We start from the raw sequence: 226,113 nt of genomic DNA on the forward strand, positions 1-226,113 counted from the left end.
CGCTGCCACTGTTTGAGCGCCTTGCAGGACTCCTCAAGGACCCAATGCGTGATCCGCAGAATCAGTCCGTTCTGTTCGGCAATGCCGATGAAGGTATCGGGGGTGAGTATCCCCCGTTTGGGGTGACGCCACCGCAGCAGGACTTCGACGCCGGCGAGACTGTTGTCTGTGGCACTGATCTTCGGCTGAAACAGCAGGAAAAACTCGTTGTTATCCAGGGCCTCGAAAAGATCGTTGTGGAGCTTCAGACGTTCGATGGCCATGTTGTCCAAGACGGGGTTGAAGAAATAGAATCGGTTCTTGCCGAGCTCCTTTGCCTTGTGCAGCGCCGTGTCGCTGTTTTTCATCAGGGTGTCGTAGTCATCCCCGTCATTGGGATAGAGCGCTATTCCCACGCTGGCCGTAATATGGATGATGTGGTTGTCGAGGTTAAAGGGTTTGCGGATCTGGACAAGAAGCTGGTCGACGATATGCGTCAGGCTCTCCGTCGACTGGATCCGTTCGAGGATGATGAGAAACTCGTCCTGCCCCATGCGCAAAATGGTGTCAAAACGCCGGAGATGGGCTTTGAGACGGCCACTGAGCTGCATCAGCAGCTGGTCGCCGACCTTGTGCGTCATCGAGTCGTTGATGTTCTTGAAGTCATCGATGTCGATGGAGAGGACGGCAAAGGGGAGTTTGTCTTTTTTCGCATAGTTTATGGACGATGCGAAAATGCGCTGCAGGGAGTGGCGGTTTCCAATGCCCGTTAGCTGGTCGATGTAGAGCAGCGACTGCAGCTGGTCGCCCAGGGCGTAGGAGAGGACGATGATTTTGAGCAGTACCCCGAACTGCTGGGAGTGCAGGATAAACCAGGTCGACGGCAGCAGCCCGAACTTATGCAGTGCCAGCAGTGTGGAACCGGCGAAAAAGAGACTCCAGGCGCCGAGGTAGAAACGGGCCCGCCTTTTATTATGCTTCTGGATGGCAAAACCGGCAGAGAGCAGTATGACGGGCGTAATGGCCGCCAGGAGGGTTGTCAGTTTGACCGTCAGGTAGTAGATGTCGAAAAAACTCATGATCATGGGGACGAGGTTGATCATGATGATGACGTTCAGGACGGAGTGCAGTTTCGGCGTATAGAGCTCCGTTTCCAAAAAGCGCTGGCCGAAAAGGATGGCCGACAGGATCGTAAGATTGACAAAGAAGGGAACGCCTTCGTTGTACAGCCAGGGGTGATCGGGGAAAAGCAGCATAGGCGTGAAGCCGTCGAAAGAGAGCTGCATCATCGTATAGAAGACGATGAAGCCGACATAATAGAGGTAGATGGCTCTGCGGAAGATCAGGAAAAAAATAAAGTTGTACAGCGACAAAATAATGAGGATGCCGTAAAAGATGCCGTAAAAGAGGAAACGTCTCTGATCGGCATCCTGCAGGGCGTCCGGGTCGTTAATGGTGATGGGGAGATCGATCGCCGATTGGGAATGGATCTTCCAGACCAGTGTCGTGGTCTTATCCGGAAGGAGAGTGATCGGGAAACGGAACGTCAGGCTCGACAAGGGGCGTGATGCGAAAGGGCGCTTGTCCCCGCTGGAAAAATGGGCGATGACTTTTTTGTTTTCGATCACGTAGAGATCGACATAATCGAGCAGAGGGTTTTCGAGGTCGACGATCCATGCATTCTCGGTGTGGGAAGTGTTCTTCAGTGTCGAACGGAGCCAGATGGTGTCGTCGACATAACCGAAGGGGAGCTGATGCTTATCAACGGTGTTGCATATCGCCGGGCTGCTGCCCTCCAGGAACATGTCGACGTTCAGCATATTCAGATGGTCCATGCAGAGCAGAACAGAGTCGGAGAGATCATACTGTTTTCCGCTGGAAGTGACATTGATGACAGGTTCGGCGGAGAGGGGATTCAAAGTGAGAAAAATCAGAATAAAAATATGAAAAACCGTTTGCATGGGTTCATTATACTCCATAGGCATCTAATTTGTATTAATAACGTGATAAACGATTTTGCGCTTGTTAGTTGAACTGGTACAATTAGCTTTTTGAAAAGGATGAATATGGAACAATTGCCCAAATGCCCCCAGTGCGGAAGCGAATACACATATGAGGATGGTGAGCTTTACGTCTGTCCGGAGTGCGCCCATGAATGGTCCAAAGATGCCGCGGACGCCGGTGCTGAGGATGCGTTTGTCGTGCGTGACGCCAACGGGAACATTCTGCAAGACGGCGATACCGTGACGGTCATCAAGGACCTGAAGGTCAAGGGCGCATCGTCCGATATCAAGGTCGGTACCAAGGTTAAAAATATCAAACTGAACCCTAACAGCGACCACAACATCGACTGTAAGATCCCCGGTGTCGGCGCGATGGGACTCAAGTCCGAATTCGTTAAAAAAGTCTGATCCCTCTTCTGACGGTCGGCGGCAGCACGCCGACCGATTGCTACGTTTAATTTCCCCGTTTAACGTTCTTCAACCGGACGGAAACGTGCCGTTCTGATCCATTGGCCACCGGTGTATGCCGTGGTGAGCGGCGATCCGTAGTTGTACCAGATGTACCGGTCGTTGAACATCCCCTTGGGATGGTAGTTCGGCAGGGCGGACGCCAGGGGGAAACTGCTTTTCACCCGCTTGGCCGTTGCTTCGAGGAGGTAGGTGTTTCCCGCTTCGAACACGACGACCCAGGCATGCCCCTCGTTTTTATACGTTCCGAAGACGACCCGTGCATCGTAGCCGATTCCCTCCAGCCAGTCGGCGAGCAAGATGGCGTGATCCTCGCAGTCGCCGCGCCCGCTTAAGTAAGCTTCCTCGGAACTGAGCCAGATCTCGGCATACCCTTTGAACTGCTGTTCGTCACGCACATAGTGCATATGCCTTGATATATGGTGCATGGCACTCCATTTCGAATCGACGCTGAAGGGGATGAAGTGCTTGAAAAAACCATTGGCATAGTAGGCTTTGAGATCGCGCCCATAGGCGAAATAGGCGACGGGTTTCTTATTGAGACGCTGGGAACCGGACCCCTGGCCCCGCGATTTGTTGGCGGGCCGGTCCAGCCATGCCGGGATCCTGGCGCTGCGTTTCTCCGGCACGGAGAGCAGCTGCATCTCACCCGCTCTCGGCCCCGGACGGTGATGGGGAAGGGAAGCGTCGGGCAGCGTGACGCTCTGCGGCGGCGGGAGCGGCAGGGCGGCTTCGTCGTGCCGCTGTTTGAGCGCCATGATGAAGAAGAGGGGGACGTAGAGCAGGATAAGGACCCGCAGCAGGGTAAAGAAGGTTCGTAGGAACTTTGCGATCATGTCATCGAGGAGGCGACGATGATGGCGATGAAGATGAGGATGGTCGACGCGAAGATCGCGGCGGCGACGTTGCCTTTTTTGATCTCCTCCTCGAGGGCGATGGATTTCAGCAGTTTGCTGTCAATGTACTTCAGGGCAATGACGGCGATAACGAGCACAGCCACCGTATAGACAAGATTGACGGAAAGGTTGATGAGAGTGGAGATAAAAAAGTCGCTTTCTGGCATAGACTATTCCTTCGTTGAAGCTGGTGCACGTAGTGTAGCGCACCTTTTCTTTTACGGGCACGAAGGGTGTAGAGGGGAACGCTTGCTGGGCAAACGGGCGTCAACGTTCTTGCCACGGATACCTTGGTACCCGCAGCAGTATGTTATTGGAACTCTTTGATAATGACGCTGTCCGTCGACCAGCAACCCGTATCATATTGAACCCCTGTGGCTCCCCCGGAAGAGGCCCTGGCATACATGCTGACAGTGTGTGATCCGGCGCTTAGGTTAGTGAAGAACCCTTCCATTGTTACTGCGACCCCGCTCGCACCGATTTCAGCTGACTTGACACTACCTCTGATACGGCTGCTGGTTGTCGCAGTGTCATCGATCCTCAGTTCGAAAATCACCCCGGTACCTGTCATCGAAGAAGCTGAAAGGCGCCCGCTGAACACGACGTTGAGTACCGTACCGTCCTGGGCTTTTGTAAACGATCCGATCGTGGCGATTTTCGCATAGGTTGTCGTCACACTGACAGATGCAGGACAGCTGACATTGAGGGTTGTCCATCTGACCAGCCCCGATTCAGCGATTGCAGTGGCATTGGTCTGTATCGCCGTTGCATTGGCGGTGATGCGCGTGTCGTTGTCGTTGATCTGCGTGGTATGCTCCGTAAAGTTGTCGTTCACTTCGGAGGCGTAAGCGGTCGTACCGGGGGTGAACGTTGTCATCCCGCTGACCTGCCCGGCGTAAAGACTCCCTGATACCATCAATGCCGAAATACCTAGAAGGCGCAATCCAAATTGTCTGATTTTCATGATGAATCCTTTTGAGTTTGTGTTCTGCCGCAACGGCCGTTATCCCCAGTTGTCCTGATCCCAGGTCATACTGTCCCAGTCACTGGAACCGGACGATGAACCGCCTCCGCCTCCTCCGCATCCGTAAATCGCGATTGCTGTGATCGCGAGGATTGCCAGGAACCAACGTTTCATGTCATCTCCTTTTCGCTCGTATCCCCAAATGTTTATGCGTATACGAGATGCAGATATTTACATCATAACTCCACAATACTTAAAAGAACAGATTAAATCAAATACATCAAAATAGGTATGAAGGGCATGAAAAGGCGCAGCACGCGTAAAAGGAGTGATTTTTTTCATGACAATTTTGGGTCTTCTCGATGCGCTTATTCGTCGCCATCAGCTATAAAATGTGATGTTATTTTGATAATTTGTGGAGAGAATAAGACGCTTTGAATTAGAATAAATGATTGCGATGACGAAGGGGAAAAATGCAACTGCTGATCGTACTGCTGGGCGCGCTGCTCGGCTTTATCTACGGATTCAACACCGACGGCTTTATCTTCAGCTCGAATATCTGTCTTTTCGCGGGTCTGACGATGATTATGCCTTCGCTTTTCAAAGTGAAGCTCATGGACGTCAAACTGCTCTGGCATCACCGTCTTGTCGTCATCAAAAGCCTTTTTCTCAACTTTGTACTGCTGCCGACCTTCGCCGTTATTATCGGCCTGCTGAGCCGCGATTACGGCATCGCCGCCGGGTTATTTCTGCTGTCGGTACTCAGCGGCGGCGGGATGGTGATGTATTGGATCAAAAAGTCCGGCGGCGATACGTCGCTGGGCTTTCTCATCCTTTTTATCAACCTGCTGCTGATCTCGCTGTCGTTTTTAATGCTGCACCTCTTCGGCGTCTACACCGAGCGCTATTTCGACACCCTCTACACGGATGACAATAACAACATGGAGAGCTATGCGCGGCTGGTTATTGAGCTGCTCATTGTCATTCCGTTTATCGCGAGCCGTTTCGTGGTGCTTTTCAAACCGCTGGAGAAGTTCATTGAGACCTACCGCCCCTACATCAGTAACATCAGCATGTTCATTATCCTCTTCTACCTTTTCGGCCTCCAGAGCACACAGAACCTCGTCGATCTTTACGATTTCGAACCCGAACTGATCGTCATCGCGCTGGCCGCCGTGCTTGCCTTCTATGTCCTGGACCTAGCGAGTGCCTGGTTCATCTTCAAGATGGACTCTCCCCAGGAGCGCGCCGCTTTCTGGCACAGCGTAACGCGATATATCACGCTGGCGCTGGTCCTCTCCACCTTCTCCATGAAAGCGTTCGGTGTCTCGATGCTGCTGCCGATCATGATCGCCTATATGATCCAGATCCCCTTTGCGATCCTTACCGACCGGAAGCTGGTCGAGAAAGAGAAGGCTTAGTCCGTCGCTAACCGGCTTTTTGTGGATCGTTGAAATAGACCCGGCGTTTGCCGCCGGGGTTTTTGAGGTTCGTGATCCAGTCGCTCGTTGAGAGCGCATATCGGTCGCCGACGGCGGAAAGATGCATATAGCTGATGTCGGGAGCGGCGGGGGCTTCGAAGCGGCTGTGACCGGCGGCCGTTTCCCCCAGGAGCTCAAGCCCTGCAAGGGCGGGAATTTGTGCTGAAGCTTTCGTATACATCAGCTGCAGGGAACTGTTGCCGAGGCCATAGGCGACCGGTGCGTGTTCGATGAAACAGGCGTCCAGGGCCCAGTCGGAGAGGGCGGGGAGCCGGGTAAGGGTGTGGAGCAGTTCGTAGCCTTTCTCTTTCGCCTCCCGCCGCAAGGCATCGATTTGCGCCTCCGCCTGCGCCTTTTTGTGTTTCGGATAGACCCGGTAAAACTCCGACCCTTTGAGGAGGAGATCCTGGCGGTCGTCGAGCTCCCCGTACCCGCCGCCGACATCGGCGTGGACTCCCATCAGGGCGATCTCCTCCGTGTTGGCTTCCGTCGTACCGTCCGCACGTCTCAGTGACTCCAGCGGAAAGTTGTGGCGGTGTTCGTCTTTGGCGGTCAGGTGAACGATCTTTTCAGCCGAATCGTTCGAGAGGTTCAGGTTAAAACCGATATTGACCTCATTGGCGAGGCCGATCGTCGCCACCGTATCGAAGAGGCCGACAAAACCGATGCGTACGTTTGCGTCGTGTTTGTAGGCGGCATTGATGCGGTTGACGAAGTCCCGTGCCTCGGCGGAGCCCCGACTGAAGCCGAAGACATCGATGATGACGGTCTCACTGCCGTTTTGCCGCACCGCCGAACGGACTTTTTTGAGCTTGTGTTTGACAAAGCTTTTGGCATCACCCCCGAAGGCCATATGGAGGGCGTCGTAATAGTCGTTCTTGGCCTTTTTGCGCTGCCGTATCGCTTCGACGGCCTTGGCTGAGAGGGTTTTCCCCTGTTTGTATTTTCCTGTGCCGACCCCCTGGGAATAGAAGGCAGTGTAGCCGCTGGCACGGTAGACTTTGTAGAGTTTGGCGACGTTGCTCAGCGATCCGTCACCGATGAGGTCGTCGTTGTAAAGATTGTTGCCCGTGCCGTCAAAAAATACGCCAAGCCGCAGCATCGCTTCTCCTTGAAAACCTTTTTATAACACCATAAAATATTTTACATATAAAAGTGCTTCGCCGGAGAGTGGCGACGGCAAAGGCTGCCGTCGGAAGGGAAAGAGAGGACGCGCTGCTGCTGCGCTATCCGAGTGTCGGGTAATCCAGGTAGCCCTTTTCGTCCTGGGTATAGAAGGTGTCCGGGTCCGGTTCGTTCAGCGGCGCGTCGGCCTTGAAGCGCTCCGGCAGGTCGGGGTTGGCGATGTAGAGCAGCCCGTAAGCGACGGCGTCGGCGAGGCCGTCGGCGATGATGGCATTTCCTCTTGCTTTGTCATAGCCGCCGCAGGTGATAAGCACACCTTTGTAGGCATCGCGCAGGGCGGCGAGCTCGACGACGTTCGCCCCGTGGCGGATATCTCCTTCGAGGGCATCGACAATATGCACGTACGCCAGATGATGTTCGCTCAGACGGTGCAGCACATGGGTGAAAAGCGTTTTGGGGTCGGAGTCGCTCATGTCGTTGAAAGTCCCGCTGGGAGAGAGCCGTACCCCTGTGCGGTCGGCGCCGATGGCGGCGCTGACGCCTTCAACGATTTCGAGCAGGAAGCGACTGCGGTTTTCGACGGAACCGCCGTAGGCGTCTTTGCGCCTGTTCGTGCCGTCGCGCAGGAACTGGTCGATGAGATAGCCGTTGGCGCCGTGGATCTCCACACCGTCAAACCCGGCGGCAACGGCGTTTTTTGCCCCGTCGACATACTGGGCGACGATCTCTGGGATCTCCGCAGTCTCCAGCGGGCGCGGGGTGACATAGTCCTGCATCCCCTCGAAGGTGAAGGTCTGTCCCGCCGGTTTGACCGCTGAAGGGGCGAGGGGAAGCTCGCCGCCCAGGAAAGAGGGGTGGGAGATGCGGCCCACGTGCCACAGCTGCAGATAGATCTTCCCGCCCTTATCATGCACGGCCTGCGTCACCTGTTTCCATGACGCCGTCTGTTCGGGCGTATAGATGCCCGGCGTCGCGGGGTAGCCCATCCCCATCGGGGAGACCATGGTTGCTTCGCTGATGATGAGGCCGGCGGAGGCCCGCTGGGCATAGTAGTTGGCCATCATGGCGTTGGCCCGGTGCTCCTCTACGCTCCGGCAGCGGGTCAGCGGTGCCATGACAATGCGATTGTTAAGGGTGATGTTTCCGACGTTCAGCGGTGAAAAGAGATCCATCATAGTGCTCCTGTGTGGGTGATGGGCCATTATTTCACGACGGCCGTAACAGCAATCTTAAAATCCGGGGACAGTTCTCGGGTATCAGATACGATAATGAGAGGGTGCAGGAGATGCGTGTCTAGAGGCGGTGGTGATGATGGATCGCTTTGATGGCTTCGCGCGCGAAATTGAGCGCATTGATGCTCTGTTTCAGATCGTTGAACGTCCACGAAAAAGGTTGGAAGAAACCGCCGTTGAGCACGGCGATGTAGATGGTGTCCCCGACGAAAGCGATGCGGGGGAAGACGCGGTACTCTCTGATGAGTTCTTCGAGTTTTTCCATCACCGTATGCGACAGCAGAAAATTAGCTTCGATGGGATCGCTTCCGTGGACGACATACTCTTTTTCAAAGCCGCTGCTGTCGAGGCGTATTCTTTCAAGCCCCCGGTACATCGCCTTGGGCTGCAGCCCGCTTCCGAGAAAACCGAGGTGCTTCTCTGCGAGGTCGAAGGAGACGATCGTCGTGCCCTCTACCGGTCGGCGGGCCGCCGTCATGCCGAACAGGCCGCCTAATACCGGCACCTTCTCCCCCGCTTCGTGATGTTCGAGCATGACATGAGACATCCGCACCGGGAGACCGTCGTTGTCGTAGGTCAGCAGGTTGTTGGCTTCATAGGTCTTGGCCGGGAAATCATCCGCCAGTTTCGACGCGAGGATGTCGCGGTAGGCGATGCCCCCGTAGGGGTTGTACTTCAGCGCGGGGTCGATCGCCCGGAGCAGCGGGGCAACGGCGAGACGCTGGAAGCTCTTGAGCGTCCGCCGTCTTCTACCGGGTTTTCGCCTGGTGGCAAGTATGCTGTATATCAGCGCGAAAAAGAGAAGAACCAGTACGGCGATCTTAGGCATACCCGCGAGGAGCAGGACCCCTGTCACCGCAAAAAGAGAGGTAAAGAGTACGGCTTTGAGCGTGCCGTTTAGAGGGATGGTCCGTTCAGGGGGAATATGCGGCTGGATCTGTAGTTCGAAGACCTGTTCCAGTTCAGCCAATGTCTTCAAACCGCCGCTCCTCTGTACCGATCTAAACAAGATCTTTTGTAGGAGATTATATCGAAGGTCCGCCGCACCGCTCTGCGGAACATACTGCTTTGGCGGAATCGCTATCATGACGCCATACGAACGGGCGGTACCGAAGGCGGCGGGGTATAATAGAGCAGAACAGCTGCAAGCGGAAGGAAAGAGCCTATGAACCTCGACAAACTCAAAACGGCCGAAGCGGAATTCTTCGCGATGTACCCCGGCGGTTTCGGGGATGAAGCGCTTCTCCCCGTTGTCAAACGGCATCACAGCGCGGCGATCGGCCGACAGGTCGAAACACTTTTTGCCGAAAACGCCTTCGGGCAGCCTGACGAAGTGTGCGACAACTTCGCGAAGATCGTCTCCAAATCCTCCATGATCTCCTTTTTCGAGAAACCGCGCGTGCGCGACATGGTCAAACAGATGAGCCCGGAGCAGAAAGATATGCTCTCCATCGCGCTGTACGAACTGCTGCACGGTAACGAAAAAGAGGGCTTTGAGGGGCTTGTTGAGGTGTTGTCGTATTACAAGCTGGCGAAATGGTCTCTGGTCTCCATGCTGCCGTACTATTACAACCGCCGCAAGGCGTTCTTCATCAAGCCGACGACGACCAAGAACATCCTCAAACACTTCGAAATAGGGGAGCTGGTGTACAAACCGCGCCCGGCGTACGCCTTTTATAAAGGCTATTCAAAAGTGCTCAACGAGATGAAAAAGCGGGTGGACCCTTCACTGGGAAAAGACAATGCAGCGTTTACCGGTTTTTTGATGATGGCGATGGGAACAGAGGAGCGAAGGCGCGGATGAACGGCTCCGCCCCGGGGGAAACATTATGCGACCCCATGATGCCCTCCGGCGCTATTGCCCCAGTCCGATCTGCCGCATGAACTCCTGATTGTCCCAAAAGAGGTACTCCTCGTCCATCGTTCCTTTGTCCGTCCAGTGGCCGAACGTCGACATGGTCAGTTTGAACGATTTTCCGGTCGGTTGAATGAACTTGCCTTCTCCGATGGGCATCGGACGTGTGAAGGTACCTTGGATGACGCCGATGACGGCCGTCCACTCTCCCTGCGCGACTTTGATCGGGTGGGTTTCGATCCGGGTATCCGGGGCCCACACGAACATACCTTTCAGGTCTTCAATGTGAATGCCGATCCCTTTCGTCGTCCGTCCGTCGGGCCAGTGGACGACAATGCCCTTCGCATGGCTGCGGGAGAGCTCGTCCCATTTCTGGCCGCTGTAGACGTTGAAGTCCAGGTCGTCGAAATTGGCCAGGTTGGCCGCAATGCGCTCCTGGTCTTTTTCGCAGGCGACGCCCGGCTGCACTTTTGCACAGCCGCCGAGACCGGCAGCGAACGCCGCCAGCACCGATAATGCGCAAATTTTCATGATCGTTTTCATGGGGAATCCTTCCTCCTCCTCTTCTGCAGTCTGTGCTGCCGATGATCCGTGCCGCGCTCCGAATCCCGGGGGGAGTAACGGGAGCGCGGCACATGCCTGATCCATCCATTATGAGGCATCTGCATTGAGAAGATAGTGATTGATTTTTCTTATATTTTCTTTTTAAGTGTTCCGCTTGGCAAGGTCACAGCGTTGCAGCGTGCACGCCACTTGCATACGACGCGTAAAGGAGTTGCCGTGATCATTAAAGCCAGCGTTCTCTACGACGGCCGTACGCGCCGGGAAGCATGTTATGTCCATATCGAGGGCACACAGATCAAAGCCGTGACGGACAGTGCGGAACGGTACGATTTCGAAGGGATCGTTACTCCCGCCTTTGTCGATCCGCATTCCCATATCGGGATGTTCCGTGAAGGCGAACCCTCTTCAGAGGCCGAAGGTAACGACATGACCGACCAGATCCAGCCGTTGAACGAGCCCCTGCAGAGCATCTATATGGATGATCCGGCGTTTACCTATGCCATCGATTTCGGCGTGCTCTACAGCTGCATCGTCCCCGGCAGCGGCAACGTCATCGGCGGGAAGACGACCGTCATCCGCCATTTTGCGCCGAATGTCGACGGCGCGCTGGTCAAACACTTGGGATACAAGATGGCGCTGGGCTACAACCCGACATCGACGCGGCAGTGGAAAGGAACACGTCCCAATACGCGTATGGGGGTCAATGCCCTCCTCGAAGAGCGTTTCGATACATTGCTGGCCCGGGAGAAAAAAGCGCGTACCGCCCGCGATATCGCTCTGCTGGAGCTGGACGAAAGCGCTGAGGGAGAGCTCCTTGCCCTCAAACGGGAGCAGATCGAGGCGGACTACCATGCCGCTTTCACGGCGACGGAACACGCGCTGCTGGACCTGCTTCAGGGGAACAAACTCGTCAAGATCCACGTTCACAAAGAGGACGATGCGCTCTATCTGATCGAGTTGGTCAAAAAGTACGGGCTGCGCGCCAGCGCGGAGCACTGCATGGATATTCATCACCGCCATATCTTCGAAGCCCTCGATGCGGCGGGAATCCCCGTCGTCTTTGGACCGTTGGGAAGCGTCGGGTATAAAACCGAGCTCAAACACGCCTCGTATAAGAACGTCTCCGAGCTGGTCGGGGCAAAGGTGCCGATGGCGGTCATGAGCGATCATCCCGTCATCCATGCACACACCCTGCGCGATGCGTCGCAATACTTCATGATCGCCGGTCTCGATGCGACGGATGCGATCAATCTTCTTACCCGGGAAAATGCCCGTGCCATTGAAATGGACGCGGAGCTCGGCACCATCGAGCCGGGCAAATGGGCCTCGCTGCTGTTATGGGACCGTGAGCCGATGATGCTCGGCGCCATCCCCCGCGTCGTCATCGGCGAAGGGCGTGTCCTGCGGCAATAGGTACTCGGCAAAACCTATCGATGTACCGTTGGCAAAACGCGGATGGATAATGCTCACATAGAGAGGCTTGTGCCAATGTCGGGCGGAAGATTGGGGGGATCAACCCGTTCCCACACGAGGATTCGGGAACGGGTCTGGAGGGTTATTCGCAGGGGCCGAGGTATTTGCCCGTCATCGTCGTCGTCATCGTCATGGCGCCCATACCCGTATCGGTATGCATGTTCATTTTTCCCTGGAAGCTTTCATCCGTATAGGTGATTGTGCCGTCCCCTTTGGAATGGTTGCATTCGATGCGCCAGGATACGGTGTTGCCGTCAATCTTCTGTTCCAAGACTTTACAGCCGTCATTGTCGTTTTGCTGTACCGGAACGCGATCTTTCGCGCTCATGCACTGCTCAAAGGTCGTTGCGGGGATCTGCATCGCCATTCCCTGCATTTCCGTTTGGCTGGTGATGGACCATTTTCCCTCTTTGAAGTCCGGTCCTGCCGGTTCCGAAGAGCAGGCGCTGAAGAGGAACCCGGAGCAGATTAAAGCGGTAAGTACCGATCGCATAAAATATCCTTGTACATTAATTTGAGGGCCATTGTAATATATTATTGTGATATTCGCAAACCAAACGTCATGGGGTGTATCAATGTGTAATGTTGTTAAGGTTGCTTGCGTTAGGGTTATTACATACAGGTAGGTCGGTGCCGCGTCGCACCCGCCTGTCAACTCACGTCAACAAAAGGATTCCTATGCAAAAAATAAAATGGGCGCTGATAGCCATAATGCTGCTGGCGGTCGCCAATTCGGCCGGAGCAGCCGGCAACGAGAATGGAGGCCTTTTCCACAAAAAAGTCCAGTTGTACAACGGAAAGCGCAGTGATCCGTACACAGTGTTCTACCCCATCGAGATCACCGAACCGGGACGGGTGACGTTTGAGATCAAGGTGACGAACTACACGCATGAACAGGTCGATCAGCAAAAACGGCACTCCCCGTTCCGCTGGTATTTTGTCGATTCGCGTTTTCTTGACGGCAAACAGCCGATGAAAAAGAGCACGTTCCAGGAGTGGGCGCAAAAAGCGAACAAATACAATCCCGTCGAGTACATTGCCGGTGATGAGATCCGTGGCGTCTACAGAAGCCTCAAAAACCTCTCCGACTCCATCTTCGGCAAGAAGAAAAAGAAAAAGCTTCCGGCGTACTACCGCCGCGGCAACGCCCATGTTACGCTCGCCGACGGCCGGTCGACGCCGCCGCACTACGATATTGACCAGATGGAGCTGATGGAGACGCAGGGGATGTACTTCATTGTCCTGGACAACTACGATACGCAGCTGGCACCGGAGTTCGAGGTGAAGATCTCCTACCCCGGAAAACAGCAGTATGTCGACGAGGCCCTCCGGCCCAAACCGATGGACCTCGGTATCCTCCAGATGGGGCAGCGCAGGGGAAGCGGGAAACTCTATGTGACGCTTCAGAACTTCGGAGAGGGTGTTATCCCCGACGAGGTGTATGCGCGCAAAGGCAAGAGTGCACTGTCGCTGCTGCTGACGGTTGACGGCAGATCGTGGGGCGGTGTGACCCTGGCCGGTCTCGATGAGCGCAAGCGGCTGGCGCAACCCGGCGGCAAGGTGACCTACACCTTTGAAAACCTTGCTTTGAAAGACGGGATGAAAATCACGGCTGCGCTGAATATGCCGCGTTTCGAGGATACAAACCGCCGCAATAACCGTATGAATACGACGGTCAGCGTCGAAAAAGAGCTCAAACCGGTGATGCAGCCCCGCCCGATGAAGGCCCAGTAGGCAGAGAGAGAAGTGATGTCCCGGACCGGCAGCGCTTAAAGCGGCGCGCGGTCTATTCTGCTCAGCACATCGTTGGTCCGGAAGATAACGGAGCGGATGTGTTGGATACCGAACGAGGTCAGGCGTGCCTCGTGCTTTTCAAGATAGCGGCGTGCGTCCGCTTCATTGTCGAAGAGGTAGATCCCCCCGGCGGTTTTGTCGGCTTCGGACTCGGTCCAGATCTTCCAGACCAGACCTTTCTCCTGTGCGATGTCTTCCGCGAGGCCGCGCATCGCTTCGCTCATCTCCGCTCCGAACGGTCCTTCATACGGAAAATCGACTTGAAGCATAAAATTCATGGTACTCCCTTTTTGATTGTTGAAGCCTGCAGACAGGTTGGCGGAAGTATAATCAACCCATCAATTTTTGTCAACTAGGTTTACAATGTCCTTCTGTTTCAGCGCACTTCAATCCAGTACCATCTTCAACCGCATCATTCTCAGGGCCGTTCAGCACGAAGGTTTTACGGAGCTGACCCCCGCACTGCTCGGCATCTTCGCGCATCTGTCTGAAAGGGACGGGATGAGTGTCAGTGCGCTGGCCGTGGCGCTGGGGAGCACGCGCCAGGCGGCGCATAAACATGTCGGGAAACTGGCGTCGTCGGGCTACATCGAACTGCAGACGCGTCCGGACAACCGGAAAGAGAAGGTCGTCATGTTGACGCCGCGGGGCGAAGTGCTGGTGAATGTGGCCCTGAAAGTGATCGCCGACACCGAGGCGGAAATGGGCCGCTTCCTGGGGCGGGATGTGTTCGAGCAGTACCTGAAGAACCAGGAAGCGCTTTTACATTTTCTGGAGGCGTTGGAGCGGGGGGAAGGGACTTAAAGCCCCGGCACCTGAGAAGGGCTTCTGCCGCCTTTAAGGGTTGTTGCGTACGATCGTGCCGTCGGCGCCGACCATGACGATATCGGCACCGTTGACAATCACGTCGTAAAAGGTCTTGTACGCCTCATGATAGGTCTTCTCCCAGGTGATACCGTCGGCAGAAGTGAGGATCATGCCTGCCTCCCCGACAGCGACGAACTGCGCACCGGTCCAAGCGACGGCGTAGAGGTTGTAGTAGATATATTGTGATTCCGTCGGATAGCGCAATGTCCAGGTCGTACCGTTGTCGTCCGAGGTGATCACGGTGCTGTCCAGACCGACAGCGACATAGCGGCCGTTGCCCTTGGTGACGCCGTAGAGCGTTTTACTGCTGTTAGTGTCACGCGATGTCCACGATCCCGTGCTTGCGTCCGGGGATGTGGCGACGGTCCCGCTGTTGCCGACCGCCAAGAACTGGCTGCCGTCCCAGAAAAGGTCACGGTAAAAGGCATTGTCGGTCAGGACCCAGTCTGGCTCATTGCTGCTGTCGTAACTCACGCCGTCCCAGGTTTGGGTGTATGCTCCGACACGCACGAATTGGCTGCCGTCCCAGACGACCGCGTAATGGGTGGTCGTCGCCCCGGACCAGTCATCGGTCCAGGTGATGAGGTCGTCCGTATAGAGGCCGTAGGTCTGTCCGACGGCGACGTACTGGGTGCCGTTATAGGCGATAGCATGGGTATAGTATTGGTCATCGCCGATATACCGAAACTGCAAGCTGTCCGCGCTGTCGCCGACGGCCATGCGTCCCCAGGCGCCGACGGCGATATAGCGGCTGCCGTCGTATGTCACTCCTCTGAGGTCGGAACCGCTCGCGGCGAGTTGCCAATCAAGACCGTTGGCGGAGGAAAGGACCGTTCCCTGCTCGCCGACGGCTGCAAAGCGTGTGCCGGTCCAGGTAATGTCACGCAGGCTCAGCTGATAATAATAGGGATCGTGGTCCGGGAACTGCCGTGCCCAGGTGGTGCCGTCGGGGGACGTATAGATCGTGTTGGACGATCCGATCATCACGAAGACGTTTGCCGTACCGCCGCCCCAGACGACCTTCTCCCCGCCGATACTGCTGTTGACCTCGTTCCAGGTGTTGCCGTCGGCCGACGTGAGGACCGTGCCGTACCCGATGGCGACAAAGGTGCTGCCGTTCCAGGCAATGTCTTCTATCGTGTCGCTGACGGCCGGGGTCGTTTCGCTGTTCCAGTCGACTCCGTTTGACGAAGTGAGGATTGTCCCCTGGGCACCGAGGGCATAAAAGCGGCTGTCCATCCAGGCCGCCCCGGCGAGGTTTTCCGCCGTCGGTACGGAAGCAACGGGTGTCCAGCTCGTCCCGTCCGCCGATGTGGCGATGTAGCCGGAGTCGCCGACGGCGATATAGAGGGAAAGGGAAGAGGACCAAGCGAGCGCGTTGACGTTTACGGAGCTGTTGGCTTCTACATAGGACAGCGACCATGTAATGCCATCGGTGGAGGTGTGGAACCAGTCGCTGTCGACGGCGAGGAAGCGTCCGTTGCCGTAGACGACGTCGTCGGCACCGTCAAAAGCGAAACCGGATGTCTTGGTCTGTGTCCAGTCGATACCGTCGGATGATGTGAACACCGACGTCGGGTCGCCGAAATGTTCGGCGACGGCGACCAGCTCGCTGCCGGTCCAGACAACGTTGGAGAGTTCATCGGATGTGCCCGAGCGCACGGTGACCCAGGGGGAGGGGGCGGCCGTCTCCGTGGTAGCACATACCGCTGCAGACTGCGGGGAGATGTTGGCCTCGTCGTCGATGGCCGTAACGGTGAAGCAGTACTGTGTAGCCTCAGCGAGTCCTGTCGCCGCATAGGAGGTCGAATAGGCCATGCCGAGGCCTCCTCCCCACTCAATTTTATAGCCGACGACCGTACCGTCGTCGGTGGAAGCGTTCCAGCTCAGGTCGAGTTGTGAGGTCGAGACGACCTGGATACTGAGGCCGGTTGGCGTTGTTGGTATGGTACTGTCGGACGGCGTGTCCGAACCACCTCCACCGCACCCGCTGAAAACGAGGGAGAGGGATAACAATGCTGCCGAAAGGCCGAAGGTGCTGGAACTCATTCTGATAAGACTCCTTTAGCAACGAACCGTAAAACACCCGTGATGAGAGAGATGAGGGACATAGTTCCCGAAGTCGTCGGGTGTTAACAAAATTGTGTGATGTCGGTTTCTGTTATTATGTGTATTTCTTTGAGAATGTTATCAGCTCTAACGTGAAATCTTCTTGAGAGCGCAGTCGCATTGCGGAACCAGCCGACCAAACTTGTTTTTCCCCTTAATCAATCTTTTACATTGGTACGAATAAGATAGTAAAAAAGAGGAGAAGAAGCAATGAAAAAAAAGCATCTAGAAACGTTTGAAACAACGCTGTTGGCGATGAAATCGGAGCTGGAATCGAGCATCGCGCGTCTTCTCGAGGAGAATGACGCCGTGACCACGACGGACGACGGTGTCGATATGCAGGACGAAGTCGCGCTGGAAAACGAGAGCCGGAACGAAACGGCGCTGATCCAACAGCAGCGGCATGAGCTCGATGAGGTCAATCACGCCCTGGCAAAGATCAAAAACGGGACCTACGGCGTCTGCGAGGCGAGCGGCGACAAGATCCCCCTTGAGCGGCTGCAGGCGATCCCGCATGCCCGATACCGTATCGAGGAGCAGCGCGAAGCGGAACTGTAGCGCTGGGCTTCACGCCGACTGTGTCGAATTTTTTTGCTGATGAGAGAAGATCTTGTATGCCGAGAGCATCAGGACCACCGCCAGCAGGAGGACCAGCATGTCCCCGGGAACAACCCCGAGCAGAGCCGAACCGGCGGCGGCGCCGGCAATGGACCCGACGGCCAGGGCGATGAAGAGCCGCCGCTCTTCGCGCAAGACGATAAAGGCCTGGCTCTGGCTGTACCGTGCAAAACCGACGATCATCGTCGGCAGGCTGATCGCGAGTGAGAGGCTGCCGGCCAGTTTGATGTCGACGCCGTAAAGCAGGACGATCACGGGGATGAGCAGCTCGCCTCCCGCCACACCGAGCATCGATGCGACGACACCGATGCCGAATCCTGCCGCTACGCCCGCAATCATCTGTGCCAGCGGGGCATCAAAAAGCGCCCCGTTCTCTCCCTGGAGGAACCAGTGCTCTCCTATCAGGACGGTAGCGAGAAATAGCAGGAGTGCGAGCACGATGCGGTCGAGCGTGCGCTCGCTGATCCTCATCGCAATGCCGGCAGCGATCCAGGCGCCCGCCAGGGAGCCTGCGAGAAGGTTGAGCATGATGCTTTTGTACTCCCACAGCTGATCAAAAGGGATTTCAGAAGCGCGGAAGAGCAGTGCGAAAAAGACGACGATGAGCGATGTCGCCTTGTTAAGGATAACGGCCTTGAGCGTGTCGAGCCGGAACAGCCCCTTGAGTACAGGCAGCCGGAATTCCGCGCCGCCCAGCCCGATCAGCCCCGCCAGTGTCGCGACAGCGCCCCCGGCGGCGAATCCCTGGAGGAGACGTTTCATACTGCGCTACATCTTTCGTACGGTTGGATTGACATCAATGCCCTTGGTATATTTGCAGGTATTGTAGCAGACGCTTATCAAAATACCCATTGAATTGCACCTATTTAAACGCAAAAGATTTAATTGTCTGTGAAAAACTTGATGCCGCCATACGGGAGGAGGCTTTTATTCCAGCAGTCCCCACGCGATCGCCTGCTCCCGGTTTTCAAAAACCGCCATGGCCGTGCGCATGCGTCTGAAACCGAGCTTTTCGTAAAACGCCTCCTTCCCCGGATTGGCGTAGAGAATGATCTTTTTATGTCCGCGGGCGCGTTCGACGAGCGCGGAGACAATGCCTTTGCCAAGCCCCTGGCCCTGGTAGGCCGGCAGCACGGCGACATCGCAGATATAGGCGCAGTCAACGCCGTCGGCAAGTGCCCGTCCCGAGGCGACCAGAGTAGCTCCGTCGAAGACGAAACAGACGAACATGCTGTTGCTGAAGACCGTCCGAAGCGCCTCCGGGGGCTTGTCTCCCAGCGGGGCAACCCTGTAGAGATCGGAAAGCTGCTCCCAGTCAATGCCGTCGCAGGTATCGTGCCATGCAAGCTGCATAGTGTCTCCTAGTCCACAAAGGTGACGACGTCGTCGAATGCGCGGCGATGGCGATGCTCGGGACGGGAGGTGCCGTACCCCATCGGGAGCACCATCGAGACGCCAAAGGTCGCTGTATCGACCCGCAGCAGGGACATCACCGCTTCCGCGTCGAAGCCTCCGAGGGGACAGGAGTCGATGCCCAGCGCCGCCGCGGCGTTCATCAGGTTCATCGCCGCGAGATAGCACTGTTTGTCAGCATAATCGCCGAGCTGCCCGGGGCTCAGTGCGTCGGTATAGCCCGCATAAAAACCCTTGAGGACGTTTTCATAGAGGTCGTCCCCGTCGCGGCGCAGCAGGGGTTCGACATAACCGTCCTCGATGCGGAGCGTTTTTCTGGCGAGAATGACGATCACCGCCGAGGCCGTCCCCACCTGTTCCTGGCCGTAACAGCAGCTCTGAAGCTGCCGTTTCAGCGGGTCAGAGGTGACGACCAGGAACTGCCACGGTTCGATGCCGAAGGAGGAGGGGCTGAGACGCCCGGCCTCGAGAATGTAGTCCAGCTCATCAGCGGCGATCGTTTTATGCTCGCGAAACTGTCGGGCGGCATGCCGGAATTGCAGAATGTCCAGGTAGTGTGCTTTTATATGCATAGATTATCCTTCATAGGTGATGAGTGCGACGCCGGAGAGCATGATCGCGAGTCCGGCGAGCTTTTTGTACGTAATGGCCTCCATGGGCAGACCGAACCAGCCGAACGCGCCGGCGATCATGACGAAAACCATCTGGCCGCTCAAGCCGAAGGTGAACATCTTTGAGATGCCGATCTTCGGAATAATGTAGTAATACAGGGCGATGCCGATAACGCTGAAAAATCCCCCGGCAACCCAGAGGTAAAGGGGCACGCTGCCGCCTCCTTTCGGAAGCGACAGTTGCGCCGGATTGCCCATGAGGTAGAGCAGCGCAAAGAGCGTGCTGACCGTGTAGGCAATCAGCGTTGCGAGAAACGGGTTTTTCAGCATGACGCCCAGCTGCGCATTGAAACCGCCTTGCACCGCCAGGGCAATCCCGGCTGCGAATGCAGTGAGGTAGAGTGTCATCGCATACATCGGCGTACCGCGTCATGCGTGCGCGTCCATCTGCTGTGTACCGCGTTCATGATTTTCCTTCAGCGTTATTCTATGGAAACATGTTCCATATGCGGCAATGATAATAAAAAGCCCCCCTATGTGTCATTTACATATGTTGATGTGCCGTCGATTAAGAAGCGTTTATTTGAGGTTTTTGCGTATGCGGCTCAGCTGGGTCGGCGTGATGCCGAGGTGCGCGGCGATATGGTGCTGGCTGACACGCTTTTCGATCCCGGGGTGCTTTTTGAGAAAGGCGAGATACCGTGAGCGCGCATCTTCGAGCACAAGGGCGATCTCGACGCGCTCTTTCTCGATGACCCACTTCTGTTCAAGGTAGGCGATGTAGAACGCTTTGACGTCGTCATACTTGTCGATGAGGCGGCGGTAGTCTCGGTAGGCGATCTCGATGACGGAGGTCTCCTCCAACGCCTCGATACAGAACTCCGAAGGGGAGCCGAGCAGCATGGAGGCCTTTGAACCGGCAAAATCATGTTCCAAAAAGAGGTTTTTGTTGTACATATGTCCCTCTTCGTCCAGAAAATAGGTGCGCAGGAGCCCTTTGCAGATAAAGTAGAGTCTCGTCGCCGTATCGCCGAAACGCAGCAGGGTTTCTCCTTTTTGATAGGTCTGGAAGGTGATGTGCGTCTCGAACGCTTCCCATGAACGTTCGGAAATGGGAGCGTAGGCGTCCATGACGTGTTTTAAAGAGGCGAGGCATTCGTTGTCGATCATTTTCTTCTCTTGTGAAAAGCTGCAGCGCTGTTTTGATGTGTTTGACTGATCATTCGGCGTCATTCCAATCGGCAAAGGAAGTTATTTGTCTTCGGTCGCCTTGAAATGCGTCAGCAGGTGCCTGGCATCGCAGAAAGGCTTGTTGTGTGATGCCCCGCAGCGGCAAAGCGTGACGCGGTTCCTGATCTCATAAGGGGTGCCGTCCGCCGAGATGACGGGGATGCCGCCGCGAACCCAAATGGGGCCGCTGCAGTGCTTTTGCGGGTCCTCGATAAGCACGATGGAGTGTTCAAACTTTGGTTCGATCGCCTCCCCGGTCTTTTTGTCCCAGGCCACGAGCCGTCCGGCCGGGCAGTCCCACACCTCCTGGAGGAGCACCGGGCGGATTTCAGGATCGTCCGAAAGTTTTACCATGTTCCATACCCCGCCGTGCGGGTCGCAGAAGCGGGCGAGGGCACAGTAGCATTTGGCATCGGTCAGGTAGATGTCGGGGCCGTCGTAGGTCTTTGAAAGTTCCACGATGGGGAGACGTTCAGCCGTTTCGGTGCCGTCAAAACCGCACTTCGCGTGACTGCCGTCGCAGAACGGGTGCTTTTTGGACTGCCCGCAGCGGCAGAGGCTGTAAACGGCCTGGAGCGGATACTGCTTTCCCTCGATCCACTTGACCGCTTCGCCCTCATCGTTGACGCCAATGGTCTGTACGGAGAGGGGAATACTGCCCCTGACGATGAGGGGGCCGTTTTTGACGATGGTAATGCTTTGTGCTGTTTCAGTCATAGTGTGCCTTCTTTGGCTACTTTAGCATATTTTAGAACGTCACGGTACATATCGTGCAGAATCTAACAGCCGATTTCTCTGATGGCGATAAGGTTTCATTATAAAATTATGGGACCGATGTCGAATGCTCTATGATACAATCGTACTGCATAGATTCTTGTTATCAAGGAGAACAACGACATGGCGGCTGTCTCTGAAGAACTGTCGAATTTTATCCGGGAGGCTCTGCAGCAGGGTCTCGGGCGCCCGGAGATCGAAAAGGTCCTGCTCGAAGCCGGATGGATGAAAGAGGAGGTCGCGCACGGACTCGGGAAATACGCCGACGTCGATTTTCCGATCCCGGTGCCGAAACCAAAACCCTATCTCTCGGCGATGGAAGCTTTCCTCTACCTGCTGCTTTTTGCCGCACTCTATATGAGCGCTTACAACCTGGGAAGCCTGCTCTTCAATATCATCGCCTTGTTGCTGCCCGATCCGGCACTGACGGGCAGGGGGGATATGGAGGCGTGGATAGAACGCGGTATCCGCTGGGACATCTCCATGCTGCTCATCGCCTTTCCGCTCTATCTCTATATGAGCTATCTGATCAGCCGCTCCTACCGGCGAGACCCGCTTGGGCGTGCGTCAAAGATACGTAAATGGCTGACCTACGTGACGCTGTTCATCGTTTCCGGGTTTATCGTCGGCGACCTGGCCGTTTTGATTTTCAACCTTCTAGGCGGGGAAATGACGCTGCGTTTCTTCCTGAAATTTCTGGTCGTCGGCATTATTGCCGGGACGATCTTCGGCTACTACCTGTGGGACCTCCGCAAAGAGGAGAAAGAGCAATGAGACGCGGCGAAGCGGCGGGGAGGCTCATCATACTCCTCGCGGTGACCGCCGTTATTGCCGCCATCATCGCGGGAATGATGCTGATCGACTCCCCCGCCAAAGAGCGGGCGAAGAAGCTTGATAAAAGGCGTGTCTCTGATCTGGCGGAGATCGCCCTAACGATCGACCGCTACTGGGAACGCTACCACAAACTCCCGGCCGACATGAACGCCCTGCAAGAAGGGGTCGTGAGCGAGATAGAGATCGCAGACCCTAAGACCCTGAGGAGCTATGGTTATCGCATCACCGCTGCGTCTGCCTATGAACTGTGCGCCGAATTCGATACAAAACAGAGCAAAGAGAGCTGGATGTATCGGGCTGGAAGAGAGCGGGACTGGTCCCACAATGCGGGGGAGTACTGCTTCAGACTGACACCCTATGAAAAGTAGGGACGTGAATGCGTGAAGCGGCTTCAGGAACGGTCGTTTGGATATTTCGGGCGCTTTTGAGTGTACGCGGATATAGACGTTACAAAGCAAAAATGTATCTAAGGGGTTAGTGCTACAGTGCGTGAATCATGTGATGGCGAAGCTTCGGGGGGATCGGGTCTCCAATATAAGACGAGTCTATTGTACTAACGGCAGGCGCGTCAGCTCTCCTCTTCTCCAACCTCTTCGGACTGTGTCGTCACCATCGCTCTCGTATGATCCCCGTAGACCGGTTTTTCGTTGCGGAGCAGATCGGTGACGATGGCGAAACTTTCTGCATTGACAGCGTCTGTACGTTTGCGTTCTCCATCAAAATAGGTGAACCAAAAATATCCCGTGTTGGTACTTGAGTCCCACCAAGCCTGGTACTTGTTGATCAGTTTGATTGCCATTTCTCTCTCCTTGCTACCGACTGTTCGTATCGCGATATATCCGATGCCCCAAAACTTCCATGACCATTATATCTTTGAAAACAAATATATAAAAACATTAAAAAGTATTTTATTGAATATATATGTTGGCGCAGTATCGGGTCTGGAGGAAAAGGATGCATGGAAAGCAAAAAGTGTATACATTACTATTTAATAATAAAAAATATATAATCGTAAATATTAAAATAAATTGGAGGGTATATTATGACGATCAAACACGTTATCGGGGCTTTGTTGCTAGCGTTGGCTTTTAGTGGGTGTACCGCTGTTCAAAATCATGAAGTTGCAAAATTGGAGACGTTCTCCGATGTGTCACAGTATGAGCACAAGCCTTCGGCTTATATCAATATTCATGGTTTCCATGGAGATCCGGAGAGTGGGAGTGCATCCGAAATAACCCAGGCAACGGATGATTTAAAGCCTGTCGTACAAAGAATCATCGATGAGTCAAAGCTCTTTAGTTCCTATACCTTTGATGCATCTAGACAACAAGACGTTGACTATACGATTACGCTTAATCTCTACAATCATGGCAATGAAATGTTGGCGATGTTGTCCGGTTTCATCACGGGGTTCAGCTTCTTTATTATTCCCGGAGGCGGTACAGATAACTATACGCTGCAGCTCAAAGCTGTTGCGACTGCCGATAACACTGAAACGACGGTGCAGAACAGAGACTCCGTCACGACATGGGTCGGAATATGGTTTATTCCGATGATGGGCAATGGCATCCGCGAGGCGACAGATGAAACCTTGGAAAATCAGCTCCGGGATGCTTTGCAGAAGCTTTTCGAAAGCGGCGCATTGGAATATTCTCAGCTGGAAGGCTTTTCGCAGCCATCACTTGATCAGGGGATTGTGGAAAGAAATACGTATTTAGGAGGTTGAGCGGCGCGCTTTACAGCGCCTTGCTCATAATGCGGTTCATGCGGGCGATGAAACCGGCGGTGTCGTCGAGTTCGGCACCTTCGAAGAGTTTCGCCTGGTCCAGCAGGACGAACGCGGCGTCGTTGACGAGGTTGACGTCAGACGTACCGTTGAGTTTTTCGAGCAGCTCGTGTTTCGGGTTGATCTGGAGGATCGGTTTGATCTCCGGGATCTCCATCCCCATGCCGCCGCCCATCTGTTTCATCATCTGGGCCATCTGGTAGTTCGGATCCTCTTTGTCGATCTTGAGGCAGACCGGCGAGTCCGTGAGGTCCGTGGTGACTTCGACCTTCGAGACCTTGTCGCCAAGGGCCTCCGTCATCGCACCGACGAGGCTCTCAAAGGCTTTTGCCGTCTCTTCATCCGCTTTTTTCTCCTCTTCACTTTCCTCGAACTGGGCATCGGAAACGTTGACGAACTTGTACTCTTTGTACTCCGTGACCATCGGGAAGACGATGGTGTCGATCTCGTCGTTGAGGATGAGAACGTCGATCCCTTTTGCCTTGAAGCGCTCGAGCTGCGGTGAATTCTTGAGCATCTGGAGGCTCATTTTGCCGCTGATGTAGTAGATCTCCTTTTTCGTCTCGTCGACCTTGGTCACGAAGGATTCGATATCCGTCTGCTCGTCGCTGTTGAGGGTGTTGAACTTCAGCAGTTCCAGGATCTTCTCGCGGTTGCCGAAGTCGCTGTAAAGCCCCTCTTTGATGACGTTGCCGAATTCATTGTAGAAGGCGTCGAACTTCTCGGCATCTTTCTTCTTGAGCTTGGCAAGCTCGCTGAGCACCTTCTTGACCGAGGCGTTCTGGATCTTGTTCATGACCGGGTTGGACTGCAGGATCTCGCGGCTGACGTTGAGCGGCAGGTCGGCGCTGTCGATCACCCCGCGCAGGAAGCGCAGGTAGGTCGGCATCAGCTCTTTGTCGTCGTCGGTGATAAAGACGCGGTTGATGTAGAGCTTCACACCCGGCTGGTAGTCGACGCGGTAGAGGTCCATCGGCGCCTTGGACGGGATGTAGAAGAGGGTCGTGTACTCGATCGCACCTTCGGCTTTGTGGTGCAGCCAGGTGATCGGTTCGCCCGAGTCGTGTGACAGGGAGCTGTAAAACTCTTTGTACTCGTCGTCGCTGATGTCGGATTTGGAGAGCGTCCAGAGCGCTGAGGCCTTGTTGATCTGCTCGTTCTTGATCTCCGTGCTGGACGGTTTCGTTTCGTTGCCTTCGTCGTCACGCTCGGCCGGGATGAAATTTTCCTTGTCCATGAAGATCGGGAAAGGGATGTGGTTGGAGTACTTCTTGATGATGTTCTCGATACGGTAGGTCTCGAGAAACTCCTCGTCCTCGTCCTTGAGGAAGAGGGTGATGCTGGTACCGTTACCCTCTTTTTCCGTCGGTTCGATATCGAACTCGCCGTCGCCGGCAGAGATCCATTTGTACGCCTGCTCCTCGCCCGCTTTCTTAGTTACCACCTCGATCTTGTCGGCGACCATGAAGGCCGCGTAGAAGCCGACACCGAACTGGCCGATAAGCTGGCTGTCTTTTTTCGCGTCGCCGGAGAGGTTCTCCAGGAAGGCTTTGGTGCCAGATTTGGCGATGGTACCGAGGTGGGCGACGAGGTCCTCGTCGTTCATCCCGATTCCGGTGTCGCTGACGGTCAGGGTCTTGGCCTCTTTATCAATCGCGATATCGACACGCGGCGTGAAGGCGATCCCTTTATAGGCATCGTCGGTCAGGTGCAGCATGTTGAGCTTGTCGAGGGCGTCGGAGGCGTTGGAGACGAGCTCGCGCAGAAAAATCTCTTTGTTGGAATAGAGCGAGTGGATCATCAGCTGAAGCAGCTGGTTGATTTCGGTCTGGAACTGATGTTTTGCCATTGTAAAAACTCCTCAATAGTTTGTCGAATTTTCAGATGTGATTTTAGCGAAAAAAGATTAATGGTCGCAAGTTATATCAATATAGTTTAGTGCTTATGGCTAAACTAATGACGCGCTTGCCATGGTTCAATCATTAGACGAAAAGTAGGAGCGTCAGTAGGTAATCTTTGAAAGGTAGAGCCCGGCGGCGGGGGCCAGGTCGGTGCTGTGGCGCGTTTTGACGTCGATCTGCTCCTGCAGTTGTGCGAGGCTCATTTCGCCGCTGTTGACCTTCAGGACGGCGTCGGCCATCATCCGGATCTGCGAGCGGAGGTAGCCGTTGGCCTCGAAGTAGAGGATGGTGTAGCCCCTGCGGCGGTAGGCGAAGGCTTTGTAGACGGTACGGACATAGTGTTTCACGTCGGAACCGGTCTTTTTGAAATATTCGAAGTCGTGCTCGCCCTCGAAAAGGCGCATGGCGCTATTGATCCGTTCTAGCTCCAGGGGCGGAGTGAAGGTGACGAGTTCCGCTTCAAAGGGGTTGGAAGGAAGGTCGCTCATGATGTAGCGGTAGACGCGGCGGCGCGCGCTGAAACGGGCATGGAAGTCGTCTGTGGCCCTTTCCAGGCGGCGGATGCCGATGGAGGCAGGGAGTTGATGGGCGAGGGCGCGGCGGAGTTTGGCGAGGTCGCTCCAGTGCGGCGGCAGGTCAATGTGCACGACCTGACGGAAGGCGTGGACGCCGGCGTCGGTGCGGCCCGAAGCGATCGGTTTGGCAGAGATGCCGAGGCGCGTGAGCGCCTGGTGCAGGACACCCATAACGGTGTTGCCCGTCTCCGTCTGGCTTTGGGAGCCGGAGAAGCGGCTGCCGTTATAGCTGAGGGTCAGTTTGATGCGCATGGTTTAAAAGCGTGCCCGGATGCGTCTGCGGTAGATGATGTAGGTGACAAAGAGCCAGCTGAAAAAGACGGCCGGGATCGTGTAAAAGCCCAACGCTTTTTGCAGGCCCGTCGTTCCGGAGTAGTAAAAGAGCATGGAGGCGAAGAGCCAGAGGTAGACGAACCCTTTTTGGTGCCGTACGTGGGCGATCCCGATGGAGAGGGCCGCGAAGAGGCCCGCAACGGGGAAGAGGGAGAGCAGGATGTCGGTGATGAACATCCGGATCTTGTTCTTGCGCCGTTCGGGGTCGAGCCAGAAGTCGATGGGACTGTTATAGGGGCGCAGCTCCGTCTGCATGACGTTGTTGATCATCATCGCCTCGAACTGCATCTGGGTCAGCTTTTCGTCGGTATAGCTGTAGCCCTGGCCGTTGGTCAGCTTCAGGCGGAGAACGCCTTTGTTGTTGAGAACCTCGGCTTTCTCCGCCTGGATAAGGATCTCCTCTTTCTCCTCTTTGTGGAAGAGAACGACGTCGCCGTAGCTGCGGTCTTTGTGGGCCTTGCCGATGTAGAGCAGCCAGTCGCCGAAATTGTGCCCGAACTCGGATGCCTGGAGGTTGAAGTTCGCTTCGCTCTGCTTGTAGCGGACGAAGTTCGTCGAGAGGACCGTCGTATGGGGGAAAAGAACGAAAAAGTCGAACATCAGCAGCAGGCTCAGCAGCGCTGCCGGCTTCATAAGCGTCGTGAGGATAAAGGTGGGCTTGATGCCCAGGGCGAAGACGACGACCATTTCGTTGTCGGTCGAGAGGCGGAAGAGCGAGAGGGCCGCCGCGACAAAGAAGGTGATGGGCAGGGTGTAAAAGAGGATCTCGGGGAGGATGAATAGGTAGAGCTTGAACATCTCCCAGAGGTTGAGCTGGATGACCGCGGTGTAGCTGGCGAGCTTGATCAGGAAGATCACCGACGCAATGGAGAAGAGCGGCAGGAAGATCGAGAAAAAGAGCAGGCCGAAGGTGCTCAGGATGTAGCGGCGCAGTTTATGCATAGAAGGCTTCCATCCAGCGCGCGATCGGTGTATCGAAAATGTAGACGATCCAGGTCGCCATCGCCAGGAACGGGATGAACGGCAGCTGCTTGCTCGCGTCGGTCTCGTTGCGCGTCAGCAGCATCGCGGGCAGGGCGAGCAGGGCGGAGAGAAAGACGGCCGCTAGGCCGAGCTGCACTCCCAGCAGCGCCCCCATCGTCGCACCGATCATGATGTCGCCTTCGCCCATCGCCTCGACAACGGCCGGTATGGTGTTGTAGTTCCGGACCCAGGATGCCTGTTTGAGATTGGGGCTCATACGCTTGATCTTGACAAAGAGGTAGTAGGAGACGTAAAAGCGCAGCAGGGCGAATCCTCCGGCGAAAATGAGGGCGTTTTTCAGATTCTCCGCCAGCATCTGCGGCGACCAGACGCTCACGACGGCGAGGGTCAGGGCCAGCAGGTTCAGGCTGTCGGGGACCATCTTGTAGTAAAAGTCGATGACCAGCAGGGCCAGCAGGGTCAGAAAGACCCCTGTGATCCCGATCATGGCCGCGGAGAGGCCGAGCTTGAGGTAAAGCGCGGTGGCGATGGCGGCGCTGAGCAGCTCGATCAGCGGGTACTGGGCGCTGATGGGAACCCCGCAGAAGGCGCAGCGGCCGCGCAGCATGAGCCAGGAGAGGACGGGAACGTTATGCCACGGCTTCAGGTTGGTCCCGCAGTGCGGGCAGTGCGACGCGGGAAAAACGATGCTCTCGCCTCGGGGGATGCGGTAGATGACAACGTTGAGAAAGGAGCCGAAAAGTGCTCCGAACAGGGCAACGAGTGCGAGGGTGGTCCAGAACATCATAATCCTCCGAATCGGCGCTCGACCGACTTGAAGCGGTCGATAATGCTTTGCAGCTCACGGGGCGTGAAATCGGGCCAGAGCGTGCGGGTAAAAAAGAGCTCGGCGTAGGCCGCCTGCCACAGCAGAAAGTTGGAGAGGCGCTGGTCGCCGCCGGTGCGGATAAGCAGGTCGACGGGTTCGGGGGCGTCGAGGGCGCTGTTCAGCGCCTCCTCCGTCAGTTCGAGCCCGTCCTCCTGCAGCGTCTTGACGGCACGGAGGATCTCATCCTTTGCGCCGTAATTGAGGGCGAGGTGGTGATGCAGACCGGTACAGTGCGCCGTTTTCTCCTCCGTCTGGCGGATCAGCTTCTGCAGGGAGGCCGAGAAACGCGAAAGGTCACCGATGGCATGGAAGCGGACGTTGTTCTCCAGGTAGACGTGCTGCTCCTTTTTCAGGTAGCGCGACAGCAGTTTCATCAGGAACTCCACTTCGGCCTTGGGGCGTTTCCAGTTCTCCGTGCTGAAGGCGTAGAGGGTCAGGCTCCTGATCTCGTCGTGCCGGGAGGCGAAGGTCATGATGTCTCGGACGACCTCCGCCCCTTTTTCGTGCCCCTTGACGCGCGGCTGCTCCTGCTGCTGTGCCCAGCGGCCGTTGCCGTCCATGATGATCGCGACGTGGCGGGGCAGGTTGCTCATAGGCCTTCCGCCTCGTAAAGCAGCTGCAGGGAAAGGGCGAGTTTGCCGCTGCGCGGCAGGAGCTTCTCGCCTTTAGCGGAGATGAAGGTGATGGCGTTGTCATCGCCGCCGAAGCCCTGGGAAGCCGTAAGTACGTTGAGGCAGATCGCATCGACGTTTTTGGAGACAAGGGCTTTTTTCGCATTGTCGAGGGCGCTGCTTTCGTCGAATTCCGCTTTGAACGCCACGCTCTTGATTCCCGCTTTGTCGACGGAACCGATCAGGTCGCGGTTCTGCACGAGTTCGGGCGACCAGGCTGCGCCCAGGGCCTCTTTCTTCAGTTTCCCCTGCTGGGGGTGGGCCGGGACGTAGTCGCTGACGGCGGCGGCCATAAAGAGGTAGGGGGTCTTCTGGATCAGGTGGATCGGTTCGTCGGTAATCAGTGACGGCTTGCTCATCATCCCTTTTTTGGCGACGCGGATGGAGTCGGTGAGGTACTCGGCCATCTCTTCGCTCCCCTCGACGTCGAGGGTGTGCATCGTCTCGGGAAGGCCGTCGTCGAAACGGGTCGCGATCAGATTGACGTCCGCGCCGCGGAGGTAGAGCGCCGTGGCGAGGGCGGAGGCCATTTTGCCGCTGGAGAAGTTGGAGAGGTAGCGGACGTCGTCGAGCCGCTCGACGGTGCCGCCGCCGGTAACAATGACGCGGCGGTGGCTCCAGAAGTCGTTTTTGAGCAGCAGGCGTGCGCTCTGCCAGAAAAGCTCCAGGGGTTCGGCCATGGCGCCGTCGCCGGTCGTCTGGCAGGCAAGCTCTTTTGTCTGGGTTTTGACGATCTCGTAGTTGGCGACGCCGAGCATCTTCAGGTTAGCCTGGGTGATGGGATGCTTGATCATGTTGGTGTTCGCCGAGGGGGCCAGCAGTTTGATACCCGGGAAGGCCAGGGCACACTGCAGCAGGAGGTTGTCCGCGATGGCGTTGGCCAGCTTCGCGATGGTGTTGGCGCTGGCGGGGGCGATGACCATCAGGTCCGCATCCTCGGCGCTCTGGATATGGTTGTGGCGGCTGGCCCACGATTCATTGGCGCTGTGCAGCACTTCGTTGCGGCTGAGGGTCTCGAAGCTGAGCGGCGCCACGAACCGTTTCGCGGCATCGGTCATGACGACTTTGACCTCCGCGCCGGCTTTGACGTAGAGGCGCACGAGTTCCAGCGCTTTGTAGGCGGCGATGGAGCCGCTGACGCCGAGAAGGATCCGTTTGCCGGCGAGGAGGTCGGAGGGGATGATCATGATTCTGCCTTGCCGAAGAACTTGTGGTAGAAGTTTTTGACGATCTTCATCGGGGTGCGGCTGACGACAAGGACGCCCGAGTCGATCTTCGTCCCCGTGACCGTCGTGCCCGCGGCGATCATGACGTCGTCTTCGATCTCGCACGGTGCCACGATCTGCGTGTCGGAACCGACGAAGACGTTCTTGCCTATTTTCGTCTTGTACTTCGACTTGCCGTCGTAGTTGCAGGTGATGGTGCCCGCGCCAATATTGGTGCCTTCGTCTATTTCCGCGTCGCCGAGGTAGCTCAGATGCCCCGCCTTGACGCCGCGAAGGGTCGCCTTTTTCGTTTCGACGAAGTTGCCGATATGCGTGCCGTATAGAGCGCTGCCGGGCCGAAGGTGGGCCATCGGCCCGCAGTCGGAATCGACCATGACCGAATCCTCGACGACGGAGTGTGCCTTGATATGGGAGTTCTCAATGCTGCTCGTTCCCGTGATACGGACGCCGTTCTCAACGACGCACTCCCCTTTGAAAACGACGCTCTCTTCGATGTAGATCGTGTCGGCGAGTTGCATCGTGACCCCGGCTTTCATCCATGCGGTCTTGATGCGGCGCTGCATGATGACGTCGGCGGCTTCGAGGTCGGCCCTGGAGTTGACCCCTTTGAAGTGTTCCTCGTCGATCAGCAGCGGCAGGACCCTGCGGTGTTCGTCCCGGGCCATCTCGATGATATCGGTGAGGTAGTACTCCTCCTGGGCGTTATGGTTGTTCAGGCGGGGGAGGCACTCGGCCAGAACGTCGCGCTTGAAGCAGTAGACCCCGGCATTGACGTGGCTGATAGTGAGCTCTTCGGGCGTGGCGTCCTTCTCCTCGACGATCCGTTCGACCCCGGCGTCGGAGAGGACGACGCGGCCGTAACCGCTGGGGTCTTCCAGGTCGAAAATGGACATGATGATATCGGCATCGGCTTCAAGAAAGCCCTTCAGCGCCTCGGCCGTGACGAGGGGCATGTCGCCGTTGAGTACGAGCACCTTCTCGTTTTTCGGTTTGATCCCCATCAGGGCCCCGCCGGTACCGGGGAACTGTTCGATATCCTGGATGGCGAAGGTGATCTCGTCGAACAGCCCGCCGATGGTCTCGATGACCTCCTCTTTCTGGTGGGCGATGACGATGGTGACGTCATCACTGATCGCCTTGGCGGCTTTGATGCTGTGGTAGAGCATCGGGCGGCCGCTGACAGGGTGCAGAACTTTCGCGGTCTGTGACTTCATCCGGCTCCCTTTGCCGGCGGCGAGAATGATAACGGAAAGAGGGTGTGTGCGCATGAAAAATAACCTGATCAGTTTCGTTTGAATGTAATTTTATCGAAATTATAGAGCAGCAGGGTGCTAATCGTTCCGAGCATCGCCCCGGCGACGACGTCACTGGGGTAGTGGAAGAGGACACCGATGCGGGAAAGCCCTACCATCAGGGCCCCGACAAAGAAGGCCGGGGCGAAACGCGGGACGATCAGCGCCAGGGCCGTCGCGACGGCAAAGGCCGTTGTCGTATGCCCGGAGGGGAAGCCGTGCAGTCCGTAGGCGTTGGGGGCGGCAAACCATTCGAATCCGTAGCGGTTTTCGTCATAGAGCATCCAGGGGCGCGCCTTGCCAAACAGCAGCTTCAGGGGGATAACGGCCAGGCCGCTGGCGGCGACGGCGGCGAAAAAGAAGCGCACCCGGTCCGCCCAGTAGCGGTTACCGGCCCTGTAGCGCAGGTAGAACCAGAGCAGCAGGGCGCCGACGAGCCACCAGGTGATGACGCCGAGTTCGCTGAGCGCGGCGCAGAACGGTTTGAGCCAGGTGTCACGACGCTCGTAGGCCCACTGCGAGGCCGCGATGTCAAGCGGACCGTAAAAGAGGATGATCAGGGCGGTCCCGACACCAAAAAGGACGTAGATGAGCGTTTTGGGGTTCATTGGGTTCCTTTGAAATTACGGCACCAGGTGAGGGTGACGGTGTTGACCTTGCGGCCGTTCAGATCAAGATTGAAGGTCTCCGCCTGCTCGGTGGATGCGCACTGCATGGCGGGGGTGATCCCTTTTTTGAAATCATGGGTCGTGATAAAGAGCAGATCTTTGCCCTCGGGCGCATTGGGCTGCCAGAGGTCAAACTGGTCGTAGCGGTTGTCGACGAGGTAGGTGTCGATGCCGTAGGGACGGCCGTAGTAAAGCGCGCGCGATGCAAGCGACCAGTTGGTGACGGCCGCCGCCTGGCGTGCGGGGTCCGTGATCTGCCCGGCAGCATGGCGCATAATAGTGTCCCATCCGTAAAGATCGCGGTGCAGGGACTTGTAGTCGGGCAGGGGGATGAAGGGCGAACGCAGCTCGGCGTAGAGTACGAGCACGAGGAGGCCGGAGAGTGCGACGGCACCTTTTGCATAGCGCCGCCACCCTACGTTCTGCTGCAGCAGCATGACGGTTCCGATGGGGACAAAGAGCATGTAAAAAAGCGCCGTCCAGTGGGGAAGTGCGCGGGCGAAAAAGCTGTTGTAGGTAAAAAAAGCCATCACGGTGAGGCCGACGATGCCCGAGAGGAAAAGTGGCGCGTTCTGGGGCGTCTTCAAGGCGCGGTAGAGGCCATAGAACGCTAGCGGGAAGAGTAACGGGCTGTAGGCGCCGAACTGCGCACCCAGCGATTGGGCAAAGGCGGTGAAACTGATCCCGCCCGAACCGGCGACGTGCGCGCTTTGGTAAGCGAAACTGATCCAGCCGTTTTGCATATTCCATAGCAGCACCGGGCTGACGACTGCCGCGGCGATCAGCACCGCTGCGAGGAACTTCGGCGTCAGGAAAAGGTCCCAGCGGCGGCGGACGGCAAGATAGAGGATCAGCGCGGGGGCGAATAGGACGGCCGTGTATTTCGATAGCCCGGCAAGCCCCAGCAGCACCCCCAGCAGAAGCCAGTCACCCGTGCGGTTCTCCGTTTCGATCCGCATGACGGTGGCCATGATGGGGATCAGGAACAAAAAGAGCAGGGTGTCGGGCATCAGCATCATGAAAAGCGCATTGAAAAGGAACGATGCGTTGAGGGCCGCGGCTCCCCAGAGTGCGAGGCGCTCCGAGGCGAAGATGCGCAGGAGCCAGAAATAGACGAGCGCCGTCGCGGCGGCGCCGATCAGGACCGCCGGTACTCTTGCGGCGAATTCGTTGACGCCCATCAGCGCGGTAAAGAGCCACTCCGTCCACCCCACCAGCGGCGGATGGTCAAAATAGCTCAGGGCCGGGTAGAGGCCGTAGAGGACGTAGTGCGCCTCGTCGACGCCGAGGCCGAAACGGCCGATCACGGCCAGGCGCAGGAGGGTGAGGAGGGCAATGAGAGCCCAGAGGGGCTTATGCGCGCTGAAAAGATGCACCAGGACCGTCCGGATCAGGCGAGGGCGTCCAGTTTCGGCTTGAGCGTCTCAAAGACCCATTCGGGGGTGATCACTTTGATGCACTGGTTATCCGTACAGGGGGTCTTGCGGTGGTTGGCGGCGCTAACGCAGGGGCTGCAGGCCATGCCGGCAAAAATCGGGGTCGTCGGTCCGAGCGATCCGTAGAGCGCCGGGGTCTCCGGGCCGAAGATGACGAAGGTGTGCATGTCGGTAATAGAGGCGAAGTGGGCCGGGCCGGAGTCGTTGGTCAGCATGAAGGCGCAGACGCTGTAGAGGTGCGGCAGCTGCAGGAACTTGACGCCGCCGGCGAAGTTGATACAGCGTGCGTCATTGACACAGTCGGCCAGGGCCTGCGCCCCGTCGAACTCGGCGGGCGCACCGGTCAGCAGGACGATCGCCTTGTCGTTGTAGGCGAGGATCTTCTTGATGACCTCGCAGTAGTTTTCCCGGTCCCAGCGGCGCTGCGGCAGCAGGTCGGAGGCGTTGGAGTTGACGAGAATGACGGGATTCAGGTCCGGGTCGAAACCGGTATAGTTTTCGGCGATGATCTCCAGAACTTCGCGCTTCTGCGTCTCCGTTACCTCCGTTTTCGTGATGGCGATCTCGCTGTCGTCGATGATACGCTTGGTGAAGGGGAGTTGCTGTTCGCTGCTCATGAGCGCGTCGACGAGGGCGACGAAGTTCTTGGCGATGTGCTGGTGCGGGTTGTAGGCGACCTTGTGGGTCAGGAAATCGCCGCGGTAAAGCCCCTCGTTGTGGAAGCTGTGGAAGCCGACACGGTTCGTCGCCCCGGAAAAACCGGTCATCAGTGCGGTAAAGCGGGAGAAGAGTTCGAGGTCGATCACGGAGTCAATCTGCTTCTCGCGGCACCATTTGAAGAAGCGGAGCGTCGAGAGCGCCAGCGGGACCATGCCGCCTTCGTCGATGGTGAAGATGTTCTCCTCTTTGACGGTGTTCAGCAGCTGCAGGGAGACCTTGTTCTTGCTGAAGATGACGAAGTAGAGTTCGCCGTCGATCTGCGAGCGGAGTTTGCGCATCGCCGGGTCGACGAGGATGGCGCTGCCCATCTCCGAGAGTTCTACGAGCAGGACGTTCCGGGGTTTCTGGTAGGGGGTGGAGCGAAACAGGCCCGCCGTTTTCGTCAGCAATGTCCCCAGAAAGGTGAGAGGGATGCCCGCATAGCGGTCGATGGCACGCATCGTATCGACATTCATGCATTTTCCTTTAGTGAAGTGGTGTGTTTGGCACGGTTCCAGAACCACGCCCCCGGCAGGGCCGTGAGAATGAGCAGGATACCGTAGAGGATGGAGATGGCGAGGATCTTCGCCTTTGCGAGCCCTACGAGCATCAATATCCCGACCATGGCGCCTTCGCGGACCCCCCAGCCGGCCAGGGAGATCGGCACGATGGTAAGGAGGAAGACCGGCGGCACGGCGACGAGGAAGATCCCGAGGCCCGTCCAGACGTCGACGCTGAGGGCCAGGAAATAGATCGCGATAACCGTAAAGAGGTGGACGACGACCGAGATACCGATGTGTCTGATCAGCAGCATCCTGGAGTGGTAGAGCCGTGCCATCCGCAGGCCCAGCCGGTGGAAGAGGTCGAGCCCCTTGAGGTTCGCGAGAAAGGTGAACTTGTCGAGGTTGAGCATCAAAACGAAGCCCGCAATCCCGCCGAGGGTGATCAGGTTGATCAGGTTGAAGAGCCACTGCGGGAAAGTACCGTAAAAGAGCAGGTTGGAGACGAGGTTCAGCACGAGCAGCCCGACGAGCCCGACGACCCGGTCGACGAAGATGCCGTAGAAGGCGTCCTTTTTCTCATACCCCTTCTGGACGAGGTCGATCATCCGGGTCGCGTCGCCGCCGATGCTGCCGGGCAGCACCTGGTTGAAGAAGGTCCCTTTGAAGTAGCTCTGTACATAAAAAGAGACCCTTTCTTTGAAGCCGAGCTCTTTCATGATGAGCCGCCAGCGGTAGGCGGCGAGGAAGGTGCTCGCCATTTGGGCGGCAAAGGCGATCAGAATGTAGCCGCCGTGGGACTTGGCGAGGATCGCGATGAGCTGACCGACGTCGATGAAGGTGAGCAGAAAGTAGAAAATGGCGACGGTAACGACGAACTTTATGGCGGTTTTGAGGTGTTCCATCGACATCCTTTTCAAAAGTGCGCTAATTTTAGCCAAAGAAGCGTAAAGGCCCGTTTAGCGGCTGCCCGAAACCCGGTAGAGGTAGTAGGTCTTGGTGCGCTTTAGGCCCCGCTGGACAGTGAGGGTATCGAGCAGCGCGACGTTCTCAAAGCGTTCCGCGAGGACCGCCGTTTTGTCCTCTGGGGCGAGATAGAGCCCTTCGCGGTAGGGGGCGCCGTCGTCCCACATGTCGTATTGGCTGTAGCGTGTCGGCGTCGGGATACGCACGGGGGCATGGTCGGGAGTGTAGTAGCTGACCAGGGCCGCGAGGGCCAGGTGGTTGGCGTAGAGGGCATCGTCCGCTTGGCGGTGGCGTTCGAGCATGGCGACGGCCTCTTGATTGCCGTACATCCTGTCCTGCACGACCGGCAGCCAGAAGAGCAGCCCCGCGCGGGCAACGAGGCTGAGGGTGAGGGCGACGGCGAGGCCGGCATAGAAGGTGCGCTTCATATGACGCACCGAGAGGATGTAGGCGGTCAGCACCGTCGCGCTGATATAGGCGGGCGCGGTGTAGTTCAGTTCGATATGCGTATGCAGCGATTTATAGAGGAAAAAGAGCAGGGGGGTTACGGTCATCAGGGCCAGGAAGAAAAGGGCGTCGTTTTGGACGAAGAGCTTCTCTTTGCCCAGGAAGTAGAAGAGCACACCGGCAAAGACCGGGGTGAAAACGGCGAACTGTGATCCGATCAGTTCACCCGCCCAGTTCCACATCATATGCTCTTTCGCCCCGCCGTGGTGCAGCTGGAAGAGGAAGCTGATCCAGTCGTGGGCATAGTTCCACCACAGCATCGGGGAGACGACGGCCAAGGCGACCCCGATGGCCATCCAGGTGCGCCAGGAGGCGAAAAGGTCCCGCCGGCGCAGCAGCATAAAGAGCAGCAGCGCCATCAGGTAGAGGACGGAGGTGTATTTGCTCAGCATCATCGCCCCGATGAAGAGCCCCGTCAGGAAAAAGTCGATCGTCCGGGCCCGGGTGATGACCCGGTAGGTCGACCAGAGGGCCAGGGACCAGAAGAGGATGAGCGGCGAGTCGGTCGTCATTATCGTGTAGCCCGCATGCACAAGGACGACGGAGGTGAAGATCAATACACCCCAGAGCCCCGTACGAGCGTCGCGGAGCGCTTCGAGCAGGCGGAAGATGACCCATCCGGCGACGCTCATCGCCAGGACGTTGCCCAGCCGCACGCCCCATTCGGCTTCGCTGACAAGGTCGGTGAGGGCGATGAGGAAGGCGATCATCGGGGGGTGGTCGTAGTAGCCTGCCTGCAGGTGGTGACTCCAGAGCCAGTAGTAGGCCTCGTCGCCGTGCAGCGGCACAAAGGCGTTGTAAACGGTGGCAAAAAGGCCCGAGAGAAGCAGGATGAGCAGGGCGGCTTGGCGATAGGTTCGGATCATGGGCGACTTTTTGGGTGCCATTATACTCTATGGGGGTGAAACGGCTATAATGCGCAGTATGAATAAGAAGATACTCTGCATTCCGGCGGCCGCGTGGGGAGCGATGGCCGTCACCGCACTGCTGCTTTACCTTTTCCCGCAGATCGACATTGCCGTCAGCAGCCTGTTCTATACCCCCGGAGAGGGGTTCGCGCAGGGGGGCACCCTCTGGGAACGCTTCGTCTACCAGTCCGTGGGGGTGGTCCTCGCGATGGTCTATGTCGCGGCACTGCTGCTGTGGCTCTATAACCGCATCAGCGGGCGGGTGCTGCTGGCTTTGAGCGGAAAGAAGCTTCTTTATATTCTGCTGGTAGCGGCATTGGGAAGCGGTATCTTCGTCAATCTGGTGCTCAAGCAGAACTGGGGGCGTCCCCGCCCGGATCAGACGAGCCTTTTCGGCAGCGACCGCCATTTTACGCCCGCTTTCGTCATGAGCGACCAGCGGGGCAAATCCTTCAGCAGCGGCCACACCTCCGGGGCATTTGCCCTGCTGGCACTGATCTTCCTGGCGCGGCGGCACCGCAAAACGGTCGCGCTCGCGGTCATCGCCTACGGGTCTCTCGTTTCCCTGGCGCGCATCGCGGCGGGCGGCCACTTTTTCAGCGACGTTCTCGTTTCGATTATGATCATGTATATCGTCTCAGGGGTGCTCTACGCGCGCTTCTTCGGTTGCAACACCCTCTCCGGCGGACGGGAATAGGGCTTTTTCGGCGGCCTGCTGAGCACACTTCGGTTGCAGCCGGGTAACAGGCGAAGTTCCCTTCCGCCGATATAATGCGGCCATGATCAAAGTGCTCGCAACTATCCCTCTGTGGGAATGGGTGGCCATGGCCGTCCTCTCTTTGCTTTTTTTTCTTTTCCCTCAGATCGATCTCGCGGTCGCAGCGCTCTTTTATGCAGGGCCCGACGGCTTTCCCGCCGCGAAAACCCTCGCCGAACAGGTTATCTACTACTCCGTGCCTTACGGCCTGATGGCGCTCTACATCGGTGCCGTGCTTCTCTGGCTCTTCAATACCGCATTTGGGCGCAGCGTCTGGCGTTTCACAGGCCGGAAACTGCTCTATGTGCTGCTGGTGCTCGGCATCGGCTCCGGACTCATCGTCAACGCCCTTTTCAAGGAACACTGGGGACGGGCCCGCCCGGCGGAAACAATGGAGTTCGGGGGCAAGAAAGAGTTTTCTCCCGCCTTTGTTCCCGTTGCCGGACAGGTGGGCAACTCCTTTAGCTGCGGGCACGCGTCGGGGGCTTTCGCCCTGCTGGCCTTCGCAAAACTCTCCCGGCGCCGACGGCTCTGGAACACTATTGTCCTCGGCTACGGTCTCATCGTCGGTATGGCCCGCATGGCGGCGGGCGGCCACTTCCTCAGCGACGTGGCGGTCTCGTTTTTCATTATGTACACGGTGACGGAGTTGCTCTACGCCGTGCTGTTTCCCCCGAAGGAGTCCCCATGAAACGCCCGATACTCTCTCTGTTTGTTCTATTCGTTGCCGCCGCCGGCGGGCTGTATACCTGGTACGTCTACGGGCACTACCGTTTTGAGACGATCGACCCGGAGCGCGTCTACAAATCGGCGCTGATTGCCCCCGATCGGCTGGAGGATTTTCTGATCCCGCACCATATCAAAACCGTCGTCGACCTGCTCGATCCGGGCATACATGATGCCCTCAACCCTGCGCAGCAGAAGGAGATCGATGCAGAAGCCGCGGCGATCGCGCGGATCAACGAGACCTACGGTACGCAGATCCGCCATGTCAACATCCCCTCCCGGCAGGTGCCGACAAAGGAGACGCTGACGCAGTTCTTCAAGGTGCTCGACGACAACGCCTCCTACCCGGTACTGATCCACTGCTACCACGGCATGGGACGGGCGGTGATCTACAGCGCGCTCTACCGGATAGAGTACCTGAAGTGGCAGAATGAAAAGGCCCGGGAGTGGACGCGTCCGCTGCCGATTATGGTAGAATCCCGTCTTTATCACAGCAGTTTTGCCCGGGGACACTCCAAAGGGGATTTCCTGATCCATTATATGCCCAGACGCAAGGGGGAGGCAAGCACGCTGCATCACTTGGAGGGGTAGGCATGGAGTGTAGGCATTTCGGCCGTTGCGGCAGCTGCCGCTGGTATGAAGAGGGTTACGAAGGGCAGTTGACCAAGAAAGCGGAAGAGATCAAAGCCATGTTCGCGCCGCTGTATTCGGGGGCGTTCGATATTGCACGCTCTGCTGCGGAGGGGTACCGTGCCCGTGCCGAGTTCAAGGTGTGGCACGTCGGTGATACCATGCACTTTGCCATGAACTCCATCGACCGCGACGGCGTCGTGCTTCTTGAAGAGTGCCCGATGGTCACCACACCTATCCAGGCCCTGATGTGGCCGCTGCTCGATGCGCTCAACGCCGTGCCGGAAATGGGGCGTAAACTCTTCGGGATGGATTTCCTGGCCGGCCGCGACGGGGACATTGCCGTTTCCATGCTCTATCACCGTAAACTCGACGATACGTGGAAGGCGCAGGCGGCGGAGATGGCCGCGCGGTTCGGCATCAGCATCATCGGGCGCAGCCGGAAGCAGAAAGAGGTGATCGGATGCGACCATGTCATCGAATCCGTCGACGTCGCTGAAAGGACCTACCGTTTCAAGCAGATCGAGAACAGCTTTACCCAGCCCAACCCCGGGGTCAATGCCCAGATGATAGGATGGGCCCTGAAGCAGTTCGAGGGGCTTGGCGGCGACCTGCTGGAACTCTACTGCGGGGCGGGGAACTTCACGATCCCGTTTGCGTCGCGCTTTGACCGCGTCCTGGCGACGGAGATCTCCAAGTCCTCCATCCACGCGGCGAAAACGAACATGGAACTCAATGACGTGCATAACATCGATTTTGTCCGCATGAGCGCCGAGGAGTTCGTCCAGGCCCTCGATGGGGTGCGCGAATTCAACCGGATGAAGGGAATAGACCTGCCGAGCTACCGTCTCGATACGATCTTCGTCGACCCGCCGCGCGCAGGGATGGACGAGGCCTCCTGCGATTTCGCCGCCCGGCATGAGCATATCCTCTATATCTCCTGCAACCCCGAGACACTCAAGCGCGACCTGGAGTACCTGACGCGGACGCACAGTATCGAAGCGATGGCGATGTTCGACCAGTTCCCCTATACGCACCATATGGAAATGGGCGTCAGGTTGAAAAAAGCGGCGCAATAGAGGAGAAGGTAAAACACCTTCCGGATAAACCATACTATTTTGGTATGGATACTTGACAATGCCGTGCCGCCGGGAGTAAACTGTGATACTTTTATGATGGAGCCGAAAAGGCCCCGACAAAGGTTATGCTATGGCACAGGCTTGTCCCATTAACTTCACAGCGGCTGACAATACGGTCAGCCGGATCCTCTCGCTTTTGACGACGGGGATCGTTGCACTCTTTTTTCTGACGGGGGCGGTGCCGCTGCTCTTCGCCCTCGGCGCGGACCTGTTGGTGCGCCTCCATGGCAACAAGCAGTTCAGTCCGCTCTATCAGAGCGCTGCGGTTCTCAAGCGGTTGATGCGCCTGCCGGACCAGAAGGTCGACGGCGCGGCCAAGAGCGTGGCCGGCCATTTCGGGCTGCTGTTTATCCTGCTGCTGATCGTCGCCGCGTCCCTTGGCCTGCAGCCGATGCTGGTGGCGGTCGCCTCCATCTACGTCCTCTGCCTGTTGATGGACGTCCTGTTCAATTTCTGCGTCGGCTGCAAAGTCTATTACCTCTATCGTCTGATCGGCGGGGCGGCGTAATGGCGGGGATCTCGTCAAAAGGGGTCTACGCCCTTGCCGCGATGCACGTGCTCTCCCATGCGCCACAGCAGCGTCCGATGCAGATACGCGAGATCGCGGCGATGACATCGATCTCCCATGGCTACCTCGAGCAGATCCTCTCCGGGTTGCGGCGCGCCGGTCTCGTGACGAGCATCCGCGGCGCGGCCGGGGGGTACCAGCTTGCACGGCGGGCGGCGGAGATCACGGTGCTGGAGATCCTGGAGGCCCTTGAAGGCCCCCTGTGCCAGACGGAGGGGAATGTCGGTTCAAGCGTCATCCTCGAGGCATTCTGGGGGAGCATGAATGAAAAAATACGGGCGATGTTCGACATGAAACTCTCCGATATTGATCAGCTCTACCAACCCTACCACTATGCCATTTGATCACAACAACTGCGCTAACACCCATTAATGTTTTCCGTTTAAGCAGAGGTCGACCCTGTTTATATTATGATAGTCTCATTGATTATTAACCGCGCCTGTGTGGCCATCAAGGATGACCGATGCCGTACCTCTTCATCATAGTGACCCTTCTGGTTGTAATCGTCCTGGCTGTCGTGGTTTCGGTCGTTGTGACGCGCCTGCGCAACCGCCACCATTTGGAGAACATGCGCGAAGCGGTCGAGCAGTCCAAATACGCTGAAAAAAAGCCGTTGTCCAAACCCAAGGTAATGAAGGGTGCACAGCCGAATGTCGGCATCAAAGTGCTGCAAAGGGACGAAATCGTCGCAACCCCCGAAGCGGGCACACCTTCCGGTGCCGAAACGGCGGCAGGGGAGCGCGGGGAGTTGCAGCCGCCCGTGGAAGTCCCTTCCAAGGCGGCCGAACCCCCTTTTGTTCCCCGTCCCTATCCGCCCTTTAACAATGCCCGCGCCGTCGAGGAGTTCGGGCTTTCGCAGGAGGAGGCCAACAGCTTCATCGGCGAACTGGTCACTCAGATCGAATCGGAACTTCCGGCGCTAGAGGCCGCTGTTGCCGCGCTGGATATGGTCCAGGTCGAAGAGGCGATCCACAAGCTCAAAGGCTCGACGTCAAATCTCGGGGAAGGGGGGATGACCGACCTGCTGTCCGATTTTAACGACTACGTCAAAAAGGGGAGCGACCGCGATATCCTCGATGAGTACGTGGCAAACCTTCACTATTATCTTGCCGAACTCAAGAAGGTCGTCCCCTCTTAAAACCCTTCCAAGAGCGTCGCCCAGAGGATGTCGATCTCCTCGTCGCTCAGGAAGAGGGCGCTCTGGTGTTTGAGCAGTTCGTCCGCGGCGTGTTTATTGACCGGGGTACGGTGCGCGCAATCGGTATGGGCGTACTGGAAAGCACGGATCATGCAGACGGAGGCTTCGTCGATCGGGTTTTCGCAGAAAAAACAGTGCGTTCGGTCCGGGCTGCGCCCCTCATAGTGCAGCAGGCGGGCATAGGCCTCGACGGCGACGCGCTTGGGGTTCTGCGTGCCCCAGCGCTCCGCGGCGTCTTTGAGCAGGCTGAAATAGAAGCCCCCGGTCTCTTCGGATTCGCGCAGGTGGGGGTAGAAAAGCGAGACGAACGTGTGCCACAACCGTGTCCGCGCCGGATCGAGCAGCCAGGGGAAACCGAGATGCACGACGTCGTAGAGCCGTCCGATCGAGGATTTGAGGGAGTGCTCGATTTCGAAATCGATCATATGCCCTAGGTTGATCGTCCCGTGGCGCGCCCCGTAGAAACGGTAAAGGGTCTCTAAGCGTTCCTGTGTCAAAATGGCTAAAATAAGATCTTCGTCTTTGACCCGTTGAAGTCGAATGATGAACCCTTGCACTCTGCGTTTCTTCCTGTATCATTTATCATCACTAGTGTATAAAAAATCGGCTTTCAAAATAAAGTTTTAAAGCGTTTTGTAGTACAATATTAGCAATCGGCACTTTTCTAAATACGGGAAATGTGCTTAATATATGCTTAAATAAAGGTGAACCGAGTGGAATATTCTGACCTGTTACGTTCTTTTAAAGACAACTGCGGTTTCGGCCTGATTGCCAATATCGACAACCGGGCGTCCCATGAGACGCTCGAACGTGCCATCACGGCACTTGAGCGGATGATGCACCGCGGTGCGATCGCCGCAGACGGAAAAACCGGAGACGGGAGCGGGCTGCTGCTCTCCATGCCGACGGCGTTTATGCGCAAGATCGCGCAAGCCGAGGGTGTGGAGCTCCCGGAGATGTATGCGGTCGCGACCGTATTTACCCGCGTCAAAAAGCACCTCGAAGTGCTCAGCGATACCTGTACGCAAAACGACCTGAAGGTCATCCTCAAGCGTGAGGTCCCGGTCGACGACAACGCGCTCGGTCAGCAGGCGCTGGATACGAAGCCCTACATCTACCACGTCTTCATCGTCCCCAACTCCATCATGGCGACGCAGCGCTTTGACGCGCTGCTCTACCTGAGCCGCAAAGAGACGGAACATGCCCTGGAGCACGACGAGGATTTCTACATCCCCTCCATGTCGTCGCGGGTCATCTCTTTCAAGGGCCTGGTGATGCCGACGCACATCAAGGAGTTCTACAAGGATTTCCAGGACCCCGATTTCAAGATCTCCTTCTCCCTGTTCCACCAGCGCTTCTCCACCAACACGCTGCCCAAATGGCGCCTGGCCCAGCCCTTCCGCGCCGTGGCGCACAACGGCGAGATAAACTCCGTCGAGGCGAACCGTTTCAACGTCCGCGTCAAATCCGAGTCGATCAAGAGCGAGATCTTCACGAAAAAAGAGCTTGAGCGTCTGCTGCCAATCCTGCAGCCGGGTGCATCCGACAGCGCGAGCGCGGACAACTTCTTCGAGTTCCTGATCGCCAACGGCATGGATTTCTTCAAAGCGGCCCGCGCCGTCATCCCTGCGCCGTGGCAGAACGCGCCGCACATGGACCCGGACCTGCGCGCCTTCTACGAGTACCACTCGACCGTCTTCGAAGCGTGGGACGGTCCGGCGGCCTTCTCGCTGACCGACGGCCGCTACATCGGCTGTGTCCTCGACCGTAACGGTCTGCGCCCCTCCAAATACATCGTCACCCACGATGACACCCTCCTTATCACGAGCGAGTACGGGGTCATCGACCTGGATGAAGATAACATCAAAGAGCGCGGCCGCCTGCAGTCGGGCGAGATGATCGGTCTCGACCTCAAATTCGGCAAGGTTCTCAAAAACGCGGAGATCAACGACTACCTCAAGGCGTCACAGCCCTATATGAAGTGGCTTAACGAACATATGGTCTACCTCCAGGAACACGTCGAAGAGCAGTATAGCGGGCACTGCATCCTTGACAAGGACAACCTCGTCCGCCGCCAGCGCTACTTCAACATCACCGAAGAGGTGATCGAGCAGGTTATCGAACCGATGATCCGCGACGGCAAGGAAGCGGTCGGTTCCATGGGAGACGACACCCCGATGGCGGCGTTCAGTTCCAAACAGCGCCACTTCAGCGATTTCTTCAAGCAGAAGTTCGCCCAGGTTACAAACCCGCCGATCGACCCGATCCGCGAGAAGGTGGTCATGAGCCTTAACACCGGTTTCGGCGAGACGCACAACATCCTGGACGAATTGCCGTCGCATGCGCACCGCCTCAAGGCGATCTCGCCGATCGTCACCTACGAGAAACTCGAGGTGCTCAAATCCTACGGCAACGAGAATTCGCCGCGCTTCCAGCCTTTTTACAAGAATGCGACCTTCTCCACGGCCTTCGAAGGGGAGCTGAAGCCGGCCCTCGACGCCCTGGTGAAAACCGTGACCAAGGCGGTCAAGAAAGATGGCATCCGGATCGTCATCCTTGAGGACAGCGGTCTGGATGCCACCCACCGTACCATCCCGATGCTGATGGCGGTCGGACGCCTCAACAGCGCTCTGCTCGACGCCGGTGTACGCCACCTGGTTTCCCTCGTCGCCGTTTCCTCCGAAGTGATCGACTCCCACGGTGCGGCGACGCTGATCGCCTACGGTGCGAGCGCGGTCTTCCCGGAGCTGCTCTTCTCCACTGCCGTCAATATGGTCGAGACGAGCAAGCCGCTGGAGGATATCCCCTGCAGCGAAGCGCTCAAATCCGTGCACGGTGCCCTGAACGCCGGCCTGCTCAAGATCATGTCCAAAATGGGGATCTCCACGATCGCGTCATACCGCAACTCAGGGCTCTTCGATGTCCTGGGACTGGGCCGCGAGATCGTGGACGACTGTTTCGGCGATTCGCATTGCCATATCCCGGGTCTGGGCTACGAAGATATCGATGCACGCCTGAAAAAAGCGCACGAAGAGGCCTTTGACGACCTCGGTTTCAACAGCATCTTCCCGCTCAAGATCGGGGGCTTCTACAAGTTCTACAACGGCCAGGAGTACCATGACTTCGGTCCGCAGGTCATCCACGCCATCCACGCACTGAGCAAGTCGGGCGATCCGCAGGATTTCGAACGTCTGAAAAATATTGTCAATACCCGCGGCCAGAAGTTCATCCGCGACTTCTTCGAACTCAAATCCGACCGGGCGCCGATCGATATCAGCGAGGTCGAACCGGCTGAAGCGATCACGAAGCGCTTCAGCTCTGCGGCGATGAGCCTCGGCTCTATCTCGCCCGAGGCGCACCAGTGCATCGCCGAGGCGATGAACACTATCGGCGGTCAGTCCAACTCCGGTGAGGGTGGGGAAGACGCCGCGCGCTTCAAAACCGTGCTCAACTCCAAGATCAAGCAGGTCGCATCGGGCCGCTTCGGCGTCACCCCGGCCTACCTGCGTTCGGCCGAGGAGATCCAGATCAAAGTCGCCCAGGGGGCGAAACCGGGCGAGGGCGGCCAGCTGCCGGGCCACAAGGTTTCGGCGCTTATCGCGCGCCTGCGCCATACCGTGCCGGGCGTCACCCTGATCTCGCCGCCGCCGCACCACGATATCTACTCCATCGAGGACCTGGCGCAGCTCATCTATGACCTCAAGCAGGTTAACCCGGACGCGAAGATCTCCGTCAAGCTCGTCTCCACGGCGGGCGTCGGTACGATCGCCGCGGGGGTCGCGAAGGCCTATGCTGACAAGATCATCATCTCCGGCGGCGACGGCGGTACCGGTGCGGCACCGCTCACCTCCATCAAGTTCGCGGGTAACCCGTGGGAGCTGGGCCTCTCTGAAGCGCACAATGCCCTCAAGGCCAACGACCTGCGCAAGATGGTCCACGTCCAGACCGACGGCGGGCTCAAGACCGGGCTCGACGTCCTCAAGGCGGCGCTGCTCGGTGCGGAAAGCTACGCCTTCGGTACGGGCGTACTCGCCATTGTCGGCTGTAAGATGCTGCGGATCTGTCACGTCAACAAATGTTCCGTCGGGATCGCAACGCAGAACGAAAAGCTGCGCAAAGAGTATTACAAAGGTACCGTCGCGCAGATCGTCAACTACTTCAAACTGCTCGCCGAGGATATCCGCGGCTACATGGCGCAGCTGGGCTACAAAACGCTTGACGAACTGATCGGCCGCAGCGACCTGCTCAAGGTCATCGACGACGAGCTCGCGAAGAAATTCGACTTCGGCAACGTGCTGCACCGCGAACCGGGCGTCGATACCTGCCAGGTCGCGTCCAACGAACCGTTCGACGACAACGCCTTTGAAAAAGAGGTCCTCGAAGAGGTCCGCAGTGCGATCAAGCACCCCGAACACCCGGTCCGTGTTGTCCGCGACATCTGCAACCTTAACCGCAGTTTCGGGGCACGCGTCTCCGGTGAAGTCGCCCGCTATTACGGGGATGAGGGACTGGCCGACGGTACGATCGACATCCGCCTCAAAGGGGTGGCGGGACAGGCCTTCGGTGCCTTCCTGATCAACGGGGTCAACCTGAGCCTCGAGGGCGTCGCGAACGACTATATCGGAAAAGGGATGCACGGCGGCAAGATCGTCATCAAGTCGGTGCATGAAGGCGGCAGCTTCAGCGGCGGGGGGAACACCTGTCTGTACGGTGCGACGGGCGGTAAGCTCTATGTCAATGCCGCCGTCGGCGAACGTTTTGCCGTCCGTAACTCCGGTGCGCTCGCCATCGTTGAAGGCACCGGCGACAGCCCGTGTGAATATATGACCGGCGGTATCGTCGTCATTCTGGGCCGTACCGGCGTTAACTTCGGTGCGGGGATGACGGGCGGGATCGCCTTCGTCTTCGACGAGGACCACAACTTCATCGAGAACGTTAACCGCGAACTGGTTGAAGCGGTCCGCATCGATACGGACGACGGCGACGAGGCGCGCCACTATCTGAAGCGCCTGCTCAAAGACTATATTAACGAAACGGGCAGCTCGAAGGGGCGCATGATCCTTGACAATTTCCGTACAGAGATCCGCAACTTCTGGCTTGTCCGTCCTAAAAACCTGACCAAACTTCCGCTCAACCAGGAAAAGGGAGACTAAGAATGAGAGAATTTTTAACGATTGGACGTATCGATCCCGCGAAACGCCTGGTGGTCGACCGTGTCAAAGACTTTAAAGAGATCTACGAAGTATTCAACAAGAACGAGGCGGGGGCGCAGAGCGACCGTTGTGTCCAGTGCGGGGACCCCTACTGTCTGAACAAGTGTCCGCTGCACAACTACATCCCGCAGTGGCTCAAGGCCGTCGCCGAAAACGACCTGGAGTTCGCCTTCAAGCTCTCCAACGAGCCGTCGCCTTTCCCGGAGGTCATGGGGCGGGTCTGCCCGCAGGACCGTCTGTGCGAAGGGGACTGTACCCTCAATGACGGCCACGGCGCCATCACGATCGGTGCGGTCGAGGCGTTCATCAACGAGGAGGGCTTCAAAGCGGGCCTGAAACCGGAGTTCCCGGGGATCACGACGGACAAGAAGGTCGCGATTATCGGTTCCGGCCCGGCGGGCCTCTCTGCCGCCACCTACCTGCTGCGTTCGGGGATCGCCGTCACGATGTACGAGCGTGCCGACCGCGCCGGTGGACTGATGACCTACGGCATCCCGAACTTCAAGCTCGACAAAAAGATCGTCGACCGCCGCGTCAAACTGCTCGAAGAGGCGGGGATGGAACTGGTCCTGGAGTGCGAAGTCGGCAAAGACATCACCTTCGAGGAGATCGTCAACGGCCACGACGCCATCTTTATCGGGATCGGTGCAACGAAGGGCAAGACGGCCCGCATCACCGGTGAAAAGGCGCCGAACGTCTACATGGCGATGGAGTACCTCACCGCAATTCAGAAAAAGAATTTCAAACGCGCCTACGACAAGAAGTTTGAGTTCAAAGACCTCGACGTCGTTGTCATCGGGGGCGGGGATACGGCGATGGACTGTGTCCGTACCGCCAAACGCGAAGGGGCGCGCAGCGTCAAGTGTCTCTACCGCCGTGACGCCTACAATATGCCGGGCAGCCAGAAAGAGTACAAAAACGCGATGGAAGAGGGCGTGGATTTCCAGTTCCAGGCCTCGCCGAAGCAGATCCTCCTCGATGAAAACGGCCGCGCCGTCGGCGTCGAGATGGTCAAAACCGTCCTGGGTGCCAAAGACGAGAGCGGACGCCAGCGGATGGAAGAGGTCAAAGGGAGCGACTTTACGGTCAACGCCGACGTGGTCATCCTCGCCCTCGGTTTCGATCCTTCCGTCCCCTCCTTCCTGGCGGAGAACGGCATCGAGACAAACGCCTGGGGCGGGATCGTCATCGACGACAACCACCAGACCTCCACGTCGGGCATCTATGCCGGCGGTGACTGCTACCGGGGCGCGGACCTTGTTGTCAACGCCGTCTACGACGGCCGCGAAGCGGCGCGCTCCATCGTCAGAAGCCTGCTGAAATAATGGCGCTTTTCAGCGCCGTTTCTCTACCGCTTCCCCTGAGCATTTAGGGGAAGTCTGGGCACTTTTTCGCTACAATTCCCCCAATCAATCAAAACTATTTCCGAACCCCGAAGGATACGTGATGAACCTTTTCAACCTTTTCGGCGGCACGTCCCGACAGCAGCCTACCAAGAGCGAGGCACCGGCACACTGGGTCAAATGCCCCTCATGCAACTCCCTGATGTACTACAAAGAGGTTGAAAACCAGAACTACGTCTGTCCCAAATGCGGTCACCATATGCGTATCAACGTCGACAAGCGCATCGAACTGCTTTCGGACGAGGGGAGCTTTGTCGAGTTCGACGCGAACCTTGCGCCGGTCGACCCGCTGAAGTTCGTGGACAAGAAAAGCTACGTCAAACGCCTTGAAGAGGGGGAAAAGAAGACGGGACGCCGCTCCTCCGTTGTCAGCGGCGAATGTACGATGAACGGCGTGAACGTGCAGCTCTGTGTCTTCGACTTCGCCTTTATGGGGGGATCGCTGGGCTCCGTCGAAGGGGAGAAGATCACCCGTGCCATCCACCGCGCCATCGAGAAAAAGCAGGGTGTCGTCATCATCAGCGCCTCGGGCGGGGCGCGGATGCAGGAGAGTACCTACTCCTTGATGCAGATGAGCAAGACCTCCGCCGCTCTGGCACGCCTGGGCGAACACAAACTCCCCTTCATCTCTGTTCTGACCGACCCGACGATGGGCGGGGTCAGCGCCTCGTTCGCGACCCTCGGCGACATCATCATCGCCGAGCCGGGATCGCTCATCGGTTTCGCCGGCCAGCGCGTTATCAAGCAGACGATCGGTTCGGACCTCCCCGAGGGGTTCCAGCGCTCGGAGTTCCTGCTGGAGCACGGCTCCATCGATATGGTCGTCAACCGTAACGAGCTCAAAGAGACGATTTCAGACCTTATCCGCATGATGCTGCCCGCTTCGGCCGACCATGACGCGCAGTGAAATAGACCCTTTTTTCGCCTCCCTCCCGTCCAACGCCCTCTACGCCCTCTGCGACCAGGCGTTGCTCGATTCCCATGCCCTTGACCTGGAACCCTATGTCGAAGCCTGCCGCCAGCTGGACGTCTCGCTGATCCAGTACCGGAACAAAGCTGCGGAGACCGACGTCGTCAAAGCCGCGCTGGAGCGCCTTCGGGGGCTGTGGGACGGGATGCTGATCATCAACGACCGCTGGCAGCTCCATGCACTGTGCGACGGCGTGCATGTGGGCCAGGATGATCTGCTTGGAATCGGTGCAGATGCCGCCGCAGCGGTGCAATCTCTGCGCCGGGAAGTGGGCAGCAACTGCGTCATCGGCCTCTCCACCCATAATGCCACGGAGATCGCGACGGCCAACACGCTCGGGATCGATTACATCGGGCTGGGAGCCTTCCGGGCGACGGGAACCAAAACGGATGCGGCGGTCCTGGGCGAAGACCTGGATACCCTGGCGTCTGCCTCCGTCCACCCGGTCGCGGCTATCGGCGGGGTCGGCTTTGAGGACCGCTTTGCCCATGCGCGGATGCGGGTGATGGGCAGTGCGATCATTGCGGAGGCGCAGCGATGGAAGTGACCCTCTATTCCATCGCCAAAAAAGAGCGGTCCATCTACGATCCGTTATACAAAGAACTTATAAAAATGAGTTCGCGCTTCGCCAAGGTCAATGACGTCGAAATTTTCGGCAAAAACGTCACCAAAGCACACACAATAGGCGAAGAGGCCGCAAAACAGGCCTATACGGAGAGTCTTGAGCCCTATTTAAACCGTGGATATTCGATTGCGTTGCATCCTGATGGAAAATTAATCGACAGTTTCGAATTCAGTAAGCTCCTTAGTGATAAAATGTCGGTGCAATTTTATATCGGAGGGGCGTTCGGATTCGAAGACGCGTTTCTTCGGCGCTGCGACAAGGTGATCAGCCTGTCGCCGCTGACGATGAGCCACAAGATCGCCAAGGCGGTCCTGCTGGAACAGATCTACCGCGGATTCACGATCCTGAACAACCACCCCTACCACAAATAAGGACACCCGTGCAAAACAGCGAACTGTCATATTTCGAGGAGATTCTGCGCGCACGCAAAGCGCAGATCATGAAGAACATTTCCGGCGTCGAGGCGGAACTGGACGGTCTGAGCGACGTTGAAATGAACGACGAAGGCGATTACGCCGCCATCAGCAACGACAATATGGTTGATACCGCGATCGGGACACAGCAGGGGACCGAACTGCTCGAGATCGAACTGGCGCTGAGCAAGATCAGCGCAGGCACCTACGGCATCTGCGAGATGTGCGAGGAGCCGATCAGTTTTGCGCGTCTCAAAGTGAAGCCGCATGCGCGTTTTTGCATTGACTGCAGGGAGATTGCCGAGAAGAACAGCGCCAAGTAAGGGGGACGCATGTATATCAAACGCTACAGTATCGCCGCACTGCTGCTGATCTTTATGCTCGGATGGTTCGTCTACGGTTTCGTATCGAAAGAGAGCATCCACATCGAGCTGCTGGGCATTATGCTCCCGTCACTGCCGGTCGCCGTGTGGGTCGCCCTGGCGATGCTGCTGCTCTATGCCGGCACCCTTGCTCATATGCTCTTCTACTCCGTTGTCGGCAGCGTACGCCTGCGCAAGTACGAAAAGGATTACGCCCACCTGCTCGACGCGGTCGCCGACGCCTTCTTGCAAAAAGAGGATCGCCGACACGCTTTTAAAACGGAGCGCTACGCGCTGATGGGCGAGATCGCCGATCACTCCCGGATGCTGCCCGATGAGAACCTTGAGGGGATCGAACATCCCAAACTCGGGGCGATCATCCAGGCGATCCAGCTGATCGAGAAGGGCGAAAGCGCCGACCTCAAGCGTTTCAACCTCCCCAGCGGCAATCCCCTGGTGCGCCAGAACCATATCAACCAGCTGGCCGAAGGCAAACTCGATGCGGAAACGGTCCTCTCGAAACCTGAACGCTACGATGCGGCGATCCACGCGCTGGCCTTCGAGCAGCTCAGCGTCTTCGCGCCGCTGCATATTTTGGAGAAGTACCGCCCTTACATGACCTTCAAAGCGGCCCTCTCCATCGTCAACCGCATCAACGCCGAGGAGAACACCCTCTCCGTGCCGAACGCGACGGTGGTGGACTTCGTCACCCGGATCGAAGGGCTCTCCTCGCTGGATTACCTCTACCTCGGCGTCGTGATGGGCGAGCATATGCTCCCCGAGCAGCGCATCGCCGTCTTCGAGATGCTCTCGGACAACGACGACAAGGCCCTGGACGGCTACCTCTTTACGCTCTTCGACCTCGAGATGGTCGACCGGGCCAAAGAGCTGCTGCACATCACGGCGGAGAACGAATACGTTCTGTTCAAAGCCTACGCCGATCTCAAGGCGTGCAACAAGCATTATGACGTCAAGCGTTTTGCGAACATGATGCTGCAGAATTATTCTCCGAAGGCCTGACAGGCCTTCGGAACTTATACGGCAGCCGGGCAAAACAAGGGTACCGCTCGCGTAGCGATGTTTCCTCGAAAACAAGGGTACCGCTCGCGTAGCGATGTTTCCTCGAAAACAAGGGTACCGCTCGCGTAGCGATGTTTCCTCGAAAGCCCGGACACCTACGCTGACGCTGAGTCCTCCTCGGCGGAGAGCTCGTACCCCAAGGGCACTTCTTCCAGAGCGCACACTTTCTCACCCCGTTTTTTGCTAAAATACGCGTATGATTTTAAAAGACATTCTTGATTTCTCCAAACCTCTATATGTCCTCGCGCCCCTGGCGGGCTATACCGATCTGCCGTTTCGCAGCGTCGTGAAAAAGTTCGGCGCGGATCTCACCGTCAGCGAGATGCTCAGCTCCAACGCCCTGGCCTACGGCTCGCAGAAGACCCTCAAGATGCTCGAGCGCAGTCCCAACGAGGACCCTTATTCGGTCCAGATCGCCGGGGCCGATACGGAGATCGTCCGCCGCGCCGTCGAGATCCTCAACGCGCAGGATGACATCGACATCATCGACCTCAACTGCGGCTGCCCCGTCCCCAAGGTCGTCAGCCACGGGTCGGGCAGCTCTCTGCTCAAAGACCTGCCGCAGATGGGGCGGATCATCGAGACCATCAAATCAACGTCGAACAAGCCGCTCACCTCGGTCAAAATCCGCCTGGGATTTGCCGAGAAGAATCACCTCGAGATCGCAAGGATCGTCGAGGAGAGCGGGGCGGACTTCCTCGCCGTGCACGGGCGGACCCGGGCGGGCAAGTTCAAGGCGGAGGTCGACTACGACGCCATTGCCGAGATCAAGCAGGCGGTCTCCATCCCCGTGATCGCCAACGGCGACATCGACAGCTACGAGAAGGCGCAGTGGGTGCTGGAGCATACCAAGGCTGACGGCGTCATGATCGGCCGCGGCGCCGTCGGCGCGCCGTGGATCTTCCACCAGCTCAAAACGGGCAGCGCGACCATCGACCCGATGATCCGCTACGAGATCATCATGGAGCATTACGACCGCATGATCGAGTTTTACGGCGCGCGGGGGGTCCCGATGTTCCGAAAACATATCCATACCTACTCCAAGGGGTACGCCGGTGCCTCCGCCCTGCGCAACGACGTCAACCGCATCGACGACGTGGCGGCGTTTAGGAGCCTCATCGATGGCTTTTTCAAAGAGAGCCGCTACGTCGGGGAGGCGACGGAGGCGTCGTCGATCGCCTGCGCTTACGAATAGGCTGAGGGGCTTTTCCTAACACTTCCCTAACACTGGCGTGCTACACTCACTGCAAAGGGGAGGAGAAACGCATGCGAATCCTGATGCTGGAGGACGATGCCGTCCTCGCCGAACTGGTCGGCGGCTACCTCTCCCGCCATTTCCGTGTCGATATCGTCTCCGAACTGGGCGATGCACTGGCGTATATCGAGCGTTACTGCTACAGTGTCGTCCTGCTCGACCGCAATATAAACGGGGTCGACGTGGGCATGTCGCTGATCGAAAAGATCAAGCAGCGAAGCAGCGAAACGGGAGTGATCGTTGTCAGCGCCTACGACGCCATCGCGGAGAAGATCGCGGGGCTTAACCTGGGGGCGGACGATTACCTCGACAAACCCTTTGACAACGCGGAACTGCTGGCGAGGGTGCATGCGCTGGCGCGCCGACACCAGGGAGCGCCCCATGTCGAAGTATGCGGCCTGACATGTGATATGCTGGGCCGCTCCATCCGCAGCGCGGGGGAGGAGATCGTACTCAGCCGCAAAGAGAATGACCTCTTCTTCTACCTTCTTTCGAAGCAGGGGCAGATCATCTCCAAGGACGAACTGCTCGACGCCCTCTACGTCAATCCGCAGAATATCGCCTCCAACACCATCGACGCGACGGTCAAGAACATCCGCAAAAAACTGCCCAAAGCGATTATCAAGACCGTCAAGACGCGGGGGTACGTCATTGAAAGGGAGTAGAAGCCTGCAGCGGATGGTCATTTCGTACTTTCTGCTCAGCAGCGTCGTCACCTTCGCACTGCTCGGGAGCTATGTCGTCTACCGCTACCACGCCGAGCTTAAACGCAATCTGCGGCAGTCGCTGATCGTGTTGTCCGAGGACGTCGTCCGCCATAAATTCTACCTGAACGACGCCGAAACGATCCGACAGAACTTCCATCTGCTCGAAGCCTACCACAGCGCACCCTTCGTCGATCACTTTGACGATCTGACCTTCACAATGACCGAGACCCTGCCGCCGGAAGCGGAGGAGGTCGCCGTCGTCTCCGTACTGCCCGACGGCCGCTACCTGAAGGTGCGTTCGAATACCCTGCGGATCGAACAAAAAAGCCGTGACCTCGCCCTGCACCTGGCGGCCGTATTCGGGCTTTTCCTGCTGCTGTTCGTCCTGCTGTTCTGGTTATATCTGACGCGGCTGCTGCGCCCGCTGCACTGCCTGGTAGGCTACTGCCGCTCCGGTGCCGGGGATGAAAAAGCGCTGCCGTCGTGCAGCGGTCCGGCGGAAGTCAACGAGCTGAAACATGCGATCATCGCTTTGCAGCGTGCCAACCGGTCGCTCTGCCGGGAAAAACAGAACATCTTCAAGGAGGCGGCGCACGAGATCAAAGCGCCCATCGCCGTGCTCAAAGCGCGTCTGTCGCTCTTCGCCGAGGATGACGCCTTCGAAAAAGTGCGTTTCGTCGCCGAGAGCGAAGCGGACATCGCGACGGTCAGCAGCAAGCTCAAAGAGCTGATCTTCCTCAAAGAGATCGAGTGGGATATGCGCAAGGGGAGGGAGGACGTGCCGATGCAGGAGCAGTGTCGGCTGATGCAGCAGGTCTTCCAGCCGATTCTGGAGAAGAAAGGGTTGACGATCGTGTCGAACTTCGAGGAGGATTTCACCCTCTACATCCACAAAGCGGCGATTCTAAAGGTGCTGCAGGCCGTCTTTGAAAACATCTTCATGCATACGAAGAACGACACCGCCATCCGCACGATCGTCGATCCGGACAAAAAGCGGCTGGAGATCGTCAACGAGATCGGCACCAAAAGCGACGAGACCCTTTTTAGTTCCCGCATCGGGTCCCGGATGATCAACCGTCTCGCCGACAAACTGGGGTACCGTTATGAGACCCGAAAGCATGATGGCCGCTTCAGCACGCTGATCACCTTCGATGCGGTCGAGCAGGAGCGTGATGCGCAGTAGCGTCACCCTTGCGGCGGCATGCTGCCGTCGCTTCACCGCAGATTGACTCTGCGAACTCCTTTACAGATGTAACCCCCACTTTACCGTGCCTCCTGTATAATCGCGCGAATCAACACACGGGGCGGCAGATGGCAGAGATTATCGAACTTGTATTTTTGGGCATTGGCGTCGGCGCGCTGTCGGGCTTTTTCGGTATCGGCGGCGGGACGATCCTGGTCCCCGCACTGCTCTTCATCGGCTTCGACATGAAGAGCGCCGTCGGTATCTCCGTCGTGCAGATGGTCTTCAGCTCCATCTACGGCAGCTACCTGAACCTGAAAAAGGGTACTCTCGACGTCAAGATGGTCCTGGCTATCGGTGTCGGGGGCGCGGTCGGGGCCCTGGGAAGCAGCTTCATCGTCAGCGCCCTTTCCGGACGCACGCTCGAGTGGATCTTCATGGGCTTTGTGCTCTTTGCCCTGGGGCGGCTCTTTTTCAAGACCGTCGATCACGACCAGGAGATCAAAAAAGCGCACCCGGTGCTGCTCTTCGTCATCGGCCTGCTGCTGGGGGCTTTCTCCATCTCCATCGGTGTCGGGGGCTCCATTCTGCTGGTGCCTATTCTGGCAGGCTTCTTGCATGTGCCGCTCAAGAATGCCATCTCCGCCGGCCTCTTCTTTGTCGTCTTCTCCTCCATCTCTGGGCTCATCAGCCTCTCGGCGGGCGGCTACGTCGACTACTACCACGGCGTCATTATCGGGGTCGCGTCGATGGCGGGAGTCTTCGGCGGAATCTGGCTCAAGCACGTTGTGCCGGTCAAACAACACAAACTCCTGATGATCGCCTTCTACCTGGTGGTCATCGGATACTTCTTCTACAGATTGGTGGTGAAGCATGGATAAGATAACGATCACGGGCGCGCGGGAGCATAACCTCAAGGATATCTCCCTCGAAGTGCCGAAGAACAAGCTGGTCGTCTGTACGGGGCTCTCGGGCTCGGGCAAATCGACCCTCGCTTTTGATACCCTCTATGCCGAGGGACAGCGCCGCTACATCGAGAGCCTCTCCAGCTACGCCCGCCAGTTCCTGGACCGCATCGGCAAGCCCGACGTCGACAAGATCGACGGCCTCACCCCCGCCATCGCCATCGACCAGAAGACGACCTCCAAGAACCCCCGTTCGACCGTCGGGACCATTACCGAGATCTACGACTACCTCCGCCTGCTCTTTGCCCGCATCGGTGTCCAGCACTGCCACCTCTGCGGCAAGGAGATCTCGCAGATGTCCGCCGCGGATATCATCGAGCAGGTTCAGAAGCTCCCCGAAGGCTCCAAGGCCGTCATCCTTGCTCCGCTGATCCGCGAGAAGAAGGGAACCTTTGCCGACCTGATCGAGGGGCTGCGCCACAAAGGCTTCGTGCGGGCGATGGTCGACGGCGTCATGGTCCGCCTCGACGAGGAGATCGAACTCTCCAAAACGAAGAAGCATACCATCAAGGTCGTCATCGACCGTGTCGTCATCAAGGATGAGAACCGTGACCGGATCGCCCAGGACGTCGAAAAGGCGCTCAAGGAGAGCTACGGCGAGGTCGAAGTCGAGATCATGAACCATACCGAGATGGACCTGACCGCGAACATCATCCACTACAGCGAGCACAACGCCTGTTTTGACTGCAAGGTGAGCTTCGAGCCCCTCGAGCCGCTCAGCTTCTCCTTCAACTCCCCCAAGGGTGCCTGCCCCGAGTGCGACGGCCTCGGCATCCGCTACGCCCTGGACCACGACAAGATCATTGACGGGGATCTCTCCATCGAGAAGGGTGCCGTCAAGATCGTCTACGGTTTCAACAAGGGGTACTACTTCACCTTCCTCAAAGGCTTCTGCGAGACGGAGGGGATCGACATCACCGTCCCGTTCCGCGAACTGGAGGAGCACCAGAAGAAGGCCATTTTGCACGGCAGCATCAACGAAGTGACCTTCAAGTGGAAGAACCACCTGGTGAAAAGGATCTGGCCGGGGATCATCCGTATCGCCTATGACATGTTCAAGGACGAGAAGGATATCCAGGACTACATGAGCGAGAAGGTCTGTAATGTCTGCGGCGGCCACCGCCTGCGCCGGGAGAGCCTTGCCGTCGACGTGGCGGGGCAGAAGATCAGCGGGGTCATTGCCCAACCCATCGAGGATACCTACCGCTGGTTCACGGCCGAGGACACCTTCGCCTTCCTCGGCGAACAGGACCGCATGATCGCCGCGCCCATCCTCAACGAGATCCGCGAACGTCTCTTCTTCCTCTTCGACGTCGGCCTCGGCTACCTGACGCTGAGCCGCGACGCCCGGACCATCAGCGGGGGCGAGGCGCAGCGCATCCGCATCGCCAGCCAGATCGGCAGCGGGCTGACGGGTGTCATGTACGTCCTCGATGAGCCCTCCATCGGCCTGCACGAACGCGACACCCTCAAACTCATCCGGACCCTGCGCTCTTTGCAGGAGAAGGGGAACACCGTCATCGTCGTCGAGCACGACAAGGAGACGATCGAACACGCCGACCACATCATCGACATCGGTCCCGGGGCGGGGCAGTTTGGCGGGGAGGTCGTCTTCTCGGGCTCCCTCAAGCAGCTCATGAAGGCAAAGACGGAGACGGCGGCCTACATGACGGGCAAGAAGAAGATCGAGTACTTCTACCGCCGCGAGCAGACGGAGTGGATCGAGATCAAGAACGTCACCATCAACAACATCGAGGACCTCTCCGCCCGCATCCCGCTGCAGAACCTCGTCTGCGTCACCGGCGTGAGCGGCAGCGGCAAGAGCTCTCTCATCCTGCAGACCCTGCTGCCGACGGCGCGGGAGCTGCTCAACCGCGCGCGCAAGGTGCACACCGTCGCCGGCGTCGAGATCACGGGGCTGGAGCAGCTCGACAAGGTGATCTACCTCGACCAGAGCCCCATTGGACGCACCCCGCGCTCGAACCCGGCGACCTATACGGGGCTGATGGACGAGATCCGCAACCTTTTTGCGAAGACGAAGCTCTCCCAGATCCGCGGTTACACGGCGAGCCGCTACAGCTTCAACGTCAAGGGCGGCCGCTGCGAGAAGTGCCAGGGGGAAGGGGAGCTCAAGATCGAGATGCACTTCCTCCCCGACATCATGGTCAAGTGCGACGCCTGCGGCGGCAGCCGCTACAACCCGCAGACGTTGGAGATCGAGTACAAGGGCAAGTCCATTGCCGACGTCCTCAACATGAGTGTCCAGGAGGCGTTGACCTTCTTCGACGCCATCCCGAAGATCAAGGCGATCCTCAAGACGCTGAATGACGTGGGCCTGGGCTACATCACCCTGGGGCAGAACGCCGTCACCCTCTCGGGCGGGGAAGCGCAGCGCATCAAGCTCTCCAAGGAGCTCAGCCGCAAAGATACGGGCAACACCCTCTATATCCTTGACGAGCCGACGACGGGGCTTCACTTCGCCGACGTCGACCGCCTCACCCAGGTGCTGCACCACCTCGTCGAACTGGGCAACTCCGTTCTCGTCATCGAGCATAACCTCGATATGGTCAAGAACGCCGACTACATCATCGACATGGGCCCAGAAGGGGGCAGCAAGGGCGGCCGCATCATCGCCGTCGGCGACCCGGAAACGGTGGCATCAATGGCCGACGACACCGGCAGCTACACCGGCGAGTACCTGAAGAAGGAACTCCCAGCGCAGTAAGCGCCAAGTAGTAACTGTATCCATGAAGATGGCATGATTGCCTAAACGCTACAGGGCAAAGGGAGAGTCTATGGGAACGGAGAAAGCGCCAAAAAAGATTTCGCTTGCTTTATCGGGCGGCGGCGTGCGCGCCGTGGCCCATCTGGGGGTCGTCGAGGTCCTGCAGCAGCAGGGGTATGATATTGCCGCCGTCGCCGGCAGCAGCGGCGGAGCCCTGGCCGGGGTGCTGCTCTGCGACGGCCGTACCCCGCGGGAGGTCCTGGAGATCTACCGCGAGCTCCGGCGCATCGACCTTGTGCGCCATTTCCGGCAGGGCGGGGTGTTCGCCCTCAAGGGGATCGAACGGCTCCTCTCGCACCACCTCTCCGTGACCCACATCGAGGATCTCCAAACCCCCTGCGTCATCGCCGCGACAGACCTGACGGCGGGGACGATCCGCTACTTTGACCAAGGCCCCATTGCCAAGCTGGCCGCAGCCTCCTCGTCGCTCATCCCCTTCTTTGCCCCCGTATCCTACGGGGGGATGCGCCTCGGCGACGGCGGTTTCATGGACAATATGCCGGTGCGGGCCCTCAAAGCGAAGGGCCTGCCCATCCTCGGCATCAATGTCAACGCCATCCTGCCCCAAGAGCCGAAAAACGTCATGCAGACGACCTACCGTGCCCTCATACTGATGATGGCGGCCAACGTCGAGGCGTCGAAGCATTTTGCGGACGCCTATTTGGAAGTGCAGGGGTGCGCAGAGATGAATATCTTCGATACATCGAAGCTCGATGATGCCTTTGACGCGGGGCGACGCGAAGCGGAAGCGGCGCTGGAAAAGGGACTACTGGATCTTGCGTAGCAGGGCGTCGAGCCCCCGGGTGGGCAGCAGGCGTTTGAAAAGCGCGAGCAAGGTCGTCGCGCCGGTAATGTGGTAGCGCGGGGCCGGGCGCTCCGCCTCCAGGGCCCTGATAACTTTACGGGTCACGGCGTCCGCATCGCGGGTGAAGCGGTCCTTCTCCTCCTTGTTCGCTTTGCGCTTGTACACCTCCTCCTGGTACACGTCCGCAAAACGGCTCTGCGCCGTGTCGACATTCTTTTCAAACATTTTGATGGCGTTGTCGCGGAAACGTGAGCGGATCGGGCCCGTGTTGAGGGTGACGACGTGGACGCCCGTGCCCTCCAGCTCCAGGCGCAGGGTGTCGCAGAGCCCCTCGATGGCGTACTTGCTGGCATTGTAGGCGCCGCGGAAGCGCAGCGAGACGAGTCCCAGTACCGAACTGTGCTGCAAAATGCGCCCGTACCCCTGAGCGAGCATAAGGGGGAGGACGCGGCGGGTCAGCTCGTGCAGTCCGAGGACGTTCGTCTCGAACTGTTCGCGCAGGGCGAAGGTCGGGACGTCCTCGAGGGCGCCGGGCTGGCCGTAGCCTGCGTTGTTAAAGAGGGCGTAGAGGGTGCCGCCCGTCTGCTCCAGGACCCATTTCAGGGCCGCGTCGATGCTGTCGGGGTCGGTGACATCGAGCTGGTGGGCATTAAGCCCCTCCGAGATAAGCCTGAGAACATCTTCCTGGGCACGCGCCGTGGCAAAGACGTCATAACCCTGTCTGAAAAGCGTCAGGGCCGTTTCATAGCCGATGCCGCTGGAGCAGCCGGTAATAAGGATGGATTTTTTCATGGCGCCATTATAGCCTGCCTCCGTGAAAGGGGGCGTATGGCGCGCAGGGGGGATGATGGATAGTTAGCCGTGGTAGATGTGGTGGCAGTTATGGCACTTGTATTTTCTTTTTCTGAACAGCAGGTACTTCTCAACGAAGGTACGCTTGAGCCGTAAAGCTTGTCCCGCACCGCAGACAGGGCAAACCTTTTGTGTAAACGCTTTCACAATTTTTACCTCTGAAAAATTTTATTCTCTCTTCATCGCATCAAGATGGCAATTATATCAGACATATCTATGATATTCTTATTATAAAATAACAAAAATAATAAAAGGTGTTTATGATCATCTGTCACTGCGATCTGCACTTCGAACTCCCCTATGTCCACTCTCTCAAGGGACGCCGCAGCATCACGAACAGCATCAAGGAGCGGTTGAAGAGCTTCAACGTCTCCGTCATGGATATCAGCGGCGAATACCCAAAAGAGGCCGACATCGCCCTCATTTTCCTCTCCCCGGACGCCCGGGCCGCGGCGCAATACCGCGAGGCCATCGAACAGATGCTGGAGCGCCACTTCCCCGAGCTGCAATACGGCATGGAGTATGACGAGCTGTAGTCACGCTATAATGGGAGGTAAAAGTTCACCAAAGGATATGACTATGGCCGACAAACCGCTCTCCGAACTCGACGAACGCGAACCGGAGCTGGATGAATCCAGCGACTACGAAAAACCGATATCTTCCAACAAACGCAACTGGATCCTCAGCGCCTTCGCCATCGCGATCATCATCTACCTGCTCTACAACATCCTGATGTCCTCGTTCTAGGGAACCATGCTTACCATTTCGAACAACGTAAGCCTTAGCGAGGATGAGATCGAGATCGAGGCCATCCGTGCCCAGGGCTCCGGCGGGCAGAAGGTTAATAAGACCTCTGCAGCCATTCACCTCCGTTTTGACATCGCTGCGTCTTCACTCCCTGAGTTTTACAAAGAGCGCCTGCTCGCCCTGAAAGAGAGCCGTATTACGAAGGAGGGGATCGTCGTTATCAAGTCCCAGCAGCACCGCAGCCGTGAACAGAACAAAGAGGAGGCACTGGAGCGGCTTGCCGAGCTGATCAAAAGCGTCAACGTCTCCAAAAAGAAGCGCATTGCGACCAAACCGACGAAGGGCTCTGTCAAAAAAAGATTGCAGTCGAAAAAGAAACAGGGAGAAAAGAAAAAGTTGCGCGGCAAAGTCGCCGACTGAACTTCCATCATCGCGCCAATCGCATTCCATTTAAAAGCGCGGGAACAGGGAGTCTTTGAGTATGCCGCTCCCGCTTCACGCGGCAGCGGTGGGAGCCTAAGCGCTCCCGTGGGCGGTTTGATGGCCCAGGCGGTGCATACGGCGCACCCTTTAGTAAGATGCCGAACTCCCGAAGGGGCATATGACCTCATAGCTTGTCGCGAGCCGATCCAAGCGGCGCGACGGTTCCAATCTCTGGAGCGAGGTTGCCCGGCATCTTGTCTGTGAAAGGTAAAGCGCCCGCGGTCCCATGTGGTGGCGCTGCACTGTCATGCGCGCCGAGCTCTATTGGCTGCTTCGACCCGGCTTCACCTTTTGCAGAAAAGCATCTTACTTCGTTTACCCGATCCTTCGTCGCGTTTCAGCCCATACCCCAACTCTGTATTAGGGGCGGCATCCTCTTGCGACGAGGGACCCAAAACCGCCAATAAATTCGTTTGATTCATTGGCTTCCTTTGCGGTACCTTTTTAAAGATCTTTCGTACGTACAAGAGTCATGATAACTCCTAAAAAATAAAAGCAAAATTAAATGGAGAAGGTCGTTTCGGGCGGAGATAAAAAGGTGATACGGGGGAGGATGCGGGCACAGCGCGCCCGCGTAGGCGTTACTCGGCGAGCTTGGGAAGCTCGTTGGAGAGGATCTCCAGGTTCGGCAGCATGATGATCTCGATGCGGCGGTTGAGCGCGCGCCCCTCCGGCGTTTCGTTGGTCGCACGGGGGTGGAACTCGCCGAAGCCGGCGGCAGAGACGTTGTCGGCGGAGACGCCCTCGTCGACCATGAGGTGCACGACGCTGAGGGCGCGCGCGGTGGAGAGCTCCCAGTTGCTCGGGAAGCGCGCGCTCTTGATGGGAACGTTGTCCGTGTGCCCCTCGACCTGGAAACGGCGGTCGGGGAAGGCGGCGAGGGCCTTGGCGATCTGCGCCAGCGCCTCCCGGCCCGCTTTGTTCACCGTCGCGCTGCCGCTGGCGAAGAGGACTTCATCGGGGAGGTTGATGACGATGCGCCCCTTCTCGATGGAGACGGTCAGCTGCCCGCCGTCGATCATCTTCTGCAGCTCCTTGACGAACTGCGCGTAGATCTCGTTGCGCTTCTGCGTCTCGGCCTCGATCTGTTTCATCGTCTCAAGCTGTTCGCGGGAAGCCCCCAGCTCTTTGCGGGCCGCCTCAAGGTCCTGCTGGAGCTGCAGCTTGCGCATCTCCATCTCGCTCAGCTCGACATTGTTGAACTCGATCTGCGACTTGCCCTTGGCGATCTCCTCGCGGTCCTTGGCGATCTGCGCCTGGTTGCGCACAATCTCGTCGCGCTGCTCCTTGATGGTCTGCTGCGCGGAACCGAGCTGCGTGCGGGTCTGGTTCAGCTCCTGCAGCGTCGCCTCGTGCGTACTCTTCATAACACAGCCGGAACTGAGCAACATCACTGCCGCCATCGCGGCCACCGGAATCAGTTTCATAATAGGGACTCCTCATTGACAAAAGTGGCGTCATTATAACCGAAGAGGGGAAATAGCACTCGCACATGGAAACGCCCCCTTCCTACGCCGTTCCAGGGTAGGATATGCTGTAAAAAAGGCAAAAAACAGTGCGGAAAAGCGACCTTTGATGAAGAGAATACGAACAATGCAGCGTCATGCGGCGGCTTTCAAAGAGCGCTCAGTGCCAATTTTCGATTTTATTGAATGCGCTTCGACGAGTCGAAGCTCTTTTTTTGACGTTAGCTTCGGTTTGCCGAAGCGCATTAATCAATAGGCTCAGTGTCGTTAAGCGTGCCGTGAAAGCCGCCCTGAAGGCATAAAGCCGAGAAGGGCGAGCGATTCGCGCAACGACGATTTTCTTTTGGTTCTTTTCTTATGAAAAAGAAAAGAATGAATAGTGTGTATTTCTTTGCCACTTTTTTAGAAAAAGTAGCGTAAAAAGCGGCCTTTCGCAAATCGCTCATCCCTCCCGGCTTTATGCCTCCGGGATGGCTTATAAGGAATGCTCAAGGCCAAGCCCCAATTGATTGGATGCGCTTCGGCGTGCCGAAGCTCTATATTTCCATTAGCTTCAGGGCCTGAAGCGCGTTAATCAATATTCAGAAGCTCAGCTCGGTTTTGTTTAAACTTAATATAACATATGTAGTTATATTGCGATAGAATTATTGCATGAAAAAGCTCCAGGAACTCTACAAAGGCGACAAGCCCCGCGAAAAACTGTTGGCAAAAGGTCCCGCTACCCTCAAGGCGTATGAGCTGATGGCAGTGCTGCTCGGCAGCGGGGTGCCGGGCAAGGATGTGCTGCAGCTCTCCAAAGAGATCGTGGGGCTCTTTGACACCTCGTTCGAGAGGCTGACGCTCGACGATCTGACCTCCGTCCACGGCATGGGTGAAGCAAAAGCCGCGCAGATCCTCGCGGCCGTCGAGCTCTCCCGGCGCTATCTCATCAAGCAGCACGTCAAAATAACGTCGGCCGCGGATGTCTACGAACTGCTGCGCGAATACGGTTCCAAAAAGCAGGAGTATTTCATTGCCTTGGCCCTGGACGGTGCCTCGCACCTTATCGAGAAGCGCGTCGTCTCCATCGGGACCCTCAACCAGTCCCTCGTGCACCCCCGCGAGGTCTTCGCCGATGCCGTTGCGGACCGCGCGGCGGGGATCATCGTTGCCCACAACCACCCCGGCGGCCAGCTCGCCCCGAGCCGGGAGGATGTCGCGGTTACCCGGCGCCTCAAGGAGGCAGGGATATTGTTGGGAATAGAGCTGCTCGATCATGTTATTTTGACCAGAGACGGTTTTCTTAGTCTAAGGGAAGAGGGGATGTTGTGATCAATCTAAATATATCTAATAAGATATTATTTATATCCTATAAGGCATAATCATGAAATGGGAAGTGGTCTTTTTTACAGATGAGAACGGCTCAAAACCGGTTTATGAGTGGATTCTCTCTCTGGAAGAAAAGACCAAGACAGTTGTATTGAGAAATTTGGATCTCTTGGAGCAGTTAGGTACAGGTATCCGAGAGCCATATGTAAAACACTCTGGAAGAGAAACTGTACGAAGTCAGGGCGAAAGATCATAAAGGTATCTACCGGGTTATCTATTTTGCACACACCGGTAGACGATTTGTCTTACTGCATGGTTTTGTGAAAAAGACGCAGAAGACACCCAGAAAAGAGATTGATATTGCCAAACAGCGCATGAAGGAGATGAAAACATGAGTGAACTCCAGGCATTGATCAAAGAGCAGTTGGAAAATGAAGAGTTTAAACGTGAATGGGAGCGGCTTGAACCTCGTTATCAAGTCATTAGACAACTGCTGAAACTCCGCATCAAGTATGACCTGACGCAGAAGCAGTTCGCGGAAAAGGTTGGAACGACACAGGCGGTCATTTCACGCATCGAAAATGGCAATGTTAACATCGGGATTGATTTTCTGGAACGTGTGGCCAAGGCGTTTGGGAAAAAAGTCGAAGTGAAGCTGATATGAGCACAATGCCGGACCCCAGACAGCGAAAGAACATACGCTTCGGATTGAGCGTCGCCATCGTGTTGAAACAGGACCAGGACACCGGCCGTCTTACTGACGGCATTGTCCGCGACATCCTCACCAAAAGCGCTACGCATCCACACGGCATCAAAGTACGCCTCATGAGCGGCGAAGTAGGGCGGGTGAAGGAGATATATTAGACTTGATACGGTGGCGTCACCGTATACAATATAAACAAAGCTTCACGTGATAAAATTGATCTTCATAGTTTGTGCACCGCCTTAGGAAGATCATGTATGATTCGCTACTAAATCAGAACCCGGAACAGATTGCCCGCGACAAGATAGATGCGATGCTCCGCTCTTCCGGCTGGGCGGTACAGAACAAAGATGCCATCGATCATAAAGCCGCCGAGGGGATTGCAGTTCGTGAGTACCAGACCGATATCGGCCCGGCGGATTATGTTCTTTTCGTCGACCGCAAACCTGTTGGGGTCATCGAGGCGAAAAAAGAGACCGAAGGACACCGCATTTCGGTCGTCGAAGAACAGTCACAGGGTTATGCGGAAGCAAAGCTCAAGTGGTGTTCCGAAAATACTTTCCTCCCATTCATTTACGAAAGCACTGGAACGTTAACACGTTTCCGCGATGAGCGTGATCCCAAACCCCGTTCCCGTGAAGTCTTTAGCTTCCACCGTCCCGAAACGCTGCGGGAGTGGCTGGGACAATCCGAGAGTTTGCGTACGCGCTTGGAACATTTCCCAGGACTCTCTACGGAAGGACTCCGCGACTGCCAGATCAGCGCAGTGACAAACCTCGAAACCTCATTCGGCGAGAACCGCCCCCGCGCACTTATTCAGATGGCGACGGGCGCTGGGAAGACATTTACAGCCATTACCTCCATCTATCGTTTGCTCAAACACGCCAGGGGCAAACGCATTCTCTTCCTTGTCGATACGAGAAACCTCGGTGAGCAGGCGGAGAAAGAGTTCATGGCCTACACCCCGCAGGACGACAACCGACAGTTCACGGAACTCTACAACGTCCAGCGCCTCAGCTCTTCCTATGTCGCTACCGATTCACAGGTCTGCATCAGCACCATCCAGCGGATGTACTCAATCCTGCGGGGCAATAAACTTGACGAATCCGCCGAAGATATCAGCGGTTTCGAACACCAAAATGGTGAGCGTCCCAGAGAGGTTGCCTATAATCCCGCCATTCCCATCGAATTTTTTGACTTCATCATTGTTGACGAGTGTCACCGCTCCATCTATAATGTTTGGCAGCAAGTACTTGACTATTTCGACGCATTCCTTATTGGATTGACGGCTACGCCGGACAAGCGCACGTTCGGTTTCTTCCATGAAAACATCGTTAGCCAATACACCCACGATAACGCTGTGGCCGATGGGGTAAATGTACCCTATGAAGAGTACATCATTACTACGGCTATCACGAAGGAAGGGGCGAAACTCGACAAGGAGAGCAAAAGCGGCGATGGCGTGATCATCAAGCAGGTCGTCGAGCACCGTGACAAACTGACACGCAAGAAGAAGTGGCGCGAGCTCGACGACGACGTGGAGTACCGCCAGAGCCAGCTCGACAAAAAGGTCGTCAATCCGAGTCAGATCCGCAACATTGTTAAAGAGTTCAAGGCAAAACTTCCGGTGCTCTTTCCCGACCGTAAAGAAGTGCCGAAAACCCTCATCTTTGCAAAAAGTGATTCCCACGCCGATGACATCATCTCCATCGTACGCGAGGAGTTCGGGGAACGTAACGAGTTTTGTAAGAAGGTGACTTACCAGGCGAAAAACCCTAAAGAGATTTTACAATCCTTGCGTAATGACTATTATCCGCGCATCGCCGTAACAGTGGATATGATCGCCACGGGGACCGACGTGAAGCCGTTGGAATGCCTCATTTTCATGCGGGATGTGCGCTCGCGCAACTACTTCGAGCAGATGAAGGGGCGGGGCACGCGTATCTGTAGCATGGACATGATGAAAAAGGCGGGCACGAACATTGAACATGACAAGACCCACTTCGTCATCGTCGATGCGGTGGGAGTGACTGAGTCGGTCAAAACAGACAGCCAGCCGCTGGAGCGCAAGAAGTCGGTGCCTATGAAAGACCTGATGATGGAAGTACTAATGGGCGGTGCGGATGATGAAGACACTTACCGCTCCATAGCGGCGCGTTTGGCGCGTTTAAATAAAGAGATGACCGCTAAGGAACGCGAAGAATTTACGAGAATTGCCGACAGGAAGATTGAAGACGTCACCCATATCTTTCTGGATGCTCACGATGCAGACAAACAAGTCGAAAGAGCGCAACTGATGTTCGGGATCGTCGATGACGAGATGGTGACGCCGGAGCAGCTGGATAAGGCACAGGAAGCGATGGTAGATGAGGCTCGCTCTGTATTGACCGGCGAGTTGGTCAACTATGCCGATGAGGTCCGCCGAAAACGCGAGCAGATCATTGATACCGTCAACATAGACAGTGTCGTCTTTAGCGGCTGGAAGACGGAGAGCGAGGAGGGGGCGAAGAACATCATCGAGAGCTTCGAATCTTTTCTGGAAAAGAACAAAGACGAGATTACTGTTCTACGCATTTTCTATAACGAACCCTATCGTCGCCGTGAGGTGACTTACAGGATGCTCAAGGAGTTGGTGGAGAAACTCAAAGAGGAGCGCCCGCCGCTTGCACCGTTGAAAGTGTGGGAAGCCTATGAGCGTTTGAGCGCGGCAAACGGTAGCCCGAAAAGCGAACTCGGAGCGCTGGTTGGGCTGGTGCGTTACGTTTCAGGCATTGACGATACACTTACACCCCTGCAAAAACGCGTGGCCTTGAACTTCCAGGATTGGGTACTCAAGAAGCACGCGGGTAACGCCCCGAAATTCAGCGAAGTGCAGATGGACTGGCTGCGCCGCATCCGCGACGAGATCGCCCGTTCCTACCGTTTCGAGACCGACGATTTCGAGCTGATGGAGCAGGGGGCGCTGGGGAAAGTTTATAAGCTTTTTGGGGATGAACTGGCTCCACTTCTAGATGAAATGAATGAAGCTCTTGTTAGTTAGAAAATGAATAGTAAAAAGTGAAGAATGAAAGAATTTGAGTTGCCAAAAGGTTGGGTTGAAACACCATTGTTGGCCTTGCTTGAAACCCTAGAATCCGGAAGTAGACCCAAAGGTGGTGTGCAAGGTATAGAGGAAGGCATAGCTAGTTTGGGAGGAGAGCATTTAGATAATAACGGTGGATTTAAATTCGCAAAAATTAAATATGTCCCTTTTGAATTTGCTGAGAAAATGAAGCGTGGAAAAATACAAAATGGTGATATCCTGATTGTTAAAGATGGAGCTACTACAGGTAAAACTTCTATTGTAAGAGAGTCATTTCCTTTTGAAAAAGCTGTTGTCAATGAACATGTTTTTGTATGTAGACCGTATAAGGTATTGAATGCAAAAAGCTTGTTTTATTTTCTTTATTCATCTACCGGAAATAGACAAATACTAGAAGACTTTCGTGGTGCTGCACAAGGTGGTATTAGTCAGAAATTTGCACAAATCGTAAACGTTCCAGTCCCCCCTCTCCCCGAACAACACCGTATCGTTGAAAAAATCGAAACCCTGTTCAGTGAACTTGATAACGGCGTCGAAAGCCTCAAAGCCGCCAAAGCGCAGCTCAAACGCTATCGCCAGACGGTGCTGAAGTCCGCCTTCGAAGGGAAGCTCACCGAAGCGTGGCGCAGGGAACACGCTGACGAGCTGGAAAGCGCCGAGAGCCTGTTGGAACGCATCAAAGCCGAGCGCGAAGCGGCCTATGAAAAGAAGCTCGACGACTGGAAAGAGGCAGTCCAGGCGTGGGAAGTCAACGGCAAAGAGGGGAAAAAGCCTGCGAAGCCGAAGAAGTTGAAAGAGCTATCTCCATTGACTTATGATGAGCAATCAGAATTTGCTATGTTGCCTTCAAATTGGATTGCTGTAAAAATGGGACTGATTATCGAAGAACCAAAATATGGCACTTCCAAAAAGTGTGATTATGAGACAGCGGGAGTTGGAGTACTAAGGATTCCTAATATTGCTAATGGGTTTATAGATGCGCAAGACTTGAAGTTTGCATCGTTTGATGAAGATGAACAAGAGACCTATGGTCTGATTTCCGGCGATCTCCTTACAATCCGCTCCAATGGTAGTATTAGCCTTGTTGGTAAAACGGCATTGATTTCTGAAAAAGATGAGCAATATTTGTATGCTGGGTATTTGATTCGATTGCGCCCATACTCCTCCGTCAATAGTATGTATTTGCATTATGCAATGAGCTCTCAATTACTACGTCAGCAGATTGAACAGAAAGCAAAATCGACCAGTGGCGTGAATAATATTAACTCTGGAGAATTGGAAAGTTTAGTACTTCCTATGACGTCAGTATCTGAACAACACCAAATTGTCAATGAAATCGAATCCCGTCTCAGTGAAGCCGATGCGATGGAAAAAGCGATCGACGAGAGCCTTCAAAAAGCCGAACGCCTCCGCCAGAGCATCCTCAAAAAAGCCTTCGAAGGCAAGCTTGTTCCGCAGGATGTAAACGATGAACCGGCTTCGGAGCTTTTGAAGCGCATTAAGAAGGAGAAACAATGACTGAAGAAGAATGGGAAGAACTTTATCAGTTTATTCGAAAAGAAATAAACAAATTAGAACTAAATGAACTACAAGATCGGTTTATTAAAAATGTAATGGATATAGAGAGTCCAAAGACAAAGGTTTTGAAATATATTGATTTTCTCCAATCTGTGATTAAGCATGAAACATTGGAAACTAGCCATACTTTGTTGGAGAAGTTTAATTCAGATTATATTGCCAGTGAGTCCGGAAATTCAATAGCTAATGTTGTACTGGAATTCTCTGACAAAGACCAGAAAGCATATGATATTGGTCAACGAATTATAAGTTTGACAGACTATGACTCTATAGATTCACATGTCATTTATGAGTTTCAAGAATTATTGAAAGCACTTGAAAATACCGAAATTGAAGATTCTAACCCAGGTTTTAAACCACGTGGACCAGGAATGTAAAGGTTACCCAAATGACATTGCAACAAGCAAAAAATGATATTGCCAATATTTTGAAAAAAGTTAGTAATAGTAGTATTACAAAGACTAGAAGCAACTCATTAACTACAGCAACATCCATAAAAAATTCGAAATTTTATGAAGCTTGGGTGTTGGCTCATGTATTGGAAGAATTGCATAATAATGAAGGTTTTACATTTCGACTATCAAAAGGTAGCAAAATCTATTTGAAGAGTGGTGGTGGACCTATCAATTATCATTATCCATACTTTATGGTTTTCGATAGTGCTAAGAACCATATTGGAAATATCTTTACGGACATAGAATTTTTTGCATTAAGTGCAACGCATTCTCATTTGGGACGTAGCGCAATTGATAGAACTAATATTTTACCAATAGATAAAAGTGATGTACATGAATTGGATATTTTGTTTTGTAAAATCAATGCTAATTCATATCCTTGGCCTGATGAAATATATCTTGGCATTGAGTGTAAAGCTGTTGAAGACGTAGTTTCAAAAAAATATTATTTAAAGAGTATTTTAGGAGTCAGGAGAGAATTAAGCTTTTTGTCTCGTCCACTGATGAATCAATATGGAAACTGGCCCCAAACATCTTTAAAAGCGAATCCGGCAGTGTGTTTAATGTTTTATTCAAAAGATCCAAAAGTGGCGTCTGAATGGGCTTCTGCACAAAAGACATTTGATATTAATTTTCAGTATTTACCTTACTAAAAAGGAACAAAATGAATATAACACCGAATAAACTGACCATTGGACAGCTTTTTGCTAATCAAAATGAACAATTCATTATTCCAGCGTACCAGAGACGATACGCGTGGAAAGAAGCGCAAACCGAAGCATTGTTCGATGATATTGATTTGCTTCAGGATAATGATAGCCACCTTTTTGGGATGCTTGTTTTCCATACTAACTTTTTCCAAGGTGGTCTGAATAAACCAGAGCTTGTAGACGGTCAACAGCGTATCACTACTCTTTCGATTCTTCTGATGTCCATTCGTAAACGATTTGTTGAACTAGGAAAAGATGATAAAGCGCAAGAGATTACAAAGATGCTTACAAGTAAAGGATATGACGATGTAGAACAGAACAAAGTCATATTGGGCGATTTGGATAATCCAGATTATATTCATTTGGTTAAAGACAAAAATTTTGAACAGATGAAAAATGAAAATCTAAAATATGCTTACCAGAATTTCAACGAATGGCTGAGTGACTACGATAGTGAAAAGTTAAACAGATTTTATTACAAGCTCATCAATGTAGCTGTTGTAATACGCTTGGACATTGGAATGGCAAAAGACGCCTTCAAGCTTTTTGAGACCATTAACAACAGGGGGTTGAGGCTGTCTGCGACAGATTTGATCAAAAACTTTATTTTCGGTCATTCTGCACAACTAGGTGATGATGTACTTGATGATATCAAAGAGAAATGGACTGAAATTATCACAAATCTTGATGGTATCGATACTGATGATTTCTTACGCCAATATATGTGTATGCAGCTAACGAGAAAAATTTCCTTTACCTATTTGGTGGAGGAATTCAAAAAATACTATTTCTCTCACGTCAAAGACAGTGACAAAATGGTTGAGTTTGCATACTATGGTGATCACGGTGCAGAACCCGATGAAACGGTAGAAGAAGATGATGAAACCGAAAAAGAAAAAGGCACAAATAAGAAAGTGATCAACAAAATCCCTGTTGGTGATTTTGTTGATCAAATAAAGGCTTCTTCGCGAGTTTATAAAAAAATAGTCAATAGAACATTTGATGATATCCGTATCAATCGTCATCTTTATAACTTAGAGCGAATTCTTTCAATGCCTTCATATATTTTCTTGATGAATCTATTAGGAAGAGAGTATTCCGATAGTCAAAAAGTTGCCGTACTGAAGACCATAGAAACATTCATGTTGCGTAGACATATTTGTGAGGCTCGTACAGGTGAACATGATGATATTTTTGCCAAATTAAATCGAATATTTGATGAAGATACAGAAATAACCGTTGAAGAACAAGTGAAAAATAAACTCGAACCTCATTTGCCGGCCGATAGTTTGTTTAAAGCCAACTTTCCTACTCAAAAGTTCAAAGGGAAATTGCGTGCTAGAGCTAAGTATATACTAGAACAACTGGAATATGAGATGAGTGGAAATACTGGAGAATTTACAATCAGTTCAAGCAGTGAAGTGCACTTGGAACACATTATTCCTGAGACAATCAATACAAAAAAATCGAAAAATGAATTCGGGGATTGGGAAGTGTATTTGGGTCAAGATGCGAATAATTTGCACCAACAGTATGTCCATCTTATTGGCAATATGACTTTGTTGGCAGGTAGCTTGAACATAATCGCCTCGAATAATCCTTATGCTGACAAACAAGAGAGTTATAGAAAATCGAATATTCAATTAACACAAGAACTTGCAAATAACTATCAGAATTTTAAGTTTGATGAAGTCGAAAGTCGCGGTAAAAAGTTAGCAGACAGAGCACTGCATATTTGGAAATTTGAGAAATAAATGAGCCCATCAACCATAATCAATAAAATTTGGAACTTTGCGAGCGTACTGCGCGACGATGGTGTGAGCTACGGCGATTACCTCGAACAAATTACCTACCTGCTATTCCTGAAAATGGCAGAGGAATATAGCAAGCCTCCTTACAATCGCAAGGTTGGTATTCCCGAAGGATTCGGATGGAACAAGCTCAAGTCTCAACGCGGGGCAGAGCTAGAGACCCACTACATACTGACCTTACAGGAGCTGGGTAAGCACCATGGAATGCTGGGGCAGATCTTCACCAAGTCACAAAACAAGATACAGGACCCGGCTAAGCTCTTCAAGCTGATCGACCTGATAGACAAAGAAAGCTGGGTGATGATGGGGACCGACGTCAAGGGCGACATCTACGAAGGACTGCTGGAGAAGAACGCTGAAGACACCAAGAGCGGGGCGGGGCAGTACTTTACACCGCGTGCGCTCATTAAGGCAATGGTCGAGGCGGTGCGTCCCAAGCCGATGAAAACAATCGCCGACCCGGCATGCGGCACGGGCGGCTTTATGCTGGCGGCCTATGACTACCTGGTTGAGCAGGGACTAGACCGCGATGAGAGGGATTTCCTAAAGCATGAAACCTTCTACGGTAATGAGATCGTTGCCAACACCCGTCGCTTGGCGCTGATGAATATGTTCCTACATAACATCGGTGAGATTGACGGTGATTCTATGATTGCCGGAACTGATGCACTCATTGCATCACCTTCCAAGGCGGTTGATTATGTCCTCGCTAATCCGCCTTTTGGTAAAAAGAGTTCTATGACCTTTACAAACGAGGCAGGAGAACAGCAGAAAGAGGAGCTCACTTACAACCGTGAGGACTTCTGGACGACGACCTCGAACAAACAGCTCAACTTCGTCCAGCACATTTACACCATGCTCAAGGCCGACGGCCAGGCGGCGGTCGTACTCCCCGACAACGTCCTCTTCGAGGGAGGCGCGGGCGAGACTGTGCGCAAAAAGCTGTTGGAAAAAACTGACTTACACACCATCCTGCGTCTGCCGACGGGCATTTTCTATGCAAACGGTGTTAAAGCAAACGTTCTCTTCTTTGACAACAAACCGACCCGTATAGATCAGTGGACCAAAGAGGTGTGGATCTACGACTACCGCACAAACATCCACCACACCAAAAAGAAAAACCCGATGAGGTTCGAAGATCTGATAGATTTTCTGGAATGCTACAAGCCGTTAGATCGTGACGAGCGTGTCGAAACATGGAGTGAAGAAAACCCCGAAGGCCGCTGGCGCAAATACAGTTACGATGAGATTGTCGCCCGGGACAAAACAAGCCTCGATATTTTTTGGCTCAAAGATGAAAGCCTCAGTGACCTTGAAAACCTTCCCGAGCCGGATGAACTGGCACTGGAGATTGTTGATAATATTGAAGCAGCTCTCGAAAGTTTTAGAACGGTTGTAGCATCCTTGGAAGAGTAATGACATGGATATTAATTTACTAGGTGTAGGTGCAATTATTGGTGCAACAATAGTTGCAGGAACTAATGCCTATATTTTTATTCAAAATCGTAATAAAGATGAGATTAAAGAGCGTATTGAAAAATTGTACGGCCCCCTTTATGTGTATTATCTTGAAAATATGAAATATGGCTCATCAAAAAATGAACTTGAGTTATACGAACATTATTTGGCACTTAAAAAAATCTATATCTCAAACAGTATTTTTGCATCTGATATTTTGAAAGAATTGTTCGATAGTTTGATGTCGGTGGAGTCTGATTTAATGGAAATGTCATTGGAAGAACGTGTGCATAAAATGATGACTGAGCCATTGTTTAATAATGATAAATATCAAGATGTTTGTTTGTATGAGATGATGTATAGATTAGAGGGATGGATTGATAGAGAACATGATGAACTTCAACTGTATTACGCAAAAAGTTTTATTGGGAGATTTTTATGGAGACTGGAAAGTGATCATAACTCAAGCTATGCAAGAGGTACAATTCCTGCCGGCCGGAGTTTTGATAATTAAAGAGTAAAAACAGACTTATCTTACGTCAGGATATATAGTAGGCCATTTACTTATGAAGGTAGTCGTGATTAAGATGGGTCAGTGCGGCATCCCAAGCGTTGATGGCTTTTGGCGGGGCTTTGCGGTCCAGGACCTGTTTCATGCCTTTGAGCAGCGCTTCAAAGATGAATTGGAACTGCTCATGCGACGCTGTAGGATACATGGCCTTGAATTTTTCCGCATAGGTCTTCATTTTTTCCGGGCGGTCGATAAAGGTTGTCAGTGCGATAACGGCAAAGCTGAATTGCTGGGGCATGTCGGCTTTGGCTCCCTGGAACAGCACCTTTAGCTCGGGGTGCTCTGTCAGCAGGATTTTAAACGTCTGCTCGGTAATGGCATGGATGTTCTCGGCCACCTTGGGCGCGCTTTTTTGCAGGTTGTCGTAATGCTCCTCCGGGATCATGACTCTCCTTTTATAAACTTATGAGCAATTCTCATTCCAATGCTTTCCGGAAGCGTTCCTGATTTATGGCATACTGCTAGACAACTGAAAAACAATAAGGGCTTCCATGCATTTTTCAAAACTGTTAATGACCTCTTCTTTGGCTGTTGTACTCACAACCCAGACCCTCAATGCCGGGCTGTTTGACTCCATCATCGAAACGGTGACAAAAACGACTTCGGGCGAGACGCAGACGAAGGATGTATCCGGGCTTTCGATCACGGACATTGACGGCGGTTTGCGTGAGGCGCTCAACAAGGGTGTCAAACAGGCCATTGAACAGTTGGGGCAGGAGGACGGTTTCCTCGGGAACAGCCTGGTGAAGATCCCCGTGCCCGACAAGCTGATGATGGTCGAGAAGGGGCTGCGCAAGGCGGGGATGGGCAAGTATGCCGACGATTTCGTTACGGCGATGAACCGGGCGGCGGAGAAGGCGGTGCCGGAGACGGCGAAGATCTTTGCCGATACGATCTCCGCAATGAGCATCGAGGATGCAAAGAAGATCCTTACGGGTCCGGACAACGCGGCAACGGAGTATTTCCGCGAGCACTCCGGCCCGGCGCTGCAGGCGGCGATCCTGCCTATTGTCCAGCAGTATACACAGGAGACCGAGGTAACGCAGTACTACAAGACGATGGTCGATACCTATGACAGTTACGGTGCGCCCGTACTGGAGCAGACGGGGGTGACGAAGCTTCTTGGGTCGCTGTCGGGTGAATCGAATGCAACGACGTACGACCCGCGCGACCTCGACGGCTACATCACGGCCAAGGGAGTAGACGGCCTCTTCACGGTCATTGCCGAAGAGGAGAAAGCGATCCGCACCGACCCTGCGGCGCGTACGACGGAGCTGCTGCAGAAGGTTTTCGGCAACTGAGGGTGGGGATAGAACGGTTATTGTAATAGGGGAATCAAAAAAAGGTTCTCTACAGTGAAAAACAAAACGCGTCCGAAAGTCGTTCTTCTCAAAGGCAACGGTCCCATCATCATCAACAGCGAAATGATGGAGCTTATTACGATCACACTGTCGCACGGTCTTGTCGGCCTTCCGCTGGAGGAGCTGCGCGCCGAGAAGGTTATCATTGTCAAGGATATGGAGACCTTCTGGGAGGTCCATAAGAAGGTCAAAGAGAAGCCGGCCTGTTTTGTCTACAGTTACGATGAACTGGACGAAGAGGATATGAAACGGATCAAGTCGGAGAGCATCAGTTACCTATAGGAGAACAAAGCGCCAGTGAGTCCCCGCGTCGAGATATTCAGAGGCAACGACCTCACGCTTCCCGCTTCTGAGGTCAACGTCGTCATCGACGTCGTGCGGGCCTTTACCGTGGCACATTACGCTTTTTTGCAAGGCGCCGCGGAGATCCTCCTTGTCCCGGACGTTAAGGCGGCCTTTGCCGTGCGGAAGGAACGTCCGGAGGTACTGCTGGCCGGCGAGATCGGCGGCCTCCCCATCGAGGGGTTCGACCTCGACAACTCCCCCGTTTGCTTCGCCTCTGCCGATCTGGAAGGCCTTATAATCGTGCAGAAGACAACGAACGGCGTCAAGGCGGCGCTGCACTCGCTGGGGGCTCCTATGGTGCTGCTGACGGGCTTCTCCAACGCCGAAGCGACGGCGTTGTACCTCAAAGCGCATTACGGCGACAGCGATGCGAAAATAAACCTCGTCGCTTCCCACCCCACGGGGGACGAGGATTTCGCCTGCGCGGAGTATATACGTGCCCAGTTACTGGGAGAGACGATGGAAGCCGATGAGGTCCGGCGGCGCATCTACGGCTGTGAGACGGTCGTGAAGTTCCTCGACCCCGCCCGCCCCGAGTTCAACGCCGAAGATATCGACTACTGCGCAACCTCCCTGCCGCCCGCCTTTGTTATGGCTGTTTATCAAGGAGCTCTGTGGACCAGCGTGCGGAAAGTGACACTCTGAACAGAGTCCGCCCCGTGAGCGCCCCGGCAGGGCCTTTGTATATCTCCCTTACGATAAAATGAGGCAGGAGGAGATGCATGTTCAGTTTTGAAGAGATTTTCGACCTTGTCGATATCGGGATTACTGTCTATGAACCGTTGGAGGAGGGTGACGACTTCAAGGTCGTCTACATCAATGACAAAGCGAAGAAACTTTGCCATTTTGATGTAGGAGAGTCCGTCAGCGAAGCGTTATCCACGCTCTTCCCTGTCAATGCGACCCGTCCCCTGCTTGAGTTCTTCCGGGAGGTGTACCGCACGGGAGAGGCGGAGGAGGTCGCCCTGGTCCCCTGCTACGGGTCCACCGACCTCTGGCAGGAGGGCTACATCTACAAACTCTCCAGTGGCCACCTCGTTTCGCGCTGCATGGGGGTGAAGGAAGAACGCGCGCGGGAGATCCTGGCCCCGGATGAGCGTCTGACCTTTCGAACGATCCTCGATACGGCGCCCATCGGGATCTGGTCCCAGGACATATCCGGCAGACTCCGCTTCGTCAACAAGGCCTTCTGCGATGCCACAGGTATCAGCGAGGAGCGGTTCCTCTCCGTCCCCCATTACGAATCGCTCTATTCAGCGGAAGCCGCGCAGAGCTGCATGCGTTCGGATGCCGCGGCCCTGCAGCAGAGCGAACCCCATCTCTCCTATGAGAAGATCCCCTTTACCGACGGCAAAGTGCATGAGGTCCTCATTGTCAAAACGCGGGTCGAAAACGCGGAGCACGGCGTCAGCGGCCTGGTCGGACTCAGTCTCGATATGACCGAACAGCTCGAAGCGGAGCGGAAGCTCGAGGCGATCAACCGGAACCTCGAGGAGCGGATCAGGGAGGAGATCGAAGCGAGCCGCCGGAAAGACACGATGCTCTTTCAGCAGAACAAGTTCGCCGCGATGGGGGAGATGATCAGCAACATTGCGCACCAGTGGCGGCAGCCGCTCAATACCCTTGGGTTGCTGATGACGGGAATGTCGGTCAAGATGATGATGGCGAAGGACGAAACGCGCGAGAGCGAATTCGAAGAGTTCCAGAGCCACTGCAGCGAGATCATCCAGTACCTCTCCGACACGATCGACGATTTCCGCCTCTACTACCAGGAGGACGGGGGGCACGACAGTTTCTGCATCAGCGATATGGACAAATCGCTGCAGACCCTCGTTATCAGCTCCATTATGGGCAAGCGGATCGGTTACGAGACCGATCTCGAAAACGTCCGGATCGGCGGGCATCTGAACAACCTTAAACAGGCGCTGATCAACCTCTATTCGAACGCGGCCAATGCCATTAAGAGCCACAGGACCGATGCGGGCTTCATCCAGTGCAGAGGATTCGCCGAAGGATCGCAGTATGTCATCAAGGTCTGCGACAACGGCGGCGGCATCGACAAGGCGATCATCGACAAGATCTTCGACCCCTATTTTACGACCAAGCACAAAAGCCAGGGCACGGGGCTGGGGCTCTACATGACGAAGCAGATCATCGAGCAGAAGTTCAACGGCTCTATCTCGGCGGAGAACGACCGGACCGGTGCCCGTTTCACGATCCGCATCCCCATGGCCGGGGAGGCGTGCTGAGCCTCCGCCGGGCACTTTCACTGTTTACATTCATTTACGCCCCGGATACACAGGTTTGAGGAATATGGCGTATAATTGTCATATTTAACCGGAGGGGGAGATCATGAAAGATTACTCGTTACAACTGCGCGTCTGGCACTGGGCCAACGCCGTCGTCGTCCTCGGTCTGCTGGGGACGTTTTTCCTGCGCAAGACCTTTTTGAGCTGGCACACCAATTCGCAGATCCTGCTGGAGAAGCTCGCATCATTCGGCATTACCGTGACGCCTGAGCAGGCCGCGGCACTGGCCAAGGCTGTCAGGGCGCCGATGTGGGAGTGGCACATCATCCTGGGGTACGTTTTCGCCGTGCTCGTCCTCTGGCGGCTGGTGATGATTTTTAAAGAGGGGTTCGGCTACGCACCGGAGAACAGCCACATGGCATGGGTCTATCGAGGCTACAAAGTCATCTACGCCGTGATGGCATTTATGGCCGTCAGCGGGCTGCTCATCACTTTCTACAAGGATATCGGCCTTGCCAAGGACATTGCGGGCTCCGTCAAGGAGCTGCACGAGCTTGTCGCCTGGGCCATCGTCGCCTTTGTTGTTCTGCACATTGCCGGCGTCTTTGTCGCCGACAACCGCGACCAGAAGGGGATCACCTCGAAGATGATCTCGGGCTAGTCCCTGTGGCAGTGCCTGGAGAGGAAGGGGAGCAGGGCGGCATTGAACGCCTCGGGGTTCTCGAGGTTGCTCAGGTGTCCCGCCCCTTCGATGATGACGAGCTCGGCGTCCGGGAGGGCGTTGTGCATGTAGACCGAAGCGTCCGGCGGAGCGATTTGGTCCGCCTCGCCGACGAGGATAAGCACCGGGAGAGCGAGCCGGGGGAGTCCGCTGCAGGTCTCGTCGCGCTCGCGCATGGCGCGCAGCGAGTGCACCAGGGAGTGTGCGGGCGTTGAAACGATCATCTCCCTGACTGCGGCGACTGTTTCGGGATGCTGTTCGAAGGTCTGTTCCGCGAGCAGTTTTCCCAGCAGCCCCTCGGCAAAGGGCTCGACGCCGTCCGCTTCGATGGCGCGGATGGCCTGCAGCCGCTTCTCGCGCCCTTCGGGCGTATCGGCGGCGCACTGCGTATCACAGAGAATGAGGGCGTTGAAGCGTTCGGGGTGTTGCTCCGCCGCCCGCAGGGCGATGTAGCCGCCCATTGAGAGGGCGCACAGCGTCGCCGTTTTGACCCGCAGGGCATCCATCAGTGAGAGCAGGTCCTGCACAAAGAGGGGAATGGAGAAGGGCTCTTCGCCCCCCTCCGTTGCCCCGTGTCCTCTTAGGTCGTAAGCGATGACCCGGCAGTGCTTCCTGCAGGCTTCCGCCTGGCGCTGCCACATCGTCCGGTTCAGGGGAAAGCCGTGCAGAAAGATCAGTGCCGGCATGTCGACCGATCCCAGGTCGTCATAGTGTATTTCAATACCGTTGACCGTCGTTGTCATGCTCGCTCCTTCTATAAGTATATTTAATCAATTTTAGCGAAAAAACATACCGTTTTCATAATGAAAATCTATATGTGTCCTACGGTGGTCCGTCAGCAGGCAGCAGTGCTATAATGGGGATAAAGAGCTACTGACAAAAAAACGGGAAGGAGAGGAGCAAAGATGAAGACGCTGTGCAAGATCAGATTGAATGCGGATGAGAAGCCGGACAAGGCGCTGCGAAAGCTGCTCTCCTCCCCGAAATACTACTGCAGAAAATGCCTGCGTAGCGCGGCGGAGAAGGGGGCGCTGTGCAAACCGGAGAAGCTATGAACCGTAGACTTCCATCGGCATCCCGATGGCAATGGGGTTGTGGAGCATGACGCTGCGCTTCGCCTCGCCGTCGGCGGCAAAGAGGTCGTAGGGGACGTAAAGCAGGCGCGCGGAGATTTTTTTGTGCGCCTGCGCCTTCTCCTCGACGTGGATGCGGATCCCCTGGGGCGAGGGGGCACTGTACTGCTCGGGGATGGTAACACGGGCGACGAGGGCGACCGCATCGACGTCCCCCATCTTCACCTCGCCCTTGAGGCGTTCGAGCAGCTGCTCGTAGCACTGCTTCTCTTCGCCGCTTTCGCAGGCGAGTTCACGTACGCTGCCGTCCTGTGCCAGCAGCTTGGCGAAGGGGACGAGGGGCCGCTCCTCTTCCAGGGCCAGCACGGCGTCGGCGACGCAGCGCTCCACCATCTCGAACAGTTTCTCTTCGTCGGTCATCGTTTTCCTTTTTGGTTTGTGTGCCCCTTGTACCATTTGCAGCGCTTTTTCTGCTTGATGGTATAGACGTTGTACTGAAACTTCTTGCCGCAGTCGGGGCAGGCGAAGATCGCACGGTTCTTCGCCTTCATATAGCGCACAAACAGGAAGTTGCCGACCTGGTCGCCCTCGCGGTAGACGGTTTTGTCGTTGCGGGCGGCGAGCGCCTCGGCGTTTTGGGCATCTTCGCGCGCACGGCGCTGCCAGAGCGGCTCTTCGTCCTCTTCGAACGTGCCGGTGTCGGCGGTGTAGCGTTCGGTCATCGGCAACGGGCCGTCATGCGCAGCAGAAATCGGCAGAGAGGTGAGTTGGCAGACATGGGTGAATTATATCCTATCCGCGCGGCGGGAAAAAACGCCATGCCGGCTCGGAAACATGCCGTTCGGTCAGAGGGAATGTGCTATTATCTTCTTAGATAATAACGTTCACAGAAAGTGTTAACGATGGACTACGAACTCAATATTCGCGAAGTGATTTACGCCCTCACCGAGGCCCTTGACCTTGTCGGTATCGACGATACGCGCCACGGAAAGCGGGTGGCCTTCATGGCCGCCGAATGCGCAAGAGCCGCGGGGTTTGATGAGGCATTTATAGACGATATCATCGGGATCGGGATGCTCCATGACTGCGGTGTTTCAACGACGGACGTTCACCGCTCCCTTGTCACGCAGCTGGAGTGGAAGGATGAGCAGATCCACTGTGAACGCGGTGCGATCCTGCTGGGCAAGGTGGCGCTCTTTCAACGCTTCGCATTGCCGGTCTACTACCACCACACCCACTGGGAGCTTCTGGAGCATCTGCCCGTTGACAGGCGTGTCAAACAGCTGGCCAACCTGATCTATCTCGCCGACAGGGTCGATGCGCTCCGCTCGCAGATGGGCGGTTCGGGCCTGGAACAGAGTGCGGAGATCGAACGCGTCATCGTCGAGCACAGTGGCACCTTTTTCGCACCGGATTTCGTCGAAGCGTTCCAAAAGGCTTCGGGCCGGAACTCCTTCTGGTTCTCCCTGGAGGACGAACCGCTGGAAGAGCAGCTGATGGAGTGGGTCGGCAGGGGGGAGAACAGACCGTTCTCCTTTTCGGCCGTGCGGGAGATGGCGCAGATGTTCGCCGACGTCGTCGACGCGAAAAGCCCCTTCACCTTTGAGCACTCCTTCGGGGTCGCGGCACTGGCAAACTTTTTGGCCCGGGGGTTCGGGCTGGACGAACAGAGGCGCGAGACGGTGGAGATCGCTGCACTCCTGCACGATCTGGGCAAACTGCGGGTCGAAGATGCCATTTTAAACAAGAACGGTCGGCTGGATGCCGGGGAGAAGATATTGATGAACCGGCACGGGTTCGATTCGAATATGATCCTGCGGCGCATCCACGGTTTCCGGGGAATCGCCCGCATCGCCTCCCTGCACCACGAGATGCTCGACGGAAAGGGGTACCCCTACAGCCTTGGGGAGGAGGAGATCCCCCTTGAAGCGCGGATCGTAACCGTCGCCGATATCTTCCAGGCCCTGGTGCAGACGCGCCCCTACCGCGCGGCGATGGAACCGGACGCGGCCTTCGCCATTTTGCAGGAGATGGCCGATAATGGGAAGATCGACACGGCGGTCGTGGCGATGATCGGCACAAACCTGCAGCAGGCCTACCGCCTGGCAAAATACAAAGAGCGCGTCAAAGCGGCATAGGGCCGCCGCACTACAGGGCTGCTTTCAGGAAAAGAATCATGTTGCGGTAGTGGTCGCCGTTCCAGTAGACGCGGCCGCATTCGGGGCACTGCCGGAAGGTGTCGAAGGTTTCGTAGACCTTTTCGGGTACGGCCTTTTGAATCGCGGCGGGGCAGACGCGCACGAGCGGAGCATTGCAGACAAGGCAGCGCCGATGCACATCCTCGCCTATTTCCAACCCGAAATGCGCCGCCAGTTCGCGCAGCTGGTCGTGGAGTTCGACGGCGTCAAGCAGATAGACCGGCACGTTTTTGCGCTGTGAGAGGGCCGCATCCCGGGTGAGAATGGTGCGTGTCTCATCCTTGGCTACCCGGAGCAGTTCCGTGTCCGGGATGGTCGGGAAGAAGAGGGTGTCGTACCCCATGAAGCGGAGGTACTTGGCAACACGGCCGAGATGGCAGTCCGCGATAAAACGGTGCTTGCCGTCTCGCTGAGCACTGCCCATCAGGCTTCGGGGATCGTCTCGCTGACGCTGCTCCAGTCGGCCAGGCCTGTAGGGACGTTGCCGTACTCGTTTTCGAGCCGGTCCCACTCGGGATAGTCGGTGTTGAAGGCGGCGACGTCCTCGGCCGCTTTCTCCGGGCTCTCATACTCGCCGAGCATCTCCTCATCGATCCAAAGCTGGTAGCGCTCGTGGCCCGCCTGTCGGATCTCGAAGGTCCCGATATCGGTGTTGAAAAGGTAGTTCCGCATCTGCTCCTCCTTGGGTGCCTATAAGGATGATTATACCGTCATTACCGCCCAGCTGTCATCTTTGAGACACGCCGTGAGCATCTCGCCGGTGTGGGTATTCTCTACTCCCAGTGCCGCGAGGGCATCCGTAGCCTCATAATCCTCGGTGCAGACGATGCAGGCGCTCATGGTGACGCCGCTCTCCTGCATCTGTTTCAGACGTGCCTGCACCTCCGCATCGGCGGCGGCCAGTTTGATGGAGGGTCCCCAGATCATCAGGTGGGCCTCTTCCCAGTAGCCCCGTTCCAAAATGACGGAGCCGTAAAGCAGGGGCAGCTTCATGGCGACCTCTTTGTCGCCGTTCGTCCAGACGATCAGGAGTTTCGTTTTCGACATTGTTTTTGCCTTTTTGGTAAAATTCTATCCTAATGATCCGAGAAAAAATCGCAACCGCCACCTATCGCCTGAAACACAACCCCGCCCTGCGACGCAGTGTCGCGCAGATGAAGCCGAAAAAAACGGTGTGGGGTTTTTTGGGAGTCGTCCTTTTCTTCTTTGTCCCCGAGATCATCGCATTTATCTGGGGTGCCGACATCACCGCCTACGCCCATGCGCAGATGCTCGATGTCCCCGCCGAACCGCTGGCCACCTGGTACGAGTTGCTGGTCATGCTTTTTGAGGATGGGGGCAGCTGGGTGAACCTCGGTATCGGCTTCGCCTTCCTCGTCTGGCTTTTCCTGTAAAAAACCGGCTACCTACATCAGCTTCGGTTCCCGAAGCGCATTCAATGAAATTAGGAATTGGCCTTGAGCGCTCTTTGTAAGCCATCCCGGAGGCATATAGCCGGGAGGGATGAGCGATTCGCGAAAGGCCGCTTTTTGCGCTACTTTTTCTAAAAAAGTGGAATGAACATTTTTCCTTTTCCTTTCTTTTTACAAAGAAACGAAACCAAAGAAAATCGTCGTTGCGCGAATCGCACGCTGCTCCCGGCTTTATGCCTCCGCAGCGGCTTTCAAGGCACGCTTAACGACCTTTCGCCTATTAAAGTTATGCGCTTCGACGTGTCGAAGCTCGTATCAAGAGCTTTGTACTGACAAAGCGCATTCAAATCAATCGGAAGTTGGCCTTGAGCGCTCCTTGAAAGCCGCCCTGAAGGCATAAAGCCGAGAAGGGCGAGCGATTCGCGAAAGGCCGATTTTCTTTTGGTTCTTTTCTTATGAAAAAGAAAAGAATGAGAAGCGCCTCTTCATGCTTTTATCATGAGGAGCAGGAGAGCTTGAGGTTCTTGTGTTCGTTCGGCGTTGCTTTGGCGTAGCGCTCGAACTGCGGCAGTTCGTCAAAGGGATTGCGGGCGATTTCCAACAGCTCCTCGACTCCGCTGTTGTCGAACTTCTCCGCTTTTTTAATCGCCTCTTGCAGCATGTAGTTCTTCAGCACGTATTTCGGGTTGGTCCGCAGCATGGCGGTGCGGCGCTCTTCCGCGCTGTGCTCCTCCAGCCGCAGCCGGGCGTCGTACTCGGTCAGCCATTCACGGACCGGTTCGCGGTCGACGCAGATATCGAGCAGTGCTTTGCCGTCGCCGTCGTAGCGGCTGAGAGTGCGGAAGAAGAGGGTGTAGTCCGCCTGGCTTTTTTGCAAAGCGGTGAGCATCTTTTTAAGCAGGATGATGTCGTCCTCCTTCTCAGTCGCCAGTCCCATTTTGCTACACATAATCTCGACGTAGGTCTGGGTGTAGACGGAACCGTAATCGTCGAGCTTCTTCTCCATCCGCTCCTTGGAGACGATGGGCGACATGGCCTCGGCGAGCATGGAGAGGTTCCAGTAGGCGACATGGGGCTGCTGCCCGAAACCGTAGCGGCCGTGGGTATCGGTGTGGTTGCAGATAAAGGAGATGTCGTAGTCATCAAGCATGGCGTAGGGACCGTAGTCGATGGTGAGGCCGCCCATCGACATGTTGTCCGTGTTCATGACGCCGTGGTTGAAACCGACGCTCTGCCACTGCGCCAGCAGCCGGGCCGTGCGCTCGACGACCTCGGCGAACATCAGGAAGTAGGCATCCTCCTCGCCCTTCAAATGGGGGTAGCTTTCATTGATGACGTAGTCGGCCAGGGGTTCGAGTTTGTCGTGCTCCTCTTTGTAGTAGAAGTACTCGAAGGTGCCGATACGGACCCAGGTCGGCGACATCCGCAGTACGACCGCCCCGCGCTCGAGGCGTTCGCGCACGACCTTTGTCTCCGAGCCGATCAGCGCAAGCGCGCGGGTCGTCGGGATGCCGAGGTGGTGCATCGCCTCGCTCATCAGGTATTCGCGCACGGAAGAGCGCAGGACGGCCCGCCCGTCGCCCATGCGCGAATAGAGGGTCTCGCCGCTCCCTTTGAGCTGCAGATTCCACTCCCCGCTCTTGCCGAGGTTGATGGCCCGCCCGTCGCCGAGGCGCGGGACGAACATCCCGAACTGATGCCCGGCGTAACACATGGCGAAGGGTTTGGCGCCTTCGGGGGTGAACGTACCGTTGAGCAGCTCTACCAGTTTGTTGTCCGCCGCGGTGTCTGGGGCAAGGCCGATCAGCCCGGCCGCATCAGGGTTGAAGCTGATCAGGTAGGGGTTTTTCAGCGGCGTCGGTTCGGTCGGGTCGTAAAAGTGCGGATCGAGGGAGAGATAGGGGGTGTCGAGTGTGAGTGCATCCAAAGTCATGCCGACTTTGTACATTTACTGTTCTAAAAACGCAATGGGATGCGGCGATGCGTGCTCGCCGCTTGGTGTCACCCCTCTGAATTGACGAGATAGGGGTTGTCGTCGACACCCCGGCGGTGAAGGTTGACGGCGCTCTCCAGCGTGCGCTCAATCACTTCGCTCCACGCTTCGATTCCCGCGGGGACATGGATGGCCTCGCTTTCAAGGTTGTCCCATTCGATGTAGCCCGTGTTGAATGTCGCGACGTCATCGGCAGCTTCGGCGGCCGTGGCGTATTCGCCGAGTTTCTCGTTCTCCAGCCAGAGTTCGTACATCCGGTGGTGGCGGCTGTTCGTAATCTCGAACGTGCCCAGGTCGGTATTGAAAATATAGCTGTGCATCCTCTCTCCTCTTGATGAATGCATCAGCCCTTGCGTTTCGCTTTCTTTTCGACACGCTCTTTGACTTTGTAGTCTTTGATGTGCTTCTTGACCTCCTGCTTGAGCTCTTTTTTCAGTATGTTCTTGAGCTCTTTCTTGACGTATTTGCTGACTTTTTTCTTGTCGATCATCGCATCTCCTTTGCAACGGTATGGTTACATCATAAAACAGGATGGCTTAAATGTCAACGTTGCGGCAGCCGCAACGGACATGTCGGCGGGAGCGTGCGGGGAGAGGCGATCGTGCGCGGGTCGCTTACGCGGCGGGGCTGCCTTCGCGGACCGTCCGGCGGGAGAGGCAGGTCGGGTAGGAGCGCGCTTCGGCGATGGAGGAGGCTTCGGTTTCGATCAGCTGTTCCGAAGGGACGGCCGGCACGTCAAAGGTGCGCGTCCCTTGGACAGAGGCGTCAGCGTAGCCGAGGCGTACAAGACGTTCAACGATAGCATCGGTCATGCTCAGTACCGAGGAGGCTTTGACGACTTCGCAGCGGGCATAGCGGTCGCCGACGAAGGAGACGTCGGCGGCGCGAAGGGTCGGGTCGTCGCCGGGGATCTGCTGGGCACCGAAGAGGGGCTTGGAGGCGACCTCGGCGTCGATGAAGGCGGGAATATAGCGCGCCATGTGCTCGATGGCGCGGCGGCTGCGGCGTTCGACGCAGGACCACTCCCACTCCCGGTCGATCATCTCGATAAAGCGCTCGTCAAGGTTCGGCTGGGCGCTGGCGGGGGTGCTGCCGACCAGCCCTTCGTCAAAGAGGGTGATGTCGTTGGTCATGCCGTGCAGCTGCACGAAACCGCAGGGGTAGGGGGTGAACTGCGCCATCCCGTTGGGGGTGCCGCGCTCGCCGTGGAAGATCACCTCCGGCCAGACGATGCTCTCCTGCCACTTGGTGACATAGGCGGCCTTGAACTCGACCATCCGCTCGCGTTTGAAGCCGAGCATGTCGTCGATCTCCCCGGTGCGGAAGCCCGCGGCGTTGATTAGGTAGTCGAAGCGCTGCGTCGTCGTATGCTCCCCTTCGGTCGCGGTGACAATGAAACCGTTTCCGTCAACGCTTTGCGTCGCGGCGGTGACCGCCGTGCCGAGTTGCAGGTCGCAGCCGTCGAGCTTTTGAAGCGAGAGGGCGGCGCCCGCGCCGAGGCGGAAGAGGTTCAGACCGTACTCCTGGACCATAATGAGGGGAAATTTGACGGTGGAGAGGTCGACTTCGCGGGCGACGGGGATCATCCACTCGTCGGGGGTCTGCGGCATGGCGACCGGTTCGCGTTCGCGGAGCGCTTCGACGCTTTCGCGGTCGTAAAGGCGGAAGTAGGTCTCCGGGTCGCCCAGGACCTGGTTGCGTTCGTCCTCGGCGATAAAGCGCCGGTATTCGCTGCGCAGCATCTCCAGCCGGGGGTAGAGGTCGTCGGGCTCGCCTGTGTCGGTCAGGGGGACGGCGATGACCGTCGGGCGGAAATCGACGGCGTAGGGGTAGAAACGCAGCAGATCGATGGACTGGCGCAGCAGGGTGACGCACTGTTCATCGGAAATCTCGCGGTAGAGGTTCCCGCCGGCATGCAGGTGGCAAAACGGGGGGCCGGAGACGAGGCTCTCGCCCTTTTCGAAGAGGGTGACCCGCATCCCGATGCGGCTCAGGTAGAGCGCCGCCGTCGCTCCTGCGACCCCTCCGCCGACGATGGCGATGTTAGCCGGCACCATGGGAGACTCCGAAGGGGGCAGCGACCTCGGCGAAGGTGTCGCAGACGAGATTGGGGGTATACGAGGCGATTGCCTCCCCGTAGTTGTAGCCGTAGCCGAGGCCGATAGCATCCATTCCGGCGGCTTTGGCCGCGAGGATGTCGTTTTTGGAGTCGCCGATCATGACGCAGCGCTCCTTGTCCACGCCAAGGGTTTCGCAGACGTGCAGCAGGGGCCGGGGGTCCGGTTTCCGTTGGGGCAGCGAATCGCCGCCGAGAGTATATTCGAACAGTTCAGACATCCCCAGGCTGTGCAAGATGGGTTCTATGAAGGCGTAGGGCTTGTTGGTGACAATGGCCAGGCGGTAGCCCTCTTTGTGCAGTTGTTGCAGGACTTCGGGCACCTGAGGGTAGGGGCGCGTCAGCACGGCGAGGTTGCCGGCATAGAACTCCAAAAAGATTGCGAGAGCGCGGTCGACCGTTTCGGTATCGTCCTCCGCGTTGCCGCTCGCGCGCAGGGCACGCTCGACAAGGGTGCGAGCCCCGTTGCCGACCCAGCCGCGCACGGTCGTCTCTTCGAAGGGGGGACGCCCGAGCTGTTCAAGCATATGGTTGACCGCCAGCGCCAGGTCGGGGGCGCTGTCGATGAGGGTACCGTCAAAGTCGAATAGAATCAGCTCTTTATGCGTGAACACCTGTCGTTTCCTTATTTAAATATTTCGCCGGGATTATAGCGCAGCCCGATTAATCCCGTTTTCGTTAAAATGGCTTCCGTTTTTATCTAAGTGCAACTTTAAGACCAAAAGAGACCCGCTATGCCCAAAACCATTACCGTCATCGATACCTTCGGTTTCTTCTTTCGCAGTTTTTACGCCCTGCCGCCGCTCACGAACAAAGAGGGGTTCCCGACCGGCCTGCTCACCGGTTTCATCAACTTTATCGACCGCCTTCACCAGGACCATGCCAGCGACTACATCGTCTTCGCCCTCGATGCCAAGGGGCCGACCTTCAGGAACGAGATCGACCCCGAGTACAAGGCGCACCGCCCGCCGCCGCCCGACGAGCTCAAAGCGCAGCTCCCCATCGCCATCGAGTGGATCGAGAAGATGGGCTTCAAGACCCTGATGCAGAGCGGTTTTGAAGCCGACGATATGATCGCCTCTATTACGAAAAAGGCGGTCGAAGCGGGGATGGTCGTGCGGATCGTCTCCCACGACAAGGACCTCTACCAGCTTATCGACGATGACAGGGTCGTGCTCGTCGACGCCATAAAGCGCAAGGACGTCAACGAGACGGAGTGCCTGGAGAAGTACGGCATCCGCCCGGAGCAGTTCACCGACTACCAGGCGCTGCTCGGCGACAGCGCCGACAACGTGCCGGGAGTCAAGGGGATCGGAAAGGTGACGGCGCAGAAGCTGCTCAACCAGTACGAGACCCTCGATAACGTCTACGCGAACCTCGACGAGGTGAAGCCGGCCGGGGTACAGAAGAAACTGCGCGAAGGGGAGGAGAACGCCTGGATGTCGCGCAAGCTCGTCACCCTGCGCGACGACCTTTTTGAGACGGTGGCGTGGGACGAGTACGACATGGACGACCGCAACCCCTTCCTGCCGATCGTACCGGAGCTGATACGCTACGAGATGAACGGGATCATCCGCAAGCTCAAAGCGAAGAAGCTTATCAGCGAAGAGGAGATCAGTAACGAAAATGCCGTGCAGGAAGCGGAGTGCCCGCTGCCGGCGAACGCCGGGTTTAGCGCGAAACTGATCACCGACGAATCGGAGCTCGCCGCGCTCACCGGCGCGATCACCGCGGAGACCCTGGTCGCTTTCGATACGGAGACGACGGGGCTGGATTATCTGGAAGATACGATGGTCGGGTTCAGTTTCTGCCTGAACGCAGAGGAGGCCTACTACGTCCCCGTTGGGCACAGCTACCTCGGCGTTCCGGAACAGGTCGGCGAAGCGGCCGCGTCTGCGGCACTGCGGCAGATCTTCACCGGGCGGGTCGTCGGGCACAACCTCAAGTTCGACCTCCACTTTGTTAACCACTATATGGAGGGGTTCGAACCCTCCCTTTATGCCGATACGATGGTCATGGCGTGGCTTGCCGCACCCGAGAGCCCGCTCTCCCTGGACAAGCTCGCACAGGTCCACCTTAATCATACGATGATCAGCTTCAAAGAGACGGTCAAGAAGGGGGAGGACTTCTCCGGGGTCGACCTGGCCGATGCCTGCGGCTACGCCGCGGAGGATGCCTGGGCGACGTTGATGCTCTATGAGAAACTGACGGCGCTGCTGGACCTGCAGGGCGAGCATCTGCTCGAAGAGGCCGCGGCGGTGGAGTTCCCCTTCTCACTGACGCTCGGCGCGATGGAAGAGGCGGGTATCAAGGTCGACACCAAGGTGCTTGCGACCTTCCTGGAGGAGGCGAAAGAGCGTCTGGCGGAGCTGACGCAGAGCATCTACGAGCTCAGCGGCAGCGAGTTCAACATCAACTCCACGAAACAGCTGGGCGAGGTGCTTTTCGAGAAGCTGGAGTTGCCCGTGGTCAAGAAGACAAAGACGGGCTATTCGACAGACGAGAAGGTACTGAGTTCTCTGCTGGACGCGCACCCCGTCATCGAGAAGCTGCTGTCATACCGCGAACTGCACAAGCTCGTTTCCACCTACCTCGACCCGCTCCTGCAACTGGGAGCGCAGCGCCCCGACGGCCGCATCCACACCTCCTACGTACAGACGGGGACGGCGACGGGGCGGCTCAGTTCGAAAAACCCCAACCTGCAGAACATTCCGACCCGCACCCCGCTGGGCGCGCGCATCCGCGAGGCCTTTGTGGCGGAACCGGGCAAAAAGCTTATCGGCATCGACTACTCGCAGATCGAACTGCGGCTGCTGGCGCATTTCAGCGAGGACCCGACCCTCGTCGACGCCTTCAAGCATGACAAAGATATCCACCTGAGCACCGCGATTGCCCTCTTCGGCGAGGAGGAGGCCCCGAAGAAGCGCAGCATCGCGAAGACCGTCAACTTTGGCCTGCTCTACGGCATGGGTCAGAAGAAGCTCTCCGATACCCTGGGGATCACGACGAAGGAGGCACGGGAGATCATCACCCGCTACTTCGAGACCTTCCCGACGGTCAAATCCTACTTCGCCTCCATCGTCGAGCGCTCCAAAGAGCAGGGGTACGTCGAGACCCTGCTGGGGCGCCGCCGCTATTTCGACTACGACAAGGCGACGCCGATGCTCAAAGCCGCGTACGAGCGCGAATCGGTCAACACCGTCTTCCAGGGCAGCGCGGCCGACCTGATCAAAATGGCGATGAATCGCATCGATGATGTGATAAAAAAAGAACGCCTCCCTGCTACCATGCTGCTGCAGATTCACGACGAACTGATCTTCGAGGCGGATGCGGCCCAGGCCGATGCGCTGGGGCAGCGTTTCCAATCTATTATGGAAGAGATCCATCCCCTGCATATCCCGCTGCGGGCGTCGCTGAACATCGGGGCGCACTGGGGCGAACTGAAATAGGCTCTGAATAAGCAACGCTTATTCAGCCTCTCCCGCCGATTGAAAGACTCCGTTAACCGAAAATGACTACAATTACGCACTTTGGGGGCCGCACAGCCCTCTGACTGCATGAAAAGGAATGAGATGAAGTACCTCCTCTCTGTGATCAGCTCCATGAAAACCATGGCCACGTTAATGCTGGTGTTTGCCGTCTCCGTCGGATACGCGACTTTTGTCGAAAACGATTTCGGCACGCCGACGGCCAAGGCCATGATCTACAACGCCCGATGGTTCGAGGTGCTGCTGGGTATTCTGGCGTTCAACCTCGTACTCAATATCGTACGCTTCAAAATGTGGAAGAAAGGGAAGGGGCTCGTCTTCCTCTTTCACTTCGCTTTCCTCGTTATCCTGTTCGGCGCGGCGGTGACCCGCTACGTCGGTTACGAGGGGATGATGCACATCCGCGAAGGCGAGACGGAGGACAAGATCACCAGCTCCACGAGCTACCTCAAGATCGTCTATGACGACAACGGCAAGGTCGGCGAGTACAAGCAGAGCCTCTACCTCTCCAAGCTCGGCGGCAACGACGTCGACACGACCTTTGATGTCGCCGGCAAAACGGTCAGCGTCAAGCTGCTCGAATACATTCCCGACGCCGTCTACAGCGTCGTGGAAGCGCCCGACGGCAAGCCGATCGCCAATATGATGATCACCGGCGGAGGTGCCCCCGACCAGATGCAGCTCTCCCAGGGCGAACAGTATGAAAACGAGAAGCTCATTATCGACTTCGATTCCGGCAAGCCCGTGCACGACGGTAAGCCGGTCGTCCGCCTGTTTATGGAAGGGGATACCCTGAAGATGGCCCACGGCTTCCCGCTGACCTACCTCAAAATGGATGACCAGAGCAGCGGTGCCGTTGCCCCGTCCCTGGAAGACAACGCCTCGACACGTACCCTCTATACGACGGAGAACGGCGCGAACTTCGTGATTCGCAGCTTCTTCGCCAAAGGGAAAAAGACGATCGTTTCTCAGGAGACGAAAAAGAAGGGGCCGATGATGCGCACTGCTTCGCAGGACGCGATGCGCCTACAGTTCAGCGACGGCAGCGAGACCAAAGAGGTCGTCGTCATGGGCACTTCCGGCCAGGTCGGCGTGCCGGAACCGGTGACGCTCTCAGGCATCCCGATGTCGGTCAGCTACGGCGCCGAGCTCATCCGCCTGCCGTTCGCCCTGAAACTGGCGGACTTCGAGCTCGACCGCTACCCGGGATCGCAGTCGCCGATGTCCTATGCGAGCGACGTTGTCCTGATAGATAAGGAACAGAACATCGAAATGCCCTATCGTATCTTTATGAACCACGTTCTTGACCACCGCAACTACCGTTTCTTCCAGTCCTCGTACGACCGTGATGAGAAGGGGACGATCCTCTCCGTCAATCACGACCCGGGAACCCTGCCGACCTATATCGGTTACCTGCTGCTCGCCATCGGAATGTTCGGCTCACTCTTCGTCAAGGGCGGCCGTTTCCGCCAGCTGGGCAAGATCGCCAAGCACGCCGCCGAAGAGAAAGAGAAACTGGCCGCGGGGCTCATCGCAGCACTGCTGCTGACGTTCGCGCCGCAAAGCGCCAAAGCCGATACGAACCCGATGATCAAGGAGATCACCTCCTTTGACCGCACCCACGCCGATATGTTTGGGGCCCTGATCGTTCAGGACAGCAACGGCCGTATGAAGCCGGTCGATACCCTCAGCACGGAGATCCTGCACAAGATTAACCGCGGCGACACCATTCTCGGTCTCAATGCGAACCAGATCCTGCTTTCGATGATGCTGATGCCCGAAGCGTGGCGCGACATCAAGATGATCCGTTCGGACAAGCTGGTTAACAAGGAACTGGGATTCGACGCCGGTGAGAAAACACTTGCCTTCAACCAGTTCTTTGAATACCCCGATGAGATGGCGGGCTACAAACTGAACAAATATGTCGAAGAGGCGATCCGCAAGGCACCGGGCAAACGCGATAAGTTTGACAAGGCCGTCATCAAAGTAGACGAACGCGTCAACGTCGCCTACATGGTCTACACGGGCGCGATGCTGCGCCTCTGGCCGGACGCGGGGGATGCGAACCACAAATGGGTGGCGACGATCGAGGCGATCAACGGCTTTACCCCGCAGGAGAGCATGCTCGTACGTTACCTCGCCGCCCAGTACTTCTCCTCCATCGACGACGCGGTCAAGAGCGGCGACTGGAGCAAGGCGGATGCCGCGCTGGAGCAGATCGCCGAGCATCAGAAAAAGGCCGGATCTACCGTCTATCCCGACGAGAACAAAGTGAAACTGGAGATCTGGTATAACCACGCAAACATCTTCGAACGCCTCTGGCCGCTCTATTTCCTTGTCGGTTTCGTGCTGCTGGTCTTCGCCTTTGCACACATCATCAACCCGCGCGTCAAGCTGGGGCTCTTCGCCAAGGGGGCCTATGGACTGCTCGTGCTCTTCTTCATCGCCCACACGGTCGGCCTGGCGATCCGCTGGTACATCTCCGGCCACGCCCCTTGGTCGAACGGGTACGAGTCGATGATCTATATCGGCTGGGCATCGGTCCTGGCGGGCTTCATCTTCTCGAAGAATTCGCCGATTACCCTTGCGGCCACCTCCATCCTTGCCGGGCTGATCCTCTTTGTCGCCCACCTCAACTGGATGGACCCGCAGGTAACGAACCTCGTGCCGGTCCTGCAGTCGTACTGGCTCAGTATCCACGTTTCCATGATTACCGGCAGCTACGGCTTCCTGGGACTGGGGGCGCTGCTTGGCTTTATTACGCTGATCCTTTTCATGTTCAACTCGGGCAAGCGCGCGCACAGCATTTCGCTCTCCATCAAGGAGCTCAACGCCATTAACGAAATGAGCCTGATGGTGGGGCTGGCGACGCTGACGGTGGGGAACTTCCTCGGCGGGGTCTGGGCCAACGAGAGCTGGGGCCGTTACTGGGGCTGGGACCCGAAAGAGACCTGGGCGCTGGTGACGATCCTTGTCTATGCCGTCGTTATCCACCTGCGCTTTATCAAGAAGATCTACACGCCGTACCTCTTCAGCGTTATCTCCCTGCTTGCCTTTACATCGGTCCTGATGACCTACTTCGGCGTCAACTACTACCTGGCGGGGATGCACTCCTACGCCAAGGGCGACCCGGTGCCGATCCCGGATTTCGTCCCGGTGACCTATGCGATCGTCTTCGCGGTCATTGCGCTGGCTTCGCGCCACCGCAAACTTGCACCCCTCTGCAAAGAGTAGGGTCTTTTTAAATCCTCCAAAACCTTTACGCCTGTTCTTCCGCCGATGCCCCCGGGCATCGCTCCTCTTTTCTCATACAATCATCCATTTTCCACCATCCGAATCCCCATTGAAACGGTCGGAATTATTTAATTTTATTCCCGGTTATTTTATGGGATTAAATAATTTGGATATAATTTTTTCTGAATCAAAATGAGAGGAGAGAGGTATGGTGAAAATCGTCCTGATGGCACTGATCGCGTTCGGCGTCCAGCTGCATGCGGCGGATCAGAAATTCAACCTGAAGTTCAATATGCTGAAGCTCAATGCGGAGATGGGATCGGCCCGGGAGTCTATGATCCGGAACGACAGGGCGGAAGCGCTGAAAGTGTTCAAGCGTCTCAAAACGGAGGTGCACGATCTTCTGAGCAACAAGGAGAAGATCGAATCCATGCTCCCCCCGGAGAAGAAACAGAAATCAAACATCGCCCTCGAGTCGGCAAAGCTGATCGCAGAGAATATCGAACTGATCGAGGATGCCTACGGAGAGAATACGCGGGACCTGACGCCGCGCAAACGCCAGATCAAAGCCCAAAGAGCCTACACCTCCATCGAACTGGCCTGTTTCCACTGCCACAACCTGGTGCGCGACGAACTGTAAACACCCTTCGATAACGATGCGCCCGCCCGGGCGTGTCAGGGTGTCGCTGTCGAGATAACCTCCCACGCCTCCACATCCCCAGCTATCGCGCTAAAGAGCGGATGCGTTTCAATTTCCTGTAACGATTCAAGTGCTTTGTAACGGTCTGGGTTCCGTTGTTTCAGTTTATGGAGCAGATGGGCAAACTCGTAGGCAAGCTGGCCCCTCTGCACCGACAGCGTTGCGCATTCACCTTCGCGCACTATTTTCCCCCTGTTGAACCTATAACCTCTCCTGTCCGCCTCGTCCACCACGTCACCGAGATAGCATGCAATGGCTTTTGCGGGGTCTTCGCACTGTTTGAAACGAAGTAACTGCGGGTGGTTCTTGTACCCTTTTGTTCGGCCGAGCAGCACGTTCTGCGCCAGCAGCGCTTCGCGCCACAGTGCGACCAACCCTTTGGCGTCCAGGTATTTCGGGTGGAGTGACCAGAGTCGCATCGGAGTCTCCTCCTTTTGCCCACATTGTGAGCGTTGTAGCTTATCCCACTATACTACAGATTTGCCGAGAACGCCGTCAGTCTTCACCAGGTCGATGACCCGTTTAAGCGCGTCGCCTTTTGAAAGCGTCAGCCGGATAATGCTCTTCGTACGGGCTTCGAGGGAGTGGGGGACGTGTGCATCGAAACAGACCATCTCCCCGCATTCAAGATCTGCTGCATCACCATTGGAGGTGAGTGTGACGCAGCCTTCGAGGACCATGATGGTAATCGGTCCGGGCGCGGTGTGCCCGCGCATGATGTTGCCTTTGGCCATACAGATGCGGATCTCTTTGGAAAAAGGGGTCTCCAGCATCTTTTCGACGACGACCCGTTCTCCGAAATGCGGCGCTTCCAGAAACGTGTATATTTTCATGTCAACTCCCCTTCACCATAGCGATGAAGTTTGCCGTGACGGTGTCCATGGTCGCGATGTGTTGTTGCAGCCACTGTGGCGTATCGGTGCAGATGTAGTCGCGGATGATCTCATCGTCGTTGCGGTTGCGCCACTCCATCATCACCAGCTGGAATGCATTAAGGGCGCGGTCATGCTCGGCTTTGTGCATCTCGAACGCGGGAAAGCCGACTTCTCGCATGAGGTACTCCTCGTTGGCGAAGTGCTCGCGGGTATGGAAAAAAAGTGCCTCAAGTGCCTGAGCGAGGGCCGTTTCGGGCGCACCGGTGTCGAGGAGCGTCTCGATATGGTTGAGCTGTTCCACCTCTTCGGCATGAACGGTGTTCATCTCGTCATAAGCGACTTTGGGGAGTTCGGCGAAAGCGATCATTGGATGATTCCTTTTTTGCGCCAGTATAGGTTATGATAGGGGATTGTGACATTGATATAGATCAAGTTGGAGGGGGCATGGGACTGGAACACTGCTATCTGTTCAACCGGCTGGAAGGGGATGACCTGGCACAGCTGCGGGAAATCAGCCGGGTGAAATCGCACAGCGCTGGGAGCACGCTTTTTTACGCCGGGGAGTACCCGGGAAAACTCCGCCTCATCGCATCGGGAGTGGTAAAGGTCGTCAAGCACGACACGGCAGGCAACGAGATCGTCCTGGCCCATTTCCGTGCTGACGACCTGGTAGCCGAAGCGGCACATTTCGAAAACATCCCCTATCCGGCGACAGCGCGCTGCGAAACGGACGTGACGCTCTACGAGATCGATTTCGGGGCTTTCAAAAGTCGCTTTCTGAACCGACCGGATGTGGCGCTGGGCATCATCCGGTCGCTGACGCGCAAGATCAAGCAGCTCGAAGCGGTGATCCGGCGCACCACGGTCGACGACGCGCAGACCCGCCTGGCACGCTACCTGCTGGAGCATGCCGACGTGCTTTCCGAGACGACCCAGAAGCAGATCGCGTCCGAGATCGGCCTGACGCCCGAAACGGTCTCGCGTATCGTGCGGCGCTTCAAAGCGCGGGGATGGGTCGAGGTGCGCGCGCGGAAGATCGTCATTACCGACCCGGAGGGGCTGAGAAGCATGCAGGATGAAACGGCGTAGGTGAAATGAAGAGCGGGACAGACCGTACACAAATCTTTTGATGCTTTTATCCGTCCTCCCTGTCCCGATGGAATTTTTTTCACTTTTTACTTCTGGGCGGTCGGCGGAACCGTTATAATTCCAACCATGGTACCCGAACTTCCCATCCATGCAGTCCTGCCCGAAATAGGGCAGGCGCTTTTCGACAACAACCAGCTTATCCTGCAGGCCCCTCCGGGTGCAGGTAAAACGACCGTTGTGCCGCTGGAACTGCTCGAAGCGGCGTGGCTGGAAGGCAAGAAGGTCGTTATGCTCGAGCCGCGGCGGCTCGCGGCGCGCAACGCGGCACTTCGGATGGCGGAACTGCTTGGCGAGGCGGTCGGAGAGCGGGTGGGGTACCGCATCCGACAGGAGACGAAAGTCTCGGCAGCAACGCGGATAGAGGTTGTCACCGAAGGGATCCTGACGCGGATGCTGCAGAGCGACCCGGCGCTGGAGGAGGTGGGGGTGCTCCTTTTCGATGAGTTTCATGAGCGCTCCATCCATGCCGACCTGGGACTGGCGCTCTCCTTGCAGTCGCAATCCCTGCTGCGTGACGACCTGAAGCTCGTGGTGATGTCGGCGACGCTGAATGCCGAAGCGTTGAAGGGCGTGCTGCCCGATGCCGCCGTCGTGACCAGCGAAGGGCGCTGCTATCCCGTAGCGTACCGTTACCTCGATATCCGGCGGAAGCTGCCCGAGGCGAAGAGCGTAGCATCGCTGACGGCGGAGACGATCATGAGCGCACTCAATGAGGAGCAGGGGAGCATCCTTGTCTTTCTGCCCGGTGTCAAAGAGATCAATGCCGTCGAGCGTGCGCTGCAGGGTGGGACGGCAAGCAACATTGTGATTGCGCCGCTGTACGGCGATCTCTCCAAAGCGGCGCAGCAGCATGCCATCGCCCCCGCCCCCGAAGGTAAACGCAAGGTCGTCCTCGCGACGAACATCGCCGAAACTTCCCTGACGATTGACGGCGTACGCATCGTCGTCGACAGCGGGCTGGAGCGTTTCGTGGAGTACGATGCGGCCTCTGGCATGAACCGGATGCGCACGCGCATGATCACGCAGGACTCCGCCGTGCAGCGCGCGGGACGGGCGGGCCGGACGCAAGAAGGGGTCTGCTACCGGCTCTGGCATGAGAATAAGCCGCTGGTGCCGCATGCGCGGCCCGAAATCGTGCAGAGCGACCTGGCACCCTTGATGCTGGAACTCGCCAACTGGGGTGCCGGCGTCGATGAACTGAATTGGGTCGACAGGCCGCCAATGCATGCGGTAGAAGAGGCATCCTTATTATTAATATCACTTAATATGGCAGATGTTTCCGGCCGCATCACGCCGCACGGCGAAGCGGCGCTGGCGCTTGGGCTGCATCCGCGCCTGGCCCACATGCTGCTGCGGGCCAAGGCGGAGGGACTCGGGTACGAGGCGGTTCTGCTCGCGACCCTGCTGCAGGAGCGGACGGGTTTCAGCGGTACGGACCTGTCCGAAGGCATGGGGTGGCTGGACCGTGTGCTGCAGACGGGTGAGAGCGGCAACCTGCTGCGCCATGCCGTGAACCTGCTCAAAAAGCGCACGGGCTGCGAACGGGGCAGCGGGGTGAAAACCGATACGGCGGGGGTACTCGCGGCGCTGGCGTATCCCGACCGCATTGCCAAACGCCGCAGTCAGGGGTCGGAGCGCTTTTTGCTGGCCAACGGCAAGGGGGCGGTGCTGGGCGATGCGACTCTGTTCCTGCATGACGATTACCTTGCCGTCGCCGATGCAGGCGGGCAGGGGGAGCCGCTGCGCATCTTCCATGCCGCCGCATTATCGCAGTCGGAACTGGAAGCGTGGTTCGGCGATGCCATTGCGACGGAGGAACAAGTCGCGTGGAACGACGAGTCGGGTCGCGTCGAGGCACTCCGGCTGCGGCGCCTCGGTGCCTTGACGCTGGAACAGTCACGCATTGACAGCCCTTCGCAGGAACTAGTCGCCAAGGGCGTGCTTGAGGGCCTGCAACAGAGCGGACTTTCCGTCTTGCCGTGGGCAAGAAAGAGCATGTCGCTCCGTGAACGGGTCAACTTCGTCAACCGCCACATGCCGGAGACGTTTGCCGCCATGGATGACGACACACTGCTGGAGACACTGGAGCACTGGCTGTTGCCCTACCTGGAGGGTGTCCGCGACCTCAAGGGGCTGCAGAAGCTCGATATGCATTCGATCCTCTCTGCGCTGCTGGGCTGGGACGCATTACAGAAACTGGATGCGCTGGCACCGGAGACGGTAACGGTGCCCAGCGGTTCGACCATCCGCATCGACTACGCAGACCCGGTGCAGCCGGTGCTTGCCGTGCGCCTGCAGGAGGTTTTCGGCTGGGAGCGTACGCCGACGGTACTGGAGGGTAGCGTGCCGCTGATGCTGCACCTGCTCAGCCCGGCCCAGCGGCCGGTACAGGTGACGAAGGATCTGGCGTCGTTCTGGCGGGAGGGATATGCCGAGGTGCGCAAGGAACTGCGGGGCCGGTACAAGAAACACTACTGGCCCGAAGACCCCTACGAGGCGGTCGCGACATCGAAGACGAAGAAGGGGATGGCGCGGGGCTGATCACTCCCGGAGCAGGTCGTAATAGGGCGGGATCTCCGGCGCGAAGAGGGCGTCGTCGAGGTTGCGGTTGATCTTCTGGTTTGAGAAGCGGATCTGGACACTGTTCTCGAAAGGGTCGTTGTAGGAGATCGCCAACGGGATGTCGTCGCGGATCTTGATAGTGAACTGCTGGGACTTGTGGGTCGCCAGGTAGGTTTCGTCGTCGAGCTTCACGGCCTTGGCGAGGATCTTGAAGAGGTCGATCTCGTCGCGGAAGGTCTTGACGATGGCCTGCTCGAGCTCCGGTTCGATGATGGTGACTTTGTGGCCGATGACGAAGACGCTCTTCTCGACGGGCTTGAAGTAGTGCCAGTGTGCCTTGTCCGGGCGCGTCGCGTCGACATGCCCCTCGTAGGTGATGGTCTTGTTCGTATCGTCGACGATCTGCTGGGTAAAATCCGCGCTGAAAGAACGGATGGAGTCGGTAAACCCGAAAAGGGCGCTAAAAGCGGCGAGCAGCAGAAAAATTGTTTTCATTTGAAACCTTTTTTGCGCAATTGTAACCAAAAATGGTGACCGGACACCCCTTTACGAAACCTTTATAGAAACGATACCTTCGCTTAGTTATAATCAGCGCAAAAAAAGGGGCACTGCCGGTGCCCGGAACTAGGGAAAAGATGCTGCAGACGATGATGGGCAAGGTGTTCGGCACCAAGAACGACCGGGAGCTGAAACGCTACAAACGGGCACTCAAAAAGATCAATGCGCTCGAAGCGACATATGAAGCGATGGACGATGCGGCACTGCAGGCTGCTTTCGAAGAACTGAAAATGGCCGTGCGCGCCGAAGAGAAGAGCCTCGAAGAGGTCCTTCCCGACTCCTTTGCCATCACACGCGAAGCAGCCAAACGTACCCTGGGAATGCGTCACTTCGACGTCCAGATGGTCGGCGGTATGGTCCTGCACGAGGGACGCATTGCTGAGATGAAAACGGGGGAGGGTAAGACCCTCGTTGCCTCCCTTCCTGTCGCGCTTAACGCGATGACGGGCAAAGGCGTCCACGTCGTCACGGTCAACGACTACCTCGCGCAGCGCGACGCCACGGAGCTTACGCCGCTGTACGGGTTCCTGGGCTACGAGGTCGGTACGGTCCTTGAGGGCGAATACGACCCGCAGGTCAAACGTGCCCACTACGCCGCCGACATTACCTACGGGACGAACAACGAGTTCGGGTTCGACTACCTGCGTGACAACATGAGCTTTTCCCGCGAACAGATGGTGCAGCGTGGCCACCATTTCGTCATCGTCGATGAAGTGGACTCCATTCTTATCGACGAGGCGCGGACCCCGCTGATCATCTCCGGCCCGACCAACCGCACCCTTGACAACTACGTCCGCGCCGATGAGATCGCCAAGCAGCTCTCGAAAGAGACCCACTTTACCGTTGACGAAAAAGACCGCCTCGTCCTCATCACCGAAGAGGGTATCGCCAAGGCCGAAGAGCTCTTCGCCGTCGACAACCTCTACAGCCTGGAGAATTCCGCCCTGTCGCACCACCTCGACCAGGCGCTCAAGGCCAACTACATCTTCGAGATCGACGTCGATTATGTCGTCAAGGACGGCGAAGTCGTCATCGTCGACGAATTCACTGGCCGCCTTTCCGAAGGGCGCCGCTACTCCGAGGGGCTGCACCAGGCCCTCGAGGCCAAAGAGCGCGTGCAGATCAAGGAGGAGTCACAGACCCTCGCGGACATCACCTTCCAGAACTACTTCCGCATGTACGACAAGCTGGCGGGGATGACCGGTACAGCGCAGACGGAGGCGACGGAGTTCGCCCAGATCTACCGCCTCGACGTCGTCTCCATCCCGACAAACGTCCCGGTCGTCCGTGAAGACCTCAACGACCTTATCTACAAGACCGAGCTCGAGAAGTTCCAGGCGTCCATCGAGAAGATCAAGGAGCTCAATGCCAAAGGGCAGCCGGTCCTCGTGGGTACGGCCTCCATCGAGAAGTCCGAAGTGCTGCACGAGCTGCTGAAGCGCGAGAAGATCGCCCATACCGTTCTCAATGCGAAGAACCACGCCCAGGAGGGTGAGATCATCAAGAGTGCCGGCGATAAAGGCGCGGTCACGATTGCGACCAATATGGCCGGACGCGGGGTTGACATCAAGGTCAGCGACGAGATCAAAGCGATGGGTGGCCTCTACATCATCGGGACGGAGCGCCACGAGAACCGCCGTATCGACAACCAGTTGCGCGGCCGTTCCGGCCGCCAGGGCGACCCGGGGGTCAGCCAGTTCTACCTGAGCCTCGAGGACAATCTGCTGCGCATCTTCGGCTCGGACAAGATCAAAACGATCATGGAGCGCCTCGGCGTCGAAGACGGCGAGTATATCGAGTCGAAAATGGTTACCCGTGCCGTCGAGAAGGCGCAGAAGAAGGTCGAGAACCTCCACTTCGAAGGGCGGAAGCAGATCGTCGAGTATGATGACGTCGCCAACGAACAGCGCAAGATCGTTTACCGTTTCCGCAACCAGCTGCTCGACCCGGAATTCGACATCGGCATCAAGGTCAACGAGATCCGCGAGGCGTACGTGGCGCGGGCGCTGACGGAGTGCGAGATCTACGAAGGCGGCGGCCGGGAGGAGTTCGACCTCGAGAAACTCGTGAAACTGCTCCAGGAGGAGCTCCATTTCGTCGCGGAGGACGGTGCCTTCGAAGGGCTCGATTTCGAAGAGCTCTCCGAGAAGCTCAATACAGAGATCAAAGAGGCGTATGATACGAAGATGGCCGTCGTGGACGAGTCGGTCCGCCGCGACATCGAGCGCGAGATCTACCTCAAGACCCTCGACACAGCGTGGCGCGAACACCTCTACCGCATGGATACGATGAAAACGGGTATCCGCCTGCGCGCGTACAACCAGAAAGACCCGCTCGTCGAGTACAAAAAAGAGAGCTTCAACCTCTTTACGGAGCTGATCGAGACGATCAAGTACGACACGATCAAGACCCTGCAGATCATCCGCTTCCAGCTCCGTTCGCCGGAAGAGGAGGCCGAGGCCTTCGCCCGTGCGCAGGAGATCGAACGAAAGCAAAAAGAGATGCAGATGCAGCTCAACCGTGAAAGCGACGAAGCCGCAGACGCCCCCTCCGCGAAAAAACCGGCCCGCAACGACCCCTGTCCCTGCGGCAGCGGTAAAAAATACAAGAACTGCTGCGGACAGAGCGGACCGAAGAAGGGGGCGTTTGCCTCTTGAAAAAGCAGCGCGGCCTGACGAACTACCTGTTGCGCCGCTTTCTGCGGTTTGACCGGGAGCAGCCCTTCATCTTCCTCTCCGCGATGCTCGCCTTCCTGGGCATCATGCTCGGCGTCATGGTCCTCATCATCGCCATGGCGCTGATGAACGGTTTCGACAACGAGTTCAAGAAAAAACTCACGATCATGAACTACCCGCTCACCATCGTGCCGCGCTTTTACGGCAGCGTGAACAGCGAGCTTTTGATGCAGCTCGAACAGGAGTTCCCGCAGCTGAAGTTCAGCCCCTATGTCGCCGCTTCCGTTATTGCCCGCAGCGGCTCGCAGCTGGAGGGGGGCTACCTCTTCGGGGTGGACTTCAAGGCCGAACGGGAGGTTAACCCGGTCGTTGCGAAGGGGCTCGAGACGCTGCCGGAAGGGAACTTCAAGGTCCTTGTCGGCGAAGCGCTGCTCGAAGCGTTTGCCCTCGGCGAAGGGGACCGGCTGATGTACATCTTCACCCAGATCGAACCGGGCGGGCTGGCGGTGACGCCGAAGCTCAAGCGTTTCGTCATCGCCGGCAGTTTCGATTCGGGTCTGAGCGCCTATGACAAGGCCTACAGCTACACCGATCTGCACTCGCTGCAGACGATCATGCACCTGCCCGATAACGTCTATGACGGCATCCACATTATGACCGACGATCCCCAGAAGGTGATAGAGGAGGTGCGTTCAGTCCTGCCCGAAGGCGTGCGCATCAAGGGGTGGTGGGAAGACAACGTCAACTTCTTCGCGGCGCTGGAGCTGGAAAAACGTTCGCTCTTCATCGTGCTGATGCTTATCATCCTGATCGCAGCCGTCAACATCATCTCTTCGCTGCTGATGACGGTGATGAATCGCCGCAGCGAGATCGCGCTGCTGATCTCCCTGGGGGCCTCCCCGGCGCAGATCAAGAAGCTCTTTTTGAAACTCGGTGTCGTCATCGGCATCGGGGGGATTGTTACCGGGGCCATTCTCGGGCTTTCGGGTGTATGGGTGCTGCAGACCTTCGACATCATCACGCTGCCCAAACACGTCTACCCGACGGCCCGCCTGGCGCTGGACCTCTCCTGGCAGGATTTCCTCTCCATCCTCGGCGGGGCCTTTGCCATCGTTGTACTCTCTTCGTGGTACCCGGCGAAGAAAGCGAGCGAGGTCGATGTCCTGACGGTGCTGCGCAACGAATAGCGTTGGCGCTCCGGCGCCTCTTTTTCCCTCTTATTCCTCCAATCCATGACAAAATTGTTACATTTATAATAACATTATCGATAATCACTATCAAATTAAAGCTTCTTTGAAGAATATCTTTTGCATACTATCAAAACGATTATGATTATCAATAATGGAGTCAAGATGAAAATAGGAACGTTTACGGGACTCGGAATCCTACTGGTGCTGCTCGGCGGCTGTAACGAATCGAACAAGAGCGGTCTCGATCCGCAGAGGGTAGCGCTCGGCGAGGCGTTTTTCAATGATACGAACCTCTCAAACACGGGGAATCAGGCCTGCGCCTCCTGCCATGACGCGGGACGCGCTTTCAGCGAAGCGCGTACGGCAACGGCTCAGAACGATTTCGGTGCCGTCTCCATCGGTGACGACAATGTTTCCATCGGCGACCGCAACGCGCCGTCCGCGATGTACGCGGCGTTCTTCCCGGCGTTTCATTTTGACGACGAGGCGGGCGAGGGCGAAGGGAGCGGCGGCCTCTGGCTGGGCGGCCAGTTCCACGACGGCCGGGCGGCAGACCTTAAAGCGCAGGCGAAGGGGCCGTTTTTGAACCCGGTCGAGATGCAGATGCCCGATTTCAGCAGTGTCGTGGCGCGGGTCAGGGCGAACCCTGCTTACGTCACGGAACTCGAAGCACTCTACGGCGACAGTGTCTTCGACGACGATGCCGTGGCCTACGACGCGATCGGGGAGGCTATCGCCACCTTTGAGAAGAGCGACGTCTTCGCACCCTTTGATTCGAAATACGACCGCTGGCTCAAAGGGGAGGCGGATCTTACCGAGCTGGAGCGTACGGGGCTGGAGATGTTCGTGCGCGCCGACAAAGGCAACTGCGCGGCCTGCCATCCCAACGTCGGGACGGGCGGCACGCCGGCCCTCTTTACAGATGCGACCTTCGACAACCTGGGGGTCCCCGTCAATGAAGCGGTCCGCAGCAACCCGAACAACCCGCTGAGCGCCGTGGCGGATTACCGCGACCTCGGTCTGGGGGGAACGACGGGCGATCCCTCCCTCGACGGCGCGTTCAAGGTGGCGACGCTGCGCAACATCGCGGTAACGGGACCCTACATGCATAACGGCGTCTTCAAGACCCTCAAAGCGGTGGTGCATTTCTACAATACCCGTGACGTGACCGGCGCGCTCAACCCGGAGACAGGACTGCCGTGGCGCACGCCGGAGGTGCCCGAAACGATCAACATCGACGAGCTCGGCAACCTGGGGCTGAGCGACGAGGAGGAGGATGCCATCGTCGCCTTCCTCAAAATCCTGACAGACGCCCGTTACGAATCGCTGCTGTAGCGATTGATTCGGCCCCGCCATTGCGCTATACTATCTAGAAAACAATGGAGGGGCCATGTCCGTAGAGGGGCTGATGCTGAGTGCCGCCGCGCTGCTGCTAATCGTGACGGCGGGACTTTTTTACCTTATTGTACGGCGGATCGGGCGTGCCCAGCGCGATGACAATGCGCGAATGGACAAACTCAGCGAATCGCTGATGGAGAAACTCGAATCCCAGTCACTTTCCGAAGAGCAGAAGGCGAAGATCGCCGAAGCGCTCAAAGAGATAAGGGAGCGTTGACCTTTTAAAGGATCGCCCACAGCACCAGCGGCGGGTAGACGGCGAAGCCGGCATACGGCATCCATTTCCCCAGCGGCATAATGAGCATCTCCTGCAGCGGTGCGGAGACCTCCCTCTTTTCAAATACCTGCTGCATCAGGACGATCTTTGTCGCGATATCGACCGTTTTGATAAAGAGGAGCATGACGGCGGGCAGCGCCATCCGCGTCTCCAGGATCAGCCAGATGGCAAAGTAGTAGGTGGGGTGCAGCAGAAGAAAGTAGAAGATGCTTCTGTCATAGCGGCGCCGGATCCGTATGAGCATCTCCAGCATCGTCGGCGCCTTCTGCCAGGCGACCTCGAACCCTTCGAGGAGCAGATAAAAAACCGTGACCGCGATAATGCTCTCCATCTGTTCCTTCCCCAATCTTTGTTAAAATAGCGCCATTATACCAAGGGCAGTGCATGAACGTTACCTACACGACGACAAATGAAGAAAATACCCCGGTCACGATCGAGGCAAACCTCGATTTTGAGCCCCAAAGCGACGATACGGTCTGGATGCTCTGGAGCTTTGCACCGCTCAAATCGCCGAACGCGGCGGGCGGGTGCAGCGAAGAGGAACGCCGTGTCCTCGATGCGATCAAGACGGAACTGAACGATCGGCTCGAACTGCGTAACGGCGCCCTGTATGCGGGCATGCGCCTGCAGGAGGGGTGGGCGGAGCTCTACTACTATGCCGCCTGGAGCAAGGGGGCGGAGCAGCAGTTCCGGGATCTTTTCAAGCAGCACGGCTACGGCCAGATAGAATACGGGGCGACCCGGGATACCCATCACGCCTTTTATCATGACGTTCTCGTACCCGATCCCTTTGAGCTTCAGCAGGCCAAAAGCGCCGAGATCATTGCGGAACTCTCAGCGGCCGGCGATGACCTCTCCTGTGAACGCCCGGTGGAGCATTACCTCTTTTTCCAGACGCGCACGGCGATGCAGCGCGCGGCGGTGGCTCTGGCCGAAGAGGGTGTGCGTATCGAGACGGACCTGGAAGAGGAGGGGCTCTATCCCCATGGACTTATGTACGAACGCACGCACGCCTGTACCCCCGAAGTGCTTGAGGAGGTCACCCGGCCGCTGATCGAAACCGCACTCGAGGCCCACGGACACTACCTGGGGTGGAGTACCTCGCTTTCCGGAAACGAGGGGTGAGGATGCGCAAGGGCGTGCTGCTGCTGCTCTGGACGGTGGCCGCGCTACTGGTGTCGCTGCGCTACCGCGTCCGGGCCGAGGGACGGGAACACGTTCCGCCGTCCGGGCCTGTGCTGCTGCTGGGCAACCATGTCAGCTGGCTGGACTGGCTGCTGGTGCAGATCGCGCTGCGCCGCCGTCTGCTGCGCTACATGATGGAGCGCGCCATCTACGAGTGGAAAGCGCTGGGGTGGATGTTCCGGCTGGGACGGACGATCCCCGTCTCCCCCAAGGCGTCGAAGCAGGCGTTCAAAGAGGCGATATCATCGTTAAACGCAGGAGAAGCCGTGGCTATTTTTCCCGAAGGGGGCATCAGCCGGCGCTGCGAGATAGAAAAGTTTTATAGGGGATTTGAGATAATAGCGTCTCAGAGTCACGGGGGGGAAATCGTGCCGTTTTACATCGACGGGATGTGCGGCAGCCGATGGTCCTATACCCGAAAGAGCCATACCGGCCCGCGGCGTTCGCTGCGGCGCACGGTGACGGTCGTCTTCGGTGCCCCGATGCCCCTTGCCAGCAGCGCGGATTCGGTCCGCGACGCGGTCATGCAGTTAAAGGATTCGATTGCTCAATAAACCGGAATACACCCTCTTTAAAAATACGCGCTATGCCCTGAGCGGCCTCATCGAGGTGATTCGCAACGAGAGCTCTTTCAAACTGCAGCTGCTGCTCTTTTTCGGCATGGGCACCTTTGCCTGGCTGCTGCCGATCAGCCCGCTTTACAGCGCAATTTTGAGCATTTCTCTCTTTATCCCGCTCCTGGCGGAACTGGCCAACAGCGCGGTGGAGCGCGTCGTGGACCTGGTGACGCTCGAATACCATGAACTGGCCAAACGCGCCAAGGATGCGGGGGCGGCACTGGTGTTCGTTTCGCTCGTGATGACCGGCGCCATCTGGATCAGCACCCTGCTGATCGCTTTTTACTTCTGAGCCTTTTTCGCACTCGCATTGGCATCCGCCGCATACGCGCCGGGGAGTTCCGGGGTGTATCCGTTGGCGATGTCGAGGCAGCGCCGGTAGGCGGTATCGCAGGTGTCGTAACACGACGAGGAGGCGTTTTCCATTCCGTCACACTTCGCGACGCAGGCGTCGTTCCTTTCGTCGCATACTTCCATCGGGTCTCTCTCTTCGGCTTGCGCTGAAAGTGCCGCAAACAGTAGGCACGCTCCCCAAACTATCTGTTTCATCATGCGCTTTCTCCTCCCGGCTGTACGGCTGTCTATTTGGCATAGGGCAATGCAATGAGTGTCTAAATTATAGCGCTGTTTTTGCAAAAAAAGGAGTATAATTTCTGGTTTGCACTTATTTTTGTTTTGGCCGCTGCGCGCGGTCATAGTCGGGTAGCAGCCCGTGTTCGGCGCCCCTTGGCGCTTTACTATTTGAGGTCGAAATGACGATTTCTGATATCGAAATGGAAATGAAGTTGAACGGTGTGGAGGAAGCGGATGCCGCTTCGATCCTTGCGGTTTGCAAAACGAAGGGGTACGCCCCCGAAACCCTTGACGAAGAGCTGGAAAAACGGGGATACGAGCGCATCTTTACGTATGATTTTGAGAACGATGAAACCTGGGAGGACGACGAGGACGATTTCGCGCCGGTTGAACGCTTCCCCCACAAACACCGTTTCGATGATGAGTGAGCGCGTGATGGAACCGCGGCAGTTGCTCGAACACTATTATGCGATGTGGAATGATAAGGATTTCTCCCAGGCTGATGTGCTGTTGGACCCCGATGTCCGTTTCAGGGGATCGCTGGGAATCGAAGCGAACGGCCTGGCGGGCTTCAAAGACTATGCTGAGATGGTGACACGGGCGTTTCCGGCCCTTTACCACGCCGTCGAGATCACCGTCGTCGAAAATGAGAGGGCTGCTGCATACGTCTCCTATACGGGCAAGCATGAAGGTGCGCTTTTCGGGCATCCGGCTTCGGGCAACAGGGTCAGCTTCTCCGGCGCCTCTTTTTTCCATTTCCGTAACGGCAGGATCGCATCGATCAACGTGCTCGGCGACCTCAATACGCTGCTGTCACAGTTGTCATAGTCACCTTTCTCTGTTACAATCTAAACCAAAAATGCCTTTTTGGCTACGAAAGTGAGCGGCGTATTTTGAAGAAACGGACCTTCCTGGCGATCTTATGTTTAGTGGCGTTCAGTGCGCTGGCGGCTGTGGAGACGGCCGCGCAGCAGCCCCCTGTCGTCGAAACACCGGCCGAAGTGAGCTGGAGCGACGAAGAGGCGGACGCGGGCGAGATCGGCACGAAACAGGTGATCGGGAAGGTGGAGAAGGTGTTTGTCGAACCGGGTGGCTTTGTCCTCGACGGCAGGATCGACACCGGTGCCAATACGACCTCCATCGGCGCAGAAGAGCTCCAGATCATCAATGAAGACGGCCAGGACTGGGCCCTGTTCAACGTGAACGGAAAACCGATCCGTGCCAAGGTCGTCCGTTTTGTCAAAATCAAGCAGCACGGCGCCCCCTCGCAGCGCCGGGCGGTTGTAATGCTCAAACTCACCCTCAGTGACGTGACCCAGGCGGTCGAGGTGACCCTGACCGACCGGAGCAACTTCAAATACAAGATCCTCATCGGGGTCAATTTCCTGCATGATCACTTCATCGTCGATGTCAGCCGAAAATATATCAAAGAGCTGGTGGAAACACCGTGATATCGTCACGTTTTCAGGTATTGATGATCGCCATGCTGCTGGCGATGGCGGGGCTCTTCGTCTCCTGGTACAAGGTGGTGTACCTGGGTGTTCCTGTTACGCCCCATGACAAGCGATCCGTCTTTACGGTCACGGCGGAGGTGGACCTGGAAGGTACCGGCAGTGCCGCGTCGGTCTCGCTGCGCCTCCCGTCGCAGCAGCCGGGCATGAAGATCCTTGAGCGGGAGGGGGAGGCCGGCGAGTTCGGCATGACGACCGCCTCCATGCAGGACGGAGAACTGCTGCACTGGACGAAACGGCAGTTTGACGACAAGAGCAAGCTTTTTTATAAGGTAAGGGTCACGCCCGAGCCGCTCTACGAGCCCCAGGAACGCAAGGATATGTGGGACACGACCCCCGCATACGACGACACGCAGTTCTGGGATGCATCGGAACAAGCCGCGGCGGCGGGGATCCTCAACTTCGCCCGGGAGCATTCGGCCGATGGGATCTCCCTGGCGGCACAGCTAATCGATATGTTCAACACCGAAATGCCGACCGATGCGGTCAAAGAGCTCCTGGCGAAGAAGAACGAGACGACAGCTTCTCTGGTCATGGCACTGCTGGCACGGGAAAAGGTTCCCTTCCGCAAGGTGCGCGGCATTATGCTCGAGGACGGGCAGAAAAAACGGCGGGCCGTGACCCTGCTGGAGGTCAAAGGGACGGACGAGACGGGCTATTTCAGCTTCAAGTCGGGGCAGATCACGCTGCCGGAGAACTTCTTCGTCTGGTCGCTCGGCAACCGGGCAATGATGACGACCAAGGGGATTGCCAAAGCGCGGCTGCGCTTCTCGGTCAGCGAGGCGAAAGTGGCGGCCTCGATGCTCAGCAAGCGCGAAATGCTGCGGCAGGGGAACGATTTTCTGAACTTCTCGCTCTACACCCTGCCGAGCTCACAGCAAAACGCCTTCAAGCAGTTGCTGCTGATCCCGATCGGCGCGCTGGTGGTCGTCATCTTCCGTATCCTGATCGGGATCCGCACCATGGGGACCTTCATGCCCGTCCTGTTTGCCCTCGCCTTCATCCAGACGACGCTGCTCAGCGGCCTGGCGATGTTCTTCGTCATCGTCGCGAGCGGCCTGATCGTACGCAGCTACCTCTCCCGGCTCCAGCTGCTGCTGGTGGCGAGGATATCCGCCGTCATCATCGTCGTGATCAGCATCATGTCGATCATGAGTATCATCAGTTTCAAACTCGGTATCGACGAAGTGCTCAAGATCACCTTCTTCCCGATGATCATCCTCTCCTGGACGATCGAGCGGATGTCGATCCTCTGGGAGGAGAGCGGGGCGCGGGAAGCGCTGACCCAGGTCGGCGGTTCACTGATCGTAGCGATCGCCGCCTCTTTTGCGATGGATAACGACTTTGTGCGCCACCTGACATTCACCTTCCCCGAACTGCAGCTGCTCGTCCTGGCCATGGTCATCCTGATCGGCCGCTACACCGGCTACCGTCTTTCCGAACTGGTGCGTTTCGCACCGATGGCCGGGCGATGAAACTGGTGACCTTCGGTGCGCTGCGGCGCAAAGGCATCATCGGGATGAACTACCGCAATATCGAACTGATCGGCCGCTATAATCCCCGCAAACTCTACCCGATGGTCGATAACAAGCTGATGACAAAAGAGCTGGCCACCGCTTCGGGGGTACCGGTGACGGAACTGTATGCGACCATTGAACGCCAGTCCCAGCTGCGCGACCTTCATAACATCCTCGCCCCCTATGAGAGCTTTGTCGTCAAACCCGATTACGGCAGCGGCGGGAAGGGGATCGTCGTCATCACCCACCGCGAAGGCGATACCTTTATCAAAGCCAGTGGCGATGCGCTCTCACTGTCGGACCTGCGCAAACACTTCTCCAATGTCCTCAGCGGCCTTTACTCGCTGGGCGGCCGGTACGATACGGCGATCATCGAAAAAGTCGTCGCCTTCGACCCGATGTTTGCCAATTACAGTTTCGAAGGGGTGCCGGACATCCGCATCATCGTCTACCGGGGCTACCCGGTGATGGCGATGATGCGCTGTCCGACCAAGGAGAGCGACGGGAAAGCGAACCTGCACCAGGGGGCCGTCGGCGTCGGATTGAGCCTGAAAGACGGTTCGGCGCTTTCGGCGGTTATCCACGACCGCCCCGTCACGCATCACCCCGATACCCATCACGATTTCGCCCACCTTCAGGTCCCCCAGTGGGAAGCGGTGCTGTCGATGGCGTCATCGTGCTATGAGATGACGGGCCTGGGCTACCTGGGGGCCGACATCGTTTTTGACAAGAACGACGGTGCGCTGCTGTTGGAACTCAATGCCCGGCCGGGCCTGGCGATCCAGATCGCCAACGGCATGGGGCTTCGGGGGCGGCTGGAGACGGTGGACCGTCAAAAACAGACGCGGGATGCCCATGAGCGCGTGCTTTACAGCATGAACTATCTCGAATAACGTCCGGGGGAGACAATGCAAACGTACGGCCTGACACCGAAGCAGCAGGATGAAGCGCTTCGCATCCACGCGGAGAACCTGGCGCTCGCACCTTACCAGGCGGAACTGATCAAGCTTCAGCAGCATATCGAACGTAACCGGTTGAAGATGATGGTGCTTTTCGAGGGGCGTGACGCCGCGGGCAAAGGGACGACAATCGGCAGCGTCAGCCGTTTCATGAATCCGAAGCACTACCGCATCGTCGCCCTGGGTAAACCGACGGAGGAGGAGCGATCGCAGTGGTATTTCCAGCGCTACATCAAACACTTCCCCCATTTCGGGGAACTGGTCCTCTTTGACCGCAGCTGGTACAACCGGGCGATGGTCGAGCCGGTCTTCGGGTTCTGCACCCCGCGCGAACATGCGCTTTTCCTCAAGCACGTCGTGCCGTTCGAACAGGCGCTGACGGAGGAGGGGACGCTCCTCGTCAAACTCTATTTCAGCGTTAGTAAGCAGAAGCAGGCCCTGCGTTTCGAACAGCGCCGGAGTGATCCGCTGCGCCGCTGGAAACTCAGCGAGATCGACATGCAGGCGCAGAGCATGTGGGAGCAGTTCACGCAGATGAAGTACCAGATGCTGACCGTGACCGATCACGCGGCGGCTCCCTGGCACGTCATCCGATCCAGCGACAAGCACAAGGCGCGGCTCGAGACGATGAAGCTCCTGCTGCGGCAGGTCGATTATGAAGGGCGTGACGACAGCCTTATTCTCACACCGGACCCGAAGGTCTGCTTCTCCGGACGGCAGGAGTTGAACCTGATGGACCAGCACGGAAAAGGACTGACATCATGAGCGGCACGGCGTTCAGCGAATTCCTCGACACCCTGAAGTACCTTGTCCGCCGCCCCTCCGTCGTCGGGGCGGAGCACCCCTTCTTTCTGACGCTTAAACGCGAACTCGATGAACTCGGGATTGAAACGACCCTTTATGAAGGGGTGCTTTTTGCGCAGGGCAAGCGGCCCGAAGCGGGAGCGCTGTCGGCGCACATCGACCGCCACGGTCTGATCTGTACGGGTCCGAACGAGTTCCAGTACGCGGCGTTCCTGACCCAGAACCGCGCGGACCTGATCGGCAATTCGGTGGCGGAACAGACGATGAATACGATCTCGGAGCGTTTTGCGGGGCAGGCGGTCCAGGCCTATCAGCCCTGGTCGGGTACATACATCGGGCTGGGCAATATCGAGAAGGCCTACATCTGCCCGAGGCGTAACAACCTGATCTTTGAGGTCAGGGGGCTGGAGTACCTGCTGCCGGGGACGCCGGTCGCCTATGTCGATTCGCTCCGGATGAACGACGGCATGCTCTCTGCCCAGCTTGACAACGTTATCAGCGCGGCGCTGATCCTGCACCTCTACCGCTGTGGGTACGAAGGTACAGCCTTTTTTACGGCACAGGAGGAGGCGGGCAAAAGCTGGCGTTTCGTGCTGGAGTGGTACCGCCGTTTCGACGGGGAGACCGACCGGCTCCTGGTCCTGGATACCAGTCCTTTCCCTGACCGCGAAACGGCCGATGCGCAGGACCTTGTGCTGCGCTACCGGGATGCGAACGCTTCTTTCAACAAGGCGTTTACGGAGGAGATCGCCGCGCGTTGCGAACGTCTCGGCATCCGCTATGGTTTCAAAGACCGCTATATCGAGGCGCAAAACGCCAAGCTGATGGCGTCGGGAGGAACGGCGGCGTCGCTGGGGAGTACGGAGATGGGGCGGCTGGCCGCGGAGGGGACGCTCCAGGGGACGACCCTGCAGCTGCCGACGACCGGGTATCATACCGTCTCGGAGACGGTCCGGACAGAATCCGTCAAGAAGATGCTAGCGCTGCTTACCGACCTCTATTTGTGAGCATCTAAGAAAGAAAAAGCGTCAAGGGCACCTGCCGCAATGGCCTGGCTATATCAGCGGCGGGTCCTGCAACAGGGAAGGCATCGCTTCGCCGACGGCGCTTTCGTCCAGGGCTTCCAGGGCCTCCAGGTGGGAAATGGAGTGGGCCTTTTCCTTGGTGGCGATATGGAAGATTGCATCCCCTTCGTAGACCAGCGGCGTCTCCAGCCGTCCGATGATGATCCCGTCAAATTCGGCATACACCTCGATCACCTCCTGCTGCAGCGGCACGTCGATCTGCGCGAGCAGTTCACCCTCTTTGACGAAACTTCCCGGACCTTTGAAACTGCGCATCAGCCCGCTTTGGGGCGATCGGAGCCATTTGCTGCTGTTGACGGTGACGGTCGGCAGCTTTTTGGGGGTATAGGTGGTTTTCGGCAGCATACCCAGATGGCGCATGACGTGGACGATCCCCTTCAGCCCGGTGCGGATGGAGAGCTCGTCGTAGCGCAGCGCCTCACCCCCTTCGTAGAGCAGAATAGGCACACCCTTTTCCACGGCTGCTTCACGCAGCGAACCGTCGCGCAGCGCGGAGTGCATCAGGACAGGCGCACGGAACGCCTCGGCCATTGCCAGCGTCGTCTCATCTTCAAGGTTGGCCCGCACCTGCGGGAAGTTCGAGCGGTGGACGGCGCCGGTATGCAGGTCGATTCCCGCGTCGGATTTGTCGACGATCTCGTCCATGAAGATCTTAGCGACCCTGGAGGCGAGACTCCCTTTCTGCATGCCGGGGAAGGAGCGGTTGAGATCGCGTCGGTCGGGGAGATAGCGCGAATGCTGGATCAGACCGTAGGGGTTGACGACGGGGACGGCCACGATGGTGCCGCGGAGTTTGGCGAGCTGGGGGAGCTGCAGCAGGCGGCGGATGATCTCGATACCGTTGAGTTCATCCCCGTGCACGGTTGCACTGACAAACAGGGTCGGACCCTTGCGCTTTCCCCGTACGACCTCGACCGGCATATCGATCCGTTTTTCGGAGTAGAGGGCGGGCAGGGGAATGGGAATGACTTTGCGCTCCCCCCTGGCGACGGTAATACCTGCTATCTCGAACATGGCGTCATCCCCTTTACATTGGTGAAAGCCTCGGCTTTTTGGCGCGGGGCTTGCTGCTGGCCTTTTCAAGGTGCTGGATAATGAGACCGGCGATGTCTTTGCCGGAGGCGCTTTCGATGCCCTTGAGCCCGGGGGAGGAGTTGACTTCCATGATGAGCGGGCCGCGTTTGGAACGGAGCATATCGACGCCGCAGACCTGCAGCCCCATCGCTTTGGCGGCGGCAACGGCGGCCGCGCGTTCGTCGGGGGTGATCTTGATCACTTTGGCGCTGCCGCCGCGGTGCAGGTTGGAGCGGAACTCCCCCTCGGGCCCCTGGCGTTTCATCGCGGCAACGACCCTGTCGCCGATGACAAGGCAGCGGATGTCCGCGCCGCCCGCCTCCTTGATGAACTCCTGGACCATGATGTTGGCGTTGAGTCCCATGAAGGCCTGGATGACGCTCTCGGCGGCCTTTTTCGTTTCGGCCAGGACGACGCCGATTCCCTGGGTCCCTTCGAGGAGTTTGATCACGACCGGCGCACCTCCGACCATATTGAGCACATCTTCGATGTCGTCGGGATTGCGGGCGAAGCCGGTGACGGGCATGCCGACCCCTTTGCGCGCCAGCAGCTGCATGGAGCGCAGTTTGTCGCGGGCACGGCTGATGGCGATGGAGTCGTTCAGCGGGTGCAGTCCCATCACCTCGAACTGGCGCAGTACCGCCGTCCCGTAGAAGGTGATCGAGGCGCCGATGCGGGGGATGACGGCGTCAAACCCCAAGAGGTCTTCACCCTTGTAGTGCATCGATGGGCGGTCGGAGGTGATGTTCATATAGCAGCGCAGGGTGTCGATGACCTCGACCTCGTGTCCGCGCTCCTGGGCCGCTTCGACAAGACGGCGGGTCGAGTAGAGGTTTCTGTTGCGTGATAGAATGGCAATTTTCATTCGGCGGGCTCCCCGGTAAGATAAGAGGCATCGGGATCGACTACGAAACGTTTTTCCATGGCGCGGCGGCCAAGCAGCATTCGGAACACCATCGTGTCGCGGTTGGTGAGGGTGATCTCGGCGTCAAAGGTCTCATTTCCGATACGGATCGGCGTCAGGATGACGTAGCGCTCCTCCCGGTGACCGCCCGAATCGCTGACGGTGCGCACATCAAAGAGTTCGGCAACGCACTCGACGACCGTCTCCGTGTCGTTTTGATTCGGGTGCAGTCCGAACCGCACCATCTTTTTGCCTTCACGCTCGAAGGCTTCGACGTAAAAGGCATGGAGGGCGGACGTTTTGGCCCCGGTGTCGATTTTACAGTTGACGGCGTCGACGCCCAGTGCCGGGAGTCCAACCTGTTCACGCCAGCCGATAACCTGTTTATCCTGCTTCATTTGGTTTGCTCTTGTATCAAAGTTTAATCCTACCATTATAGGTCATGATTGATTAAGAAGAGGCCCCTTGGGCAAGGCGTTGCGCAGGGACTTCGTAAAGCTCTTGACCAGGTGCAGGGCATTGACGGTGATCGTCGTCATTTCCGAAGGGATCGCAGGGTTTTTGGCGATGGCTTCGATCACCTCCATGCTGTTTTTGTAGGAGTTGGCCACCCGCCTGTAGGTCTCCTCCAGCACTTCGCGTTCCGCTTCGGCGCCCTGGGCGACGGCGTGATAGGCCAGGACGCTTTTGAGGATCTGATAGCGGAGGTCTTTGTAGAAGGACTGCTCCTCGGGCGAAGCGGCATCGTAGAGGCGTTCAATGTCGTAGAGCATATCTTTGATCGCCTTGGCGGCGGTGGCCAGGTAGGCGATGGTACGCTGCAGTGCCAGGAGCTGCACCTGCTGCTCCTGTTGGGGGCAGTTCGGGGCGAGCAGGATGATGTAGCGGTAGATCTCCCCCTCATGCCGGCGGATATTCGAGTAGAGCCGGTCAAAAGCGATGTCGAAGTGCTTGGGCGGGGCTTCCAGAAGCTTGTCGACGGAAAGTCCCGCTTCAAACGCTTTGGGCGGCGAGATGTCGATGGCGAGCAGGGCGAACTCCTCGACCCGCTGGGACAGGGTCGCCACTTCGTTTTCCAGGGCGTCTATCGCCATGTCCGGGACCGTGACCGCCACCTTGTGAATCCACTTGGTCACCTGCAGCGGTTCTTTTTTGAACGTCCGCATCAAGAGACGTTCAAGCAGAGGGATAAAAGGGTACCAGAGCAGGACGCCCAGCAGATTGAACAGCGTGTGGAATAGCGCGATCTTGACGACGCCGTCCGCGCCGGCGGCGAAGCGGTCGATCCCCCAGATCAGTGCGCCCATCAGCAGCAGTGCCGCCGCCGCCGTCGAAATATTGAAGAGGACATGGGCCAGCGCCGTTCTTTTCTTGTCGGATGTGCCGCCGAGGGCGCCGAGAATGGCGGTGACCGTTGTCCCGAGGTTGGCACCGATGACGAAAGCTGCCGCAGTAGGAAAAGCGATAATGCCGGTATAAAGGGCGCTCTGGGCGATGGCGATGGCGGCGGAGCTGGACTGGATCAGGGCGGTAAGGGCGAAGCCGATCAGCACGAACCAGTAGGGGTGCCAGGTCTGAAATGCCGTCAGGTCAAAGGTCTCCGCAAAGCCGCCGAAGCTCCCTTTCATCCCTTCAAGGCCCAGAAAAAGCAGCCCGAAGCCGACCATGACGCCGAAATGTTTTTTCCAGCGGCTGTCCGAGGAGACGAGCACGCTGCCAAGCCCCCCGATGCCGATCAGCAGGTACGAGAGCAGACGGATGTCGAGTTTGAACCCCACCAGGGCCACGATCCATGCCGTGACGGTGGTGCCGAGATTCGCGCCGAAAACGACGGCGATCGCCCCACCGAGGCTCATCAGCTGTGCCCCGACGAGCGACAGCGCCATCAGGGTGACGACGGAGGAGCTCTGAAAGATGGCCGTCGCGCCCAGCCCCGTCATCAGGCTGCGCAGAGGCGTACCGGTCGCGCGCTGGACGATGCTTCTGAAGGCATGGCCGGCGGACTGGCGGATCTGACTCTCCAGGAAGAGCATCCCGAAGAGAAAAAGCCCGAGTCCGGAGAACGCTTCCACCCAGAGGATGAATGACGGCATGCCGCTCCTTTCTGCACGATTTAAGACAGTATAGCAAGATTACGGTCCGGCGACAATCGGCCTGTTTTCGGGGGCTGCTTAAACGGAAATAGGTTACTATTTTAAGTGAATTTATTGACGAGGTAGAAGAATGGCTACTGTATTGATTATCGGTGCGGGCGGCGTCGGCCGCGTGGTGACGCACAAGTGCGTTATGAACAGCGAAACGTTTACAAAGATTGTCCTGGCGAGCCGCAGACTTGAGAGCTGCAAGGCGATTGCGGACGAACTCCCGGACGGTGCCGTCGCGATTGAGCAGGTCAATGCGGACAGCGTCGAAGAGACGGCTGCCCTCATCAAAAAGGTCAAGGCCGACATCGTCATCAACGTGGCGCTTCCCTATCAGGACCTCTCTATCATGGATGCCTGTACCCTGACGGGCGTCGACTACCTGGATACGGCGAACTACGAGCATCCGGACGAAGCGAAGTTCGAGTACAAGGAGCAGTGGGCCCGCGACGCGGCATTCAAACAGGCGGGGATCATGGGTCTGCTGGGCAGCGGCTTCGACCCGGGTGCGACCAACGTCTTCTGCGCCTACGCCCAGAAACACTACTTCGACGAGATCCACACCATCGACATCCTTGACTGCAATGCCGGCGATCACGGCTACCCTTTTGCGACGAACTTCAACCCGGAGATCAACCTCCGCGAAGTGAGCGCGAAGGGGCGCTACTGGGAAGAGGGCGAGTGGATCGAGACGGATCCGATGCAGATCCATATGAGCTGGGACTACCCGGAAATCGGGCCAAAAGAGAGCTATCTGCTCTACCATGAAGAGATGGAGTCGCTTGTCAAGCACATCAAGGGGCTTAAGCGCATCCGCTTCTTTATGACCTTCGGCGAGAGCTACCTGACCCACATGAAGTGTCTGGAGAACGTCGGGATGCTGGGAATAGAACCGGTGGAGCACCAGGGGCAGAAGATCGTCCCGATCGAGTTCCTCCGTACCCTGCTGCCCGATCCCGCGTCCCTGGGGCCGCGTACCAAGGGCAAGACGAACATCGGCATCGTCGCCGAAGGGCTCAAAGACGGCAAGAAACGCAAAGTCTACATCTACCAGGTGAAAGATCACGAGGCGTGCTATGCCGAGGTTAAATCACAGGGCGTTTCCTATACGACGGGCGTCCCTGCGATGATCGGCGCGAAACTGATGCTGGAGAAAAAGTGGTATGAGAAGGGGGTCTGGAATATGGAACAGTTCGACCCCGACCCGTTTATGGACGAAATGAACGCGCAGGGCTTACCGTGGAAAGTCCAGGAGCTGGACGCGTAAGGTTCGTCTCCGGCTCCTCCTCGCAGGGGACCGGTTCCCTCTCCTCTCCCTCCACTTTGACTTCATTGAGCGCGCACATCTGCTGTTCAGAGGCTTTTTTCTTCTCGGCTTCCTCCATTTTCTGCGCCACATACTCCGGAACGATATCGACCAGCGCGATCGGCGCGTAGGAGGGCGTATCGTAGGTGTAGAGCTTGTTGGCTTTCATGACGTAATAGAGGCGGGCGACATATTCGTCGCGCAGCTCCGAGTAGCGGCGCAGGTGGCGCAGCAGCTCGAAGGGGTTGTCGGTTTGGTAGCGTGCGCGCCGGAAGCCGCTGTAGGCGTATCCTTTGCCGATCATCTTGAAATAGCCGCGGATCGCGTCGTTGAGGGTGGCGAACTTCTTCACATAGATCGTCTTGGTGCCGCGCTGCTCCGAGGCGGCGATCCTGGGCTCATGCTTGTTATACGACCAGATCCCGAAAACGTTATTGGCCACCTTGAAGAAACGCGAGCTTCCCCATCCGGTCTCCAGCGCTGCCTGTGCGATAACGAGGCTGACCGGGTGCGTATGCATACTGCGCAGCAGACAGGGGTATCCGGCAACGTTGTAGCGCTGCATCTGCTCCTGGAGCCACGCCTCTTCCGCAGTCGTGCGCCCGGGTTTGTTTATCAGCATTTTCGCCCGGGCGTATTCGGCATCGAGTTCGGCTTTGACCGCCTGCACCGCGGGGAGGATCTGGCGGATAAACCGGTCTTTTCTCTCGCGGGCACTCAGCGTAGGCTCCGGGTACAGCACGGGGTTGGCCGTGACCGTTTCGGTCCCGTTCGGGGCCTCGACAGGTTCATTTTCGGCGGGGGAAGAGGTTATAATATCGTAGAGTGTATAGAGGGTGAAAGCAAGCGCGATGGCCGCGACACCCAGTATGAATTTTTGCATGGACGGGATTATATCGAAAAGTAACACGATGAAAAAGTATTATGACGTTGAAACACCGGTTTATATTTGTGAAGAGGTGCGTCTCGCAGCGAACCTCGCGCTGCTCGATCGCGTCCAGCGCGAGAGCGGCGCGAAGATCATCCTGGCGCTCAAAGGCTTTGCGATGTGGTCGACCTTCGACCTTGTCGGACGTTACCTGCAGGGGTGCACCGCCAGCGGCCTGCACGAAGCAAAGCTGGCGCGGGAGAAGATGAACAAAGAGGTGCATACCTACTCCCCCGCCTATAAAGAGCGGGATATCGATGAGATCGCGGCGATCTCCGACCATATCGTCTTCAACTCCCCGGACCAGCTGGCGCGTTTCTATGATCGTGTCAAAAGCGTCAACCCGGGCATTTCCGTCTCCCTGCGCGTCAACCCGGAATACTCCTCGTCGCCGGTCGACCTCTACAACCCCTGTGGGCTTTACAGCCGTCTGGGAACGACGGCGGCCAACTTTGACGCGGCACAGCTTCCAAAACTCGACGGGCTGAATTTCCATGCGTTGTGTGAACAGAACGTCGATGCCCTTGAAGGGGTCCTCGAAGCCTTCGAAGCGAAGTTCGGCACTTATATCGACGGGCTCGAGTACATCAATTTCGGCGGGGGGCACCACATCACGCGGGCTGATTACGACGTCGAGCGCCTGATCGAGGTGATACGCGCTTTCCGCGAGCGCCACAACGGGATCACGGTCTACCTGGAACCGGGCGAAGCGGTCGGGTGGCAGACCGGACCGCTGGTCGCGACGGTGCTCGATATCGTGCATAACGGGATGGACATCGCCATCCTCGACATCTCCGCCGAGGCGCATATGCCCGACACCCTGGCCATGCCGTACCGCGCCGAGGTGCGCGATGCTGCCGAGACCGGGGAAAAACCTTATACCTACCGTCTCGGCGGCAATACCTGCCTGGCGGGGGACATCATGGGGGACTACGCCTTCGATGCGCCGCTGCAAGTAGGGGACCAGATCGTTTTCGAGGATCAGATCCACTACACCTTCGTCAAAAACACGACCTTCAACGGCGTGCAGCTTCCTTCACTGGCCATCCTGCGGCAAAACGGCCAGATGGAGATCGTCAAGCAGTTCGGCTACGAAACCTACCGCGACCGTCTCTCCTGACCAACGTTTTCCCTGAAGGAGATCATAGCCTGTTGATGTAGGGTTCGACCTCTTTTTGCAGCATCGCTTCGAGTTCCTCCGCATTCCGGTCCAGTGTCTCGCGGTAGATCCCGGGCGCGATGCGTATGAACACTGCGACGATGGCAGGGTCGAAGTGGGTCCCGGAATGGTTTTTGATGTAGTCGAGGGAGGCCTCGAGCGTCATGGGTGCTTTATAGGGGCGGCGTGAGCTCAGGGCGTCAAAGACGTCGGCGACGCTGAAGATGCGCGCTTCCAGGGGGATCGCCTCCCCGCGCAGGCCGTGGGGATACCCGCTGCCGTCATACTTCTCATGGTGGCCGGCGATCACGCTCCCGGCGTTGGAAAGCCAGGTGACATGACTGACGATTTCCAACCCTTTCTCGACATGGCTTTTCATCAGCTCGAACTCATCGGCGGTCAATTTGTCCGGTTTTAGCAAAATAGCGTCCGGGATGCCGATTTTGCCGATGTCATGGAGATAGGCGCCGAGGATGATATTGGCAATGTGCTTTTGACTGCAACACTGTAGCGCCTCGGCAAGCCTCAACGTATAGAGCGTGACTCGGAAACTATGGCTTGACGTGCCGCTGTCACGCTGGGCAACGGCGCTGCCGAGCGCGGAAACGGTCCCGAAATAGCTGCGGATCAACTCACTGTTTTTGAGACGAAGCTGCCGATAGTAGAAGAGGATCATCGGAAAGAGGGCGAGGGCGAAAACCGCACCGGTCGCGAGCACAAGCCAGAGCGCGTTGGCATAATGTTCACGCATGCGCCGGATGATGCCCTCGTCGACGGGGAGTACGCCGCGGAAAGCCCTGACGACATGCCGCCCGAAAGGATTCTTGATCTGGGCCGGTCCGGTGGCGAAAACAAGGTAGGGGGAGCGGTCATGATCGATCAACGTGAAATTCTCCTCTTCACCGGCCGGCAGAGCCGGCAACGGTGTCTTGTCCTTAAGCGAAGCCCAATTGCCGGAGGCGAAGGTGTGCAGCAGACGCCCCTTCCCGTCATAGGCTTCAAGATAGGGGATCTGCATGCTCTGCAGCACTTCACGCATCTCTTCACTGACCGGTTCGGATTCATCCATCGCCAGATGTGCACGTACCTGCGTCATAACGTCCGCAAAGCGCTGACTGACATAATCTTCCATCCGCGAATGGTGCTGTTGGTACACCGTGGCAAACATGATGCCGATGACAATGAGGTAGGCAATAATTATGCGTAGCGTAAACGAGAGGAGCATGGTGGGCGTCTCCGGTACATTGTATCACCCTCTATTGTAACGCATTAGGGTGCCGGATCCCAATGCCCGGGATCACCGGGGCACGGCCTAGGGGAGGGCGACGACGTAGACCTGCCCCTTACGGTAGACGTAGACACGATTGAGCTGCCCTCTGGCGTTTTTGCGCGCTTTGACAAGGGAAGCCATGTCGGTCACAGGGGTATTCTCCAGCTGGACGATGATGTCTCCGGGCCGGACACCCTGCATCGCCGCATCGCTCTCGGCATCCACTTCGGTGACAAGGACCCCCTCGACGTCATCGGGTATCCGCAGGCGGTAACGCTGCTGTGCGTCGATGTTCTGCAGACTGACCCCTTTAAAGACGGCGTCGGCGTCGCTCGTGTCGTGTTCGCCCAGGTCGGTCAGATGGACATAGACGCTGTCGGTGCCCCCGTCGCGTTCATAGGTGATCTTGACGCGGCTTCCGGGACGGTACATTCCGACCCTGTTCTTCAGGTCGGCGGCATTGCGGATCGGCTGGCCGTCGACGGCGATAATGAGGTCTCCCCGTTTCAGCCCCGCCTTTGCCGCCGGCGAATCGACAACGATATCGTTGAGTAGGGCGCCTTGTTCATGTTTGTACAGCGACTGAAGCTCTTTGGTCATGTTGCCGATGCTGACGCCGAGATAGCCCCGCGTAACGCTGCCGTCCTCGATCAGTTTTTTGGCGATGCTTTTGACCATATCGACCTCGATGGCAAAGCCGATCCCGTTGTTGCCGCCGCTGCGGGTGATGATGGCGGAGTTGATACCGATCAGCGCCCCGCGGCTGTCGACGAGGGCACCGCCGGAGTTCCCGGGGTTGATGGAGGCATCGGTCTGGATGAAGTTCTCGTACTCGTTGATCCCGATGCCGCTTTTATGCTGGGCCGAAACGATCCCCTGCGAGACGCTGAGACCGACGCCGAAGGGGTTGCCGATCGCAAAGACGATATCCCCGATCTGTAGCTCGGCGGAGCTGCCCATCCGGATCGGCGTCAGCCCCTCCGCGTCGATCCGGATGACGGCGATGTCCGATTTGGGGTCGCTGCCGACAAGCTTGGCACGGTACTCCTTTTGGGAATCCGGCAGTTTGACCATGATGGTGTCGGCATCTTCGACGACGTGGTTGTTGGTGACGATGTAGCCGTCTGCCGTGACGATGACACCGGAACCGAGGCTCTGACGGTGGGGGTTGGGATTGTACCGCCGGCCGAAGAACTGTTCAAAGAAAGGGTGCATCTGTTCCATGTACTTCTGCGAGCGTGTCTGTTTCGATGAGATGTAGACGATGGAGGCTTTCGCCCGCTCGACGGCAGGACTGAATGAGAGCACCTCATTGGGACCGTTGGGCATCACCCGCTTGGTCACCGGGGGCATCTCGTCAAAGGTGACGGCCGCGGCCTGGAGGGTCAGCACGGCGGAAAGAATGGAACTGAGTAGTAGGTATCTTCTGGGCATCGATCATCCTTTGAAAAGTGGAATAACCCAGTATAGAACGCGCTATTTAATCGTGTGTAAACAGTTGCTACTCGTAGCGGAACAGGTCGGAGTCGCTGTAGGTGGAGTCTTCCGAGATATAGGCGTCGGGGTGGGCGTCAAGAATTTTTTTCGCCTCGTCCGTGCTGGTACATTTTCCCAGAAGCTCCTCGTACTCGAAGGGGCCGCTGGCCAGATTGATGCGCTTACGCTGTTTGATAATGTAGATATGCTGCTTGACTTTTTCCGTTCCCATCAGTCAACCCTAAAATAGTTTGGTATAGATAGATTCTAGTGTGAAAATGTCAATTTAATATCACAAATAATTATAAAATAAATGAAAGTTTTTTAGAGGAGTCTCAGGGCGGTATCGACGGCATTGCGGTAACTGTTGAGGCGTGCTTTGCCGCGGTAGGCGATATCGAACGCGGTACCGTGGTCGACGGAGGTGCGGACAATGGGAAGGTTCAGCGAGATGTTGACGCTTTCGTCGAAATAGAGGGCCTTGAGGGGCGCGAGCCCCTGGTCGTGGTACATGGCCACGATATGACGGTGCACGGAGCGGAAAGTCGGGGTAAAGGCGGCATCGGGAACGACAGGCCCGAAAAAGGGACGTCCGTCGCATTTAAACCCTTTTGTGGCGATCGTGTCATTGGCCAGGGCGATGGCCGCTTCGATCTCCCGCTCCTCATCCCCGAGTACGCCGTTGTCCCCGGCATGGGGATTGAGCCCCAGCACGGCCATATCATCGAAGCCGGTGGCCCGGTAGAGGTCGACGAGAAAACGCGCAAGGGCGTTGCGCTCGATCTTCGCCGGTACCTCTTTGAGCGGAACGTGTTCGGTAAAGAGCGCGACGTAGAGCTGGTTGCACCCCAGCATCATGATCGCTTCCTGCTCGAAATGATCACGGAGCAGATCGGTATGACCTTTGTAGGTGATGCCCGCCTGCATCCACGCCTCTTTGTGGATCGGAAGGGTGACGATGGCATCCGTTTCGCCCGCTTCGGTCAGCGCGATCGCCTTGACAAAGGAGGCGTGGCTGTAGCGCCCGGCATCGGCGGTGACGCATCCGGGCTTGATGGCGACGGGGAGCCCAAGGGGGACCATGTTGAAATCATCGGGCAGCTGCATGCCCAGCAGGGATGCCGCCTCCGCCATGACCTCCGGGTCGACGCAGTAATAGGGGTGGCAGACGTCGGCGATCTGCGGATGGGTCCGCAGGGCGATCTCCGGGCCGACCCCGTTCGGATCACCGATGCTGACGGCGAGGCGCGGCAGGCTCATCGGACGAGCAGCGCTTTCATATCGCGCACTGCGGCAGCAAGCCCTGAGAAGACAGAGCGTGCAATAATGCTCTGGCCGATATTGAGCTCCGTGATCTCTGCAATGGCCCTGATGGCCTGCACGTTGTGGTAGTTCAGCCCATGGCCCGCGGCGACTTCGAGGCCGATGGAGTGGGCGTGTTCCGCGCTCTGGCGCAGGGCGTCGACAGCGGCTTCGAGGCGGCGCTGCAGGTCGTCGCGCGGCAGTTCGAGGTCGGGCATGCTGTGGCGGGTATAGGGGAGGGCGGAGTGGAGCATCGCATAGATATTCGCGTAGGTTCCCGTGTGGAGTTCCACCATCTCCGCTTCCAGGGCCTTGGACTGCTCCATAATGTGTGCTGAGGGGTCGACGAAGAGCGATACGGGGATCCCGGCATCGTGAAGCTGGTCGATCGCGTCGGAGACGGCGGTGCTTTGGCCGATGACGTCAAGCCCGCCTTCGGTGGTCACCTCTTCGCGGTTTTCCGGTACGAGGGTGGCGCGGTGGGGACGGAGTTCACAGACGATATCGATGATCGACTGGTTGATGGAGCACTCCAGGTTGACCGGCAGCGGCGAGGAGGCGATGATCTTCTGGGCGTCTTCGTCGTGGATATGGCGGCGGTCTTCACGGAGGTGGATGGTGATCTGGTCCGCGCCGTTCTGGGCGCAGAGGGCAAGAGCCATCAGCGGGTCGGGATCATTGATGCGGCGCGCTTCGCGCAATACGGCGATGTGGTCGATATTGACGCCGAGCTGGATGGGACGGTGATCCTGGGGCATGAAACTCCTTCTCTCCTCTAGCGAATGGTCATGAAATTATATCCATATTAACAGATAAAATCGGTAAAAGGGAGCGGGCCGTTTTCGCGTGCTGGGCACAAAAGTTGTTACTGTTTTTAATAGTGATTATTTTTTAACCACTAAATTCCTTGACCTGTTTGATAAAAATGTTATACTGACACCCAGAAAGCATGTCACGAGGTTGTTTAACCTCACCACTGTCCACAATAGGCGGCTAGGGTTCCGGCGGGTTACCGTGTCTGGTCCGAGAGCTGTCGACCTCTTGAGTAGGGGTTACACGGAGGGATAAAAGCCCGGGAGGTTTCAACCTCTTGGCGTGTTTAATCCATTACCTACTCAGGAGATTTACATGAAATCTATTTTCAAATCTACCTCAAAACTCTTAGTTGCCGCTACGATGGTCATGGGCCTTGGTGCCTCTTCTCTGATGGCGGAAGTCAAAGATAAGTTTCAGGTCTCCTGGACGATCTATGTCGGATGGATGCCCTGGGATTACGCCCAGCAAAAAGGGATCATCGACAAGTGGGCCAAAAAATACGGCATCGAGATCGAGATGGTCCAGGTCAACGACTACATCGAATCAATCAACCAATATACTGCAGGAAAATTTGACGGCTGTCTGATGACAAACATGGATGCCCTCACGATTCCGGCTGCCGGCGGCGTCGACTCTACAGCGGTCATCATGGGTGACTACTCCAACGGGAACGACGGTATCCTCCTTAAAAACAAGAAAAAGCTTTCCGACATCAAAGGCCAGACGGTCAACCTCGTCGAACTCTCTGTCTCACACTACCTGCTGGCACGTGCGCTTGAAACGGTCGGCCTGAGCGAGAAAGACGTCAAGGTCCTCAACACCTCCGACGCCGATATGGTCGCGGCATGGGGTACGAAAGACGTCACGGCGATGACAACATGGAACCCGCAGCTCAGCGAGATCATGGCCAACAACAAAGATGCGAACCTTGTCTTCGACTCCAGCAAGACGCCGGGCGAGATTATCGATATGCTCGTCATCAACACGGAAACCCTCAAAGACAACCCGAAACTCGCCAAAGCGCTGACCGGTGCATGGTTTGAGACGATGGCACTGATGAAAAAGGGCGACGAAGCGGCACTGACTTTTATGGCGCAGGCTTCCGGTACGGACCTCGCGGGCTACAAGAGCCAGCTTGACTCCACGATGATGTTCTACGAGCCCTCTGACCTGCTGACGTTTACAACCAGCGACGCCATTCCGGCGACGATGAAAAAAGTCAGCGAATTCTCCTTTGACCACGGCATCCTCGGCGAAGGTGCTCCTGACGCCGAGTTCATTGGTATGGCGTTCCCGGGCGGCAAAACGTTCGGTGATCCGAAAAACATCAAGCTCCGCTTCGACGACACCTATGTCAAAATGGCTGCCGAAGGGAAACTGTAAGGTCCTCTCATGAAACGTTTAATGAACCTCAGACCGTCGAAACAGTCCCTCTTTTTCCTGGGGCTGCTGCCGTTTGTGTTGATCGTGCTCCTCTACCTGGGGGCGTCGGAAGTCCGCCTGGCGGAAAATCCGAACGACAAACTGCTGCCCTCCATGAGCAGCTTTGCCGAAGCGATCGACCGCATGGCGTTTGAACCGAGCAAGCGTACCGGCGAATACCTCTTCGTCGAAGATACGGTCGCCTCGCTCGAGCGCCTCGGCCTCGGTGTGCTCATCAGCGCAGTGCTCGCACTGCTGATGGGGATCCCGCTGGGGTTCATTCCCTTCGTTCGTGCGGGCCTTTCGCCCTTCGTCGCGGCCTTTTCCATGGTGCCGCCAATGGCTATTTTGCCCATCTTATTCATCATTTTCGGTATGGGTGAGCTGGCTAAAGTAGCACTGATCGTCATCGGGGTGACCCCGCTGATCGTCCGCGACCTGCAGCAGCGGGTCATGGAGATCCCGGCGGAGCAGCTGATCAAGGCGCAGACCCTGGGCGGATCGTCCTGGACGATCGTCCTGCGCGTCGTGCTGCCGCAGATCTTTCCGCGCCTGCTTGATGCGGTGCGCCTCACCATGGGGACGGCGTGGATCTTCCTGATCTCCGCCGAGGCAATTTCGGCCACGGAAGGGCTGGGGTACCGGATCTTCTTGGTACGCCGCTACCTGTCGATGGATGTGATCCTGCCGTATGTTGCCTGGATCACCTTCCTCGCCTTTTTGTTTGATTACCTGCTCAAGCGGTTCACTTACAAGGTGTTCCCGTGGTATGACGCAGGGAAGGAGCAGTCATGAGCCTCGTCACCGTTAAAAACCTCTGGAAAGAGTACGGCGACAACGTCGTGCTGGAAAACCTGAGCCTGAACATCGAGGCGGGCGAATTCTGTACGCTCGTCGGACCGTCGGGTTGCGGGAAAACAACCTTTCTGAAGATGCTGCTGGGGCAGGAGAACCCGACCCGCGGCACCTTTTTGCTTGACGGGAAGCCTTTCCCGGAAGAGCCGGGCGTCGACCGTGGGATCGTCTTCCAGCGCTATTCGGTCTTCTCGCACCTGAGTGTGTTGAAAAACGTCATGCTCGGGATCGAGTTTGAAAAGGCTCCGCTCTCAGGTCGCCTTTTCGGCCAGGCCCGCAGGGCGGCGGAAGCCGAAGCGATGGCGATGCTCGAAGCCGTCGGCCTCGGCGACGCGGCGCACAAGTACCCCAGCGAGCTCTCCGGGGGGATGCAGCAGCGTCTCTCTATTGCGCAATCCTTGGTGAAAAAGCCGAAGATCCTGCTGCTGGACGAACCCTTCGGGGCCCTCGACCCTGGGATCCGCGCCGATATGCACGCGCTGATCCTTGACCTCTGGGAAAAGAACAACCTCACCGTCGTCATGGTCACCCATGACCTCCACGAGGGGTTCTACCTGGGAACGCGGCTGCTGGTCTTCGACAAGGTCCGTCACGACCCGCACGCACCCAACGCCTACGGGGCGCGCATCACCTACGACATCCCCGTCGGGGATACGCGCGAATCCGTACTTGAAGAGATCGATAAAACCATCAAGGTTTGATCCAGACCGGGAAGAGCAGATCTTCCAGTGCCGCAGGACGACTTGCGGCATCATGACGCGCGGGACGGCCCGAAAACTTTGAAGGAGAAACAGTGATTACTGAACACAAAAACCTGAAACCAGAATCCATCATCCTCGACGAGGTGCTCCCGGGCGGTGCACGCTGGTCGAAGATCATTAAGCGCGGCGACAAGATCCGCATCACGACCAAGGACGGGCTGGGCACCCTCAGCGCGATGTTCTACAACGCCGACAACACCTCGGAGCGTTTCAACTCCGCCGACACGGTCAAACTTCAGCATAACGCCTACTTCTGCAAAGGGCGGGTCTTCTATTCCGAGCAGGGCCGCGTACTGCTTTCCATTACGGAAGATACGACTGACGGTCTCTTCGACGCCATCGGCGGCATCAGCAACCCGCGCATCGTCGCGAAAAACTTCGGCGAGGGCGATTTCGAACATATCCGCAACCGTTATTACAAAAGCGACCGGGAGAACTTCCTCGTCGAACTGGGCAAATACGGCATGGGAAAACGTGACATGCTTCAGGCGGTCAACTTCTTCAGACGGGTCGACGTCAAAGAGGGCAATAAGCTGGCGCTTTCCGACAAGCGGCCGCAGCCGCAGAGCTACATCGAACTGCGCGCGGAGATGAATGTCCTGCTGGTGCTCTCCAACACGCCGCATGTGATGGAAAAGGGAACGTACAACCCGAGCGACGTCCAGCTGACGCTGTTCAAAGCGGCCCCGGTCACCGAAGATGATTACTGCATGAACTTCAGTATCCAGTCCCAACGTGCGTTCAAGAACAACGCACGTTACTTTGCCTGAGGAGCGCGTGATGAAAAGAGATATCGAAACAGCCGTATACAACCACAAACTGCCGGCCGGCGTGCCATGGAGCTATGTCGTGAAAAAAGGCCAGACGCTGCGTATCGTCGACCTTGAAGGGTGCCAGGCCGTCGACACGCTCTTTTACAATGCCAATGATCACGAAGAGCGCTACTCGGCCAACGATACGATCCGCGAACAGGGGAGTATCTTCGTCACGACGGGCACACAGCTGATCTCCACCGACGACAACGTCATGATGACGATCACCGACGATACCTGCGGCAACCACGACACCCTGGGCGGGCACTGCAGCGCGGAGAGCAACACCGTACGCTACGGCCACGATACAAAGTACATGCACAGCTGCCGCGACAACTATCTGTTCGAGATCGGCGAGCGTGAGATGGACCCGCGGGACCTCACGAACAACATCAACTTCTTCATGAACGTGCCGATCGAGGAGAACGGTTTCCTGATCATCGTCGACGGTATCTCCAAGCCGGGCGACTATGTCGACATGAAAGCCGAGATGGACACGCTGGTGCTGATCTCGAACTGTCCGCAGCTCAACAACCCGTGCAACGCGTTCAACCCGTCGCCGATCCAGCTGGTCATCTGGGACGACTAAGACGATGAAAAAGGCGACACGGCTTCTGCGCTTCGAAGATGCATGGCTGCCGAACCTGGCGGCATGGGCCTATATGCTGGGGGCCTACGTGGGCGGATTCGCCGCCATCCTGGCCGACGCCTTGTGGCTGAATGCGGCGGGGGTACTCCTGCTGGCACACGGTATGGTCATCGCCGCCTATTTCATCCACGAGTGCGCCCACGATTCGCTCTTCAGGCTGCCGATCAACAACCACCGTTTCGGAGAGCTTCTGCTCTGGATCTGCGGCGCGTCGTACAGCGATTACGAGGCGATACGGATGAAGCATGTCCGCCACCACTTGGACCGTGCCGATATCGTTTCGTTCGATTTCCGCACCCGCCTGCCGCACTATCCGAAACTGCTCAAGACGATCCAGGTACTGGAGTGGTTCTACATTCCCGCCCTCGAGATCATGATGCACGCCCTGGTCGTCATTCTGCCGTTCATGAAGGAGAGCCGCCGCTATCTGCGCCGCCGCGTCGTCACGGTACTGGTACTGCGCATCGCTTTCTTTGCCGCACTGGCGTCGATTGCGCCGAAGGTGCTGCTGCTTTACCCGCTGGCGTACATGATCTTCCTGACGGTCATGCGTTTCATGGATGTGCACCAGCACACCTACGATGTGCATGAAACCCTGGATTTTTCGCGCGAAGCGCAAGTGAAACAGTATGACCGCGCCTTCGAATCGCGCAATACCTATTCGAACCTGATCTCTGAGAAATACCCGTGGCTGAACCTGCTGGTCCTCAATTTCGCGTACCACAACGTTCACCATGATCAGCAGATCCAGCCGTGGTACCGGCTGCCGGGACTGCACGCCAAGCTCTACGGCGAAGACAGGACGCAGGTCCTGGTGTTCTCCGACCTGGCGCGCAGTTACCACCGCTACCGTGTCGGCCGGGTCCTCAACGGAGACCCGGCCGACCTTGACGTCAAGCGCGACGGGGGCCGCACCTTTATCGGTGTGGACGGCGTCTCGTTCCTGACGGCGCACTGAAGGAGTCCAACATGACACAGGTAAAGAAGTTCTGGCCCATCCTGACGGGAACCCACCGTTACGAGAAGACGCTCTCAACCCGCAACCACGGCTCAGGGGTGATCATCGACGCCCCGATCCTCGCCTACCTGATCGAGACGTCCAACGGCCGCATCCTTTACGATGTGGGATGCGACTACACGAAGATCGCCGACCCGGTTCTACGCAAGCAGTTCTACGAGCATGAAGGCTTCCCCTTCGGTCCGCCGCAGATGACCGAGGAGCAGCGCCTGCCCAACCGCCTGGCGGAGCTGGGACTGCAGAAAGAGGATATCGACGTCGTCTTCTGCGGGCACTTGCATTTCGATCACGCCGGCGGGGTCTGCGAATTCTGCGGTGCGGAAGTGCACGTGCATGAAAAAGAGCTTGAGGCGGCGCGTGAACCGGCGGACGAAGCCTACTTCAAAGAGGACTTCGACTGTCCGGTGAACTGGCGCGTTTACAAGGGCGAATACGACCTCGTCCCCGGCGTCCGCGCCATCGAGACGCCGGGCCATACGGCCGGCCACATGTCAATGATGATCGAGCTGCCCAAGGGCTCCCCGATCCTCCTTGCCGGCGACGCGGCGGACCTGCGGGAGAACCTGGAGCGGGAGATCGCGCCGGGGCTCTGCTACCGCGACGACGAAACGCAGGCGCTGGAGAGCATCCGCAAGCTCAAACGGCTCGCCCTTGAAACGGGCGCGGATCTGTGGCCCAACCACGACATGGCCTTTTTCGAGAGCAAGAACCGCTTTCCGAAATTTTTCGAATAACGCCGGGAAGAGCGTTTCTTCCAGTGCCTCGGGACGGCCTGCGGCATTCAGACGACCGGGACGGCCCGAAAAGTACTATTTTTAAGGACCTGAAAATGTTTAGCAAAGTTTTGATCGCCAACCGCGGAGAGATCGCCTGCCGCGTCATCCGTACGCTCAAGAAGATGGGCATAGGCTCCGTCGCCGTCTATACCGGCGCCGATACCGACTCCCTGCATGTCAGCCTCGCCGACGAAGCCTACTATATCGGCCACGGTGTGGCTTCCGAAAGCTATCTCGACGCGGCAAAGATCCTTGATATTGCAAAACAGAGCGGTGCCGAAGCGGTGCACCCGGGCTACGGCTTCCTGAGCGAAAATGCGGCCTTTGCCAGCGCCTGCGAGGCGGCCGGGATCGCCTTTATCGGTCCGCGTACGGAGCACATGGAGAAGTTCGGCCTCAAGCACACGGCCCGCGCCCTGGCCGAGGCGAACAACGTTCCCCTCCTGCCGGGCTCCTCACTGCTGTCCGACCTTGACGAAGCGAAAAGCGAAGCGGCGCGCATCGGCTACCCGGTAATGCTCAAAAGTACCGCCGGCGGCGGCGGGATCGGGATGCAGCTCTGTTTCGATGAAGCGCAGCTGCTTAGTGCCTACGACTCCGTCAAGCGCCTCAGTGAAAACAACTTCTCTGACGGCGGGATGTTCCTGGAAAAATACGTCGCACATGCACGCCACATCGAAGTACAGGTCTTCGGCGACGGCGAGGGCTTTGTGGCAACTTTAGGTGACCGTGACTGTTCCGTACAGCGCCGTAACCAGAAGGTGATCGAGGAGACCCCGGCTCCCGGGATTTCCGATGAGACGCGCGAAGCGCTCTACACAGCCGCCAGAGACCTGACGGCCTCCGTCGCCTACCGCTCCGCCGGGACGGTCGAGTTCGTCTACGATACGGACAGCGGCGCATTCTATTTCCTCGAAGTCAATACCCGCCTGCAGGTCGAACACGGCATTACCGAAGAGGTGACCGGCGTCGACCTCGTCGAGTGGATGATCCGCACGGCCGCCGGCGAGAACCCGGCGCTGTACGACTACGTCCATGCCCCGCAGGGACACGCCATCCAGGTGCGCGTCTATGCCGAAGACCCGATGAAGAACTTCCAGCCCAGCTCAGGGGTCCTGACGAACGTCGCCTTCGCAGAAGGGATCCGCTGCGACACCTTCATTGAGACGGGCCTCGAAGTCTCCTCCTTCTACGACCCGATGATCGCCAAGCTTATCGTCAAGGGCAGTGACCGCAGTGATGCGCTTGCCAAGATCGGCACGGCCATTGCAGAGACACGCATCGACGGGATCGAGACGAACCTCCGCTACCTCGGCGCCATCGTCGCTTCCGATGTTTTTGAACAGGGCAAACAGACGACGAAGTACCTTGACGGCTTCAGCTTTACGCCAAACAGTATCGACGTGCTGCGCCCGGGAACACAGACGACGATCCAGGACTACCCGGGCCGCAGCGGCTACTGGGATATCGGCGTTCCGCCTTCCGGCCCCTTCGACGGTTTCAGCTTCCGCTACGCCAACCGTCTTGTCGGCAACAGCGAAGCGGCGGCGGGCCTCGAGATTGCCATCGCCGGGCCGACGCTGCGCTTCAATACCGACAGCGTCGTCGCGCTCTGCGGCGCGCAGATCGACGCCTCTATCGACAACGAGCCGGTGGGCATGAACGAAGCGCTCACGGTCAAGGCCGGCAGCGTGCTCAAACTGAAAAAAGTCCATAACGAAGGCTTCCGTACCTACCTGGCCGTGCGCGGCGGGTTCGACGTACCCGAGTACCTCGGCAGCCGCTCGACCTTTACCCTTGGGCAGTTCGGCGGCCACGCGGGGCGCACCCTCGTTCCCGGCGATGTGCTGCACATCGACACGATGACGGAGAGCGACGCCGCAACCGCACCGGCTACGCCGCGCCACGGATATGAGAACCGCTGGGAGATCGGCGTGCTCTACGGACCGCATGGCGCCCCGGATTTCTTCACCGACGACGATATCGAAACCTTCTTTGCGACGGAGTGGGAGATCCACTACAACTCCAACCGCACCGGCGTGCGCCTGATCGGCCCCAAACCGCAGTGGGCACGTACGGACGGCGGCGAAGCGGGGCTGCACCCCTCCAATATCCACGACAATGCCTACGCCATCGGTGCCGTCGACTTCACCGGCGACATGCCGGTCATCCTCGGCCCCGACGGTCCGAGCCTCGGCGGTTTCGTCTGCCCGGTGACGATCGTAAGCGCCGAGCTGTGGAAGATGGGCCAGCTTCGGGCGGGCGACAAGGTGAAGTTCGTCCCGGTGGAACACGACACGGCGATGGAAATGCTGGGAGCGCAGGAGGAGGCGATCGCATCGCTCTCCACCTACGATGAGCGCGCTTTCCTTGCACCGAAACCGATCGGATCGCCGATCCTCTTCGCCGACGAGGCGAAGGGCGACCTTCCGGCCATGGTTATCCGCCAGTCCGGCGACGCGAACCTGCTCGTCGAATACGGGGAGATGCAGCTCGACATCGAACTGCGCTTCCGCGCCCATGTGCTGATGGAGGCGATGAAAGAGGAGTCCTTCGAGGGCGTCACGGACATCACTCCGGGCATCCGCTCGCTGCAAGTCCATTTCGACCCGAAAGTCTGTGACCGGGCTGCACTGATTGAACGCCTCAAGGAGATTGAACTGACCCTGCCGTCCATCGACGACATCGAGGTGCCGGCGCGCGTCGTACACCTGCCGCTCTCCTGGGACGACGAGTCGACCCGCGTCGCCATCGACAAGTACATGAAGACGGTCCGCCCCGATGCGCCATGGTGTCCTTCGAATATCGAATTCATCCGCCGCATCAACGGCCTGGACTCTATCGACGAGGTCAAGAAGATCGTCTTCGGCGCCAACTACCTTGTCATGGGCCTTGGCGACGTCTATCTGGGTGCACCCGTCGCGACGCCGCTCGACCCGCGCCACCGCCTTGTCACGACCAAGTACAACCCGGCGCGTACCTGGACCCCGGAGAACGCTGTCGGTATCGGCGGGGCATACATGTGTGTCTACGGGATGGAAGGTCCCGGCGGCTACCAGTTCGTCGGTAGGACGGTGCAGATGTGGAACCGCCACCGCCAGACGGCGGATTTCAAAGAGGGCAAGCCGTGGCTGCTGCGCTTCTTCGACCAGATCAAGTTCTACGAGGTGAGCGCCGAGGAGCTACACAAAATGCGCGAGGATTTCCCCCGCGGCCGCATGAAGCTCGAAGTCGAAGAGACGACCTTCAGCCTCAAGGCATATAAAGAATTCCTCTCCGAGAACAAGGAGAGCATCAAAGCCTTTAAAACGACGCAGCAGGCCGCCTTCGATGAAGAACGCGCCATGTGGGAACGCACGGGGCTGGCGAACTTCACCAGCGAGAGCGGCGAAGTGAAAGCGGAGACGATGGAGGTGATCGAGCTGGGCGAACACGACGAAGCGGTTGAATCCCCGGTTCAGGGAAGCCTCTGGAAGGTGATGGCGAAACTCGGCGACACGGTCGAGGAGGGCGAAGTGCTCGCCATCGCCGAATCGATGAAGATGGAAGTCGACATCGAAGCCCCCGAAGCGGGCAAGATCGTCAAGGTGCTCTGCCACGAGGGTGAGAGCGTGCACGCGGGCAAGATGCTCTTTGTTATCGAACCGCAGGAGTAGGATTGATTATGGAACTGCAGCGATATAAAACCATGTGGGGCTTTGAGGGGGATTTCGAGAGCGCCTGTGCCGAAGCCCTTGCGGCGGGGTTCGACGGGATCGAAGGGCCGGCGCCCGAATCTTCCTCCCAGCGTGCCTACTGGAAATCGTGTCTTGAAAAGTACGGCCTTCACTACATCGCCGAGGCGGTGACCGGGGGCGATTACGTCCCGCGGCGCGATCTCGGTGTCGAAGGGCACCTGGACGACCTCAATGCGATCCTTGCACGCAGTGCGGAACTCTCCCCGCGTTTTGTCACCTGCATCGGCGGACTGGACGCCTGGAGCGAGGCGGAGAGCCTGCGCTTTTTCAAAGAGGGGATGAAACTGGCGGAGCGCTACGGCCTGCAGATTAGTTTCGAGACCCACCGCAGCCGAAGCCTCTTTAACCCCTGGGTGACGCGCCGGATCGTCGATGCACTGCCGGAGATCTCGTTGACGGCCGACATCAGCCACTGGTGCGTCGTCTGCGAACGGCAGATGGACAGTGAACGAGAGACGATCGATGCGATCGCGCCGAACGTGAAACATATCCATGCCCGCGTCGGTTACGACCAGGGGCCGCAGGTCCCGCACCCGGCGGCACCGGAGTACGCTTATGCCCTGGAGGCGCACCAGGCGGCCTGGGAACGTTTCTGGGAGGCGCAGTACCACCGCGGATTCGCGATTTCGACGATGACGCCGGAGTTCGGCCCCGACGGTTATCTGCACACGCTCCCCTTTACCCAGGCCCCGGTGGCCGATCTGTGGGAACTTAACCAGTGGATGGGCGAAACGGAACGGCTCCATTTTCAGCGCCATATGGCAAAGGCGGCGGCATGAGATCGCACCTTCCCGTCGTCGTACTGCTCGGCGCGTCGGTCCTTTGGGGGCTTACCTGGCTGCCGCTTAAACAGATCAACGGCATGGGTATTGACGGTATCGCGCTGACGATGGGTGCCTACGGCATCCTCGCCCTCCTGCTGACCCCGGTGCTCATGGCGCAGTTTTCACAATGGCGCGAACACAAGCGGGCCATGGGCATGATCCTGCTTTTCGGCGGGGGTGCGAATCTTGCGTTTACCTATGCCCTGATCAACGGCGAGGTGATCCGTGTGATGGTACTTTTCTACCTGCTGCCCGTCTGGGGCGTGCTCGGCGGGAAGTTCTTCCTGCGCGAAGGCGTCGACCTCTGGCGCTGGCTGGGTGCCGCCCTCGCGGTCACGGGCGCCTTTGTCATTCTCGGCGGGTTCGACGCCCTCGGCGGCGCACCGTCATGGATCGACCTGATCGCACTGCTTTCGGGCCTGCTCTTTGCGATGAACAACCTCGTCTTCCGTGCCGCGGCAGAGGTCCCCGTCGCTTCGAAGATCACGGTGATGTTCTACGGCTGCCTTGTCCTCGCGGGAGCGCTGCTCGGCCTGGGCGTGGAGCAGCTTCCCTATGATGCAGGCTCCGAAGCATGGCTTGCCCTCGCGGCCTACGCCGTACTGTGGCTGCTGCTGGCCAATATCGGGTCACAGTGGGGCGTTTCGCATATGGAAGCGGGACGCTCCTCCATCATTATTATCATGGAGCTGATCACCGCCGTCATCTCCGCAACGCTGATCGCGGGAGAGCGGATGGACGCCATGGAAATGATCGGCGGCGTGCTGATACTCGCGGCGGCGCTGATCGAAGCGCTGCGTACCAAAGAAGACGATCTCCCCGAGACGACGATATAAAAAGGATATAGATTATGACGATATCACAACTTTTGAACGATTATAAAAACGGGACAACAACCCCGCGCGACGTCATGGCGCAGATCCGTGCACGGATCGAGGCGAATGCGGAAAACCCTATCTTTATCCATGCGCTGAACGAGGCGGAGATTGAGCCCTATCTTGAACGTCTCGAAGGGATGGACCCCGATGCCCTGCCGCTCTACGGCATCCCTTTCGCGATCAAGGACAATATCGACCTCGCCGGCATCCCGACGACGGCCGCTTGTCCGGCATTCAGTTACGTCCCGGAAGCCTCGGCCTTCGTCGTCGCTCAGCTGATCGAAGCGGGGGCGATTCCCGTCGGCAAGACGAACCTCGACCAGTTCGCGACGGGGCTCGTCGGGACGCGTTCGCCCTACGGCGCCTGCCGCAACAGCATCGACCCCGCTTACATCTCCGGCGGTTCCAGTTCGGGGAGCGCCATCAGCGTCGCTCTGGAGATGGCGGCCTTCTCCCTGGGGACCGACACGGCGGGATCGGGTCGCGTCCCGGCGGCCTTTAACAACCTTGTGGGCGTCAAGCCCTCCAAGGGGGTGCTGAGCACCTCCGGTGTCGTACCGGCGTGCCGAAGCCTTGACTGCGTTTCCATCTTTGCCGTCAACACCGAGGACGCCAAAGCGGTCTTTGACATCGCATGCGCCTTTGACGCCGCGGACCCCTATAGCCGCAAGATGCCGCAGTCAGCGGGTGCAGCGGAAAAAACGATGCGCTTTGCCGTGCCGCTCCCTTCCCAGCTGAAGTTCTTTGGAGACAGCGAGGCGGAGGCGCTCTTCAACGCGGCGGTAGCCCGCTTCGAATCCATGGGGTATACGGCGGTCGAAACGGATTTCTCGCCGATGCTCGACGCGGCGAACCTGCTCTATTCGGGCCCCTGGGTCGCCGAGCGTTATATCGCGACGAAACAGATTATGGACGAAACGCCTGAGCAGGTACTGGACGTGACGCGTTCTATCATTGAGCAGGGACGTGACAAGAGCGCGGAGGAGTACTTCAATGCCGAATACCGTCTCAAAGCCTACAAGCGCCACTCCGAAGAGATACTCGAGGGGACGGATTTCGCCCTGACCCCGACGACGGGGACCATCTACACCATCGAGGCGATCAACGCCGACCCGGTGCAGCTGAATACGAACCTCGGCTACTACACCAATTTTATGAACCTGCTTGACTTCGCCGCCTACGCGGTACCGGCCGGGTTCCGCCCCAACGGGCTCCCCTTCGGCGTCACGCTCTTCGGCGACGCCTTTGACGACCGCCGTCTGATGGACGTCGGCGAAGCTTTTGTTGCGGAGGCGCCCCGTGGCTGAGACGATCGAGATCGCCGTCTGCGGCGCGCACATGCGCGGTCTGCCGCTCAACCACCAGTTGACGGAGCTGGACGCAACCTTTGTGGCGGCGACAAGCACGGCAAAAGGGTACCGCCTCTTTGATGTGCCGGAGAAAGTACCGCCGCGTCCGGGGATGGTCCGCGACAGTGATGCGCAGAGCAGCGTCACCCTTGAGGTGTGGTCGATGCCGCTGGAGCATTTCGGCGCGTTTATGGTCCAGATCGCGTCGCCGCTCTGTATCGGCACCGTGCAGCTCGAAGACGGCAGCGCCGTTTACGGCTTCTTGTGCGAGGCCGATGCGCTCAAGGGTGCCGAAGAGATCACTGCCTTCGGCGGCTGGCGGGAGTACCTCGCCTCAAAGCCGCGCTGAGCGTCTTTTCAGCAGAAAATAAAACCAACTTTTTGGAGGTGGAAAATATGCGATGAATAGAATTTGTCCTATATATGATTAAAAAATAAACAATACGGCGGTTTAAAAATGTTAGACCGTTGGTAAAGTACTAAAGACATAAAGCAAGTCTATCTACCGATAAGGAAACATAATGAAAATGACAAAAATGAGTTTGATGGCGGCACTGCTCCTGGGAAGCAGCGCTTTTGCATTTGAAAATACAGAAGTCGGCGGTGACGCCCGTTTCTTCTACTCTACATTTGACGGTCACGGTGCCGACCTTTTCGGCAAAGCGAGCAGCACGGCCGATTTCGGTGCACGCCTGAGCATTACAACGGATATCGATGAGATCCTCTCCGCCGGTGTGACAGGTTACGCTGTCAGTACGCTTGGCCTTGACAAAGAGATTGCCAATAACGTATGGTCTGGTGCGCATCTTGACACTGCGACAGGTGACTTCTATACGACGACCGGTTGGATCGGCGAGGCATGGCTCTCCGCAAAACTGGGTAACACCGTTGTCAAAGGTGGCCGTATGGAACTCGACACGCCGCTGCTCTTTACGGAAACGTGGGGCATTACAGCAAACAACTTTGAAGCGGCGACGGTTACCAATACGGATATCCCGGGTACAACGCTTGTCGGTGCATGGGTTGCAACCGGAAATGGCTACTCCCAGTTCCTGCTGACAGACACGAAGGGTAACTTCTCTACCATCGGCGACCAGGGTGCGATCGCTGTCGGTGCCATCAACAACTCTTTCGAACCGCTGACGGCACAGGCGTGGTACTATGAACTGCCGGATACGGCGACGGCCTACTGGCTCGAAGCAGACCTCGCCATCGCAGGTGTAGTCGCTGGGCTCCAGTACACGGACATCAACCCTAACGAACTCATCTCTGCAGCGGACGACTCCACGGCGTTTGCGGCAAAACTGGGTTACGAAGGGATTGAGAACCTTGGTATCTACGCTTCCTACTCCACAACGGATAAGGACGGTGATCAGTACATCGGTAATATCGCAACCACACCGGGCGAAGGCTGGGGTATGCAGTCCAAGCTCTACACTGAAGCATGGTGGAACTTCGGTTATGTCGGCCTGCCGGGTACGGATGCCTACAACGTCACGGCGACCTACAGCATTCCCGAAATGGCTGACCTCGGACTCTTCTACACCAACATCGACACAGATGGTGGCTTTGGTCCGGCTTATTTCAAAAACACGGTGAGCGAAGTAACCTTTACGGCTGCCAAATCATTCGGCAAGCTTGATGCGCTGTTCGCATACATCTATGCGGATGACGACGCCATTAACAACGGCGACGCTTACAACACGCTGCAACTCTACCTCGTCTACAACTTCTAATCGAAGCCGTAGATGCGCGCCGGCGCGCGGCACACTACCTTTTGTCCGGGAGCCTTCATTCTCCTCTCCCGGGCGCCTTTTCACACCCCTTTTTCAAGACCATAGAAACATCGCCGAAGAGACGCCGAGGATCTCCGCCTCGAAAACGCTGTCGCAGGCACGCCCCGTCGCACCGTAGCAGACATGCAGCGGCAGCAGGTGTTCCGCTCTGGGGTGGCAGTACCTGGCGTAGGGGGCATGCTCCCAGTTGATCAGCCGTTCGCTGCGTTCGCTTTCGATCAATGCTTTGTCCGAACAGGTCTTGATGAGCCAGTGCTTGAAGGCGTCGTTTTTATCCGTACGCTCTCGGGAGGGTGTAAAGAAGGCTTTCATATTGTGAAAAGAGAAGCCCGAGCCGACCACGAGGATGTTGTCGTGCGACAGCGATGCCAGCGCCTCGCCCATGCGCAGATGCGCGACCGGGTCCAGGCCCTTGACGAGCGAGAGCTGTATGCAGGGGATGTCCGCATCGGGATACATGATCTTGAGGGGGACGAACAGCCCGTGGTCGAAGCCGCGGTCGTCGTCCAGGATCGATTCGATCCCGTGTTGTTGGAGGCTCCAGTGCAGCTCATCCGCCAGGGCCGGCATCCCGAGGGCGGGGTAGGTGATGTCATAGGCTGCGTCGGGGAAGCCGTAGTAGTCGTAGATGAGTTCCGGTGTGCTGCCGTGGGTGATCGTCGGGGTGATCGTTTCCCAATGGGCGCTGACGACAATGATGGCCGAGGGTTTAGTGATCATCGAGGCGATCCGCTGCAGGGTGATGACCATTTCGTCGTGGCCCCTGTCTCCCAGCAGCGGCATCGGGCCGCCGCCGTGGGAGAGGTAGAGGACACGCATATGCTTGGAGTCTTTCAGGGCCATTTTGCGCTCCTTTTCATCCCGTTCGGTGATGCTGTTGGTGATTTCATTATAACGCGGAGGAGGGTGCGCCAGTTTAATCGGGCGGACTAGCGCGGAGCGTTCAGTCGCCGTTTAACACCTCAGGCGCATAATGAAGCATTATCGTGCAAAAAGGAGAGTGACGCATACACCGTATCGGAATGCGCGGCAGAAACAGGCAGCCGCAAGGAGGCCGCATGAAACGCATTGTGAATCAGTTCCGGCAGCACCGGCATGCGATCGAAATGTTTTTGCGCAACAGGGTAGAGGATGACCGGTTCAATTTTGAGGACGAAGCCGGGATACGCACTGCCTTCAGCCATCTGCCTTTTCTGCAGATGATCTACCTGATCGGACCCGACCTCAAACAGACGAGCCCGAACTACTATCGGCGGGGCAGGGATGTGACACGCGTCGGCACGGATAAAAGCCACTACTTTACCAATATCAATCTGGAAAATTTCAGTACCTACATGACCAGCCCCTATATCCACCACATTACCGGTGATTCCAGCGTGACGCTCGTGACATCGGACGGGGAGGGGGGCTTCGTCGTATTCGACTTCAATCTGCTCAAGCTGCTCGAAGCATTGCGCCTGATCGAGCACAACTCCCGGTTCGAACGTTTCAAGCTGATCGTATATGCCCTGGGCGGTTCCACCCTTGTCGCCGTCTCGCTTTTTCTGATCCTCTACGGCGCGTACACGTTCGCCTACGTCTACTTCCACACCGCCGACGCCATGCTGCACGAGGTCTTCAAGGCGATCATCGCCATCACCCTGGGGATGGCGATTTTCGACCTGGCCAAAACGATCCTGGAGAACGAGGTGATGTACAAAAACGCCGGCCGGCAACGGGAGGGGCAGTATGCGCTGCTGGGCAAGTTCCTCGTATCCATCATCATCGCCCTCTCCATCGAGTCGCTGATGGTCGTCTTCAAGATTACGCTGGGAGACTATACGGGGATGGGGTACGGATTTCTGCTGCTGCTGGGTGTGACGCTGATGATCGTCGGGCTCGGGTGGTTTGACTACCTGACGACGCGCAGAGTATTGGACGAGGAGAAGTAGAAGCTTACCCCTCGCGTTTGCGGTAGAACTCGGCTTTGAAATCGCTCCAGCGCCCTTCGAGGATCGCTTCGCGCGCTTCGCGCATCAGATTCAGGTAGTAGTGAAGGTTGTGGATGGAGGCAAGGCGGAAGTAGGTGAGCTCCTTCGCACGGTAGAGGTGGTTGAGATAGGCGCGGCTGTAGCGGCGGCAGGTGTAGCAGTCGCACGCGTCGTCGACGGGCGCTTCGTCGTATTTGTACCGGGCGGCCTTGATGTTGATCTTGCCGAAGCTGGTAAAGAGCGTCGCATTGCGGGCGTTGCGCGTCGGCATGACGCAGTCGAACATGTCGACGCCGCGGTCGATGTTCTCGATCAGGTCCTCCGGCGTCCCGACGCCCATCAGGTAACGGGGCTTGTCCGTGGGCATGTACTGGAGAGTATGCGCGACGGTGTCGTACATGTCCGCGTTGCTCTCGCCCACGGAGAGGCCGCCGATGGCGAAACCGTCATAATCGAGGGCGCAAAGTTCCGTCGCGGATTTGGCGCGGAATTCCTTGTCGATGCCGCCCTGGATGATGGCGAAGATGTTCTGGTCGACACCGATACCCTCTTGCTGTTTCCGACGGTGGTAGTTGATGGACTGCTCGGCCCACTGGGTCGTGCGGTCGATGGAGAGGGCGATGCGTTCGCGTGTGGCGGGCAGAGCGACGAGGTCGTCCAGGATCATCATGATGTCGCTGCCGAGGTTGTACTGGATGTCGAGCACCTTTTCGGGGGTAAAGTAGTGCTTGGAACCGTCGATGTGGCTGCGGAACTCGATGCCGTTCGCGTCGGCCTTTGAGATGTCGCTGAGGCTGAAGGCCTGGAAACCGCCGCTGTCGGTGAGGAAGCTGTTGGGGTAGGTCGTGAATTTATGCAGACCACCGAGTTTCGCGACGCTGTCGTCGCCCGGGCGCAGGTACATATGATAGGTATTGGCGAGGATGATCTTGGCGCCTAAAAGTTCGGCCATATCCTGCATGTCGAGGGATTTGACGCTGCCGACGGTTCCCACGGGCATGAAGACCGGGGTCTGGATGGTGGAGTGGGCCGTCTCAATGGTGGCGGCCCGGGCGTTTCCGCTGGTCGCTTCGAGGGTAAATGTCATGGGCTTCTCTATGGCAATTTAAGTGCGGAATTGTAACGCAAACCCCCTAAACACGCAGTTATGCTACAATGTCTCCCGATAATAGACAGGCCGCGCCACGCTCATCCCGGCGCCGGGCCTCCACTGCAGACGAAAGAAGGTATTCGCACCGCTGCGGGCACACTTGCCCGTGTCGCGACATTGGACCATGAAAAAAATTCTCATCATCACGGATTGCACGATCGGCGAGCATCTCGTCGAGCGTGCCATCGAAGCCTACTCCAAAGACAATCTTTACTACGTCATCCAGATGAAGGAGCGCAGTTACGAGAATGCCGGTCCGGACCGCTTCAAATTCTTTACCTTCGACCCGACGAGCCGTTACAAGCTCAGCAACGTCCTGAAGATGGATTTCGTGCAGATAATGCTGGTGATGAGCAGCCGCGCGGACGCCGTGAATACCCTCGAGAACATCCGGGCTGACAAGCCCTCCGTCCGTGTCATCATGCTGGACCAGTGGGATCTGAAAATCGACGACCCGAACACGCTCACCATCGACGTCAACGACCAGCTCTCCGCCCGCCTCATCGACTACCTCCCCAACGTCCCCGTGATCGCCCAGAACGTCGGGCTCGGCGAAGGGGAGGTGATGGAGGTGCTGGTCCCCTTCGGCAGCGCCTATGTCTACCGCCATGTCGGGGCGATCGAGCAGTCGCAGTGGCGCATTGCCGGCATCTACCGGGATCAGCGGCTGATCCTGCCGACGGAACGCACCCTGATCCACCCCAACGACCTGCTGCTCCTTGTCGGCGAACCGGACGTCCTCATCTCCATCTACCGCTCTTTCAAGCGGGAACTGGGGCATTTCCCCGCTCCCTACGGCAGCTCCATCTACCTCTTTTTCGACATGGATGTGGACCGCGCGGAGGATATCGTCCCGATGCTGCGCAAAACCCTTTACGTGCAGGAGCGTCTCCGCCGCAAGCTCTATATCCGTATCACAAACCCCGGCGACCTGGACGTGTTGCGCGAAATCAAAGCCATGCGTTCTTCGGAAGTCGAGGTGATAATCGACTATGACCGCAGAGGCGAGGCCTACCTGCTCAGCAACGACAAACGCCATGTCCACGCGGGATTTATTATCGTTTCGCGGAAGCTTTTCGGGATCGACGCCGTGCGCAAAGTGCTCTATGACCTCAAGGTCCCGGTGCTGAAAATGGCCTCAGGACAGATGCACAACGTCAAGCGCGCGGTCATGCTACTCTCCGAGTCCGAGGACGTCGAGAAGATCACCACCACGATGTTTGATATGGCGTCGCAGATGGAGTGGATGATCGAGCTGCTGGAGTACCAGCAGGATGACAACACCTTCAAAGAGCAGGTGGAGCAGTACTACCAGAACCTCTCCGCGATCTTCTCACAGTCCGTCACCATCCGCAAAAGTACGGACAACCCGCTGCGCATGCTCAAAAAAGAGGAGCGTTTCGTGCAGTGCATCCCCTTTTCCGAGACCGTCATGCAGCGGCCTGTCCTGACGCTTTTCTCCACGGATCTGCAGGGACTCTCCTTCCACCTGGACCATTTTCACCAGCTTTTCATCCCGGTCCTCTAGGAAGCGCGCCTCTGCAAGATGGCTATAAGTCCCATTTAAGTATTATAAGTCACTAATTTTTTTCCGGATAGAGAATGACCGTAGACATCGATCTCAAAAAGACTGTTGACACCTCGTACAAGATCTATATTGACGCGCTCCCGGCGCTGACCTTTGATAAAAAAGTTGCCGTCGTTACGAACCCGACGGTCTCCGGGCTGCACCTGGACTACCTGCTCGAGCGCCTTGACGCGCCGGCGGTGGAAGTGATTACCCTTCCCGACGGTGAGCAGTACAAGAACTGGGAGAGCATCGAGACGGTGCTCGGCGCGCTTTTCGAGGCGCGTTTTAACCGCAGTTCGCTCCTCATCGCCTTCGGCGGCGGCGTCATCGGCGACATGACAGGGTTTGCCGCGAGCATCTTCCAGCGCGGGATCGACTTTATCCAGATCCCGACGACGCTGCTCTCGCAGGTCGATGCCAGCGTCGGCGGCAAGACCGGGATCAACAACCGCTACGGCAAAAATCTCGTCGGCGCCTTCCACCAGCCCATCACCGTTTATGCCGACCCCCACTTCCTCGCAACGCTTCCCCCGCGCGAATTCGCCGCTGGAGTCGCGGAGATCGTCAAGATGGCCGTCACTTTCGATGCCGATTTCTTCGCATGGCTTGAGACGGCAGACCTCTCAAAACCCGATGTGCTTGCCGAAGCGGTGGCGCGTTCGGTCAAAACCAAAGCGGCCGTGGTCGCCCAGGACGAGAAGGAGCGTGGGCTGCGCGCGGCGCTGAACTACGGGCACACCTTCGGCCATGTCATCGAGAACGAGACGAACTACACGACCTACCTGCACGGGGAGACGGTCGCCATCGGGATGGTGATGGCCAACCGCCTTGCCGTCGCGCTGGGGCTGATGGACGCGGCGGAGGCTGAGCGGGTCGAGCAACTGCTACAGCGCTACGGCCTGCCGGTCCGCTACGCCATCGCCGACGTCGATGCCTTCTACGAAGCCTTCTTCCTCGATAAAAAGAGCGGCGACAACTCGATCACCTTTATTCTGCCGCATCATCTCGGCGGCGTCGAGATGCGCAGCGATATCCCCCGCGAGGCGGTCATGGACGTGCTGCGCGGTTTCGCGGAGGCTGCACAATGATCGGACGTCTCGCCGGAAGCCTGCTCTGTACGGCGGCGCTGCTCTTTACCGGGCCGCTGGCCGTTACAGCCGCAGGCGCCGAAACGCCCGCATCGGCGGGAATCACGTTGCAAAAGCCGCTCTCCTGGAGCAGCGTCGTTGACACCTATGCGCATCGTCATATCCTCCAGGAGCGCCTGGCGCAGATCGAAGTGGCGCTGCAGAATGCCAAAGCGTCGGGCAAGGCCGATACGGTCCGACGTCTGGAGCGCGACCGTCAGCGGCTGGAGGCGGAACTGGGGCGGATCAACACCGCCGCCGTCGCTGCCGTCGAGTATTATGTTCACCCGACGGGCGAAGAGCTCTCCATCCGCACCGATATGTACCGCGGTTACGAAGCGAAGGCTGCCGAACTCGAACCGCTGAAAAGCGAGCTGCAGCAGAAACAGCAGAGCCTCAACAAACTACTGGGGACGGCACGGGACTCCACCGAGGTACAGCAGTCACTCAAGGCGGCGACCTTCGCCCTGGAAACGATTAGCCGGATCCAGCAGCGGATCGTCCACCTTTCCGACGCGCGCCTGACCCGGGTCAACGAGCTGCGTAAGCAGGAGGCCGATCTCAAAGACGAGCTGGATAAAAGCAATATCTGGCAGAAGAGCTATACGGCCTACCTGACCTACTTGGACGTCAAAAAGGACCTTGCGGCGCTGCAGGAGCAGATCAACGCGATCGACCGCTCCGACGACTCTGAAGCCAGCATGGAGCAGCGCGACTCCCTGCTGGCGAAGCAGAAGATCATGAGCGACCAGCTCTCCTTGCTGCAGTCGCACTCTGCTTCTCCCTTTGCGGACCTGCTCAAACCCGAGGAGATTGACAAGGCGCCGGAGATCAGCAACCCCATCGACATCTTCGCCGGGGTCTCCTACAACAAGAAGGTGCGCGAACAGCTCAGCGAGTATATCAAGCGCGGGGACGAGCTGAAGCGCTACCTGCGGCTGCTGCTGGACGAACGCCAGCTCCTGGCCAGCCTGGCGGACGTTGACAGCGAGGATGAGTACGCCAAGAAGATCGCCGAGCTCGACTCCATGACCGACAAGTACCAGACGGCCTACACGACGCTGCAGGATACGGCGGACGTCTACGCCAAGCGGGTCGAGGAGATCGAACTCAAGAACAACAAGGCGATCGAGGAGCAGCTCTTCAAACTGGCCAATATCGGCGGCATCATCCTGTTCCTGCTCATCATCTTCTTCATCATGAAGCAGATCGCGAAGAAGTACATCAGCGATAACGAACGCTTTTATATGGCGAACAAGGTCATCACCTTCGCCAACGTCTCGCTGATTCTGCTGGTCCTGCTCTTCAACTACATTGAGAATGTCAGCTACGTCGTCACCGTCCTCGGGTTTGCCTCCGCCGGTATCGCCATTGCGATGAAGGACTGGTTTATGAGCATGCTCGGCTGGCTCGTCATCGTCTTTGGCGGCTCCATCCACGTCGGTGACAGGGTCCGTGTCGACAAGGACGGCAAACAGTACGTCGGGGACGTCCTCGACATCTCGCTGCTGCGGATTACGATTCTCGAAGACATCACGTTGACGACCTACATGCATAACCGCCGGGCGGGACGGGTCATCTTTATTCCGAACAACTACATCTTCACGGAGATGATCGCCAACTACACCCACGTCTCCCTCAAAACGGTCTGGGACGGCATCGACATCACGATCACCTTCGATTCAAACCACAAGAAGGCGCAGCTCATCGCCAAAGAGATCACGCGCAAGTTCGCCAAGGGGTACACGGACATTACCCGCAACCAGCTCAACAAGCTGCGCAGCCGCTACAACCTGAAAAACACGAACGTCGAGCCGCGCATCTACGCCTTTGCCGAGGAAAACGGGGTGCGCATCAGCGCCTGGTACCTGACCAACGCCTACGCGACTCTGACGCTGCGCAGTACGATCTCCATGGAGATCCTCGATGCCTACGGCCAGGAAGACGACATCACCATCGCCTATCCGACCCAGCGTCTGCGTCTGCAGAACGAGCCGCTGCCGCAGCCGCGATCCCTGCCCGAGGAGGGCGAGCCTGTATGAAGCCCAAAGTCTACTTCAAGACCTTCGGTTGCCGCACCAACGTCTTCGATACGCAGGTGATGATGGGACGGTTGCAGGATTTTGAAGTCACCGAGGACGAATCGGTCGCGGACATCGTCGTCGTCAACTCCTGCACCGTCACCAACGGGGCCGATACGGGGGTCAGAGGCTACATCAACGCCCAGGAGCGCGCGGGCCGGACCGTCATGCTGACGGGCTGCGGGGCGCACACCAAAGGCGAAACCCTCTTCGAAAAAGGGAAGGTCCAGGGGGTTTTCGGACAGTCGGAAAAGGCGAAAATCAACGAACTGCTGCAGCGCAAGACCCGTTTTTACGAACTGGGCGACCTGGAGTTCATCGACGACAACGTCGTCGAGCAGTTCGTCGGCAAGAGCCGTGCCTTCATCAAGATCCAGGAGGGGTGCAGCTTCCGCTGCAGCTACTGCATCATCCCCTTTGTGCGCGGCGATGCGCGCAGCGTCGACGAGCAGGTGATCCTGGAGCAGGTGAGCCGCCTGGCCGCCAACGGGTTCGGGGAGTTCATCCTCACCGGGACGAACATCGGCAGCTACGGGCAGGGGGAGAACCGCTCCATCGCCACGCTGCTGCAAAAGATGAGCCTGATCCGTGGCGTGCGCCGCATCCGTCTTGGTTCTTTGGAACCGGTGCAGATCACCGATGCGTTTAAGGAGATCCTGGACGAGCCGTGGCTGGAACGCCACCTTCACATCGCCCTGCAGCATACCTCCAAGGAGATGCTCAAGCTGATGAACCGCCGCAACAAGTTCGATGAGGACCTGAAGCTCTTTTCCGAGCTGGCCGTGAAGGGCTTCGCGCTGGGCACGGACTTTATCGTCGGGCATCCCGGCGAGACGGAGGCGCGCTGGGAAGAGGCGTGGAAACACCTGCAGCAGCTGCCGCTGACGCACGTGCACGCCTTTACCTATTCCAAGCGCGACGGCACGCCCTCTGCGACGATGAAGCCCGAGATCAGCGGGGCCGTCGCCAAGGAGCGGTTGGCGCAGTTGACCGCTCTGGTGGATGCGAACAACTTCGCGTTCCGCCGCGAACATTGCACCGATCTGGACGTGCTCGTCGAGTCCGTCACGGACGACGGGCGCTACCAGGGGTACGACCAGTATTACAACAAGATCCTTATCGACAGCGAAGCGGACCTGGAAGGCAACTGGATCCGGATCGAATCCGCCACCGCAGCAGAGGAGTACAACCATGCAGTCGTCTGACAAAGCCAAGTGGATCATCGCCGCCTCGGCGGTCCTGCTCATCGCGCTGACGCTTTTTGCGTTCCTGCGCGATAGCACTAAGCCGATCAGCCGCGACCAGCTCAATACGCTCATCGCCGGGGGAGAGCTGAAACAGGTCGTTGAACGGGAGAGCTCCTACCTGCTGAGCAGCAGCGAAGGGCGCTTCAGCATCGTCAAATCCCAGGTCCCTGCCGGTACCTTTGACGCCTATGTCGTCAAAACGGAGGAGGGCGGAGCCATTGTCATCGCCATTTTGAGCCTGATCATTGTCCTGGGAGCGGCGTCGCTGCTGCTGCGCTACTGGATGAAGCACCGCCGCTTCCCGGGCGCACCGGTCAAATCCGCGCAGGGAGCCGGTGCGCCGGAACAGACCTACCATGTTCAGCCGGTCGTCTCCGACGTCACCTTCAGCGATATCGGCGGCATCAGCGACGTCAAGGAGGAGCTCGAGGAGATCATTGATTTTCTCAAGAATCCCCAGCGCTACCGGCACTTCGGCGCGCGTCTGCCCAAGGGGGTCCTGCTGGTCGGCCCTCCGGGCGTCGGCAAGACGATGATCGCCAAGGCCGTCGCCGCTGAGGCGAATGCGCCCTTCTATTATCAGAGCGCCTCCTCCTTCGTCCACATCTACGTCGGGATGGGGGCCAAGCGCGTCAGCGAGCTCTTCCGCGCTGCGGCGTCCAACGCCCCGGCCATTATCTTTATTGACGAGATCGACGCCGTCGGCAAGGTGCGCGACGGGGGCAGCAACGAGGAGCGCGAAGCGACCCTGAACCAGCTCCTCACCGAGATGGACGGTTTTACGGATTCCAGCGGCATCATTGTCATCGCCGCGACGAACAAGATCGAAGTCCTCGACCCGGCCCTGCTGCGCGCGGGCCGCTTCGACCGCCGTATCTTCGTTGACCTGCCGACCCCGCATGAGCGCGAGGCGATCATCGCGAAGTACCTGGAGAAGATCCCCCACAGCGTGGACGCGAAAGCGATCGCGGAGATCACCGTCGGCTTCAACGGGGCGGCGCTGGCGGCGCTGGTGAACGAAGCGGCGCTGCACTCTCTGCGCAACCGACAGATCCATGTCCGTATGGAGGACGTTTTGGCCGTCAAGGACAAGGTCGCCTACGGCAAGAAGCGGCTGCCGATTCTCAATGACGAGCAGAAAGAGTGCCGTGCGACCTATCTCGCGGGCAAAGCCGTTGCTGCTACCTGGTTCGACCTGGCCTTCGAGAAGGTGATGCTGGGGAGCGAAAGCATTCGTCCGGCCCTCTCCGACCCGCTGATGCGCCACGAGATAGAGTCGCACATCCGCATGCTGCTCGCCGGTAAGGTCATGTGCGATATCCGCTACCGCGAACATGCCTCCAGTGCCAAAGAGGACATTGACGCGGCACTGACCCTTGCCAAAGCGATGCTCTTCGAGTACGGTATGGGCGATTCGCTGCTGCCATCGCAGGAGGCGCTGCCGCATCTGCTCGAGCGTATCGAGCAGGAGACCCGCACCCTGCTTGAGGGCAAAACGGCCCTGGTCGACGGGATCGTCGACGTGTTGTTAGAGCGCGAAAGCATCTCCAAAGAGGAGATCAAAGCCCGGATCGATGCGGTTTTATAGCGGTTTCTGTCTCAAAGACGAATCGGACTTCTTTGCGCCGTGGCTGCAGCACAACGATTTCACAGTCGCAGGTTTCAGCTACGGGGCGATCAAGGCGCTCTACGACGTGCTGCAGAGCGACTGGCGTATCGATACGCTGCAGCTCTTTTCGCCGGCGTATTTCTGCAACAAGCCCGACAGTTTCAGGCGGCTGCAGATGAAGGGGTACAAGCGCGACACTGTAGCGTACCGGGCGCGTTTTATCGAGAGCTGTTTCGCGCCTTATCCTGTCCGCAACGTTACCGTCTATGATGAAGGCGAAGAGGCGCTTGAAGAGCTTTTGGGATACCCGTGGCCCGAAAAGCTGCTGCGTGAGGTTGTGGAACGCGGGGTGCGCATCGAGGTCTACCTCGGCGGCAAAGACGCCGTCATCGACGCCGAAGCGGCCCGGGCGTTCTTCAAACCCTACGCCACTATATATTATTTTAAAGACGCAAACCACTTTTTGCAAGGAGCATAATATGAGCAATATCAAAATCGGTGTCATCACCGCTTCCGACCGCGCCAGCGCGGGCATCTACGAAGACATCTCCGGCATGGCGATCCAGGAGACGATGACGGCGTACCTCACGAGCAGTTTCGAGATCGAGTACCGCTGCATCCCCGACGAGCAGGAGACGATCGAAGCGACGATGAAGGAGCTCTGCGACGAAGCTGGGTGCTGTCTCGTCGTTACGACGGGCGGTACGGGCCCCGCGCCCCGCGACGTCACCCCTGAAGCGACGGAGAACATCTGCGACAAGATGATGCCGGGCTTCGGCGAGCTGATGCGCCAGGTGAGCCTGCAGTACGTCCCGACGGCGATTCTATCGCGCCAGACGGCGGGCATCCGCGGTCAATCGCTCATTATCAACCTCCCGGGCAAACCGAAGTCCATCCGCGAGTGCCTCGACGCCGTCTTCCCGGCCGTGCCGTACTGCATCGACCTGATCGGCGGTCCCTACCTCGTCACCGACGAGAGCGTCATCAAAGCCTTCCGCCCGAAGGCAAAATAGCGGCGCCCTTGTCAACGCATTCGGGCTAGCTATGTCCTGACTGCTCAGGTCTTAGCGGCCACTGCTTTTGAACAGGTTGATGTAGCCGTTGACACCATGGCAGACGGCATCTGTCCTGACTTCCTCTTTTGTATAGTTTCGGATAAGGCCGCCAATGGCTTTTTCAGGCGCTTTCAAAAAATAGGTGTTCTCTTCGGAATAGGTATTTTGTATCAGCCACCGCATCATCCCCAGCATATGCGCTTTGTACCGCTCGCAACCGCCCCAGTTTTCCCGCCTGCATGACAGATACACTTCCGAGGTGACTTCATTGATCCATCCGTTTCCGCTTGTGTTCTGACCGGTACCGATCCTGCCGTAGTTCTGCATATCGTTTGGATCGTTTTTCTGCCGCGTAAAAATCGTATCAAGACATTTCAACAGGGTCTTTTTATAGAGGTCGTTTTTGCTGATTTTATAAAAATCAAGAAGACTCATCACCGCCCAGCTTGTCGGAACCGCATCTGTCGGCGTGCGGTAGTCGTCCGTCAAAAAATAGGAATCTTTCGCTGCTCTTTCCCGAAAATTGTCCGCCAGTATCGCAGCGGCATCGTAGTAGCGTTGATCCGACGTTACCGCATACATTCTTGACAAGGCGGAGAGCACTTCGCCCGTATAAAGATTGGAGTATCTTTTGTCAAAAACCGGTAGGCCCGATTCGATTTTAACCTGATTGATGACGGTGCCGTCAGGGTTTCGCATGGTAAGCAGCCAGTCGGCGGCCGATACGGCGGCATCCAAATAGCGTTTCTCTTTTGTCCGTTTATAGAGATCCAACAGGGTGAAGATGGTTTTCGAAGCCGTTCCGACGACGAACCTGTCATCCTTTTTACCGGTGTCGAGGGAAAGGGAGTAATGAAATGCCCCCTTGTTGCTTCCTTTTTGAATCTGCATGGACAAGATAAATTCGGCGATCAGGGGGGTGAGTGCGGCGATGCGTTCATCCTTTTCCAAATCGTTGAGTTTTAACAGACTGTAGAGGCTGGATGAGGAGTAGGTGGTGATGACGCGTCTGTCGTAAGCGGCATCGTCGGCGGTATAGAGTTTGTGAAATCCATGGGTCTCTTTGTCCATAGCGCGCAGAAGGTACGCTTTCGCCTCCATGATCTTGGTATAGATCAGATCGCTGTCCAGATGTCGAATGACCACGACGTCGCCGATCAGCTCTTTTGCTTCACTCTTGTACTCAATCAGCGCGTGGGCCGGAGCGTCAGGGCGGGCAAAGGAGATCATCAACCTTGACGCTGCGAAATCCTTTGCACTCGGATGGGTATGGCTGGGGCCAGCAAGAAGGTCTTGGACCGCATGCTCAATCGCCTGGCGCAGCGTATGCGCTTGCCCCGTGCCTTCGCCGACGATCTCTCCATGCAAATAGGGCGTGACAGATACGGTCCAGTCACCATAAACGGCTAACACCTTGTGATCAGGAACCGGGGCAGCTGAGAAATGCGACTGCGCAACGGCGCGTGCATACGTCAACACCTCATTTCTGGTATTGTGATCGGCAATGGACTCTGCATTGCCGAAACCGATGGTTGATGCAAACCCTGTGGTGACGAACCAAAGAACGAGAATGAGGTGTCGAAACAGATTTTTCATTTTTTCTTTAACGGACTGCCATCATTCTACACGATAGCAGATTGCGGGGTTGGATTACAGGTATAGTACACCATTGGCTCTTCTATTTTCCCCGTTTGAGTGTTCCGGGGACCATTAGTGGCAAATGGTAGATGACTTGTGTGATCTGATATTGCGATCATAATAAAATATACAAATTTTCTGGAATTGCCTCGTGTCTGACGAGAGCGTTATCAAAGCTTGCCTCCCGAAGTCCGAATAAGTCGTTAGCACTTGGACAGCGGCGTCTCCAGTGTCAGATCGACGCAGAGCCGGCGCGGTTTCTGTAAAAGCAGGAAGTAGAAGATGTAGCCGAAAAAGCCGACATAGTAGAGTGCTCCGATCATCATCAGGAAGATACCGATATTGAAATGCTTTTTTTCGGCGACTAACGTGTTTTCCCTCTTTTTGGTGATGGTGCAGCCGTTCTCGTAGAACATCGCGTCGATGCGCTCCATCTTCTGCGTGTCATCCAGCTCGGAATCTTGCAATTGAACAATGTAGTCGTTAAAGAGTGCAATGCCCTGTGCAATATTTTTCCTGTCCCAGAAGTAGATAATGAGTCCGATGGGAAGAAAGAAAAGCAACATGCTGGGAGCTTTGATGAAATTTGTTATGCATAGTACCTAATCACTACCGTAACCAGCATACCTAAAAGGAACGATGAGAAGGTTATGACAAGCCTGAAACCTACTATCGGTGTAAAAAGGTTTTCCGGTTTGAGCATATGTGAAATTGCGGCATCGACTTTCCCAACCAGATAACCAGATGCGAACAGTGCAATGACTGATGCGTACTCCGCAAATTCGGCTTTTTGTCCTGCGCTATAAGGGGTGAGGAAAATCCCGACCACCCAGCCAATCGCACCGCCGAGAATAACAAGTCCAAGATTGATGGCCACGTCTGACGGTTCTTTCTTGACCCTCGTAGACAACCATGCTAAGAGAGCATATACGGACAAGATAACAATACCGCTTATTGCCAATTTGACGTTCCTATAGTTCCTTTTGTATAACGTTTAAAATGAGTAATAAAGAATCTGTTTGCGTGTTTTTGATAATCTCCACGCCATTGTCAGTTTTCATGCACTATTAATTGATCAAGAAAGTCAATCATTTCATTCTGAAAAACTTCAATGACATATTCGCTGTTTCGATGTGACAACAACACATATGTGTCATTGTCTTGTGGATTTTTTATCATCCATGATCTGTCTTTGTCAATCACAGTATTTGTAAAACCCAATTTGGAATATTGTGACTTTAGCTTCTCTTGTAAGTCTTCAAATGTGACGTCACCTTTATCGTGGATAACGATCTTGTGATTTTTATCATTGCTTATGACTGTAGTTTCTCGTATTTCTACTTTCTCTTCTTTATTGTCTGGTTCCAAATATTCAGGATGCTCTTCGATTATTATTTTATAGGTCGCTGACAGTGCGCTGACCGTGATGACGGCGATGACAATGTTTAAAACGGAGAACAAAAAGAAGAGTTCGTAGTGAATGATGGAAGAAATCAGTTTAATAGCCAAACCATACACGAAACCAAATACGAACGAAAACAATAGGGGAAAAAGAACGACTGAAACAAAGACAAAAAGTTTGTACTGTTTTGTGAAGGTCCATGCATCTGAAAAGGTCATTGCCTTGTCTACCGAGATTGACGGAAACACTAGTGAAACACGGGATACGATGATGGATAAGACTACACCAATAATCGCAATACTTAGGATAAAGCCTATGCTGTCAAACGAAGCACTTAACGATAAAACTGAAAACGCGACAAACATCATTAGCAGGCCCAGGAGAAAGCCATTGAACATAAATGACCATTCTCTTTTTGTGAATTTGTACAATCCCCATTTGGGAATACTGTCCTCCCCTAAAATAAGGATCCTGTGAGTCGAGATGGCCACCATGATATAGATAATCCAGTTGGCCAAAGCAGTGATAAACAATAGAAGTCCATTATCTATATCCGCATTACCTTTCACATAAACTATATTATTCAGATTAACATAGTCGATGATGATCATGAAGACCAAATAGATTGTAAGCGCGTTAATGAGAGCCATATGCTTTTCAAAAACAGAAGAGAGGGCCATATTTAGCATTCTTTTATACATTTATACTCCGTATTCAATTTTCTTTATTATCTCGTGATTCATCGATTTATCATCTAACGTTTAAACTCACCAATATGAACTCCCAGTGCGGAGCTCATATTGGTGTGCAGAGATTTGTTAGCTGCTCCAAGGCAGCACCACTATGACTAAAAATAATATAGGTATTGTAAAAAATACAGTCAAAGCAAGTGTTGTGAACCGTTTATAGTTCAGCTTCAGTTCTTTGACAACTGGGTCAGACAGATCATCATCGGAGTTGACAAAAGACAGAGTACGAAGGCTGTTGTATCCACCTGAGCCAAAGCCTGAAACATGTGTGATGTGTTCCCATGTTTGGTGATGATTTTCTTCAAGATAGTTTCTTAGTCTATATTCTTCTATTATGTTTAGAACCATAATAGCAATCCATGTTGGAATCATGTAGCAGTTGAATAACGTGAAAGCAAAATCCGTTTCAGTAAGGTGAGGCAAAGAAAAACGAAGGATAAATAGGCAAGCGATAAGCGTAAACCAGATTTTCCAATATAGCTTGATCTGGGGTTTTGGAATAGTGTTACTTGTCATCACTTCCTCTTCAGTTAACTATTAATTAGATTACATTTGAGTGTACTATAGAACTTTTTTGGTTAGAAAATCCTGCAAAAATAGTAACAATATGAAATATTTTAAATCTTTCGATGTGCTGTAGAATAAAAATGTATACATGATTATTATCGATATCCGGGGATGGATTAACATGTTGTGGGTCTATTAGCAGTTTTCGATGTTAATCATACATTGGAGTGGAATGGCTCTTCTTTATGACGAAGATTTGCTGGCTTACAGTTTCTTTTCCCAAAACTGCGCGCTTCCCGCTTTGGGGTCAAGCTCGTAGGCGGCGAAGCCGAATTTCCTGTAGGCACCCTGGGCGACTGCGTTATTGCCAAGCACTTCCAGGGTAATTTTGCAGCAGCCTTTTTCAGCGGCGATCTCTTCGACTTTTTCCAGCAGTTTCTGGCTGATGCCCAGCCCTCTGTATTTGGGAAGGACGGTGATGTCGTGGATGTTGACGAGGGGTTTGCAGGCGAAGGTGGAAAACCCCTCGAAACAGTTGGCCACTCCCGCCGGCTCTCCGTCGGCGTAGGCGATGACGGAGAAGGCGTAGGGGCGTTTGGAAAGTTCTGTGACCAGGTTGTGTTTTACCACATCATCCAGAGGCTTTCCGCCGCCCATAGGGTCACGCGCATAGGCGTCGAGCATCATGGGGATCTCTGCTTTGTGCTTTTCATTGGAATAATCTGCTTTGACGACTTGAATGTTCATTTTTTACCTTATGATCGGAGCAATGGATGTTAAATTATGTGCACGCGAATATGTTATGCATATTTTAGTGCAACGAAAGTAAAAAGGAAACTAATGACCTGCAAACTCCACGAGGTAATCGATTTTGTCCGCCAGTATCATCTGCTCGACGACCTGAGTGATGAAGATATCGAAACCTACTTCCACACCTTTCACCACGCCTGCAAATGGGACAAAGAGATCCACTCCCACGACATCGACTGCGACGAGATCGGGATTATCGTCGACAAGACGAAAGAGGTGCTTGACGAAGCTTACGAGCACGAATATACCCTGCCGCAGATCTTTGAGGTCGCCAAGGCGTTCTGCGGCGTTTTCGAAGCGGCAAAGGCCCCTAAAGCGCCTGTGCCGTTTGTCATTGTCCTGCTGACCAGACTCTAAGCTGCACTTTCATACGAAACAGGCCCCCTTTCGGGGGCTGCTCCACAAAATTATTTAGCGAAATATATAACCGGTGTGAAGCACTACAGCGCGAGGCGGATGCCGACGGGGCAGTGGTCGGAGCCTTCGATGTCCTGGAGGATGAAGGCGTCTTCGAGTACCTCGGTCAGGTCGTCGGAGATGAAGAAATAGTCGATCCGCCACCCCACGTTCTTCGTGCGGGCGCTGAAACGGTAGGACCACCAGCTGTACTCCTCCTCAATGTCGCCGTGCACGTAACGGAAACTGTCGATGTAACCGTGTTCGACGAGCTTGTCGATCCACGCGCGCTCTTCGGGCAGAAAGCCGGAGGTCTTGGCATTGGACTTGGGGTTTTTCAGATCGATCTCGCGGTGGGCTGTGTTGACGTCCCCGCAGATGACGATACTTTTGCCTTCGTCGCGCAGCGCGTCGCAGTAGGTCAAGAACTTCTCGTAAAAGGCCATCTTGTACGCGAGGCGCTCTTCGTCCTTCTGGCCGTTGGGGAAGTAGACGTTAAAGAGGGTGAAATCGTCGTAGTCATGTTGGATGATACGCCCTTCGTGCTCGCTGTCGATGTCGAGGCAGAACTCGGAGGAGTCGGGAACGAGTTGTGAGAAGGTTGCCGTACCGGAGTAGCCTTTTCGCTCGCCGCTATTGATGGTCAGCGTCGCGTAGTTGGTATCGAAGAGGTCGTCGGGGAACTGGGACGCAGTCGCTTTGATCTCCTGGAGACAGAGGATATCCGGACGGCGTTCATCGACCCATTTGAGTGCCTGCTTGTTGGCGACGGCGCGGATACCGTTGACGTTCCATGAAAGTATTTCGATTGTATCGGACATAAAATGTACCTTGTGAGCGCAGGGGGGAGGCGCAAAGCGCGCCCCATGTGGTCGTTAGACGAAGTTGACCTTGGAGACGTGGTGCTTGAGGCCGAGTTCGGACGGCGTGCAGCCCAGGGCCAGACCGACCATCTGCTGCATGTGAAGCACCGGCATCTTGACGTCGCGGCCGACGGCGTGGCCGGCATGCTCGTACTGGGTGTCGAGTTTCAGGTGACACAGCGGGCAGGGTGTGACCATCCAGTCCGCGTTGGCATCCATGGCACCCATCAGGGCTTTACCGGTAAGCAGGGCAGCCGTTTTCGGCGCCTGGAGCTCCGCGTGGAATCCGCAGCACTTATTCTTCTCTTCGTAGTCGACGTTGACGCCGCCCAGGGTGACAATGAGGTCATCCAGGGAGTTCGGGTTGTACGGGTTCTCCGCCTTGCCGTGCGTTTCATTCTGCAGCTCGGAAGGGCGGATGTTGTGACAGCCGTAGAAGGGTGCAATGTTGAACTGGCTCAGCGGTGTGACAACCTTCTCTTTGAGCGTCTCGAGACCGAAGTCGTCGATGATCGCATAGAGGAAGTGGGTGATCTCGGAGGTACCCTTGTACTCCAGTCCGACTTCGGCGAGCTTCTCGTTGACGCGGGCTTTGAGCTCCGGGTCGTTGTCAAGGCGGTGCTTCGTCATCGCCGTATTGAGCTGGCAGGTATTACAGATGGTGACCATCGTCATCCCGCGGGCCTCCGCGTAGCAGATGTTGCGCGCATTGAGGACAAGCGACAGGAAATCGTCATAGTCCTGCAGGTGCGACGCGCCGCAGCAGGTCGCTTCGGAAAGCTCAACGAGTTCGATACCGAGCTTTTCGGCGACGGCGTACGTCGACATCAGCTGCTCCGGCGTACTCTCCTTGGCGGTACATCCTGTAAAAAGGGCGTATGTGAGTTTCTTTTCCATGACTTATCCTTAGAATTTGACCGTTGACGACGATTTGATCAGGGCCTTGACCTCGTCGAGTTTGTCCGATTTCGGCATGTTCCACGGCATGACGACTTTGCCGACCTTGAACATCTTGAATCCGACCTTGCCGTGTTTCATCAGCATCGGGACCGTACCCTCGGAGTAGCGGACGAGTTCCGCTTCATCCAGCAGACCGTGCTTCTTGATGGAGTGTGCGAAGCCGACGGCGTGGCGCGTCGCGACGTTGTTGATGGCAACGCCGTTCTCGAAGACCTGGTTATGCAGCTTCGTGATCTTTTCGATCGGGTTGACCTCTTTGGGACAGACCTCCTGGCACTCGAAACATTTGACACAGTCCCAGACACCCTGGTCCGGCGCATTGACGATGTCAAGACGATCGAGGGTCGCTTTGTCGCGCACGTCGGCGTTAAAGCGGTAGGCGGCGGCAAACGCGGCAGGCCCGATGTAGGATTCGTTGTTCTCAAGCGACGGACAGGAGTAGTGGCACAGACCGCACTGGATACAGTAGTCGGCCTCGAGCAACTGCGCTTCCTCTTTCGGTGTGACGAGGTTTTCGCTCTCCGGGTGTTCGTCGATCTCGTCGATGAGATAGGGTTTGACCTGCTCGTGCTTCTTCCAGAAGTCCTCTTTGTCGATGATCATGTCCTTGACCGCGCGCTTGATGCTGAGCGGCTCGAGGGTCAGCTCGGTGCCGAAGAGCTCGATCAGGTCGTTCATGCGCTCTTTACAGGCCAGGACGCCTTTGCCGTTGACTTTGATGGCACAGGCGCCGCAGATCCCGTGGCGGCAGCTGCGGCGGTAGCTGAAGCTACCGTCGACGTCCCACTTGATGCGGTTGAGGATATCGAGGACGACCTCTTCGGAGGTGACCTCCATCTCGATCGTCTTGTAGTGGGGAAGGTAGTCCGTTTCGGAGTTGAAGCGGAACACGTTGAATGTAATGGTTTGTGTAGTAATAGTCGTCATCATCTTCCCCTTAGTATGTACGCTCTTGCGGTTCGAATTTGCCCGGTGTGACCGCCATGTAGTCGAGGCTGATCTCACCGTTTGCATCCATGTACGCCATAGTGTGCTTCATGAAGGCTTCGTCGTCGCGTGTCGTGAAGTCCTCGCGGTAGTGCGCGCCGCGGCTCTCTTTGCGCGCCAGGGCGCTTTCAACGATGAAGAGGGCATAGTCAAGCATGTGGCCCAGTTCGATCGCTTCTTGGAGGTCCGTGTTGAAGATCTTGGACTTGTCGTCGATACGGATGTTTTCGAAGCGCTTGCGCAGTGCTTTGACGATCTCGACCTGCTTGGAGAGGGTCTCCTCGGTACGGAAGACGCCGGCATTGTCGGTCATGCTCTGCTGCAGTTCGTTACGCAGGCCCGGGACCGTCTCTTTGCCGTTATTGGTGAGGATACGCTCCATCTCTGCGATCATCGTGTCGGCATCGGACTGTTCCGCCTCGCGGAGGTAGAGCGTCTCGATGTCATTGACCATGCTCTGACCGACGTGGCGGCCGAAGAGCAGGGCTTCGAGGACGGAGTTGGCACCGAGGCGGTTCGCACCGTGGACGCTGACGCAGGCACATTCACCCGCCGCGTAGAAGCCTTCGACGAGTTCGTCGTTGTTCTTGCGGACGTGTCCGTCGATATCGACCGGGATACCGCCCATGGAGTAGTGCGCCGTCGCGGAGATAAGAATGGGCTCTTTGATCATGTCGAGGCCGAGGAAGGTGATCGCCAGGTCGCGCAGCTCGGGCAGGCGCTCCATGATCTTCTCTTTGCCCAGGTGGGTCAGGTCGATGTAGACGGCGTCTTTGCGCGGTCCGACCCCGCGCCCTTCGCGGATCTCGTTGATGATGGCGCGGGCGACGACGTCGCGGGAAGCCAGTTCAAGCTTGTTCGGCGCGTAGCGCTCCATGAAGCGCTCGCCTTCGGAGTTGAGCAGTTTTCCGCCTTCGCCGCGGGCCGCCTCGGAGATGAGGATACCGCTGCCCGAAAGGCCTGACGGGTGGAACTGGACGAATTCCATGTCCTCCAGCGGGAGGCCGTGGCGCGCAACGATGGAGAGGCCGTCACCGGTATTGGCGTGGGCGTTGGAGCTGATCTTGAACGCGCGGGCGTAACCGCCGGTGGCGAACATAACGGCCTTGGCGTTGAAGATCGCCTTTTCCTGGTTACGAATATTGAAGGCGACGACACCGCTGACCTTGCCGTCTTCGTAAATAATGTCGGCGGCGTACCACTCGTCGATGAAGTCGACGCCGACGCGCAGCGCCTGCTCGTAGATCGTCTGAAGCAGGGTCAGACCCGTACGGTCTTTCGCGAAACAGGCGCGCGGGGAGGACTGGCCTCCGAAGGGGCGCTGGGCGATCTTACCGTCGTCGGTACGGCTGAAGGCCGCTCCCATGCGCTCTGCCCAGCGGATCGTTTCCGGGGCTTTCTGACACATCAGCTCAACCGCGTCCTGGTCGGCGAGGTAGTCCGCACCCTTGACGGTGTCGAATTCGTGCAGCTCGATGCTGTCGACATCGCTGAGCGCAGCGTTGATACCGCCCTGCGCCGCACCGGAGTGCGAACGCAGCGGGTGGAGTTTGGTAATGACGGCGACGTTCTTGCCGGCTTGTTTCAGCTCTCTGGCAGCCGCAGAACCTGCCAGACCGGAACCGACGATTACCGCATCATAAGTATAAATAGGAATACTCATAACCTTCCTTCGTAAACGTAAATATGCGTCAGATTATAGCGATTGAAAGGGTAGGTTTCGGTTAAACGGTTCTGGCTGGAGAGCGGAAGGGAAAGGTGTTACAAAATGAACCAGAAAGGCCCACAAATGGGGCCTTTGGAGGGAAAATCTATAACATTTTCGTATTGTTATTCGTATCGGAAACGCAGTTACCGCCCTTCTCCTGAGCCATTCTCAGGCGCTCTTTGGCGTTTTTGACGGCATCGTCGAGGGTCTGGGAGGCGGTTTTTGAGGCAAAGCCGCCGCTGAGCGTGATGGGGAAGGAGTCGTGTGGCATTTTGAAACGGTTCTCTTCGATCATCTGTCGGATATGGTTACACTCCTCCAGCGCTTTATGCTTGTCGCTGCGTAGCAGCACGGTGATGAACTGGCCGCCGTGGATGCGCCCGATCTGGTCATTTTGCATCTTGTGCAGTTTCATGATGGAGGTGATCTTGATCAGAATCGGGTCGATGACGCTCTGCGGGAAATGGTTGACAAGCTTGGAGTAGTTGTCGATCTCGAAGATGCAGACGAAGGCGTGCATGTCCTTGGAGGCTTTGGGACGGCGGTCAAAGCCGATTTTTACCCCTTCGTAGTTGGGGAGCTGCGTCACCTCGTCTTTCTTGCCGCTGGCGGAAGCGGCGTCACCGCTCTCCTGGCGTATTTTCAGAGCGATGGAGTTGATCTCGGTCGTTTTGAACTTGACCGAGGCGCGGGTGGCTCCCTCCTGGGGCTGGAGCGCATAAATGTCACCCAGGATCGTTTTGGAAGCGTTGCGGGCGGCGGTCATGACGACGAAGCCCCAAAGCAGGACCAGGATCATCATTGCGCCTACGAGCAGGCTGTACTGGTAAAGGATATTGTTCTGCAGTTTGGTCAGCGGGTAGAAGAGCGTGGTATAGTTTTCGATGGCTCTGAGCATGTCGTCGTGTCTGGCGGGGGAATCGATGGCGGCGTTGAAATAGGCGGAGGCCGATGCGTTCAGGACCCTGTCCCGTTCGCGGAGCAGGTTGGTGTATTTGCTGCGGGTTTTCGCCTCCCTGAAGATGAGGCTGTTGGCGATCTCGTAGACGTTCTCGCTGTCGAGGCCGTCGATCAGGATTGGCAGGCGGCTGAGGACGCCGCTGGCGCGAATGCGGTCGAGGGCGGGGTCCGCACGGTCCATTTTTGCGAGGGAGTGGACGAGCCTCTCCTGCTCAGCCATATTGTCGATCCGCTTGTACGTGGCGTAGGAGCTGGCGAGGAGCAATCCGCTCAAAAGGGTGAACAGTATGAGCAGTGTTGCGTTAAACTGCACCGAACTTAGGAGCTTTTTGATCGACGTTTTCATTGATATCCCGTGTGTGGTTTTTTACTAATTTTAATTGGTGTTTTATTAAGTGACACTTATGACGCTCCCTGCGTAAAGGCGCCGCAAGCGAGAGTGGAGTAAAATTCTCCTCTTATTATGGATCTGGAAAAACGTTTTATCGCTTCCGTCGCCGCCGCATCAAAACAGATCGGGGATGACGGTGCCGTGATCGGTTCTACTGTCTATTCGAACGATGCTTTCATCGAGGGGACGCATTTCAAACGCGCATGGATGACGCCGCGCCAGATCGCCTATAAGGCATTCGCGGTCAACATCTCCGATGCCGTGGCGATGAATGCCGTGCCGCGATACGCCCTGCTTGCAATCGGTATTCCATCTTCGTTCACTGCGGGCGAGGTGGATGCCCTGGCGGCGGGATTCGTCGAGGCCTCGGCCGCTTTTGGGTGCGAACTCGTTGGCGGGGATACCGTCAAGAGCGACCGGCTGATCATTTCGCTGACCATCGTCTCGGAAACGCGGCGTCCGCTGCGACGCAGCGGGATCAAGAGGGGCGATCTGCTCGCCTTCACGGGCAGCGTCGGCAAGGCGAAGCGGGAGCTGCAGTATCTGCTGGCGGGACGCAGGGCGCACGCGCAGTCGCACTATGTCCGGCCGCCGCTGCGCCGGGAGTTCATCGCCGCCGCCGCACCATATCTGCGGGCGGGGATGGACATCTCGGACGGGATCTACACCGACCTGCAGCGCCTGGCCGACCTGAACCGGACCGGCTTCTCCTTTTTCCGTCCCCTCGGCAAATCAGCGGGGTGCAGCGGGGAGGAGTACGAGATGCTCGTCGCTTTCCCGCCGCGGATGCGCAAGCGCGTCGAGTACCTGGCGCGCAAACACCGAACGCCATTGACCGTTTTCGCCCGGGCCGCACGGACCCGCTACAAAAACCCGTGCAAATCACACCACTTTTAAAGAGTACCATGGACCGTTTTTATTACTTGCAGCATGCACCGATTCCCTTCGTTTTCAAACAGAGCGTACGCGACTTTGTCGTCAACGAAATTCCGCTTTACCCTTTTACGGGCAACGGCGAACACCTTATCTTGCATGTACGCAAAAAGAACCTCTCCACCTGGGACCTCATCTCCCTGCTGGCGAAGTACCTCGGCATCAAAGGCAGGGAGATAGGCTACGCCGGCCTCAAAGACAAAAACGCGATGACGACACAGTACATCTCCTTGCCGAAGAAGTTTGAGAAGAAACTGGAGGGGTTCAGCCACGAGAACGTGAAGATCCTCGAGAAGACCTACCACAAGAACAAGATCCACATGGGGCACCTCAAGGGCAACCGCTTCTTCATCCGCCTCAAGAAGGTGACGCCGACGGCGGCCAAGAAGATCGACGAGGCGCTGAAACAGATCGCCGTCTACGGCATGCCGAACTTTTTCGGCTACCAGCGTTTCGGCATCGGCGGGGAGAACTGGAAGAAGGGAGAGGCCCTGCTGCGCGGGAAGATCAAGGAACGCAACGTCAAGCTCAAACGTCTTTATATTAATGCATATCAAAGCCACCTCTTTAACCTCTGGCTGAGCCGCCGCATCGAGGTGAGCACGCTGATCGGCAATTTTGACGCCAAAGAGATATCGCCGCTGCTCAACATCCCCGAAGATCAGCTCCAAAAGCTGGCGCAGCAGCCGCACCCCTACAAGCTCATCGAGGGGGACGTCATGATGCACTACCCGCACGGCCGCCCTTTCGAATTCGACGGTGACGCGGAGGATATCGAACGCTTCAACGAGCGTGACATCGTTCCGACGGGCCTACTGGTCGGTAAGCGGGCCAAACGCTCCACGGGCCTCTCCCGGGACTTCGAAAAGGCGTATGACGCCGTCCACGAGATCGACGGCCAGCGCCGCTATGCCTGGGTCTTCCCCGAAGAGGTGGAGGGCAAATACCGTGAGGAGGAGGCCTGGTACGAGCTGCACTTTACGCTGCCCAAAGGCTCCTACGCCACGGTCCTGATCGAAGAGATCGCCAAACGCAAAATTGACAACGACGAGGAAGCATGACACGCCATATCACCAACACCATTTCGCAGCAGTTCGGACGGTTCGCGTCCAAGGAGTTTCCCCGCTGGTTTCAAAAGATCGTCAACCAGGGTTATGTCAGCATCATGGGGCTGGACATGGGTGAGTTCTACGCGCCTGCCACCTACCGTTCGCTCAATGCGCTCTTCACCCGTAGCCTCAAGGCATCGCGTCACTTCTCCAACGATGCCGACGACCTTATCTCTCCGTGCGACAGCCTCATCACCGAGTGTGGCGATCTCGATGCGACGCAGGCGCTGCAGATCAAGGGGATGTCCTACTGCGTCCGGGAGCTGTTGGGGTCGGAGATCGATGATGCGAACAAGGACCGCATCGAGCACGGGCAGTTCATGAACTTCTACCTTTCGCCCCGCGACTATCACCGCTACCACGTTCCGACAAACATGAAAGTGCTCAAGGCGGTGCATATCCCCGGCAAGCTCTACCCGGTCAATATGCCTTCGCTCAACAAGCGGGCCGACCTCTTTATCGAGAACGAACGGGTGGTGATGGAGTGCGAGACCCAGCAGGGGAAACTTGTCTACCTCGTCCTTGTGGGTGCGCTCAACGTCGGGAAGATGCAGGTCAGTTTCGAGCCGCGCATCCAGACGAATGCGGACGCCCAGCAGCCGACGGCGTACAGCTTTGAGAATCTCCACCTTAAAAAGGGGGATGATTTTGGCTGTTTCGAGATGGGATCGACCATCGTCATGATCACGGAGAAAACGGCGATGGAACTGTCGGTGCAAGCGGGGCAGAAGGTCCGTTTCGGCGATACGATCGCAACCCTCTGACCCGGCGGCGCCGGGCAAAATCCCCCACTCCTTTCCTAAAATCAATTCCGGTCGTTACGATTGCTATCTGAAGGGCGAAGAAAAGTCGGTGTGCGTATCGTGATGATCACAGGCAAGCGGCGAAATGATCGCGTTTAGGAAAGAGAGGTTAGCCCCGCTTGGGGCCATTAGAAGCGGTAGCGCATACCGGCGTAGAACGCGCGGGGAGGGGCAACCCTGACCGTGGCATCCTCTGCCATCGTTGCCAGTGCCGACGAACTGATGTTGACGAACTGGTAGTATTTTCTGTCCAGCAGGTTGTCAAACCGTGCGAACATTTCAAAAGCGTCTGTGAAGCGGTATTCGCCAATCAGGTTAACGACTTCATAGCCGCTCATTTCGTGCGCATTGACCTCATCCGCATAATAGCTGCTTTTTGCCAGCAGCTCCGTGATAAGCGTCGCCTTGGAGTTCGGCTGGTAATAGAGTGTCAGTTTCACGGTGTGTTTGGGCGTTCTCGGCACCTGGTTTCCGGAAAGGTCAACGCGTTCGAAGTCACCCGTGAGCGGTCCTCTTCCGTCAGGATCCGCCGTGACCTGCTGGGAGAGCCAATAGCGCGTAAAGACCGCATCGAGGTAGGTGTATGCCAGGTCAAACGCGACCGTTTGGCTCCGGTCACTCTGGACGGAGAGTTCGAAGCCTCTGCTGCGCATGTCCCCGACGTTATCGTAGTTGCTTTCGTTCTCGTCGTCGGAGGTGATATAGCTCCCGGCGATTCTTCCGATGTAATCTTTCCGGTCGAGCTGGTAGACCGATGCGTTATAGGTGAACCCGGCAGACTGCCCGCGCAGGCCGATCTCATAGTTATAGGAGGTCTCTATACCGATCTTCGAGGGAATATCCACCGCCGGGTTCTCCCGCAGGGTTGCCTGGTTGGTGCTCATCTGGCGAACCGTCGGGGTCCTGAAACCGGTGGAGACGCTGGCGTAAAACGCACTGTTTTTGGAAAGCGCATAGTTGAAACCGGCCCGGTAAGAGGCGACGTCATAGGAGGGCTTGACGTTGTTGGCGCTGTCTTGATGGTCGATGTACCGCTGCTGGATGTTGTCATAGCGGATATTGAAGGTGGTCGTCAGGTCCTTCACTACTTCAAGTTTCATCTCGCCGTAGAGCGCGTTGATGTCCTCCTCTGTCGCATAATCCGACTGGAGGCTTCCGTCGGCCGCCAGGTAGGCCCGTTCGTCGGTGGTGTTTCTCTGGAGGTCGAAGCCGGTCATGAGGCCCAGGATGTCGAAGGCCGTCCGGTATTCGCCCTTGGCGCCGTTCTGGTTCCAGATCTCATTCTTGTCCGTTTTCGTCCGTGCCGTTTTATAGGTCTTGTCATCGATGTAGGTATGGACGTTGAGCATCAGGTTCGAATCTTCACCGAAGGAGTTGGAGTAGGTGACGAACCCTTTGGTCAGGTCGGTCTTGTAGTAGCCGCTGTACGAATACTCGTTTTCGCTCCGGGGGTCGGTTTTCGCCGCGAGGGTCCCGTGGACGCTGTTGCCGTCACCCGTTTCGCGTTTGGTATAGTCAAGCCCAAGCGTAATGTCGCTCGTGTCATTGAGGTAGTAGGAGTATTTCCCGTTGATCGATTTGATCGAGACGTAGGACTCATCCCAGTAGCCGTCACTTCCACGGTAGCTTCCCTGCAGCTGTAGCGCGGAGTTTTCAAAGCTTTGGTTTGTCGATGCCATTAGGCGTTTCGAGTTGAAGCTTCCGGCTTCCGCTTCGGCCTTCGAAGATGAGACGGCTTTGGCTTTCTTGGTCGTGATGATGACCGCGCCGGCGAGGGCGTCGTTGCCGTAGAGGTAAGACGCGCCCCCCTTGATGACTTTGATCGATTCGATATTGTCCAGGTCGATGTTGATCTTGCCCGAGGTCTCCTGGACCGGGACGCCGTCGATGACGATGGCGACGCCGGGCTGTTCGCCCATGTACATCTGGTTCTCGATCCCGCGGATATGTACTTTGACGCTGTCGGTTCCGACGTTGGAGAGGGTGACGCCCGGTACGCTGTTCAGGATGTCCGTAATGGTGTGCGGGTTGATCTTTTCGACCTCTTCGCCCGTAATGGTCATGGTACTTGAAACGCCCGTTTTTGAATCGACGCCGTCATCGATCGTCGTTGATTCGACGGTCACGGCACCGATCGCGATGCTCTCGTCAGCATTGATTGCGGCGCTGTTCCCGAGCAGGAAACAGAGCAGGGCTGTACTTTTTGCCAGATGGTTTATGTTCATAGCTCTCTTTCTAATTTTTGTGTTAATGCGGATTGTTGCAACAGAGTGTTAATTAAATGTTAAATTAAATATATTGATTAAATATATATGATAAGAATGTGTAGAAACGACCGCTATGCACTGCGTCACGAGGGGACGCGCTGCTTATGAACGTAGCTGTACATGACGGGCAGGTAGAAGAGGTTCAAGACGGTGCCCCACGCCAGACCGAACCCCAGCGAGACCGCGAGCGGCTGGAACGTGGCCGCCTGCCCCGAGGCGAAGAAGATCAGGGAGGAGAGCCCGACCAGTGTCGTCAGCGAAGTCAGGATGATCGGCCGGAAGCGCCTGCCGGCCAAGCGGTGGATCTCGTCGGCGCTACCGGCATGCCGGAGCGTGGACATCATGATGATGCCGTCATTGACGATGACGCCTGCGAGGCCGAGCGCGCCGATCAGCGACGGCATGGAGAGGTTCAGTCCCATAAGGGTGTGCCCCATCAATACACCCAGGAGGGAGAAGGGGATGACAGAGACAACGATCAGCGTCTCGCGGATCGAATTGAAGAGGTAGAGGATGGCGATAAAAATCAGGATGACCGACAGGACCGTTGCCAGAACCAGGTCGGTTTCCAGGGCTTTCTTCTGCTCCGCTTCGCCTTTGAATTTCAAACGGACCCCCTCAGCCCGGAGCGTGCGGAGGGTCGGTTCAAGCTTCTGAAGCGCTTCGGATGCGGTGATGATTTTCGAATCGACGTTGGCAAAGACGAAGAAGGTGGTCTCCCCGTCATCCTTGACCAGCCGCTCCAGCGCGGTGATGACCTCGAAATCGCAGACATCCTTGAGGCGGACGATCTGCCCGTTCTTCAGCGGGACGCCGAGGGATTCGAAAAACGCGAAATCGTCCTGGTAGGCGGAGCGGACCTTGATATCAAGCAGGCTCTGGCCGTCGAAGATCACCCCGATGCGCTTGGAGAGATAGAGGTCCGAGACAAAATTGCCCAGGTAGGCGTCGGTGATGCCGAGCTGTTCGCCGTAGGCGTTGACCTTGATCTTGATCTCGTCGATCCCCCGTTTGATATTGTCGCCGGCATATTTGATGCCGTCGATCGCACCGAGCTCCGCTTCGAGCGCTTTGACCGCCCGGATCGCCTGCTGGTAGTCTTCGCTCATAAGCCCGATACGGATATCCGCTTTGGCGTAGCCCATCCCTTTTTCGACGACCATCAGCTCTTCCAGCCCGAACCGCTCCTTGTAGCCCTGGGATACGAGCCATGCCCGCAGTTCTTTGGAGATCGCCTTGGAGGAGCGTTCGCGCACACTGTCGCGCCGGCTTTCGTAGAAACTAAGGTAGGGGGTAATGTAGCTGTCCATAAAGTTGTCGGGTTTTTTCTTCTGCAGTTCGACCCCGATGTACCCGACGGAGGGGAACATTTCGGTATCCCCCGTGGCGCTGCGCCGGTATCCCGCCGTCGACGTGACATTTTCGACGCCGAAACGGCTGCCCTCCTTGAGAAGGTCTTTCTCGATGGCCTGCACGATGGCCAGGGACTCCTCAAGGGTTGTCGTCGGGGCCGCTTTGAACGTGATGTTCAGGGCGGTGGCATCAAAGGGCTGGAACATCTGGAACTTGGCGTGTTTGAACCCGGTATAGATCAGCAGCGGGATGATGATGACAAAGAGCAGCAAAAAGGTTTTCTGATACTGCATCAGCAGACCGAGGGCTGCCGAGTAGCGCCGGTTGATCCCCTTCCACGAGAGGGTGCGCGAGGCGGGGCTGAGCAGGTGCACGGCGTGGATCGGCAGGAAGATGAAGGACTCGAGCAGCGACGCAATGACCAGGGCGCTGAAGGCGATGGGGATCATCTGCACGATCTCGCCGAGACGCCCGCTGATCATCAGCAGCGGAATAAAGGAGAAGAGGGTGGTGGCCGAAGCGATGGTGACGGGTTTGGCCATCTCCCGCGTCCCGAGGAAGGCCGCCTTTGCCGGTGCGTACCCTTTTTCGATGTACTGCTGGATATTCTCGCTGACGACGATGGCGTCGTCGACGATGATACCGATGGCGATGATGACGCCGATCAGCGAATTGATATTGATGCTGTACCCGGTAAAGTAGAAATAGATGCTTCCCAGCACAAAGGAGGTCGGGATACCCAGGGCGATGATGAAGGCCATACGCGCATTGATCAGGGCAAAGGTCATCAGGGTGATGAGGATGATCCCGAAGAGGATATTCGAGATGACGATGTTGAGCCGTTCCTGGATAATCGTCGTCTGGTCCTGCCTGACATCGTAGTCGACGCCGTCGACCTTCATGCTCTCTAGGAGTTTATAGATTTTTTCCCCGATCGCGATGGCGTCCCCTTTCGGGTTCTGCGAAAGCGAAAGGGTAATGGCGGTTTTGCCGTTCATGCTCGCCAGCGTCGAAGCGTCTTCGTAGCGCTTGGAGACCGTGGCGATGTCCCTGAGCGCGATCTGGCGGTCGCCGATATTGAGCACGGTCTGCTCAAATGCGTCCACGAACTTCTTCTGGTTTCCGACGGAGAGGAAATACTGGGCCTTGGCGTCGTCGATCTTGCCGAGGGGGTAGATATAGGAGAGTTCCGAGATGGTTTTGAGTACTTCCGTATGCGAAAGTCCGTATGCGTCGATGCGCCGCTCGTCAAGCATGATCTCGTAGAAAAGGTCGGAGTCGCCGAAGATCGTGACGTCCGAAACGCCGGGAATCGCCATCAGGCGGGACTTCAGTTTCTGTGCGAGCTCCCGGAGCCGGTCCAGGCTGACTTCGTCCGAACGTACCGATACCTGCATCAAGCCCCGCGCATGGGCCACGTTCCTGACTGCCGGCTCATCCATGTCGGAAGGGAGCGTCGGCACGACCAGTGCGATGGCGTCGCGGATCGATTCGGCCATCTCCGCTTTGTCTGCCCCCTTTTCGAGCTCGAGGCGTACGGAGAAGCTGCCCGGGGCGATGACCGAGGTGACGCTCTCGACGCCGACGAGGTTTTTGGTCTCCTCTTCGAGCGGCGTCACGACCATGCGGTTGAGGACGTCGACGGAGGCGCCGCCGTAGCTGCCGCGGATCGTCATGGTGTCGGGTTCGATCTCGGGGGAGATCTCCTTGGGGATCATCGTATAGGTATAGATCCCGGCGGCGAACAGCAAGAAAAAGAGCGTGTAGTTGATCTTATAGTTATCGATAAAAAATTTCAGCAGCTTGTCAAACAGGGTGTTTTCACTGTTTGGGAGGGGGGTCTGCTCCGGGGCGGTTGACTTGCTTTTGTTCACGCTATGCCTATTTCTGCCTGCCGGCCGGGCAGGCGTGGTTTATTTGGTGCCGGTTTGCCACGGCGGGGCAGGGTCTACAGCCTGCCTGCAGGGTGTTCTGCGGCAGGTTCGGCCGTCACACGCATTGCCTGCGGTGCGTTTTTAGACGGCTTTTCCGCGGGGGCGCTGTGGTGCCCGCGCTGCGCACGGCCGTAGGTGTCGAGGATGTAGCCCCGGTAGAGGTTGACGGCGACAAAAAAGATAATCAGCGATGCCGCAAACGGGAAGGCCAGGATTTTGGCGCGCTTTTTCGCCTCGATCAGCCTGATACGCTTGTAGAGGATGACGAGGGCCCAGGCCACCCCGACGTACCGCAGATACGAGAAGAGGTGCACCCATGCATCCTTTCGGCTTGCCGGCGAGGTGAAGTCGCTCTGTACGCCGAAGCCGTAGGCGAACCCGTCGACGATCTTCTCCATCCCGCTGACAAAGAACATCTCCAGCGTATGCGAAAGCGACCCGAAGATGAAAAGCGGCGCGAAGGCGTACCCGAGGGTGTAGAAAACGGTGCTGTACTCTTTTTGAAGGATTTTGGACGCGACGAACATGCCTGCAACGGTGATGACGACCGAGAAGAGCACGGCGTATAAAAAGGCGAACAGTCCGACAGTGTCCATACCGCCCAGGCCGGCGATCCCCTGAAGCGCCGCCGCCGTTTTCGCCCAGATGAATTCGTCGGCGATCGCACTGCGTCCCATGCCGTGGTGGAACGCCATGGTAATGGGGATGGCCGCGACGATCAGAATATAGGCCCAGACCTCCGCTTTTTCGATCTTGAAGTGTGAAAAGAGCGAAAACGAGGGTTTGGTCAGGCGGAAGCTGACCGCTTCGCAGGCGGCCGAGCAGTCCATGCAGAGGGTACAGTCTCCCATCGAGTTCTTTTTGTCAAAGTTGAAGGGACTCAGGCCGTGTGTACATGCTTTGGCACAGTCGAAGGTTTTGCACTCGCTGCAGGCGCTTTGGTTGGTCCCCAGCCACGTGAAGGAGAGCTTCTCATAGGCCCTGGTCAGGGTGCCGATGGGGCAGATGTATTTGCAGTAGCTCATCTCTTTATAGACGAGATAGAAGGCAAAAGAGAGCAGGGTCATGACGGTGAAGAGCACGGCCGAACCGAAAGGGGTATGGTACGCGGAGGGGAAGCTGTAGTAAACACCCCACCAGCCGACCATGAGCAGCGTCACGCCGATGAAACGGTTCTCAAGCCATTTGGGCATACGCTTTTTCAGGCCGAATTTCGTGAGGTAGTGCCCCAGGAATCGGTGGGGACAGATACCGCAGAAGATGCGCCCGAAGGTCGGCAGCGACACGACAATGAAGAGCGACCAGAAAATCCCCCAGAAGAGGGCCGGCGTATAGAGGTTCTCTTTCCCGGGAACGGCGAACCCCAGGGCGATCGCGTAAAAGAAGAGGGCCGTCACGGCCAGCCGCAACAGAAAAAGAAAGCGTTGGTTCTTGAAGAGGTAACCGAGCAGCGGCATGCCGTAGAGGTCGTTTCGGTCGCGTTTGATATGATCTACCATTGAATCCCTGCGTTGATGACAAACATCATATAATTAAATTATTTTTAAGTTAAGAATGTAATTTTAATAGCTTAGTGTTAAGGGAGTGTTAAAGGGAGGGGATATCCCGCGTAAAACGGGCCTGTTCCGGGGGAAGTGGGTATAGAGGGGAACCCCTCTTTTATACGTTGAAACGGAAGTGCACGTGTGCACTTAGTCAACCGTCAAACATTAAACCTAAAGTGCATGACATCGCCGTCCTGGACGATGTACTCCTTGCCCTCCAGGCGCATCTTACCGGCCTCTTTGGCACCGGCCTCCCCGTTGCAGGCGACGAAGTCCTCGTAGCCGATCACCTCGGCACGGATAAACCCCTTTTCGAAGTCGTTGTGGATGACGGCGGCAGCCTTGGGCGCCGTCGTGTTCTTGCGGATCGTCCAGGCGCGTACTTCCTTGACGCCGGCGGTGAAGTAGCTCATCAGCCCCAGTTTATCGAAGCCTTTGCGGATGATCTGCTCCAGTCCGGACTCCTCGACGCCGAGGTCGCGGAGGAATTCGTCGCGCTCCTCGTCTTCCAAACCGACCAGCTCCTCCTCGATCTTCGCGCAGAGTTTGATGACTTCGCAGTTCTGTGATTCGGCATGGGCCGCGAGACGCTGAACATACTCGTTGTCCTCAAGCAGGCCGTCTTCATCCGTGTTGGCGCCGTACATGATCTCCTTGGCCGTCAGCAGGCGCAGATCCTTGTTGAGTTCGGCGAAACGGTCATCCTCGATGTCGGGGAAGCTGCGGGCAAGGTTGCCCTGGTCGAGGTGGTCGAGCAGGGTCTGGGCGAAGTCGACCATCGCCTGCGCCTTCTTGTCCGCTTTGGCCTGCTTTTTGAGGCGTTCGATGCGGTTTTGCAGCATTTCGACGTCGGCGAGGATCAGTTCGGTCTCGATGATCTCGACGTCGCGGAGCGGGTCGATGCTTCCTTCGGTATGGACGACGTTCTCATCGGCGAAACAGCGCACGATCTGCAGGATCACTTCCGTTTCGCGGATATTGGCGAGGAATTTATTTCCCAGACCCTCACCCTTGCTGGCACCCTTGACGAGGCCGGCGATGTCGACGAAGTCGAGGGTGGAGTGCTGGATGCGCTCGGGGTTGACGATCTTGGCCAGGGCGTCCAGGCGCGGATCCGGGACGGGGACGACCGCCTTGTTCGGTTCGATGGTACAGAAGGGGTAGTTGGCCGCTTCCGCGTTCTGCGCCTTGGTCAGCGCGTTAAAAGTAGTTGATTTTCCGACGTTCGGCAGCCCGACGAGTCCGATGGCTAATCCCATAGTGGTTTCCTGTCTGTAAGAATAAGTCCGACATTGTACTCTCTCGGGGGTTAGGGACGGGTTAGGGGAAGAGCGAAGCTTTCGTGGCGGCCCTAGGAGAAGCGGATGCCGCGAAGCAGTTTGAAAAGTTCGAACCAGGCGACACTGGCGATACCGGCAACGACGGCCAGCAGAAGGCCTGCGATGTCTAGCTCCCCGAAACGGAAGAGTTGGCGAAGCTGTGGCTCGAAGAGCGCGAGTGCCAAAAAGAGGAGAGCGCCACCGGTAATCCACCAAACGGCGCGGTTCGGGATATGCAGGGATGCGAAGAGCGTACGCTTCCAGGATCGGTTGGCAAAAATAAGCGTGATGTTGGCTATGACCAGCGCCGTGAAGGCCAGTGCCCTTGCATCCTCCGCCGTGGCGCCGCGGGACAGGACTATACCGTAGAGGGCAATTGCCCAAATGAGCACACCGGTGCCCTGCAGCAGGCTTAGTCCAAGGTTCCACACGCCGAAAAGCGGCTCGTCCAGAGGACGTGGAGGGCGTAGCATGGCATCGGTCTCTTCCCGTTCCGCTTCGAAGACGACGGAGCAGGCCGGATCGATGATAAACTGTAAAAAAGCGATATGGACCGGAAAAAAGATCAGGGGCCATCCGAAAAAGACAGGCAGCAGTGCTATGCCGGCGATCGGAACATGAATGGCAAGAATATAGGCCATCGCCTTGCGGAGATTGTCGTAGATACGCCGGCCCAGCCGGACGGCCTCGACAATGGAGGTGAAATCGTCGTCAAGCAGCACTAGCGAAGCGGCTTCGCGCGCGACATCCGTCCCACGTCCGCCCATCGCGATGCCGATATGGGATGCCTTGAGTGCCGGGGCGTCGTTGACACCGTCACCAGTCATTGCCACGACTTCACCGTCAGCTTTGAGGGCGTTGACGATTTTGAGTTTGTGTTCGGGCACGACCCGTGCAAAGATATTGATCGTTCTTATGCGCGCGGCCAGCTCCGCTTCGTCGCAGCCGTCGATTTCACTTCCCGTCATCAGCGTATCGGCTCTCAGCCCTGCCTCCCGGGCGATGGTACGTGCAGTGCCGGGGTAGTCCCCGGTCATCATGACGACACGTATCCCCGCGGCATGACACCGGGCAATAGCAGAAGGCACAGTGAGGCGCAACGGGTCGGCAAGGGCGATCAGGCCGAGCAGACGAAAGGCGAAGTCGTGCTGGATGCTCGGCCACTCTTTGCCGGAGTAGCGGGCGTCCGCGACACCGAGCACCCTCAGGCCTTGCGATGAAAGCGCTTCGACCTGCTGCGCAAGTTGCGCTGACGATGCAGCATCGAGATGACAAAGGTCCGCGATCGATTCGGGCGCACCTTTCGAGGCAACGACGTACTCGTCACCGTGGGTGGAGCGCCAGACATGGGAGATGGCATGCATTTCGGCCGACAGGGGATACTCGTAGACCAGTTCCCAGTCGTCGTGCAGGTGCTCTGTACCGGAGAGATAGCGTTGCGCGAGGGCGTGCATCGCCTTTTCCATCGGATCGAAGGGGTCGGCTTCGCTGGCAAGGATCCCGAATTCGAGCAGTTCGTGAAAAGTCTCGGGCAACGGAGCCGTGTCTGTTACGTCGGGGACGCGGAAGAGCGCTTCGCCGGTGACAATCGTATGGACGTTCATGCTGTTTTGCGTCAGCGTACCGGTTTTGTCGACGCACAGAACCGTTGCCGAACCGAGGGTTTCGATCGCCGGAACGCGGCGGGTCAGCACGCGGCGCCGGGAAATACGCCAGGCCCCGAGTGCGAGGAAGACGGTGAGGACGACGGGGAACTCTTCGGGGAGCGTTGCCATGGCGAGGGTAATCCCCGCGAGCAGGCCGTCGAGCCAGTCGCCGCGCGTCAAGCCGTAGACGACGATGAGCAGGGCGCACAGTAGCAGACCGAGAGCGGCGAGCAGACGCACCATCTTTCCCGTCTGACGCTGCAGCGGGGTTTTCTCGGTCTCGATGCCCTGCAGGGACTTTCCGATGGTGCCAATGGTGCTTTTTGGACCGGTAGCGTTGACCTCCGCAATGGCCATTCCCTGTACAACAAGGGTGCCGGAGTAGACATAGGGCTGATCCTCGCCCCCGGGTTGAAGGCGTAGATCCCCCTCCAACCAATGACGCTTTCCGACAGGGACCGATTCGCCGGTCAATAGGGATTCGTCGACCTGAAGGTTCCGCTGTGCCAGGATGACGGCATCAGCGGGGACACGGTCTCCCTCGACCAGAACAAGCATATCGCCCCGCACCACTTCGCGTCCGGGGATACGCTGTTGCCCGCCGCCGCGTACAACCAGAGCGCGGGGACTCGTCATATCCCGCAGGGCTTCCAGGACGCGCTCTGTGCGATGTTCCTGATAAACGGTTGACCCTATGACAACGATGACGAAACTGAGGAGAATGGAAGCCTCGGCGTTGTCCCCCAGGAGGAAATAGATCGCTGCTGCAGCCAGTAGCAGAATAAACATGGGCTCGGTCATAACGTCGCGTACGATCACGGTCAATGTGCGCCGTCGCGCACCCGGTATTTCGTTATACCCATCAATGCGCAGCCGTGCCGCCGCCTCGGTGTCGGTCAGCCCCTCAACGTCATGCCAATCAGGTCTGTCGGGTTTGAGCATCTCTTTCTCCAGTGTCAAGTAATTGTACAGTGATCGTTATCGAAGATGCAAACATACTCATTCTGCTACATCGCGGGAAATGAAGCGGAGCAGGTGTTATAGGGGCTTGGAAAAAGATATGGCAGTGTTGTATGGTGATTAAATATTTAAAATTAATTATTTTGTAACGAAATGACGTTAGACTACTGTCGGCTTTGAATCGAAGTCAATTCCATCGAAAGTAGACCCATGGAGCGCCACTGGATCATTTCAATTGCACTATTCGCAATCGTCGCGGGCATGACGGCTGTTTTTTATGAAGCTAACGCGTTCGCTTCAATCGCGCTGTCAGCGTCGGAACAGCCGGAAATGGTTGTAGACACCGGCACTGCAGAGGAAACCCTAGAGACCTCTACGGGCATCCGTGAGTTCCTCACCTCAAACCTCATGGAGCTCTGGAGCGTGGTCAGAAGTGATGGAATACTCTCGACAGCGGCAAGTGCGGCGGGGATTATGCTGGGATTGCTGCTGCTGTTTATGAATGGTTCCTGACAAACGAACCTGTTTGCCGGGAAGGTGAGGGAAGCGCCTACTTTTCTGCTAGCGTGCGCAGGAGGGCGACGGTCGTGCGAACACCGGCACCGGTTCCGCCGTGGGGGTTGACGCCCCAGCCGGATTCCGTGTAGGCCGGACCGGCAATGTCGAAGTGCATCCACTTCTCTTTCATCCCGTCGGTAATGAAGTGGTCAAGGAACATCGCCGCCGTAATAGCGCCGCCGTAGGGGATGTTGCTGATGTTGCTAACATCGGCGATTTCGCTTTTGAGGGCTTTTTTCAGATGCGGGTTGAAAGGCAGCGCGCCGACGAGTTCCCCCGCGCGCTCCGCCGCACCGTAGATGGTGTGTTTGAGGGCGCTGCTGTGGCCCATGATGCCCGTCGTATAGGGACCGAGTGCGACGACGCAGGCGCCGGTCAGCGTCGCATAGTCGAAGAGGTAGTCCGCTTCGACATTGTCCTGGGCGTAGGAGAGGACGTCGGCAAGGACCAACCGTCCCTCGGCATCGGTATTGCGTACCTCGATCGTCTTGCCGTTGCGGGCGAAGAGGACGTCATCGGGCTTGTAGGCGTTGCCGCCGATCATGTTCTCCACCGCCCCGACAAAGCCGTGGACAGCGACGGGCAGATTCAGCTCGCTGACGGCTTTCATGATCCCAAGCACCGCACAGGCGCCGGCCTTGTCCATTTTCATCGTGACCATGGACGTAGAGGGTTTGAGGCTCAGTCCGCCGCTGTCGTAGGTGAGCCCTTTGCCGACGAGCGAGACGGTCGCCACAGGGTTTTCCGGAACATAGGAGAGATGGATCATGCGGGGTTTGTGTGCCGAGGCGCGGGCGACCATCAGCATCGCCTGCATCTTCTCCTCTTCCAGCGCGTGCTCGTCGAAGATCTCGCAGCCCAGGTCGTTGGCGTCAGCGAGATCCTGGGCAATGATGGCCAGGTCGGCGGGGACCATGTCGTCGGGGGTCGTATTGACGAGGTCGCGGGCGAAGTTCGTGGCTGTCGCAAGGATAACGGCGCCGTCGACGGCGGTTTTCAGAGCATCGGCATCGAGTGCACTGCCGTCGTAATTCGCACCGGCAACGTAAAAGGTTTTGAGCTTGGAGGGTTTGGCGTCGGATTTGTAGCGCGTGTATTTGTAGCTCCCCAGTACAATACCCTCGACAAGGGCGGCGGCGTTTTCAAGGCCGTACTGCGCGATTTTGGCGCTCTCATAGGCAAACCCGCTGATGCTTTTGGCGGCAGCAGCCATCGCGTCGCGGAGAGCGTCGGGTTCAAACGCCGTGACGGCGGCGACGTATTCAGCCCCTTCGTGCAGCATGCAGGTCTGTCCCTCTTTGGCCTCGAATCCGGCCTGTTCGAGAACGGATTTTTTCGGGTGCGACGCCAGTGTTTCCGGCGTCAGAAGGGTAACGGTAAGGGCCGCGTCGATGGATTCAACGGGTTGCGTTTCGAGCTTGACGAGCATGTTGTTTCTCCAGCATTTGGTTTTCGATTCGTTTGAACAGGGTCGTGATGCCGTACAGCGCGGCACCGGCGAGCGGTAGGGCAAAATACCAGTGTGTTTTTCCCCACTCGAGCACCTGCAAGATCTGTTCCCCCAGCAGGTAGGCGGGGATAATCGTGATCGCCGCCCAGACCCAGGCGCTGAGCAGGTTGATAAAGGCGAATTTTTTCGAGGAGTATTTTGTGATCCCGATGCTCATCGGGATGACAGTGCGCAGTCCGTAGAGGTAGCGCTGTACGAAGATAAGGGGCCAGCCGTACTTTTTAAGCAGCAGGTGGGCAATAGCGAACTTGCGGCGCTGTGAATGGAATTTCCGCTGGATGAAGCCTTTGTTGAAACGGCCGATATAGAAGTAGATCTGATCGCCGGCAAAACCGCCGAGCCCGGCGACAAAGATGGCAATGGGGACGTTCATATGTCCCGTGGTTGCCATGATGCCGGCCATCAGTAGGCCCATCTCCCCCTCGAGGATACTCCAGACGAAAAGGATGATGTAACCGTACTCCTGCAGCAGTTCCAGTAAATAGGCTTCCATGCGTCCCCTTTAATCGAAGTGTAGCATGTCTTTGGCCTGGATCATGTCTTTGTCCCCACGGCCGGAGAGGTTGACGATGACCAGCTTCCCGGCAATGTCGGGCATTTTCTTCAGATAGGCGACGGCGTGGGAGCTCTCGAAGGCCGGGATGATCCCCTCCTTGCGGCTGAGCCAGACGAAGGCTTCCAGGGCTTCATCGTCGGTGATGGTGTCGTAGGCGACCGTACCGTTCTCCTTATGGAAAGCGTGTTCCGGCCCGATCCCGGGATAGTCCAGACCGGCGGAGATGGAGTGCGCTTCGAGGATCTGGCCGTCGGCATCCTGGAGCAGATAGCTCATCTGGCCGTGCAGGACCCCGGGGCGCCCTTTGAGCAGGGAGGCGCCGTGCTTGTCCGTCTCGGTCCCCAGACCGCCGGCCTCGATGCCGATGCACTGCACCTCTTTGTCTTCGAGGAAGTGCTGGAACATGCCGATGGCGTTGGAGCCGCCGCCGATGCAGGCGACGACCGTGTCGGGGAGGCGGCCCTCTTTTTCCAGGATCTGCGCGCGGGCTTCCCAGCCGATGATCGCCTGGAAGTCACGGACCATCATCGGGTAGGGGTGGGGTCCGGCGACGGTGCCGATGATGTAGAAGGTGTCGCGGGCATGGGTGACCCAGTGGCGGATGGCGTCGTTCATGGCGTCTTTGAGGGTACGCGACCCGCTTTCGACGGCATGGACCTTGGCGCCCAGCAGTTTCATGCGGAAGACGTTGAGCTCCTGGCGGGCGACATCCTTGGCTCCCATGAAGATCTCGCACTCGAGCCCCAGCAGGGCGGCGATCGTCGCCGTGGCGACCCCGTGCTGCCCCGCGCCGGTTTCGGCGATAACCTTCTGCTTGCCGAGTTTCTTCGCCAGCAGCCCCTGGGCAATGACGTTATTGACCTTGTGCGCACCGGTGTGGTTCAGGTCCTCGCGCTTGATGTAGACCTTCGCGCCGAGCTCTTCGGAGACATTGGCCGCATAATAGAGCGGGGAGGGACGGCCGACATAGTCTTTGAGGTAGCCGTCCACCTCGCTCCAGAAGGCTTCATCAAAACGGTACTGTTCATACGCTTTTTCAAGCTCCAGCAGGGCCGGCATCAGGGTTTCGGGAACATAGCGGCCGCCGAAGATGCCGAAATGGCCGTTGGTATCGGGATCGAACGTGGAGGGTTCGGGGATGTACATCAATCCACTCCTATAACGGTATAAACGGGGGTGAGCTCGGTCAGGCTGTCGATGCCCGGCAGGAACTCAAGCCCGAGGATAAAACAGGCTTCGACGCAGTGTGCGCCGACTTTTTCAATCAGGGAGGCTGCGGCCTTCGCCGTTCCGCCCGTGGCGATCAGGTCGTCGATGAGGAGGACCTTGGCACCTTTGTCGGTGCCGAATGCGTCCATATGCACTTCGACCTCGTCAAAACCGTATTCGAGGGAGTACTTCTCCGACACGGTCGTGGAAGGGAGTTTTCCTTTCTTGCGAATGGGGACGAAACCGACACCCAGCATCTGCGCCAGGGCCGCGCCGAAAATAAAGCCGCGCGCGTCGATCCCCGCGACAAAATCAAGGTTGTAGGATTCGTAACGCGTCTTGAGATGCGTCATCAGCGTGCTGAACGCCTCGGCGTTGTTCAGCAGCGTCGTGATGTCTTTAAAGATGATGCCCGGCTTGGGAAAGTCGGGGATATCGCGGATCGCACTTTCAATCAGGGCTTTTTGATCGACGGTCAGGGACATGGACGGCCTTACAGTGAGGCCGAGCAGCCGCCGACGGCTTCGATCTTTGCAACGCGTCCGGCGTGGCGGCCGCCCTCAAAGGCGCCCGCGACCCAGGCGTCGATGATGGATTCCGCGACCCCGCGGCCCACGACACGCTCGCCGAAGCAGAGGACATTGGCATCATTATGCGCGCGGGCCATGGTCGCCGTATAGGCGTCGTGGCAAAGAGCCGCGCGGATGCCGGAAAATCGGTTGGCGGCCATACTCATCCCCAGACCCGAACCGCAGATCAGGATACCGTCGGCATCTTCCTCGTCGGTGAGCACGGCGTTGCAGACTTTGACGGCAAAGTCGGGGTAGTCGACGCGGTCTTTGCTGTGGGGACCGAGATCGACGACCTCGTGGCCTTTGGCTTTCAGCAGTTCGACGGTGTAGTCTTTAAGGTCGAGTCCGGCGTGGTCGGTAGCAATGTAGAATTTCATGGAGTACTCCTTCGGTTTAAGATAATAGCAGATGCAGCACGTACTGGACGGGCATGAAAAGTACATACTCTCTCAGCGGCGTGATCAAGATGATGATGACGATAAACATACCGTAGGGTTCCAGGCGCTGGAACCACATGGCGATGTTGTTTAGGCCGAGTTTGAGTGAGAGGAACATTAAAAAATGCGCCCCGTCAAACTGCGGGATCGGCAGCAGGTTAAAGACGGCGAGCAGCACGTTGATAAAGACCAGCTGCATGACGATAAGGTAGAGGAAAATATAGCCCAGTCCGTCGCTCTGAACCGGCTGGTGCATCCCTGTCAGCAAGACGGCGAAGAGGGAGGCCAGGGCGAAGTTGTAGGCGATGCCGGCGAGGCTGACCTGCATGGCGGCATTGTAGCCGCCGTTGGTGATAACGGTGCGCATGTTGACCGGTACCGGTTTGGCCCAGCCGAAGAGGAACCCGCCGCCCATGCCGAGCAGCACGGGGATGAAATACATCATCAGCGGCACAAGGATCGTCCCGATGGGGTCGATGTGGATCAGCGGATTGACGGAGAGGCGCCCGGCATGCTTGGCCGTCGTGTCGCCGTAGCGGTAAGCGACCCAGCCGTGCATGATCTCGTGGCCGATAATGGCAATGGCCAGTGCAATGACGGCCGCGGCGATTTTCAGCAGATCAATAGAGTCCACGGTCTTGGCCCTCTTCGCGCTGGCGTTCGGCGACCGCGCGCTCCAGGTAGGGGGACTGTTCGAGGTCCTCGGGGGTTTTGAACATGCGGTCCCAGCGGATCTCGTAGTTGTCGTCCATGCTGAAGTAGATGAACCACGGCGTCCCTTCGACAAGGCCGTAGGGTACGGCGCCCCAGAAGCGGCTGTCGTTGGAGTGATCGCGGTTATCGCCCATCATGAAGTAGCGGCCTTCGGGTACCTGGACCGGTCCGAAATTGAAGATGGGCTGTGGGTAGCGGCCGTCATCAATGATGGAGGGATCGTGGTGGATGCCCGGATGATCCTTCATGTAGGGGTTCTTGACCCAGAGACGGCCGTCGAACTCCTTGAGTTCGTGGGTGAAGGTGTAGTGCTGGCGAATATACTCGTCCCCTTCGACCGGGTGGAGGTAGAGATCCTTGTTGAAGACGAAGAGCTCGTCCCCCGGGGTCGCGACGCAGCGTTTGACGTAGTGCAGGGTCGTGTTGTTGGGGTAGCGGAAGATCACGATGTCCCCGCGCTGAGGCGTGTCGCCGTCGATGATGTGCCCGTCGGTGCCCGGAATAAGCGGGATCTCCAGGAACGGGATGTGCGGGGTAGAGATGCCGTAGGCGAACTTTTTGGCGAAGAGGTGGTCGCCGATGAGCAGGGAGTCTTTCATGGAACCGCTGGGGATGCGGAACGCCTGGGCGACGAAAAAGATGACGAAGAGGACGATAATGACCGTTCCCGTCCAGCTGTTGGAGAAGCGGTAGGCCGCTTTGGCGGCGTGTTTGACCTTCGTCTTCATTGGCGCTCTTGTGCGTGCATCTCGGCCGCTTTGAGGGTGTTTTTCAGCAGCATGGCGATGGTCATCGGGCCGACTCCGCCGGGCACCGGGGTGATGTAGGAGCATTTCGGCGCGACGTTTTCGTAATCGACGTCACCGACGAGGCGGCCGTCCGGTGCGCGGTTGATACCGATGTCAATAACAATGGCCCCCTCTTTGACCATATCCTCCTTGATCAGGTTGATGACCCCGGCCCCGACCAGGACGATGTCGGCGTTGCGGGTATGGGCTTTGAGGTCTTTGGTATGGATATGGGTGATCGTGACGGTCGCGTTGGCGTTGAGCAGCAGGGCCGCCATCGGTTTGCCGACGATGTTGGAGGCGCCGACGACGACGGCGTCTTTGCCCGTGAGGTCGATCTCGTACTCGGCGAAGAGCTCCATGACGCCCAGCGGGGTACAGGGGACGAAGCCGTCCAGCCCCGTCATTAGGCGGCCGGCATTATAGGGGTGGAAACCGTCGACGTCCTTGTGCGGGGCGACGAGTTCGAGCAGGCGGGTCGTGTCAATATGCGGCGGAAGCGGGAGCTGGACGAGGATACCGTCGATGTTGGGGTTGCCGTTCATCATTTCGATGGTCTGTTCGATCGCCTCCTGGGAGATCGTTTCAGGCATTTCGTGGGTGACGGAGTAGAAACCGGCGCGGTCGCAGGCCTTCTTTTTCATGCCGACGTAGGCATGGGAAGCGGGGTCGTTGCCGACGAGGATGACGGCGAGGCCCGGGACGCGACCGGTCCGTTCCTTGAGTTCGGAAGCCGCGGTGGCGACACCTTCTTCAATCTTCTTGGAAAGCGCTTTTCCGTCGAGTATCTGCATTTCAACTGACCTAATAATTTTTTTGATAATATACCCCTACTTCAATAAAAAGGTGCTTTTAATGGCCCGTTGGCTCCTGTTTTTGGCGACCTTGCTTGCGGCGGAGGAGTCCTTCATCACCCCGCAGGAATACGCCGCGCAGCTCTACCACAATCCGAGGGGGATCGGCTGCAATCTCTGCCACGGCGAACACGGCGAGGGGAAGGTGATCGCCCATTATACCGACAAGGGTGTTCGCAAATCGTTTACCGCTCCGGCGATCAACGTTATCGGCTTCGAGGATTTCGACCGGGCCCTCAACGGCCGCGTCAAAGGGATGCCGCGCTACTTCCTGACCGAGGAGGAGCGCCATACCCTCTACCGTTACCTGCACCCAAAGGATGCCAATGTTCCAAACTGATCTTCCCGAACTGGAGCGGGCCGCGGAGACCCTCGACATCGCCGCCCTTGACGCGCTGCTCTCACCGCGGCGCCGTACCCTGAACGGTTCTGCCGCATTTCACGCGCCGCTGATGCTCTCCGCCCACCGCGTCAAGCATCTCTCGAAGATCCCGCAGCTGTCCGCCGACGCAGTAATGTTCAACCTCGAAGACGGGGTGTCGGCCGAACAAAAGCCGGTGGCGCTGCGTCTGTGTGCCCTCGCGCTTTCCCGGCTGCCGCAAAGCAGCAAGAAACTGGTCGTGCGGGTCAACCCCCTCGACGAGGGCGGGATGGAGGAGATCGCTTTTCTTGCCCCTTATATGCCCGACGCCATCCGCGTCCCGAAGGTCCGTACGGCGGAGGAGGTGGCGCGGATCGTTTCACTGGTACCCGCACCGATCGAAGTCCACCTCTCCATTGAGACGAAGGAGGCGTGGCTCGCCCTCGCAAGCTTACGGACCGATCCGCGGGTCTGCACCTTCTACCTCGGCATCCTTGACCTCTTCGCCGACCTGGGGCTCGACCAGGCGCTGATCGCCCCGGAAAACCCGACCCTGCGTTACCTGCTGTCGCACTTCTTCGTCACCTGTCGCGCCCTCGGCGTCAAACCCGTCTCCTTCGTCTACCAGGATTACCGCAATGAAGCGGGCTTTGCCGCCTGGCTCGGACTGGAAAGGGAAATGGGGTTCGACGCCAAGGGGTGCATTGCGCCGAAACAGGCCGAACAGGTGATGGCGGCCTTCGGCCGGGACGAGGCGGCATTGTTGCGGGCACGGGAGATCGTCGCCCTTTTCGAGGCCGAACGCGCCAAAGGGGTGACGGGCTTCACGCACGAGGTGTACGGTTTCGTCGACGAACCGATCTACAAGGGGGCGCTCGCCCTGCTGAAGGGTACGGAGTGACGCAGCTGCGCGCGGCGCTCGCGTCGACGAACGGGCTCATCCTTGCCGGGATCGTTCTGGGAGCGCTTTTCGGCGCGTTCTTCCCCGAACTGGCCCTGGCGCAGCGGATCATCGGCCAGATGTTCGTCGCCCTGCTGAAAATGCTCGTCGTCCCCCTGGTCTTCGCCAGCATCTTCGTGGCCATCGCCGGGCTGGGGACGCTGCACCATCTCAAGAATATGGGGCTGCGCACTATCGGTCTCTACCTGCTCACGACGGCGCTTTCAGTCCTGCTGGCGATCGTCGTCATGAACGTTCTCGGCATTGGCGAAGCGGTCTCCGCCGAAGGGGTCGCGTTCGCGCAGGCGCACGAGATCAAACCCTTCTCATTCGAAGCGATGCTGCTTGGCTTCATCCCGACGAACGTTTTCGCCTCCCTGACGAACGGGGCGATGATGCAGGTGATCGTCTTCTCCATCCTCTTCGCGATCGCCAGTCTCTATCTCAGCGACCACCACCAGGGATTGATGCTCGACTTCTTTACGGGCGTCAACAACGCGATGCTCAAGATGGCCGAATGGGTCATCAAACTGACGCCTCTGGGCGTCTTCAGCCTGATCGCCTATGTCGTTGCCGACGAGGGGGTTGACGTCATTCTCGGGCTCTGGAAATATATGCTTGTCGTCATCGGAGTGATTCTGCTGCACGGGCTGGTGACGTTGCCGTCGCTTGTCGCCTTCTTCGCGCGCGTTAACCCCTACCATTATATGGGACAGGTCAAGGAAGCGATTCTGCTTGCATTTTCCACTGCCTCCAGCGCGGCGACACTGCCGGTCTCCATCGAGGTGAGCGAGCAGAAGGGCGGGGTGCGCCGGGAGAGCGCCGGGTTCGTGCTGCCGCTGGGCGCGACGGTCTCCATGGACGGGACGGCGGCCTACCTGGTCGTGGCGGTGCTCTATATCGCGACCCTCGCCGGGGTGGAGCTCTCCTTCGGCGACCAGGTGCTGCTGGGGGTGACTGTCGTGGCCCTCTCCGTCGGTGTCGCGGCGCTGCCGAGCGCCTCGCTGGTGATGATGGTCGTTATTTTGAACCAGATCGGTCTGCCGGCGGACTATATTGGCCTTATTGTCGCCGTCGACCGGGTACTGGACATGTTCCGCACCTCCCTTAACGTCACCTCGGACCTGATGGTCACGAAGATCGTCGACGTTACGACGCGCAAAGAAGCGCTTGGGGAAACGGCCCGGGAGCGCAGCGCTTAATAGCCGCGCAGGTAGTAGCCGAATTTGTAGCGTACCAGCGTTTTTTGCTCGGGCCGTGGGTACTTCCAATAGACCGATTCGATTGTCTCCTTGGTGACCTCGTCAAGGAGGAAGAAGCCGCTGTTGCGCACGGTGCGGAAATCGGTCATTCTGCCATCGGGGTGGAGGTAGAACTCGACGATGTTGTAGTCGTTGACACGCATGTTATTGGGGATCATCGTACTGCCGGTGGCGTTGAGCTGGGTCTGGGTGAGGCTGCGCATGATCTCCTGGTTGTCAAGCAGGTACTTCTGTTCCCCTTCGCTCAGTTTTCCGAACGCATCGCCGTAGGCCTCGCGGATATCGTCCGGGATACGGCTTTCGCGCCGGGCATTCGCTGATTTGGCGGCAGTTTTCTGTTCGACGTTCTTCTGTTTCTGTGACAGTTTGGCAAAGAGGTTTTTATGTTCCGTCGGCACCGCGGTGGCATTGGCCTCGGCCGTTTTCGGTTCGGGTGTTTTCATAAAAGGGATATAGGGCTTTTCCGGTGGCACGGGTTCCGTTTTGGCGACCCGTTTCTGCGGCTCGGCGATCTTCTTGGGGGTCGGGATCTTCTGCTGTGGTTTGACCGGCGTCGGCTGCGTGACGGGCAGCTGCTGTTGCGGTTGCGGGAGCGGTTGGGCCTGGGGAAGTTTTTCGAGCTGCTTACCTTTGGGCATCGGCGGTATCTTCTCCGCCGGCGGGCGCTTGTTCGGGAGCGCGGCGTTTTCCTTGGCCTTCGGGCGCTCTTTGAGTGCGATCTTGATCCGGTGCTCCTGGAGTTTCGGTTCGACCGGCTCGGTGACGAAGATGTAGCCCAGCAGCAGGAAAAGCACCAGGATGAGCAGATGGAAGAGTACGGCAATAATAAGGGCGGCGGTACTTCGGCTCATCGGGTCGGTGTTTCCTTCCAGCCGAGGCAGGGTGTGTCGGCCAATGTGTAAAGTGGGGGAATTATAACCCATTTGCTATAATGGCGGGAAAATTCAGGGGCTTTTGCGCGACAGCGCCGCGTAAGCGCCCCTTTCACGGACGGTCAATGAACATTACATCCTCGATTCAGGCATTTGAAGAAGCACAGACATTGATTCCCGGCGGTGTGGATTCGCCGGTACGCGCCTTTAAAAGCGTCGGCGGAACCCCGCTCTTTATTGAAAAGGGCGAGGGCGCTCACCTCTACGATATCGACGGCAACGCCTATGTCGATTATGTCCAGAGCTGGGGACCGCTGATCTTCGGCCACCGCGACGAAGCGATCGAGAACGCGGTCTGCGACGCGGTCCGCCATGGCCTCAGTTTCGGGGCGCCGACGCTTTCCGAGAGCGAACTGGCCAAAGAGGTCATCGGGATTTTCGAGAGCATCGACAAAGTCCGTTTCGTCTCCAGCGGGACCGAGGCGGTCATGAGCGCCATCCGCCTGGCGCGCGGCTATACCGGCAAAGACGACATCGTTAAGTTCGAGGGATGCTACCACGGTCACAGCGACGCCCTGCTGGTGCAGGCCGGTTCGGGCCTCGCGACCTTCGGCAACCCGAGCTCCCCGGGCGTCCCGGCGGACTTTACCAAGCATACCCTCCTGGCCAAATACAACGACATCGAGAGCGTGCGCAAATGCTTCGAGGATTCGGACAACATCGCCTGTATCATCATTGAGCCGATTGCCGGCAACATGGGGCTTGTCCCCGCGGACAAGGAGTTCCTGGCGGAACTGCGCCTGCTCTGCGACGCCCACGGTGCGCTGCTGATCTTCGACGAGGTGATGAGCGGTTTCCGCGCGACCCTGCACGGTGCCGAGTCCATCACGGGGACGACACCGGATATGGTGACGCTGGGCAAGGTCATCGGCGGCGGGATGCCGGTCGGCGCCTTCGGCGGCAAGGCCGAGATTATGGCGAAGCTCTCCCCGGAAGGGCCAGTGTACCAGGCGGGAACGCTCAGCGGCAACCCGGTAGCGATGGCGGCGGGGATCACCGCCGTGCGCAAACTCCGCAGCAACGCCAAGCTCTACAGCGTGCTCGAAGCGCGTGCCAAACGCCTGATGGAGGGGTTTGCAGAAGTGGCGGACAAGCACGGTATTGCCCTGAAGACGGACGTGCGCGGTTCGATGTTCGGCTTCTTCTTCAATGACAAACCGGTTAAGAACTTTGACGATGCGGCGGCGTCGGATCTGGAGCGTTTCGCTGCTTTCCACGCCGGCATGCTGTCGCGTGGCTTCTATTTTGCCTGTTCGCAGTTCGAGACAGGCTTTATCTGTACGCAGATCACCGACGAGATGATCGAGGCAACGATCAGCGCGGCGGATGAAGTGATGGAGGCGCTCTGATGGCGGACAAGCACCTGACGGGCCTGACCCCGGAGAACGGAGAACCCGAAGAGCGCAAGCCGCGCCTCAAGCCGATTGTCGAGGGGGCGGAAACGCTCTCGCTCGGTATCTCGATGGTCGTGGCCGTGCTGATCGGGGTGGCGCTCGGTATCGGTCTCAAAAAGCTGACGGGCATTACCTGGCTGCTCTGGGTCGGCGTCGTCATCGGGATCGCCGCGGCCTTCCTGAACGTCTTCAAGGCCTACTCGAAACAGTATAAAGAGTTCGAAGAGCTCTCCAAAAATCCGCGCTACAACCCCAAAACCCTGGAAGGTGACGACGACGATGACGATGACGACGCTGCGAAGCACTATTAGTCCTTTCCTCGCCGTTCATATCCTTCTGTACGGCCTGCTCGCCGTCTCCAAGGCGGCCTTCCTCAATGCCCAGATCGCGTTCGTTTCCGCGTTTTTGATCCTGCTGGGTTCGCTTTACAGCTACCGCAAACTCGTGCAGCGCAACCTCGAAAACGAGACGGCAGTGCACCAGGATGATCTCGTCGAGAAGATCGACGACCCTTATGACCTTTACAGCGAAAGCGAAGAGGAGTTTGAGGAGGAGAAGCCGCTCAAGGATGTCATTAAGGAGGAGAAGGCGCGACTGAAGGCGAGCAAGGCGACCGTGCGCAACGTCTCCAAATCGACGCCGGCACTGCTCTCCGTTTACCGCCTCGTACCGTACGGCATTCTGGTCCTCGGGTTTATCGCCCTTAAAAACAACAATATGCTTTCACTCTGGTATTTCCTACCGGGACTGGCAGCGGGGATCGTGGCGGGGTTTTTGAGCGGCAAGGCGCTTTTTGCCTCCCGCTGATTGACCGTCTACTGGTTAATAATGGGGATGTTGACCGTGACGGATTTCTTGCCCACCTCGCAGAAGAGGTGGTTCTTCTTACACATCTGTTCAATCGCCGACTTGTAGACTTCGTCAAAAACGTTTCCGCTCACCTTGAGGGAGAAGAAGGTGTACTTTTTCTCCTCATAGAGGATGTACTCCCCGATACGGAAGGCGAGTTTCGTCGTGATCGTTTCACTGCCGCCGAAGGATTCGTACATCTTGTTGAGCAGGCGGATGAACTGGTCGGTGTTGAGACGCGTTTCGGGCATCGTCGGGTCCAGGTCCTTGTGGAAGGCCGACTTGTTTCCGATGGAGTTCGTCGCGATGCAGAGGTCGATGAGCGAGTAGATGTTGACCAGCTCGCCTTCGATCTCCGGACGTGAGAACTGGAAAGAGGGGGTCTGGAAAAAGCGGATACCGATCTCCTCTTCGTTGACGTACCCGACCATGATCCCGAAGATTTTAAAGCGGCCGTACTCCAGCTCCATAAAGGTCGTTTTAAACCCGAAAGAGGGGCTGGCGTAGGTCGTGGCAAGTTCAAAAAGCGTCAGACGGTCGACGGCACCGAGCAGGTACTGTCCCTCCGCATTGACGGAGAGGACCTTGCCTGAGGCGCTGAAGAGAATATAGGGGTTGAAATCGTATTCGATCCACTGCTGTTCGAAGGTCATTATTCCTCGATATAGTTCTTGAGTTTGCGGCCGACTTTAGGGTGCTTGAGCTTTTTGATCGCGCTGCTTTCGATTTGGCGGACGCGTTCGCGGGTGACATTGAGCTCTTTGCCGATCTCTTCAAGGGTACGGTCACTTTCGTCGTCCATGATCCCGAAGCGCATCTTGATAACGGCTTTTTCGCGCTCGTTGAGTTGCTCGAGCACACCTTCGATCTGAACCTTGAGGTCGTCTTTGAGGATCGCGTCGGAAGGCGAGAGGGAGGTGCGGTCCTCGATAAAGTCGCCGAAACGGCCGTCTTCTTCGCTACCGATCGGTGCCTCGAGGGAGATCGGCTCTTTGGTGATCTTGATGACGTTCTTGACCTTCTCGACGGAGAGGCCGACCTCTTCGGCGATCGTCTCGACATCGGGCTCTTTGCCGTTCTCCTGCAGGTATTTGCGCATGATCTTGTTGATACGGTTGATCGTCTCGATCATGTGGATCGGGATACGGATCGTACGCGCCTGGTCGGCGATGGCGCGGCTGATCGCCTGCCGGATCCACCAGGTAGCATAGGTGGAGAACTTGTACCCTTTCTGGTACTCGAACTTGTCGACGGCTTTCATCAGACCGATGTTCCCCTCCTGGATCAGGTCGAGGAAGGGGAGGCCGCGGTTGGTATAGCGCTTGGCGATGGAGACGACGAGACGGAGGTTTGATTTCGCCATCCGCGTCTTGGCCGTCTCGGAGATCGCCTTACCGCGCTTGATCTGCTCGAGGATGTCCGAGAGCTTTTCCGGTTCCATATTAAAGCCGCCCTTGGAGGCCTCTTTGGTCTGGATCAGCTTCTTGATCTCCATATAGGTGCCGACCATGGTCGCTTCGGGGACCCGTGCCGCGATATCCTCTTTGGAGAGCTCTGTAATGTTATCGAGGATCTCTCTGTGGTTCTTGCGGAGCAGATCGTTGAAGAGCGGAAGCTTGTACTCGAGGCGCTTGAGCTCTTTTTCAAACCCTTCGTCGCTCTTGAGGGAGGTCTCCATCGATTTGACGAGCTCGTTGATCAGCTTGGACGTCGGTCCGAGGTCAAGCAGCTTCTCTTTGAGAATCTTCTTTTTGAAGCTTGCCGTCAGGAAGAAGTGGACGATCTCTTCGTTCATGTCGCCGTTCTCGACGCCTTCAGGCAGTTTTTCGGAGGCTTTCTGCCACTCTTTTTTCGCTTTTTCGAGGGCCTTGAAGCTGCTGACGACGAGATCGACGCGCTTTTTATCTTTCGCGCTGACCTTCTTTTCGCCGCCCTCATCGTCATCGCTGTCATTGTCGTCGTCGCCGTCGCCGTCGTCTTTTTCGTCTTCAAAGCTTTTGAAGAGCTCTTTGACACGGCGTTCGCGATTGATGAGCGGTTCTTTATAGTCAAGGATGAAGTCGATCAGGTAGGGGACGGAACAGATCGCGTCGATAATGATGCTCTCACCGAATTCGATCTTTTTCGAGATCTCGATCTCCTCCTCTTTGGTCAGGAGCGGGATCTGTCCCATTTCGCGCAGGTACATCCGTACCGGCGAATCGGAGCGGGACCACTCCATCAGCTCGTGCTGCTTGAGGATGTCGAACTCCTCGCCGCTGGCGTTTTCGATCAGTTTGCGCTGAGCATCGCGCCGCGCTTCGGCTTCCTGCTCGTTCATGAGCTTGGCGTGCTCCGAAGCGGTATAGAGGCAGCGTTTGTTCTTTTCGGCAAGTTTCAGGATGCTTTTTGCCTGGGCGGATGTCGGATTCTTCTCAAAAAGCTCCGCGATCGTTTCGTAGGTGATACAATTCTCGGATTGGTGTTCGACAAAAAGGGTTTCAAGGGCTTTATTGAGTTCTTTTGCGGTCATCGGGTGAAAAGCTCCTGGAATAAGTAATATTGGGGCGTATCGGCTTATCCCCTCCATCGGGGTGGGCCAGGCCTCGTGGGTTTTTTGAGTTAAGTGGGGATTATACTTTATGATGGCTTAGTCTTTGCTTTCCTTCATGGAAACGGAAAGAAATAAAGGATACATATTATTTAATATATCCCGTCATTCAACCCCCTTTGAGGGATTTTGGATATAATCGCACCAAAAAACTGCAGGATCTTCTATGAGCACACTCGAAGGAAAAGTCTGGCGGTTCGGTCAGGATATCGATACGGACCTGATCATCGCCGCACGCTATCTTAATACTTCCGATCCCAAGGAACTCGCGAAGCATGTAATGGAGGACGCCGATCCCGATTTCGTTTCGAAAATGGCACCGGGCGACATTATCGTCGCCGGCAACAACTTCGGCTGCGGTTCGTCACGCGAACATGCCCCGATCGCCCTGAAAGCCGCCGGGATCGCCGCAGTGATTGCCCCGACATTTGCCCGCATCTTCTACCGCAACGCCTTTAATATGGGACTGCCGATCTTCGAACTCGAAGAGAGCGCCGAGATTGCCGAAGGCGATATCGTCTCCGTCGACATGGACAAAGGGACTGTCACGGACAAGACGACCGGCAAGAGCTACGCCTTTACGCCGATCCCGCCGTTTATGCAGGAGCTGCTCTCCGCCGGCGGCCTGATGAATTATGCCGAAGAAGAGATCAAAGCAGGAGGAAAAGCATGAAAACCTATAACATTGCCCTGATCAAGGGGGACGGGATCGGTCCCGAGATCATCGACGAAGCGGTCAAGGTGCTCGATGCCGTTGCCGCCCGGTTCGATTTTTCCATGCGTTATGAAGAGGTCCTGATGGGCGGAAGCGCCTACGACGTCACCGGCGATCCGCTGCCCCAGGAGACGATCAACGTCTCCTTGAATGCCGACGCGGTCCTTTTCGGCGCCATCGGCGGTGAGAAGTGGGACAACCTGCCGCGCGAAAAGCGTCCGGAGAGCGGCTTGCTGCGTTTCCGCAAAGAGCTCGGCGTTTTCGCCAACCTCCGCCCGGCCGTCGTCTATGACGAACTGGTCAACGCCAGCTCCCTCAAGCCCGAAGTCGTCAAAGGCGTCGACCTGATGGTCGTGCGTGAACTGATCGGCGGTATCTATTTCGGCGAACCCAAAGGTTGGGAAGGGGACAAGGCATACAACACGATGGTCTATACGAAGCCGGAGGTTGTGCGCATCGCCCACACGGCGTTCAAGATTGCGATGGAACGCGGCAAAAAGGTCTGTTCCGTCGACAAGGCAAACGTCCTCGACGTCTCCCAGATGTGGCGCGAGACCGTCGAAGAGGTCGCCAAAGAGTACCCGGAAGTCTCCCTGTCGCATATGTACGTCGATAATGCCGCGATGCAGCTGATCCGCGACCCGAAACAGTTTGACGTCATCCTGACGGGGAACATTTTCGGCGACATCCTCAGCGACGAGGCGAGCATGCTCTCGGGCTCCATCGGGCTGCTCCCCTCTGCCTCCGTCGGCGCGAAGATCGGCGTGTACGAGCCGATCCACGGTTCGGCACCGGACATCGCGGGGCAGGGGATCGCCAACCCGATCGCGACGATCGCCAGCGCGTCGATGATGCTCCGCTTCGCCCTGGGCGAAAACGAGGCGGCGGACCGTATCGACGCGGCCATCAAGCATGCCCTCAAAGACGGCTACCGTACGCGCGACCTCGCCAACTACGATGCCAAAGAGCTCTGCTCCACCAGTGAAATGGGTGACATCATCGCCAACTACGCGGCCAAAGAATGAAAGAGTACCGGGTACTGATCGATTGTCGTGACGAAAAAGGGCTCGTCTATAAAGTCTCGAGCATCTTTTTCAAGTACGACCTGAACATCCTCTCCAACAGCGAGTTCGTCGACAGCGAAACGAACCTCTTCTTTATGCGCAGCGTCGTCAGCGGCTTCATCGACGGCAACGACCTGGAGAAGGAACTGCGCGCCGTGCTGCCGGAAAAGGCGAACCTGCGTATCGTCTCCCCGGAGAAGAAGAACATCGTTTTGATGGTCACAAAGGAGTCCCACGCCCTGGGGGACCTGCTGATCCGCTACGAGGCCGGCGAACTCGACGCCAACATCCTCGGCGTCGTTTCCAACTACGACCTGCTTGAACCGCTGATCGAGAAGTTCGGCATTCCTTTCTATACGGTGTCGCACGAGGGGCTCAGCCGCGACGATCACGAACAGAAGGTGCTCGAGTGCCTGGCCGCTTTCGGCGAGATCGACTATATCGTCCTGGCGAAATACATGCGTATCCTCACCCCGAATTTCGTCGAGGCCTACGCCAACAAGATCCTCAACATCCACCACTCTTTCCTGCCGGCGTTTATCGGGGCAAACCCCTACAAACAGGCGTATGAGCGCGGGGTGAAGATCATCGGAGCGACGGCGCACTTCGTCAACAACGACCTCGACGAAGGGCCGATCATCTCCCAGGACGTCAAGCATGTCGACCATGCCCACAACTGGCAGGAGATGCAGCGTCTCGGACGCGATATCGAGAAGATCGTCCTCTCCCGGGCCGTACGCCTGGCCCTCGAGGACCGCATCTTCGTTTACGGGAACAGGACCGTTATTTTTTAACTAAACGCCAAATGAACAAAGTCCATTTGTCTACGCTGCCGCTAAGGCACGTTGTCCTCGCTTTGCTGCGGAATTCCGCTTTGCTGCATCGGCAGTAGGCCCACGCGCTTTGCGCTTTTAAAGGCACTCATGTTTAACATCGTTCTTGTCCATCCGCAGATCCCCAACAACACCGGCGCCATCGGGCGCCTCTGCGTCAACACGGGTGCCACGCTGCACCTGATCGAGCCGCTGGGATTCGATATCAGCGAAAAGGCGGTCCGGCGGGCGGGGCTGGATTACTGGCACAAGATCGACCTGCATGTCTGGGAGAGCCTGGAGGCGTTTACCGCAGCGCACCCCGATGCCGCGCGGTACCACCTGGCGACGACCAAGACGGAGCAGCCCTATTTCGAGCATACCTTCCGGGAAGGGGACTACCTCTTTTTCGGCAGCGAGACCGCCGGGATCCCCGCCGAGCTTCTCAACGCGCATCCGGAAGCCTGCATGACAATCCCCATGACGCGGGAGGGGCGCAGCCTCAACCTGGCGATCAGCTGTGGGATTATCCTCTATAAGGCGATTGAACAGAACTTTGAGACCTATAAGGAGATGATGTGAACGGGGTAATCGATACGATCATGCTGATCCTCTTTGTGCTTTTCATGTTTATGATTTTCGGCGGTTACCATCGCCAGAAATTCGAAGAGCGCGAAAAAGAGGAGAAACGCAAAGAGGCGGAGGAGGAATCCGCTTCATCAGACACAAAGGCCTAGGCTCAGAGCAGCCTGTCGGCCAATCTTTCCAGAGAGTGTTCAAACTTCTCAAACCATGATTCCGCTTTTCTGATCATCTGTGCCATGGGAGCTCCCTTTGTCATTTAATTTGACCTATTGTAGGACTGCATGACATCTTTCTTTTTAAATATTGCAATTTGACATATAATTTTGCTACGATCTTACATCGCTATACTATTATGCTATACAAAACAACGCGTAAAAGAAGGAGCTGAAGATGAAAGAGTTTGCCGACATCGTCGAGGAGATCAAAGATATCGTTTCCGGCGAGCTTCCGGGGAAAAAAGTGTTCGACAAGGATGTCGCCTCCCTGCTCGGGATCTCGCAAATGAACTTTGCCACCCTGAAAAAACGCAACAAGATCCCCTATGAAGAGCTGCTGAACTTCTGCGCCAAACGCTCCATCGCGATCAACTGGCTGCTCTTCGGCCAGTCACCCGAAAGCCTGATCGAACCGACCAACAAGTTCTACATGGTCCGCTATTTCAGCGAGATCAGCGCTTCCGCCGGCGGCGGGGCGGATGTGTTCGACGAGGGTTCCGAACCGATGATGCTGAGCGGAAATTTCGTGCAGACCCTCGGCGGGGAGCAGGAGCTGCGCTATATTGAGGCAATCAATGTCAGCGGGGATTCGATGGAACCGACCTTCAGCTACGGCGACATCATCTTTGTCAACCGCAGCAAAAAGGATATCGGCCGGGGCGGGATTTTTACCATCAATACCGAAGGCGGCCTCTTCATCAAACGCCTCCACAAGCGAATAGATGGTAAAATCGACATTATTTCTGACAATAAAGAGTACCCCGTCCAGACCGCCGCTCCCGATGCCATCGAGATCATCGGACGCGTTGTCGGGCGGTTCGGTCAGGTCGATTAACCGTCCCAGGGGCGGGAACCGGAGAGAAGATGTTTTCCCACCCACGCCCTTTGACCGCCCTGGCGGCAGCCCTCCTGGCCCTGTCGCTGGGCGGCTGTACCCCCAAAATGCTCCGGGACACGGCGGCCGAAACGCCGCTTCCCCCTCTCGCCGGCGTCGAGGACCTTCAGCGTTTCCCCCAGACGATCGATCCCTACCTTATCCGGCTGCAGGAGCGCAACGCAACGCTGCCGGTACAACAAGGGTACGAAAGCACCTATTACAAGGTGTGGGACGACGCGTATACGCCCGAAGCGCTCGAAGAGGTTAAGTGGCCCTTTGATGTCTACCGTCCCGAAAACGCCTACGGACAGAACCTCCAGCCACTCTCGCAGGCATGGTTCTATGCGATGCTGCGCGAAGCGAACTGGCAGGCGTACGGCAGCACTGCCGGCCGTGCCGTGGCGCTGCGCCGCCTGGATCTGCGCAACTTCCCGACGGAGAAGCCCCTGTTTCGCGACCCCTCGGTGGCCGGGGAGGGGTTCCCCTTTGATTATCTGCAGAACAGTACCGTTTTCGCCGGCGAACCGCTCTATATTTCGCACTACTCCCGAAGCGGGGCATGGGCCTACGTCATGACCTCCTACGCGACGGGCTGGGTCCCCGTCGACCGCATTGCCCCCGTCGGCAGAGCGGAGCGGGAGGTCCTGCGGGCACAGCCTCTGCTGGGACTGCTCGAAGACCGCATGCCGATCCACTCCCTGCGGGGACGCTATATGTTCGAAGGGTATGTGGGCATGGTCCTGCCGCTGCAGCAAAAAAGCGCGGCGCAGTGGCGCGTCGACCCGGCGGGCCACGCCGGGACCGCAGAGATCCCGCGGGAAGCGGCGGCACCGCTCCCGCTCACCTTCACCCGCGAAAACATGCGCCGGGTTATTGCACCGATGATGCAGACGAAATACGGTTGGGGCGGGCTGTACGGCGAACGGGACTGCTCCTCGACGCTGCGGGACATCTTCGCCCCCTTCGGCCTCTGGATGCCGCGCAACTCCTACAAGCAGTCCAGGCTCGGGGAAGTCGTCTCTTTCGAAGGCCTTGACGATGCCGCGAAACTCGCCAAGATCGCCGAGGAGGGGAGACCCTTCGAGACGCTGCTCTACCTCAAAGGGCACATTCTGCTCTACCTGGGCGTCTACGACGGCGAGCCTGCGGTGCTTCATACGGTCTGGGGCGTCAAAACCGTTGACGACGAGGGGAACTTCGGCCGCCATATTATCGGCAAGACCGTGATCTCATCCCTGCGCCTGGGGCATGAACTGGACGGGTACAGCGACGAATACTCACTGCTGCATAAAGTGGAAAGTATGAATTTCGTTTTTGAAGAGGAAGCGGAGTAGGTACCGCGGAGGCGGTACTTAGTGAAGGTCGGCGTTGAGCTTGACCTCGCGGCGGGAGCGCAGAGCGATCATCTCGCCGGTAAAGGAGTCCTGGCGGTAGTGGATGCCGTTAAGGCCTGCGAGATCCTTCCCTTTGAACCAGTCGCCCTCCAGTTCGACGCCCGGGTTGGCGGCTTTGATCTTCTCGAGCTCTTCGTATTCGATGAGAAACTTCGTCCCTTCGAGGATGGCGATGCCCGCATCGATGATACAGGCGTCACCCAGCGGAATACCGCAGACGGAGTTCGCGCCGAGGAGGCAGTTCTTGCCGATGGAAATCGGGTTGCCGTCGGTGCCGCTGAGGACACCGAGGATGGAAGCGCCGCCGCCCACATCGGAACCATCGCCGACGACCGCGGAGCTGGAGATGCGCCCTTCGACCATGCTGACACCCGTCGTACCGGCATTGAAGTTGATGTAGCTTGCCCCCGGCATAACGGTCGTACCGGCGTGCAGCTGGGCACCGAAGCGGACCTTGGACGTTTCAAGGATACGGGTATTGTCCGCCGGGATGATGTGCTGCAGGAAGCGCGGAAATTTGTCGACGAAATCGATGTGCGGGTACTGACCGGAGAACTTGAGCTCGATCTCGTTTTCACGGAGCCAGTCGAGTTCGATCGGCTGGCCGTCGCTCCAGGCGACGTTCGGCAGCGCGCCGAACGCGCCGTTCAGGTTGATGCTGCGCAGGGCGACTTTGCCCAGGGACATCGCGTAGAGCTTCAGGTAGGTCGCCTCGACGCTCTGGCACGGCGCATCGTTGAAGATGAAGACGACGCGGAACTCGCCGTCGCGCATACCGCTCTCTTTGATCTGGTTGTACAGTGCGGAGATGACCTGGATGTTCTTGTGGGCATCGCCGTAGGCCTCGTCCGCATAGGGCGTGAAGGCATTGAGGCAGCTCTCGAGGAAAGGCAGGGTGACGTTGCAGATCGCCTCGTCGCCGCTGATGTCGACCGGGCAGCCGCTCTCTTTGAGCGCCTCCATGAAGATCGCCGCGCTGCCGAAGTTCTCATCCCAGTTGACGACCGGGTAGGTCGCCTGCAGGATCTTGTCGGTGTTCAGCTGGCCGAAATCGACCCGGCAGATACCAAAGGCGACCGGTGCCTTGTACCCTTCACCGTTTTGAATGTCAGCCACTTTGGCCTTGAATGCGTCTGCAGTTTCAATCATTTCCATAGAGCAGGTTCCTTGAATTTTTTCGGAATTCTAACACAGACCAGCTCTGATAACCCTGCATCTGACTTGGCAGCGGGATTTTCTAAGGCGCGTATTAAGGCGCTTCATTGATGCAAAACCGAAGCTGTCGGTTAGAAGTTGCGGTGTTATACTTTCGCAAAGGATTGAAGCAATGAGCAACTGGTCGACGTTACTACAGTCGGATGACTATCTCGGTGTCAAGAAAAGTCTCAAAGAGGGCGCCGACGTCAACGAAAAAAGCGAACACGGAGAGTCGGTGATCGCCCAGGCGCTGCGCCTGCGCTGCAGCGACGAACTGCTGGAGCTGCTGGTCGGGGCCGGTGCGGATCTCTTTGATGCCGACGACGAAGGGGTCAGCGTCTTTGATGTCGCGATCACCTATAACAACCCGGGCATGGTGCGCAAGATCATCGAGAAAGGGATTGATGTCAACGAGACCCGCCGGGCCAGCGGCTTTACCCCGCTGATGGCCGCCGTCTGCTATAACCGCAAAGAGATTGTCGAGCTTCTCATGGCAAACGGAGCGGACACCGCCATAACGGACAAGCTCGGGCTGACCGGCGCCGATTACGCCCGCAAGACCCACCGCAAACAGATGCTCGGCCTGTTGGGAGAAGAGGGGGCAGAGTGATGGAACAGATCAAAACCGTCTTTCTTCTCTCCTCGCTGGCGGTGCTGTTCGTGATGCTCGGCGGCTATTTCGGCGGCATGAACGGGGCGCTGATCGGCCTGCTGCTTGCCGGCGGGATGAATTTCTACGCCTATTTTTATTCGGACAAGATGCTGCTGCGGCACTACCACGCCGAACCGGGCACGCCGGAGCAGAACCCTCGTCTCTACCGTATCATCAGCTCCCTCGCGCACAAGGCGGACCTTCCGGTCCCGGCGATGTATATCATCCACGAGCAGACCCCGAATGCCTTTGCCACGGGACGCGACCCGGCACACGCCGCCGTCGCCATTACCGAGGGATTGCTGCAGATGCTTGACGATGAGGAGGTCGAAGCGGTCATGGCCCATGAGCTCTCCCACGTCAAGCACCGGGACATGCTCATTGCCACGGTAGCCGCCTCCATCGCCGGTGCCATTGCGATGATCGCCAATATGATGCAGTTCGGGGCGATGTTCGGTAACAACCGCGGGCGCAACCCCATCGTCATGATCGCACTGGCGCTGCTGCTGCCCCTGGCGGCCAGCGTCATCCAGATGACCATAAGCCGCTCCCGGGAGTTTATGGCCGATGCCGGTTCCGCCCGGATCACGGGGCACCCCGAGTGGCTGCAGCGGGCCCTTCGTAAACTTGAGACCTACAATACCCGCGGCAGCGTCCAGGGCGCGACCCCGGAGAATGCCCACCTCTTCATCGTCTCCCCCTTCGCCGGCAAACGGCTCTCTTTCGGGGAGCTATTCCGCACCCACCCGACGACAGAGCAGCGCATCGCCCGTCTGGAGCTCCTCAAATCAGGGGAGAGTCCGAAACATTTCGAGCGCCACTACCGCTAAAAAAGCTTCTCCTGCCGTTCGTTCTCGAGGGGCTTGCGTTTCTCTTTGTTCAACCACTCTTCGAGCAGGTGCTCGACGACTTTACTCAGGCTCATTTTATAGCGCTGCCGCGCGTATTTCATGCTTTCGTTCCAGACCTCTTTATCCACGATGAGCGAGCGGGTTATCTCATTTTTCGGCTTCATGATATCATCCAATATTAATTATATACAAAATTATATAGTAATTTTTCCAATGCGTCAAACAGGCCTCGGCGGTTAAAGCCTTTTTAAAAGAGGGGAGAATAGAATGATTACCAAGGAGTGTTTATGAACCTGTCCAACGTTATCTCCGGCTTCTTCATTATTCTCGCGCTGACGACGAACTTCGGTTTCTTTTACGGGGAACCGACGGTCATTGCCGAGCACAGCCGGTATGAGCTTTTTGCGGCGATCATCTTCAACCTGATCGCGACTGTCTACAAACTGGGGGACAAGACGCAGATCGGCGCCGTGCTGCTGGCGACCAGCCTGGTGGCCGATATCCAGCTCATCAGCTCCGCGTCGGTCTGGGCCTTCGGCGAATACGTCGTCGGCATGAACACGGAGGTGGTCGTCGCGATCATCTCGCTCTCGGGCGGGGCCATGATCGCCAATATCGTTTCCGTCATCCTCTTTACGGCGGAAACCATCAAATCGAAGCGCTGAGGCCGTGGACAATACCGCGCTTTTCCTGATCATCCGGCGCCTGCGGGTGCCGATGTTTGTACTGATCACGACCTTTGGAATCTCCATCCTTGGGATGGTACTTATCCCCGGGGTGGACGAGCAGGGCCAGCCCTACCATCTGACTTTCTTTGACGCCTTCTATTTTGTCACCTATACCGCATCGACGATCGGTTTCGGGGAGACACCCTACAGTTTTACCTACCCGCAGCGTCTCTGGGTCTCTTTTTCCATCTACCTCTCCGTCATCGGATGGTTCTACGCCATCGGCGCTATCGTCGCCCTGATGCAGGACAAGGTGCTCGCATCCCAGATCGACCTCTCGAAGTTCAAAGGCAAAATCCACGGCATCCGCGAACCTTTTATCATCTTCGTCGGCTACAACCTCCTGGCCAAAAGCATTATCCGTAAACTGAGCGACGAAGGGATACAGTCCGTCGTCATCGAGAACGACGCGATGCGCATAGACGAAATGGTCCTGGCGAACTATACGCTGGAGATCCCGGCGCTGCACGGCGACATCAACGACCCGGACGTGCTGCGCATGGCCGGCATCAACAAACCCGAATGCCAGGCGGTCGTCTCCCTCTCCAGCGACGACGCGATGAACCTGCATACGGCCATGGCGGCCAAACTGCTCAATCCCCATGTAAAGGTGATCGTCGAGGCGACGTACGAGGAGTACGCGGAGAACCTCAATACCATCGGGATAGAGATCGTCGAAAACCCTTTCAAAATCGTGGCCAAGCGGCTCTATATGGGGCTGCGCGCGCCCTCGCTGCTGATGCTGGAGCAGTGGATCTACGGCGAACCGCTGCAGCTGCATCCCCGGGACATGATCCCCACCGAGGGCAAATACATCGTCTGCGGCTACGGGCGGATGGGCAAGGCGCTGCGCATTGCGCTCAAGCGCGCCGGCATCGAGTACGTCTTTATCGAGACGAACCCCAAAAAAGTGCGCCAGATGCGCAAGGACGATGTCCACATCATGGTAGGGGAGGGGCAGGACAAGAAACTCCTGCTCGATGCCGGGGTCAAAGAGGCCTCCTGCATCATCGCCGGCATGAACGACGACTTTATCAACCTGAGCATCGTGATGGCGGCGAAAAAACTGAACCCGAACATCTTTACGGTTGCCCGCCAGAACAACATCCACGACGACAGTGTCTTCAAAGCCGCGGACATCGACCGCGTGACGATCGTCAAAAACCTGCTGATCAACCAGACCTACATCGCCATCGCGCGGCCGCTCAGCGAACGTTTCCTGCAGCTCATCAAGAACAAGGGCGCGGAGTGGGGGGACGGCCTCATCATCACCCTCAAACAGATCATCGGCGACAATCCCGACAAGCTGGAGACCGTCGTCGACGAAGAGCATGCGTACGCGCTCTGCCGCCACCTGGAAAAAGGGGAAACAGCTGAGCTGGAGATCCTGCTCCGCAGCCGTAAAGATCACCGCTACTGCAACCGCGCCGTTGCGCTTTACCTGCGGCGCGGCGATGAGGATTTTCTACTTCCGGACCCGGGGATGCCGCTCCAGATCGGCGACCAGTTGCTCTTTGCCGGGGACAGGGAGTCATTCGAGGATATCGCCTACAGCATGGAAAACCTCTACGAGCTGCAGTATGTCCTCGAGGGTAAAAGCTGCGCCACCTCGGTGAGCTGCCGCCTGCATACGGGACGCTGATCAGACGATATCGATCACGCTGATCTCGCTGGGAGCGAGCACCCGCAGCGGCGGTCCCCAGTAGCCCGTGCCCCGGCTGACGTAGATCTGTTTGTCCGCGTCGACGCGGTAGTGTCCCGCGAGGTAGGGCTGGTCGATCATCACGAGCAGGCCGAAGGGAAAGATCTGCCCGCCGTGGGTGTGACCGCTGAGCATCAGGTCGTACGCCTTGTGCTGCATAATCCGCGTACTTTTGGGCTGATGGGAGAGGACGATCGTTTTGAGCGCAGGGTCACAATCCCCGAAGGCGGCTTCGACGTCGTAAGGCATCACCCCCATCCGTTTGGAGATCAGGTCGTTGACACCGACGAGGTTGAACCGTTCGGCGATCTTCACGCTCTCATTGTCAAGCACGGTAATACCCAGTGCATTGCGCAGGTGCGCCACAATGGCCTCCACGCCGTGGAAATATTCATGATTCCCGGTAATGAAGAAGGTGCCGAAGCGGGACTGCAGCGCTTTGAGCGGTTCGAGTTCCGCGGCAACGTGTTCGATCTTCCTGTCGACAAGGTCGCCGGTGATGACGACCATGTCGGGGCGCAGCGCATTGGTACGCGTCACGCATGATTCAACGAACTCCCTGCGGATGTCCAGGCCGATATGCATATCGCTGAGCTGGACGATACGGAAGGGCTTTGCATCCGTTTCGCCCAGTGCGATCTGCTCAAAACGGAGCATCGGACGGCGCAGACCGCCGATCAGCCCATCAAGAAGGTAGCTGACCGCCGCGATGATCATGGTGAGGTCAAAACCGATCTTGATGAAGCGGCGGCGTTCGGGCTGAAAGGGGATGCGCTCCGCGGCCGTATGCATCAGGTCGTAGACGAGGGCGACAAAAAAGAGGATGAAGGTAACGCCGACGCTGCTGCTGAGAAGGTAATAGAGCAGGGGTGAATCGGGCAGGAGGTGGGTCAGGGTCTGAAAGACGAAAAGGACCTCGACGACGAAGAGGGAGAGGGCGACGGTTTTCCACGCACCGGCCCTGCCGAAGTGAAGCCGTCGGAAGAAACGGCGGTAGGCGTAGAGGTTCAGCGCGCCCATGACGGCGGTGAAGACGAATCCGAAGAGCAAAAAGCGCATCATGTGATCTGGAAGGCGATCTCTGCCTCATGCAGGAAGTCGGTAAAGAGCGCGAACGCATCGTCAACGGCGGGTGTTTCGCTGCCGGCAACGGAGATCTCGACACGGGCGACGCCGTCTCGCAGCATCGGAAGCGAAGAGAACTCGATCGCCTCCGGCACCTTTTTCATGACGTCGATGAGCGTGTTCTCGCTTGTCTCGGCGATCAATGTGCGGCGATGGAGGCGTTTGGGCTGGGAGAAGTGTCCTTTGATGGCGGCCTCGATCATCGGGTGCGCCATCTCCGGGAATCCCGGTACGAAAAAGTAGCGGTTCTCCAATGAGAAGCCGGACATATTGTTGACGGGGTTTTTCAGCAGGGTGACGCCGACGGGCAGGTCCGCCATACGGACACGGTGGGGACGGGCCTCGTCACCGAAACGCTCAATGATATCCTGCTCGAACTGGAAGTGGCGCCGCAGCGGCTTGTCGGTAAAGACTTTGGCCGCGATGGGACGGGTCAGATCGTCGGGGGTGGAACCGATCCCGCCGAAACTGAAGAGGACGGCATCCGGATCGGCGAGAATCATCCTGTAGGTCGCTTCGATCAGGGCAGCATCGTCCTTGATAACGAGGGAGGCGTAAAGGGCGTGCCCGTACGGCTCCAAGGCTTCTTTGAGAAAGGCGAAGTGCTTGTCGCTCCGACGTCCGTTAAGGATCTCGGTGCCGATAATGACGGCATAGAAGTTTGGCGTATTCATAGGGGTATTATAGCGTCTGAAAAGGGTGGGAGGGCGGAACCGCCCGGCGCTTATTTCAGCGCGGAGAGGATCGTGCTCTGGACCGTGTCGATCGGCTGGGTTCCGTCGATGCGGATATAGGTGACGGCGCTGTTGTTTTCGGCTTCGGCCGTGTAGTAGCCGATCAGCGGTGCAGTCTGCTCGTGGTAGACGCGCAAACGGTCGAGGACGACCTCTTCTTTGTCGTCGTCGCGCTGCACAAGCTCCTCACCGGTGATGTCATCCTTGCCTTCGACTTTCGGCGGGTTGTAAACGACGTGGTAGGTACGGCCCGACGCCAGGTGGGCACGGCGGCCGGACATGCGGCTGACGATCTCGGAGTCGGGGACGTCGATCTCGATAACGGCATCAATGGCAACACCCGCTTCTTTCAGTGCATCCGCCTGGGCGATGGTGCGCGGGAAACCGTCAAGCAGGAAGCCGTTCTTGCAGTCATCCTCTGTAATACGCTCTTTAACGAGGCCGATGATGATCTCGTCGGTGACGAGCTTGCCCGCGTCCATGAAGGATTTCGCCAGTTTCCCCAGTTCCGTCCCAGCCTTGATCGCGGCACGGAGCATGTCCCCCGTGGAGATCTGCGGGATATCGAACGCCTTTGTCAGAAACTGTGCCTGGGTGCCTTTGCCTGCGCCGGGTGCGCCGAGTAGAATGATTTTCATGCTTTTCCTTGTTAAATTAAACTTTCGATGTGGGCCTGCATCTCGTTCGCGACCTGGGCGAGCTCGCGTTCGCCGTTGATCTTGTGCAGCAGCCCTTTTTGGGTATAAAAGTGCTGGATATCGGCCAGCGGCTCGACATAGACGTTCATCCGACGTGCAAAGACCGCTTCGTTGTCATCCGCGCCGCGCGCACGTCCTAGGACGCGGTCGCGGGCGATCTCTTCGCTGACAACGACCTCGATGACGTTTGCCAGCGCCACCTCCGGTTCGCCCGCGAGGTAGTCATCGAGGGCTTCCATCTGCTCGATGGAGCGGGGATAGCCGTCGATGATAACGGCCGCGGTCGGCGCCTGCTTGATCGCACCGACGATCGTCTCGATCGCAATGTCGATGGGCACGATCTCGCCGCGGTCGATGATGGCTTTGATGATTTGGCCGCGTTCGCTGCCCGTCGCGACCTCCGCGCGGAACATATCGCCGGCGGAGTAGTGGGTAATCTCGTCATGGCGCGAAGCGATCACTTCGCAATCGGTCGTTTTGCCCGAGCCGGGCGCGCCGATAATGAGAAAGAGTTTTTTACGACTCATGACTGGCTTTTGGATTCTCTGGTGCGGATATGCAGCTCACGCAGCTGCGCGTTGTCGACGCTGCTCGGGGCCTGGGTGAGCAGACAGGAGGCTTTCTGCGTTTTCGGGAAGGCGATGACGTCGCGGATGCTGTCCTTTTTGGCGAGCAGCATGATGAGGCGGTCGAAACCGATCGCGAAACCGCCGTGCGGCGGCGCACCGAACTTGAGGGCGTCGAGGAGGAAGCCGAACTTCTCCTGCGCTTCCTCCTCCTCGATGCCGAGCAGTTTGAAGATCTCCTCCTGGACATCCTGCTTATGGATACGGATGGAACCGCCGCCCAGCTCGACGCCGTTGAGGACGATATCGTAGGCGATGGATTCGATGTCTTCGAGATGCTCGTGGTTGAGGTCTTTAGGCATCGTGAAGGGGTGGTGGAGGGCTTTGACGCGCCCTTCGTCGATCTCGAACATCGGGAAATCGACGACCCAGAGGAACTCAAAGCGGTCTTTGTCGACGAGGTTCGTCTTCTCATGCTCGGCGATAAAGATGCGGAAGCGTCCCATGTAGTCCCAGACGGTGTGCTTGTCGCCGGCGCCGAAGAAGACGACGTCGCCGACTTCAAGCTCGGTGCGGTCGATGATCGCCTGGATATCTTCCTCGGAGAAGAACTTCGTCAGCGGCCCTTTGAGGCCGTCCTCTTTCATCTGGAAGTAGCCAAGCCCCTTCGCGCCGAATTTGCGGACGTAATCCTCGAAACTTTTCATTTCGCGCTTGGAGAAGACGAGGTCGGCACCCGGGACGCGCAGCGCCTTGATGCGGTTGAGTTTCGGGTTTTTCGCGATGGCGGTGAAGATCTCGTTATCGCAGCGCTCAAAGATGTCGATGACGTCGACCATCTCCAGGCCGTAGCGCATGTCCGGTTTATCAGAACCGTATTTCTCCATCGCCTCTTTGTGCGGCATACGCGGGAAGGGTGCCTGGACGTCATGGCCGGCGGCTTTGAACATCCCGACGATCAGCTTTTCGGCGACGGCAATGACCTCTTCCTGGTCACAAAAGCTCATCTCGACATCGATCTGGGTAAATTCGGGCTGGCGGTCGGCGCGGAGGTCTTCGTCGCGGAAACACTTTGCGATCTGGAAATAGCGGTCGAAACCGCCCACCATCAGCAGCTGCTTGAAGAGCTGCGGGGACTGGGGCAGGGCGTAGAATTCGCCTTCGTGGACACGGCTCGGGACGAGGTAGTCGCGTGCGCCTTCCGGCGTGGATTTCGTCAGGATCGGCGTCTCGACCTCGAGGAAGCCGAGCTCGTCGAGGACGTTGCGCGCCGCGATGGCCGCTTTGGAGCGCAGTCTGAAGGTATCAAATGAGGAAGTGGAACGCAGGTCGAGGTAGCGGTACTTAAGCTTCGTCTCTTCGCCGACGGACTCGTCACCGATGACAAAGGGCATCGGTGCGGAGCGGTTCTCGATGACAAGCTCGTCGACGACGACCTCGATGGCACCCGTTTTGAGGCGCGGGTTCGTCAGCCCTTCGCCGCGCAGGCGGATGGTCCCTTTGGCGATCAGGACGAACTCGTCGCGGACGTCGTTGGCGATCTGGTGCGCTTCGGCGTTATCCGCCGGGTCGCAGACGAGCTGGATCAGTCCGGATTTGTCACGCAGGTCGATAAAGATGATGCCGCCATGGTCACGGTAACTGTTCGCCCAGCCGGCGAGTTCGACGCGCTCGCCGACGTTGTTTTCGTTTAAATCGGTACAGTAATGGCTTCTCAAAACGTTGGGTCCTTGTGCCGGCAGGTGTGATTCCTGCGGCAAAAATTTTCGCGATTATATCGCATAGGGGATTCAGCATTGCTAAAGGACAGGGGTAAGATGGGATCCGAGGCATGTTTCTGCCGGATCGCCAAACAAAACGGACGGTGACGGTCAGGATGCCATTCACTCGTCACACCACGTTAATTAACAAAAAACTGGTAAAACTTATATGGAAATGTTATAATCGCCGCCACAAATCGCCCCGGCGTCTACGTTGCATGCTAAAGGATCCCCGTGACATTTTTCTCGAAACCGATACTGCTTTGCGCGCTGTTTGCAACAGCTCTCCAGGCCTTCGAAACCGACGTTGAAACGGGGGTGGGGGTGTGGTACGCCAAGGCGTCGGGGGATCTGACCTATAACGACAGCGGGGGGAGCGTCAGCTCTGTCGGCGACCTGGGGTACAAGGATGAATACAACTTCTACATCTTTGCTGACTTCAAGCCCCGGGAGGTTTCGCCCTTTGTACCGAATCTCCGTCTCGCATACACGTCGATCGCCTATAACGGCCGCACGAAAAGCTCCGTGACCTGGGGACCCTTCCTCTACCAGGCGGATGCGCCGAACAAGGTGAGCGCGGAAGAGTATGACGCAACCTTCTACTATACGTTCGAAAATCTGCTCTCCTGGGCATCGTTCGATGCCGGTATCAACGTCAAGTACGTCACGACGCGCTATACCATTGACGACAGCTCTTTTCATTACGATGAAAGCGACGTCACGACGCTGCCGCAGCTCTATCTGCATGCGAGCATACCCGTCATGCAGCTGCCGGCATCCGTTGAACTCTCCTACTATTACTATGACGAAGGCAGTTTCACGCTCTACGATTTCCGTCTGGCGGGACGCTACGATTTCGGGACGGTCGCGACCCATTTCATGCCTTCGATCGAACTGGGCTACCGCATGCACCGGCTCTGGCTCCAAAAAAAGAGCTACAACACGAAGATCGATCTCCTGCTAAAGGGATTCTACCTGGAAGGCTCGCTGCACTTTTAGCACTCTGACTCGAAAACACGGCGGCGATGCGCAGCGTGGTATAATCTGTTCCATGAATGAAACAGCGCAGATTTCACTGAACAAAGTCGGCATTATCTTACGCCCTTCGACGCCGGAGCTCAAAGAGGTTTTCTACCGGGTAAAGCAGATCTTCGAATCCCACGGCATCGAAGTGCTTATCGACAACCTCAGCGGCGGCATGATCGGCGTCCTGGGTCAGCAGTTCGACATCCTCTGCCGGGAGAGCGACCTGCTGGCCACGATCGGCGGCGACGGGACCCTTATCTCCGCCGTGCGCCGGTCGCACAGCTTCGGCAAACCCGTGATGGGGATCCACGCCGGGAAACTCGGTTTCCTCGCCGACGTTGCGCTCGATGAGCTCGATGAGATCCTGACGCAGATCCAGGCCGGGGAGTACCGCATCGACGAACGGGCGATGCTGCAGGCGGTGATTACGACGGGGGCGGGGGAGAAGCGCGTCGTCGCTTTCAACGACATCGTCATCACGCGCCCCTCCATCTCCAAGATGATCCACGTCGAGACCTTCGTCGACGGCAAAAACTTCAACACCTATTTCGGCGACGGCGTCATCATCTCCACCCCGACGGGGTCGACCGCCTACAACCTCTCCGCCGGGGGGCCGGTCCTCTTCCCCCTGACGAAGGTCTTCGCCCTGACGCCGATCTGTCCGCACTCACTGACCCAGCGGCCGGTCGTTCTGCCCGGGCAGTACGATATCGAAGTCCGGACACCGGACCAGAGCGCGCTTGCCGTCGTTGACGGGCAGGATATGTACGAGTTCGGCGAAGGGGACAGCATCCGCATCTCCCTGGCCGACATGCCGGCCAAACTCCTGCACCGCAAAGCCTTCAACTACTTCGATGTGCTCAAGGAAAAACTGAACTGGGGGGAAGGATGATCGAACATTTCCATCTGCGCGACTGTCTGACATTTGAAGAGGTCTCCATTGACCTCAAACCGGGGCTTATCGTCTTTTCGGGACCCAGCGGCAGCGGAAAGTCCGTCTTTATGCGTTCCATCCTCGCCTCGTTCGGTCTGGACGATCCCATCGCGGCCCTGAGCGAATCGGTCGTCTCCTGGCAGATCGACGAAAGCGCCAGCGGGCTGCTCAATGAAAGCCCGAACGTGCTTCGGGAGGTGAAGAAAGAGAAGGCACGCTACTTCTTTAACAGTCAGTCCATCTCCCGCGCGACGGTGGCGGAGCTCAGCAAAACCCACCTGCGCCACCTGAGCCTGAAGGATTACAGCGATTTCGATTCGGACGCGCTCCTGGGGCTCATCGATGCGACGGTCTCCGTTTCCGATGCGAAACATACGCACCACGTCAGTCTCTACCACCAGGGGTACCTGCGTCTTAAGCAGCTCGAACAGGAGCTGGAGCGCCTTAAATCCGACGAGCGCAAACTGCGGGAGCAGGAGGAGTTCGCCCGATTCGAGGTCAACAAGATCAACGACATCGGTCCGGAACCGGGCGAATACGACGCCCTGCTCGAGATCAAGAAATCCCTGTCGAAAAAAGAGAAACTCGAAGAGAAGATCGGCCACGCCCAGCAGATCTTCGATTATGAGCATATCGTCAACGAAGTGCTCGAATCACTGGACATCGACGGCGCCTTTTTCGACGACACGATGAACGAACTGCGCACACAGTTCGATTCAGCCCAGGAGCGTTTCGACGACCTCGAGGGCACCGATATTGAACAGGTCCTCAACCGCCTGGAGTCGCTTTCGGAACTAAAGCGGCGCTACGGCAGCATCGAGGAGGCGCTCTCCTACCGCGACAGCAAACAAAAAGAGCTCGACGTCTACGAATCCCTGGAGGAGCATGTCGAAGCGCTGCAGCAGGAACTCAATACCCTCTACACCTCCTTGACGCAGAGCGCCGCGCAGATCTCCCTTGCACGCAGCGGCGCCCTGTACACGCTTAACGACTCCATCAACGGCTATCTGCACCAGCTCTATCTCGACGGCGCGGAAGTGACGCTGACCCACGGCGATTTCGGCCCGCAGGGGCAGGACCGCGCCTCCCTGCAGCTCAAGGGCGCACCGCTGCAGCAGATCAGTGCCGGGGAATTCAACCGCCTACGTCTTGCGCTCCTGGCGGTCAAGTCCGAAGGGATGCAGGGGCAGCAGGGCGTTTTGATGCTTGACGAGATCGATGCCAACCTCAGCGGCGAGGAGTCCATGAGCGTCGCCCGGGTACTGCGCACCCTCAGCCGCCATTTTCAGATCCTCGTCATCTCACACCAGCCCCAACTGACCGCCATGGGCGAGCAGCACTTCATCGTCACCAAAAGCGAACACAGCCACGTCCGGGAACTGGCTACGCAGGAGGAGCGGATGGAGGAGATCGCCCGGATCGTCAGCGGCGAATCGGTTTCGGAGAAAGCCCGCCATCTGGCCACGGAGCTGCTGGAGACGGCCCACGGCAGCGCCGAAAGGGGCGTTTCGTGATCATCGACACCCATATCCACCTCGACGATGAGCGTTACGAAGAGGATCTCGAAGCGGTGCTCGAGCGCGCCGAACGCGAGGGCGTCGAGGCCCTGATCATCCCCGGTGCCGATGCCGAGACCCTGCCACGGGCCATCGCGATCGCCGAAGCGCATGAAAACGTCTATTTCGCCGTCGGTATTCACCCCTACGATCTTGACGGCTTCGACACAGCCTGTTTCGACGAATTCCTCAACCACCCCAAGTGCGTCGCCGTCGGGGAGTGCGGGCTTGACTACTTCCGACTCGAAGGCAGCGAGGAGGAGCAGGCCGAAGAGAAACGGAAACAGGCTGAGGTGTTCCGGGCCCAGATCCGCATCGCGCTGGCCTACGGCAAACCGCTGATTGTGCATATTCGTAACGCCAGCCATGACGCGCGCGTCATTCTCGAAGAGGAGGGGGCATCGCGGGTCGGGGGCGTGCTGCACTGCTATAACGCCGACGAAGAGTTGTTGGTGCTCGCCGGCCAGAACTTCTATTTCGGCATCGGCGGCGTGCTGACCTTCAAGAACGCGCGCAAGCTTGTGCAGGTGCTGCCAAAGATCCCGAAAGAGCGCCTCCTGATCGAAACGGACGGGCCCTATCTGACGCCTCATCCGCACCGCGGCGAACGCAACGAACCGGCCTATACGAAACTGGTCGCCGAAAAAATGGGCGAACTGCTCGACATGCCCGTCGAGACGGTCGAAGCGGTAACGACTCGGAACGCCTCGCGGCTTTTCGGCATTTTCTAACAACAGGGCACTATGTTATAATAAGCCAAAAAAGAGGGGATTTTTTGGTTATTGGACGTATTCTTGCACCCATTTTTTTGCTGCCCGCGCTGCTTTTCGGCGCCCTGTTTTTTGATTCAGACTCGAACCGGGAGGCCGAGATCGTACGGGCGTTCGATCTGCCGACCACTTTTCTAAACGACCCCAAGCTTCAAAAGATCATCAGCAAAAAACGCACAGAGTACCAGCGCCGCGGCTTCTTCAAGAGCCTTGACCAGGCCTACCTTTTCATCCCGATGATCAAGGACATCCTGGTACACTCTGACGTCCCCGACGAGTTCCTCTTCCTGGCGATGGCGGAGTCGGGCTTCTCCATCGACGCCTATTCCCATAAAAAAGCCTCCGGGGTCTGGCAGTTCATGCCCGAAACGGGGCGTACCTTCGGCCTTCAGATCAATGATTATGTCGACGAACGCAGGGACCTTGTCAAGTCGACCAAGGCCGCCATCACCTACCTGGAGACGCTCCATGCCAGGTTCAACAAATGGTACCTCGCCGCCATCGCGTATAACTGCGGGGAAGGGCGTCTTTACCGTGCGATCAAAAAGGCGGGTACCGACAACATCTCCGTGCTGCTCGATGAGAAAAAACGCTACCTTCCCAGGGAGAGCCGCAACTATATCCGCAAGATCGTCGCGCTGACGCTGCTGGCGTCGGATGAGGATTTCATGATCAACCAGGAGTACGCCTACTTGCTTAACCGCGCCAACGCCTACTCCATCGCGCAGGTCAAAGTGTCACGGGGTGAACGCATCAGCCGGGTCGCCAAGCTGATTAACATGCCAACGTACAAGCTGACATCGCTCAATCCCCACCTCAAATACGACTTCGTACCGCCCAAAAACACGCAGTACACGATCTATATCCCCTATGTCAAACTGAACGAATTCCGCCAGAATTACAAACCCGCCCCGTTGGAGACCTTCTACATGCTTCACCATGTCGAAGCGGGGGATAACCTCTCCCGGATAGGAAAAAAATACCGCGTCCCCTACAAGATGATCAAGGAGTTCAACCGTCTGCATACGAACATGCTGCGTATCGGGCAGAAGCTTGTTATCCCCCTTTCCAAACCGCTGGATCTTAAAAACGGCAAATACACCGTCAAGCGCGGAGACTCCCTCGAGACGATCGCCCGTATTTTTGAGACGACGGTCTCCAGCCTGAGAAAACTCAATAACATCAAGGGGAGCCTGATCCGCGTCGGCGACCGGCTGAGTATTTATGACTAAAATCCTTCCGCTTCTCGCCCTTTTGCTCCTGGTCGCCGGGTGCAGTACGCGGGGCGTATCGTCCCGCACTGCCTATGAAGCGCCCCCGGCCGTCGCTACACGGACAACGCCCGCGTCATCGACGTACAAACACCCTACGATGCGCCCCTACACGGTCAATGGTCGCCGCTACTACCCCACGGTCGTCCAGAAGGGCGACACCTTCGACGGCCGCGCCAGCTGGTACGGCCCCGACTTTCACGGCAAACTGACCTCGAACGGCGAACGCTACGACATGTACGCCGCCACCGCCGCGCACAAAACCCTGCCGATGAATACCATCGTGCGCGTCACCAACAGACGCAACGGGCGCCAGACCGTCGTACGCATCAACGACAGGGGGCCCTTTGTCGCATCGCGGATCATCGACCTCTCCAAAAAGGCCGCCAACGATCTTCAGATGGTGGGAGCAGGGACGACCGACGTGCATCTCGAGGTGCTTGGCTTTGCCGGCAAAGGCGAGCGCGTCATCCCGTCGGAAGCGGCGCTGCGCGCCGGACCGGCGGAGCAGGTCGTCAGTGCGTTCTATATTCAGATCGGCGCTTTCCGCCGTTTCGAGGGCGCTTCCATCACCCAGCAGAAATTCGATGGTTTCGAAGGGCATAAAACGATCATCAAGGATACTGAGTATAATAACGAAAGACTTTTCCGCGTCTGGCTCGGAAAGTTCAAAAGCGAGGCCGAGGCGCACGATTTTATTGCATCGTCGCCTTTTGAGCACGCCTTTATCGTAAGGAAATAAGCATGATCGTCAAAGAGCGCAATACCAAAGAGACGCAGATTCGCGTAGAGCTTGAACTCTACGGCGAGGGGAAAAGCAGCATCGAAACCGGTGTCGGTTTTTTCGACCACATGCTCGAAGCTTTCGCCAAACATGCCCTGATCGATCTGAACGTCTCCTGCCAGGGCGACACGCACATTGACGACCACCACAGCGTCGAGGATGTCGGCATCGTGATCGCCATGGCGCTGGCCGAGGCGATCTACCCGATCGAGAAGGTCGAGCGTTTCGGCAACGCCGTCGTCGTCATGGACGAGGCGAGCGTCAGCTGCGACATGGACCTAAGCAACCGTCCCTATCTCTATTACGACGTTCCCGTCAGCGGCAAGGTCGGCAGCTTCGATGCTGAGCTGGCCGAAGAGTTCTTCCGGGCCATCGTTTTCAATTCACGCATCTGTGCGCATATCGTCATGCAGCGCGGTAAAAACCGACACCACGTCATCGAGGCGGCCTTCAAAGCCTTCGCCGTGGCGCTGCGCCGGGCAGTCACCCGCAACGAACGCGTCACCGTACCGAGCACGAAGGGCGTTTTGTGATCAAACTGATCATCCTGGACGTGGACGGCTGCCTGACCAACGGACAGATCATCTACGGTGAAAGCGGCGAAGAGATCAAGGCGTTCAACGTCAAAGACGGCCTGGCGATCAAGAGCTGGATGCGCCTCGGACACGAAGTGGCCATTATCACCGGACGCCGATCGGGCATCGTCAAACGGCGCGCGGACGAGCTGGGGATTTTGCACCTCTATCAGGGTGTCATGGACAAACGCAAACGCCTGGAGATGCTCTGCAGCGATCTCGGCATCGATGTGGCAACAGAGGTCGCGGCCGTCGGTGACGACCTGAATGACCTGAAAATGCTGGAGCTGGCCGCAGTCTCCTTTGCCCCTGCCGATGCATCCGCCTACATCACCGGCCGCGTCGACAACGTCCTTTCCCGCCGGGGCGGCGAAGCTGCCGTACGGGAGATGATCGAAGCGCTGATGCGCCGTAACGGCGAGGAAGAGGCCTTTCTCGCGCAGTGGCAATGAGCGTCACGTCCTTCTACCTCCTTATCGGGGCGGTGCTGGGGGGAATTTTCCTCTTTTTCAAACCGTTGCAGGTCGATATTGCCTCCCCCGGGGAGCTCGCACAGATCGAGCTGGATCGTTTCACGGTCTACGAGGTCGCGTCGACCGGGGTGAAAACGATACTGGCGGGGCATCATGCATCGCGCTTCCCCGACCGCTACGAGGTGGTTGATCTGAACCTCACCGACCGTTCGGAAGGGCATGTGGAGACCATGAAGGCCAGCAAAGGCATCTACAAAGAGCCGCTGATCACCCTCGAAGGGGATGTGCGCTTCAGACGTGACGACGGGATCACCTTCGAGACCGCAAAGGCCGACTACAACCAGAGCTCGGGGGAAGTACGCGCACCGGGCGCTTTCGTGCTTTGGCAGGCGCGGGACCGCGTTGACGGCAGAAACCTTTACTATAACCTCAACAGCGGCGATATCAGTGCGAAAAAGATCGTCGGAATCTACACCATGAAGGAGAAGATGTGAAGTCCGCTTTAGCCCTTATCCTGGCCACGGCAGTGACCGGGAGCCTCTATGCAGCCGAACAGCTCAGAATCGTTGCCGACGCCTTTACGGCCAACGAAAAACAGGGGCGTTCGGTCTTCGAGGGTCATGTGCACATCAAGATGGGAAGCGACGAACTCAACGCCTCGCGCGTTGAGGTCTATACCGCGGCCGACCGTACGCCGACGAAGTATATCGCCAGCGGCGACGCCTCCTTTTTCCTCAAGGCCGACAACGGTTCCACCTACAGCGGGCGCGCGCAGAAGGTCATCTATCTGCCGCTCAAAGAGCAGTACAGTTTCTACGGCGACGTACACCTTATGCAGCACGACGAGCACAAGCAGATCGACGGTGAAGAGGTCGTGGTCAATATCCAGGAGGGAACGGCCGCGGCAAAAGGGGCTGAGCGCCAGCCCGTTATCATGATCTTCAATCTCCCCGAGGAGAAAAAGAAGTGATTGAGGTCGTCGAAGCGCATTTCGAGACGAGCGCCGCGAACATCTCCCAGTCACCGGAGAACGACACCGTCAACGAGGTGGCCTTCATGGCCCGCTCCAACGCAGGCAAAAGTTCGCTGCTCAATGCGCTGTGTAACCACAAAAACCTTGCAAAAGTCTCCGCGACGCCGGGGAAAACGCGCCTGATCAACTATTTCGACGCCACCTTCATGGATCGGGAGAGCCGCGAAAAATATTCGGCAAAACTGGTCGACCTTCCCGGGTTTGGATACGCGAAGGTCTCCAAAAGCCTCAAGAGCGACTGGGAGAAGAACCTGACCGACTTCATTACCCAGCGCGAACAGATCCGCGTCTTTGTCCATCTTGTCGATGCGCGCCACCCCGATCTCCCCATCGACCGCTCCGTCGCCGAATACCTTGAGCAGATCCGCCGCCCCGGCCAGACCGTTCTGCGCGTCTTTACCAAAGGGGACAAGCTCAACCAGAAAGAGCTCGGGGCGCTGCTGCGGGATTACCCCGGTGCGATGGTCGTCTCCAGCAGCAAAAAGCGGGGCATTTCAAAACTGGCGGCACGCCTTTACGATCTCCTGACGGAGGATGATGATGGCCATTCACTATAGAAAAGCGACCCTGGCCGATATCGAGGCGATGCAGCGCCTCGTCGCGCCCAAGGTCGACGACGGCACCATTCTCGTGCGCAGCAACGACGAACTGGCGACCAACATCCGCTCCTACATACTCGCTTTTGACGGCGAGCGCCTGATCGGCTTCACGGCACTGCATGTGCATTCGCCGGAGCTGGCGGAAATCCGCTCGCTGATCGTCGACGAACCCTACCGCAACCGCGGGATCGGGGCGGAACTGGTCAAGCTGGCACTGGAAGAGGGGAGGAAGCTCGGCCTCAAACGGATCCTGGCACTCACCTATGCGGCCCGATTCTTCGAAAAACTCTCCTTTTCCGAGATCCCAAAAGAGAGCCTGCCCGAACATAAGATCTGGGCCGACTGTATCAAATGCAAGCACTTTCCGGTATGCAACGAAATCGCGCTGATCAAAACCCTCTGATCTGGCTTTTTTTCGCGCTGCTCTTCGTGCCCTACGAAGCGCTCTCCATGCACTACCTCTATCTGCCGCCGATGTTCGGCGTCCTTTTTTTCCTCTACATCAGGGCGCTTGATACCCATTCGTCCTTCGCGTTTTTCCTGATCATGATCCTGCTGGTCATCGCCGAGACCGCCAAGGGGTATCTGCTGCTCAGCACGCTCTTCTTCTATACGGTCAGCTACTTCCTGATCCTGCCGCGGATCAAAAGTATCGTCTCCTGCCATCTCTGCCTCAACGGGATCATCGTGGTGCTCGCCTACGTCGGCTACTGGGCGTTTACCGCGCTTTTTGCGAATATGTTCGCCCTGCCGCTGCCGCAGCTTGATTTCAAGGTCATCTTCTACATGATGATCGAATTCTTCCTGGTGGGGCTGCTGTGAGAACCCGTTTCCTTATCGCCCTGTTCATCTTCATCTGGGTCTCGCTGCTCAGCCGCGTCTACTATCTGAGCGTGCACTCCAACCGCTATTACGAGCAGCTCTCGACGGAAAACACCCTCAAGACGGAGCGGATCGCACCGGTCCGCGGCGAGATACTCGACCGGAACTTCAAGCCCCTCGCCATCAACAAGCTGGGTTTCAAGATCGAGATCATGCCCCATCTGAACACCCAGAAGCGGTTGGAGAGCCTTCAGACGACGCTGGAACGGATCCAGACGCTGCTGCCGATGCTCGATGCGCAGAAGATGATCAAGATCTACAAACAGAACGATTCACACTACAACCACCGCGAGATCGCCGTGGCCGACTTTATCTCCTACGAGGATATTCTGCCCGTCTACTCGGAGCTGAACCTGCTCGAGAACGTCAAGATCTCTCCGGCCCCGATGCGCTACTACCCCTACCAGAAGATCGCGGCGCATCTCATCGGGTATACGGCGAAGTCCAACCAGCAGGAGATCGAGAAGGACCCCGTGCTCAAACTGACGGGCATCGTCGGGAAATCGGGTCTTGAGAAGCAGTACAACCGCTACCTCGAAGGGGTGCCCGGGGAGCGCACGGTACAGATGAACGCGCTCAACGAGGAGATCTCCGTGCTCGAGACCCGCAAGGCGGTGGAGAACCGGAACCTGGTGCTCACCATTGACATGCGGTTGCAGCAGTACATCAGCGAACTGATGCGCGGGAATGCGGGGGCCGTGATCGTGATGGGCCTTGACGGCGAGATCCTCTCGGCGGGGAGCTACCCCGAATACAACCCCAACACCTTCGTCTCGGGGATCTCGGCAAAGAAATGGAACGCCCTGATCAACGACCTCGACATGCCCTTTACAAACAAGATCGTCAACGGGCTCTATCCGCCGGGCTCCACCATCAAACCCTCTATCGGGCTCGTCTATCTCGACAGCGGGATCAGCCAGTGGTGGTACGTCACCTGCAGCGGTACGATGAAGCTGGGGAACCGAAATTTCCGCTGCTGGAAAAGCTGGGGACACGGCAAGACAGACCTGCACAAGGCGATCCGCGAGAGCTGCGATGACTACTTCTACAAAGGGAGTCTCAAGGTCGGGATCGAAAAAATCAGTGAAGGGTTGAAAAACTTCGGCCTGGGCAACAAAACGGATATAGACCTTCCCAATGAGTTCATCGGCACCATTCCCAACCGGGCCTGGAAACGGGAGCGCTACAACGAACCGTGGTATATCGGCGAGACGCTCAACACCTCCATCGGGCAGGGGAGTGTGCTCGTTACGCCCCTGCAGATCGCCCAGAACACGGCGCTCCTCGCCGGCGGGAAACTGCCACGACCGAGGCTAGCGCGCATGATCGACAACAACCTGACCAAAGCGGTCTACCGGGATGTACTGACCCCTGCGCAAAAAGCGGACCTTCCCATCATCCGCCGTGCGATGCGCCAGGTCTGCAGCCATCCCAAAGGAACGGCGTCCTCCCAGATCAAAACCACGGTGCCCATCGCAGGCAAGACCGGTACCGCCCAGGTAGTCGGGATCCCGCAGGCGACGAAGAAACGGATCAAAGAGGAGGATATGGCCTACTATACGCGCTCACACGCCTGGCTGACGACCTATGGGCCCTATAAGCATCCCAAATACGTCGTTACCGCCCTGATTGAACACGGCGGCCACGGGGCCAGCGCCGCCGGTGACATCGTCTCGAAGATCTATGACAAACTGGTAGAGTTCGGGTATATTAAAAAGTAGCGGCTGCAGGGGCTTACTGCCCGAGCGCGCTTTTGACGAAGAGGGCAAAGATCATCAGTAGAATGATCCCGCCGGCTTTGCTGTAGAGCTTATTGGCAAGGACCAGCAGCAGCGCGAGTGAAGCAGCCATCATAATGTAGATGTCGGCGAGGTTTGTCCCGTTGATGGGAAGCGGGCGGATAATGGCCGCGCCGCCGAGCACCATGGCAAAGTTGGCAACGTTGGAACCGATGATGTTCCCAATGCTCAGATCGGCGTTGCCCTTTTTGAGGGCAACAAGGGAGACGACAAGCTCCGGCAGCGACGTCCCGAAGGCGATCAGCAGCAGGCCGATGACCCATTCGCTGACCCCGAGGCTGCGGGCGATCATACTGGCGCTTTCGACAACGAAGTGGGCCCCGCCGATGGTCATAATGAAGCCCACACCGAGCAGCGCAATCGTTTTGCCCCAGGCAAAGGCCTCTTTTTCCAGGCTCTCGTCAATCTCCTCGGTCAGTTCCGAACCGTCCGTCGAGAAGAGGAAGTAAAGGTAGGCGGCCATGAGAATGACAAAGATGCCGCCCTCGAAACGGCCGATGACGCCGTCGTAAGCCGTCAGAAAATAGAGGATGACGGGGAAAAGGATCCAGGCGCTGTCGCGGTTGAACAGATCGCGGTCCGGATTCATCTTCTTCGCCAGGACAAAGACGAGGCCCAGGACGAGGGTGATATTCATCGTCACGCTGCCGACGACGTTCGCGACAGCCATTTCGGGCTTGGCGTACCATGACGCTGTCATCGATGCCGCCATCTCCGGCAGGGAAGTGCCGAACCCGACCAGCGTCGCGCCGATGACGAAGTGGGAGATGTTGTAGTGCAGGGCGATCCGCTCGGATTCGCGGATAATGAAATCCGCCCCCCAGATAAGCGCCGCCATCGCGGCAACGAAAACAAGATACTCCATTACGCCTCCTCGGTACGGACGATCAGGCTGCTCGGCAGTCCGAGCGCTTTGATGACTTCTTCCTCTTTGCGCCGCATCTCGCCCTCGTCCGTCTCATGGTCAAAGCCCAGCAGGTGCAATACGCCGTGCAAAAAGAGCAGGGCGCACTCCTCCGTCTCGCTGTGACCGAAACGCGCCGCGCCGCTGCGCACATGGTCTGCGCTGATAACGATGCTGCCGATCGGTGCCATCGGCATCGGATCGTAAGGGAAGCTCAGCACATCGGTCGCTTTGTCGATGCCGCGGTGGTCGCGGTTGAGCACGCGGATCGTCTCGTCGTCGCAGATGACAAGCTCCATCTCGCCTGCGTCCAGCGCGTCAACAATGGCGTCAAGCAGTGTAAAATCCGGTAGAAAATCCGTTTGGTTGTCGATATCAATCATAGACGGCATTTTAGCCAATCTGTGCTTTAGCGTGCCGTTACTGAAACGTTTTTGCCGCTATGCTACAATCAATCCATGATAAACCGACGAACCCTCCTGTTCGGGGGCGCGGCGCTGCTGCTTCTGCCTGCCGAAAGCGGTGCGGAGTACGCCCGTCCCGTCACCATGCACGCAGAACCGTACCAGACCATTGCCACCGTCCATCGCGACCTCTTTCCCGGTGGCGGCGGTGCCCCTTCGCCCCGGCTGCTCAAAGCGATCGACTACCTCGGCGGCGTTATGCGCGATCCCTACGTCGATGACGATGACAAGCGTTTTCTCACCAACGGCGCGCGCTGGCTGAACGAACAGGCCCGCAAGGATTACGGCTATGCCTACTACCGGCTCCCCCCGGAACAGCGCCAGCAGGTCCTGCAAAAGGCTTCCGGACTCGTCTGGGGGGACAACTGGCTCTGGAGCGTGCTCTCCTATCTTTTCGAAGCCCTGCTGAGCGACCCTGTCTACGGCGCGAACACCCACGAGGCAGGGTGGCGCTGGCTGCGTTACGAACCCGGCTATCCCCGGCCGAAGACACCGTTAATATGAAACAATATGATATCTGCATCGTCGGCAGCGGCGCGGGGGCTTCTCCCGTAGCATACGAACTCAGCCGCGCGGGCTACCGTGTCCTCGTACTGGAGAAGGGGCCCTACCTGACGGAGAAGGATTTTACCAAGGACGAAATCGCCGTCAGCCGCCGCAGCATCTACACCCCCCGGCTTAGGGAGGAGCAGCATGTCGTGGAGACCTATGACAGTGACGGCAGCATTGATCGCGTGACCGCGGCGGAATCGGGCTGGAACTTCTGGAACGGCTCCATGGTGGGAGGCTCTTCGAATCTGATGAGCGGCTATTTCCACCGGATGAAACCGGTCGACTTCAGGCTCCGATCCGCCTTCGGTCCCGTGGCAGGGGCCAACGTCGTCGACTGGCCCATCTCCTATGACGACATGGAACCCTATTTTACGAAAGTCGAACAGCTCGTCGGCGTCTCGGGCAGGGTCGTCGAGCACCCTTTCCAGGAGCGGCGCTCCACGAAGGATTTCCCCTTCCCGCCGACCTGGGAGCAGCCCATCTCCGGCTGGTTTGATACGGCCTGCGAAACGCTCGGGTATCACAGCATCCCCACGCCGAGGGCCGTGCTCCCCTTTGACGCCCTGGGGCGCAGCGGCTGTTCCTACTCCAACTTCTGCGGCAGTTACGGCTGCGCGACGGGCGCCAAAGGCAACGCCCGCGCGGCACTCCTTGAAAAGGCGAAAGCGACGGGGCGGTGCGATATTCTCCCGAACGTGTTTGTCTACAGACTCGATGCCGACCGGCAGCACGTCACCGCGGCGCACTACTTTGATGCCGACGGCAGACCCCGCACCGTCACGGCAGGCACCTTTGTTGTTGCCGCCCAGGCGATCGAAAGCGTACGCCTGCTGTTCAATTCGCGCAACGATTTCCACCCCGACGGTCTGGGAAACGCCAACGGCCAGCTGGGCAAGAACCTTATCTTTTCCGCCGGCGGCAGCGGGCAGGGGAGGTTCGAGTTTGCCCGCCTGAACGAACGGCAGCGCTTTGAGCTGATGACCCGCGGCGCCTTCGTCAACCGCTCGTTGCAGGAGTGGTACGTCTATCATCAAAACGGGCGTGCGGTGAAAGGGGGGACGATCGATTTTCTCTTCGAGCATGCCAACCCCGTCAGTCGTGCCCTGCGCGAGCTTTACGACGACGACGGCAATCTGCTCTGGGGGCGGAAACTGCAGGCGCGGCTTGAGCACGCCTTCACGGCGTCTCGTATCTTCGCCTTTGAGGTCTTTAATGACTGGATGCCGACGGACAAATGTTTTGTCTCCGTTGACGAAAGCGTGAAAGACAAGTGGGGAGTGCCCGTCGGCAAGATCCGCCTCTACGGCCATCCGCAGGATATCGAGGTCGGGAATTACCTGGCCGAAAAAGCGGAGAGTGTCCTGCGGCAGATGGGAGCGGTTGAGATCGAGAGCGACATCTCCTCGGCCCCGCCGCCGAATCTGGTCGCCGGCGGGTGCCGTTTCGGGACGGACCCCGAACACTCCGTCCTCGACCCCAATTGCAAAATGCACGGCATCGACAATCTCTATGTTTCCGATGCGAGCTTTATGCCGACGGGCGGGAG

Annotated in this window: 233 protein-coding genes and 1 riboswitch (2 of these 234 running past the window's edge); of the genes, 133 read left to right on the plus strand and 100 right to left on the minus strand. The window is 57.3% G+C overall.

Translation table 11 applies throughout. From position 1 onward, the window contains the following. Positions 1–1,940, minus strand: the 5' portion of a protein-coding gene (locus tag ACM66T_RS05435) for an EAL domain-containing protein (protein ID WP_231021017.1). Its footprint begins 532 nt before the window's first position; 1,940 of the gene's 2,472 nt are visible here — the first part of the coding sequence; its start codon is at positions 1,938–1,940; its stop codon lies beyond the left edge, outside the window. A gap of 105 nt (positions 1,941–2,045) precedes the next feature. On the opposite strand from ACM66T_RS05435, the gene ACM66T_RS05440 reads away from it, so the two are divergent. Next, a complete protein-coding gene (locus tag ACM66T_RS05440) occupies positions 2,046–2,390 on the plus strand; it encodes a zinc ribbon domain-containing protein YjdM (protein ID WP_231021018.1) in 345 nt (114 codons plus the stop codon). A 59-nt stretch (positions 2,391–2,449) separates the two neighbouring features. Here ACM66T_RS05440 and ACM66T_RS05445 read toward each other — a convergent pair whose 3' ends face one another. The 4 genes from ACM66T_RS05445 to ACM66T_RS05460 form a co-directional block, all read right to left on the minus strand. Continuing rightward, a complete protein-coding gene (locus ACM66T_RS05445; RefSeq protein ID WP_231021019.1) occupies positions 2,450–3,286 on the minus strand; it encodes a transglutaminase-like domain-containing protein in 837 nt (278 codons plus the stop codon). Then, on the minus strand, positions 3,283–3,513 hold the full coding sequence (locus ACM66T_RS05450) for a DUF350 domain-containing protein (RefSeq protein WP_231021020.1): 231 nt from the start codon (positions 3,511–3,513) through the stop codon (positions 3,283–3,285). Before ACM66T_RS05450 ends, ACM66T_RS05445 begins: the two co-directional genes overlap by 4 nt. A gap of 143 nt (positions 3,514–3,656) precedes the next feature. Beyond that, positions 3,657–4,262: a hypothetical protein gene (locus ACM66T_RS05455; RefSeq protein WP_231021021.1), complete on the minus strand. Its 606-nt coding sequence runs from the start codon at positions 4,260–4,262 to the stop codon at positions 3,657–3,659. 87 nt (positions 4,263–4,349) lie between these two features. After that, positions 4,350–4,484 carry a hypothetical protein gene (locus ACM66T_RS05460; RefSeq protein ID WP_255707538.1) on the minus strand — a complete coding sequence of 45 codons (135 nt, stop codon included), beginning with the start codon at positions 4,482–4,484 and terminating at the stop codon, positions 4,350–4,352. A gap of 299 nt (positions 4,485–4,783) precedes the next feature. Between ACM66T_RS05460 and ACM66T_RS05465 the strand changes: the two genes are divergently transcribed. Further along, a complete protein-coding gene (locus ACM66T_RS05465) occupies positions 4,784–5,731 on the plus strand; it encodes a hypothetical protein (RefSeq protein WP_231021022.1) in 948 nt (315 codons plus the stop codon). A gap of 7 nt (positions 5,732–5,738) precedes the next feature. Here ACM66T_RS05465 and ACM66T_RS05470 read toward each other — a convergent pair whose 3' ends face one another. The 3 genes from ACM66T_RS05470 to ACM66T_RS05480 all read right to left on the minus strand — a co-directional run bounded on the left by ACM66T_RS05470 (position 5,739) and on the right by ACM66T_RS05480 (position 9,127). After that, positions 5,739–6,893, minus strand: a complete 1,155-nt coding sequence (locus ACM66T_RS05470) for a T6SS phospholipase effector Tle1-like catalytic domain-containing protein (protein WP_231021023.1) — start codon at positions 6,891–6,893, stop codon at positions 5,739–5,741. A 124-nt stretch (positions 6,894–7,017) separates the two neighbouring features. Continuing rightward, positions 7,018–8,091: an alkene reductase gene (locus tag ACM66T_RS05475; protein ID WP_231021024.1), complete on the minus strand. Its 1,074-nt coding sequence runs from the start codon at positions 8,089–8,091 to the stop codon at positions 7,018–7,020. A 118-nt stretch (positions 8,092–8,209) separates the two neighbouring features. After that, positions 8,210–9,127, minus strand: coding sequence for a DUF3137 domain-containing protein (locus ACM66T_RS05480; protein ID WP_231021025.1), 918 nt, complete (start codon positions 9,125–9,127; stop codon positions 8,210–8,212). 186 nt (positions 9,128–9,313) lie between these two features. On the opposite strand from ACM66T_RS05480, the gene ACM66T_RS05485 reads away from it, so the two are divergent. Beyond that, on the plus strand, positions 9,314–9,952 hold the full coding sequence (locus ACM66T_RS05485; RefSeq protein ID WP_231021026.1) for a hypothetical protein: 639 nt from the start codon (positions 9,314–9,316) through the stop codon (positions 9,950–9,952). A gap of 51 nt (positions 9,953–10,003) precedes the next feature. On the opposite strand, the gene ACM66T_RS05490 is transcribed toward ACM66T_RS05485, so the two are convergent. Then, positions 10,004–10,546, minus strand: a complete 543-nt coding sequence (locus ACM66T_RS05490) for an ester cyclase (protein ID WP_231021027.1) — start codon at positions 10,544–10,546, stop codon at positions 10,004–10,006. A 237-nt stretch (positions 10,547–10,783) separates the two neighbouring features. On the opposite strand from ACM66T_RS05490, the gene ACM66T_RS05495 reads away from it, so the two are divergent. Further along, positions 10,784–11,980, plus strand: coding sequence for an amidohydrolase family protein (locus ACM66T_RS05495; RefSeq protein ID WP_231021028.1), 1,197 nt, complete (start codon positions 10,784–10,786; stop codon positions 11,978–11,980). Between the two features lie 142 nt (positions 11,981–12,122). Here ACM66T_RS05495 and ACM66T_RS05500 read toward each other — a convergent pair whose 3' ends face one another. Then, positions 12,123–12,533 carry a DUF3617 domain-containing protein gene (locus tag ACM66T_RS05500; RefSeq protein ID WP_231021029.1) on the minus strand — a complete coding sequence of 137 codons (411 nt, stop codon included), beginning with the start codon at positions 12,531–12,533 and terminating at the stop codon, positions 12,123–12,125. Between the two features lie 185 nt (positions 12,534–12,718). On the opposite strand from ACM66T_RS05500, the gene ACM66T_RS05505 reads away from it, so the two are divergent. Beyond that, the gene (locus ACM66T_RS05505; protein WP_231021030.1) at positions 12,719–13,774 is read left to right on the plus strand and encodes a hypothetical protein; all 1,056 of its coding nucleotides are present in this window, start codon (positions 12,719–12,721) and stop codon (positions 13,772–13,774) included. 35 nt (positions 13,775–13,809) lie between these two features. Here ACM66T_RS05505 and ACM66T_RS05510 read toward each other — a convergent pair whose 3' ends face one another. Further along, positions 13,810–14,112, minus strand: coding sequence for a monooxygenase (locus ACM66T_RS05510; RefSeq protein WP_231021031.1), 303 nt, complete (start codon positions 14,110–14,112; stop codon positions 13,810–13,812). 85 nt (positions 14,113–14,197) lie between these two features. On the opposite strand from ACM66T_RS05510, the gene ACM66T_RS05515 reads away from it, so the two are divergent. Next, complete coding sequence (locus tag ACM66T_RS05515; RefSeq protein WP_231021032.1) at positions 14,198–14,638, plus strand: MarR family winged helix-turn-helix transcriptional regulator; 441 nt, start codon at positions 14,198–14,200, stop codon at positions 14,636–14,638. A gap of 33 nt (positions 14,639–14,671) precedes the next feature. On the opposite strand, the gene ACM66T_RS05520 is transcribed toward ACM66T_RS05515, so the two are convergent. Continuing rightward, positions 14,672–16,750: a fibronectin type III domain-containing protein gene (locus ACM66T_RS05520; protein WP_416768852.1), complete on the minus strand. Its 2,079-nt coding sequence runs from the start codon at positions 16,748–16,750 to the stop codon at positions 14,672–14,674. 270 nt (positions 16,751–17,020) lie between these two features. Between ACM66T_RS05520 and ACM66T_RS05525 the strand changes: the two genes are divergently transcribed. Beyond that, positions 17,021–17,368, plus strand: coding sequence for a TraR/DksA family transcriptional regulator (locus tag ACM66T_RS05525; RefSeq protein WP_416768853.1), 348 nt, complete (start codon positions 17,021–17,023; stop codon positions 17,366–17,368). Between the two features lie 9 nt (positions 17,369–17,377). Here ACM66T_RS05525 and ACM66T_RS05530 read toward each other — a convergent pair whose 3' ends face one another. The 6 genes from ACM66T_RS05530 to ACM66T_RS05555 form a co-directional block, all read right to left on the minus strand. Next, positions 17,378–18,190 carry a sulfite exporter TauE/SafE family protein gene (locus tag ACM66T_RS05530; protein ID WP_231021035.1) on the minus strand — a complete coding sequence of 271 codons (813 nt, stop codon included), beginning with the start codon at positions 18,188–18,190 and terminating at the stop codon, positions 17,378–17,380. Between the two features lie 165 nt (positions 18,191–18,355). Beyond that, a complete protein-coding gene (locus ACM66T_RS05535; protein WP_231021036.1) occupies positions 18,356–18,781 on the minus strand; it encodes a GNAT family N-acetyltransferase in 426 nt (141 codons plus the stop codon). Between the two features lie 8 nt (positions 18,782–18,789). Further along, positions 18,790–19,413: an NAD(P)H-dependent oxidoreductase gene (locus ACM66T_RS05540; protein ID WP_231021037.1), complete on the minus strand. Its 624-nt coding sequence runs from the start codon at positions 19,411–19,413 to the stop codon at positions 18,790–18,792. Between the two features lie 3 nt (positions 19,414–19,416). Then, a complete protein-coding gene (locus ACM66T_RS05545; protein ID WP_231021038.1) occupies positions 19,417–19,869 on the minus strand; it encodes a DMT family transporter in 453 nt (150 codons plus the stop codon). Positions 19,870–20,031: 162 nt separating this feature from the next. Then, positions 20,032–20,622 (minus strand): Crp/Fnr family transcriptional regulator, encoded by a 591-nt coding sequence (locus ACM66T_RS05550; RefSeq protein ID WP_231021039.1) that lies wholly within the window; start codon positions 20,620–20,622, stop codon positions 20,032–20,034. A gap of 81 nt (positions 20,623–20,703) precedes the next feature. Further along, the gene (locus ACM66T_RS05555; RefSeq protein ID WP_231021040.1) at positions 20,704–21,399 is read right to left on the minus strand and encodes a CDGSH iron-sulfur domain-containing protein; all 696 of its coding nucleotides are present in this window, start codon (positions 21,397–21,399) and stop codon (positions 20,704–20,706) included. Positions 21,400–21,579: 180 nt separating this feature from the next. Here ACM66T_RS05555 and ACM66T_RS05560 point away from each other — a divergent pair, with 180 nt between their 5' ends. Next, positions 21,580–22,230, plus strand: coding sequence for a DUF5671 domain-containing protein (locus tag ACM66T_RS05560; protein ID WP_345971289.1), 651 nt, complete (start codon positions 21,580–21,582; stop codon positions 22,228–22,230). Beyond that, the gene (locus tag ACM66T_RS05565; RefSeq protein ID WP_416768854.1) at positions 22,227–22,658 is read left to right on the plus strand and encodes a hypothetical protein; all 432 of its coding nucleotides are present in this window, start codon (positions 22,227–22,229) and stop codon (positions 22,656–22,658) included. Before ACM66T_RS05560 ends, ACM66T_RS05565 begins: the two co-directional genes overlap by 4 nt. Before the next feature lie 200 nt (positions 22,659–22,858). On the opposite strand, the gene ACM66T_RS05570 is transcribed toward ACM66T_RS05565, so the two are convergent. Then, the gene (locus ACM66T_RS05570; RefSeq protein ID WP_231021043.1) at positions 22,859–23,089 is read right to left on the minus strand and encodes a hypothetical protein; all 231 of its coding nucleotides are present in this window, start codon (positions 23,087–23,089) and stop codon (positions 22,859–22,861) included. A gap of 243 nt (positions 23,090–23,332) precedes the next feature. On the opposite strand from ACM66T_RS05570, the gene ACM66T_RS05575 reads away from it, so the two are divergent. Next, positions 23,333–24,016 carry a hypothetical protein gene (locus tag ACM66T_RS05575; protein ID WP_416768855.1) on the plus strand — a complete coding sequence of 228 codons (684 nt, stop codon included), beginning with the start codon at positions 23,333–23,335 and terminating at the stop codon, positions 24,014–24,016. Positions 24,017–24,026: 10 nt separating this feature from the next. On the opposite strand, the gene htpG is transcribed toward ACM66T_RS05575, so the two are convergent. The 12 genes from htpG to ACM66T_RS05635 all read right to left on the minus strand — a co-directional run bounded on the left by htpG (position 24,027) and on the right by ACM66T_RS05635 (position 37,568). Then, complete coding sequence (gene htpG, locus ACM66T_RS05580) at positions 24,027–25,925, minus strand: molecular chaperone HtpG (protein ID WP_416768856.1); 1,899 nt, start codon at positions 25,923–25,925, stop codon at positions 24,027–24,029. Positions 25,926–26,078: 153 nt separating this feature from the next. Further along, positions 26,079–26,804, minus strand: a complete 726-nt coding sequence (gene truA, locus ACM66T_RS05585) for a tRNA pseudouridine(38-40) synthase TruA (protein ID WP_231021046.1) — start codon at positions 26,802–26,804, stop codon at positions 26,079–26,081. A gap of 3 nt (positions 26,805–26,807) precedes the next feature. After that, entirely contained in the window at positions 26,808–27,827 is a 1,020-nt protein-coding gene (locus tag ACM66T_RS05590) for an LptF/LptG family permease (RefSeq protein ID WP_416768857.1), read from the minus strand. Next, a complete protein-coding gene (locus tag ACM66T_RS05595) occupies positions 27,820–28,656 on the minus strand; it encodes a prepilin peptidase (protein ID WP_231021048.1) in 837 nt (278 codons plus the stop codon). The genes ACM66T_RS05590 and ACM66T_RS05595 overlap by 8 nt, the downstream gene beginning before the upstream one ends. Continuing rightward, positions 28,653–29,330, minus strand: coding sequence for a di-trans,poly-cis-decaprenylcistransferase (locus ACM66T_RS05600; RefSeq protein ID WP_416768858.1), 678 nt, complete (start codon positions 29,328–29,330; stop codon positions 28,653–28,655). The genes ACM66T_RS05595 and ACM66T_RS05600 overlap by 4 nt, the downstream gene beginning before the upstream one ends. After that, positions 29,327–30,595, minus strand: a complete 1,269-nt coding sequence (gene coaBC / locus ACM66T_RS05605) for a bifunctional phosphopantothenoylcysteine decarboxylase/phosphopantothenate--cysteine ligase CoaBC (RefSeq protein ID WP_416768859.1) — start codon at positions 30,593–30,595, stop codon at positions 29,327–29,329. The genes ACM66T_RS05600 and coaBC overlap by 4 nt, the downstream gene beginning before the upstream one ends. Further along, positions 30,592–31,902 carry a bifunctional UDP-N-acetylglucosamine diphosphorylase/glucosamine-1-phosphate N-acetyltransferase GlmU gene (gene glmU, locus ACM66T_RS05610; protein WP_416768860.1) on the minus strand — a complete coding sequence of 437 codons (1,311 nt, stop codon included), beginning with the start codon at positions 31,900–31,902 and terminating at the stop codon, positions 30,592–30,594. The genes coaBC and glmU overlap by 4 nt, the downstream gene beginning before the upstream one ends. 14 nt (positions 31,903–31,916) lie before the next feature. Beyond that, positions 31,917–32,534 carry a phosphatase PAP2 family protein gene (locus ACM66T_RS05615; RefSeq protein WP_231021052.1) on the minus strand — a complete coding sequence of 206 codons (618 nt, stop codon included), beginning with the start codon at positions 32,532–32,534 and terminating at the stop codon, positions 31,917–31,919. Further along, complete coding sequence (locus ACM66T_RS05620) at positions 32,531–33,970, minus strand: glycosyltransferase family 39 protein (RefSeq protein WP_416768861.1); 1,440 nt, start codon at positions 33,968–33,970, stop codon at positions 32,531–32,533. The genes ACM66T_RS05615 and ACM66T_RS05620 overlap by 4 nt, the downstream gene beginning before the upstream one ends. A 14-nt stretch (positions 33,971–33,984) precedes the next feature. Next, positions 33,985–35,205 (minus strand): glycosyltransferase family 9 protein, encoded by a 1,221-nt coding sequence (locus ACM66T_RS05625; RefSeq protein ID WP_416768862.1) that lies wholly within the window; start codon positions 35,203–35,205, stop codon positions 33,985–33,987. Continuing rightward, a complete protein-coding gene (locus ACM66T_RS05630; RefSeq protein WP_231021055.1) occupies positions 35,202–36,134 on the minus strand; it encodes a lysylphosphatidylglycerol synthase transmembrane domain-containing protein in 933 nt (310 codons plus the stop codon). The genes ACM66T_RS05625 and ACM66T_RS05630 overlap by 4 nt, the downstream gene beginning before the upstream one ends. 54 nt (positions 36,135–36,188) lie before the next feature. Continuing rightward, positions 36,189–37,568: a glycosyltransferase family 39 protein gene (locus ACM66T_RS05635; protein ID WP_416768863.1), complete on the minus strand. Its 1,380-nt coding sequence runs from the start codon at positions 37,566–37,568 to the stop codon at positions 36,189–36,191. 58 nt (positions 37,569–37,626) lie between these two features. Here ACM66T_RS05635 and ACM66T_RS05640 point away from each other — a divergent pair, with 58 nt between their 5' ends. The 7 genes from ACM66T_RS05640 to ACM66T_RS05670 all read left to right on the plus strand — a co-directional run bounded on the left by ACM66T_RS05640 (position 37,627) and on the right by ACM66T_RS05670 (position 42,568). Beyond that, on the plus strand, positions 37,627–38,307 hold the full coding sequence (locus ACM66T_RS05640) for a phosphatase PAP2 family protein (protein WP_231021057.1): 681 nt from the start codon (positions 37,627–37,629) through the stop codon (positions 38,305–38,307). Between the two features lie 82 nt (positions 38,308–38,389). Further along, entirely contained in the window at positions 38,390–39,058 is a 669-nt protein-coding gene (locus ACM66T_RS05645) for a phosphatase PAP2 family protein (RefSeq protein WP_231021058.1), read from the plus strand. Further along, positions 39,055–39,684, plus strand: a complete 630-nt coding sequence (locus ACM66T_RS05650; RefSeq protein ID WP_416768864.1) for a fused DSP-PTPase phosphatase/NAD kinase-like protein — start codon at positions 39,055–39,057, stop codon at positions 39,682–39,684. Before ACM66T_RS05645 ends, ACM66T_RS05650 begins: the two co-directional genes overlap by 4 nt. A gap of 2 nt (positions 39,685–39,686) precedes the next feature. After that, the gene (gene trmA, locus ACM66T_RS05655) at positions 39,687–40,802 is read left to right on the plus strand and encodes a tRNA (uridine(54)-C5)-methyltransferase TrmA (protein WP_231021060.1); all 1,116 of its coding nucleotides are present in this window, start codon (positions 39,687–39,689) and stop codon (positions 40,800–40,802) included. 130 nt (positions 40,803–40,932) lie between these two features. After that, on the plus strand, positions 40,933–41,370 hold the full coding sequence (locus ACM66T_RS05660; RefSeq protein WP_231021061.1) for a DUF4395 family protein: 438 nt from the start codon (positions 40,933–40,935) through the stop codon (positions 41,368–41,370). Further along, the gene (locus ACM66T_RS05665; protein ID WP_231021062.1) at positions 41,370–41,774 is read left to right on the plus strand and encodes an RrF2 family transcriptional regulator; all 405 of its coding nucleotides are present in this window, start codon (positions 41,370–41,372) and stop codon (positions 41,772–41,774) included. The genes ACM66T_RS05660 and ACM66T_RS05665 overlap by 1 nt, the downstream gene beginning before the upstream one ends. Positions 41,775–41,893: 119 nt before the next feature. Next, positions 41,894–42,568, plus strand: coding sequence for an Hpt domain-containing protein (locus ACM66T_RS05670; protein WP_231021063.1), 675 nt, complete (start codon positions 41,894–41,896; stop codon positions 42,566–42,568). Here ACM66T_RS05670 and recO read toward each other — a convergent pair. Then, positions 42,565–43,185 (minus strand): recombination protein RecO, encoded by a 621-nt coding sequence (gene recO / locus ACM66T_RS05675; protein WP_255707541.1) that lies wholly within the window; start codon positions 43,183–43,185, stop codon positions 42,565–42,567. The two genes, ACM66T_RS05670 and recO, sit on opposite strands and share 4 nt — an antisense overlap. Before the next feature lie 156 nt (positions 43,186–43,341). Between recO and gltB the strand changes: the two genes are divergently transcribed. The 13 genes from gltB to ACM66T_RS05740 all read left to right on the plus strand — a co-directional run bounded on the left by gltB (position 43,342) and on the right by ACM66T_RS05740 (position 60,373). After that, a complete protein-coding gene (gene gltB, locus ACM66T_RS05680; protein WP_416768865.1) occupies positions 43,342–47,781 on the plus strand; it encodes a glutamate synthase large subunit in 4,440 nt (1,479 codons plus the stop codon). Positions 47,782–47,783: 2 nt separating this feature from the next. Continuing rightward, the gene (locus tag ACM66T_RS05685) at positions 47,784–49,166 is read left to right on the plus strand and encodes a glutamate synthase subunit beta (RefSeq protein WP_231021066.1); all 1,383 of its coding nucleotides are present in this window, start codon (positions 47,784–47,786) and stop codon (positions 49,164–49,166) included. Positions 49,167–49,287: 121 nt separating this feature from the next. Next, a complete protein-coding gene (gene accD, locus ACM66T_RS05690; RefSeq protein WP_416768866.1) occupies positions 49,288–50,151 on the plus strand; it encodes an acetyl-CoA carboxylase, carboxyltransferase subunit beta in 864 nt (287 codons plus the stop codon). Next, positions 50,138–50,761: a thiamine phosphate synthase gene (locus ACM66T_RS05695; RefSeq protein ID WP_416768867.1), complete on the plus strand. Its 624-nt coding sequence runs from the start codon at positions 50,138–50,140 to the stop codon at positions 50,759–50,761. Before accD ends, ACM66T_RS05695 begins: the two co-directional genes overlap by 14 nt. Beyond that, entirely contained in the window at positions 50,752–51,210 is a 459-nt protein-coding gene (locus tag ACM66T_RS05700; protein ID WP_231021069.1) for a 23S rRNA (pseudouridine(1915)-N(3))-methyltransferase RlmH, read from the plus strand. The genes ACM66T_RS05695 and ACM66T_RS05700 overlap by 10 nt, the downstream gene beginning before the upstream one ends. Positions 51,211–51,218: 8 nt before the next feature. Further along, the gene (gene dksA, locus ACM66T_RS05705; protein WP_231021070.1) at positions 51,219–51,575 is read left to right on the plus strand and encodes an RNA polymerase-binding protein DksA; all 357 of its coding nucleotides are present in this window, start codon (positions 51,219–51,221) and stop codon (positions 51,573–51,575) included. 9 nt (positions 51,576–51,584) lie between these two features. Further along, a complete protein-coding gene (locus ACM66T_RS05710; RefSeq protein WP_231021071.1) occupies positions 51,585–52,634 on the plus strand; it encodes a hypothetical protein in 1,050 nt (349 codons plus the stop codon). Between the two features lie 256 nt (positions 52,635–52,890). After that, complete coding sequence (gene dusB / locus ACM66T_RS05715) at positions 52,891–53,889, plus strand: tRNA dihydrouridine synthase DusB (protein WP_231021072.1); 999 nt, start codon at positions 52,891–52,893, stop codon at positions 53,887–53,889. 71 nt (positions 53,890–53,960) lie between these two features. Continuing rightward, a complete protein-coding gene (locus ACM66T_RS05720) occupies positions 53,961–54,614 on the plus strand; it encodes a response regulator transcription factor (protein ID WP_231021073.1) in 654 nt (217 codons plus the stop codon). Continuing rightward, entirely contained in the window at positions 54,601–55,839 is a 1,239-nt protein-coding gene (locus ACM66T_RS05725) for a hypothetical protein (protein ID WP_231021074.1), read from the plus strand. Before ACM66T_RS05720 ends, ACM66T_RS05725 begins: the two co-directional genes overlap by 14 nt. A gap of 128 nt (positions 55,840–55,967) precedes the next feature. Continuing rightward, entirely contained in the window at positions 55,968–56,720 is a 753-nt protein-coding gene (locus ACM66T_RS05730) for a sulfite exporter TauE/SafE family protein (protein ID WP_349636721.1), read from the plus strand. After that, positions 56,713–59,529 (plus strand): excinuclease ABC subunit UvrA, encoded by a 2,817-nt coding sequence (uvrA, locus tag ACM66T_RS05735; protein ID WP_231021075.1) that lies wholly within the window; start codon positions 56,713–56,715, stop codon positions 59,527–59,529. Before ACM66T_RS05730 ends, uvrA begins: the two co-directional genes overlap by 8 nt. Before the next feature lie 70 nt (positions 59,530–59,599). After that, positions 59,600–60,373 (plus strand): patatin-like phospholipase family protein, encoded by a 774-nt coding sequence (locus ACM66T_RS05740; protein WP_231021076.1) that lies wholly within the window; start codon positions 59,600–59,602, stop codon positions 60,371–60,373. Here the strand turns inward: ACM66T_RS05740 and ACM66T_RS05745 are convergent. After that, entirely contained in the window at positions 60,356–61,186 is an 831-nt protein-coding gene (locus ACM66T_RS05745; RefSeq protein WP_231021077.1) for an SDR family NAD(P)-dependent oxidoreductase, read from the minus strand. The two genes, ACM66T_RS05740 and ACM66T_RS05745, sit on opposite strands and share 18 nt — an antisense overlap. 320 nt (positions 61,187–61,506) lie before the next feature. On the opposite strand from ACM66T_RS05745, the gene ACM66T_RS05750 reads away from it, so the two are divergent. Genes ACM66T_RS05750 through arfB form a run of 3 tightly spaced genes read left to right on the plus strand, consistent with a single transcriptional unit; the run spans position 61,507 to position 62,413 of the window. Next, complete coding sequence (locus ACM66T_RS05750; RefSeq protein WP_231021078.1) at positions 61,507–61,782, plus strand: DUF503 domain-containing protein; 276 nt, start codon at positions 61,507–61,509, stop codon at positions 61,780–61,782. 43 nt (positions 61,783–61,825) lie between these two features. Then, entirely contained in the window at positions 61,826–61,993 is a 168-nt protein-coding gene (locus tag ACM66T_RS05755; protein ID WP_416768868.1) for a hypothetical protein, read from the plus strand. Positions 61,994–61,999: 6 nt separating this feature from the next. Beyond that, complete coding sequence (arfB, locus tag ACM66T_RS05760) at positions 62,000–62,413, plus strand: alternative ribosome rescue aminoacyl-tRNA hydrolase ArfB (protein WP_416768869.1); 414 nt, start codon at positions 62,000–62,002, stop codon at positions 62,411–62,413. Between the two features lie 644 nt (positions 62,414–63,057). On the opposite strand, the gene ACM66T_RS05765 is transcribed toward arfB, so the two are convergent. After that, positions 63,058–63,903: an OmpA family protein gene (locus ACM66T_RS05765; RefSeq protein ID WP_416768870.1), complete on the minus strand. Its 846-nt coding sequence runs from the start codon at positions 63,901–63,903 to the stop codon at positions 63,058–63,060. Between the two features lie 690 nt (positions 63,904–64,593). Between ACM66T_RS05765 and radC the strand changes: the two genes are divergently transcribed. From radC to ACM66T_RS05825, 12 genes are all read left to right on the plus strand, one after another. After that, a complete protein-coding gene (radC, locus tag ACM66T_RS05770) occupies positions 64,594–65,253 on the plus strand; it encodes a RadC family protein (protein ID WP_416768871.1) in 660 nt (219 codons plus the stop codon). Between the two features lie 52 nt (positions 65,254–65,305). Then, positions 65,306–65,506, plus strand: coding sequence for a hypothetical protein (locus ACM66T_RS05775; RefSeq protein WP_416768872.1), 201 nt, complete (start codon positions 65,306–65,308; stop codon positions 65,504–65,506). 16 nt (positions 65,507–65,522) lie between these two features. Continuing rightward, positions 65,523–65,645 carry a type II toxin-antitoxin system RelE/ParE family toxin gene (locus ACM66T_RS05780; protein ID WP_416768925.1) on the plus strand — a complete coding sequence of 41 codons (123 nt, stop codon included), beginning with the start codon at positions 65,523–65,525 and terminating at the stop codon, positions 65,643–65,645. Then, entirely contained in the window at positions 65,642–65,914 is a 273-nt protein-coding gene (locus ACM66T_RS05785) for a helix-turn-helix transcriptional regulator (RefSeq protein WP_345971320.1), read from the plus strand. The genes ACM66T_RS05780 and ACM66T_RS05785 overlap by 4 nt, the downstream gene beginning before the upstream one ends. Before the next feature lie 5 nt (positions 65,915–65,919). Continuing rightward, positions 65,920–66,114, plus strand: a complete 195-nt coding sequence (locus ACM66T_RS05790) for a YwbE family protein (protein WP_231021224.1) — start codon at positions 65,920–65,922, stop codon at positions 66,112–66,114. Between the two features lie 92 nt (positions 66,115–66,206). Continuing rightward, entirely contained in the window at positions 66,207–68,993 is a 2,787-nt protein-coding gene (locus ACM66T_RS05795) for a DEAD/DEAH box helicase family protein (protein WP_416768873.1), read from the plus strand. Positions 68,994–69,017: 24 nt separating this feature from the next. After that, complete coding sequence (locus ACM66T_RS05800; protein ID WP_416768874.1) at positions 69,018–70,553, plus strand: restriction endonuclease subunit S; 1,536 nt, start codon at positions 69,018–69,020, stop codon at positions 70,551–70,553. Further along, positions 70,550–70,990, plus strand: coding sequence for a hypothetical protein (locus tag ACM66T_RS05805; protein WP_416768875.1), 441 nt, complete (start codon positions 70,550–70,552; stop codon positions 70,988–70,990). The genes ACM66T_RS05800 and ACM66T_RS05805 overlap by 4 nt, the downstream gene beginning before the upstream one ends. Positions 70,991–71,001: 11 nt before the next feature. Beyond that, the gene (locus ACM66T_RS05810; protein WP_416768876.1) at positions 71,002–71,721 is read left to right on the plus strand and encodes a hypothetical protein; all 720 of its coding nucleotides are present in this window, start codon (positions 71,002–71,004) and stop codon (positions 71,719–71,721) included. An 11-nt stretch (positions 71,722–71,732) separates the two neighbouring features. Then, positions 71,733–73,532 carry a DUF262 domain-containing protein gene (locus tag ACM66T_RS05815; RefSeq protein ID WP_416768877.1) on the plus strand — a complete coding sequence of 600 codons (1,800 nt, stop codon included), beginning with the start codon at positions 71,733–71,735 and terminating at the stop codon, positions 73,530–73,532. Next, on the plus strand, positions 73,533–75,005 hold the full coding sequence (locus ACM66T_RS05820; RefSeq protein ID WP_416768878.1) for an N-6 DNA methylase: 1,473 nt from the start codon (positions 73,533–73,535) through the stop codon (positions 75,003–75,005). Between the two features lie 4 nt (positions 75,006–75,009). Next, the gene (locus ACM66T_RS05825; protein WP_416768879.1) at positions 75,010–75,561 is read left to right on the plus strand and encodes a hypothetical protein; all 552 of its coding nucleotides are present in this window, start codon (positions 75,010–75,012) and stop codon (positions 75,559–75,561) included. Positions 75,562–75,607: 46 nt separating this feature from the next. Here ACM66T_RS05825 and ACM66T_RS05830 read toward each other — a convergent pair whose 3' ends face one another. Beyond that, on the minus strand, positions 75,608–76,003 hold the full coding sequence (locus ACM66T_RS05830) for a hypothetical protein (protein WP_416768880.1): 396 nt from the start codon (positions 76,001–76,003) through the stop codon (positions 75,608–75,610). Positions 76,004–76,130: 127 nt separating this feature from the next. Between ACM66T_RS05830 and ACM66T_RS05835 the strand changes: the two genes are divergently transcribed. The 5 genes from ACM66T_RS05835 to ACM66T_RS05855 all read left to right on the plus strand — a co-directional run bounded on the left by ACM66T_RS05835 (position 76,131) and on the right by ACM66T_RS05855 (position 80,234). Then, entirely contained in the window at positions 76,131–76,919 is a 789-nt protein-coding gene (locus tag ACM66T_RS05835) for a DUF4197 domain-containing protein (protein ID WP_416768882.1), read from the plus strand. A gap of 54 nt (positions 76,920–76,973) precedes the next feature. Further along, positions 76,974–77,261: a hypothetical protein gene (locus ACM66T_RS05840; protein WP_416768883.1), complete on the plus strand. Its 288-nt coding sequence runs from the start codon at positions 76,974–76,976 to the stop codon at positions 77,259–77,261. A gap of 15 nt (positions 77,262–77,276) precedes the next feature. Then, on the plus strand, positions 77,277–77,969 hold the full coding sequence (locus tag ACM66T_RS05845) for a 2-phosphosulfolactate phosphatase (RefSeq protein ID WP_416768884.1): 693 nt from the start codon (positions 77,277–77,279) through the stop codon (positions 77,967–77,969). Between the two features lie 77 nt (positions 77,970–78,046). Beyond that, the gene (locus ACM66T_RS05850; RefSeq protein ID WP_416768885.1) at positions 78,047–79,573 is read left to right on the plus strand and encodes a PAS domain-containing sensor histidine kinase; all 1,527 of its coding nucleotides are present in this window, start codon (positions 78,047–78,049) and stop codon (positions 79,571–79,573) included. Positions 79,574–79,676: 103 nt separating this feature from the next. Further along, entirely contained in the window at positions 79,677–80,234 is a 558-nt protein-coding gene (locus ACM66T_RS05855; protein WP_231021098.1) for a cytochrome b/b6 domain-containing protein, read from the plus strand. On the opposite strand, the gene ACM66T_RS05860 is transcribed toward ACM66T_RS05855, so the two are convergent. Further along, positions 80,231–81,037 carry an alpha/beta fold hydrolase gene (locus ACM66T_RS05860; RefSeq protein ID WP_231021099.1) on the minus strand — a complete coding sequence of 269 codons (807 nt, stop codon included), beginning with the start codon at positions 81,035–81,037 and terminating at the stop codon, positions 80,231–80,233. The genes ACM66T_RS05855 and ACM66T_RS05860 overlap by 4 nt on opposite strands. 162 nt (positions 81,038–81,199) lie before the next feature. Here ACM66T_RS05860 and ACM66T_RS05865 point away from each other — a divergent pair, with 162 nt between their 5' ends. Beyond that, on the plus strand, positions 81,200–81,349 hold the full coding sequence (locus ACM66T_RS05865; RefSeq protein ID WP_231021100.1) for a hypothetical protein: 150 nt from the start codon (positions 81,200–81,202) through the stop codon (positions 81,347–81,349). Here ACM66T_RS05865 and ACM66T_RS05870 read toward each other — a convergent pair. Beyond that, a complete protein-coding gene (locus tag ACM66T_RS05870; protein ID WP_416768886.1) occupies positions 81,344–81,787 on the minus strand; it encodes a hypothetical protein in 444 nt (147 codons plus the stop codon). The two genes, ACM66T_RS05865 and ACM66T_RS05870, sit on opposite strands and share 6 nt — an antisense overlap. Further along, positions 81,784–82,089: a hypothetical protein gene (locus ACM66T_RS05875; RefSeq protein WP_231021102.1), complete on the minus strand. Its 306-nt coding sequence runs from the start codon at positions 82,087–82,089 to the stop codon at positions 81,784–81,786. The genes ACM66T_RS05870 and ACM66T_RS05875 overlap by 4 nt, the downstream gene beginning before the upstream one ends. Positions 82,090–82,269: 180 nt before the next feature. On the opposite strand from ACM66T_RS05875, the gene ACM66T_RS05880 reads away from it, so the two are divergent. Further along, entirely contained in the window at positions 82,270–83,505 is a 1,236-nt protein-coding gene (locus tag ACM66T_RS05880; protein ID WP_231021103.1) for an HD domain-containing phosphohydrolase, read from the plus strand. Between the two features lie 10 nt (positions 83,506–83,515). On the opposite strand, the gene ACM66T_RS05885 is transcribed toward ACM66T_RS05880, so the two are convergent. From ACM66T_RS05885 to ACM66T_RS05895, 3 genes are read right to left on the minus strand one after another with little or no spacing between them, the layout of a single operon-like run. Further along, positions 83,516–83,989: a Mut7-C RNAse domain-containing protein gene (locus ACM66T_RS05885; RefSeq protein WP_231021104.1), complete on the minus strand. Its 474-nt coding sequence runs from the start codon at positions 83,987–83,989 to the stop codon at positions 83,516–83,518. Next, positions 83,989–84,237: a hypothetical protein gene (locus ACM66T_RS05890; RefSeq protein ID WP_231021105.1), complete on the minus strand. Its 249-nt coding sequence runs from the start codon at positions 84,235–84,237 to the stop codon at positions 83,989–83,991. Before ACM66T_RS05890 ends, ACM66T_RS05885 begins: the two co-directional genes overlap by 1 nt. Before the next feature lie 30 nt (positions 84,238–84,267). Further along, positions 84,268–84,612, minus strand: coding sequence for a DsrE family protein (locus tag ACM66T_RS05895; RefSeq protein ID WP_231021106.1), 345 nt, complete (start codon positions 84,610–84,612; stop codon positions 84,268–84,270). A 32-nt stretch (positions 84,613–84,644) separates the two neighbouring features. Between ACM66T_RS05895 and ACM66T_RS05900 the strand changes: the two genes are divergently transcribed. Beyond that, positions 84,645–84,959, plus strand: coding sequence for a hypothetical protein (locus ACM66T_RS05900; protein ID WP_231021107.1), 315 nt, complete (start codon positions 84,645–84,647; stop codon positions 84,957–84,959). A 514-nt stretch (positions 84,960–85,473) separates the two neighbouring features. Here the strand turns inward: ACM66T_RS05900 and ACM66T_RS05905 are convergent. The 5 genes from ACM66T_RS05905 to ACM66T_RS05925 form a co-directional block, all read right to left on the minus strand. After that, positions 85,474–86,910: a protein adenylyltransferase SelO gene (locus ACM66T_RS05905; protein ID WP_416768888.1), complete on the minus strand. Its 1,437-nt coding sequence runs from the start codon at positions 86,908–86,910 to the stop codon at positions 85,474–85,476. Between the two features lie 68 nt (positions 86,911–86,978). After that, positions 86,979–87,290: a hypothetical protein gene (locus ACM66T_RS05910; protein ID WP_231021109.1), complete on the minus strand. Its 312-nt coding sequence runs from the start codon at positions 87,288–87,290 to the stop codon at positions 86,979–86,981. Positions 87,291–87,313: 23 nt separating this feature from the next. After that, a complete protein-coding gene (locus ACM66T_RS05915) occupies positions 87,314–87,460 on the minus strand; it encodes a hypothetical protein (protein ID WP_231021110.1) in 147 nt (48 codons plus the stop codon). 124 nt (positions 87,461–87,584) lie between these two features. Beyond that, on the minus strand, positions 87,585–89,027 hold the full coding sequence (locus ACM66T_RS05920) for an FAD-dependent oxidoreductase (RefSeq protein WP_416768890.1): 1,443 nt from the start codon (positions 89,025–89,027) through the stop codon (positions 87,585–87,587). Continuing rightward, a complete protein-coding gene (locus ACM66T_RS05925) occupies positions 89,014–89,700 on the minus strand; it encodes a phosphoglycolate phosphatase (protein WP_231021112.1) in 687 nt (228 codons plus the stop codon). Before ACM66T_RS05925 ends, ACM66T_RS05920 begins: the two co-directional genes overlap by 14 nt. A gap of 120 nt (positions 89,701–89,820) precedes the next feature. Between ACM66T_RS05925 and polA the strand changes: the two genes are divergently transcribed. The 3 genes from polA (at position 89,821) to ACM66T_RS05940 (ending at position 96,448) form a co-directional block, all read left to right on the plus strand. Further along, positions 89,821–92,535: a DNA polymerase I gene (polA, locus tag ACM66T_RS05930; protein ID WP_416768891.1), complete on the plus strand. Its 2,715-nt coding sequence runs from the start codon at positions 89,821–89,823 to the stop codon at positions 92,533–92,535. Positions 92,536–92,658: 123 nt separating this feature from the next. Further along, positions 92,659–95,808, plus strand: coding sequence for a cytochrome c biogenesis protein CcsA (gene ccsA, locus ACM66T_RS05935; protein ID WP_231021114.1), 3,150 nt, complete (start codon positions 92,659–92,661; stop codon positions 95,806–95,808). A 208-nt stretch (positions 95,809–96,016) separates the two neighbouring features. Further along, entirely contained in the window at positions 96,017–96,448 is a 432-nt protein-coding gene (locus tag ACM66T_RS05940) for a hypothetical protein (RefSeq protein WP_231021115.1), read from the plus strand. Between the two features lie 35 nt (positions 96,449–96,483). Here the strand turns inward: ACM66T_RS05940 and ACM66T_RS05945 are convergent, their stop codons facing one another. From ACM66T_RS05945 to ACM66T_RS05955, 3 genes are read right to left on the minus strand one after another with little or no spacing between them, the layout of a single operon-like run. Beyond that, entirely contained in the window at positions 96,484–96,927 is a 444-nt protein-coding gene (locus ACM66T_RS05945) for a pyrimidine dimer DNA glycosylase/endonuclease V (RefSeq protein WP_231021116.1), read from the minus strand. 48 nt (positions 96,928–96,975) lie between these two features. Next, on the minus strand, positions 96,976–97,341 hold the full coding sequence (locus ACM66T_RS05950) for a cupin domain-containing protein (protein WP_231021117.1): 366 nt from the start codon (positions 97,339–97,341) through the stop codon (positions 96,976–96,978). A 1-nt stretch (position 97,342) separates the two neighbouring features. Further along, complete coding sequence (locus tag ACM66T_RS05955; RefSeq protein ID WP_231021118.1) at positions 97,343–97,750, minus strand: bacteriohemerythrin; 408 nt, start codon at positions 97,748–97,750, stop codon at positions 97,343–97,345. A 77-nt stretch (positions 97,751–97,827) separates the two neighbouring features. Between ACM66T_RS05955 and ACM66T_RS05960 the strand changes: the two genes are divergently transcribed. Both ACM66T_RS05960 and hrpB read left to right on the plus strand, forming a co-directional pair. Next, a complete protein-coding gene (locus ACM66T_RS05960) occupies positions 97,828–98,472 on the plus strand; it encodes a Crp/Fnr family transcriptional regulator (RefSeq protein WP_231021119.1) in 645 nt (214 codons plus the stop codon). A gap of 126 nt (positions 98,473–98,598) precedes the next feature. After that, positions 98,599–101,073 carry an ATP-dependent helicase HrpB gene (gene hrpB, locus ACM66T_RS05965; RefSeq protein WP_231021120.1) on the plus strand — a complete coding sequence of 825 codons (2,475 nt, stop codon included), beginning with the start codon at positions 98,599–98,601 and terminating at the stop codon, positions 101,071–101,073. On the opposite strand, the gene lolA is transcribed toward hrpB, so the two are convergent. Further along, positions 101,074–101,589: a LolA-like outer membrane lipoprotein chaperone gene (lolA, locus tag ACM66T_RS05970; protein WP_231021121.1), complete on the minus strand. Its 516-nt coding sequence runs from the start codon at positions 101,587–101,589 to the stop codon at positions 101,074–101,076. It lies immediately after the preceding gene. Positions 101,590–101,729: 140 nt separating this feature from the next. Here lolA and secA point away from each other — a divergent pair, with 140 nt between their 5' ends. The 4 genes from secA (at position 101,730) to ACM66T_RS05990 (ending at position 107,132) form a co-directional block, all read left to right on the plus strand. Further along, positions 101,730–104,309 (plus strand): preprotein translocase subunit SecA, encoded by a 2,580-nt coding sequence (gene secA / locus ACM66T_RS05975; protein ID WP_416768926.1) that lies wholly within the window; start codon positions 101,730–101,732, stop codon positions 104,307–104,309. Continuing rightward, complete coding sequence (locus tag ACM66T_RS05980; protein ID WP_231021122.1) at positions 104,306–105,514, plus strand: ABC transporter permease; 1,209 nt, start codon at positions 104,306–104,308, stop codon at positions 105,512–105,514. Before secA ends, ACM66T_RS05980 begins: the two co-directional genes overlap by 4 nt. Before the next feature lie 165 nt (positions 105,515–105,679). Further along, a complete protein-coding gene (locus tag ACM66T_RS05985) occupies positions 105,680–106,852 on the plus strand; it encodes a cytochrome-c peroxidase (protein WP_231021123.1) in 1,173 nt (390 codons plus the stop codon). Positions 106,853–106,907: 55 nt separating this feature from the next. After that, on the plus strand, positions 106,908–107,132 hold the full coding sequence (locus tag ACM66T_RS05990) for a hypothetical protein (protein WP_231021124.1): 225 nt from the start codon (positions 106,908–106,910) through the stop codon (positions 107,130–107,132). Positions 107,133–107,136: 4 nt separating this feature from the next. On the opposite strand, the gene ACM66T_RS05995 is transcribed toward ACM66T_RS05990, so the two are convergent. Then, a complete protein-coding gene (locus ACM66T_RS05995; protein WP_416768893.1) occupies positions 107,137–107,523 on the minus strand; it encodes a hypothetical protein in 387 nt (128 codons plus the stop codon). Positions 107,524–107,576: 53 nt separating this feature from the next. Between ACM66T_RS05995 and ACM66T_RS06000 the strand changes: the two genes are divergently transcribed. Genes ACM66T_RS06000 through ACM66T_RS06010 form a run of 3 tightly spaced genes read left to right on the plus strand, consistent with a single transcriptional unit; the run spans position 107,577 to position 109,286 of the window. Beyond that, positions 107,577–108,317, plus strand: a complete 741-nt coding sequence (locus ACM66T_RS06000) for a DUF695 domain-containing protein (protein WP_416768895.1) — start codon at positions 107,577–107,579, stop codon at positions 108,315–108,317. A 2-nt stretch (positions 108,318–108,319) separates the two neighbouring features. Then, positions 108,320–108,931, plus strand: coding sequence for a 1-acyl-sn-glycerol-3-phosphate acyltransferase (locus ACM66T_RS06005; RefSeq protein ID WP_231021127.1), 612 nt, complete (start codon positions 108,320–108,322; stop codon positions 108,929–108,931). Then, positions 108,921–109,286, plus strand: a complete 366-nt coding sequence (locus ACM66T_RS06010; protein WP_231021128.1) for a diacylglycerol kinase — start codon at positions 108,921–108,923, stop codon at positions 109,284–109,286. The genes ACM66T_RS06005 and ACM66T_RS06010 overlap by 11 nt, the downstream gene beginning before the upstream one ends. Here ACM66T_RS06010 and ACM66T_RS06015 read toward each other — a convergent pair. Next, positions 109,277–109,543, minus strand: a complete 267-nt coding sequence (locus ACM66T_RS06015; protein WP_231021129.1) for a hypothetical protein — start codon at positions 109,541–109,543, stop codon at positions 109,277–109,279. The two genes, ACM66T_RS06010 and ACM66T_RS06015, sit on opposite strands and share 10 nt — an antisense overlap. Before the next feature lie 224 nt (positions 109,544–109,767). Between ACM66T_RS06015 and ACM66T_RS06020 the strand changes: the two genes are divergently transcribed. From ACM66T_RS06020 to ACM66T_RS06050, 7 genes are all read left to right on the plus strand, one after another. After that, on the plus strand, positions 109,768–109,995 hold the full coding sequence (locus tag ACM66T_RS06020; protein WP_231021130.1) for a hypothetical protein: 228 nt from the start codon (positions 109,768–109,770) through the stop codon (positions 109,993–109,995). After that, a complete protein-coding gene (locus ACM66T_RS06025) occupies positions 109,988–110,395 on the plus strand; it encodes an ester cyclase (RefSeq protein ID WP_231021131.1) in 408 nt (135 codons plus the stop codon). Before ACM66T_RS06020 ends, ACM66T_RS06025 begins: the two co-directional genes overlap by 8 nt. A 65-nt stretch (positions 110,396–110,460) precedes the next feature. Next, positions 110,461–111,018 carry an ATP-dependent zinc protease gene (locus ACM66T_RS06030; RefSeq protein ID WP_231021132.1) on the plus strand — a complete coding sequence of 186 codons (558 nt, stop codon included), beginning with the start codon at positions 110,461–110,463 and terminating at the stop codon, positions 111,016–111,018. After that, on the plus strand, positions 111,015–112,553 hold the full coding sequence (locus ACM66T_RS06035; protein WP_231021133.1) for a UUP1 family membrane protein: 1,539 nt from the start codon (positions 111,015–111,017) through the stop codon (positions 112,551–112,553). The genes ACM66T_RS06030 and ACM66T_RS06035 overlap by 4 nt, the downstream gene beginning before the upstream one ends. Beyond that, positions 112,550–113,488: an alpha-L-glutamate ligase-like protein gene (locus ACM66T_RS06040; protein ID WP_231021134.1), complete on the plus strand. Its 939-nt coding sequence runs from the start codon at positions 112,550–112,552 to the stop codon at positions 113,486–113,488. Before ACM66T_RS06035 ends, ACM66T_RS06040 begins: the two co-directional genes overlap by 4 nt. A 15-nt stretch (positions 113,489–113,503) precedes the next feature. Further along, complete coding sequence (gene ppk2, locus ACM66T_RS06045; RefSeq protein ID WP_231021135.1) at positions 113,504–114,319, plus strand: polyphosphate kinase 2; 816 nt, start codon at positions 113,504–113,506, stop codon at positions 114,317–114,319. Next, on the plus strand, positions 114,316–115,365 hold the full coding sequence (locus ACM66T_RS06050) for a peptidase M42 (RefSeq protein WP_231021136.1): 1,050 nt from the start codon (positions 114,316–114,318) through the stop codon (positions 115,363–115,365). The genes ppk2 and ACM66T_RS06050 overlap by 4 nt, the downstream gene beginning before the upstream one ends. Positions 115,366–115,413: 48 nt before the next feature. Here the strand turns inward: ACM66T_RS06050 and ACM66T_RS06055 are convergent, their stop codons facing one another. Genes ACM66T_RS06055 through ACM66T_RS06070 form a run of 4 tightly spaced genes read right to left on the minus strand, consistent with a single transcriptional unit; the run spans position 115,414 to position 119,514 of the window. Continuing rightward, on the minus strand, positions 115,414–116,457 hold the full coding sequence (locus ACM66T_RS06055) for a succinylglutamate desuccinylase/aspartoacylase family protein (protein WP_231021137.1): 1,044 nt from the start codon (positions 116,455–116,457) through the stop codon (positions 115,414–115,416). A 13-nt stretch (positions 116,458–116,470) separates the two neighbouring features. Continuing rightward, on the minus strand, positions 116,471–117,382 hold the full coding sequence (gene rimK, locus ACM66T_RS06060; RefSeq protein ID WP_231021138.1) for a 30S ribosomal protein S6--L-glutamate ligase: 912 nt from the start codon (positions 117,380–117,382) through the stop codon (positions 116,471–116,473). Then, positions 117,379–117,819, minus strand: coding sequence for an ATP-dependent zinc protease (locus ACM66T_RS06065; protein WP_416768897.1), 441 nt, complete (start codon positions 117,817–117,819; stop codon positions 117,379–117,381). Before ACM66T_RS06065 ends, rimK begins: the two co-directional genes overlap by 4 nt. Before the next feature lie 42 nt (positions 117,820–117,861). Beyond that, the gene (locus ACM66T_RS06070; RefSeq protein WP_231021140.1) at positions 117,862–119,514 is read right to left on the minus strand and encodes a Na/Pi cotransporter family protein; all 1,653 of its coding nucleotides are present in this window, start codon (positions 119,512–119,514) and stop codon (positions 117,862–117,864) included. A gap of 130 nt (positions 119,515–119,644) precedes the next feature. Between ACM66T_RS06070 and ACM66T_RS06075 the strand changes: the two genes are divergently transcribed. Continuing rightward, positions 119,645–120,829, plus strand: a complete 1,185-nt coding sequence (locus ACM66T_RS06075) for a saccharopine dehydrogenase family protein (protein WP_231021141.1) — start codon at positions 119,645–119,647, stop codon at positions 120,827–120,829. On the opposite strand, the gene ACM66T_RS06080 is transcribed toward ACM66T_RS06075, so the two are convergent. Further along, complete coding sequence (locus ACM66T_RS06080; protein ID WP_231021142.1) at positions 120,771–121,751, minus strand: glucosaminidase domain-containing protein; 981 nt, start codon at positions 121,749–121,751, stop codon at positions 120,771–120,773. The two genes, ACM66T_RS06075 and ACM66T_RS06080, sit on opposite strands and share 59 nt — an antisense overlap. 28 nt (positions 121,752–121,779) lie before the next feature. On the opposite strand from ACM66T_RS06080, the gene nspC reads away from it, so the two are divergent. Further along, the gene (nspC, locus tag ACM66T_RS06085; protein ID WP_231021143.1) at positions 121,780–122,916 is read left to right on the plus strand and encodes a carboxynorspermidine decarboxylase; all 1,137 of its coding nucleotides are present in this window, start codon (positions 121,780–121,782) and stop codon (positions 122,914–122,916) included. A 22-nt stretch (positions 122,917–122,938) separates the two neighbouring features. Here the strand turns inward: nspC and ACM66T_RS06090 are convergent, their stop codons facing one another. The 5 genes from ACM66T_RS06090 to ACM66T_RS06110 form a co-directional block, all read right to left on the minus strand. Further along, entirely contained in the window at positions 122,939–124,180 is a 1,242-nt protein-coding gene (locus ACM66T_RS06090) for an HD-GYP domain-containing protein (RefSeq protein ID WP_231021144.1), read from the minus strand. 87 nt (positions 124,181–124,267) lie between these two features. Next, positions 124,268–125,659 (minus strand): Do family serine endopeptidase, encoded by a 1,392-nt coding sequence (locus ACM66T_RS06095; RefSeq protein ID WP_231021145.1) that lies wholly within the window; start codon positions 125,657–125,659, stop codon positions 124,268–124,270. Positions 125,660–125,726: 67 nt separating this feature from the next. Then, positions 125,727–125,933, minus strand: a complete 207-nt coding sequence (locus tag ACM66T_RS06100) for a hypothetical protein (protein WP_231021146.1) — start codon at positions 125,931–125,933, stop codon at positions 125,727–125,729. 92 nt (positions 125,934–126,025) lie between these two features. Next, positions 126,026–126,961, minus strand: coding sequence for a 4-hydroxythreonine-4-phosphate dehydrogenase (gene pdxA / locus ACM66T_RS06105; RefSeq protein WP_231021147.1), 936 nt, complete (start codon positions 126,959–126,961; stop codon positions 126,026–126,028). Beyond that, positions 126,958–127,740: a pyridoxine 5'-phosphate synthase gene (locus ACM66T_RS06110; RefSeq protein WP_231021226.1), complete on the minus strand. Its 783-nt coding sequence runs from the start codon at positions 127,738–127,740 to the stop codon at positions 126,958–126,960. The genes pdxA and ACM66T_RS06110 overlap by 4 nt, the downstream gene beginning before the upstream one ends. Positions 127,741–127,985: 245 nt before the next feature. Continuing rightward, positions 127,986–128,084, plus strand: a riboswitch (guanidine-I (ykkC/yxkD leader). Between the two features lie 47 nt (positions 128,085–128,131). Between ACM66T_RS06110 and ACM66T_RS06115 the strand changes: the two genes are divergently transcribed. The 13 genes from ACM66T_RS06115 (at position 128,132) to ACM66T_RS06175 (ending at position 142,636) form a co-directional block, all read left to right on the plus strand. Beyond that, positions 128,132–129,202, plus strand: a complete 1,071-nt coding sequence (locus ACM66T_RS06115; protein ID WP_231021148.1) for a putative urea ABC transporter substrate-binding protein — start codon at positions 128,132–128,134, stop codon at positions 129,200–129,202. 9 nt (positions 129,203–129,211) lie between these two features. Beyond that, positions 129,212–130,036, plus strand: a complete 825-nt coding sequence (locus tag ACM66T_RS06120; RefSeq protein ID WP_231021149.1) for an ABC transporter permease — start codon at positions 129,212–129,214, stop codon at positions 130,034–130,036. Then, on the plus strand, positions 130,033–130,797 hold the full coding sequence (locus ACM66T_RS06125; protein WP_231021150.1) for an ABC transporter ATP-binding protein: 765 nt from the start codon (positions 130,033–130,035) through the stop codon (positions 130,795–130,797). The genes ACM66T_RS06120 and ACM66T_RS06125 overlap by 4 nt, the downstream gene beginning before the upstream one ends. A 92-nt stretch (positions 130,798–130,889) precedes the next feature. Next, entirely contained in the window at positions 130,890–131,627 is a 738-nt protein-coding gene (locus ACM66T_RS06130; RefSeq protein WP_231021151.1) for an urea amidolyase associated protein UAAP1, read from the plus strand. 10 nt (positions 131,628–131,637) lie between these two features. Next, complete coding sequence (locus ACM66T_RS06135) at positions 131,638–132,258, plus strand: urea amidolyase associated protein UAAP2 (protein ID WP_231021152.1); 621 nt, start codon at positions 131,638–131,640, stop codon at positions 132,256–132,258. Positions 132,259–132,262: 4 nt separating this feature from the next. Further along, the gene (locus tag ACM66T_RS06140) at positions 132,263–133,276 is read left to right on the plus strand and encodes a fatty acid desaturase family protein (protein ID WP_231021153.1); all 1,014 of its coding nucleotides are present in this window, start codon (positions 132,263–132,265) and stop codon (positions 133,274–133,276) included. A gap of 11 nt (positions 133,277–133,287) precedes the next feature. Next, positions 133,288–134,070: an N-acyl homoserine lactonase family protein gene (locus ACM66T_RS06145; RefSeq protein ID WP_231021154.1), complete on the plus strand. Its 783-nt coding sequence runs from the start codon at positions 133,288–133,290 to the stop codon at positions 134,068–134,070. 95 nt (positions 134,071–134,165) lie between these two features. Then, positions 134,166–137,768, plus strand: coding sequence for an urea carboxylase (gene uca / locus ACM66T_RS06150; RefSeq protein ID WP_231021155.1), 3,603 nt, complete (start codon positions 134,166–134,168; stop codon positions 137,766–137,768). An 8-nt stretch (positions 137,769–137,776) separates the two neighbouring features. Continuing rightward, positions 137,777–138,628, plus strand: a complete 852-nt coding sequence (locus ACM66T_RS06155; RefSeq protein WP_231021156.1) for a sugar phosphate isomerase/epimerase family protein — start codon at positions 137,777–137,779, stop codon at positions 138,626–138,628. Further along, a complete protein-coding gene (locus tag ACM66T_RS06160; protein WP_416768899.1) occupies positions 138,625–139,509 on the plus strand; it encodes a DMT family transporter in 885 nt (294 codons plus the stop codon). Before ACM66T_RS06155 ends, ACM66T_RS06160 begins: the two co-directional genes overlap by 4 nt. Before the next feature lie 14 nt (positions 139,510–139,523). After that, on the plus strand, positions 139,524–140,858 hold the full coding sequence (atzF, locus tag ACM66T_RS06165) for an allophanate hydrolase (RefSeq protein WP_231021158.1): 1,335 nt from the start codon (positions 139,524–139,526) through the stop codon (positions 140,856–140,858). Then, positions 140,851–141,249, plus strand: a complete 399-nt coding sequence (locus tag ACM66T_RS06170) for a hypothetical protein (protein ID WP_231021159.1) — start codon at positions 140,851–140,853, stop codon at positions 141,247–141,249. The genes atzF and ACM66T_RS06170 overlap by 8 nt, the downstream gene beginning before the upstream one ends. 172 nt (positions 141,250–141,421) lie before the next feature. Continuing rightward, positions 141,422–142,636, plus strand: coding sequence for a hypothetical protein (locus ACM66T_RS06175; RefSeq protein WP_231021160.1), 1,215 nt, complete (start codon positions 141,422–141,424; stop codon positions 142,634–142,636). Positions 142,637–142,729: 93 nt separating this feature from the next. Here the strand turns inward: ACM66T_RS06175 and ACM66T_RS06180 are convergent, their stop codons facing one another. Continuing rightward, a complete protein-coding gene (locus ACM66T_RS06180) occupies positions 142,730–143,539 on the minus strand; it encodes a DODA-type extradiol aromatic ring-opening family dioxygenase (protein ID WP_231021161.1) in 810 nt (269 codons plus the stop codon). Between the two features lie 215 nt (positions 143,540–143,754). On the opposite strand from ACM66T_RS06180, the gene ACM66T_RS06185 reads away from it, so the two are divergent. Next, positions 143,755–144,627 carry a hypothetical protein gene (locus tag ACM66T_RS06185; protein ID WP_231021162.1) on the plus strand — a complete coding sequence of 291 codons (873 nt, stop codon included), beginning with the start codon at positions 143,755–143,757 and terminating at the stop codon, positions 144,625–144,627. 4 nt (positions 144,628–144,631) lie between these two features. Here the strand turns inward: ACM66T_RS06185 and tgt are convergent, their stop codons facing one another. Further along, complete coding sequence (gene tgt / locus ACM66T_RS06190) at positions 144,632–145,753, minus strand: tRNA guanosine(34) transglycosylase Tgt (protein WP_231021163.1); 1,122 nt, start codon at positions 145,751–145,753, stop codon at positions 144,632–144,634. 187 nt (positions 145,754–145,940) lie between these two features. Here tgt and ACM66T_RS06195 point away from each other — a divergent pair, with 187 nt between their 5' ends. The 7 genes from ACM66T_RS06195 (at position 145,941) to mog (ending at position 154,463) form a co-directional block, all read left to right on the plus strand. Continuing rightward, positions 145,941–147,344 carry a COG3400 family protein gene (locus tag ACM66T_RS06195; protein WP_231021164.1) on the plus strand — a complete coding sequence of 468 codons (1,404 nt, stop codon included), beginning with the start codon at positions 145,941–145,943 and terminating at the stop codon, positions 147,342–147,344. Between the two features lie 74 nt (positions 147,345–147,418). Continuing rightward, positions 147,419–148,474, plus strand: a complete 1,056-nt coding sequence (gene aroB / locus ACM66T_RS06200; protein WP_231021165.1) for a 3-dehydroquinate synthase — start codon at positions 147,419–147,421, stop codon at positions 148,472–148,474. Further along, positions 148,471–150,555: a mechanosensitive ion channel domain-containing protein gene (locus tag ACM66T_RS06205; RefSeq protein ID WP_416768900.1), complete on the plus strand. Its 2,085-nt coding sequence runs from the start codon at positions 148,471–148,473 to the stop codon at positions 150,553–150,555. The genes aroB and ACM66T_RS06205 overlap by 4 nt, the downstream gene beginning before the upstream one ends. Continuing rightward, entirely contained in the window at positions 150,552–151,799 is a 1,248-nt protein-coding gene (gene mtaB / locus ACM66T_RS06210; RefSeq protein ID WP_231021167.1) for a tRNA (N(6)-L-threonylcarbamoyladenosine(37)-C(2))-methylthiotransferase MtaB, read from the plus strand. The genes ACM66T_RS06205 and mtaB overlap by 4 nt, the downstream gene beginning before the upstream one ends. Beyond that, positions 151,786–153,429, plus strand: a complete 1,644-nt coding sequence (locus ACM66T_RS06215; protein WP_231021168.1) for an AAA family ATPase — start codon at positions 151,786–151,788, stop codon at positions 153,427–153,429. Before mtaB ends, ACM66T_RS06215 begins: the two co-directional genes overlap by 14 nt. Further along, on the plus strand, positions 153,416–153,928 hold the full coding sequence (gene bioV, locus ACM66T_RS06220) for a pimelyl-ACP methyl ester esterase BioV (RefSeq protein WP_416768901.1): 513 nt from the start codon (positions 153,416–153,418) through the stop codon (positions 153,926–153,928). The genes ACM66T_RS06215 and bioV overlap by 14 nt, the downstream gene beginning before the upstream one ends. 1 nt (position 153,929) lies before the next feature. Then, positions 153,930–154,463: a molybdopterin adenylyltransferase gene (gene mog / locus ACM66T_RS06225; RefSeq protein WP_231021170.1), complete on the plus strand. Its 534-nt coding sequence runs from the start codon at positions 153,930–153,932 to the stop codon at positions 154,461–154,463. A 51-nt stretch (positions 154,464–154,514) separates the two neighbouring features. Here the strand turns inward: mog and ACM66T_RS06230 are convergent, their stop codons facing one another. The 6 genes from ACM66T_RS06230 to ACM66T_RS06255 form a co-directional block, all read right to left on the minus strand. Next, the gene (locus ACM66T_RS06230; protein ID WP_416768902.1) at positions 154,515–156,101 is read right to left on the minus strand and encodes a glycoside hydrolase family 76 protein; all 1,587 of its coding nucleotides are present in this window, start codon (positions 156,099–156,101) and stop codon (positions 154,515–154,517) included. Positions 156,102–156,346: 245 nt separating this feature from the next. Further along, the gene (locus tag ACM66T_RS06235) at positions 156,347–156,709 is read right to left on the minus strand and encodes a hypothetical protein (RefSeq protein ID WP_345971398.1); all 363 of its coding nucleotides are present in this window, start codon (positions 156,707–156,709) and stop codon (positions 156,347–156,349) included. A gap of 23 nt (positions 156,710–156,732) precedes the next feature. Further along, positions 156,733–157,020 (minus strand): hypothetical protein, encoded by a 288-nt coding sequence (locus ACM66T_RS06240; protein WP_345971399.1) that lies wholly within the window; start codon positions 157,018–157,020, stop codon positions 156,733–156,735. Positions 157,021–157,193: 173 nt separating this feature from the next. Further along, a complete protein-coding gene (locus ACM66T_RS06245) occupies positions 157,194–158,156 on the minus strand; it encodes a hypothetical protein (protein ID WP_416768903.1) in 963 nt (320 codons plus the stop codon). Between the two features lie 207 nt (positions 158,157–158,363). Then, positions 158,364–158,810 carry a hypothetical protein gene (locus tag ACM66T_RS06250; RefSeq protein WP_416768904.1) on the minus strand — a complete coding sequence of 149 codons (447 nt, stop codon included), beginning with the start codon at positions 158,808–158,810 and terminating at the stop codon, positions 158,364–158,366. Between the two features lie 255 nt (positions 158,811–159,065). Next, on the minus strand, positions 159,066–159,548 hold the full coding sequence (locus ACM66T_RS06255) for a GNAT family N-acetyltransferase (protein ID WP_345971402.1): 483 nt from the start codon (positions 159,546–159,548) through the stop codon (positions 159,066–159,068). 93 nt (positions 159,549–159,641) lie between these two features. Between ACM66T_RS06255 and ACM66T_RS06260 the strand changes: the two genes are divergently transcribed. After that, complete coding sequence (locus ACM66T_RS06260) at positions 159,642–159,968, plus strand: hypothetical protein (RefSeq protein WP_416768905.1); 327 nt, start codon at positions 159,642–159,644, stop codon at positions 159,966–159,968. Positions 159,969–160,051: 83 nt separating this feature from the next. Here ACM66T_RS06260 and ACM66T_RS06265 read toward each other — a convergent pair whose 3' ends face one another. The 5 genes from ACM66T_RS06265 to ACM66T_RS06285 all read right to left on the minus strand — a co-directional run bounded on the left by ACM66T_RS06265 (position 160,052) and on the right by ACM66T_RS06285 (position 165,831). Then, entirely contained in the window at positions 160,052–160,828 is a 777-nt protein-coding gene (locus ACM66T_RS06265; protein ID WP_416768906.1) for an exodeoxyribonuclease III, read from the minus strand. 54 nt (positions 160,829–160,882) lie between these two features. After that, entirely contained in the window at positions 160,883–161,767 is an 885-nt protein-coding gene (locus ACM66T_RS06270) for a CoB--CoM heterodisulfide reductase iron-sulfur subunit B family protein (RefSeq protein WP_345971406.1), read from the minus strand. A gap of 9 nt (positions 161,768–161,776) precedes the next feature. After that, positions 161,777–162,757 (minus strand): succinate dehydrogenase iron-sulfur subunit, encoded by a 981-nt coding sequence (locus ACM66T_RS06275; RefSeq protein WP_345971527.1) that lies wholly within the window; start codon positions 162,755–162,757, stop codon positions 161,777–161,779. Between the two features lie 10 nt (positions 162,758–162,767). Beyond that, a complete protein-coding gene (gene sdhA / locus ACM66T_RS06280) occupies positions 162,768–164,480 on the minus strand; it encodes a succinate dehydrogenase flavoprotein subunit (RefSeq protein ID WP_345971407.1) in 1,713 nt (570 codons plus the stop codon). A 148-nt stretch (positions 164,481–164,628) separates the two neighbouring features. After that, a complete protein-coding gene (locus tag ACM66T_RS06285) occupies positions 164,629–165,831 on the minus strand; it encodes a GGDEF domain-containing protein (RefSeq protein WP_416768908.1) in 1,203 nt (400 codons plus the stop codon). Positions 165,832–165,948: 117 nt separating this feature from the next. Here ACM66T_RS06285 and ACM66T_RS06290 point away from each other — a divergent pair, with 117 nt between their 5' ends. Genes ACM66T_RS06290 through ACM66T_RS06300 form a run of 3 tightly spaced genes read left to right on the plus strand, consistent with a single transcriptional unit; the run spans position 165,949 to position 168,682 of the window. After that, entirely contained in the window at positions 165,949–166,773 is an 825-nt protein-coding gene (locus tag ACM66T_RS06290) for a thiamine-phosphate kinase (RefSeq protein WP_416768910.1), read from the plus strand. A gap of 8 nt (positions 166,774–166,781) precedes the next feature. Continuing rightward, entirely contained in the window at positions 166,782–167,870 is a 1,089-nt protein-coding gene (truD, locus tag ACM66T_RS06295; RefSeq protein ID WP_231021184.1) for a tRNA pseudouridine(13) synthase TruD, read from the plus strand. Then, positions 167,867–168,682 carry a phosphatidylserine decarboxylase gene (locus ACM66T_RS06300; protein ID WP_231021185.1) on the plus strand — a complete coding sequence of 272 codons (816 nt, stop codon included), beginning with the start codon at positions 167,867–167,869 and terminating at the stop codon, positions 168,680–168,682. The genes truD and ACM66T_RS06300 overlap by 4 nt, the downstream gene beginning before the upstream one ends. Before the next feature lie 167 nt (positions 168,683–168,849). Here the strand turns inward: ACM66T_RS06300 and ACM66T_RS06305 are convergent, their stop codons facing one another. The 5 genes from ACM66T_RS06305 to ACM66T_RS06325 all read right to left on the minus strand — a co-directional run bounded on the left by ACM66T_RS06305 (position 168,850) and on the right by ACM66T_RS06325 (position 179,744). Next, positions 168,850–170,946, minus strand: a complete 2,097-nt coding sequence (locus ACM66T_RS06305) for a TonB-dependent receptor (RefSeq protein WP_416768911.1) — start codon at positions 170,944–170,946, stop codon at positions 168,850–168,852. Between the two features lie 125 nt (positions 170,947–171,071). Next, positions 171,072–174,215: an efflux RND transporter permease subunit gene (locus ACM66T_RS06310; RefSeq protein WP_231021187.1), complete on the minus strand. Its 3,144-nt coding sequence runs from the start codon at positions 174,213–174,215 to the stop codon at positions 171,072–171,074. A gap of 74 nt (positions 174,216–174,289) precedes the next feature. Continuing rightward, positions 174,290–175,774 carry a 4Fe-4S binding protein gene (locus ACM66T_RS06315; protein WP_231021188.1) on the minus strand — a complete coding sequence of 495 codons (1,485 nt, stop codon included), beginning with the start codon at positions 175,772–175,774 and terminating at the stop codon, positions 174,290–174,292. Between the two features lie 203 nt (positions 175,775–175,977). Beyond that, the gene (gene ychF, locus ACM66T_RS06320) at positions 175,978–177,078 is read right to left on the minus strand and encodes a redox-regulated ATPase YchF (RefSeq protein WP_231021189.1); all 1,101 of its coding nucleotides are present in this window, start codon (positions 177,076–177,078) and stop codon (positions 175,978–175,980) included. A gap of 92 nt (positions 177,079–177,170) precedes the next feature. Continuing rightward, a complete protein-coding gene (locus ACM66T_RS06325; RefSeq protein ID WP_231021190.1) occupies positions 177,171–179,744 on the minus strand; it encodes a cation-translocating P-type ATPase in 2,574 nt (857 codons plus the stop codon). Between the two features lie 210 nt (positions 179,745–179,954). On the opposite strand from ACM66T_RS06325, the gene ACM66T_RS06330 reads away from it, so the two are divergent. Continuing rightward, positions 179,955–180,257, plus strand: a complete 303-nt coding sequence (locus tag ACM66T_RS06330; protein WP_231021191.1) for a hypothetical protein — start codon at positions 179,955–179,957, stop codon at positions 180,255–180,257. Between the two features lie 37 nt (positions 180,258–180,294). Here ACM66T_RS06330 and ACM66T_RS06335 read toward each other — a convergent pair whose 3' ends face one another. From ACM66T_RS06335 to folD, 8 genes are read right to left on the minus strand one after another with little or no spacing between them, the layout of a single operon-like run. Further along, complete coding sequence (locus tag ACM66T_RS06335) at positions 180,295–181,731, minus strand: leucyl aminopeptidase (RefSeq protein ID WP_416768913.1); 1,437 nt, start codon at positions 181,729–181,731, stop codon at positions 180,295–180,297. Next, complete coding sequence (locus tag ACM66T_RS06340; RefSeq protein WP_231021193.1) at positions 181,700–182,305, minus strand: DedA family protein; 606 nt, start codon at positions 182,303–182,305, stop codon at positions 181,700–181,702. Before ACM66T_RS06340 ends, ACM66T_RS06335 begins: the two co-directional genes overlap by 32 nt. Before the next feature lie 9 nt (positions 182,306–182,314). Further along, on the minus strand, positions 182,315–183,514 hold the full coding sequence (gene trpB, locus ACM66T_RS06345) for a tryptophan synthase subunit beta (RefSeq protein ID WP_231021194.1): 1,200 nt from the start codon (positions 183,512–183,514) through the stop codon (positions 182,315–182,317). Next, positions 183,514–184,062: an adenine phosphoribosyltransferase gene (locus ACM66T_RS06350; protein WP_231021195.1), complete on the minus strand. Its 549-nt coding sequence runs from the start codon at positions 184,060–184,062 to the stop codon at positions 183,514–183,516. Before ACM66T_RS06350 ends, trpB begins: the two co-directional genes overlap by 1 nt. 8 nt (positions 184,063–184,070) lie before the next feature. Further along, the gene (gene rpiB, locus ACM66T_RS06355) at positions 184,071–184,526 is read right to left on the minus strand and encodes a ribose 5-phosphate isomerase B (protein WP_231021196.1); all 456 of its coding nucleotides are present in this window, start codon (positions 184,524–184,526) and stop codon (positions 184,071–184,073) included. Between the two features lie 16 nt (positions 184,527–184,542). Beyond that, positions 184,543–185,220, minus strand: coding sequence for a site-2 protease family protein (locus ACM66T_RS06360; protein WP_231021197.1), 678 nt, complete (start codon positions 185,218–185,220; stop codon positions 184,543–184,545). Further along, the gene (gene lepB / locus ACM66T_RS06365; RefSeq protein WP_231021198.1) at positions 185,207–186,028 is read right to left on the minus strand and encodes a signal peptidase I; all 822 of its coding nucleotides are present in this window, start codon (positions 186,026–186,028) and stop codon (positions 185,207–185,209) included. Before lepB ends, ACM66T_RS06360 begins: the two co-directional genes overlap by 14 nt. Then, entirely contained in the window at positions 186,025–186,882 is an 858-nt protein-coding gene (gene folD / locus ACM66T_RS06370; RefSeq protein ID WP_231021199.1) for a bifunctional methylenetetrahydrofolate dehydrogenase/methenyltetrahydrofolate cyclohydrolase FolD, read from the minus strand. The genes lepB and folD overlap by 4 nt, the downstream gene beginning before the upstream one ends. Before the next feature lie 61 nt (positions 186,883–186,943). On the opposite strand from folD, the gene ACM66T_RS06375 reads away from it, so the two are divergent. Genes ACM66T_RS06375 through ACM66T_RS06385 form a run of 3 tightly spaced genes read left to right on the plus strand, consistent with a single transcriptional unit; the run spans position 186,944 to position 189,445 of the window. Further along, on the plus strand, positions 186,944–187,282 hold the full coding sequence (locus tag ACM66T_RS06375; protein WP_231021200.1) for a c-type cytochrome: 339 nt from the start codon (positions 186,944–186,946) through the stop codon (positions 187,280–187,282). Further along, on the plus strand, positions 187,269–188,204 hold the full coding sequence (locus tag ACM66T_RS06380) for an HpcH/HpaI aldolase/citrate lyase family protein (protein ID WP_231021201.1): 936 nt from the start codon (positions 187,269–187,271) through the stop codon (positions 188,202–188,204). The genes ACM66T_RS06375 and ACM66T_RS06380 overlap by 14 nt, the downstream gene beginning before the upstream one ends. Then, the gene (locus ACM66T_RS06385; RefSeq protein WP_231021202.1) at positions 188,201–189,445 is read left to right on the plus strand and encodes a dicarboxylate/amino acid:cation symporter; all 1,245 of its coding nucleotides are present in this window, start codon (positions 188,201–188,203) and stop codon (positions 189,443–189,445) included. The genes ACM66T_RS06380 and ACM66T_RS06385 overlap by 4 nt, the downstream gene beginning before the upstream one ends. Here ACM66T_RS06385 and ACM66T_RS06390 read toward each other — a convergent pair. Beyond that, positions 189,442–190,356 (minus strand): energy transducer TonB, encoded by a 915-nt coding sequence (locus tag ACM66T_RS06390; protein ID WP_416768914.1) that lies wholly within the window; start codon positions 190,354–190,356, stop codon positions 189,442–189,444. The genes ACM66T_RS06385 and ACM66T_RS06390 overlap by 4 nt on opposite strands. Before the next feature lie 146 nt (positions 190,357–190,502). Here ACM66T_RS06390 and hemL point away from each other — a divergent pair, with 146 nt between their 5' ends. The 3 genes from hemL to ACM66T_RS06405 are packed head-to-tail and all read left to right on the plus strand — an operon-like array spanning position 190,503 to position 192,638. Next, complete coding sequence (gene hemL, locus ACM66T_RS06395) at positions 190,503–191,786, plus strand: glutamate-1-semialdehyde 2,1-aminomutase (protein ID WP_231021204.1); 1,284 nt, start codon at positions 190,503–190,505, stop codon at positions 191,784–191,786. Further along, complete coding sequence (locus ACM66T_RS06400; protein WP_231021205.1) at positions 191,786–192,142, plus strand: AtpZ/AtpI family protein; 357 nt, start codon at positions 191,786–191,788, stop codon at positions 192,140–192,142. Before hemL ends, ACM66T_RS06400 begins: the two co-directional genes overlap by 1 nt. After that, positions 192,099–192,638, plus strand: coding sequence for a hypothetical protein (locus ACM66T_RS06405; RefSeq protein WP_416768915.1), 540 nt, complete (start codon positions 192,099–192,101; stop codon positions 192,636–192,638). Before ACM66T_RS06400 ends, ACM66T_RS06405 begins: the two co-directional genes overlap by 44 nt. 8 nt (positions 192,639–192,646) lie before the next feature. Here the strand turns inward: ACM66T_RS06405 and ACM66T_RS06410 are convergent, their stop codons facing one another. Both ACM66T_RS06410 and rpoD read right to left on the minus strand, forming a co-directional pair. Continuing rightward, positions 192,647–193,333, minus strand: coding sequence for a hypothetical protein (locus tag ACM66T_RS06410; RefSeq protein WP_231021207.1), 687 nt, complete (start codon positions 193,331–193,333; stop codon positions 192,647–192,649). Further along, positions 193,333–195,192 carry an RNA polymerase sigma factor RpoD gene (rpoD, locus tag ACM66T_RS06415; protein ID WP_231021208.1) on the minus strand — a complete coding sequence of 620 codons (1,860 nt, stop codon included), beginning with the start codon at positions 195,190–195,192 and terminating at the stop codon, positions 193,333–193,335. The genes ACM66T_RS06410 and rpoD overlap by 1 nt, the downstream gene beginning before the upstream one ends. Positions 195,193–195,436: 244 nt before the next feature. Here rpoD and ACM66T_RS06420 point away from each other — a divergent pair, with 244 nt between their 5' ends. The 7 genes from ACM66T_RS06420 (at position 195,437) to ACM66T_RS06450 (ending at position 200,872) form a co-directional block, all read left to right on the plus strand. Further along, positions 195,437–195,943: a 3-isopropylmalate dehydratase small subunit gene (locus tag ACM66T_RS06420; protein ID WP_231018006.1), complete on the plus strand. Its 507-nt coding sequence runs from the start codon at positions 195,437–195,439 to the stop codon at positions 195,941–195,943. Further along, positions 195,940–197,010, plus strand: a complete 1,071-nt coding sequence (leuB, locus tag ACM66T_RS06425; RefSeq protein ID WP_231018007.1) for a 3-isopropylmalate dehydrogenase — start codon at positions 195,940–195,942, stop codon at positions 197,008–197,010. Before ACM66T_RS06420 ends, leuB begins: the two co-directional genes overlap by 4 nt. Next, a complete protein-coding gene (gene purU / locus ACM66T_RS06430; protein WP_231018008.1) occupies positions 197,007–197,843 on the plus strand; it encodes a formyltetrahydrofolate deformylase in 837 nt (278 codons plus the stop codon). Before leuB ends, purU begins: the two co-directional genes overlap by 4 nt. A gap of 129 nt (positions 197,844–197,972) precedes the next feature. Further along, on the plus strand, positions 197,973–198,443 hold the full coding sequence (locus ACM66T_RS06435) for a tRNA (cytidine(34)-2'-O)-methyltransferase (protein ID WP_231018009.1): 471 nt from the start codon (positions 197,973–197,975) through the stop codon (positions 198,441–198,443). After that, entirely contained in the window at positions 198,440–198,598 is a 159-nt protein-coding gene (locus ACM66T_RS06440) for a hypothetical protein (RefSeq protein ID WP_231018010.1), read from the plus strand. Before ACM66T_RS06435 ends, ACM66T_RS06440 begins: the two co-directional genes overlap by 4 nt. Before the next feature lie 238 nt (positions 198,599–198,836). After that, complete coding sequence (locus ACM66T_RS06445; RefSeq protein WP_231018011.1) at positions 198,837–199,496, plus strand: LexA family transcriptional regulator; 660 nt, start codon at positions 198,837–198,839, stop codon at positions 199,494–199,496. 29 nt (positions 199,497–199,525) lie between these two features. Next, on the plus strand, positions 199,526–200,872 hold the full coding sequence (locus tag ACM66T_RS06450) for an SH3 domain-containing C40 family peptidase (RefSeq protein WP_231018012.1): 1,347 nt from the start codon (positions 199,526–199,528) through the stop codon (positions 200,870–200,872). 18 nt (positions 200,873–200,890) lie between these two features. On the opposite strand, the gene ACM66T_RS06455 is transcribed toward ACM66T_RS06450, so the two are convergent. Continuing rightward, a complete protein-coding gene (locus tag ACM66T_RS06455) occupies positions 200,891–202,087 on the minus strand; it encodes a tetrahydrodipicolinate N-succinyltransferase N-terminal domain-containing protein (RefSeq protein ID WP_231018013.1) in 1,197 nt (398 codons plus the stop codon). 172 nt (positions 202,088–202,259) lie between these two features. On the opposite strand from ACM66T_RS06455, the gene ACM66T_RS06460 reads away from it, so the two are divergent. Next, positions 202,260–202,739: an ankyrin repeat domain-containing protein gene (locus tag ACM66T_RS06460; protein WP_416768916.1), complete on the plus strand. Its 480-nt coding sequence runs from the start codon at positions 202,260–202,262 to the stop codon at positions 202,737–202,739. Further along, positions 202,739–203,611 (plus strand): zinc metalloprotease HtpX, encoded by an 873-nt coding sequence (gene htpX / locus ACM66T_RS06465; RefSeq protein ID WP_231018015.1) that lies wholly within the window; start codon positions 202,739–202,741, stop codon positions 203,609–203,611. Before ACM66T_RS06460 ends, htpX begins: the two co-directional genes overlap by 1 nt. On the opposite strand, the gene ACM66T_RS06470 is transcribed toward htpX, so the two are convergent. Then, positions 203,608–203,808, minus strand: a complete 201-nt coding sequence (locus ACM66T_RS06470; protein WP_231018016.1) for a hypothetical protein — start codon at positions 203,806–203,808, stop codon at positions 203,608–203,610. The two genes, htpX and ACM66T_RS06470, sit on opposite strands and share 4 nt — an antisense overlap. Positions 203,809–203,919: 111 nt before the next feature. Here ACM66T_RS06470 and ACM66T_RS06475 point away from each other — a divergent pair, with 111 nt between their 5' ends. Continuing rightward, positions 203,920–204,297, plus strand: a complete 378-nt coding sequence (locus ACM66T_RS06475) for a DUF6394 family protein (RefSeq protein ID WP_345986747.1) — start codon at positions 203,920–203,922, stop codon at positions 204,295–204,297. Between the two features lie 4 nt (positions 204,298–204,301). Continuing rightward, complete coding sequence (locus ACM66T_RS06480) at positions 204,302–206,002, plus strand: potassium channel family protein (RefSeq protein WP_231018018.1); 1,701 nt, start codon at positions 204,302–204,304, stop codon at positions 206,000–206,002. Here ACM66T_RS06480 and ACM66T_RS06485 read toward each other — a convergent pair whose 3' ends face one another. Genes ACM66T_RS06485 through aspS form a run of 5 tightly spaced genes read right to left on the minus strand, consistent with a single transcriptional unit; the run spans position 206,003 to position 210,903 of the window. Next, positions 206,003–207,121 carry a metallophosphoesterase gene (locus ACM66T_RS06485; protein WP_231018019.1) on the minus strand — a complete coding sequence of 373 codons (1,119 nt, stop codon included), beginning with the start codon at positions 207,119–207,121 and terminating at the stop codon, positions 206,003–206,005. Further along, positions 207,121–207,861 carry a competence/damage-inducible protein A gene (locus ACM66T_RS06490; protein WP_231018020.1) on the minus strand — a complete coding sequence of 247 codons (741 nt, stop codon included), beginning with the start codon at positions 207,859–207,861 and terminating at the stop codon, positions 207,121–207,123. Before ACM66T_RS06490 ends, ACM66T_RS06485 begins: the two co-directional genes overlap by 1 nt. Positions 207,862–207,911: 50 nt before the next feature. Next, positions 207,912–208,559: an adenylate kinase gene (adk, locus tag ACM66T_RS06495; protein ID WP_231018021.1), complete on the minus strand. Its 648-nt coding sequence runs from the start codon at positions 208,557–208,559 to the stop codon at positions 207,912–207,914. Positions 208,560–208,570: 11 nt separating this feature from the next. Beyond that, positions 208,571–209,146: an adenylate kinase gene (locus ACM66T_RS06500; RefSeq protein ID WP_231018022.1), complete on the minus strand. Its 576-nt coding sequence runs from the start codon at positions 209,144–209,146 to the stop codon at positions 208,571–208,573. Beyond that, positions 209,143–210,903 (minus strand): aspartate--tRNA ligase, encoded by a 1,761-nt coding sequence (gene aspS / locus ACM66T_RS06505; RefSeq protein ID WP_416768917.1) that lies wholly within the window; start codon positions 210,901–210,903, stop codon positions 209,143–209,145. Before aspS ends, ACM66T_RS06500 begins: the two co-directional genes overlap by 4 nt. 276 nt (positions 210,904–211,179) lie before the next feature. Between aspS and ACM66T_RS06510 the strand changes: the two genes are divergently transcribed. The 14 genes from ACM66T_RS06510 to mrdA are packed head-to-tail and all read left to right on the plus strand — an operon-like array spanning position 211,180 to position 222,569. Next, positions 211,180–211,944 carry a TIGR04219 family outer membrane beta-barrel protein gene (locus ACM66T_RS06510; RefSeq protein WP_231018024.1) on the plus strand — a complete coding sequence of 255 codons (765 nt, stop codon included), beginning with the start codon at positions 211,180–211,182 and terminating at the stop codon, positions 211,942–211,944. A 52-nt stretch (positions 211,945–211,996) separates the two neighbouring features. Beyond that, the gene (locus ACM66T_RS06515) at positions 211,997–212,863 is read left to right on the plus strand and encodes an NAD(+)/NADH kinase (RefSeq protein WP_416768918.1); all 867 of its coding nucleotides are present in this window, start codon (positions 211,997–211,999) and stop codon (positions 212,861–212,863) included. Continuing rightward, positions 212,860–214,419, plus strand: a complete 1,560-nt coding sequence (locus ACM66T_RS06520; RefSeq protein WP_231018026.1) for an AAA family ATPase — start codon at positions 212,860–212,862, stop codon at positions 214,417–214,419. Before ACM66T_RS06515 ends, ACM66T_RS06520 begins: the two co-directional genes overlap by 4 nt. Next, positions 214,416–215,192 (plus strand): TatD family hydrolase, encoded by a 777-nt coding sequence (locus ACM66T_RS06525; RefSeq protein WP_231018027.1) that lies wholly within the window; start codon positions 214,416–214,418, stop codon positions 215,190–215,192. Before ACM66T_RS06520 ends, ACM66T_RS06525 begins: the two co-directional genes overlap by 4 nt. A 44-nt stretch (positions 215,193–215,236) precedes the next feature. Continuing rightward, positions 215,237–216,463 (plus strand): lytic transglycosylase domain-containing protein, encoded by a 1,227-nt coding sequence (locus ACM66T_RS06530; RefSeq protein WP_231018028.1) that lies wholly within the window; start codon positions 215,237–215,239, stop codon positions 216,461–216,463. Continuing rightward, positions 216,456–217,244 (plus strand): septal ring lytic transglycosylase RlpA family protein, encoded by a 789-nt coding sequence (locus tag ACM66T_RS06535; RefSeq protein ID WP_231018029.1) that lies wholly within the window; start codon positions 216,456–216,458, stop codon positions 217,242–217,244. Before ACM66T_RS06530 ends, ACM66T_RS06535 begins: the two co-directional genes overlap by 8 nt. 2 nt (positions 217,245–217,246) lie before the next feature. Then, entirely contained in the window at positions 217,247–217,819 is a 573-nt protein-coding gene (gene hisB, locus ACM66T_RS06540; RefSeq protein ID WP_231018030.1) for an imidazoleglycerol-phosphate dehydratase HisB, read from the plus strand. Next, the gene (locus ACM66T_RS06545) at positions 217,816–218,313 is read left to right on the plus strand and encodes a KdsC family phosphatase (RefSeq protein ID WP_231018031.1); all 498 of its coding nucleotides are present in this window, start codon (positions 217,816–217,818) and stop codon (positions 218,311–218,313) included. Before hisB ends, ACM66T_RS06545 begins: the two co-directional genes overlap by 4 nt. After that, positions 218,310–218,828 carry a hypothetical protein gene (locus ACM66T_RS06550; protein ID WP_231018032.1) on the plus strand — a complete coding sequence of 173 codons (519 nt, stop codon included), beginning with the start codon at positions 218,310–218,312 and terminating at the stop codon, positions 218,826–218,828. Before ACM66T_RS06545 ends, ACM66T_RS06550 begins: the two co-directional genes overlap by 4 nt. Further along, complete coding sequence (gene lptA, locus ACM66T_RS06555) at positions 218,825–219,304, plus strand: lipopolysaccharide transport periplasmic protein LptA (RefSeq protein ID WP_231018033.1); 480 nt, start codon at positions 218,825–218,827, stop codon at positions 219,302–219,304. Before ACM66T_RS06550 ends, lptA begins: the two co-directional genes overlap by 4 nt. Further along, a complete protein-coding gene (gene yihA, locus ACM66T_RS06560; protein ID WP_231018034.1) occupies positions 219,301–219,924 on the plus strand; it encodes a ribosome biogenesis GTP-binding protein YihA/YsxC in 624 nt (207 codons plus the stop codon). The genes lptA and yihA overlap by 4 nt, the downstream gene beginning before the upstream one ends. Next, positions 219,908–220,369 carry an N-acetyltransferase gene (locus ACM66T_RS06565; protein WP_231018035.1) on the plus strand — a complete coding sequence of 154 codons (462 nt, stop codon included), beginning with the start codon at positions 219,908–219,910 and terminating at the stop codon, positions 220,367–220,369. Before yihA ends, ACM66T_RS06565 begins: the two co-directional genes overlap by 17 nt. Next, a complete protein-coding gene (locus tag ACM66T_RS06570; protein WP_231018036.1) occupies positions 220,336–220,788 on the plus strand; it encodes a hypothetical protein in 453 nt (150 codons plus the stop codon). The genes ACM66T_RS06565 and ACM66T_RS06570 overlap by 34 nt, the downstream gene beginning before the upstream one ends. After that, positions 220,785–222,569: a penicillin-binding protein 2 gene (mrdA, locus tag ACM66T_RS06575; protein WP_231018037.1), complete on the plus strand. Its 1,785-nt coding sequence runs from the start codon at positions 220,785–220,787 to the stop codon at positions 222,567–222,569. Before ACM66T_RS06570 ends, mrdA begins: the two co-directional genes overlap by 4 nt. A 13-nt stretch (positions 222,570–222,582) precedes the next feature. Here the strand turns inward: mrdA and ACM66T_RS06580 are convergent, their stop codons facing one another. After that, positions 222,583–223,512: a calcium/sodium antiporter gene (locus tag ACM66T_RS06580; protein WP_231018038.1), complete on the minus strand. Its 930-nt coding sequence runs from the start codon at positions 223,510–223,512 to the stop codon at positions 222,583–222,585. After that, the gene (ybeY, locus tag ACM66T_RS06585; protein ID WP_231018039.1) at positions 223,512–223,934 is read right to left on the minus strand and encodes an rRNA maturation RNase YbeY; all 423 of its coding nucleotides are present in this window, start codon (positions 223,932–223,934) and stop codon (positions 223,512–223,514) included. The genes ACM66T_RS06580 and ybeY overlap by 1 nt, the downstream gene beginning before the upstream one ends. Before the next feature lie 75 nt (positions 223,935–224,009). Here ybeY and ACM66T_RS06590 point away from each other — a divergent pair, with 75 nt between their 5' ends. Together ACM66T_RS06590 and ACM66T_RS06595 are read left to right on the plus strand one after the other, a co-directional pair. Then, positions 224,010–224,519 carry a gluconate 2-dehydrogenase subunit 3 family protein gene (locus tag ACM66T_RS06590; protein ID WP_231018040.1) on the plus strand — a complete coding sequence of 170 codons (510 nt, stop codon included), beginning with the start codon at positions 224,010–224,012 and terminating at the stop codon, positions 224,517–224,519. After that, positions 224,516–226,113 carry the 5' portion of a GMC family oxidoreductase gene (locus ACM66T_RS06595; protein ID WP_231018041.1) on the plus strand. Its footprint extends 109 nt past the window's final position, so the window shows 1,598 of its 1,707 coding nt (coding positions 1–1,598); the start codon lies at positions 224,516–224,518; the stop codon falls past the right edge of the window. The genes ACM66T_RS06590 and ACM66T_RS06595 overlap by 4 nt, the downstream gene beginning before the upstream one ends.

It is taken from the genome of Sulfurimonas sp. ST-25, from assembly GCF_048079205.1.
GTDB classification, from domain to species: Bacteria; Campylobacterota; Campylobacteria; order Campylobacterales; family Sulfurimonadaceae; genus Thiomicrolovo; species Thiomicrolovo sulfuroxydans.

Coding starts and splice junctions, on each gene's coding strand:
- ACM66T_RS06000 (WP_416768895.1), top strand. CDS start 107,577: ATGAACGTTACCTACACGACGACAAATGAAGAAAATACCCCGGTCACG.
- ACM66T_RS06460 (WP_416768916.1), top strand. CDS start 202,260: ATGAGCAACTGGTCGACGTTACTACAGTCGGATGACTATCTCGGTGTC.
- ACM66T_RS06490 (WP_231018020.1), bottom strand. CDS start 207,861: ATGAATACGCCAAACTTCTATGCCGTCATTATCGGCACCGAGATCCTT.
- ACM66T_RS05890 (WP_231021105.1), bottom strand. CDS start 84,237: ATGCGGAACTACCTTTTCAACACCGATATCGGGACCTTCGAGATCCGA.
- ACM66T_RS06195 (WP_231021164.1), top strand. CDS start 145,941: ATGAAAAAAATTCTCATCATCACGGATTGCACGATCGGCGAGCATCTC.
- trmA (WP_231021060.1), top strand. CDS start 39,687: ATGGAGTGTAGGCATTTCGGCCGTTGCGGCAGCTGCCGCTGGTATGAA.
- ACM66T_RS05665 (WP_231021062.1), top strand. CDS start 41,370: ATGGCGGGGATCTCGTCAAAAGGGGTCTACGCCCTTGCCGCGATGCAC.
- rpiB (WP_231021196.1), bottom strand. CDS start 184,526: ATGAAATTCTACATTGCTACCGACCACGCCGGACTCGACCTTAAAGAC.
- mog (WP_231021170.1), top strand. CDS start 153,930: ATGAGCAATATCAAAATCGGTGTCATCACCGCTTCCGACCGCGCCAGC.
- truD (WP_231021184.1), top strand. CDS start 166,782: ATGGACCGTTTTTATTACTTGCAGCATGCACCGATTCCCTTCGTTTTC.
- ACM66T_RS06550 (WP_231018032.1), top strand. CDS start 218,310: ATGAGCGTCACGTCCTTCTACCTCCTTATCGGGGCGGTGCTGGGGGGA.
- mtaB (WP_231021167.1), top strand. CDS start 150,552: ATGAAGCCCAAAGTCTACTTCAAGACCTTCGGTTGCCGCACCAACGTC.
- ACM66T_RS05645 (WP_231021058.1), top strand. CDS start 38,390: ATGATCAAAGTGCTCGCAACTATCCCTCTGTGGGAATGGGTGGCCATG.
- lolA (WP_231021121.1), bottom strand. CDS start 101,589: ATGAAAACAATTTTTCTGCTGCTCGCCGCTTTTAGCGCCCTTTTCGGG.
- ACM66T_RS05720 (WP_231021073.1), top strand. CDS start 53,961: ATGCGAATCCTGATGCTGGAGGACGATGCCGTCCTCGCCGAACTGGTC.
- ACM66T_RS06140 (WP_231021153.1), top strand. CDS start 132,263: ATGAAAAAGGCGACACGGCTTCTGCGCTTCGAAGATGCATGGCTGCCG.
- ACM66T_RS05945 (WP_231021116.1), bottom strand. CDS start 96,927: ATGCGACTCTGGTCACTCCACCCGAAATACCTGGACGCCAAAGGGTTG.
- polA (WP_416768891.1), top strand. CDS start 89,821: ATGCCCAAAACCATTACCGTCATCGATACCTTCGGTTTCTTCTTTCGC.
- ACM66T_RS06020 (WP_231021130.1), top strand. CDS start 109,768: ATGGAAATGAAGTTGAACGGTGTGGAGGAAGCGGATGCCGCTTCGATC.
- ACM66T_RS05555 (WP_231021040.1), bottom strand. CDS start 21,399: ATGACTGAAACAGCACAAAGCATTACCATCGTCAAAAACGGCCCCCTC.
- ACM66T_RS05750 (WP_231021078.1), top strand. CDS start 61,507: ATGATCATCTGTCACTGCGATCTGCACTTCGAACTCCCCTATGTCCAC.
- ACM66T_RS05865 (WP_231021100.1), top strand. CDS start 81,200: ATGAAGACGCTGTGCAAGATCAGATTGAATGCGGATGAGAAGCCGGAC.
- ACM66T_RS06145 (WP_231021154.1), top strand. CDS start 133,288: ATGACACAGGTAAAGAAGTTCTGGCCCATCCTGACGGGAACCCACCGT.
- ACM66T_RS06250 (WP_416768904.1), bottom strand. CDS start 158,810: ATGACAAGTAACACTATTCCAAAACCCCAGATCAAGCTATATTGGAAA.
- ACM66T_RS06235 (WP_345971398.1), bottom strand. CDS start 156,709: ATGTTGCTTTTCTTTCTTCCCATCGGACTCATTATCTACTTCTGGGAC.
- ACM66T_RS06590 (WP_231018040.1), top strand. CDS start 224,010: ATGATAAACCGACGAACCCTCCTGTTCGGGGGCGCGGCGCTGCTGCTT.
- ACM66T_RS06300 (WP_231021185.1), top strand. CDS start 167,867: ATGACACGCCATATCACCAACACCATTTCGCAGCAGTTCGGACGGTTC.
- ACM66T_RS06095 (WP_231021145.1), bottom strand. CDS start 125,659: ATGCCCAGAAGATACCTACTACTCAGTTCCATTCTTTCCGCCGTGCTG.
- ACM66T_RS05660 (WP_231021061.1), top strand. CDS start 40,933: ATGGCACAGGCTTGTCCCATTAACTTCACAGCGGCTGACAATACGGTC.
- ACM66T_RS05880 (WP_231021103.1), top strand. CDS start 82,270: ATGGACTACGAACTCAATATTCGCGAAGTGATTTACGCCCTCACCGAG.
- ACM66T_RS06125 (WP_231021150.1), top strand. CDS start 130,033: ATGAGCCTCGTCACCGTTAAAAACCTCTGGAAAGAGTACGGCGACAAC.
- secA (WP_416768926.1), top strand. CDS start 101,730: ATGCTGCAGACGATGATGGGCAAGGTGTTCGGCACCAAGAACGACCGG.
- ACM66T_RS06175 (WP_231021160.1), top strand. CDS start 141,422: ATGAAAATGACAAAAATGAGTTTGATGGCGGCACTGCTCCTGGGAAGC.
- ACM66T_RS06580 (WP_231018038.1), bottom strand. CDS start 223,512: ATGGAGTATCTTGTTTTCGTTGCCGCGATGGCGGCGCTTATCTGGGGG.
- arfB (WP_416768869.1), top strand. CDS start 62,000: ATGCTTACCATTTCGAACAACGTAAGCCTTAGCGAGGATGAGATCGAG.
- accD (WP_416768866.1), top strand. CDS start 49,288: ATGAACCTTTTCAACCTTTTCGGCGGCACGTCCCGACAGCAGCCTACC.
- ACM66T_RS05635 (WP_416768863.1), bottom strand. CDS start 37,568: ATGATCCGAACCTATCGCCAAGCCGCCCTGCTCATCCTGCTTCTCTCG.
- ACM66T_RS05955 (WP_231021118.1), bottom strand. CDS start 97,750: ATGATCGCTTTCGCCGAACTCCCCAAAGTCGCTTATGACGAGATGAAC.
- ACM66T_RS05825 (WP_416768879.1), top strand. CDS start 75,010: ATGGATATTAATTTACTAGGTGTAGGTGCAATTATTGGTGCAACAATA.
- ACM66T_RS05615 (WP_231021052.1), bottom strand. CDS start 32,534: ATGAACCCCAAAACGCTCATCTACGTCCTTTTTGGTGTCGGGACCGCC.
- ppk2 (WP_231021135.1), top strand. CDS start 113,504: ATGCAAACGTACGGCCTGACACCGAAGCAGCAGGATGAAGCGCTTCGC.
- ACM66T_RS05985 (WP_231021123.1), top strand. CDS start 105,680: ATGAAAATAGGAACGTTTACGGGACTCGGAATCCTACTGGTGCTGCTC.
- sdhA (WP_345971407.1), bottom strand. CDS start 164,480: ATGAGTATTCCTATTTATACTTATGATGCGGTAATCGTCGGTTCCGGT.
- ACM66T_RS05650 (WP_416768864.1), top strand. CDS start 39,055: ATGAAACGCCCGATACTCTCTCTGTTTGTTCTATTCGTTGCCGCCGCC.
- ACM66T_RS05550 (WP_231021039.1), bottom strand. CDS start 20,622: ATGATCGACAACGAATGCCTCGCCTCTTTAAAACACGTCATGGACGCC.
- ACM66T_RS05860 (WP_231021099.1), bottom strand. CDS start 81,037: ATGACAACGACGGTCAACGGTATTGAAATACACTATGACGACCTGGGA.
- ACM66T_RS05900 (WP_231021107.1), top strand. CDS start 84,645: ATGATCCGAGAAAAAATCGCAACCGCCACCTATCGCCTGAAACACAAC.
- ACM66T_RS05830 (WP_416768880.1), bottom strand. CDS start 76,003: ATGATCCCGGAGGAGCATTACGACAACCTGCAAAAAAGCGCGCCCAAG.
- ACM66T_RS06380 (WP_231021201.1), top strand. CDS start 187,269: ATGTTCCAAACTGATCTTCCCGAACTGGAGCGGGCCGCGGAGACCCTC.
- ACM66T_RS06350 (WP_231021195.1), bottom strand. CDS start 184,062: ATGTCCCTGACCGTCGATCAAAAAGCCCTGATTGAAAGTGCGATCCGC.
- ACM66T_RS05485 (WP_231021026.1), top strand. CDS start 9,314: ATGAACCTCGACAAACTCAAAACGGCCGAAGCGGAATTCTTCGCGATG.
- ACM66T_RS05450 (WP_231021020.1), bottom strand. CDS start 3,513: ATGCCAGAAAGCGACTTTTTTATCTCCACTCTCATCAACCTTTCCGTC.
- ychF (WP_231021189.1), bottom strand. CDS start 177,078: ATGGGATTAGCCATCGGACTCGTCGGGCTGCCGAACGTCGGAAAATCA.
- uvrA (WP_231021075.1), top strand. CDS start 56,713: ATGGATAAGATAACGATCACGGGCGCGCGGGAGCATAACCTCAAGGAT.
- ACM66T_RS05810 (WP_416768876.1), top strand. CDS start 71,002: ATGACATTGCAACAAGCAAAAAATGATATTGCCAATATTTTGAAAAAA.
- ACM66T_RS05455 (WP_231021021.1), bottom strand. CDS start 4,262: ATGGTATCAGGGAGTCTTTACGCCGGGCAGGTCAGCGGGATGACAACG.
- ACM66T_RS06090 (WP_231021144.1), bottom strand. CDS start 124,180: ATGCTCCTCTCGTTTACGCTACGCATAATTATTGCCTACCTCATTGTC.
- ACM66T_RS05575 (WP_416768855.1), top strand. CDS start 23,333: ATGACGATCAAACACGTTATCGGGGCTTTGTTGCTAGCGTTGGCTTTT.
- ACM66T_RS06535 (WP_231018029.1), top strand. CDS start 216,456: ATGACTAAAATCCTTCCGCTTCTCGCCCTTTTGCTCCTGGTCGCCGGG.
- ACM66T_RS05775 (WP_416768872.1), top strand. CDS start 65,306: ATGAAATGGGAAGTGGTCTTTTTTACAGATGAGAACGGCTCAAAACCG.
- htpX (WP_231018015.1), top strand. CDS start 202,739: ATGGAACAGATCAAAACCGTCTTTCTTCTCTCCTCGCTGGCGGTGCTG.
- ACM66T_RS06245 (WP_416768903.1), bottom strand. CDS start 158,156: ATGATCATCATCGACTATGTTAATCTGAATAATATAGTTTATGTGAAA.
- lepB (WP_231021198.1), bottom strand. CDS start 186,028: ATGAAGACGAAGGTCAAACACGCCGCCAAAGCGGCCTACCGCTTCTCC.
- trpB (WP_231021194.1), bottom strand. CDS start 183,514: ATGTACATCCCCGAACCCTCCACGTTCGATCCCGATACCAACGGCCAT.
- ACM66T_RS05910 (WP_231021109.1), bottom strand. CDS start 87,290: ATGCACAGCTATATTTTCAATACCGACCTGGGCACGTTCGAGATTACG.
- ACM66T_RS05525 (WP_416768853.1), top strand. CDS start 17,021: ATGAAAAAAAAGCATCTAGAAACGTTTGAAACAACGCTGTTGGCGATG.
- ACM66T_RS06075 (WP_231021141.1), top strand. CDS start 119,645: ATGGCTACTGTATTGATTATCGGTGCGGGCGGCGTCGGCCGCGTGGTG.
- ACM66T_RS05545 (WP_231021038.1), bottom strand. CDS start 19,869: ATGTATGCGATGACACTCTACCTCACTGCATTCGCAGCCGGGATTGCC.
- ACM66T_RS06185 (WP_231021162.1), top strand. CDS start 143,755: ATGAAACGCATTGTGAATCAGTTCCGGCAGCACCGGCATGCGATCGAA.
- ACM66T_RS05855 (WP_231021098.1), top strand. CDS start 79,677: ATGAAAGATTACTCGTTACAACTGCGCGTCTGGCACTGGGCCAACGCC.
- ACM66T_RS06375 (WP_231021200.1), top strand. CDS start 186,944: ATGGCCCGTTGGCTCCTGTTTTTGGCGACCTTGCTTGCGGCGGAGGAG.
- ACM66T_RS05625 (WP_416768862.1), bottom strand. CDS start 35,205: ATGAATGTCGATACGATGCGTGCCATCGACCGCTATGCGGGCATCCCT.
- ACM66T_RS06215 (WP_231021168.1), top strand. CDS start 151,786: ATGCAGTCGTCTGACAAAGCCAAGTGGATCATCGCCGCCTCGGCGGTC.
- ACM66T_RS06230 (WP_416768902.1), bottom strand. CDS start 156,101: ATGAAAAATCTGTTTCGACACCTCATTCTCGTTCTTTGGTTCGTCACC.
- ACM66T_RS05920 (WP_416768890.1), bottom strand. CDS start 89,027: ATGGTGCCGGCTAACATCGCCATCGTCGGCGGAGGGGTCGCAGGAGCG.
- ACM66T_RS05595 (WP_231021048.1), bottom strand. CDS start 28,656: ATGATGTTCTGGACCACCCTCGCACTCGTTGCCCTGTTCGGAGCACTT.
- ACM66T_RS05520 (WP_416768852.1), bottom strand. CDS start 16,750: ATGAGTTCCAGCACCTTCGGCCTTTCGGCAGCATTGTTATCCCTCTCC.
- ACM66T_RS05885 (WP_231021104.1), bottom strand. CDS start 83,989: ATGGGCAGTGCTCAGCGAGACGGCAAGCACCGTTTTATCGCGGACTGC.
- purU (WP_231018008.1), top strand. CDS start 197,007: ATGAAAGAGTACCGGGTACTGATCGATTGTCGTGACGAAAAAGGGCTC.
- atzF (WP_231021158.1), top strand. CDS start 139,524: ATGACGATATCACAACTTTTGAACGATTATAAAAACGGGACAACAACC.
- ACM66T_RS06275 (WP_345971527.1), bottom strand. CDS start 162,757: ATGACGACTATTACTACACAAACCATTACATTCAACGTGTTCCGCTTC.
- ACM66T_RS05990 (WP_231021124.1), top strand. CDS start 106,908: ATGTCCGTAGAGGGGCTGATGCTGAGTGCCGCCGCGCTGCTGCTAATC.
- ACM66T_RS05820 (WP_416768878.1), top strand. CDS start 73,533: ATGAGCCCATCAACCATAATCAATAAAATTTGGAACTTTGCGAGCGTA.
- ACM66T_RS06400 (WP_231021205.1), top strand. CDS start 191,786: ATGGCGGACAAGCACCTGACGGGCCTGACCCCGGAGAACGGAGAACCC.
- ACM66T_RS05500 (WP_231021029.1), bottom strand. CDS start 12,533: ATGCGATCGGTACTTACCGCTTTAATCTGCTCCGGGTTCCTCTTCAGC.
- ACM66T_RS05905 (WP_416768888.1), bottom strand. CDS start 86,910: ATGACTTTGGATGCACTCACACTCGACACCCCCTATCTCTCCCTCGAT.
- ACM66T_RS05745 (WP_231021077.1), bottom strand. CDS start 61,186: ATGAAAAAATCCATCCTTATTACCGGCTGCTCCAGCGGCATCGGCTAT.
- ACM66T_RS05790 (WP_231021224.1), top strand. CDS start 65,920: ATGCCGGACCCCAGACAGCGAAAGAACATACGCTTCGGATTGAGCGTC.
- ACM66T_RS05730 (WP_349636721.1), top strand. CDS start 55,968: ATGGCAGAGATTATCGAACTTGTATTTTTGGGCATTGGCGTCGGCGCG.
- ACM66T_RS05515 (WP_231021032.1), top strand. CDS start 14,198: ATGTCCTTCTGTTTCAGCGCACTTCAATCCAGTACCATCTTCAACCGC.
- ACM66T_RS05695 (WP_416768867.1), top strand. CDS start 50,138: ATGACGCGCAGTGAAATAGACCCTTTTTTCGCCTCCCTCCCGTCCAAC.
- ACM66T_RS05440 (WP_231021018.1), top strand. CDS start 2,046: ATGGAACAATTGCCCAAATGCCCCCAGTGCGGAAGCGAATACACATAT.
- ACM66T_RS06570 (WP_231018036.1), top strand. CDS start 220,336: ATGCAACGAAATCGCGCTGATCAAAACCCTCTGATCTGGCTTTTTTTC.
- ACM66T_RS06515 (WP_416768918.1), top strand. CDS start 211,997: ATGAATGAAACAGCGCAGATTTCACTGAACAAAGTCGGCATTATCTTA.
- ACM66T_RS06015 (WP_231021129.1), bottom strand. CDS start 109,543: ATGAAACAGATAGTTTGGGGAGCGTGCCTACTGTTTGCGGCACTTTCA.
- ACM66T_RS06305 (WP_416768911.1), bottom strand. CDS start 170,946: ATGAACATAAACCATCTGGCAAAAAGTACAGCCCTGCTCTGTTTCCTG.
- ACM66T_RS05640 (WP_231021057.1), top strand. CDS start 37,627: ATGAATAAGAAGATACTCTGCATTCCGGCGGCCGCGTGGGGAGCGATG.
- ACM66T_RS05470 (WP_231021023.1), bottom strand. CDS start 6,893: ATGCTGCGGCTTGGCGTATTTTTTGACGGCACGGGCAACAATCTTTAC.
- ACM66T_RS05510 (WP_231021031.1), bottom strand. CDS start 14,112: ATGAATTTTATGCTTCAAGTCGATTTTCCGTATGAAGGACCGTTCGGA.
- ACM66T_RS06100 (WP_231021146.1), bottom strand. CDS start 125,933: ATGGGAACGGAAAAAGTCAAGCAGCATATCTACATTATCAAACAGCGT.
- ACM66T_RS06565 (WP_231018035.1), top strand. CDS start 219,908: ATGGCCATTCACTATAGAAAAGCGACCCTGGCCGATATCGAGGCGATG.
- rpoD (WP_231021208.1), bottom strand. CDS start 195,192: ATGACCGCAAAAGAACTCAATAAAGCCCTTGAAACCCTTTTTGTCGAA.
- ACM66T_RS06335 (WP_416768913.1), bottom strand. CDS start 181,731: ATGCTCGTCAAGCTCGAAACGCAACCCGTTGAATCCATCGACGCGGCC.
- ACM66T_RS06255 (WP_345971402.1), bottom strand. CDS start 159,548: ATGAACATTCAAGTCGTCAAAGCAGATTATTCCAATGAAAAGCACAAA.
- ACM66T_RS05870 (WP_416768886.1), bottom strand. CDS start 81,787: ATGACCGACGAAGAGAAACTGTTCGAGATGGTGGAGCGCTGCGTCGCC.
- ACM66T_RS05670 (WP_231021063.1), top strand. CDS start 41,894: ATGCCGTACCTCTTCATCATAGTGACCCTTCTGGTTGTAATCGTCCTG.
- ACM66T_RS06270 (WP_345971406.1), bottom strand. CDS start 161,767: ATGGAAAAGAAACTCACATACGCCCTTTTTACAGGATGTACCGCCAAG.
- ACM66T_RS06135 (WP_231021152.1), top strand. CDS start 131,638: ATGAAAAGAGATATCGAAACAGCCGTATACAACCACAAACTGCCGGCC.
- ACM66T_RS05600 (WP_416768858.1), bottom strand. CDS start 29,330: ATGAGCAACCTGCCCCGCCACGTCGCGATCATCATGGACGGCAACGGC.
- htpG (WP_416768856.1), bottom strand. CDS start 25,925: ATGGCAAAACATCAGTTCCAGACCGAAATCAACCAGCTGCTTCAGCTG.
- hisB (WP_231018030.1), top strand. CDS start 217,247: ATGATCGTCAAAGAGCGCAATACCAAAGAGACGCAGATTCGCGTAGAG.
- glmU (WP_416768860.1), bottom strand. CDS start 31,902: ATGCGCACACACCCTCTTTCCGTTATCATTCTCGCCGCCGGCAAAGGG.
- ACM66T_RS05800 (WP_416768874.1), top strand. CDS start 69,018: ATGAAAGAATTTGAGTTGCCAAAAGGTTGGGTTGAAACACCATTGTTG.
- ACM66T_RS06005 (WP_231021127.1), top strand. CDS start 108,320: ATGCGCAAGGGCGTGCTGCTGCTGCTCTGGACGGTGGCCGCGCTACTG.
- ACM66T_RS05995 (WP_416768893.1), bottom strand. CDS start 107,523: ATGGAGAGCATTATCGCGGTCACGGTTTTTTATCTGCTCCTCGAAGGG.
- ACM66T_RS05805 (WP_416768875.1), top strand. CDS start 70,550: ATGACTGAAGAAGAATGGGAAGAACTTTATCAGTTTATTCGAAAAGAA.
- ACM66T_RS06485 (WP_231018019.1), bottom strand. CDS start 207,121: ATGCGCTTTTTGCTCTTCGGATTCGTCTTCACCGCCGTCATGGGCGCG.
- ACM66T_RS06330 (WP_231021191.1), top strand. CDS start 179,955: ATGGAGCGCCACTGGATCATTTCAATTGCACTATTCGCAATCGTCGCG.
- ACM66T_RS05560 (WP_345971289.1), top strand. CDS start 21,580: ATGGCGGCTGTCTCTGAAGAACTGTCGAATTTTATCCGGGAGGCTCTG.
- ACM66T_RS05565 (WP_416768854.1), top strand. CDS start 22,227: ATGAGACGCGGCGAAGCGGCGGGGAGGCTCATCATACTCCTCGCGGTG.
- ACM66T_RS05465 (WP_231021022.1), top strand. CDS start 4,784: ATGCAACTGCTGATCGTACTGCTGGGCGCGCTGCTCGGCTTTATCTAC.
- ACM66T_RS06180 (WP_231021161.1), bottom strand. CDS start 143,539: ATGGCCCTGAAAGACTCCAAGCATATGCGTGTCCTCTACCTCTCCCAC.
- ACM66T_RS05815 (WP_416768877.1), top strand. CDS start 71,733: ATGAATATAACACCGAATAAACTGACCATTGGACAGCTTTTTGCTAAT.
- ACM66T_RS05700 (WP_231021069.1), top strand. CDS start 50,752: ATGGAAGTGACCCTCTATTCCATCGCCAAAAAAGAGCGGTCCATCTAC.
- radC (WP_416768871.1), top strand. CDS start 64,594: ATGAAAAAGCTCCAGGAACTCTACAAAGGCGACAAGCCCCGCGAAAAA.
- dusB (WP_231021072.1), top strand. CDS start 52,891: ATGATTTTAAAAGACATTCTTGATTTCTCCAAACCTCTATATGTCCTC.
- ACM66T_RS05785 (WP_345971320.1), top strand. CDS start 65,642: ATGAGTGAACTCCAGGCATTGATCAAAGAGCAGTTGGAAAATGAAGAG.
- ACM66T_RS05795 (WP_416768873.1), top strand. CDS start 66,207: ATGTATGATTCGCTACTAAATCAGAACCCGGAACAGATTGCCCGCGAC.
- ACM66T_RS05505 (WP_231021030.1), top strand. CDS start 12,719: ATGCAAAAAATAAAATGGGCGCTGATAGCCATAATGCTGCTGGCGGTC.
- ACM66T_RS06435 (WP_231018009.1), top strand. CDS start 197,973: ATGTTTAACATCGTTCTTGTCCATCCGCAGATCCCCAACAACACCGGC.
- ACM66T_RS06115 (WP_231021148.1), top strand. CDS start 128,132: ATGAAATCTATTTTCAAATCTACCTCAAAACTCTTAGTTGCCGCTACG.
- ACM66T_RS06455 (WP_231018013.1), bottom strand. CDS start 202,087: ATGGAAATGATTGAAACTGCAGACGCATTCAAGGCCAAAGTGGCTGAC.
- folD (WP_231021199.1), bottom strand. CDS start 186,882: ATGCAGATACTCGACGGAAAAGCGCTTTCCAAGAAGATTGAAGAAGGT.
- ACM66T_RS06520 (WP_231018026.1), top strand. CDS start 212,860: ATGATCGAACATTTCCATCTGCGCGACTGTCTGACATTTGAAGAGGTC.
- ACM66T_RS05685 (WP_231021066.1), top strand. CDS start 47,784: ATGAGAGAATTTTTAACGATTGGACGTATCGATCCCGCGAAACGCCTG.
- coaBC (WP_416768859.1), bottom strand. CDS start 30,595: ATGATCATCCCCTCCGACCTCCTCGCCGGCAAACGGATCCTTCTCGGC.
- ACM66T_RS06290 (WP_416768910.1), top strand. CDS start 165,949: ATGGATCTGGAAAAACGTTTTATCGCTTCCGTCGCCGCCGCATCAAAA.
- ybeY (WP_231018039.1), bottom strand. CDS start 223,934: ATGATTGATATCGACAACCAAACGGATTTTCTACCGGATTTTACACTG.
- ACM66T_RS05960 (WP_231021119.1), top strand. CDS start 97,828: ATGGGACTGGAACACTGCTATCTGTTCAACCGGCTGGAAGGGGATGAC.
- ACM66T_RS05540 (WP_231021037.1), bottom strand. CDS start 19,413: ATGCATATAAAAGCACACTACCTGGACATTCTGCAATTCCGGCATGCC.
- ACM66T_RS05460 (WP_255707538.1), bottom strand. CDS start 4,484: ATGAAACGTTGGTTCCTGGCAATCCTCGCGATCACAGCAATCGCGATT.
- ACM66T_RS05950 (WP_231021117.1), bottom strand. CDS start 97,341: ATGAAAATATACACGTTTCTGGAAGCGCCGCATTTCGGAGAACGGGTC.
- ACM66T_RS06025 (WP_231021131.1), top strand. CDS start 109,988: ATGAGTGAGCGCGTGATGGAACCGCGGCAGTTGCTCGAACACTATTAT.
- hemL (WP_231021204.1), top strand. CDS start 190,503: ATGAACATTACATCCTCGATTCAGGCATTTGAAGAAGCACAGACATTG.
- ACM66T_RS05755 (WP_416768868.1), top strand. CDS start 61,826: ATGGCCGACAAACCGCTCTCCGAACTCGACGAACGCGAACCGGAGCTG.
- ACM66T_RS06080 (WP_231021142.1), bottom strand. CDS start 121,751: ATGCAAAAATTCATACTGGGTGTCGCGGCCATCGCGCTTGCTTTCACC.
- ACM66T_RS05835 (WP_416768882.1), top strand. CDS start 76,131: ATGACCTCTTCTTTGGCTGTTGTACTCACAACCCAGACCCTCAATGCC.
- ACM66T_RS06410 (WP_231021207.1), bottom strand. CDS start 193,333: ATGACCTTCGAACAGCAGTGGATCGAATACGATTTCAACCCCTATATT.
- ACM66T_RS05940 (WP_231021115.1), top strand. CDS start 96,017: ATGGTGAAAATCGTCCTGATGGCACTGATCGCGTTCGGCGTCCAGCTG.
- ACM66T_RS05535 (WP_231021036.1), bottom strand. CDS start 18,781: ATGCAGCTTGCATGGCACGATACCTGCGACGGCATTGACTGGGAGCAG.
- hrpB (WP_231021120.1), top strand. CDS start 98,599: ATGGTACCCGAACTTCCCATCCATGCAGTCCTGCCCGAAATAGGGCAG.
- ACM66T_RS06285 (WP_416768908.1), bottom strand. CDS start 165,831: ATGAAAACGTCGATCAAAAAGCTCCTAAGTTCGGTGCAGTTTAACGCA.
- ACM66T_RS05630 (WP_231021055.1), bottom strand. CDS start 36,134: ATGGAACACCTCAAAACCGCCATAAAGTTCGTCGTTACCGTCGCCATT.
- ACM66T_RS05895 (WP_231021106.1), bottom strand. CDS start 84,612: ATGTCGAAAACGAAACTCCTGATCGTCTGGACGAACGGCGACAAAGAG.
- ACM66T_RS06315 (WP_231021188.1), bottom strand. CDS start 175,774: ATGGTAGATCATATCAAACGCGACCGAAACGACCTCTACGGCATGCCG.
- truA (WP_231021046.1), bottom strand. CDS start 26,804: ATGCGCATCAAACTGACCCTCAGCTATAACGGCAGCCGCTTCTCCGGC.
- leuB (WP_231018007.1), top strand. CDS start 195,940: ATGAAAACCTATAACATTGCCCTGATCAAGGGGGACGGGATCGGTCCC.
- ACM66T_RS06205 (WP_416768900.1), top strand. CDS start 148,471: ATGATCGGACGTCTCGCCGGAAGCCTGCTCTGTACGGCGGCGCTGCTC.
- tgt (WP_231021163.1), bottom strand. CDS start 145,753: ATGACATTTACCCTCGAAGCGACCAGCGGAAACGCCCGGGCCGCCACC.
- nspC (WP_231021143.1), top strand. CDS start 121,780: ATGAAAAAGTATTATGACGTTGAAACACCGGTTTATATTTGTGAAGAG.
- pdxA (WP_231021147.1), bottom strand. CDS start 126,961: ATGAGCCTGCCGCGCCTCGCCGTCAGCATCGGTGATCCGAACGGGGTC.
- ACM66T_RS06390 (WP_416768914.1), bottom strand. CDS start 190,356: ATGAGCCGAAGTACCGCCGCCCTTATTATTGCCGTACTCTTCCATCTG.
- adk (WP_231018021.1), bottom strand. CDS start 208,559: ATGAAAATCATTCTACTCGGCGCACCCGGCGCAGGCAAAGGCACCCAG.
- ACM66T_RS06065 (WP_416768897.1), bottom strand. CDS start 117,819: ATGAAGCAGGATAAACAGGTTATCGGCTGGCGTGAACAGGTTGGACTC.
- uca (WP_231021155.1), top strand. CDS start 134,166: ATGTTTAGCAAAGTTTTGATCGCCAACCGCGGAGAGATCGCCTGCCGC.
- ACM66T_RS05765 (WP_416768870.1), bottom strand. CDS start 63,903: ATGAAACTGATTCCGGTGGCCGCGATGGCGGCAGTGATGTTGCTCAGT.
- ACM66T_RS05570 (WP_231021043.1), bottom strand. CDS start 23,089: ATGGCAATCAAACTGATCAACAAGTACCAGGCTTGGTGGGACTCAAGT.
- ACM66T_RS05915 (WP_231021110.1), bottom strand. CDS start 87,460: ATGATCGACAAGAAAAAAGTCAGCAAATACGTCAAGAAAGAGCTCAAG.
- ACM66T_RS06500 (WP_231018022.1), bottom strand. CDS start 209,146: ATGAGTCGTAAAAAACTCTTTCTCATTATCGGCGCGCCCGGCTCGGGC.
- ACM66T_RS05530 (WP_231021035.1), bottom strand. CDS start 18,190: ATGAAACGTCTCCTCCAGGGATTCGCCGCCGGGGGCGCTGTCGCGACA.
- ACM66T_RS05445 (WP_231021019.1), bottom strand. CDS start 3,286: ATGATCGCAAAGTTCCTACGAACCTTCTTTACCCTGCTGCGGGTCCTT.
- ACM66T_RS06450 (WP_231018012.1), top strand. CDS start 199,526: ATGTTTTCCCACCCACGCCCTTTGACCGCCCTGGCGGCAGCCCTCCTG.
- ACM66T_RS05740 (WP_231021076.1), top strand. CDS start 59,600: ATGGGAACGGAGAAAGCGCCAAAAAAGATTTCGCTTGCTTTATCGGGC.
- ACM66T_RS06040 (WP_231021134.1), top strand. CDS start 112,550: ATGAAACTGGTGACCTTCGGTGCGCTGCGGCGCAAAGGCATCATCGGG.
- ACM66T_RS06265 (WP_416768906.1), bottom strand. CDS start 160,828: ATGTCCGATACAATCGAAATACTTTCATGGAACGTCAACGGTATCCGC.
- ACM66T_RS05710 (WP_231021071.1), top strand. CDS start 51,585: ATGTATATCAAACGCTACAGTATCGCCGCACTGCTGCTGATCTTTATG.
- ACM66T_RS06120 (WP_231021149.1), top strand. CDS start 129,212: ATGAAACGTTTAATGAACCTCAGACCGTCGAAACAGTCCCTCTTTTTC.
- ACM66T_RS06475 (WP_345986747.1), top strand. CDS start 203,920: ATGAACCTGTCCAACGTTATCTCCGGCTTCTTCATTATTCTCGCGCTG.
- ACM66T_RS06260 (WP_416768905.1), top strand. CDS start 159,642: ATGACCTGCAAACTCCACGAGGTAATCGATTTTGTCCGCCAGTATCAT.
- ACM66T_RS05490 (WP_231021027.1), bottom strand. CDS start 10,546: ATGAAAACGATCATGAAAATTTGCGCATTATCGGTGCTGGCGGCGTTC.
- ACM66T_RS06070 (WP_231021140.1), bottom strand. CDS start 119,514: ATGCCGTCATTCATCCTCTGGGTGGAAGCGTTCTCCGGACTCGGGCTT.
- ACM66T_RS05850 (WP_416768885.1), top strand. CDS start 78,047: ATGTTCAGTTTTGAAGAGATTTTCGACCTTGTCGATATCGGGATTACT.
- aroB (WP_231021165.1), top strand. CDS start 147,419: ATGACCGTAGACATCGATCTCAAAAAGACTGTTGACACCTCGTACAAG.
- ACM66T_RS05875 (WP_231021102.1), bottom strand. CDS start 82,089: ATGACCGAACGCTACACCGCCGACACCGGCACGTTCGAAGAGGACGAA.
- ACM66T_RS06420 (WP_231018006.1), top strand. CDS start 195,437: ATGAGCACACTCGAAGGAAAAGTCTGGCGGTTCGGTCAGGATATCGAT.
- ACM66T_RS06340 (WP_231021193.1), bottom strand. CDS start 182,305: ATGGAAGCCTATTTACTGGAACTGCTGCAGGAGTACGGTTACATCATC.
- ACM66T_RS06050 (WP_231021136.1), top strand. CDS start 114,316: ATGAGCGGCACGGCGTTCAGCGAATTCCTCGACACCCTGAAGTACCTT.
- ACM66T_RS06445 (WP_231018011.1), top strand. CDS start 198,837: ATGAAAGAGTTTGCCGACATCGTCGAGGAGATCAAAGATATCGTTTCC.
- bioV (WP_416768901.1), top strand. CDS start 153,416: ATGCGGTTTTATAGCGGTTTCTGTCTCAAAGACGAATCGGACTTCTTT.
- ccsA (WP_231021114.1), top strand. CDS start 92,659: ATGAAGTACCTCCTCTCTGTGATCAGCTCCATGAAAACCATGGCCACG.
- ACM66T_RS06055 (WP_231021137.1), bottom strand. CDS start 116,457: ATGTTCGAGATAGCAGGTATTACCGTCGCCAGGGGGGAGCGCAAAGTC.
- ACM66T_RS06160 (WP_416768899.1), top strand. CDS start 138,625: ATGAGATCGCACCTTCCCGTCGTCGTACTGCTCGGCGCGTCGGTCCTT.
- ACM66T_RS05590 (WP_416768857.1), bottom strand. CDS start 27,827: ATGCATAAACTGCGCCGCTACATCCTGAGCACCTTCGGCCTGCTCTTT.
- rimK (WP_231021138.1), bottom strand. CDS start 117,382: ATGAAAATTGCCATTCTATCACGCAACAGAAACCTCTACTCGACCCGC.
- ACM66T_RS05475 (WP_231021024.1), bottom strand. CDS start 8,091: ATGATGGATCTCTTTTCACCGCTGAACGTCGGAAACATCACCCTTAAC.
- ACM66T_RS06155 (WP_231021156.1), top strand. CDS start 137,777: ATGGAACTGCAGCGATATAAAACCATGTGGGGCTTTGAGGGGGATTTC.